The organism is Polynucleobacter sp. P1-05-14 (genome assembly GCF_018881675.1).
Lineage (GTDB): Bacteria > Pseudomonadota > Gammaproteobacteria > Burkholderiales > Burkholderiaceae > Polynucleobacter.
The window spans coordinates 1-230686 of sequence record NZ_JACVPV010000029.1 but is presented as its reverse complement, the minus strand read 5'-3'; the positions used below and the strand labels follow the sequence as shown (position 1 = coordinate 230686).

The 230686-nt window shown below is 46.1% G+C and carries 217 protein-coding genes, 4 tRNA genes, 1 other RNA gene and 1 pseudogene (1 of these 223 cut by a window edge); 163 read left to right on the top strand and 60 right to left on the bottom strand.

Annotated elements, in window-relative coordinates:
• Positions 1-2438, top strand: the 3' portion of a protein-coding gene (locus ICN37_RS09610) for a UvrD-helicase domain-containing protein (protein ID WP_370623838.1). It extends 1096 nt beyond the left edge of the window; the window shows 2438 of its 3534 coding nt (coding positions 1097-3534); its start codon lies beyond the left edge, outside the window; its stop codon occupies positions 2436-2438.
• Positions 2439-2442: 4 nt separating this feature from the next.
• Here ICN37_RS09610 and ICN37_RS09605 read toward each other — a convergent pair whose 3' ends face one another.
• Positions 2443-2790: a BrnA antitoxin family protein gene (locus ICN37_RS09605; protein ID WP_216157064.1), complete on the bottom strand. Its 348-nt coding sequence runs from the start codon at positions 2788-2790 to the stop codon at positions 2443-2445.
• Positions 2771-3043, bottom strand: coding sequence for a BrnT family toxin (locus tag ICN37_RS09600; RefSeq protein ID WP_370623845.1), 273 nt, complete (start codon positions 3041-3043; stop codon positions 2771-2773). The genes ICN37_RS09605 and ICN37_RS09600 overlap by 20 nt, the downstream gene beginning before the upstream one ends.
• 225 nt (positions 3044-3268) lie before the next feature.
• Here ICN37_RS09600 and ICN37_RS09595 point away from each other — a divergent pair, with 225 nt between their 5' ends.
• Together ICN37_RS09595 and ICN37_RS09590 are read left to right on the top strand one after the other, a co-directional pair.
• Positions 3269-4081: a tol-pal system YbgF family protein gene (locus ICN37_RS09595; RefSeq protein ID WP_255538511.1), complete on the top strand. Its 813-nt coding sequence runs from the start codon at positions 3269-3271 to the stop codon at positions 4079-4081.
• A 28-nt stretch (positions 4082-4109) separates the two neighbouring features.
• Complete coding sequence (locus tag ICN37_RS09590; RefSeq protein WP_216157061.1) at positions 4110-4613, top strand: DUF1993 family protein; 504 nt, start codon at positions 4110-4112, stop codon at positions 4611-4613.
• Between the two features lie 207 nt (positions 4614-4820).
• On the opposite strand, the gene ICN37_RS09585 is transcribed toward ICN37_RS09590, so the two are convergent.
• Positions 4821-5783: a tripartite tricarboxylate transporter substrate binding protein gene (locus tag ICN37_RS09585; RefSeq protein ID WP_216157058.1), complete on the bottom strand. Its 963-nt coding sequence runs from the start codon at positions 5781-5783 to the stop codon at positions 4821-4823.
• On the bottom strand, positions 5780-6847 hold the full coding sequence (locus tag ICN37_RS09580) for a tartrate dehydrogenase (RefSeq protein ID WP_216157055.1): 1068 nt from the start codon (positions 6845-6847) through the stop codon (positions 5780-5782). The genes ICN37_RS09585 and ICN37_RS09580 overlap by 4 nt, the downstream gene beginning before the upstream one ends.
• Positions 6848-7075: 228 nt before the next feature.
• Here ICN37_RS09580 and ICN37_RS09575 point away from each other — a divergent pair, with 228 nt between their 5' ends.
• The 3 genes from ICN37_RS09575 to ICN37_RS09565 all read left to right on the top strand — a co-directional run bounded on the left by ICN37_RS09575 (position 7076) and on the right by ICN37_RS09565 (position 9172).
• Positions 7076-7567, top strand: coding sequence for a LexA family transcriptional regulator (locus tag ICN37_RS09575; protein WP_216121920.1), 492 nt, complete (start codon positions 7076-7078; stop codon positions 7565-7567).
• A gap of 1 nt (position 7568) precedes the next feature.
• On the top strand, positions 7569-8885 hold the full coding sequence (locus tag ICN37_RS09570; RefSeq protein ID WP_255538510.1) for a Y-family DNA polymerase: 1317 nt from the start codon (positions 7569-7571) through the stop codon (positions 8883-8885).
• A gap of 143 nt (positions 8886-9028) precedes the next feature.
• A complete protein-coding gene (locus ICN37_RS09565; RefSeq protein ID WP_216157050.1) occupies positions 9029-9172 on the top strand; it encodes a hypothetical protein in 144 nt (47 codons plus the stop codon).
• A 94-nt stretch (positions 9173-9266) separates the two neighbouring features.
• Here ICN37_RS09565 and ICN37_RS09560 read toward each other — a convergent pair whose 3' ends face one another.
• The 4 genes from ICN37_RS09560 to ffs form a co-directional block, all read right to left on the bottom strand.
• Positions 9267-9554, bottom strand: a complete 288-nt coding sequence (locus ICN37_RS09560; RefSeq protein WP_216157047.1) for a helix-turn-helix domain-containing protein — start codon at positions 9552-9554, stop codon at positions 9267-9269.
• Positions 9551-9898 (bottom strand): type II toxin-antitoxin system RelE/ParE family toxin, encoded by a 348-nt coding sequence (locus ICN37_RS09555; protein WP_216157044.1) that lies wholly within the window; start codon positions 9896-9898, stop codon positions 9551-9553. Before ICN37_RS09555 ends, ICN37_RS09560 begins: the two co-directional genes overlap by 4 nt.
• Before the next feature lie 116 nt (positions 9899-10014).
• The gene (locus ICN37_RS09550) at positions 10015-10674 is read right to left on the bottom strand and encodes a putative quorum-sensing-regulated virulence factor (protein ID WP_216157040.1); all 660 of its coding nucleotides are present in this window, start codon (positions 10672-10674) and stop codon (positions 10015-10017) included.
• A gap of 293 nt (positions 10675-10967) precedes the next feature.
• Positions 10968-11066: signal recognition particle sRNA small type (ffs, locus tag ICN37_RS09545), an RNA gene on the bottom strand.
• Between the two features lie 32 nt (positions 11067-11098).
• Between ffs and dnaX the strand changes: the two genes are divergently transcribed.
• From dnaX to ICN37_RS09480, 13 genes and pseudogenes are all read left to right on the top strand, one after another.
• The gene (gene dnaX / locus ICN37_RS09540; RefSeq protein ID WP_216157036.1) at positions 11099-12760 is read left to right on the top strand and encodes a DNA polymerase III subunit gamma/tau; all 1662 of its coding nucleotides are present in this window, start codon (positions 11099-11101) and stop codon (positions 12758-12760) included.
• Between the two features lie 52 nt (positions 12761-12812).
• On the top strand, positions 12813-13136 hold the full coding sequence (locus ICN37_RS09535) for a YbaB/EbfC family nucleoid-associated protein (protein WP_215359808.1): 324 nt from the start codon (positions 12813-12815) through the stop codon (positions 13134-13136).
• 33 nt (positions 13137-13169) lie between these two features.
• A complete protein-coding gene (recR, locus tag ICN37_RS09530; RefSeq protein WP_072582157.1) occupies positions 13170-13784 on the top strand; it encodes a recombination mediator RecR in 615 nt (204 codons plus the stop codon).
• A gap of 243 nt (positions 13785-14027) precedes the next feature.
• Positions 14028-15443: a carbohydrate porin gene (locus tag ICN37_RS09525; RefSeq protein ID WP_072582158.1), complete on the top strand. Its 1416-nt coding sequence runs from the start codon at positions 14028-14030 to the stop codon at positions 15441-15443.
• Positions 15444-15628: 185 nt separating this feature from the next.
• Positions 15629-17146, top strand: a complete 1518-nt coding sequence (locus ICN37_RS09520) for a TolC family protein (protein WP_216157033.1) — start codon at positions 15629-15631, stop codon at positions 17144-17146.
• A 9-nt stretch (positions 17147-17155) separates the two neighbouring features.
• Complete coding sequence (locus ICN37_RS09515) at positions 17156-18415, top strand: efflux RND transporter periplasmic adaptor subunit (RefSeq protein ID WP_216157030.1); 1260 nt, start codon at positions 17156-17158, stop codon at positions 18413-18415.
• Entirely contained in the window at positions 18416-21493 is a 3078-nt protein-coding gene (locus ICN37_RS09510; protein WP_216157028.1) for an efflux RND transporter permease subunit, read from the top strand.
• 2 nt (positions 21494-21495) lie between these two features.
• On the top strand, positions 21496-22281 hold the full coding sequence (gene surE, locus ICN37_RS09505; RefSeq protein WP_216157025.1) for a 5'/3'-nucleotidase SurE: 786 nt from the start codon (positions 21496-21498) through the stop codon (positions 22279-22281).
• A 29-nt stretch (positions 22282-22310) separates the two neighbouring features.
• Positions 22311-22934: pseudogene (locus ICN37_RS09500) on the top strand (protein-L-isoaspartate(D-aspartate) O-methyltransferase); the annotation flags it as partial.
• Between the two features lie 37 nt (positions 22935-22971).
• The gene (locus tag ICN37_RS09495) at positions 22972-23733 is read left to right on the top strand and encodes a peptidoglycan DD-metalloendopeptidase family protein (RefSeq protein WP_216157023.1); all 762 of its coding nucleotides are present in this window, start codon (positions 22972-22974) and stop codon (positions 23731-23733) included.
• A gap of 24 nt (positions 23734-23757) precedes the next feature.
• Entirely contained in the window at positions 23758-24579 is an 822-nt protein-coding gene (locus tag ICN37_RS09490) for a 3'-5' exonuclease (protein WP_216157020.1), read from the top strand.
• Entirely contained in the window at positions 24572-25999 is a 1428-nt protein-coding gene (gene rlmD, locus ICN37_RS09485; RefSeq protein ID WP_216157017.1) for a 23S rRNA (uracil(1939)-C(5))-methyltransferase RlmD, read from the top strand. Before ICN37_RS09490 ends, rlmD begins: the two co-directional genes overlap by 8 nt.
• 55 nt (positions 26000-26054) lie before the next feature.
• Positions 26055-26609 (top strand): outer membrane protein, encoded by a 555-nt coding sequence (locus ICN37_RS09480; RefSeq protein ID WP_216157015.1) that lies wholly within the window; start codon positions 26055-26057, stop codon positions 26607-26609.
• A 356-nt stretch (positions 26610-26965) separates the two neighbouring features.
• On the opposite strand, the gene ICN37_RS09475 is transcribed toward ICN37_RS09480, so the two are convergent.
• Positions 26966-27667 carry a Bax inhibitor-1 family protein gene (locus ICN37_RS09475; protein ID WP_216157012.1) on the bottom strand — a complete coding sequence of 234 codons (702 nt, stop codon included), beginning with the start codon at positions 27665-27667 and terminating at the stop codon, positions 26966-26968.
• Between the two features lie 260 nt (positions 27668-27927).
• On the opposite strand from ICN37_RS09475, the gene ndk reads away from it, so the two are divergent.
• The 15 genes from ndk (at position 27928) to ICN37_RS09400 (ending at position 44969) form a co-directional block, all read left to right on the top strand.
• Positions 27928-28353, top strand: a complete 426-nt coding sequence (gene ndk, locus ICN37_RS09470; RefSeq protein ID WP_216157009.1) for a nucleoside-diphosphate kinase — start codon at positions 27928-27930, stop codon at positions 28351-28353.
• Between the two features lie 46 nt (positions 28354-28399).
• Positions 28400-29632 carry a 23S rRNA (adenine(2503)-C(2))-methyltransferase RlmN gene (rlmN, locus tag ICN37_RS09465; protein WP_215321836.1) on the top strand — a complete coding sequence of 411 codons (1233 nt, stop codon included), beginning with the start codon at positions 28400-28402 and terminating at the stop codon, positions 29630-29632.
• 28 nt (positions 29633-29660) lie between these two features.
• A complete protein-coding gene (gene ispG / locus ICN37_RS09460; protein ID WP_216157006.1) occupies positions 29661-30929 on the top strand; it encodes a flavodoxin-dependent (E)-4-hydroxy-3-methylbut-2-enyl-diphosphate synthase in 1269 nt (422 codons plus the stop codon).
• Positions 30930-30946: 17 nt separating this feature from the next.
• Positions 30947-32275 (top strand): histidine--tRNA ligase, encoded by a 1329-nt coding sequence (hisS, locus tag ICN37_RS09455; RefSeq protein WP_216157004.1) that lies wholly within the window; start codon positions 30947-30949, stop codon positions 32273-32275.
• A gap of 48 nt (positions 32276-32323) precedes the next feature.
• Complete coding sequence (locus tag ICN37_RS09450) at positions 32324-32983, top strand: tetratricopeptide repeat protein (RefSeq protein ID WP_215321839.1); 660 nt, start codon at positions 32324-32326, stop codon at positions 32981-32983.
• Positions 32983-34140 carry an outer membrane protein assembly factor BamB gene (gene bamB / locus ICN37_RS09445; protein WP_216157001.1) on the top strand — a complete coding sequence of 386 codons (1158 nt, stop codon included), beginning with the start codon at positions 32983-32985 and terminating at the stop codon, positions 34138-34140. Before ICN37_RS09450 ends, bamB begins: the two co-directional genes overlap by 1 nt.
• Positions 34137-35501 carry a ribosome biogenesis GTPase Der gene (der, locus tag ICN37_RS09440; RefSeq protein ID WP_072582172.1) on the top strand — a complete coding sequence of 455 codons (1365 nt, stop codon included), beginning with the start codon at positions 34137-34139 and terminating at the stop codon, positions 35499-35501. The genes bamB and der overlap by 4 nt, the downstream gene beginning before the upstream one ends.
• Positions 35502-35686: 185 nt before the next feature.
• Entirely contained in the window at positions 35687-35938 is a 252-nt protein-coding gene (hfq, locus tag ICN37_RS09435; RefSeq protein ID WP_072582173.1) for an RNA chaperone Hfq, read from the top strand.
• Positions 35898-37172: a GTPase HflX gene (gene hflX / locus ICN37_RS09430; RefSeq protein WP_370623837.1), complete on the top strand. Its 1275-nt coding sequence runs from the start codon at positions 35898-35900 to the stop codon at positions 37170-37172. Before hfq ends, hflX begins: the two co-directional genes overlap by 41 nt.
• Entirely contained in the window at positions 37162-38673 is a 1512-nt protein-coding gene (hflK, locus tag ICN37_RS09425; protein ID WP_216156998.1) for an FtsH protease activity modulator HflK, read from the top strand. Before hflX ends, hflK begins: the two co-directional genes overlap by 11 nt.
• Positions 38673-39542: a protease modulator HflC gene (hflC, locus tag ICN37_RS09420; protein ID WP_215321842.1), complete on the top strand. Its 870-nt coding sequence runs from the start codon at positions 38673-38675 to the stop codon at positions 39540-39542. The genes hflK and hflC overlap by 1 nt, the downstream gene beginning before the upstream one ends.
• Positions 39543-39562: 20 nt before the next feature.
• Positions 39563-40726 (top strand): ATP phosphoribosyltransferase regulatory subunit, encoded by a 1164-nt coding sequence (locus tag ICN37_RS09415; protein ID WP_216156996.1) that lies wholly within the window; start codon positions 39563-39565, stop codon positions 40724-40726.
• Positions 40727-40786: 60 nt separating this feature from the next.
• On the top strand, positions 40787-42127 hold the full coding sequence (locus tag ICN37_RS09410) for an adenylosuccinate synthase (RefSeq protein ID WP_216156993.1): 1341 nt from the start codon (positions 40787-40789) through the stop codon (positions 42125-42127).
• Positions 42128-42187: 60 nt separating this feature from the next.
• A complete protein-coding gene (locus ICN37_RS09405; protein ID WP_216156990.1) occupies positions 42188-44404 on the top strand; it encodes a malate synthase G in 2217 nt (738 codons plus the stop codon).
• 70 nt (positions 44405-44474) lie between these two features.
• Positions 44475-44969 carry a hypothetical protein gene (locus ICN37_RS09400; protein WP_216156988.1) on the top strand — a complete coding sequence of 165 codons (495 nt, stop codon included), beginning with the start codon at positions 44475-44477 and terminating at the stop codon, positions 44967-44969.
• On the opposite strand, the gene ICN37_RS09395 is transcribed toward ICN37_RS09400, so the two are convergent.
• Complete coding sequence (locus ICN37_RS09395) at positions 44956-45471, bottom strand: hypothetical protein (protein WP_216156985.1); 516 nt, start codon at positions 45469-45471, stop codon at positions 44956-44958. The two genes, ICN37_RS09400 and ICN37_RS09395, sit on opposite strands and share 14 nt — an antisense overlap.
• Before the next feature lie 91 nt (positions 45472-45562).
• Between ICN37_RS09395 and ICN37_RS09390 the strand changes: the two genes are divergently transcribed.
• The 4 genes from ICN37_RS09390 to ICN37_RS09375 are packed head-to-tail and all read left to right on the top strand — an operon-like array spanning position 45563 to position 48840.
• A complete protein-coding gene (locus ICN37_RS09390) occupies positions 45563-46795 on the top strand; it encodes an MFS transporter (protein WP_251368536.1) in 1233 nt (410 codons plus the stop codon).
• Positions 46796-46820: 25 nt separating this feature from the next.
• Positions 46821-47507, top strand: coding sequence for a dienelactone hydrolase family protein (locus ICN37_RS09385; RefSeq protein WP_216156982.1), 687 nt, complete (start codon positions 46821-46823; stop codon positions 47505-47507).
• A 5-nt stretch (positions 47508-47512) separates the two neighbouring features.
• Positions 47513-48322: a DUF4239 domain-containing protein gene (locus ICN37_RS09380; RefSeq protein WP_216156979.1), complete on the top strand. Its 810-nt coding sequence runs from the start codon at positions 47513-47515 to the stop codon at positions 48320-48322.
• A 17-nt stretch (positions 48323-48339) separates the two neighbouring features.
• On the top strand, positions 48340-48840 hold the full coding sequence (locus ICN37_RS09375; protein WP_216156977.1) for a hypothetical protein: 501 nt from the start codon (positions 48340-48342) through the stop codon (positions 48838-48840).
• Here the strand turns inward: ICN37_RS09375 and ICN37_RS09370 are convergent.
• Entirely contained in the window at positions 48826-50148 is a 1323-nt protein-coding gene (locus tag ICN37_RS09370) for an APC family permease (RefSeq protein WP_216156975.1), read from the bottom strand. The two genes, ICN37_RS09375 and ICN37_RS09370, sit on opposite strands and share 15 nt — an antisense overlap.
• A 153-nt stretch (positions 50149-50301) precedes the next feature.
• Here ICN37_RS09370 and ICN37_RS09365 point away from each other — a divergent pair, with 153 nt between their 5' ends.
• A complete protein-coding gene (locus ICN37_RS09365; protein ID WP_216156973.1) occupies positions 50302-52005 on the top strand; it encodes an amidohydrolase in 1704 nt (567 codons plus the stop codon).
• 119 nt (positions 52006-52124) lie between these two features.
• On the opposite strand, the gene ICN37_RS09360 is transcribed toward ICN37_RS09365, so the two are convergent.
• Positions 52125-52211: transfer RNA gene (locus ICN37_RS09360), tRNA-Leu, on the bottom strand.
• Positions 52212-52366: 155 nt separating this feature from the next.
• Between ICN37_RS09360 and rnr the strand changes: the two genes are divergently transcribed.
• Genes rnr through ICN37_RS09345 form a run of 3 tightly spaced genes read left to right on the top strand, consistent with a single transcriptional unit; the run spans position 52367 to position 55737 of the window.
• Positions 52367-54748, top strand: coding sequence for a ribonuclease R (gene rnr / locus ICN37_RS09355; protein ID WP_216156971.1), 2382 nt, complete (start codon positions 52367-52369; stop codon positions 54746-54748).
• 20 nt (positions 54749-54768) lie between these two features.
• The gene (gene rlmB / locus ICN37_RS09350; protein ID WP_215359863.1) at positions 54769-55536 is read left to right on the top strand and encodes a 23S rRNA (guanosine(2251)-2'-O)-methyltransferase RlmB; all 768 of its coding nucleotides are present in this window, start codon (positions 54769-54771) and stop codon (positions 55534-55536) included.
• Positions 55537-55551: 15 nt separating this feature from the next.
• A complete protein-coding gene (locus tag ICN37_RS09345) occupies positions 55552-55737 on the top strand; it encodes a DUF2892 domain-containing protein (RefSeq protein ID WP_216156969.1) in 186 nt (61 codons plus the stop codon).
• Here the strand turns inward: ICN37_RS09345 and tal are convergent, their stop codons facing one another.
• Positions 55738-56715: a transaldolase gene (gene tal, locus ICN37_RS09340; RefSeq protein ID WP_216156967.1), complete on the bottom strand. Its 978-nt coding sequence runs from the start codon at positions 56713-56715 to the stop codon at positions 55738-55740.
• A 93-nt stretch (positions 56716-56808) separates the two neighbouring features.
• Between tal and rpiA the strand changes: the two genes are divergently transcribed.
• Positions 56809-57519 (top strand): ribose-5-phosphate isomerase RpiA, encoded by a 711-nt coding sequence (gene rpiA / locus ICN37_RS09335; RefSeq protein WP_216156964.1) that lies wholly within the window; start codon positions 56809-56811, stop codon positions 57517-57519.
• Positions 57520-57777: 258 nt separating this feature from the next.
• Here the strand turns inward: rpiA and ICN37_RS09330 are convergent, their stop codons facing one another.
• On the bottom strand, positions 57778-58050 hold the full coding sequence (locus ICN37_RS09330; protein WP_046330271.1) for an oxidative damage protection protein: 273 nt from the start codon (positions 58048-58050) through the stop codon (positions 57778-57780).
• Positions 58051-58091: 41 nt separating this feature from the next.
• Positions 58092-59456: an amino-acid N-acetyltransferase gene (argA, locus tag ICN37_RS09325; protein WP_215321858.1), complete on the bottom strand. Its 1365-nt coding sequence runs from the start codon at positions 59454-59456 to the stop codon at positions 58092-58094.
• 53 nt (positions 59457-59509) lie between these two features.
• Here argA and hrpA point away from each other — a divergent pair, with 53 nt between their 5' ends.
• From hrpA to ICN37_RS09250, 15 genes are all read left to right on the top strand, one after another.
• Entirely contained in the window at positions 59510-63544 is a 4035-nt protein-coding gene (gene hrpA, locus ICN37_RS09320; protein WP_216860965.1) for an ATP-dependent RNA helicase HrpA, read from the top strand.
• A 69-nt stretch (positions 63545-63613) separates the two neighbouring features.
• Positions 63614-64651 carry a cytochrome D1 domain-containing protein gene (locus tag ICN37_RS09315; protein ID WP_255538509.1) on the top strand — a complete coding sequence of 346 codons (1038 nt, stop codon included), beginning with the start codon at positions 63614-63616 and terminating at the stop codon, positions 64649-64651.
• A gap of 8 nt (positions 64652-64659) precedes the next feature.
• Positions 64660-65448 (top strand): polysaccharide deacetylase family protein, encoded by a 789-nt coding sequence (locus tag ICN37_RS09310; protein WP_216156962.1) that lies wholly within the window; start codon positions 64660-64662, stop codon positions 65446-65448.
• Positions 65449-65451: 3 nt separating this feature from the next.
• The gene (locus ICN37_RS09305) at positions 65452-66423 is read left to right on the top strand and encodes a sterol desaturase family protein (protein WP_216156959.1); all 972 of its coding nucleotides are present in this window, start codon (positions 65452-65454) and stop codon (positions 66421-66423) included.
• 29 nt (positions 66424-66452) lie between these two features.
• Complete coding sequence (locus ICN37_RS09300; protein ID WP_216156956.1) at positions 66453-67322, top strand: EI24 domain-containing protein; 870 nt, start codon at positions 66453-66455, stop codon at positions 67320-67322.
• Entirely contained in the window at positions 67315-68175 is an 861-nt protein-coding gene (locus ICN37_RS09295) for a molybdopterin-binding protein (RefSeq protein ID WP_216156953.1), read from the top strand. Before ICN37_RS09300 ends, ICN37_RS09295 begins: the two co-directional genes overlap by 8 nt.
• A 199-nt stretch (positions 68176-68374) precedes the next feature.
• Positions 68375-69790: a type I glutamate--ammonia ligase gene (gene glnA / locus ICN37_RS09290; RefSeq protein WP_072582200.1), complete on the top strand. Its 1416-nt coding sequence runs from the start codon at positions 68375-68377 to the stop codon at positions 69788-69790.
• 26 nt (positions 69791-69816) lie between these two features.
• A complete protein-coding gene (gene glnL, locus ICN37_RS09285) occupies positions 69817-70938 on the top strand; it encodes a nitrogen regulation protein NR(II) (protein WP_370623844.1) in 1122 nt (373 codons plus the stop codon).
• Entirely contained in the window at positions 70935-72386 is a 1452-nt protein-coding gene (gene ntrC / locus ICN37_RS09280) for a nitrogen regulation protein NR(I) (RefSeq protein WP_072582202.1), read from the top strand. The genes glnL and ntrC overlap by 4 nt, the downstream gene beginning before the upstream one ends.
• Positions 72379-73227 carry an exodeoxyribonuclease III gene (gene xth / locus ICN37_RS09275; protein WP_216156950.1) on the top strand — a complete coding sequence of 283 codons (849 nt, stop codon included), beginning with the start codon at positions 72379-72381 and terminating at the stop codon, positions 73225-73227. The genes ntrC and xth overlap by 8 nt, the downstream gene beginning before the upstream one ends.
• Before the next feature lie 119 nt (positions 73228-73346).
• Positions 73347-75026: an efflux transporter outer membrane subunit gene (locus ICN37_RS09270; RefSeq protein WP_216156947.1), complete on the top strand. Its 1680-nt coding sequence runs from the start codon at positions 73347-73349 to the stop codon at positions 75024-75026.
• On the top strand, positions 75023-76276 hold the full coding sequence (locus tag ICN37_RS09265; RefSeq protein ID WP_216156944.1) for an efflux RND transporter periplasmic adaptor subunit: 1254 nt from the start codon (positions 75023-75025) through the stop codon (positions 76274-76276). The genes ICN37_RS09270 and ICN37_RS09265 overlap by 4 nt, the downstream gene beginning before the upstream one ends.
• A 2-nt stretch (positions 76277-76278) precedes the next feature.
• Positions 76279-79410 carry an efflux RND transporter permease subunit gene (locus ICN37_RS09260; protein WP_216156941.1) on the top strand — a complete coding sequence of 1044 codons (3132 nt, stop codon included), beginning with the start codon at positions 76279-76281 and terminating at the stop codon, positions 79408-79410.
• 93 nt (positions 79411-79503) lie between these two features.
• Positions 79504-80820, top strand: a complete 1317-nt coding sequence (locus ICN37_RS09255) for a lipase family protein (RefSeq protein ID WP_255538508.1) — start codon at positions 79504-79506, stop codon at positions 80818-80820.
• Between the two features lie 165 nt (positions 80821-80985).
• Positions 80986-81939 carry an alpha/beta fold hydrolase gene (locus tag ICN37_RS09250; RefSeq protein WP_216156934.1) on the top strand — a complete coding sequence of 318 codons (954 nt, stop codon included), beginning with the start codon at positions 80986-80988 and terminating at the stop codon, positions 81937-81939.
• 109 nt (positions 81940-82048) lie between these two features.
• Here ICN37_RS09250 and ICN37_RS09245 read toward each other — a convergent pair whose 3' ends face one another.
• From ICN37_RS09245 to ICN37_RS09225, 5 genes are read right to left on the bottom strand one after another with little or no spacing between them, the layout of a single operon-like run.
• Positions 82049-82840 (bottom strand): hypothetical protein, encoded by a 792-nt coding sequence (locus ICN37_RS09245; RefSeq protein ID WP_216156931.1) that lies wholly within the window; start codon positions 82838-82840, stop codon positions 82049-82051.
• Between the two features lie 49 nt (positions 82841-82889).
• On the bottom strand, positions 82890-85028 hold the full coding sequence (locus tag ICN37_RS09240) for a M3 family metallopeptidase (RefSeq protein WP_216122391.1): 2139 nt from the start codon (positions 85026-85028) through the stop codon (positions 82890-82892).
• A 52-nt stretch (positions 85029-85080) separates the two neighbouring features.
• Entirely contained in the window at positions 85081-85935 is an 855-nt protein-coding gene (folD, locus tag ICN37_RS09235; protein ID WP_072582209.1) for a bifunctional methylenetetrahydrofolate dehydrogenase/methenyltetrahydrofolate cyclohydrolase FolD, read from the bottom strand.
• 15 nt (positions 85936-85950) lie between these two features.
• Entirely contained in the window at positions 85951-86598 is a 648-nt protein-coding gene (locus tag ICN37_RS09230; RefSeq protein WP_216156928.1) for a response regulator transcription factor, read from the bottom strand.
• Positions 86599-86633: 35 nt separating this feature from the next.
• A complete protein-coding gene (locus ICN37_RS09225; protein WP_216156925.1) occupies positions 86634-89156 on the bottom strand; it encodes a PAS domain-containing sensor histidine kinase in 2523 nt (840 codons plus the stop codon).
• Positions 89157-89361: 205 nt separating this feature from the next.
• Between ICN37_RS09225 and aceE the strand changes: the two genes are divergently transcribed.
• From aceE to ICN37_RS09135, 18 genes are all read left to right on the top strand, one after another.
• Entirely contained in the window at positions 89362-92058 is a 2697-nt protein-coding gene (aceE, locus tag ICN37_RS09220; protein ID WP_216156922.1) for a pyruvate dehydrogenase (acetyl-transferring), homodimeric type, read from the top strand.
• A gap of 15 nt (positions 92059-92073) precedes the next feature.
• A complete protein-coding gene (gene aceF / locus ICN37_RS09215) occupies positions 92074-93678 on the top strand; it encodes a dihydrolipoyllysine-residue acetyltransferase (protein ID WP_216156919.1) in 1605 nt (534 codons plus the stop codon).
• 9 nt (positions 93679-93687) lie between these two features.
• A complete protein-coding gene (gene lpdA / locus ICN37_RS09210) occupies positions 93688-95466 on the top strand; it encodes a dihydrolipoyl dehydrogenase (protein WP_216156916.1) in 1779 nt (592 codons plus the stop codon).
• Positions 95467-95577: 111 nt separating this feature from the next.
• Positions 95578-96438, top strand: a complete 861-nt coding sequence (locus ICN37_RS09205; protein WP_216156913.1) for a helix-turn-helix transcriptional regulator — start codon at positions 95578-95580, stop codon at positions 96436-96438.
• A 126-nt stretch (positions 96439-96564) separates the two neighbouring features.
• The gene (locus ICN37_RS09200) at positions 96565-99549 is read left to right on the top strand and encodes a molybdopterin cofactor-binding domain-containing protein (RefSeq protein WP_216156910.1); all 2985 of its coding nucleotides are present in this window, start codon (positions 96565-96567) and stop codon (positions 99547-99549) included.
• Positions 99546-100385, top strand: a complete 840-nt coding sequence (locus ICN37_RS09195) for a xanthine dehydrogenase family protein subunit M (RefSeq protein WP_216156907.1) — start codon at positions 99546-99548, stop codon at positions 100383-100385. The genes ICN37_RS09200 and ICN37_RS09195 overlap by 4 nt, the downstream gene beginning before the upstream one ends.
• Positions 100382-100876, top strand: a complete 495-nt coding sequence (locus ICN37_RS09190) for a (2Fe-2S)-binding protein (RefSeq protein ID WP_216156904.1) — start codon at positions 100382-100384, stop codon at positions 100874-100876. Before ICN37_RS09195 ends, ICN37_RS09190 begins: the two co-directional genes overlap by 4 nt.
• Positions 100869-102404, top strand: a complete 1536-nt coding sequence (locus ICN37_RS09185; RefSeq protein WP_216156901.1) for an AMP-binding protein — start codon at positions 100869-100871, stop codon at positions 102402-102404. The genes ICN37_RS09190 and ICN37_RS09185 overlap by 8 nt, the downstream gene beginning before the upstream one ends.
• A 21-nt stretch (positions 102405-102425) precedes the next feature.
• Entirely contained in the window at positions 102426-103235 is an 810-nt protein-coding gene (locus tag ICN37_RS09180; RefSeq protein WP_216156899.1) for an enoyl-CoA hydratase/isomerase family protein, read from the top strand.
• A 23-nt stretch (positions 103236-103258) separates the two neighbouring features.
• Positions 103259-104440 (top strand): ABC transporter substrate-binding protein, encoded by a 1182-nt coding sequence (locus ICN37_RS09175; RefSeq protein ID WP_216156896.1) that lies wholly within the window; start codon positions 103259-103261, stop codon positions 104438-104440.
• Between the two features lie 83 nt (positions 104441-104523).
• The gene (locus ICN37_RS09170; RefSeq protein WP_216156893.1) at positions 104524-105408 is read left to right on the top strand and encodes a branched-chain amino acid ABC transporter permease; all 885 of its coding nucleotides are present in this window, start codon (positions 104524-104526) and stop codon (positions 105406-105408) included.
• On the top strand, positions 105401-106384 hold the full coding sequence (locus tag ICN37_RS09165; protein ID WP_216156890.1) for a branched-chain amino acid ABC transporter permease: 984 nt from the start codon (positions 105401-105403) through the stop codon (positions 106382-106384). Before ICN37_RS09170 ends, ICN37_RS09165 begins: the two co-directional genes overlap by 8 nt.
• Positions 106381-107139, top strand: coding sequence for an ABC transporter ATP-binding protein (locus tag ICN37_RS09160; RefSeq protein ID WP_255537431.1), 759 nt, complete (start codon positions 106381-106383; stop codon positions 107137-107139). Before ICN37_RS09165 ends, ICN37_RS09160 begins: the two co-directional genes overlap by 4 nt.
• Positions 107136-107846 carry an ABC transporter ATP-binding protein gene (locus tag ICN37_RS09155; protein ID WP_216860464.1) on the top strand — a complete coding sequence of 237 codons (711 nt, stop codon included), beginning with the start codon at positions 107136-107138 and terminating at the stop codon, positions 107844-107846. The genes ICN37_RS09160 and ICN37_RS09155 overlap by 4 nt, the downstream gene beginning before the upstream one ends.
• A gap of 19 nt (positions 107847-107865) precedes the next feature.
• A complete protein-coding gene (locus tag ICN37_RS09150; protein ID WP_255538507.1) occupies positions 107866-108852 on the top strand; it encodes a tripartite tricarboxylate transporter substrate binding protein in 987 nt (328 codons plus the stop codon).
• Positions 108853-108884: 32 nt separating this feature from the next.
• Entirely contained in the window at positions 108885-110309 is a 1425-nt protein-coding gene (locus ICN37_RS09145; protein WP_216156886.1) for a UbiD family decarboxylase, read from the top strand.
• 12 nt (positions 110310-110321) lie between these two features.
• Positions 110322-110900: a UbiX family flavin prenyltransferase gene (locus ICN37_RS09140; RefSeq protein WP_216157678.1), complete on the top strand. Its 579-nt coding sequence runs from the start codon at positions 110322-110324 to the stop codon at positions 110898-110900.
• Entirely contained in the window at positions 110897-111178 is a 282-nt protein-coding gene (locus ICN37_RS09135) for a DUF4936 family protein (RefSeq protein ID WP_216156883.1), read from the top strand. Before ICN37_RS09140 ends, ICN37_RS09135 begins: the two co-directional genes overlap by 4 nt.
• Before the next feature lie 82 nt (positions 111179-111260).
• On the opposite strand, the gene ICN37_RS09130 is transcribed toward ICN37_RS09135, so the two are convergent.
• Positions 111261-111824: a phasin family protein gene (locus ICN37_RS09130; protein WP_216156881.1), complete on the bottom strand. Its 564-nt coding sequence runs from the start codon at positions 111822-111824 to the stop codon at positions 111261-111263.
• Between the two features lie 199 nt (positions 111825-112023).
• On the opposite strand from ICN37_RS09130, the gene ICN37_RS09125 reads away from it, so the two are divergent.
• The gene (locus ICN37_RS09125) at positions 112024-112911 is read left to right on the top strand and encodes a DMT family transporter (protein ID WP_216156878.1); all 888 of its coding nucleotides are present in this window, start codon (positions 112024-112026) and stop codon (positions 112909-112911) included.
• A 109-nt stretch (positions 112912-113020) separates the two neighbouring features.
• A complete protein-coding gene (locus ICN37_RS09120; protein WP_216156875.1) occupies positions 113021-114025 on the top strand; it encodes a serine hydrolase in 1005 nt (334 codons plus the stop codon).
• Positions 114026-114032: 7 nt separating this feature from the next.
• Here the strand turns inward: ICN37_RS09120 and ICN37_RS09115 are convergent, their stop codons facing one another.
• From ICN37_RS09115 to ICN37_RS09055, 13 genes are all read right to left on the bottom strand, one after another.
• The gene (locus tag ICN37_RS09115) at positions 114033-114857 is read right to left on the bottom strand and encodes an IclR family transcriptional regulator (RefSeq protein ID WP_216156872.1); all 825 of its coding nucleotides are present in this window, start codon (positions 114855-114857) and stop codon (positions 114033-114035) included.
• 106 nt (positions 114858-114963) lie between these two features.
• Complete coding sequence (locus ICN37_RS09110; RefSeq protein WP_216156869.1) at positions 114964-115992, bottom strand: quinone-dependent dihydroorotate dehydrogenase; 1029 nt, start codon at positions 115990-115992, stop codon at positions 114964-114966.
• Between the two features lie 9 nt (positions 115993-116001).
• Positions 116002-116748, bottom strand: a complete 747-nt coding sequence (locus tag ICN37_RS09105; RefSeq protein ID WP_215321885.1) for an arginyltransferase — start codon at positions 116746-116748, stop codon at positions 116002-116004.
• Positions 116745-117482 (bottom strand): leucyl/phenylalanyl-tRNA--protein transferase, encoded by a 738-nt coding sequence (gene aat / locus ICN37_RS09100; RefSeq protein ID WP_215321886.1) that lies wholly within the window; start codon positions 117480-117482, stop codon positions 116745-116747. The genes ICN37_RS09105 and aat overlap by 4 nt, the downstream gene beginning before the upstream one ends.
• 9 nt (positions 117483-117491) lie before the next feature.
• Entirely contained in the window at positions 117492-118052 is a 561-nt protein-coding gene (locus ICN37_RS09095) for an NUDIX hydrolase (RefSeq protein ID WP_216156866.1), read from the bottom strand.
• A 9-nt stretch (positions 118053-118061) separates the two neighbouring features.
• Positions 118062-119888: a bifunctional chorismate-binding protein/class IV aminotransferase gene (locus tag ICN37_RS09090; RefSeq protein WP_216156863.1), complete on the bottom strand. Its 1827-nt coding sequence runs from the start codon at positions 119886-119888 to the stop codon at positions 118062-118064.
• A gap of 24 nt (positions 119889-119912) precedes the next feature.
• Positions 119913-120488, bottom strand: coding sequence for a peptidylprolyl isomerase (locus ICN37_RS09085; RefSeq protein ID WP_215321889.1), 576 nt, complete (start codon positions 120486-120488; stop codon positions 119913-119915).
• 77 nt (positions 120489-120565) lie between these two features.
• Positions 120566-121192 (bottom strand): 2-hydroxychromene-2-carboxylate isomerase, encoded by a 627-nt coding sequence (locus tag ICN37_RS09080; protein ID WP_216156860.1) that lies wholly within the window; start codon positions 121190-121192, stop codon positions 120566-120568.
• A gap of 6 nt (positions 121193-121198) precedes the next feature.
• The gene (locus ICN37_RS09075; RefSeq protein ID WP_216156857.1) at positions 121199-122512 is read right to left on the bottom strand and encodes a replication-associated recombination protein A; all 1314 of its coding nucleotides are present in this window, start codon (positions 122510-122512) and stop codon (positions 121199-121201) included.
• A gap of 3 nt (positions 122513-122515) precedes the next feature.
• Positions 122516-122995 (bottom strand): DUF3429 domain-containing protein, encoded by a 480-nt coding sequence (locus tag ICN37_RS09070; RefSeq protein ID WP_370623836.1) that lies wholly within the window; start codon positions 122993-122995, stop codon positions 122516-122518.
• A gap of 36 nt (positions 122996-123031) precedes the next feature.
• A complete protein-coding gene (locus ICN37_RS09065) occupies positions 123032-123886 on the bottom strand; it encodes a 3-hydroxybutyryl-CoA dehydrogenase (RefSeq protein ID WP_216156854.1) in 855 nt (284 codons plus the stop codon).
• 1 nt (position 123887) lies between these two features.
• Positions 123888-124619 carry a glutathione binding-like protein gene (locus ICN37_RS09060; RefSeq protein WP_215321893.1) on the bottom strand — a complete coding sequence of 244 codons (732 nt, stop codon included), beginning with the start codon at positions 124617-124619 and terminating at the stop codon, positions 123888-123890.
• A gap of 8 nt (positions 124620-124627) precedes the next feature.
• Positions 124628-125824, bottom strand: coding sequence for a pyridoxal phosphate-dependent aminotransferase (locus tag ICN37_RS09055; protein ID WP_216156851.1), 1197 nt, complete (start codon positions 125822-125824; stop codon positions 124628-124630).
• An 84-nt stretch (positions 125825-125908) separates the two neighbouring features.
• Here ICN37_RS09055 and yaaA point away from each other — a divergent pair, with 84 nt between their 5' ends.
• Both yaaA and ICN37_RS09045 read left to right on the top strand, forming a co-directional pair.
• Complete coding sequence (gene yaaA / locus ICN37_RS09050) at positions 125909-126685, top strand: peroxide stress protein YaaA (RefSeq protein WP_216156848.1); 777 nt, start codon at positions 125909-125911, stop codon at positions 126683-126685.
• Positions 126685-127896, top strand: a complete 1212-nt coding sequence (locus tag ICN37_RS09045) for a DUF2863 family protein (RefSeq protein WP_216156846.1) — start codon at positions 126685-126687, stop codon at positions 127894-127896. Before yaaA ends, ICN37_RS09045 begins: the two co-directional genes overlap by 1 nt.
• Before the next feature lie 119 nt (positions 127897-128015).
• Here the strand turns inward: ICN37_RS09045 and ICN37_RS09040 are convergent, their stop codons facing one another.
• Positions 128016-128390 (bottom strand): hypothetical protein, encoded by a 375-nt coding sequence (locus ICN37_RS09040; protein ID WP_216156843.1) that lies wholly within the window; start codon positions 128388-128390, stop codon positions 128016-128018.
• Positions 128391-128400: 10 nt separating this feature from the next.
• Positions 128401-129390 carry a malate dehydrogenase gene (locus tag ICN37_RS09035; RefSeq protein ID WP_072582234.1) on the bottom strand — a complete coding sequence of 330 codons (990 nt, stop codon included), beginning with the start codon at positions 129388-129390 and terminating at the stop codon, positions 128401-128403.
• A 158-nt stretch (positions 129391-129548) separates the two neighbouring features.
• On the opposite strand from ICN37_RS09035, the gene ICN37_RS09030 reads away from it, so the two are divergent.
• The 25 genes from ICN37_RS09030 (at position 129549) to ICN37_RS08910 (ending at position 152818) form a co-directional block, all read left to right on the top strand.
• On the top strand, positions 129549-130286 hold the full coding sequence (locus ICN37_RS09030; protein WP_216156840.1) for a GntR family transcriptional regulator: 738 nt from the start codon (positions 129549-129551) through the stop codon (positions 130284-130286).
• A gap of 144 nt (positions 130287-130430) precedes the next feature.
• Positions 130431-130850, top strand: a complete 420-nt coding sequence (gene sdhC, locus ICN37_RS09025) for a succinate dehydrogenase, cytochrome b556 subunit (protein ID WP_216156838.1) — start codon at positions 130431-130433, stop codon at positions 130848-130850.
• A 24-nt stretch (positions 130851-130874) separates the two neighbouring features.
• Positions 130875-131240 carry a succinate dehydrogenase, hydrophobic membrane anchor protein gene (sdhD, locus tag ICN37_RS09020; protein ID WP_072582237.1) on the top strand — a complete coding sequence of 122 codons (366 nt, stop codon included), beginning with the start codon at positions 130875-130877 and terminating at the stop codon, positions 131238-131240.
• Positions 131241-131244: 4 nt separating this feature from the next.
• Complete coding sequence (gene sdhA, locus ICN37_RS09015) at positions 131245-133023, top strand: succinate dehydrogenase flavoprotein subunit (RefSeq protein WP_072582238.1); 1779 nt, start codon at positions 131245-131247, stop codon at positions 133021-133023.
• Between the two features lie 16 nt (positions 133024-133039).
• Positions 133040-133744, top strand: a complete 705-nt coding sequence (locus tag ICN37_RS09010) for a succinate dehydrogenase iron-sulfur subunit (RefSeq protein ID WP_216156835.1) — start codon at positions 133040-133042, stop codon at positions 133742-133744.
• Positions 133741-134010 carry a succinate dehydrogenase assembly factor 2 gene (locus ICN37_RS09005; RefSeq protein WP_215321902.1) on the top strand — a complete coding sequence of 90 codons (270 nt, stop codon included), beginning with the start codon at positions 133741-133743 and terminating at the stop codon, positions 134008-134010. Before ICN37_RS09010 ends, ICN37_RS09005 begins: the two co-directional genes overlap by 4 nt.
• Positions 134011-134092: 82 nt before the next feature.
• Positions 134093-135406, top strand: a complete 1314-nt coding sequence (gene gltA / locus ICN37_RS09000; RefSeq protein WP_216156832.1) for a citrate synthase — start codon at positions 134093-134095, stop codon at positions 135404-135406.
• Positions 135407-135423: 17 nt separating this feature from the next.
• Positions 135424-136833, top strand: a complete 1410-nt coding sequence (gene leuC, locus ICN37_RS08995) for a 3-isopropylmalate dehydratase large subunit (protein WP_216156830.1) — start codon at positions 135424-135426, stop codon at positions 136831-136833.
• Between the two features lie 12 nt (positions 136834-136845).
• Entirely contained in the window at positions 136846-137049 is a 204-nt protein-coding gene (locus ICN37_RS08990) for a hypothetical protein (RefSeq protein ID WP_215321905.1), read from the top strand.
• Between the two features lie 23 nt (positions 137050-137072).
• Positions 137073-137720 (top strand): 3-isopropylmalate dehydratase small subunit, encoded by a 648-nt coding sequence (gene leuD, locus ICN37_RS08985; protein WP_215321906.1) that lies wholly within the window; start codon positions 137073-137075, stop codon positions 137718-137720.
• Positions 137721-137743: 23 nt separating this feature from the next.
• Positions 137744-138814, top strand: coding sequence for a 3-isopropylmalate dehydrogenase (gene leuB, locus ICN37_RS08980; RefSeq protein WP_215321907.1), 1071 nt, complete (start codon positions 137744-137746; stop codon positions 138812-138814).
• Between the two features lie 82 nt (positions 138815-138896).
• On the top strand, positions 138897-140054 hold the full coding sequence (gene asd, locus ICN37_RS08975; RefSeq protein WP_216156827.1) for an aspartate-semialdehyde dehydrogenase: 1158 nt from the start codon (positions 138897-138899) through the stop codon (positions 140052-140054).
• 10 nt (positions 140055-140064) lie between these two features.
• Positions 140065-141447 (top strand): FimV/HubP family polar landmark protein, encoded by a 1383-nt coding sequence (locus ICN37_RS08970; protein ID WP_216156824.1) that lies wholly within the window; start codon positions 140065-140067, stop codon positions 141445-141447.
• Positions 141448-141450: 3 nt separating this feature from the next.
• Complete coding sequence (gene truA, locus ICN37_RS08965; RefSeq protein WP_216156821.1) at positions 141451-142302, top strand: tRNA pseudouridine(38-40) synthase TruA; 852 nt, start codon at positions 141451-141453, stop codon at positions 142300-142302.
• A gap of 25 nt (positions 142303-142327) precedes the next feature.
• On the top strand, positions 142328-143005 hold the full coding sequence (locus tag ICN37_RS08960) for a phosphoribosylanthranilate isomerase (RefSeq protein ID WP_215321911.1): 678 nt from the start codon (positions 142328-142330) through the stop codon (positions 143003-143005).
• 30 nt (positions 143006-143035) lie between these two features.
• The gene (gene trpB / locus ICN37_RS08955) at positions 143036-144229 is read left to right on the top strand and encodes a tryptophan synthase subunit beta (protein WP_216156818.1); all 1194 of its coding nucleotides are present in this window, start codon (positions 143036-143038) and stop codon (positions 144227-144229) included.
• A 9-nt stretch (positions 144230-144238) separates the two neighbouring features.
• Positions 144239-145036: a tryptophan synthase subunit alpha gene (gene trpA / locus ICN37_RS08950; protein ID WP_215321913.1), complete on the top strand. Its 798-nt coding sequence runs from the start codon at positions 144239-144241 to the stop codon at positions 145034-145036.
• 6 nt (positions 145037-145042) lie between these two features.
• A complete protein-coding gene (gene accD, locus ICN37_RS08945; RefSeq protein ID WP_216156815.1) occupies positions 145043-145930 on the top strand; it encodes an acetyl-CoA carboxylase, carboxyltransferase subunit beta in 888 nt (295 codons plus the stop codon).
• A gap of 4 nt (positions 145931-145934) precedes the next feature.
• The gene (gene folC, locus ICN37_RS08940; protein WP_216156813.1) at positions 145935-147260 is read left to right on the top strand and encodes a bifunctional tetrahydrofolate synthase/dihydrofolate synthase; all 1326 of its coding nucleotides are present in this window, start codon (positions 145935-145937) and stop codon (positions 147258-147260) included.
• Between the two features lie 3 nt (positions 147261-147263).
• Positions 147264-148073, top strand: coding sequence for an SPOR domain-containing protein (locus ICN37_RS08935; protein WP_216156810.1), 810 nt, complete (start codon positions 147264-147266; stop codon positions 148071-148073).
• Positions 148073-148639, top strand: coding sequence for a CvpA family protein (locus ICN37_RS08930; RefSeq protein WP_215321919.1), 567 nt, complete (start codon positions 148073-148075; stop codon positions 148637-148639). Before ICN37_RS08935 ends, ICN37_RS08930 begins: the two co-directional genes overlap by 1 nt.
• A gap of 4 nt (positions 148640-148643) precedes the next feature.
• Positions 148644-150182, top strand: a complete 1539-nt coding sequence (gene purF / locus ICN37_RS08925) for an amidophosphoribosyltransferase (RefSeq protein ID WP_216156807.1) — start codon at positions 148644-148646, stop codon at positions 150180-150182.
• Between the two features lie 60 nt (positions 150183-150242).
• On the top strand, positions 150243-151451 hold the full coding sequence (locus tag ICN37_RS08920; RefSeq protein WP_216156803.1) for an O-succinylhomoserine sulfhydrylase: 1209 nt from the start codon (positions 150243-150245) through the stop codon (positions 151449-151451).
• A gap of 22 nt (positions 151452-151473) precedes the next feature.
• Positions 151474-152091, top strand: a complete 618-nt coding sequence (locus ICN37_RS08915) for a bifunctional 2-polyprenyl-6-hydroxyphenol methylase/3-demethylubiquinol 3-O-methyltransferase UbiG (RefSeq protein ID WP_216156800.1) — start codon at positions 151474-151476, stop codon at positions 152089-152091.
• Between the two features lie 10 nt (positions 152092-152101).
• Positions 152102-152818 carry a Crp/Fnr family transcriptional regulator gene (locus tag ICN37_RS08910; protein WP_216156797.1) on the top strand — a complete coding sequence of 239 codons (717 nt, stop codon included), beginning with the start codon at positions 152102-152104 and terminating at the stop codon, positions 152816-152818.
• 49 nt (positions 152819-152867) lie between these two features.
• On the opposite strand, the gene ICN37_RS11705 is transcribed toward ICN37_RS08910, so the two are convergent.
• The 3 genes from ICN37_RS11705 to modB are packed head-to-tail and all read right to left on the bottom strand — an operon-like array spanning position 152868 to position 154728.
• Positions 152868-152960 carry an IS3 family transposase gene (locus ICN37_RS11705; protein WP_216157674.1) on the bottom strand — a complete coding sequence of 31 codons (93 nt, stop codon included), beginning with the start codon at positions 152958-152960 and terminating at the stop codon, positions 152868-152870.
• A 2-nt stretch (positions 152961-152962) separates the two neighbouring features.
• Positions 152963-154075, bottom strand: a complete 1113-nt coding sequence (locus ICN37_RS08900) for an ABC transporter ATP-binding protein (RefSeq protein WP_216156794.1) — start codon at positions 154073-154075, stop codon at positions 152963-152965.
• Positions 154075-154728, bottom strand: coding sequence for a molybdate ABC transporter permease subunit (gene modB / locus ICN37_RS08895; protein WP_215321942.1), 654 nt, complete (start codon positions 154726-154728; stop codon positions 154075-154077). Before modB ends, ICN37_RS08900 begins: the two co-directional genes overlap by 1 nt.
• A 101-nt stretch (positions 154729-154829) precedes the next feature.
• On the opposite strand from modB, the gene ICN37_RS08890 reads away from it, so the two are divergent.
• From ICN37_RS08890 to mnmH, 17 genes are all read left to right on the top strand, one after another.
• Complete coding sequence (locus ICN37_RS08890) at positions 154830-155171, top strand: metalloregulator ArsR/SmtB family transcription factor (protein WP_216156792.1); 342 nt, start codon at positions 154830-154832, stop codon at positions 155169-155171.
• 35 nt (positions 155172-155206) lie between these two features.
• Positions 155207-156607, top strand: coding sequence for a sulfite dehydrogenase (gene soxC / locus ICN37_RS08885; RefSeq protein ID WP_215271982.1), 1401 nt, complete (start codon positions 155207-155209; stop codon positions 156605-156607).
• Positions 156591-157682 carry a c-type cytochrome gene (locus tag ICN37_RS08880; RefSeq protein WP_215321944.1) on the top strand — a complete coding sequence of 364 codons (1092 nt, stop codon included), beginning with the start codon at positions 156591-156593 and terminating at the stop codon, positions 157680-157682. The genes soxC and ICN37_RS08880 overlap by 17 nt, the downstream gene beginning before the upstream one ends.
• Before the next feature lie 83 nt (positions 157683-157765).
• The gene (gene soxY / locus ICN37_RS08875) at positions 157766-158218 is read left to right on the top strand and encodes a thiosulfate oxidation carrier protein SoxY (RefSeq protein WP_215271984.1); all 453 of its coding nucleotides are present in this window, start codon (positions 157766-157768) and stop codon (positions 158216-158218) included.
• Between the two features lie 56 nt (positions 158219-158274).
• Positions 158275-158583 carry a thiosulfate oxidation carrier complex protein SoxZ gene (gene soxZ, locus ICN37_RS08870; protein WP_215271985.1) on the top strand — a complete coding sequence of 103 codons (309 nt, stop codon included), beginning with the start codon at positions 158275-158277 and terminating at the stop codon, positions 158581-158583.
• A 34-nt stretch (positions 158584-158617) separates the two neighbouring features.
• Positions 158618-159457, top strand: a complete 840-nt coding sequence (gene soxA / locus ICN37_RS08865) for a sulfur oxidation c-type cytochrome SoxA (protein WP_215271986.1) — start codon at positions 158618-158620, stop codon at positions 159455-159457.
• An 18-nt stretch (positions 159458-159475) separates the two neighbouring features.
• A complete protein-coding gene (gene soxX, locus ICN37_RS08860; protein WP_215271987.1) occupies positions 159476-160081 on the top strand; it encodes a sulfur oxidation c-type cytochrome SoxX in 606 nt (201 codons plus the stop codon).
• A gap of 45 nt (positions 160082-160126) precedes the next feature.
• Complete coding sequence (gene soxB, locus ICN37_RS08855; protein WP_215271988.1) at positions 160127-161857, top strand: thiosulfohydrolase SoxB; 1731 nt, start codon at positions 160127-160129, stop codon at positions 161855-161857.
• A 29-nt stretch (positions 161858-161886) separates the two neighbouring features.
• Positions 161887-162324 carry a DsrE family protein gene (locus ICN37_RS08850; protein WP_215321950.1) on the top strand — a complete coding sequence of 146 codons (438 nt, stop codon included), beginning with the start codon at positions 161887-161889 and terminating at the stop codon, positions 162322-162324.
• 61 nt (positions 162325-162385) lie between these two features.
• Positions 162386-163288, top strand: a complete 903-nt coding sequence (locus ICN37_RS08845) for an MBL fold metallo-hydrolase (protein ID WP_255538506.1) — start codon at positions 162386-162388, stop codon at positions 163286-163288.
• A gap of 58 nt (positions 163289-163346) precedes the next feature.
• The gene (locus ICN37_RS08840) at positions 163347-163664 is read left to right on the top strand and encodes a hypothetical protein (protein ID WP_215321951.1); all 318 of its coding nucleotides are present in this window, start codon (positions 163347-163349) and stop codon (positions 163662-163664) included.
• Positions 163665-163684: 20 nt separating this feature from the next.
• The gene (locus tag ICN37_RS08835) at positions 163685-164806 is read left to right on the top strand and encodes a YeeE/YedE family protein (protein WP_216156786.1); all 1122 of its coding nucleotides are present in this window, start codon (positions 163685-163687) and stop codon (positions 164804-164806) included.
• Between the two features lie 24 nt (positions 164807-164830).
• Positions 164831-165268 (top strand): YeeE/YedE family protein, encoded by a 438-nt coding sequence (locus tag ICN37_RS08830; protein WP_215321953.1) that lies wholly within the window; start codon positions 164831-164833, stop codon positions 165266-165268.
• Position 165269: 1 nt separating this feature from the next.
• A complete protein-coding gene (locus ICN37_RS08825) occupies positions 165270-165710 on the top strand; it encodes a YeeE/YedE family protein (protein WP_216156783.1) in 441 nt (146 codons plus the stop codon).
• Between the two features lie 60 nt (positions 165711-165770).
• The gene (locus ICN37_RS08820; RefSeq protein ID WP_215321955.1) at positions 165771-166115 is read left to right on the top strand and encodes a TIGR01244 family sulfur transferase; all 345 of its coding nucleotides are present in this window, start codon (positions 165771-165773) and stop codon (positions 166113-166115) included.
• A 16-nt stretch (positions 166116-166131) separates the two neighbouring features.
• Positions 166132-166551, top strand: a complete 420-nt coding sequence (locus ICN37_RS08815) for a thioesterase family protein (protein WP_215321956.1) — start codon at positions 166132-166134, stop codon at positions 166549-166551.
• A 6-nt stretch (positions 166552-166557) separates the two neighbouring features.
• The gene (gene mnmH / locus ICN37_RS08810) at positions 166558-167631 is read left to right on the top strand and encodes a tRNA 2-selenouridine(34) synthase MnmH (protein WP_216156779.1); all 1074 of its coding nucleotides are present in this window, start codon (positions 166558-166560) and stop codon (positions 167629-167631) included.
• On the opposite strand, the gene ICN37_RS08805 is transcribed toward mnmH, so the two are convergent.
• Positions 167628-168812, bottom strand: a complete 1185-nt coding sequence (locus tag ICN37_RS08805) for an acyl-CoA dehydrogenase (protein WP_215363379.1) — start codon at positions 168810-168812, stop codon at positions 167628-167630. The genes mnmH and ICN37_RS08805 overlap by 4 nt on opposite strands.
• A 104-nt stretch (positions 168813-168916) precedes the next feature.
• Here ICN37_RS08805 and ICN37_RS08800 point away from each other — a divergent pair, with 104 nt between their 5' ends.
• A complete protein-coding gene (locus tag ICN37_RS08800) occupies positions 168917-169627 on the top strand; it encodes a queuosine precursor transporter (protein WP_216156776.1) in 711 nt (236 codons plus the stop codon).
• A gap of 114 nt (positions 169628-169741) precedes the next feature.
• A complete protein-coding gene (locus ICN37_RS08795; protein ID WP_216156773.1) occupies positions 169742-171349 on the top strand; it encodes an ABC-F family ATPase in 1608 nt (535 codons plus the stop codon).
• A 40-nt stretch (positions 171350-171389) separates the two neighbouring features.
• Here the strand turns inward: ICN37_RS08795 and ICN37_RS08790 are convergent, their stop codons facing one another.
• The 4 genes from ICN37_RS08790 to ICN37_RS08775 all read right to left on the bottom strand — a co-directional run bounded on the left by ICN37_RS08790 (position 171390) and on the right by ICN37_RS08775 (position 174965).
• Positions 171390-171653: a DUF1289 domain-containing protein gene (locus ICN37_RS08790; protein WP_216860962.1), complete on the bottom strand. Its 264-nt coding sequence runs from the start codon at positions 171651-171653 to the stop codon at positions 171390-171392.
• Positions 171650-172825, bottom strand: a complete 1176-nt coding sequence (locus tag ICN37_RS08785) for a GNAT family N-acetyltransferase (RefSeq protein ID WP_370623843.1) — start codon at positions 172823-172825, stop codon at positions 171650-171652. Before ICN37_RS08785 ends, ICN37_RS08790 begins: the two co-directional genes overlap by 4 nt.
• Positions 172825-173211: a lactoylglutathione lyase gene (gene gloA, locus ICN37_RS08780; RefSeq protein ID WP_215321969.1), complete on the bottom strand. Its 387-nt coding sequence runs from the start codon at positions 173209-173211 to the stop codon at positions 172825-172827. Before gloA ends, ICN37_RS08785 begins: the two co-directional genes overlap by 1 nt.
• Before the next feature lie 83 nt (positions 173212-173294).
• Entirely contained in the window at positions 173295-174965 is a 1671-nt protein-coding gene (locus tag ICN37_RS08775; RefSeq protein WP_216156767.1) for an electron transfer flavoprotein-ubiquinone oxidoreductase, read from the bottom strand.
• Between the two features lie 158 nt (positions 174966-175123).
• Here ICN37_RS08775 and ICN37_RS08770 point away from each other — a divergent pair, with 158 nt between their 5' ends.
• The 15 genes from ICN37_RS08770 to ICN37_RS08700 all read left to right on the top strand — a co-directional run bounded on the left by ICN37_RS08770 (position 175124) and on the right by ICN37_RS08700 (position 189101).
• The gene (locus ICN37_RS08770; RefSeq protein WP_215392522.1) at positions 175124-175825 is read left to right on the top strand and encodes a CoA transferase subunit A; all 702 of its coding nucleotides are present in this window, start codon (positions 175124-175126) and stop codon (positions 175823-175825) included.
• A gap of 15 nt (positions 175826-175840) precedes the next feature.
• Positions 175841-176491 carry a CoA transferase subunit B gene (locus ICN37_RS08765; protein WP_068321494.1) on the top strand — a complete coding sequence of 217 codons (651 nt, stop codon included), beginning with the start codon at positions 175841-175843 and terminating at the stop codon, positions 176489-176491.
• A gap of 36 nt (positions 176492-176527) precedes the next feature.
• On the top strand, positions 176528-178408 hold the full coding sequence (locus tag ICN37_RS11700; RefSeq protein ID WP_370623835.1) for an alpha/beta fold hydrolase: 1881 nt from the start codon (positions 176528-176530) through the stop codon (positions 178406-178408).
• Positions 178409-178435: 27 nt separating this feature from the next.
• Positions 178436-180469 (top strand): bifunctional (p)ppGpp synthetase/guanosine-3',5'-bis(diphosphate) 3'-pyrophosphohydrolase, encoded by a 2034-nt coding sequence (locus ICN37_RS08755; protein ID WP_216156764.1) that lies wholly within the window; start codon positions 178436-178438, stop codon positions 180467-180469.
• A gap of 18 nt (positions 180470-180487) precedes the next feature.
• Positions 180488-180564, top strand: a tRNA-Val gene (locus ICN37_RS08750).
• A 98-nt stretch (positions 180565-180662) separates the two neighbouring features.
• A complete protein-coding gene (gene thrS, locus ICN37_RS08745) occupies positions 180663-182585 on the top strand; it encodes a threonine--tRNA ligase (protein ID WP_216156761.1) in 1923 nt (640 codons plus the stop codon).
• A 55-nt stretch (positions 182586-182640) separates the two neighbouring features.
• Entirely contained in the window at positions 182641-183165 is a 525-nt protein-coding gene (infC, locus tag ICN37_RS08740; RefSeq protein WP_215322295.1) for a translation initiation factor IF-3, read from the top strand.
• A gap of 127 nt (positions 183166-183292) precedes the next feature.
• Positions 183293-183490 (top strand): 50S ribosomal protein L35, encoded by a 198-nt coding sequence (gene rpmI / locus ICN37_RS08735; protein ID WP_046330084.1) that lies wholly within the window; start codon positions 183293-183295, stop codon positions 183488-183490.
• 25 nt (positions 183491-183515) lie between these two features.
• Positions 183516-183881 carry a 50S ribosomal protein L20 gene (gene rplT / locus ICN37_RS08730; RefSeq protein WP_011902675.1) on the top strand — a complete coding sequence of 122 codons (366 nt, stop codon included), beginning with the start codon at positions 183516-183518 and terminating at the stop codon, positions 183879-183881.
• 25 nt (positions 183882-183906) lie between these two features.
• A complete protein-coding gene (gene pheS / locus ICN37_RS08725; protein WP_216156758.1) occupies positions 183907-184953 on the top strand; it encodes a phenylalanine--tRNA ligase subunit alpha in 1047 nt (348 codons plus the stop codon).
• 33 nt (positions 184954-184986) lie between these two features.
• Positions 184987-187443, top strand: coding sequence for a phenylalanine--tRNA ligase subunit beta (gene pheT, locus ICN37_RS08720; protein ID WP_216156755.1), 2457 nt, complete (start codon positions 184987-184989; stop codon positions 187441-187443).
• A gap of 52 nt (positions 187444-187495) precedes the next feature.
• Entirely contained in the window at positions 187496-187819 is a 324-nt protein-coding gene (locus ICN37_RS08715; RefSeq protein ID WP_068321512.1) for an integration host factor subunit alpha, read from the top strand.
• On the top strand, positions 187797-188147 hold the full coding sequence (locus ICN37_RS08710; protein ID WP_215349475.1) for a MerR family transcriptional regulator: 351 nt from the start codon (positions 187797-187799) through the stop codon (positions 188145-188147). Before ICN37_RS08715 ends, ICN37_RS08710 begins: the two co-directional genes overlap by 23 nt.
• A 25-nt stretch (positions 188148-188172) precedes the next feature.
• Positions 188173-188249: transfer RNA gene (locus ICN37_RS08705), tRNA-Pro, on the top strand.
• A 567-nt stretch (positions 188250-188816) separates the two neighbouring features.
• Positions 188817-189101 (top strand): H-NS family nucleoid-associated regulatory protein, encoded by a 285-nt coding sequence (locus ICN37_RS08700; RefSeq protein WP_216156754.1) that lies wholly within the window; start codon positions 188817-188819, stop codon positions 189099-189101.
• Between the two features lie 83 nt (positions 189102-189184).
• On the opposite strand, the gene ICN37_RS08695 is transcribed toward ICN37_RS08700, so the two are convergent.
• On the bottom strand, positions 189185-189883 hold the full coding sequence (locus ICN37_RS08695; RefSeq protein WP_216156751.1) for an excisionase family DNA-binding protein: 699 nt from the start codon (positions 189881-189883) through the stop codon (positions 189185-189187).
• A 299-nt stretch (positions 189884-190182) separates the two neighbouring features.
• On the opposite strand from ICN37_RS08695, the gene ICN37_RS08690 reads away from it, so the two are divergent.
• From ICN37_RS08690 to bamC, 9 genes are all read left to right on the top strand, one after another.
• Complete coding sequence (locus ICN37_RS08690) at positions 190183-193038, top strand: 2-oxoglutarate dehydrogenase E1 component (RefSeq protein ID WP_216156748.1); 2856 nt, start codon at positions 190183-190185, stop codon at positions 193036-193038.
• 48 nt (positions 193039-193086) lie between these two features.
• Entirely contained in the window at positions 193087-194295 is a 1209-nt protein-coding gene (gene odhB, locus ICN37_RS08685; protein WP_215321986.1) for a 2-oxoglutarate dehydrogenase complex dihydrolipoyllysine-residue succinyltransferase, read from the top strand.
• A 12-nt stretch (positions 194296-194307) separates the two neighbouring features.
• Complete coding sequence (gene lpdA, locus ICN37_RS08680; RefSeq protein WP_216156745.1) at positions 194308-195744, top strand: dihydrolipoyl dehydrogenase; 1437 nt, start codon at positions 194308-194310, stop codon at positions 195742-195744.
• Positions 195745-196848, top strand: a complete 1104-nt coding sequence (gene zapE, locus ICN37_RS08675; protein ID WP_215321988.1) for a cell division protein ZapE — start codon at positions 195745-195747, stop codon at positions 196846-196848.
• A 9-nt stretch (positions 196849-196857) separates the two neighbouring features.
• Entirely contained in the window at positions 196858-197709 is an 852-nt protein-coding gene (locus ICN37_RS08670) for a 3',5'-nucleoside bisphosphate phosphatase (protein ID WP_216156743.1), read from the top strand.
• Positions 197710-197762: 53 nt separating this feature from the next.
• On the top strand, positions 197763-198965 hold the full coding sequence (locus ICN37_RS08665; RefSeq protein WP_215321990.1) for a tryptophan--tRNA ligase: 1203 nt from the start codon (positions 197763-197765) through the stop codon (positions 198963-198965).
• A gap of 9 nt (positions 198966-198974) precedes the next feature.
• Positions 198975-199538: a bifunctional 2-polyprenyl-6-hydroxyphenol methylase/3-demethylubiquinol 3-O-methyltransferase UbiG gene (locus ICN37_RS08660; protein ID WP_255538505.1), complete on the top strand. Its 564-nt coding sequence runs from the start codon at positions 198975-198977 to the stop codon at positions 199536-199538.
• Positions 199539-199615: 77 nt separating this feature from the next.
• Positions 199616-200488 carry a 4-hydroxy-tetrahydrodipicolinate synthase gene (dapA, locus tag ICN37_RS08655; RefSeq protein WP_216157665.1) on the top strand — a complete coding sequence of 291 codons (873 nt, stop codon included), beginning with the start codon at positions 199616-199618 and terminating at the stop codon, positions 200486-200488.
• Entirely contained in the window at positions 200485-201633 is a 1149-nt protein-coding gene (gene bamC / locus ICN37_RS08650) for an outer membrane protein assembly factor BamC (RefSeq protein ID WP_215321992.1), read from the top strand. The genes dapA and bamC overlap by 4 nt, the downstream gene beginning before the upstream one ends.
• A gap of 61 nt (positions 201634-201694) precedes the next feature.
• On the opposite strand, the gene ICN37_RS08645 is transcribed toward bamC, so the two are convergent.
• Positions 201695-201883, bottom strand: coding sequence for a hypothetical protein (locus ICN37_RS08645; protein ID WP_216156736.1), 189 nt, complete (start codon positions 201881-201883; stop codon positions 201695-201697).
• A gap of 110 nt (positions 201884-201993) precedes the next feature.
• Entirely contained in the window at positions 201994-203226 is a 1233-nt protein-coding gene (locus tag ICN37_RS08640; RefSeq protein WP_216156733.1) for a cupin domain-containing protein, read from the bottom strand.
• Between the two features lie 54 nt (positions 203227-203280).
• On the opposite strand from ICN37_RS08640, the gene ICN37_RS08635 reads away from it, so the two are divergent.
• Positions 203281-203880, top strand: coding sequence for a peptidylprolyl isomerase (locus ICN37_RS08635; protein WP_216156730.1), 600 nt, complete (start codon positions 203281-203283; stop codon positions 203878-203880).
• A 96-nt stretch (positions 203881-203976) separates the two neighbouring features.
• Here the strand turns inward: ICN37_RS08635 and cysE are convergent, their stop codons facing one another.
• Positions 203977-204741 carry a serine O-acetyltransferase gene (cysE, locus tag ICN37_RS08630; RefSeq protein ID WP_215322000.1) on the bottom strand — a complete coding sequence of 255 codons (765 nt, stop codon included), beginning with the start codon at positions 204739-204741 and terminating at the stop codon, positions 203977-203979.
• Positions 204742-204764: 23 nt separating this feature from the next.
• Complete coding sequence (locus ICN37_RS08625) at positions 204765-205526, bottom strand: RNA methyltransferase (RefSeq protein WP_251368543.1); 762 nt, start codon at positions 205524-205526, stop codon at positions 204765-204767.
• Positions 205527-205656: 130 nt separating this feature from the next.
• On the opposite strand from ICN37_RS08625, the gene ICN37_RS08620 reads away from it, so the two are divergent.
• The gene (locus ICN37_RS08620) at positions 205657-206445 is read left to right on the top strand and encodes an inositol monophosphatase family protein (protein WP_215322002.1); all 789 of its coding nucleotides are present in this window, start codon (positions 205657-205659) and stop codon (positions 206443-206445) included.
• 32 nt (positions 206446-206477) lie between these two features.
• Here the strand turns inward: ICN37_RS08620 and ICN37_RS08615 are convergent, their stop codons facing one another.
• Genes ICN37_RS08615 through ICN37_RS08605 form a run of 3 tightly spaced genes read right to left on the bottom strand, consistent with a single transcriptional unit; the run spans position 206478 to position 208646 of the window.
• Positions 206478-207260: a UDP-2,3-diacylglucosamine diphosphatase gene (locus ICN37_RS08615; RefSeq protein ID WP_216156727.1), complete on the bottom strand. Its 783-nt coding sequence runs from the start codon at positions 207258-207260 to the stop codon at positions 206478-206480.
• Positions 207257-207760 (bottom strand): peptidylprolyl isomerase, encoded by a 504-nt coding sequence (locus ICN37_RS08610; protein ID WP_216156724.1) that lies wholly within the window; start codon positions 207758-207760, stop codon positions 207257-207259. Before ICN37_RS08610 ends, ICN37_RS08615 begins: the two co-directional genes overlap by 4 nt.
• The gene (locus ICN37_RS08605) at positions 207732-208646 is read right to left on the bottom strand and encodes a tetratricopeptide repeat protein (RefSeq protein WP_216156721.1); all 915 of its coding nucleotides are present in this window, start codon (positions 208644-208646) and stop codon (positions 207732-207734) included. The genes ICN37_RS08610 and ICN37_RS08605 overlap by 29 nt, the downstream gene beginning before the upstream one ends.
• Positions 208647-208706: 60 nt before the next feature.
• Between ICN37_RS08605 and cysS the strand changes: the two genes are divergently transcribed.
• The 6 genes from cysS to ICN37_RS08575 all read left to right on the top strand — a co-directional run bounded on the left by cysS (position 208707) and on the right by ICN37_RS08575 (position 214525).
• A complete protein-coding gene (gene cysS / locus ICN37_RS08600) occupies positions 208707-210128 on the top strand; it encodes a cysteine--tRNA ligase (protein ID WP_216156719.1) in 1422 nt (473 codons plus the stop codon).
• Positions 210128-210802: a DNA-3-methyladenine glycosylase gene (locus ICN37_RS08595; RefSeq protein ID WP_215322010.1), complete on the top strand. Its 675-nt coding sequence runs from the start codon at positions 210128-210130 to the stop codon at positions 210800-210802. Before cysS ends, ICN37_RS08595 begins: the two co-directional genes overlap by 1 nt.
• A gap of 9 nt (positions 210803-210811) precedes the next feature.
• Complete coding sequence (locus tag ICN37_RS08590; protein ID WP_216122724.1) at positions 210812-211783, top strand: acetyl-CoA carboxylase carboxyltransferase subunit alpha; 972 nt, start codon at positions 210812-210814, stop codon at positions 211781-211783.
• On the top strand, positions 211749-213047 hold the full coding sequence (gene tilS, locus ICN37_RS08585) for a tRNA lysidine(34) synthetase TilS (RefSeq protein WP_216156716.1): 1299 nt from the start codon (positions 211749-211751) through the stop codon (positions 213045-213047). The genes ICN37_RS08590 and tilS overlap by 35 nt, the downstream gene beginning before the upstream one ends.
• A 60-nt stretch (positions 213048-213107) precedes the next feature.
• Positions 213108-214358, top strand: a complete 1251-nt coding sequence (locus ICN37_RS08580; protein WP_216156713.1) for an aspartate kinase — start codon at positions 213108-213110, stop codon at positions 214356-214358.
• A gap of 72 nt (positions 214359-214430) precedes the next feature.
• Positions 214431-214525 (top strand) — tRNA-Ser (locus tag ICN37_RS08575).
• Positions 214526-214747: 222 nt separating this feature from the next.
• Here the strand turns inward: ICN37_RS08575 and ICN37_RS08570 are convergent.
• Both ICN37_RS08570 and ICN37_RS08565 read right to left on the bottom strand, forming a co-directional pair.
• Positions 214748-215341, bottom strand: coding sequence for a nitroreductase (locus ICN37_RS08570; RefSeq protein ID WP_216156710.1), 594 nt, complete (start codon positions 215339-215341; stop codon positions 214748-214750).
• The gene (locus ICN37_RS08565) at positions 215331-215798 is read right to left on the bottom strand and encodes a nuclear transport factor 2 family protein (protein WP_216156707.1); all 468 of its coding nucleotides are present in this window, start codon (positions 215796-215798) and stop codon (positions 215331-215333) included. The genes ICN37_RS08570 and ICN37_RS08565 overlap by 11 nt, the downstream gene beginning before the upstream one ends.
• Before the next feature lie 113 nt (positions 215799-215911).
• Here ICN37_RS08565 and ICN37_RS08560 point away from each other — a divergent pair, with 113 nt between their 5' ends.
• Both ICN37_RS08560 and ICN37_RS08555 read left to right on the top strand, forming a co-directional pair.
• The gene (locus ICN37_RS08560) at positions 215912-217051 is read left to right on the top strand and encodes an HPP family protein (RefSeq protein WP_216156704.1); all 1140 of its coding nucleotides are present in this window, start codon (positions 215912-215914) and stop codon (positions 217049-217051) included.
• Entirely contained in the window at positions 217048-217572 is a 525-nt protein-coding gene (locus ICN37_RS08555; protein WP_216156701.1) for an HPP family protein, read from the top strand. Before ICN37_RS08560 ends, ICN37_RS08555 begins: the two co-directional genes overlap by 4 nt.
• 6 nt (positions 217573-217578) lie before the next feature.
• Here ICN37_RS08555 and ICN37_RS08550 read toward each other — a convergent pair whose 3' ends face one another.
• Genes ICN37_RS08550 through ICN37_RS08525 form a run of 6 tightly spaced genes read right to left on the bottom strand, consistent with a single transcriptional unit; the run spans position 217579 to position 225926 of the window.
• Positions 217579-218088, bottom strand: coding sequence for an HPP family protein (locus ICN37_RS08550; RefSeq protein ID WP_216156698.1), 510 nt, complete (start codon positions 218086-218088; stop codon positions 217579-217581).
• 3 nt (positions 218089-218091) lie between these two features.
• Positions 218092-219000 (bottom strand): DNA-binding protein YbiB, encoded by a 909-nt coding sequence (gene ybiB / locus ICN37_RS08545; protein ID WP_011902844.1) that lies wholly within the window; start codon positions 218998-219000, stop codon positions 218092-218094.
• Positions 219001-219007: 7 nt separating this feature from the next.
• The gene (locus ICN37_RS08540) at positions 219008-221848 is read right to left on the bottom strand and encodes a nitrate reductase (protein WP_216156695.1); all 2841 of its coding nucleotides are present in this window, start codon (positions 221846-221848) and stop codon (positions 219008-219010) included.
• Positions 221841-222191, bottom strand: coding sequence for a nitrite reductase small subunit NirD (gene nirD / locus ICN37_RS08535; protein ID WP_011902842.1), 351 nt, complete (start codon positions 222189-222191; stop codon positions 221841-221843). The genes ICN37_RS08540 and nirD overlap by 8 nt, the downstream gene beginning before the upstream one ends.
• Positions 222184-224634 (bottom strand): nitrite reductase large subunit NirB, encoded by a 2451-nt coding sequence (nirB, locus tag ICN37_RS08530; protein WP_216156692.1) that lies wholly within the window; start codon positions 224632-224634, stop codon positions 222184-222186. The genes nirD and nirB overlap by 8 nt, the downstream gene beginning before the upstream one ends.
• Positions 224631-225926 (bottom strand): CmpA/NrtA family ABC transporter substrate-binding protein, encoded by a 1296-nt coding sequence (locus tag ICN37_RS08525; protein WP_216860958.1) that lies wholly within the window; start codon positions 225924-225926, stop codon positions 224631-224633. The genes nirB and ICN37_RS08525 overlap by 4 nt, the downstream gene beginning before the upstream one ends.
• 151 nt (positions 225927-226077) lie before the next feature.
• On the opposite strand from ICN37_RS08525, the gene cobA reads away from it, so the two are divergent.
• The 5 genes from cobA to cynS are packed head-to-tail and all read left to right on the top strand — an operon-like array spanning position 226078 to position 230478.
• Positions 226078-226881: a uroporphyrinogen-III C-methyltransferase gene (cobA, locus tag ICN37_RS08520; protein WP_255538504.1), complete on the top strand. Its 804-nt coding sequence runs from the start codon at positions 226078-226080 to the stop codon at positions 226879-226881.
• A gap of 20 nt (positions 226882-226901) precedes the next feature.
• Positions 226902-228275 carry a CmpA/NrtA family ABC transporter substrate-binding protein gene (locus tag ICN37_RS08515; protein WP_216156689.1) on the top strand — a complete coding sequence of 458 codons (1374 nt, stop codon included), beginning with the start codon at positions 226902-226904 and terminating at the stop codon, positions 228273-228275.
• A gap of 15 nt (positions 228276-228290) precedes the next feature.
• Positions 228291-229151 carry a nitrate ABC transporter permease gene (gene ntrB / locus ICN37_RS08510; protein WP_216156686.1) on the top strand — a complete coding sequence of 287 codons (861 nt, stop codon included), beginning with the start codon at positions 228291-228293 and terminating at the stop codon, positions 229149-229151.
• The gene (locus ICN37_RS08505; protein WP_216156683.1) at positions 229141-230004 is read left to right on the top strand and encodes an ABC transporter ATP-binding protein; all 864 of its coding nucleotides are present in this window, start codon (positions 229141-229143) and stop codon (positions 230002-230004) included. The genes ntrB and ICN37_RS08505 overlap by 11 nt, the downstream gene beginning before the upstream one ends.
• 30 nt (positions 230005-230034) lie before the next feature.
• Positions 230035-230478 carry a cyanase gene (gene cynS / locus ICN37_RS08500; protein WP_216156680.1) on the top strand — a complete coding sequence of 148 codons (444 nt, stop codon included), beginning with the start codon at positions 230035-230037 and terminating at the stop codon, positions 230476-230478.
• The last annotated feature ends 208 nt before the right edge of the window (positions 230479-230686 follow it).

Here is a 230686-nt window from a genome sequence, read left to right as displayed (position 1 = left end):
AATCCATGATGGCGCATGCCAGCGCTCAAAAAGAAAATATGCGTGTGCGTGATTTCGATGACCTAGAGCTTGGCGTCAGTTTGCTCATGGGCGATGCCGCTAATGCCGCCTACCTCCAGTCACGCTTAGATGCTAGATACAAGCAAATCTTGGTTGATGAGTTCCAAGATACTAATCCGTTGCAATGGCAAATTCTGCGAGCCTGGTTAGCGGGCTATAGCGAGGGTGATGAGAGGCCAAAAGTCTTTATTGTGGGGGATCCCAAACAGTCGATTTATCGCTTCCGTCGCGCTGATCCAAGATTATTTGTAAGTGCAGCCCAGTTTTTGCATCAATACCATGCTGCCGCTTATATTGAGCAGGACAAAACGCGCCGTAATGCAGGTGAAATCAATAAAGCGGTAAATGCAATCTTTCGGGGTGAGCAAGTTCCCCCTGATTACCCATACTCAGAACAGCAAACGCTTTGGGCTGCTCCTGATGAGGGCAAACCCACCGACGTTTATGCCCAACAAGGCGAGATTTATTTACTACTGCTGATTCCTTATGTGGAGCAGACTCAAGAGTTACGAGAAGGCAGCGCTTTTGATCGTGCCATTGCGGATTCAAGTGAAACTATTGGAGTGATTCAGCGCCAGCATGAGGGTGAGTTAGTGGCGCGCCTCATTCAAGAAGTAGTTGCAACCCGAAAAGTTGCTGACAAAGAGGGCGGCAAGGAAATTTGGCGAGACGCCAGAGCAAGCGATTTTTTGTTACTCGTCAAGCGGCGTAAATACCTGCCTCAATACGAAAGGGCTTTGCGTGATTTGAAGCTTGCTTATGAGAGTCCTCGTCTAGGTGGCTTGCTCAATACTCTTGAGGTAGATGACCTGATTGCCTTGCTTACTGTACTGGTGACTCCTCGTCACGACCTACCATTGGCGCAGGTTCTCAGAACCCCAATTTTTGGTTTTACAGAAAAACAAATGCAGCAATTGGCGGTGGCGATGACGTCTGGCCATTACCGCTCCTGGTGGGATGCATTACAAGACAGTGGGGATGCCAAGCTACAAGTAGCTGCGCGTTATTTAAAGCATTGGCATCTTTTAGGTGAGCGCTTGCCGGTTCATGACCTGCTTGATCGTATTTACCAAGAGGGTGATGTGCGCCTGAAATACGCTACAGTATGTCAGGACCTGGATCGACCCCAGGTCTTGGCAAATTTAGATGCATTCTTAGAGGTGGCGCTCAATCAAGACGGAGGTCAGTATCCAAGCTTGAGTCGCTTTATTCAGGAAATTAACATTAAGCGCCGCGGGGATGACGATGAAACTCCCGATGAAGGTGATGTAGATGCGGCAAGTGATGAGAACTTGGCTGATGTAGATGAAGAGAGTGAGATGTCAGAAGAGGATCGCCATAAGCGTGTGCGCTTGATGACTATTCATGGTGCCAAGGGCTTGGAATCACCCTTTGTCATTATTCTCGATGCAAATAATACCGATACCAATGTGGATTACAGTGGAGTATTGATAGACTGGTCTTCGCAAGAAGAGGGGCCATCGCATCTATCGCTGTTTACATCCAAAACATTGACAAGCCCACGTAGCGAAATCAATGAAGCAGAGAAGCAAATTGGTGAAAAAGAAAACTGGAACTTGCTCTATGTTGCAATGACCCGTGCGCAACAAGGTTTATGGATTAGTGGTGATGCTCAAAAACCAACTGCCAACAATCCTAGTGGCTTAGATAAAGCCTCTTGGTATGGGAAGGCGAGCAATGCAGGGTTGACTGTATATCAGGTCAATCATCAGGCTGCAGTCACAGAAGAGACTGAGGCTATAAAATCTAGTAAAGAAAACGCGATCGAGGATTTTGTCTTGGACTGGAATCCCGCGCAAGAAAGTCATATACAAATGCTGTCTGATATTGAAAGCGGCGTCACAGTTGAAGTATTTGCAGGCGAGGACGAGCGAGTAGAAGATCCCGACCCAGAAATTTTGGAAGAAGGTACGAACTTCCATAAATTGCTCGAGTTCCTCACCCCAGATTCCAGCAATGAAACAAGGCCACCCATGCCAAGCGAGCAAGAGCTGATGAATTGGCTGGGGGTAGATGAGGAGCATGCAAAAACGCTGATCGCTCGGACAAAAACAGTACTAGAGGCTCCCGAACTTAAGCGCTATCTTGCCTCAGGCGAATGGCTGCAAGCTTGGAATGAGCTCGATATCGCTAGTGAAGAGGGTAAGAGCTATCGCATGGATCGTTTGGTAGAGCTTGATGATCATTTGGCCATCATCGATTACAAACTCACTATCCCAGAGGTGGGTAGCGAGAAATATGAAAAGTACCGCAAGCAATTGCAGGGCTACCAAGCTGAACTCGCACGCATCAGAAAAGATAAGCCAAACAAGGCTTATTTGATTTCATCAAAAGGTGAGATGGTAGAAGTGAAGTAGGGTGTTAAGCAGCTACCTTGAATTTATTGGCGATCAAGGTTCCCTTGTTTAACTTCTTTTCAACCATCAAAATGGATTTAGATTCTCTTTTTACTTCGCCAAGCACTTGGTTGATAAATGTTTGCCAACCTTCACCTTTAGATTTATAAAAATCTAAAACATCCTTATCAATCCTTAGAGTAACTTGTTCTTTAATTCCGCTACCCACAGGTCTTCCCCTGCCGCAAACGACTCTGTGTTTAATCGCATTCCACTCTTCTTCCGTGATAGGCGGGTTATCGGGGTCAGATAAGGCGGCCTTAGTAATTGCGGCATCCTCTTCGGCACTCAGTCTAATTAGCTTCTTCTTCATAGATTTTCATCTCACGGTTATTTGCTTTTCTTAAACTAATAATTCTCATCGCTATTTTTGACTCTAAATAAATCACGCAATACAGGCGTTCATTCATTAACACCAAAGCAATCCGTCTTTCTTCACCGCAATTCTTTCTTTCATCGATCCAGCTAAAGGCTGTATCCCAATCAAGTATCTTTGCATCTGAGAGCGGAAGGCCATGTTTTACAAGGTTTGAGTCATTTTTTACCGAATCATAGGTGAATTTTATCGGAAATATTGTAGTTACGTTAAATCATAACATCAATGAATTAATATAACTACAAAAATTATGGGAATTTCAATCTAAAGAAGAGGGTAGCAAGGGGTGTGAAGGGGGTGGTCATACCCTTGAATTTCCCGTAAAAGCCCCCATATAGATCATGAATAGCAAAAATGTCTAAACTGGCGATAATGAAATTCCCAGCAAAACATTTCACGAGGAGTCATGATGAAAATGGGTAATTTACTCAAGTTGTTTGTTGGTCTATTCGCAAGCGCGCTATTACTAACGAGTCATCTTGCTTTTGCAGAAGCTACTTTGCCCGAGGTCTATCAAGCAATTGAATCTGGGCAATTGGCAAAAGCGGATGCCATGATGCAAGAGGTCTTGAAAAATCATCCTAATAGCGGCAAGGCACATTACATGGCTTCTGAGCTTTACCTCAAAGAAGGTAAGTTAGATGCTGCAAGAAGCGCTTTTGTACAAGCAGAAAATCTGGCACCAGGTTTACCATTTGCTCAACCTGATTCTGTACAAAGGCTCCAAGCGCAATTACGTGCAGGTACAGCACCAGGCAACGTTAATACTAATGCAGGTGCAAGCTCCATCTTAACTAGCCCAGTTTTTTGGATCTTGATTGCCATCTTGGTTGCGGGCGTAATCTTCTTTATGAGGAAGCGCCAGCAGCCAGTGGAGGTTTATAACGCGCTGACTGCAAATGGACCATATCCAGGGGTACCAGGAGCGCCTGGCACCTATCCGCCTAGTTACCCAGGCGCACCAGCATCTGGCATGGGCGGTGGTTTAATGGGCAGCTTAGCGACTGGTGCAGCACTCGGTGCTGGTATGGTTGCTGGTGAAGCTTTGGCAAGTCATTTAATGGGCGGTAATCAACGCCCAAATCCAAACCTCAATAACGACTTTAACCAAGTAGGCGGTCAAGCACCAGATGCTGCCAACTTTGGCGTCAATGATGCAAGCTCTTGGGATGATGGTGGTTCGAGCTCTTGGGATGATGGCGGTGGTGATTTTATGAGCGACGTGTAAGAATAACTAAGAAGGTGGAGAGAGCACTATGGCAATTTCAATGTATCAAGCATCAATTCCGCAACTCACAAAGATGCTCACCAATCTTTCGAATATCCTCAAAAAGGGTGAAGCATTTGCGAGTGCTAAGGGTCTCGATAGCAAAGCATTGGTGGAAGGCCGTCTTGCCCCAGATATGTTTCCACTATCCAAGCAAGTTCAAATTGCTTGTGATCAAGTGAAAAATGGCATGGCGCGTCTGGCCGGTGTTGAGCCACTGAAATTTGAAGATAACGAAACTACTTTTGACCAGCTACAAGACCGTATCGCTAAAACCATTACTTTTGCCAATAGTCTCAAGCCAGAGCAGGTTGATGGCACTGAAGCAAAAGAAATTAAGTTCTCAATTAAAGAGTGGAACTTTGAGTTTGTTGGCGAGCAATATCTGCTGACCTGGATCATCCCTAATTTTTATTTCCATATCACTACGGCTTATGACATCCTGCGCCATAACGGGGTAGAGGTTGGCAAGTCCGATTACCTGGGTGGCTAAATAGCCCTTACAATATAGTCATGGAATATTTTTCACAAATCGTTGCGACTGTAAGCCCTTGGCTCTTCCGAGCCAGTGTTTACCTATCCAATGCTTTTCTAGACGATCCGGCAATTCTCGCTTTTGCTTTTTGCTAGAGCGGAAAGCAAGCATCCAATAAAAAACCACCGAACATGCGGTGGTTTTTTATTTAAGAAAGTTAAAGCCTTACTTAATCATCCCTGCATTCTTGGCATCATCCATGGCTTGAGCCGTTTTCTCTTTCATGAATGCCGGCATCTTTGCCAATGGAATATCCACAATCACAAAGCCAGCATCTTCCAATTTCTTTTTAGTCTCGGGATCGGCATTGAGCTGTGCGAAGTAGTCAGACATCTTTTGCTGCAATACCAGCGGGGTTGCTTTGGGCACGGCAACGCCACGATAGGCGCCGTCTACCCAGTTCAATCCCAGTTCTTTAAAGGTTGGCACGTCTGGTAGAGCGGGATTACGTTTCTCGGTAGCGATTGCCAGTGTGCGCACCTTACCTTTTTGCTGAATAGCCAAAGGTAGATAACCCATCGCGCCATCAACGTGCATCCCAATCAAGGCGGTAATCAAATCACCCGTACCTTTAAAGGGAACGTAAGTAATTTTGACGCCAGCCAGTTTATTGAGGCGCTCGACTGCCATGTGGTTGGCTGAGAACTGTGCAGATCCAGCAAGCGTCATCTTGCCAGGATCTTTTTTGGCGGCCGCAATAAATTCTTGATAGGTCTTGTAGGGACTATCTGCAGACACCATCAAAGCATCAGGGGTGAAGTGGTAGTAGTAGATCGCATTAATATCTTCGGTCTTGTACTGAATCCCCTCCTGTAGCGGCTGCAAGATAGTGTGGGGGATATTCACGCCCACTACCGTTGTACCGTCAGCGGGATAGGTATTCATAGTGCTCCATACCAATGCGCCACCAGCACCAGCGCGGTTCATAACCACCATCGGCTGCTTGAATTTCTTAGCTGAGATGTCGGCTTGATAGCGCGCTACTAAATCAGACTCGCCAGCAGCAGGGAAGGGGATGATGTACTGAATGGTTCTATCGGGGAAAGGTTGAGCATGCGCGCCAGATAGCAAGCCAAGTGAGACTAGGCCAATACTCAGCAATCTACTTAGTAATTTAAATAGCTTCATTTAGAAATCTCCTCAATGACTGCATTAGTAACATCACTCATCATGGCCGTGCCGCCTAAATCACGAGTATGTAACTTTGGATTGGCTGTCACTTTTTCAATGGCTGCCATTAACTTTGCACCGAGCGCTTTTTCACCCAGGAAGTCGAGCATCATCACTGCTGACCAGAAGGTGCCAATTGGATTGGCAAGACCTTTGCCCATAATGTCAAAAGCAGAACCATGAATCGGCTCAAACATGGATGGATAGCGACGCTCTGGATCCAGATTGGCAGTTGGTGCAATACCTAGGCTACCGGCTAATGCAGCTGCCAAATCACTGAGTACGTCTGCATGTAAGTTAGTAGCAACGATGGTGTCTAAAGATTCTGGGCGATTGACCATGCGCGCAGTAGCGGCATCAACCAATTCTTTATCCCAGGTGACATCCGGAAAGTCTTTGGCAACGATATTGGCGATCTCGTCCCACATCACCATGCCATGGCGCTGAGCATTAGATTTAGTGATGACTGTGAGGTGCTTGCGAGGGCGTGACTGCGCGAGCTTAAAGGCGAAGCGCTGTACGCGCTCAACGCCAACGCGAGTCATGATGCTCATATCAGAGGCAACCTCAATGGGATGGCCTTGATGGGCTCTACCGCCTACACCAGAGTATTCGCCTTCAGAGTTCTCGCGCACGATGACCCAGTCGAGTTGACCTGGTTTGCAATTACGTAGTGGTGTTTCGATGCCAGGAAGAATGCGCGTAGGACGCACGTTTGCGTATTGATCAAAGCCTTGGCAGATTTTGAGACGCAAGCCCCATAAAGTAATGTGATCCGGAATCTTGGGGTCGCCAGCAGAGCCGAACAAGATGGCGTCTTTAGAACGCAAGGGCTCAAGACCATCCTCGGGCATCATGATGCCGTGCTTACGGTAATAATCACCACCCCAATCAAATTGCTCGAATGCAAAAGCGACTTCAGGATATTTTTTGCTTAAGGCATTTAATACCTTCTCGCACTCCGGGATGACTTCTTTGCCAATGCCGTCGCCTGGGACGGACGCAATCTTATACGTCTTCATATGTCTCCTACTGTTCTTTTTATATGAGCTACTGGATCACTTGCACAGTAACTTCTGGGATCATTATGCAATTCCTTAGGGGGTAATATGAGTAGGGTCAACTCGGGGTTTATGACTAGTGAGGTCGAGAAAAAGGAGGGGGCGGGAGGGGGCTCATAGCCCCAAAACAACAAAAATAAGGCCATTTTTGCGGTTTTTACATATACTGTATAAACATACAGTATATTAATGACTATGACGCAAGTAATGAACCCCGCAAAAGTAACCCTGAGTCAGGCGCCACAAGCCTTGGCAGGCCATTTTGCTGCCTATGAGCTCAAGCTCCTAAGCCATCGGATGTCAGCTGGATTCCCTAGTCCAGCGGCAGATTACGCCGAAGACGGCCTCGATCTGAATCATTACCTCGTCCAGAACAAGCCAGCCACCTTCATGTTTACCGTGAAGGGGGATTCCATGCTGGGCGCGGGGATTTGCGATGGCGATAAGGTCGTTGTTGATAAAGCCCTTAAGCCAAAACATAAAGACATCGTGGTTGCCGTAGTGGATAGCGAGTACACCATCAAGCGCCTTTATCAGTTGCGCGGCCGTATTGAGCTCCAGCCAGAAAACCAAAACTATCAACCCATTACCTTTAATGAAGGCAGCGAGCTGCAAATCTGGGGTGTAGTGGTTGGGGTAGTGCGTAAGTACAGCAATGCCAGTGGCAGAAATGGGAAGTGAGATGAACTCCAATTCACAAACTACACCAACTCCACTTTTTGCACTCGTGGACGTAAACAACTTCTACGTTTCTTGTGAGCGTGTATTTCAGCCCAAGTTGGAAGAAGTGCCGATGGTCGTGTTATCTAATAACGATGGCTGCGCTGTAGCGCGTAGTGCTGAAGTCAAAGCGCTTGGCGTGAAGATGGGAACACCTTGGTTTCAGATGAAGGACTTGGCCAAGCAGCATGGTATTCAGGCTTACTCGTCTAATTACACCTTGTATGGCGACATGAGTAGTCGTGTAGTTGAGGTGCTGAGAGCATTCACGCCAAACCTAGAGGTTTACAGCATCGACGAGAGCTTTTTACAAATCGAGACAGCCTTAAAACAATATCAAGACACGATTGAATTAGGTCAAAAGATCAAACAGGAAGTGAAAGATACCACCGGCTTGCCAGTCTGCGTGGGTATTGGTGCCAGCAAAACCTTAGCTAAGTTAGCCAATCACTTGGCTAAGAAACATAAGCAGTTCGTTGGCGTATGTGATGTCAACGGTATGGCAAAAGAAGAGCTCTACCAGTGGATGAGCGAGACTGAGGTGGGCGAGGTCTGGGGTGTTGGTAAACAAATCGCCAAGAAAATCAAAGCCCAAAACATTCAGAGCGTATTTGATCTTTTGCAAGCCTCACCACAAGCTATGCGTCAACAGTTTGGCGTAGTGATGGAGCGCCTCTGTTATGAACTGCGTGGCACATCTTGTTTGCAACTAGAAGAAGTAGCGCCAGCCAAACAACAAATTATTGCCTCACGCAGTTTTGGTAAGTTGGTGACTAGCCAGGTAGAGCTTGCGGAATCGGTTGCCACTCACGTAGCGCGTGCTGCTGAAAAGCTCAGAACCCAAAATAGCACTACGGGCGCGCTCACCGTATTTATCCAGACTAATCCGTTTAAGCAAAATGAGCCACAGTATCACCAAAGCGTCACGATTCCATTGGCGGATCCAACGGATAACACGCTGACCTTAACCAATGCAGCATTGGCAGGCCTCAAGCAAATCTATCAAGCGAACTTCCGTTACAAGAAGGCGGGCGTCATTCTCAATCTGATTAGCGACAAGCCAACAGCTCAGCAATCCTTGTTTGAGGATATCGAGACTAAAGGTAAGTCTGCTCATTTGATGAAAGCGGTAGATGAGATCAACACGCGTTTTGGCAATGCATTCATCAGATCTGCAGCCGCAGGAACCAATGGCACTAAAGAAGAGTGGCAGATGAGATCAAACAATCGGTCGCCGAACTACACCACGAGGTGGGATGAGTTGCCCATCGCACGATAAAAAACATGAAATATTTAAATAAAAAACCACAATTTTTTACAAGCTCATTTTGTGAGCTTTAAGTCAATTATTCTGAATTCGTAGCAGTAGATAAGCGGTAAAAAATAGATAGCAAAAGCCAAATAGCAAAAGAGGAGAAACAAATGAACACAATTAGCAACTTGATGAACAACTTTAATGGCATCTCATTGGCAGTGATCATGATCCTGTCTTATTGCGCAGTGTTGAAAAACACCAAGCGTCATGATGCTGAAACAAAACAGATCTTTAATCGTAGATATCAGTAAAAAATATCGGCGGTAGTAGTTAATGAAAAAAGCAGCAGGAAGCAAAAGTAGGGGGGAATAAGGAAATCACGGATTCCTTATTCCCTTGCTCTTTTTAGGCGGCCTTTAGTTCAAACTTAATTCTCTTTCCTAGGACAGTTGCTGCACTGGCTAAGGTAATTAAAGTAAGGCTAGTGTCGGTTTCATTAAGAAGACGATTTAAAGCAGCACGACTAGTGTGCATTTTTTTAGCCATAGAAGTCTTCGTAATTTGCTGTTTCTCCATCTCACTTTCAATTTGCCAGGCAATGACACGTTTTACTGCTACGGCAGTAGAGTGCTCAAGCAGTGATTCATCTTTTAAGAATTCATCAAAATTACTACCAATATGTTTCTTTTTCATAATCCTCTCCTTAACTGCTTTACTCTAGTTCTTGCTAAATCTAAATCAGGCTTTGGTGTCTTTTGTTGTTTCTTGATGAATCCATGAATCAGTATCGTGGCACTGCCATCCAGCACAAATAGAACTCTGGCAATGCCATTGGATAGCTTGCTGCGAGCCTCCCAAAGTTCGCCATCAATATGCCTTACTAGGGGCATGCCAAGGGGCCAGCCAAATTGAATAGTTTTTATATCTTCGCCCATTACTTTTTTATCCCTAGGGGTTAGTAGTCGGAGCCATTGCCTAACGGGTTCGTTATTTGATTCTGTCTTAAAAAAGTACACATCTAGGATTGGGGTTTTCATCCGTATAGCGTACCAATAATGGTACATATATTACATCAGAAATTACTGAAAAGCTTGTAGGGGGCTTTAATAAAAAAACAGTAAGGGTTGGATCAACCTAAGCAAGAAAGCTAAGACTACTTAGCTTCTAGAGCTTTGCGTAAAAACTCGGAGACATTATCTTGGCGAAGCATCCATTGCTTATAGTCAGTGGGAACTTGGCTAATGGGCTCGCCCTTATGTTTGCCAAAAGGCATGATCGTTGGAATCCTGGCCTTCTCAGACATTTCCCATAGGGCATCTAAAGAGACTGGGTGTAGCTTATCAATAATTTGCCCAACAATCTTGGAGCAAATCCATACGTCAGCTAATGCGCTATGCGCATTGCGTAATTGGTCCCTAGCTGTATCGCGTTCGAAGAAGTAGAGCAGAGCACTTTGAGTGTGACTATCAAGCTCAGGCCATAGACTGCGTGCAAGAGCAAGGGTGCAGATACGCTTTACTTCAGGCTTGCCAATCGCAACCCAGTCAAAATCAATGTTGTGCCCAATCAGGTATTTGGTGCCAGTAGGTAATCTAAAAGAACTACTCGCCGGGCAATTGACCAGCTCTTCGTCCATGATGTGATGAGTAGCAAGTGCACCCAAGCTAATAGGCTTGCCGGGGTTATAGCGCTGCACCCAAGGATTACCCACTTCAAATGGCTTCAGGGAGGTGACATCTAATGAAGCAGCTTCAATAATGACGGCATCGTTCTTATCAGTTGCTTCTACATCGAAAATAATGGCTTGGGACATAAGGGCTTTGTTGGTATTGAATGGATCTATTGTGCCCTGAGTATCAATCTGCTTACATCTTAATCATCCTAATTGCCTATGCATTGTGATCCTGGGGTTCTACGCTCAATCTTTATATATAGAGGAGGGCTTGCTTTGCGAGTTTCTATTGAGTGTTCCCATAAGCACCTGCAGTTATTCAGAATCTCGCTGGATGCACGAACTGTTCTGGTTTTGCTAATTATCTGGATAATTTGGGGGATTTTTAGGATTCTGAAGATCTTCTGAATAACTGTTTTTGATGGGGGGTAAGGGTGGATGAGCCAAACCCCCGGCACTGGCAGAAATTGGGTTTGGCTGCTTCGTTCCCGACCTGACCAGGTTATCCAACCCACCATGCGGGGAGGCCCATCCAATTCCATTTTAGCTTGTTAGAATGTAAGACATGACAGCATTGGCATTAGCCCGTTCGTGGCGCCCCAAAACCTTCTCTGAATTAGTCGGCCAAGACCATGTGGTTAAGGCCTTAACCCATGCTTTGGATCAGGGTCGTCTGCACCACGCATGGCTCTTTACGGGTACCCGTGGAGTAGGTAAGACCACGATTGCCCGAATTATGGCTAAAGCCCTCAATTGCACGGGGTCTGATGGTTCCGGCAAGATGACTTCAGAGCCTTGCGGAAAATGCCCAGCTTGCATGGAAATCGATGCTGGTCGCTTTGTTGACTATATAGAGATGGATGCTGCAAGTAATCGTGGCGTTGACGATATTGCTGCCCTCCTAGAAAAGGCAGCTTACGCACCCAGCAATGCGCGCTACAAGGTCTACATGATTGACGAGGTGCATATGCTCACCAATCATGCCTTCAATGCCATGCTTAAAACCTTGGAAGAGCCGCCAGAGCACGTCAAATTTATTCTAGCTACTACCGATCCACAAAAGATCCCAGTTACCATTCTGTCTCGTTGCTTGCAGTTCAACCTCAAGCAAATGCCAGTACCGCTCATTGTTGAACATTTAGAAAAAGTGCTCGCTGCTGAGAAGGTGGAGTGCGAAGTCAATGCCTTACGTGTTCTCGCCAAGGCGGCTCAAGGTTCAATGCGTGATGCTTTGTCGCTAACCGATCAGGCCATTGCCTATGCGGCTGGCAGAGTTAGCGAAGAATCCGTACGCGGCATGCTTGGCACATTAGATGATGCTTATCTCATCCGTATTTTAGATTGCTTGATTGCTAAAGATGGTGCAAGCCTTCTTGCAGTCGCAAACGAAATGGGTGAGCGCAGCATGTCTTTCTCATTGGCGTTGCAAGATCTCTCTAGTCTGTTGCAAAAAATTGCAGCAGCCCAAGTCGTTCCAGAATCCGTTTTAGAAGATTGGCCAGAAGCAGGCGAGATTTGTCGCTTGGCAGGCCAGCTCACAAAAGAAGAGGCGCAACTCTTCTATCAAATCACGATTACAAGTCGTCCAGATTTATCGCTGGCACCGGATGAGCAAACTGGCTTTGCCATGACCCTATTACGTATGTTGGCGTTCCGTCCCGGAGGCAATAGCGGCGGAGGAAGTAATTCTTCTCCAGCACCGTCATCTCCATCGGCTCCAACAGTCAATACTGCTCGTCCAATAGCGTCTGCACCAGCACCTGCTGCTAGAGCAGCTGCGCCTGCCGCTCCAGTGTCTACACCGTCAGCACCAGCTGCACAAATTTCCGTGGCCAGTTCTGCCGAGCGTCCTGATTGGCATGCCTTGATGCGTCAGTTACCCGTTAAAGGGATGGTGCAGCAGTTAGCATTTCAGACAGAGTTGCAAGATTGGAATGATTCAGCTTCTGGGGTGCGTGCAACTATCCTCACGCCGATGCCGCAGTTAGCTTCAGAAGCTTCTGTTGGTCGTTTGGCTGATGCGCTTACAACTCACTTTGGCAAGCCCGTCAAGATCGTAATTGAAAAGGGCGAAGTAGAAGGTAAGACAGTGGCCAAGGTGGATGCCCAGATTCATCAAGAGAAAAGAATGAATGCGGAGCAAATGATTGCTGCCGATCCATTTATTCAGCAATTAGAAAAAGAGTTTGGTGCCAAGGTAGTTGGCGGTTCTGTGAAACCTCTTTAATTCAATATCAATATTCATAAATCACAATTAATACCACTAAGGAAATAAAGCGATGATGAAAGGTGGACTTGCTGGCCTCATGAAACAGGCTCAGCAGATGCAAGAGAAGATGAAGACTGCGCAAGCCGAGTTGGCTGCGTTGGAAGTAACTGGTCAAGCTGCCGGTGGCTTGGTAAAAGTAACTGTCTCTGGCAAATACGAACTCAAACGTGTGCAGATTGATCCAGGCGCCATGGATGATCGTGAGATGTTGGAAGACCTCATCGTGACTGCTTACACAGAAGCATTCAAACAGGTGGAAGCGGCAAGTGCCCAGATGATGTCTGGCGCCACTGCTGGCATGCCAATGCCCCCTGGCTTTAAGTTACCGTTCTAATTCAATTTTGTTAAATACGAACCTGAATATTTAATGGCGCGCATAGAAGCACCTCAAGATGCACTCGGTCGATTGATCGAGGCATTACGCGTTCTGCCTGGGGTAGGCCCCAAGTCAGCGCAGCGCATGGCGTTCTATTTATTGCAGCATGACCGTAATGGTGCGGCAGTACTCGCTCAATCATTGGGTGAGGCAGTTGAAACAGTAGGGCACTGCGCGCGTTGTAATACTTTTTCAGAAACTCAGGTTTGCGGTACTTGTTCCGATGGTCGCCGTGATCCTTCTTTGCTTTGCATAGTAGAAACGCCTGCTGACCAAGTGATGGTGGAGCAGACGCTCAGTTTTAAAGGTAACTACTTTGTATTGATGGGTCGTCTCTCACCACTCGATGGCATGGGTCCAAATGAAATCGGCTTTGATCGATTACTCAATCGCATTGAGACCCCTGATACTGGTGTGTCGATTCGGGAAGTGGTGCTGGCTACGAATTTCACGAGTGAAGGTGAGGCTACTGCTCATTACATTGGCGAGGTACTTAAAGCTAAAGGCATCAAAGTTACGCGTATTGCACGAGGCATCCCAGTAGGAGGAGAGCTTGAGTATGTGGATGCTGGCACCTTAGCTCGCGCCTTAATGGATCGCCGTTAATTCTTCTGATTGCTCCTTGAGTTGTTTTCAGGGCACACCCAAGACTAATGCGAGCCCAATCTATCAGTGATTCTTCCCTGATCTGTCATCTCTAGGACATAAAGACTAGGTAAATTGCCTCTTTTTGGGGATAATTTGGGCTGCGCCGCCCTTGGGCTTCAATCCCAGGCCGTGAGTGCACTGATTTTTCCTTCAATCTGTTGCCATAACCACTAGGTTCAGCAACCTCATCAGAAATCGTGAATGACCCGCAAGCTTTTGCTCATTCTCTTGTTAAGTTTTGTCACTGCTTCTGTGTACGCACAGCGGGCAGGGTCAGGCGCCGACCAAATTGCGAGTTTTGCAGAAGCAATTCAGGGATTGCCAACAGAAGGTGAGATCCTAGGGTTGCCTGTAAACGTACACGGTCAAACTACCTATATTAATCAGCGCTACAACGCATTCAATTCCCCTTATCAGGGGCAAAACAGTTTGCTACCCGATAAGTCGATGAGTTATACCTGGTCGGGGACGCTATTTTTTGGTGCACGTGTCGCCTCTGATACTGATATTTATTTCAATCCTGAAGTAGTTTCTGGGGTGCCTTTTTCTGGATTGACAGGTTTAGGTGGTCCTACCAATGGCGAGGCAACTCGCGCACAAGGTGCACAAGCCCACTTTTATTCTGCTCGCGCATTCTTGCGTCAAACGATTAACCAAGAGGGCGGTAAGGTCGAGTTAGAAAATGATGCCAACCAGATTGGTCAAACAGTCAGCAGCAATCGATTTGTGATTACTGCAGGACAGTTTTCTACATTAGATATTTTTGATGACAGTAGGTACGCTAAAGATCCCCGCGTGCAATTTATGAACTGGGGCAATATGACTTACCTATCTTATGACTACGCAGCCGATGCGCGCGGCTATAGCTGGGGCTTGGCGGGTGAGTGGTATCGTGATAATTGGGTCTTTAGAGCCTCACGTATGCTAGCTCCAAAAGACCCAAACGGGCGCGATCTGAACTGGCAAATTTTTAATTCTTACGGTGATCAGATTGAGGTAGAGCGTCAGCATAGTATTGGCAGCTTACCGGGTAAGGTCAGTGTCCTAGGTTACCGTAATCGCATGGTTATGGCACGATTTACTGACGCTACTAATTATTTGTTGGTGAATAATGCTCAGGGCACTCAAGCTATTGTCAATGTTCGCAATAGCGCTCAAGTCAAAACCGGTATTGGTTTAAATGCTGAACAAGCCTTGACCAAGGACATGGGTATATACATGCGGGCATTCACATCCGATGGCCATACAGAAACTATGGCTTTTGCAGAGGCCGACAGCTCTTTATCTGTTGGTATGGGGATTAATGGTGAGCGCTGGGGTAGGGCCAAAGATACGATAGGCCTATCTGCGATGCTCAATGGCATTTCATCTAATCGAAGAGCCTATTTACAAGCAGGAGGAATTTCCAATTTCATTGGTGACACCCCTTATCCTTACGCAGGTCCAAGTCAGTCTATTAGTTATAAGCCTGAACAAATTAGTGAGGTGTACTACAACGCTTTGGTGATTCAAAATGTCCTCTTGGGTCTCAACTATCAGCACATCATGAACCCAGCCTACAATGCTGCTCGCGGTCCTGTAAATGTTGTGTCTTTTAGGATTCATGCCGAGTTCTAAGAATTTTTAGACTCGATCCATAATTATTATCTTTAGAATCAATAACATAGAGAATTTTAATAATTCGACTTTTATCCTTTATCCCCTATAATCCTTAAAACCTCCAGAATCGCGTTTAAATTTGGTCGAAATCTGCATCTGGAGCTATAAAAACAGCATTTTTATTGATTTAGAGGCTGCCGCATTTGTTAATCCTTACACGCAAAATTAGCGCATTCAATGCTGCTCACTGCATCACTTCCTTGGTAGTTGCGACTTTTGCTTGCTCTGTGTTTGCGCAGTCCGCTACCAATGACATCACGCCGGCAAGTGTCAGCGTGCAAACAGGTGATACATCTTTAACTGCGCCTCCCTCAATTAGTGCTCAGCTGAGTGCTAAGGATAAGTCCTCAAAGGCTACGGAACTATTTGCACCAGTTACCAAACAAAATACCCCAAAGATTTATGTCAACAACGCATCAACTGGCTCATCAGAAATGGATTTACGCCAACTTTGGAGTGAGCTCAAACTCAATAATCCCCAGCTTGGCGCATTGCGTGAATCGTATTTATCGGCGAAAGCAACTGTGCCTCAAATTGCAGCACCAGCTAATCCACAGGTTGGTCTAGTGTGGTCCGGTATGCCGGCTAACTCCCCATTTGCATTAGGTGGTGCTAATGCACCATCTCAGCAATACCCCGGTGGAATTAGTAGTAATAACTCAATTTCGATTGCTCAGCCATTTCAGTTTCCTGGTAAAAAGAGTTTAGCTGCTGATATTGCCGATACCAATGCAGAGGCATTGCTGGCTCAATCTGAAGCAGCCTATTTGCAGTTAGGTGCACAGTTATCTACGCTGTATTACAGCGCGCTTGCTGCGCAAAAGCAGTTGCAAGTGCTAAAAGAGTCGGTGATTCGTTTGGAGATGATTAAGAATGTTGCGAAGGCTCGCTATGCGAATAATGCTGCTGCTTATGTTGAGTATTTAAATGCTCAAGTTGCTCAAAGTTCTGCAGAAGCAGATCAATTTAATTTAGAGCGCCAGCTACAAGTAGCGTTAAATAACATTAATACTTTAGTGGGGCGCCACTCACGTGAAAAGCTTATTCTCAAAGGCGATGTCCGCCGTTCGATGAATGCAATGCCAACCTTGATAGAGTTAGAGGATTACGCCGAATCTAGTCACCCAAGTCTAAAAGGATCTGCCCTCCAATTGGAGGCCGCTCGCAAAGGGGTGACCTTGGCGAAGAAGGCCTACTTGCCAGATTTCCAGGTGATTGGTTCTTCCTATACCCCTCGCGGACCATTTTCAGCCAATAATGGTGCCTTGTTTTACCAGTTAGAGTTAGACCTCATTATTCCTTTGTACTTTTTTACCAAGGAGAAATACGGGGTGGAACAAGCGATCCGCAATCAAGCTTCTGCTGAGGCAAGCGATATTTCTAATCGTCAACAGATCGTGCTGGCTGTGAACTCAGCTTACGCTTCTTATGAGCAAGCCAGAACTGCGGCAAACTTTCTCAGGGATAGGCAGGTACCTCAGGCTGATGCAGCATACAAGGTCGGATTAACTCAGTATTCCAATAATGGCCAAGGGTTCAATGATTTGTTAACAGCACAAACGCAATTACGCGGCTTGGAAATTCAGCTGGCTCTTGCGGAGAGTAATTTATTGCAAGCGCAAGCTGTTTTATTGGCTACGGCCGGTAAAGAACCTTTTTAAGGAGTTGTTTTGAAGCATAAACTGATTGCCATTTACCAGCGAGCTCTTGCAGAAGCGCATAAGCTAAAAGATCAATTTGTAGCGCGCATTGATGCGAATACAAATAATATCCATCGCTCCTATTGGGCGCTACCACCGGAGACGCGCGCTCGACTGCGTTTAGTGATCATTTGTATTTCAATTTTGATGCTGGGCATTGTGATAGGGCTATTTGTTAATGTGAACCGTCCAGTCAAGCTTGAAAAAAATGATAAGTCATTAAAGGTAGAGTCGTCTGGTGCGATGGAGTTAAAGCTCCCAGGTCTCAATTTAAATCCAGATGTTTATGTATTTACCGAGGCCATTAAATCGGATGTTCCAGTTGAGTTAGCTATGCCTGGTCGCTTGACGTTTAATGCTGAAAAATCGAAAGTGCTCTCGGCTCGAGCTGCTGGACGGGTTGAGCGGATTGACGCCTTTGATGGTGCGCAAGTAAAAGTGGGCTCTCCTGTTTTGGAGATGTATAGCCCAGATTTTATTTCTGCTCAGCAAGAATATCTACTGTCCTCTAAGACTACGAAGATTCTAGAGAATAATAAAGCGATCGGTGATTTATTGTCGGATTCTCGTATTACACAAGAGGCTGCTGCCAACCGCATTCGTAATTTAGGTGCCGGTGATGGCGACATTCATTTCCTAGAAAAGACTGGTAAAACGCAAACCAACTTAGTGGTGCGATCACCAATTGATGGCGTGGTAGTGAAGCGTGCAGTAGAGCCTGGTGCTTTTGCCAACATTGGCGATGTTTTGGCCACCTTGGCGGATCCGAAGGCCTTATGGTTCTTGGGTAATGTATACGAGCAAGATATTGCCAAGATTCAAAAAGGTCAAACCATTATTTTGCGTACTGAAGCCTATCCAGACAAAGTATTCACTGCTAAAACTAATTTTATTGCGCCCACTATTGATCCGGATACCAGGGCCTTAGTGATTCGTTGTGATGTTGATAATTCCGATGGTTTATTGCGTCCGGATATGTTTGCTTCAGGCAAGCTACAGGTTGGCTCATCGCAGGCTGTCGTTTTGCCACAGACTGCTATTGTGCGGGTTCGCGAGATGCGTTATGTCATTATCAGAACGGCCCCGGATACTTTTAGACGTTTTGTGGTGAAAGGTTTCGATCTTGATGGCAAACAATTTGCGGTGACCGAAGGTGTTGAGCCTGGTATGCAAGTATTAACGGATGGCGCGGTCTTGTTAAATGATCGTTTTGCGAAGCAGGAGGAGTAATTGAGTTTCGCAACGAACTTTCTAAGGAGCGTTTTAGATAAACGTGTTCTCATCCTCTTCGCTTCTTTTGTTTTATTGTGTATGGGCGGATATAGTCTCAAGCAATTGCCTATTCAGCCTTACCCTGGTGTAGCGCCGCTCACCATCCAAGCGATCTCCCAATGGCCTGGAAGAAGTACAACCGAAGTAGAGCAGCAGGTGACTATTCCAGTAGAAAATGCACTCGCTGGCATTCCCGGAGTTAAGGCATTCCGCTCGGTATCTCTCTTTGGTCTTTCTGTTGTCACGCTCAAATTTAATGACAACGCAGATCCTTTTAAAGTACGCCAAATCTTTATTTCCAACTTGGGAAATGTGACTTTCCCCCCGGGCGTGAGTTCAAGTGTGAGTCCTGATTCGGATGCTACTGGCGAGATCTTGCGTTACCAAGTTAAGTCTGACTATGCGTCTCCAACCCGACTAAAGACTTTGCAGAACTATGAGATCTATAAAGAGCTCAAACAAACACCGGGAATCGCAGACGTTTCTTCCTTTGGGGGGAAGGTACGGCAGTACAACGTGATTGTTCGCCCAGAGAGCCTGCAATCTAAAAATATTACTGTGGCGCAGCTAATTGATGCCTTAACAAAGGCTAATGACAATACTGGCGGCGGTGTTTTGCCAAGTGGTGAACAGCAGTTTGTTGTACGCGGTGTCGGCTTGCTAAAGAATTTAGATGATATTAGGCGCGTAGTGATTGCTGTTAATAATGGCGTGCCCGTTCGTATTGGTGATGTAGCAACGGTAGAAATTGGCAATGCACCACGTTTGGGCTTGTTCCAGTTTGACGAAAATCCTGACTCAGTAGAAGGAATCGTCTATTTGCGTCGCGGCGAGAATGCCTCCGAAGTCTTGGCGCGAGTGCGTGAAAAAATTACCACAATCAATGCCCATGTATTGCCTCCTGGCATTGAAGTCAAGCCATTCTATGATCGTCAGGTGCTATTAGATATTACTGTCGGCACAGTAAAGCATACGATGTTCTTTGGCATCTCTATGGTCTTGATATTGCTGTATATCTTCTTAGGAAATTTTAGGGCCGCTGCAGTAGTTGCAGTTGTCATTCCGCTGGCACTGTGTTTCTCTTTCATCATGATGTACGTGTTTAACGTACCAGCTAATCTAATTTCTTTAGGGGCCATTGACTTTGGCGTGATTGTAGATGCCGCAGTGATCATCACTGAAAACGTTATGCGCCATCTAGAAGATGGCGGAAAACGCTTAAACCAAAGCATTATTTTGGCCACTGCCGAAGTACAAAGGGCCATGGTGTATTCCACCAGCATCATTATTGTTGCTTATTCCCCCTTATTTTTAATGGGTGGAGTTGAGGGAATTATTTTTAAGCCCATGGCCTTCACCATGGGCTTTGCGTTAATTGCCTCGATTATTTTGAGTCTGACATTCTTGCCGGCGGCGATTTCATATTCGTTTGGTGAAAACTTCCACCATGAGCCACCAAAATTTATCACTTGGATACTCAGTCGCTATAAGCCATTACTTAGACGTCTCATGGATCATCCTCGGCATGTAATTACGATATCTATTTTGGTGTTGGGGATTACTTTAATAAGCGCTACCCGTTTGGGTACGGCATTCTTGCCTACTCTTGAGGAAAACAATATTTGGTTGCGGGTTGTCTTGCCCAATACAGTAGATTTGGACTATTCCATTAGCATAGCCAATCAGCTGCGAGAAACCTTTACAAGGCAGCCTGAGATAGACCATGTTGCCGCCCAAATTGGGCGCCCTGATGATGGTACTGACTCTACCGGGGTATTTAATCAAGAGTATGGTTTGTATCTGAAATCCCCAGAAGCGATGCCTAAGGGCACCACAAAAGCCGACCTCTTGAAACGTTTACAGGGTGAGCTCAATCGTATTCCTGGAGTTTCCTTTAGCTTCTCTCAATATATTCAAGACAACGTGAATGAGGCTTTGTCGGGTGTCAAGGGTGAGAACTCGGTAAAGATTTTTGGTACCGATCTGAATATTCTGAATACTAAAGCTCATGAAGTTATTGATCAGCTTAAAAAAGTACGCGGTATTGAGGACGAAAGTATTTTGAGGGAGCTTGGTCAGCCAACCTTGAATATTCAAATCGATCGTGAGCGAGCGGCGCGATATGGTGTAAATGTCGGAGATGTTCAGACTGTAGTGGCGAATGCCATTGGTGGGGCACCAGTTAGTAATTTCTTGGAAGATGAAAAAACTTTTGGTATTGCGGTGCGTTTAAATGAGTCAAGCCGAAACGATTTACCCGATATTGCTAATTTACTGATTGATACCCCTTCAGGTGCCAGGGTACCTTTGGGTATGGTTGCCAATGTTGAATTAACTGATGGCCCATTCTTTATTTACCGCGAAGCTGGGAAACGCTATATTGCTGTGATTTTTAGTGTGCGTGATCGTGATCTTGGGAGTGCCGTAGAGGATGCTAAATATTTAGTGGAGAAGAATGTGGCATTACCTGCCAATTACTCTATTGCATGGGATGGCCAATTCAATCAAATGAAGGCTGCACAACAAAAGCTCATGGTCATCATTCCATTGACGCTCGTTGCCATTTTCTTATTGCTTGTAACTGCCTTGGGTAATTTCCGCGATGCAGTGATTGTTTTGATCAACGTTCCATTCGCTGCTATTGGTGGCATCATTGCTTTGCATCTTGGTGGCGAGACCTTGAGTATTTCTGCTTTGTTTGGATTCTTATCGCTCTTTGGTATTGCAATCCAAGATGGTGTGATTTTGATCTCTTATATTAATAAGACCGTAGCTGAAGAGCATGGCGCCATGAAAGATGCGATGGTAGATGGTGCTGCATTGCGTGTTCGCCCTGTGCTAATGACAGCAATGTTGGCTGGCTTAGGTCTTCTACCTGCAGCTTTGTCCCATTCGATCGGTTCCGAGGCGCAACGTCCGTTGGCTCTTGTGATTGTGGGCGGCATGGTAACCACTACGATTTTAACTTTACTAGTTTTGCCAGTGATCTACGCAGCAATGAGAGCGCGTGGCACACGTAAACAGGGGCTTGTTTAATCATGTCAAAACAACCGCATATCTTGGTTTCAAATGATGATGGCTATTTGGCTCCTGGCTTATTAGCCTTAGTAAATGCGGTACGTCCATTAGGGCGAATTACTGTGATTGCTCCAGAACAAAATCACAGCGGGGCTTCAAACTCCTTGACGCTCTCTAGACCACTCTCGATTCATCGAGTAGCTGGCGGTGAGCGTGACGGTTTTTTCTTTATCAACGGTACGCCAACAGATTGTGTGCACGTTGCCATGACTGGATTTTTGGATGAGAAACCTGACCTAGTGATCTCTGGCATCAATCAAGGCGAGAACATGGGTGAAGATACGCTTTACTCTGGCACAGTTGCTGCTGCAGTTGAGGGCGTGATGTTTGGTGTACCAGGCATCGCTTTCTCACAAATTGATCGTGGGTGGAATCGTATTGAAGATGCCGCTAAAGCAGCGCATGATTTAGTAGCCCAAATGCTGGTTTCTGCCTTGGCTCGTACTGAGGGTGCGGCAACACTACTGAACGTCAACATCCCTAATCGTCCTTATGCTGATTTATATCGCTGGCGTGTAACCCGTCTCGGTAATCGTCATCACTCACAACCAGTAGTCGTGCAAGACAGTCCACGTGGCGAGAAGATCTACTGGATTGGCGCCGCAGGCGATGTCAAAGAGGGCTCTGAAGGTACTGACTTTCATGCAATTGCTGAAGGATGTATCTCGATTACGCCAATGCAACTTGATTTAACGCACCATGCTCGTTTAGCGGCAATGCGCGCAAATGGCTGGGACCGCGGTTGAAGGCTCCGACCGAACGCTTTGCTGCTTATCGGCAGGCTCTAGCAGCGAAAGTACATGCTGGGGGAGTAAAGCACGGCAAAACATTAGAGGCAATTGCCACTGTCCCACGTCATGCTTTTATGGATGCTGGATTACATGCGCAAGCCTACGAAGATACTGCGCTACCAATTGGGCATGAGCAGACCATCTCTAAACCATCAGTAGTTGCACGCATGATTGAGTTACTTCACAAGCCTAAACATAAACTTGGCAAAGTATTGGAGATTGGTACCGGTTGCGGTTACCAAGCGGCGGTACTGAGTTTATTGGCAGACGAGGTTTATTCCATAGAGCGTATTCGTCCGCTACATGACATGGCAAGAGCTAAGTTGCGCCCATTTCGCATTAACAACCTTCGTTTAATATATGGCGACGGTATTTTAGGTTTGCCTCAGGCTGCTCCATTTGATGGGATTATTTTGGCTGCAGCTGGCTTGGGTATTCCGGATGCCTTGCTAGATCAGTTATCGATAGGTGGACGCTTGGTAGCCCCAGTCGTCAAGAATGACAAAGAGCAGCAGCTGGTAATGGTTGAAAGAATGAGTTCCCAGCGCTATCAAAGAACTGTACTGGACGGGGTCTTTTTTGTACCCTTACAATCAGGGGTAGTATGAGATTTATGATGAATTCACCAATTCAGAACCCAATTTAATGTCATCCACTTTATTGAAGCTTTTCCTCGCCGCGCTCATGTCCTCATCTTTGATGTTGATGGTTGGATGTTCTACACCTCGCACTAAGCCTGCTAGCGTGACTGATCGTAGCGGTGGCTCAACTGAGCCTGCGCCCCCTGGTTACTATCGCGTTAAAAAAGGTGACACCTTGGCGCGCATTGCTTTGGACCATGGTCAGGCACCGCGTGATGTGGTGCAGTGGAACAAGGCAGCCAATCCTAGCTTTAATCCCAACGTGATTGAGGTCGGTGACTTGATCATGGTTAAAGCACCAGCGGGAACTAAGCCCGCAAAAGTGGCTGAGAAAAAACCTGCAGCGGATAAAGCAGATTCAGTAGCCTCCACTCCTGAGTCAGCGAAAAACGAGGTAGTTGCTGAGCCAGGTATTCGTTTATCTTGGCCTGCAAAAGGCAAGGTTACTGGTGAGTTCAGTGAGACCAATAAAGGGATTGATATTGCCGGCAAGGTCGGCGAGCCAGTTCTTGCCGCCTCTGATGGCAAAGTAGTCTACGCAGGTAATAGTTTGCGTGGCTATGGCAACCTTGTGATTGTTAAGCACGATAATACCTATCTCACTGCTTATGCCCACAACAGTAAGCTCTTGGTAAAAGAGGGTGATGCTGTTCGTAAGGGTCAGAAGATTGCTGAGATGGGCGATACAGACACTACTGCAGCAAAGCTGCATTTCGAGTTACGCGTTAACGGCAAACCTGTTAATCCAACGCCGTACTTGCAGTAATGTTGTTCGTCTAAGGTAGGCGTCATGGCGACCGTTCTTGTCTTTGATATTGAAACCATTCCAGATGTCTCTGGATTACGTCGTCTGGAGAATTTTCCAGACTCCATGAGTGATGCCGAGGTTGCTAGCAAAGTGATGGCTGAGCGCGCAGAAAAGACCGGTAGTGAATTTCTACCCTTGTTTCTGCAAAAGATTGTTGCCATCTCTTGCGTGATTCGCAGAACTACTAAAGAGGGCTTGCCACAAATTAAAGTTGGCACTCTAGGCACTCCGCAGGATGATGAGAAGGTCCTAATACAAGCCTTCTTTGATCTCATCGAAAAATACACCCCTCAACTCGTTTCTTGGAATGGCAGCGGCTTTGATTTACCCGTGTTGCACTATCGCGCATTAGCGAATCATGTGCAAGCTCCCCGCTACTGGGAGATGGGTGAGAGCCAGGATTCTGATAGCCGAGAATTTAAGTGGAATAACTACATCAGTCGTTATCACATGCGTCATCTTGACATGATGGATCTGTTGGCTAAATTCAATGGTCGTGCGAATGCCCCTTTAGATGGGTTGGCAAAGCTATGTGGTTTCCCGGGCAAGATGGGTATGGACGGCAGCCAAGTATGGCCCGCGTATCAAGATGGCAAGATTAATGACATCCGCCGTTACTGCGAGACCGACGTGGTCAATACCTATCTCATGTACTGCCGCTTTCAATTGCTGCGTGGCGGCTTTTCTCAAGCTGAATATCAAGAGGAAATTGAATTCGTAAAGGCTTATTTAGAAAAAGAATCTAAAGAGCCTAACGGTGGTCAGTGGCAAGAATATCTCCAAGGTTTTTCTGCGAATGCGTAGAGGTGATAAGCCAGTCAATATTGAGGTGACTGAGCCAATTAAAGTCGAAGCACTGGATTTGGATGCCCAGGGGATTGCACGCCTAGCCCCCAATGAGGAGGAGGTCGCCCAAGGTCAAAGCGGTAAGGTGATCTTTATTAAGGGTGCGCTGCCAACCGAGTTAGTCACTTACACTATCACCAGTGATAAAGCGCGCTTTAGTAAGGCTAAAGTACGCGACATTCTGAAACCCGCCGTATTTAGGGTGGAGCCTAAGTGCAAAGCCTTTGGTGTGTGTGGTGGCTGCACCATGCAGCATCTAGATATACGAGCGCAAGTGGCTATCAAGCAGCGTGTACTTGAGGATGACTTGCAACATATTGCCAAGGTAAGGCCTGAAGAAATTCTGCGCCCGATGGGTGGCCCTACTTGGGAATATCGTCACCGCGCACGTTTAAGTGCTGTCAATCGCTCCATTAAAAAAGGTACCGTACTGATTGGTTTTCATGAGGGTAAGAGCGGCTATGTAGCTGACATGCTGGCTTGTGAAATTTTGCCCAAGCATGTATCGGATTTATTGCCAGAAATGCGTAAGCTAGTGATGGGTTTATCAATCGTTGACCGCATGCCGCAGATTGAGATTGCGGTTGGCGAGCCGGAAGATGCCTTATCGGATGATCCTAAGAAATCAAAACCAGTCACTGCTTTAGTGTTTCGGAATCTCAAGTCTTTAACTGCAGATGACGAGCAACTTCTGCGAGCTTTTGCGGATCAGCACCAGGTTTGGATATGGCTCCAGCCTAAGGGGATTGAGACTGTGGCGCCGTTTTATCCTGAGACCGGCAAGCTTTGTTATCGGCTGCCTGAGTTTGAGGTCGAGATGCCATTTAAGCCTGCAGATTTCACACAGGTAAATCATATGATGAATCGTGCCTTAGTCAGTAGGGCGATTCGATTGCTTGAAGTCAAAGAAACAGATCGAGTATTGGATTTGTTTTGCGGTATTGGCAACTTCACATTGCCGCTTGCTAGAAAAGCAAAACAGGTCCTAGGGATCGAGGGTTTAGAGAGTTTGACGACTCGAGCTAAAGCCAATGCAGAGCATAACGGACTCGTTGATAAGGCCAGCTTTATGCAAAGCGATTTATTCCAAGTTACAACAGAAACAATTGCATCGTGGGGCAAAGCAGAGCGTTGGTTAATGGATCCGCCGCGCGAGGGTGCGATGGAGATTTGTAAAGCGCTTGCAGAGTTGCATATTGCGCAAAGTGAATTATTGCCACAACGAATTGTTTACGTATCCTGTAATCCCAAAACTTTGGCGAGGGATGTAGAGATCTTGTGCCATCAGGCAGGCTACAAATTAAGTAGTGCGGGCATTATTAATATGTTCCCCCACACCTCCCACGTGGAGTCTATGGCTGTTTTTGATAAAGCCTAGCCTTTTGATATAGTAGCCAGTAATATATAAAAATAAGTATCAAGGGGGTAGTTGCATGAAAAAAATAGCAATTTTGCTATGGGCTCTTTCTGCGCCTATTGCTTATGGTCAATCGCAAAACTTTGAAGGTTTTGGTTTGTCTGTGGACTACGCATTAAATTCTATTACTGATGTTTCAACACCTGGCGGCTCACAAACTAGTCGAAGCGGAATTCCCAGTATTACTGCTGACGCATACAAGGCTATAAATAATCAATGGCTAGTTGGCGCCTATGGTAGTTATGATTTGGCTACAACGGATACTGCGGGCTCTGATCCTGATGCACAGCACCCCATCGAAGCAGGCGGAAAAGTAGCTTATGCGTTTACTGAAAATTTATTGGGCTATATCAAGCTTGGATGGTCTTGGTCGAAGTACTCATCACCCGGTTACTATCAATGGTTGAATGGACCTAGTTACGGAATTGGTGCCGAATACCTGCTCACCAAGCATCTCTTTACTAGAGTAGAGGTATCGCAACAAAACTATAAAACCATTCAATGGAACGATGGCTCAACCGACAAGGTTAATATCAATTCCTATGGCGTTTCTTTGGGTTGGCGCTTCTAAACTTTCATTCTCGAGTGTTCCTGATGCTTAATAATTGCACCAAAAGGGCGCTAAATTAGTGCATCAAGCCTATTGATGGTGCGGCATTCTCAAAACCACTGTCTTATAGAAGAGTAGATTGAGCTTGTGCAGTAATGTATTGCTGCCCAACTTTTTATCTTCGGGAGAGCGTCATGAAAGCCTCAGATAGTTTTGCAATCCTATTGATTTTGGTTGCGCTATCCTTTGCTGTGAGCATGTTTGTAGCGACTTAATTATTTAGCTAAACAAACAGACTAAATAGCAGCAGTAAAAAAGGCGCCCGCAGGCGCCTGATGAGAACAACACACTAAAGTTTTAGCGTGTCTTAATTTCCCTTAATCTCGATTACCACCAACAATACCCAAGAGGGCAAGTAAGTTAGTGAAGACGTTGTATACATCTAAATAAATAGCCAAAGTAGCCATGATGTAGTTTGTCTCGCCGCCATTGATAACGCGTTGCACGTCAACCAATATAAAGACAGAAAAGATGGCAATGGCTAGCACCATCACAGTCAACATTAACGCCGGTAATTGCAGCCAGATATTTGCCAATGAGGCAACGATCAAGAGAAGCACCCCAACCATCAAGAATTTGCCTAGGCCAGAGAAATCACTCTTACTCACTGTTGCAATGGTTGCCATGGTTGCGAAGATTGCAGCTGTACCGCCAAATGACAACATGATCAATGTCGCGCCGTTGCTGTAGCTATTGAGCGTGAAGCCAATCAAGCGGGACATCATGATGCCCATGAAGAAAGTGAAGCCCAGGAGCAAGAGAACACCAACGCCGGAATCTTTATTCTTCTCAATTACCCAGAAGAAGCCAAAGGCTACCGCCATGAAGACGATGAAGCCAATAAAGGGGCTGCCCGAGAACAGGCTTAGACCCATAGCAACTCCAAGCCAGGCGCCAATTACAGTTGGAATCATGGAGAGCGCCAAAAGGGCGTAAGTATTACGGAGAACGCGGTTGCGCACCTGGACATTGCTAATTGAGCCGGTTTGGCCAAAGCCGTAAGAGTTCAGATCACTCATATTGACTCCTTCTTTTTCGTAGTTGATACAAGAGCCCATGAAGGGCTGTTGAGGATAAGTATAGACAAAACACCCTAATTTCAAGCCCCCACAGAAAAGACCTACAAATTAAAGGCTTATGCCCTGTAAATTCAAGGGCTTAGCCCTACAGGCATAGGGGTAAATACGGTCAGGCAATGTATAATTCGGGGGTCGCTGGAGTGGGGTGACTTATTCACCCCGCCTAGCAAATACCTTTGAAATCACTATTGGAGTCTTGCATGGCAATTGAACGCACCCTTTCTATTATCAAACCTGATGCTGTTGCTAAAAACGTCATCGGCAAAATTTATGACCGTTTTGAATCTGCTGGTTTGAAGATCATTGCTTCCAGAATGGCGCATTTGTCACAAAATGAAGCTGAGCAGTTCTATGGCGTTCATAAAGACCGTCCTTTCTTCAAAGATTTGGTGAGCTTCATGATTTCTGGTCCTGTGATGATTCAAGTATTGCATGGCGAAGGTGCTATTGCTAAGAATCGTGACTTGATGGGCGCGACTGATCCGAAGAAGGCAGAAAAAGGCACAATCCGTGCTGACTTTGCTGACAGCATTGATGCAAATGCGGTTCACGGTTCTGATGCTCCTGAAACAGCTGCTGTGGAAGTTGCATTCTTCTTCCCTGGCATGAATGTTTTCAATCGTTAATCAACGATTGCTAACGAACAACCTATTTAATATATAAGTAGGCGCATTGACCTCCCCGCGCGTAAATCTCTTAGATTTTGACGCTGACCAAATGGCAGCGTATGTCGCGGGGTTGAATGAAAAGCCCTTTAGGGCAAAGCAACTCATGCAGTGGATACACCAACGCGGTGTAGCTGACATTAACGACATGAGTGATTTAGCAAAAAGCTTTAGAGCAACTTTGCTAGATAAAGCGGAAGTACTTTCCCTCCCTGTTATCAAAGATGAGCACGCCAATGACGGCACACGCAAGTGGCTATTGGATGTGGGCGCTGGCAATGCGGTCGAGTCTGTATTTATTCCTGAGGATGATCGAGGCACCTTGTGTATCTCTTCTCAGGCGGGCTGCGCAGTCAATTGCCGTTTTTGCTCAACTGGGCACCAAGGTTTTTCACGCAATCTCACTTCCGGTGAAATCATTGGTCAACTCTGGTTTGCTGAACATCTTTTACGCAATGACCCTGAGGCTATTCGTAGAATTGAGAAGTTTCCAACGCCAGGTTGGGAACACACTGGTCGTGTGATTTCTAATGTGGTAATGATGGGCATGGGCGAGCCCTTGCTCAACTATGACAATGTGGTTTCTGCATTGCGCTTGATGCTGGATGACAGGGCGTACGGTTTATCACGCCGTCGTGTGACAGTTTCTACATCGGGTGTAGTGCCGATGATTGATCGTCTCGCACAAGATTGCCCTGTAGCATTGGCAGTTTCATTACATGCGCCTAATGACGCATTACGCGATCAATTGGTGCCACTCAATCAAAAATATCCTCTACGTGAATTGCTTGATGCGTGCGAACGTTACTTACCATTTGCGCCAAGGGATTTCTTGACCTTTGAGTATTGCATGCTCGATGGCGTGAATGACTCTGACATCCAAGCAAAAGAATTAGTGCGCTTACTTAGAAACATTAAGTGCAAAATTAATCTCATCCCATTTAATCCTTTCCCGGAGTCTGGCCTCAAGCGCTCATCAGCCCAACGCGTCAATGCTTTTGCCGGTATCCTTTTAGATGCGGGCATGGTGGCTACTGTGCGTAAGACGCGCGGTGATGACATTGCTGCCGCCTGTGGTCAGCTGGCAGGGGATGTAGTCGACCGCACCCGTGTGCGTGAACGTGCTGTTCACAATACTGAGATCGAGCTCACAGAGGTTGGGTCGGATGAAGAGTTTGATGAGGATACCAATCTGGGGCCAAACGAGCATCCCATCGAGTGGCTCAAAAAGCTTAAGTAAAAAATGAGAACCCAACCCATAGATCCTAATGAGCTCTAATCAATCATTGCCACCACTGCCGCTGGGCCCATCCCTTAAGCGTGCAACGCGTCAAGCAACCGTTGCCTGGAAAACCAACATCATTACCGTTGGTGGGGATGCACCAGTACGTGTGCAGTCAATGACTAATACCGATACTGCGGATGCGGTGGGTACTGCAATTCAGGTAAAGGAATTAGCCCGCGCTGGTTCGGAGATGGTGCGTATCACTGTCAATACTCCAGAGGCTGCTGCTGCAGTTCCCTATATTCGTGAGCAGTTGGACAAGATGGATGTCTTGGTGCCATTGATTGGCGACTTCCATTACAACGGGCATACTTTATTAAATGATTTTCCGGAGTGCGCTAAAGCCCTCTCGAAGTACCGCATCAATCCAGGCAATGTGGGTAAGGGCGCCAAGCGCGATCCACAATTCGCGCAAATGATTGAAGCCGCTTGCAAATACGACAAGCCTATTCGAATTGGTGTGAACTGGGGCAGCTTGGATCAAGAGCTTCTGGCTTCGATCATGGATGGCAATGCAGCTCTGGCAAATCCAAAAACTGCTCAAGAAGTGATGATTGAGGCTTTGATTCAGTCGGCTTTGCAGTCAGCAGAAAAAGCAGTTGAGTTTGGTATGAATCCTGATCAGATTTTGCTTTCTTGCAAAGTTAGCAATGTTCAAGATTTAGTTGCTGTGTATCGTGATCTATCTCGACGCTCTGACTATCCGCTGCATTTGGGTTTAACTGAAGCAGGCATGGGTAGCAAAGGCATTGTTTCCTCTACTGCAGCAATGAGTATTTTGTTGCAAGAAGGTATTGGCGATACGATTCGCGTTTCATTAACGCCTGATCCAGGTGCTCCTCGTGAAAATGAAGTCATCGTTGCCCAAGAAATATTACAAACCATGGGCTTGCGTAATTTCACGCCAATGGTGATTGCATGTCCAGGTTGCGGCAGAACTACTAGCACTACCTTTCAAGAGTTAGCGGCGAATATCCAGTCTTATTTGCGCCAACAAATGCCTCTTTGGAAGAAAACCCATCCTGGCGTAGAAAATATGAATGTTGCTGTAATGGGGTGCATCGTCAATGGCCCAGGCGAAAGCAAACATGCCAATATTGGTATTTCTTTACCAGGAACTGGTGAAAGCCCTGCGGCGCCAGTGTTTGTCGATGGAGTTAAAGTCAAAACGCTACGTGGTGAGAAAATTGCCGAAGAGTTTCAGGTGATCGTAGATGACTATGTTAAACAAAACTACGCTGCCAAGCTTTAACAAGAAGAATAATAAAAATGACTGACGAGAACAAGCAAACTAAAGTCCAGAAAACTCAAAAGATAAATGGCGTGCGCGGTATGAATGATTTACTGCCAGCGGATGCGGCGCAGTGGGCTCATCTTGAGCATGTATTGCGTGATTTAACTCGTGCTTACGGCTATGAGTTTTTGCGAACACCTATTGTTGAGGCAACTGCCGTATTCCAGCGTGGCATCGGTGAGGTTACCGATATTGTTGAAAAAGAAATGTATTCGTTCGAGGATCGCTTGAATGGCGAGCAACTCACCTTACGCCCTGAGGGTACTGCCGCATTAGTGCGCTCTGTAATTGAAAATAATTTGTTATACGAAGGGCCTAAGCGTCTTTGGTACACCGGACCGATGTTCCGTCATGAGCGCCCACAGCGTGGTCGCTATCGCCAGTTCCACCAGTTTGGTGTTGAGGCCTTAGGCTTTGCCGGACCTGATATTGATGCTGAAATCATTCTCATGGGTCAGCGTTTATGGGACGAGTTGGGATTGAAGGGCGTTCGTTTAGAAATGAACTCCCTAGGTCAGGCCCCTGAGTGTGCTGAACACCGCGCCGCATTGGTTACTTACTTTGAGAAAAATCAATCGCAGCTAGACGAAGATTCACAGCGTCGTCTCATTACCAATCCCTTGCGTATCTTGGATTCTAAAAATCCAGAGATGCAGGCATTGATTGAGGGCGCACCAAAATTATTGGATTTCTTGGGCGAAGAGTCGCTGAAGCATTTCAATGCGGTACAGGCATTAATTAAAGCAAATAACATCCCCTGCAAAATTAATCCTCGTTTAGTTCGTGGCCTTGATTACTACAACCTCACTGTATTTGAGTGGGTGACTGATGAATTAGGTGCTCAAGGCACTATTGCTGGCGGTGGACGCTATGACCCATTAATTGAGCGTATGGGAGGCAAAGCCGCGCCGGCTTGTGGTTGGGCGATGGGTATGGAACGGGTTCTAGAATTAATGAAGGTTTCTGGATCATTGCCAGAAGCTCAGGCTCAATGCGATATTTTTGTATTGCATCAAGGTGGCGAGACGTTGACTGCCTCCATGATCATCGCTGAACGCTTGCGGAGCGCTGGAATCGATACCATCCTGTTCTGTCCTCCTGATGGTCAATCAGCCAGCTTTAAGTCCCAAATGAAGAAGGCTGATAGTAGTGGGGCTGCCTTTGCGGTCATTATTGGACCTGATGAATTAGCCAAGAATGAGGCGCAACTCAAGGACTTGCGCGGTACGGGCGAGCAGAAGTCTGTACCCCTGGATGATGTCTTAGGTGCTGCAATTGATGCCTTGGTAGGCGCCTCCGAATAGAATTAAGCTAATACATACTAATTACCTATTAAATAAGTTTGGATTGACATGCCTTTAGATCTAGAAGAACAAGAACAATTAGACCAATTCAAAGCGTTTTGGCAAAAGTACCGCAACCTCATTACCGGTGTGGTTACGGTTGCGTTGTTTGCTTACGCCGCATACAGTGGATATCAATGGTGGCGCAATAGTCAGGCGCTCGAAGCCTCGAAGCTTTATGAAACGATGGTGGGCGCTATTGCTAAAGGTGATAAAGATCAGACTCTGCGCGCAACAGATGATTTACAAAAAGATTATGGCCGCACACCTTACGCAGCAATGTCTAGTTTGATCGCCGCACGGATCGCATCAGACGCAGGTGATACCGCGAAGGCTTTGGATTATTTGCGTTGGGCGGCAAAGAATGCATCTAATGATGGTTATCTTGGATTGGCGAAATTACGCCTAGTAACTCTATTGATTGAGCAGGGCAGTGAAAAAGATTTTGCAGAGGCTGATCAAATATTGAATGAGAAACCGATTGCTGGTTTTGAATCTTTATGGCTTGAGCGTCGTGGCGATTGGTATTTGGCGCAAAAGAAAAATGAGCAAGCTAAAGTAAGCTATCAAGATGCCTGGAAAAAATTAGACCAAGCAAAAGAATTTCCTGAAGAGGCGCGTCGCCTTCTCAAGGTTAAATTAGATGCTGTTGGAGGAGTTGCTCAGTGATGACTAAAGAAATCAAGCGTTTACCGATGCGCTTAGGCGCCGCCTTGGTATTGGGTGCCGTGGTAATTGCTTTAGCCGCATGCTCTGGTAGCTCCAGAGTAAGGAAGCCCGCTGATTTAGTGACCGTTACCAATCAATTTGATTTGCAGCCTGTATGGTCAACTAGCATTGGTTCATCTGAATCCTTTAACTTTCATCCTATTGTTGCTGGCGATGCGGTGTATGCAGCCTCTCATGGTGGTAACTTGGCAAAGATTGATTTAGCAACCGGCAATAAGGTCTGGTCAGTATCCGTTCCTGAGAATTTGTCGGTTGGCCCTGGCTCTGATGGCCGTACTACTGTTGCCGTTACCACCAAGGGGGTGGTCTACGCCTATGACGATACTGGTAAGCCGATGTGGAATGTCAGCGTTGGTAGTGAAGTATTGAGTGAGCCAGTGGTAGCCGGTGGCGTTGTCGTAGTGCGCGCGCTAGACAATCGCTTCATTGGACTGGATGCGCTAACGGGCGCTAAAAAATGGACTTATCAGCGTCAACAGGCTGCATTGTCATTGCGTGTTGGCTACGGCATGCTGGCTATTGGCAATGAAGTCATCGTTACTGGTTTCACTGGTGGGCGCTTTGGGATGATTGCTATTGCTAATGGCGGCTTAGTTTGGGAGACACCCGTTTCTTTTCCTAAGGGCTTCTCAGAGATTGAGCGCTTGAATGATGTCACCGCTAAACCAAGTATGGAAGGCGATATCCTCTGCGCAGTCTCTTATCAAGGACGTATTGGTTGCGGGCAGGCTCGTACAGGCAACCTTTTATGGTTCAAAGACTATTCAAGTTATACCGGTACCTCACAAAGCACCGACATGGTTTTCTCGGCAAACGATAAGTCTTATGTCACCGCCTTTGCAACAAAAGACGGCACTCAAGTTTGGGAAAACACGCAGCTGACATTCCGTGATGTTGGTGAGTCGCTTGCGGTAGGCAGGGTGCTACTCATGGGTGATGCTCAAGGTTATATCCATGCATTTTCACAGGCGAATGGCGAGATGGTTGCGCGTATTCGTCACGACAGTAGTCCAATCTCGGCTGCCCCCATTGCGGTAGGTGGCCTCATCTTGGTTCAATCTCAAGGTGGAAAAATAGCGGCGTACAGTCCAAAATGAATCCAGTCATCACTATCGTCGGCCGTCCTAATGTGGGAAAGTCGACTCTCTTTAATCGCTTAACGCGTTCACGTGATGCATTGGTGGCTGACTTTTCTGGCCTAACCAGAGATCGACACTACGGCAAAGGTCGTATTGGTGAGCGCGCTTTTATTTGCGTAGACACCGGTGGTTTTGAGCCAGTAGCCAAGACCGGCATTGTGGCTGAGATGGCAAAGCAGACCAAGCAAGCCGTTGCTGAATCTGACATTGTGATTTTCTTGGTTGACGGTCGTCTTGGTATGGCTCCACAAGATCGTGTCATCGCTGATTTCTTACGTAAGACTGGTCGACCCGTTATCCTCGCAGTTAATAAAACAGAAGGCATGCAGGCTGGCGTTGTCACAGCCGACTTCCATGAGCTTGGTTTAGGTGAGCCGTTCCCAATTTCTTCAGCACATGGCGATGGCGTGCGTGGCTTGATCGATGACGCATTAGATTCCCTTGGCATTGCAGAGCCAGATGAGGATGAATTGGCTAACGATCCAAATCGTCCAATGAAGATCGCCGTAGTAGGGCGACCTAACGTTGGCAAGTCAACACTGATTAACAAATTAATCGGTGAAGAGCGCGTCATTGCATTTGATATGCCAGGTACCACCCGTGATGCGATCGAAGTTCCCTTTGAGCGCAATGGCAAGCCTTACATCTTGGTTGACACTGCAGGCTTGCGTCGCCGTGGAAAAGTTTTTGAAGCGATTGAAAAGTTTTCTGTTGTTAAAACATTGCAAGCGATTGCTGACTGTAATGTGGTGATCTTGATGTTAGATGCTCAGCAAGATATTTCGGAGCAAGATGCACACATCGCTGGATTTATTGTGGAAGCTGGCCGCGCTTTAGTGGTTGCAGTGAACAAGTGGGATGGTTTGGATGCTTATGTAAAAGAGCGCGCTCGATTAGAGATTGCGCAAAAGCTACGCTTCCTCGATTTTGCAAACGTCCACCCAATCTCCGCTAAAAAGGGTACAGGCCTTAAGGAGCTCTTTAAGGATGTGGATTCTGCATATGCAGCCGCAATGGCAAAACTACCAACCCCACGCTTAACCCGTATTTTGCAAGAGGCGATTGAGCATCAACAGCCTAAACGCGTTGGTATGGGTCGTCCTAAATTGCGTTATGCCCATCAAGGGGGCATGAACCCTCCAATTGTGGTCATTCATGGTACATCCTTGAGTGGGGTGACGGATAGCTACAAGCGATACTTAGAAGGTCGCTTTAGGGATGTCTTTAAATTACGCGGTACGCCTCTGCGTATTCAGATGAATACCGCTAAAAACCCCTACGTAGAAGCGGATAAGGGTAAAAAAGGCAAAAAGCGTTAATTTAAGCTGAGTTTTATCTTTCATTCGAAATGGGCTTGATTTTTTCCAAAATCAGCCCAATATAGAGGGCTGATTGAGTAGTTTGTAATAAATGATTTGTAGTGAAGGTTTCTAGTGAATTGGTATTTAATAAAAAAGCAAGACTCCCAAAAAAGTAATAAAGCAAAAAATAATTAAGGAGCAGTATGAGTAATAGCAACCCCAACAAAATTCAATTACTTCAGGACCCTTTTCTCAATGCTTTGCGCAAAGAGCATGTTCCTGTTTCGATCTATCTTGTAAACGGCATTAAGTTACAGGGCAATATTGAATCTTTTGATCAATATGTTGTCCTCTTGCGTAATACCGTGACACAGATGGTTTACAAACATGCAATCTCCACGATCGTTCCCGCTCGTGCGATTGATTTCCGTTTGGAAGAAGCTAGCCCTGTATAAAACTGGAGTAGATGCGGCACGCGCCGTTCTGGTTGGTGTAGATACAGGACGCGAGGATTTTGCAGATAGCATGGCTGAGCTCAGTCTTTTAGCTGACAGCGCCGGCTCTATACCTGCAGCCAGTGTTATCGCACGCAAGGGCAAAACTGACCCCGCCTTATTTATTGGTTCGGGCAAGGCTAACGAACTCAAGAGGGTGATGGAGGAGCAGGGGGCAGAACTTGCCATCTTTAATCACCCTCTATCCCCAACCCAGCAACGCAATTTAGAACGTCACATTGGCTTTCATGTAATGGATCGCACAGGCTTGATTTTGGATATCTTTAGCCAAAGAGCGCAAAGTCATATTGGTAAGACGCAAGTTGAGCTTGCACAGGTCCGCTATCGCATGTCACGCTTAGTGAGAGCCTGGAGTCATTTGGAGCGTCAACGCGGCGGTATTGGTGTGCGTGGCGGCCCTGGTGAAACGCAGATGGAGTTAGATCGCCGGATGCTAGCCACTAAAGCAAAGCGCTTGGAAAATGAGCTTGAAAAGCTGCAGCGTCAGCAAAGAACCCAAAGACGTTCCCGAAATCGTAGAGATGTGTTTTCGGTCTCCTTGGTTGGATATACCAATGCTGGTAAATCCACCTTATTTAATGCCCTAACCAAAGCCGGGACTTATGCTGCTGACCAGTTATTTGCCACTCTGGATACCACTTCTAGAAGGGTCCATCTAGAGGGGGTTGGTTCCATTGTGGTCTCTGACACGGTTGGATTTATCCGGGATTTGCCTCACCAGTTAGTAGAGGCTTTTAGAGCCACCTTGGATGAAACCATCCATGCCGACCTGATTTTGCATGTCATTGATGCCTGTAGCCCTGTAGCTAGAGAGCAAAAAGCGGAAGTTGAAGCGGTTTTGGAGGAAATCGGGGCAGATGACATCCCCCGTATCGAGGTCATGAATAAGATCGACCAGATGCCTCTAACCTTCACCCGTGGGGCTGTTTTAGAGCGGGATGGGGAGGGTATTCCGAGCCAGGTTTTCCTGTCGGCCAAGACGGGCTTGGGCCTTGATTTACTCCGTTCAGCCTTGGCCGAATACTCCCAAATGACTGATAGAATAAGGGTCGAGCGCAACCGTGCCAAGAAGCAATTGGCCCCGGATGAGTTTTTAGAGCCTTTACCCGAACGACCAGAAACTTCTGAATTTAATCCGATTGCCAAGCGAAGCTATTTTTCAAATGATGCGTAAATTTCTCGACCTGTTTTCGGTCAATGATCCAGGTTGGGGCAATAGCCACAATGCCGGTGGATCCAAAGATGCCAAAGATGGGCAGGGAAATGAACAAGCCCCCAAAGCAGATCCAGAAACTAATAAGCCGGTAGAGACTCAACCAACGAATCAGCCAACTAAGCCAGACGGCCCACCAGACTTGGACGAGCTTTGGCGCGATTTCAATGACAGAATTGCCGGTATCTTTGGTGGCAAGAAAACACCAGGCGCAACAGGCAGTCCTACTGGTAGGCCAACGAATAAACCAAAGAGCACCGATATTCCCCCACCTTCACAACGCGGAAATGGCGGTAACGGTGGTGGTAATGGCGGCATCAATGCGCCTAACTTTAATTTCAATAATCCATTTGGATCTAAAGCAAGCATTCTTGTTGCTGGAGCGCTTGTCTTCTTTGTGTGGATCTGCAGTGGCTTCTTCATTATTCAAGAAGGGCAGGCTGGCGTTATCTTAACTTTTGGTAAGTACGATTACACCGCTAAGCCGGGTATTAACTGGCGTATGCCTTGGCCAATTCAGTCTGAAGAGACTGTGAATTTATCAGGAGTTCGCTCTGTAGAAGTAGGGCGCCCCGTATTAATCAAGGCTACCAATCAAAAAGATTCTTCAATGCTCACCGAAGATGAAAACATCATCGATGTGCGCTTTGCTGTGCAATACCGCCTCAAGGATCCTACGGATTACTTATTTAATAACCGTGATCCTGATGCGGCGGTAGTGCAAGCTGCTGAAACGGCTGTGCGTGAAATCGTTGCTCGCAGCAAGATGGATACCGTACTGTACGAGGGTCGTGAAAAGATTGGTATCGATTTAGCCAACTCAATTCAGAAGATTTTGGACAGTTACAAAACGGGCATTTACGTGACTAGCGTAACCGTCCAAAACGTTCAGCCACCAGAACAAGTTCAAGCAGCGTTTGATGATGCAGTAAAAGCGGGTCAAGACCAGGAGCGCTTGAAGAGCGAAGGCCAGGCTTATGCCAATGACATTATTCCGCGCGCCAAAGGTACTGCAGCCCGCCTGATTCAGGAGGCTGAGGGATACAAGGCTCGTGTAGTTGCTACTGCAGAGGGCGATGCCACACGTTTTAAACAAATATTGGTTGAATACTCTAAGGCGCCTCAAGTTACTCGTGATCGCATGTATATCGATAGCATGCGCGAGATGTATAACAACGTGACCAAAATCTTGGTTGATACCACTAAGAGCAATAGTCTCTTATATCTCCCACTCGATAAGATCGTTGCACAGGTGAGTGCTGAAAGTGCTCAAGCGGCAAATACACAGGCAAATCAGTCTGGTACCAACACTCCAACTGGTAGCGTGACAGTTGGTGGTGCCACTGGAGTAAATACTCCAGCCCCAACTTCCAGTGCTGCTCCTGCAGCTCCAGTGTCAGCTGTGAATAACTCTACCGATAAACGTGATGGTCTCCGTAGTCGTGATCGGGAGTCCAGATAATGAATGCCAATCGTTTAATCGCTGCAGGTATTGGCTTTATTGCGCTGATTTATGTTCTGTCCTCTAGTATTTTTGTCGTTGATCAACGTCAGTTCGCTGTGGTGTTCTCATTTGGACAGATTGTTCGTGTGATTGAGAAGCCGGGCATACAAATAAAGTTCCCAGCGCCATTTGAAAACGTGCGCTTCTTCGATCGTCGCATCTTGACAATCGATAATCCAGAAGCAGAGCGTTTTATTACTGCTGAGAAGAAAAACTTATTGGTAGATTCTTATGTGAAGTGGCGCATTGTTGATCCACGAAAATTCTTTATCAGCTTCAAAGGCGATGAGCGCTTAGCTCAGGATCGCTTAACCCAATTGGTTCGTTCCGCCCTGAATGAAGAATTCACTAAACGCACTGTGCGTGAGTTAATTTCTGATCAGCGTGAAGAGGTGATGCAGGGTATTCGCAAGAAGGTTGCTGATGATGCCTCTGATATCGGCGTAGAGATTGTTGATGTGCGCTTAAAGCGTGTTGACCTCTTGGCAGAAATCAGTGATTCTGTATATCGCCGTATGGAAGCAGAGCGTAAGCGTGTGGCTAATGAGCTCCGCTCCACGGGTGCTGCAGAATCCGACAAGATTCGTGCGAATGCAGAGCGTCAACGTGACACTATCCTGGCGGAAGCTTATCGCGATGCCCAAAAGATTAAAGGGGCAGGGGACGCTAAAGCGACTGCACTCTATGCAGAGGCGTTTGGGCGCGACCCCCAGTTTGCTCAGTTCTATCAAAGCCTAGAAGCCTATAGAAGTTCTTTTAAGGACAAGAAGGACATTATGGTGGTTGAGCCGAATGGTGAGTTCTTTAAGTTCCTGCACAAAAAATAAGAAAGCGAATAGTCCACATCATGAATCGCTGGTTACTTCCTGAAGATATTGCAGACGTTTTGCCCGCTGAGGCTCGCAAAGTTGAGTCATTGCGTCGTGCTATTTTGGATTTGTATCAATCCTATGGTTATGAGTTGGTTGCCCCCCCTATTTTGGAGTTTTTAGATTCCCTATTAACCGGCACTGGCTCCGATCTTAATCTGCAAACTTTTAAATTGGTAGACCAGTTATCTGGGCGCACCTTAGGTTTGCGTGCAGACATGACTCCGCAAGTTGCTCGTATTGATGCACATCTCTTGAATCGTGCTGGCGTCACTCGTCTTTGCTATGCCGGATCCGTTGCGCACGCTCGCACACCAGTTGGTAGCTCAGCGCGTGAAGAGTTGCAGTTGGGCGCAGAGATCTATGGATGTGCCACTTGGGAAGCTGATCTAGAGGCTATCACCTTGCTTCTCAAAACGCTGTCTCTTGCAGGCCTAGAAAAGGTTTACCTCGATTTATCTCATGCGGGCATTTTGGCGGGTATCTTAGATGGCCAGAATTTAGATAAAGCAACGGTTGAAGCTTTGTATAGCCTTTTGCAAAGCAAGGATCGTCCTCGCTTAAGTCAGTGGGCGGCGTGTTTGCCTGCGAATGTTGCTAAAGCGCTGATGGCCTTGACTGAGTTAAATGGCCCTTGTGCTGAAGTGTTGGCAAAGGCTAAGAAAGACTTGCCTAAGCACGTAGCAATTGATCAGGCTTTGGCAGATCTGGAGCGTTTAGTTTCAGCTGCAGCGAAGTTATCTGTCAACTTAGAGCTCAGTATTGATTTGGCCGATCTTCGTGGCTATCAATATCACAGTGGTGTGATGTTCGCGGCTTATATAAATCAGTTGCCTCAGCCCATTGCCAGAGGTGGTCGCTACGATCATGTGGGTCAGGCCTTTGGCCGCCCTCGTCCAGCAACCGGATTTTCGTTAGATCTTTTGACTCTTGCAGGCTTATCACCCATGAAGGTGCGCAAGTTGGCTATCTTGGCTCCTTGGGTTGAGGATGCTGCATTAAGCAAGGCAATCACCGCCTTGAGAAGTCAGGGCGAGGTGGTGATACAGATTCCAGTAGGAACAGCAGCAGAAGCTGCCGAGTATGAATGTGATCGAGAACTGGTAAAGCAGGGCAGCTCTTGGGAAGTAAAAAAGAAGTAAAGCAATCAATTTGGCATTAAGCAGTTAACTTATTTTGTAATTATCTTTTTGGATTTCATTATGTCTTCAACGCAGCAAGCAAAAGGTCGTAACGTAGTTGTCATTGGCACCCAGTGGGGTGATGAAGGCAAGGGTAAGGTAGTGGATTGGTTGACTGACCATGCACAAGCAGTAGTTCGCTTTCAAGGTGGACACAACGCCGGCCATACATTAATCATAGGCGACAAGAAGACCATTCTTCGTTTGATTCCTTCTGGAATCATGCATAAAAACGTGATTTGCTATATCGGTAACGGCGTGGTGCTTTCACCAGAGGCGCTCTTTAAAGAGATCGGCGAGCTCGAGGCTGCTGGTTTAGATGTTCAGTCCCGTCTCAAAATTTCTGAAGCAACCACTCTAATTCTGCCTTATCACGTAGCTATTGATCATGCTCGCGAGAAAAAGCGCGGTGAGGCCAAGATTGGCACAACTGGTCGCGGCATCGGACCTGCGTATGAAGATAAAGTAGCTCGTCGTGCTTTGCGTGTGCAAGATTTGTTCTACCCAGAGAAATTTGCTGAGCAATTGCGAGAGAATTTGGAATACCATAATTTCATGCTCACAAATTACTACGGTGCTGAGCCAGTAAACTATGAGAAGACTTTAGCTGAAGCAATGTCTTATGCAGAGCGTCTTAAGCCAATGGTGGTGGATGTATCCAGTGCCTTGTATGCTGCCGAGCAATCTGGTCAAAACTTGTTATTTGAAGGTGCGCAGGGCACATTGCTCGATATCGATCACGGCACCTATCCCTATGTAACCTCCAGTAACTGTGTAGCAGGTAATGCTGCTGCAGGTTCAGGGGTTGGGCCAGACTCTTTGCAATACATTTTAGGTATTACGAAGGCTTACTGCACACGCGTTGGTGCCGGCCCATTCCCAAGTGAGCTATATGACCATGACAATCCTGCAAGACAAGATCCGATTGGCGTGCGTTTGGCTGAAGTAGGTAAAGAATTTGGTTCTGTCACTGGACGCCCACGTCGTACTGGCTGGCTAGATGCTGCTGCTTTGAAGCGCTCGATTCAGATCAATGGCCTATCTGGTCTTTGCATTACTAAGCTAGATGTCCTTGATGGCTTTGAAACTATTCGCTTATGCGTTGGTTATCACCTTGATGGCAAGAAGTTAGATGTATTGCCGCGTGGGGCGGAATCAGTTGCCCGTTGCGAGCCAATTTATGAGGATTTCCCGGGTTGGAAGGGTACAACTTTCGGCATTCGCGAGTGGGATAAGTTGCCCGCCGAAGCCCAAAAGTTCCTTCGTCGTATCGAGGAAGTAGCTGGTAAGCCGATTGCAATGGTATCTACAGGCCCAGAGCGTGATGAAACCATTCTTCTCCAACATCCTTTCCAGGATTGATGGAAAATATTTAATCAACCATATTTATTAACTTTCGCTTTAGAGACAAAGGTTCACAACATGACTGCGCGCACTACTTGCAATAGCCTCCAGGTGGCAACTCCCTTATATAGATTCATCGAAGACAAAGTACTTCCGGGTACTGGTATTAAGAGTGCCGATTTTTGGAAAGGTTTTGATGAGATCGTTAAAGATCTCACGCCAAAAAATGATGCCTTGCTCGCAAAGCGCGATCGCATTCAGTTGGATTTGGACAAATGGCACCAAGCCAATCCAGGCCCAATCAAGGATATGCCTGCGTACCGCAAGTTTTTGAAAGAGATCGACTACTTAGTTGATGTGCCGGGAAAAATTACTGCAACCACCAAGAATGTAGATGATGAGTTGGCTCTGCAAGCTGGCCCTCAATTAGTGGTTCCAGTGCTTAATGCACGCTATGCCTTAAATGCTGCTAATGCACGTTGGGGCTCTTTATATGATGCCCTCTATGGCACTGATGTTCTCTCAGAAGAAGATGGCGCAACCAAGACTGGCGCTTACAACCCAATTCGTGGTGCAAAAGTAGTTGCATACGCTCGCAATTTCTTGGATCAAGCTGCACCATTGGCTAAAGGTTCGCACCGTGATTCAGTTGCGTACTCTGTTGATGGCAATAAGCTGTCCGTTAAATTAAAAGACGGCACTACAACAGGTTTAGCGGATGAGAAGCAATTTGTTGGCTACCAAGGTGAGGCAGCAGCGCCAAGCTCTATCTTGTTGCGCAATAACGGTGTTCATATTGATATTGAAATCAATAAGACTAAAACGATTGGTGCTAGCGATCCTGCAGGCATCAATGATGTTGTCCTCGAGGCTGCACTCTCCACTATTTTGGATTTGGAAGACTCGATTGCTGCCGTTGACGGTGACGATAAGGTGCTTGCTTATGAAAACTGGTTAGGCATTTTAAAAGGTACTTTAGTTGAGGAGGTGAAGAAGGGCGATAAGACAATTACTCGCTCACTAAACCCAGATCGCAAGTACAAAGCCGGTATCGGCGCTGTTGATGCAAAAGATGGTGTGGTAACTTTGCATGGCCGTTCACTCTTGTTCCTTCGTAACGTTGGGCATTTAATGACGAACCCAGCCATCATTACTGGCGAAGGTAAAGAAATCTATGAAGGTATATTGGATGCGGTAGTGACTGTATTGATTGCTTTATACGACATCAATCGTCCAGCAAGCCAAACCATTGGTAATACTCGCAAGGGTTCTGTTTATATCGTGAAGCCAAAAATGCACAGCCCAGAAGAAGTCGCTTTCGCAGGCGAGCTCTTTGGGCGTGTTGAGAAATTACTCGGCTTACCAGCAGACACTGTGAAACTGGGCATCATGGACGAAGAGCGTCGCATGAGTGCAAATATCAAGGCGGCTATTGCTGCTGCCGGTGCGCGCGTAGCCTTTATTAATACTGGCTTCCTAGATCGTACTGGTGATGAAATGCACACAGCGATGTATGCAGGTCCAATGATGCGCAAAGGTGATATGAAAACCAGCAAGTGGTTATCCGCTTACGAGCGTCGTAACGTATTTGCAGGATTGGATTGTGGCTTGCGTGGCCGCGCTCAAATCGGTAAGGGTATGTGGGCAATGCCAGACATGATGAAGGCCATGGTTGAGCAGAAGATTGTTCATCCTAAAGCAGGCGCAAACACTGCTTGGGTGCCATCACCAACAGCAGCAACCTTGCATGCGCTGCATTATCATCAAGTAAACGTGGCTGAACTCCAAAAAGAAATGGAAAAGCTCGATACAGCCGCTGAAGCAGAAGCGCTAATCGATGATTTGTTGACTATTCCAGTGGTTGAAAAGGCCAACTGGTCTAAGGAAGAAATTCAGCAAGAGTTGGATAACAATTGCCAAGGTATCTTGGGTTATGTGGTGCGTTGGATTGATCAAGGCGTTGGTTGCTCCAAGGTGCCTGATATTCATAACGTAGGCTTGATGGAAGACCGTGCGACTTTGCGTATCTCCAGCCAGCATATCGCTAACTGGTTGCTCAATGGCATTGTGACTGCTGATCAAGTCAACGAGACCTTGCAACGTATGGCTAAAGTAGTTGATAGTCAAAATGCTGGCGATTCTTTGTATCAGCCAATGATGCCTAACTACCAAGATTCATATGCCTATAAAGCAGCGAGCGATCTGATTTTCAAAGGTCTTGAGCAGCCTAACGGCTACACAGAGCCTTTGCTGCATGCATGGCGTTTAGAGGTAAAGAAGGCGCACGCTAAGTAATCTAGCCGACGCTTTAAGTAAAAATGGATTTGCCCAAAAAGCAAATCCATTTTTTATTACACACCGTCAAATGTTTGCATTTTTAAACCCATTCGCCAAGTCATATCCCAGGTTTCCATTTCAGTTTGATGATGGCGGAAGGGGGGCGGCTGGCTTTAAAGGTGGCGCAGGAGATTGTGTTGTCAGATCTATTGCCATTGCCGCAAGCCTGCCTTATATGCAGGTCTATGAGGATTTAAGACTGGCAAATGAGAGTTACGCCCAACTGAAAAATGACCGCCTTGCTAAAAGGCTCAACGTCAAAGGTTCGTCACCCAGAAACGGTAATCACCGGAATGTCTTTCATGACTATATCCTAGCCCAAGGTTTTGAGTGGGTGCCCACTATGAAAGTAGGGGCGGGCTGTCAGGTTCACCTACGCCCCGACGAGCTACCCAAAGAAATGCTGATTGCTAGGGTTTCGAAGCATCTCACCGCGATCATTGATGGCGTGATTCACGATACACACGATCCCTCAAGAGGCGGAAATCGTTGTGTCTATGGGTACTACGTTAAGAGGCGGTAGGATCTTTCTGGCGATGTTTTATATTCCACGCTGCCTTAAAGGTGTTGGTCATTCCAATCATGGTTGAGGTGGTCCATGCGATTGAGAATAATCCTGAAAAGGAAATAAAGAAGGCAAGACTTTTCCAGCCATTGGGTAGGATGTCTGAGACGAAGCCTACTGTGGTGTAGCAGCTACCCACGAAGAGTAGCGTCTGTAAACCGTCGTCGATTAATCTGAGGTTGGTGATATAGACGGTCCAAATGATAATTTCTGTGAGGTGAATAAGGGCGATGATTAAAAAAGAGGCGTAGAAGTGATAAAAAACGCGGTCATACTGCTTCTTCTTGAGATTTTGATCGGTTAACCTCTCAAAGCGAATCATGACGTAATTAATCAGGCCGCCATGGAAAGCAACTACCATGATCAGGCCCAGTAACCCATAAAGTGCATCTCTCACTAGGGGCAGAAGTGGGATGCCAGCTAAGGATGTTTGAGCTACAACGTCTGGGGTAATTGGCATAAATTTAGATAGTTCTTGAAAGGTATGGGATAAGCAAACATCTGGATCAGGGTTGATAATGTCATATTGATTACCTCAAGTAAAGCATCCCTTGAATACCGTTTCTCATACTACTGAAGCCATGAAGCGAGAGCGCTTCTTTTTGTTTTCATTGGCTGGCATTCAGTTCACCCACATCCTGGATTTCATGATTATGATGCCTTTGGGGCCTCAGTTCATTACAGCGCTTTCCATTAATACGCATCAATTTGGTCTGCTGCTGTCTTCTTATACTTTTGCTGCTGCAATCGCTGGGGTATTCGCCACCTATTACATCGACCGTTTTGAGCGAAGGCAATTGCTCCTGCGTTTGTATGTTTGCTTCATTATTGCAACGATAGCTTGTGGGCTTGCTTCAAACTATCACATGCTATTTATCGCCCGTGCATGCGCAGGTGCCTTTGGAGGCATTCTAGGATCTTTGGTGCAGACGATTGTGGCTGATAGCATTCCTTTTGAGCGCAGAGGTAAGGCGCTGGGTACGGTCATGGCTGCTTTCTCAGTTTCAACCGTTGCAGGCGTGCCTTTGAGTTTGTTCTTAGCTAATCACATTAGCTTTTTAGGCTGGCGTGCCCCGTTTATGTTTATTGGACTCATCTCTATATTGATTCTATTTATTGGATATCGCTATATCCCTAAAATTTCTGGCCACTTGCATCACGTTCATGAAGGTAATCGCTTCCAGCAAATCTACGAAGTCTTTGTTGCTCATCGTCATCTACGCGCCTTTCTGTTTGTGGGTCTAATTATGTTGACTGGCTTTACTGTCATTCCTTATATTGCCCTCTATCTCACCGCTAACGTTGGGATCGAAAATTCCTACATTTCCCTGATCTATCTTTGTGGTGGTTTGGCGACTTTGATGAGCTCAAGATTTATTGGACACATGGCGGATAAATATGGCAAGGTCAAAGTATTTCGCATGCTAGCCATTATTAGTTTGATACCGATCTTAGTGACAACCAATTTAATGCCGGTCCCTTTATGGGTGGTGCTTGTTAATCAGACCGCCTTCTTTGTCTTGATTTCTGGCCGAATGATTCCGGCCATGGCTATTGTGAGCCAAATGGTAGAGCCCAAAATTCGGGGAACCTTTATGAGCTTAATTGGCTCAGTGCAGATGTTGGCTTCCGGCATAGCATCAGTAGTAGCAGGCCTAGTGGTCACAATTACAACCAATGGAAGGATGGAGCATTACAACCTAGTTGGTTATGGGGCTGCCATTTGCGGCTTGCTCACTTTTTGGGTTGTGGGATATATTCATTCTGATACGAAAAAAGCGTAAGAACTAAAGAGCATAAGGAGACCCCATGATTGAATTTAAAAGACCCGATGGACAGGCAGTAAAGGGTTACCTGGCCGAGCCAGTCGATAAAGCGGATGCCCCTGGAGTAGTTGTCATTCAGGAGTGGTGGGGTTTGGATGATGAGGTGAAGGCGGTGGCTGTTCGCCTTGCTAAAGAGGGCTATCGCGCACTAGTCCCAGATTTATATCGCGGTAAGTTAGCGATTGAAGCTAATGAAGCTGAGCATTTAATGGGCGACCTGAACTTTGGTGATGCGGCTGGTCAAGATATTCGAGGTGCTGTTCAGTATTTGAAAGCTACTGGCAGCACAAAGGTTGCGGTGACAGGATTTTGTATGGGCGGTGCGCTGACCATTTTGGCCGCATGTAATGTGCCTGAACTCGACGCTTCTATCGTTTGGTACGGCAATCCTCCTTTGGAGTATGTCAATGCAGAGGCCATTAGCAAGCCGATGTTAGGCCACTGGGCTATGCATGATAAGTTCTTTCCAATAGCCGGAGTCGATCATCTAGAACAGAAGCTAAAGCAAGCGGGCGTGAATTATGAATTTCACCGCTACGACACTAAGCATGCCTTTGCAAACCCTAAATCTGATGGACGTGGATTGGCTCCACTAAAGTACAACGCAGAAGCAGCGCAGCTGGCCTGGGAGCGTACGCTCAATTTCCTACAAAAAAATATTAATAACTAGGTCTTATGAATAAAAGTACTCGTGAAGATGCATTCTTCAATTGGCTATACAAGAAAAGTAATGTCCAGATTCTTTTAATATTAATTGTCTTCTTTGTTGCCTTGTTGGATCTGATGCCACGTGTACTGCAAACTATCCCGATCCTTGCGCCTACACAAGATAGCACTCGATTAGGTTTGGGCCTTTTTGGATCCATCATCACTCTGAGCGGCCTGTTAATTGGTTTTTTGCTCAATCAAGCGCAAAGCAATTTTCGCGAGGTCCAAACCTTGGTTTCTCAAGAGGCCGGACGAATTAATAACTTGGATCGTCTGCTGACCCGATTTGGCGACCCATCTATAGCGCCTATTCGTGTTGAACTATTTGAATATATGAACTCCATTGTTAATGATGAGTGGGCTCTATTGCAAAAGGGGCAAGGCAGTACTAAAACGCACATGCTGTGGCGTGGAATTTCTAGGCAACTCATGTCAATCGAACCCCAAACCAATCGTCAAACAGCAATGTATACAGACATCATTAAGAAATCTGAAGAGGTTGCTGAGAGTAGAGAAGCTCGTATTGAGCGCTCAAATATCCGCTTACCAGGTCTATTTTGGATAGTCATTTTGATCTGTATGTTTGCCTTGATTGGCATCAATACTCTATTCTTGCCCTCAGATTCATTTTTTTTGGGATTGAAGATCTTGCCTATCACTATGGGTGCTTTGATTTCTTTGTTAGTGATAACCGATCAGCCGTTTAAGGGTCAGAATTCCGTTAAGCCAGCTGCATTCTATAAAATTATTGAATCCATTAAAACTCGTAAAGAGTAATATCTTCCTGAATCAATATGCACTTATTTTCTGAAAATCTTGCAGTAGAAATTTCCTCCTATTACCGTAATTTGGCATTGGGTCATGGGGTTGTTCCAAAGGTATTTACTTTGGTACACGGCGAGGGAGATCAATACCTATTCTTTATTGATGATCTCCCTATGAAGAGTGATGATGAGCAGAATCAATTTCTTGCGTATATCGTACAAGCACATGAGGCGGTTTGTTATGCGCGTGGCACTTTGGTAATCGTTGAAAAAAATCAACAGTTTATTGAATTTGCAGTCATTGATCGGGATGATGTGGATGCGATTGTCTGCTCAGCTGAGCTCGCTAGAGATGTGGACGATAGGCCTATATCCTTAGGCGAGTTTGATAAGACATTGGTTAAGAAGGGCTCGATTATTTTTGGCGGCCTCTTTGATCCCGTACAACTATCAGAAGACAAGACTGAAGATTTTGAAAGTCTGTGGGCGGAGATGAAGTCTAAAATTTTGCACCGTTCAATGGGACTTTAATTTCTTTCGGAGGAATTTGCGAGATGTTGCCTCAATCGCAAAAGATCCAACCAGGGCAGCCACTAAAGCAATTGCACTATTTGACGCAGTCTCGATTACATTGATAAACAGGGTGGCAAACAAACTCAAGTTAATGATGATTGCCGCCCAGAGTGGCCAAAGCTTGGCGCCTGTTTGATTGCGTACGCGAATATGCCCATAAGTAATGGCAGCGTAGACCAATAAAAAGGCAAGGCTTGCCATTTTTCCAACAACGTCTAATGGAAATGCTAGTACCAAAGCAATTACTAGCAGCGCTGAAATAGTTAATGCGCGAAGCTCTGTTTTTAAGACTTCGTCACCCAAGGCCTCTGAGACCGAATTCTTTTGCGCCATATCGGCTGCAATATTCGAAGCTGCAAAGATGGTGGCGTTGAGTGCTGCTGCACATGCTAGGAGGGCGGAGGCTCCAATGACAACAAAACCAATCTTCCCAGCAACTATTTGGGCGGCATCGGCTAAGACACGTCCACTATCAATAATCATTTGGGCTGGAGTAAGGAGGAGGACCACTGCGGTGCTGACCAATATATACGCAATAGTTACCAAAATCAGGGCGAAGAACATTGCTAGCGGTAACTCTTTATGGGGTACTTGCATGGCATTGGATGAGTTGGTTACTACACCAAAGCCTTGGTAATTGATGTATAGAATTCCTGTAGCAATCGCAATACCATTGATCGACCAATTGGTCATCTTAAATGCACTAACATCCGCAACATGTATGCCATCTATAGAAAATAAGATCAGTGCAAGTGTTACAAATCCAATGGCAAGCATTTCAGCTCTGCCAACGATATCAGTGCCTAGTAAATTAATGCCGGCACAAAGAATCACTATCACGGCACCAATGAGTTTGGTTTCTGCGGGGGATAAATGTCGGCCTAGCAAAGTATTGGAGTATTCGGCAAAGCCTGCGGCGTAGAGTGCGGCGGCGATAAGGTAGGCAATGTATTGAAATACATTGAGTCCACCTGAAATCAGGCCGGGACCGAAACTCATGACTGTGAAGGTAGCTGCTCCTCCGCTACTGGGGAAGGTGGCTCCTAATTTAGCATATGAATAGACCGAAAAAGAAGCGGCAATCGCCCCCAACAAAAAGGCGAGGGGAATATGCGTTCCAGCATGAGCACTAGCGGTACCCAGCAGAGAGAACAGCCCGGCACCCATCATTCCACCAATACCGAGGGCAGTAGCAGAAAAAAGACTAATGCTCTTCCCTTTGAGGGTAGTACTTTTTAGAAGGGCAGGTTTGGATGGGTTTATCAAGGGGCGCAGGTTTCTGTTTATAGCCTCTATATTAAAGCTTACAGTAAATTTAAGCCAACTTACGGCAAGATCATTCGGGGTTACGAAGTCCGTGGCTAAGGGTCAACTTTGCGCTGTTAGAATCATCTTAAACCAACTTTTCTGAAGGTAAAAATGCGATATATCAATCGAATCGCTCTCGCAGCAATGTGCCTAGTTGCGCAATCAGTTATTGCGGGTGGAAATGCAGATACTATATTTTATGGTGGCCCTATTCTTACGGTAAACCCAAAAAATGAGCAGGCTCAAGCATTGGCAGTGCAGAACGGAAAAATTGTTGCTGTAGGAAAAAAAGATGTCGTTACAAAAGAATGGCAATCTAGCTCAACTAAGGTTGTGGATCTTCAGGGTCAAACCTTGATGCCAGGTTTTGTTGAGCCTCATGTTCATATCATTGGCACAGCCATGACTGAGGTATTGGGCTTAAATCTCTCCAATTTTAATTTGCCGTATGACTCATTGGGTACATTGAGCGCAAAGATGAAAGCTGCGTTGAGTAGCATTCCTCCGGGAGGGTGGCTTTTTGGTTTTGGTGTTGATCCATCGCGCACCGATCCGTTTATGACTGAGTTGAACGCGGATGTTTTGGATAAGGTATCCACTACAGTGCCGATTTTTATCATTAATCAATCAGGGCATATTGGTTACGTAAACCATAAAGCATTGGAATTGGCTGGCGTTACAGAAAGCACGCCCAATCCTGGCGGCGGCGGAGTATATGTCAAAGATGCAGCAGGAAAGTTGACTGGTGTGCTAATTGAGCCGCCAACTTATGCGCCGTTTATGGCAAAGATGCCTAAGCCACCTATCGCAGACTTGGTAAATGCTATCAAGAAAACTGTTAACAACATTGCATCTAGCGGTGTGACTACCTCTGCAGAGATTACTGTTGGTTTTGACTTGGGGCTAGATCAGGAAGTAAAACTGTACCAATCTTTATTCGCAAATGACGCCATGCCAATTCGGGTACGTGGTTATTTATATGGCCCAGCGATCCCCGCTGGATATACTGGCTTAAAGCCAAACGAGGGTAATGATCGTTTACGCTTTATTGGTGTCAAGTTTATTTCTGATGGATCTACTCAAGGCTTAACAGCGGCTTTAAACGATCCATATGTCTATCCAAAAAATACTGCTAACCGCGGTAATTTGGATTATCAGACTGAAGACCTTTATCAGCAAATGAAAATCTACTTTGATCAAGGCTGGCAATTGGCCGTGCATGCTAATGGCGACCGCGCAATTGATCAAACCTTATCTAACTATGAGAGATTATTAGCCGGCAACCCCAATCCAAAAGAGCGCCGTCTGCGTATCGAGCACTTTACGGTGAATACTCCAGATGAGGTAAGCAGGGCGGTAAAAATTGGCGCTATCCCAGGATTTACGATTGGGCATGTCGACTATTGGGGGGAGGCTTTCCATAATCATTTGATTGGGCCAGAGCGAGCTAATCGAATTGATCCATCGGCGAGCTTCCAAAAGCTTGGAGCACGCTATGCATATCACAGCGATTCTCCAGTTTCTAACGTAGGTCCTCTCAATTACATCTCTGAAGGTGCGGGTCGTTTATGGCAAAAGCCTGCTCGTCAGGTGCTTGGGCCTAATCAACGTGTCAGTGTGGATCAGGCTATTCGTGCAGTCACCATTAATCCGGCTTATGAAATGTTCTCCGATGACAAGATTGGCAGTCTGGAAGTGGGTAAGCAGGCTGATTTAGTTGTTCTGGAGAAGAATCCTCGCGCAACTGCTGTAGATGAAATCCGTAATATCAAAGTTAAAGAAACTTGGATTGATGGCAAGAAACAGGCTTGGTGATCAGAGTTTTAGCTAATTGAAGAATGAGCCGCCTTAGGGCGGTTTTTCTTTGGGCGCTTAGAGTACTTGCCTATTGTAAAAAGGGCTTTGGTCCCCATATAGGTCTTTGTAGGTGTATTTGGTGCCCAGGAAGGGACTCGAACCCCCACAACCTTACGATCGCCAGCACCTGAAGCTGGTGCGTCTACCAATTTCGCCACCTGGGCATGCCCTTATTATAGAGGGATGGGCGTTTTGAGGTCATTTCTATCCCCATTGGGCTTTTTCCCCTCAGACTTGGTGGTTTGATACAGTAGCCTTATTCATAACAAATATAGATATCAGTAGATATATACAGGGCATGTATTGCCGAAGGAATTAAATGCGTAAAGCAAAAGACTTGATGCCACGTGAGGCTGACCGCTTAGGAACAGTTCAAGGGCATCGAGATGGATTTGGATTTGTTATTCCCGATGATGGTGGTGAGGATATCTTTCTGTCAGAAAGAGAAATGTCACGCGTCATGCACGGCGACAGAGTCAATGTCAGGGTGCTAGGAACGGATCGACGTGGTCGCCCAGAAGGGCAGATTGTTGAAGTAGTTCTGCACGCTAATAAAGTAGTGATTGGTCGTCTCTTAAATGAAAACGGTGTTCTGATTGTTGCGCCAGAAGATAAGCGCATTGGTCATGACATTTTGATTCCGCCTAAGGGTCAAGGACAAGCGAAGCTAGGCCAGGTTGTCAGCGTAGAGATTATTGATTACCCAGATAGCTATCGTCAGGCAGTTGGGCGTGTAGTTGAAGTATTGGGTGAGATTGACGACCCCGGTATGGAAATCGAAATCGCTGTACGTAAGTATGGCGTCCCCCATGAATTTTCTGCCGCCGCTATGAAAGAGGCTGCGGCATTGCCAGATACAGTCCAGCAATCCGATCTAGAAGGTCGTGTTGATTTACGTGACGTGCCTTTAGTCACTATTGACGGTGCTGATGCGCGAGACTTTGATGACGCTGTCTATTGCGAACCCGTCATGTACGGCCAGACTAAGGCTTGGCGTTTGATCGTGGCGATTGCAGACGTATCCCATTACGTCAAACCGGGTCAGCCATTAGATGACGAGGGCTTATTGCGTGCTACTTCAGTCTACTTCCCAAGACGTGTAATCCCTATGCTTCCAGAGAAGATCTCGAATGGTCTTTGCTCGCTGAATCCGGGCGTAGACCGTTTGTGCATGGTGTGCGACTCCGTTGTGGATAACAACGGTATTGTTTTGGCTTATCAGTTTTATCCAGCAGTCATGCATTCAGCACAGCGCTTTACTTACGATACTGTTTGGGAGATTCTCTCCAATAGCAAAGGCCCTGAGGCAACACGCTTTGCTCAGTTCCGCCCATTACTCGGCAACCTTTACTCTCTTTACAAGATTCTATTGGCTGCTCGTGAGAAGCGGGGCGCTATTGAGTTTGAAACAACTGAAACACAAATCATTAGTAATGAGCTTGGCAAGATACTTCGCATTGAGCCGCGCCTTCGCAATGATGCCCACCGCTTAATTGAAGAGTGCATGTTGACTGCTAACGTATGTGCAGCCGACTTTATTGAAAAAAATAGGCACCTTAGTCTCTATCGTGTACATGGTGAGCCATCAGAAGAGAAGTTGGTTACTTTGCGCCAAGTTTTGAGAACTTCAGGTCTGTCATTAGGCGGTGGCGATAAACCTAGGCCACGTGACTACGCTAAATTAATGCGTGAAATTAAAGAGCGCCCCGATGCCAATATGTTGCAGTCAGTGGTATTGCGCTCCATGCAGCAGGCGATGTACCAGCCCGATAATGAAGGCCACTTTGGCTTGGCTTACCCAGCTTACTCTCATTTCACAAGCCCGATCCGCCGTTATCCCGATTTGCTAACGCATCGCGTGATCAAGTCGATTCTTCAGAAAAAACCATACGTGCCGGTATTGCCGCCGAAGGTTCCACTCAATCTCACTTTGCCACGTAAAGGTAAGGGTCGTGAGAATGCAGTCAATGCCAAGAAATCCCAAAGCGATGCAAAAGCCGGGGCAGCCAAAGGCACTAAGCCACCTAAAGGGGCTAATGCCGCATTACCAATTTGGGGTCAACTAGGTGTTCACTGCTCATCCAATGAGCGTCGTGCTGATGAAGCTTCACGTGACGTAGAAGCTTGGCTCAAGTGTTACTACATGCGTGACCATTTAGGTCAAGAATATGCTGGTACTGTCACCGGTGTTGCGAACTTTGGATTATTTATTCAACTAGAGAATCTCTTTGTTGAAGGCATGGTGCATGTCACTGAGCTTGGCGGAGATTACTTCCAATATGACGAAGCGCGCCAAGAATTGCGTGGAGAGCGTACTGGTATTCGTTATCGCTTAGGCGATCGTTTGCATGTATTGGTCAGTCGAGTTGACTTAGATGCGCGCAAGATTGAATTTAGTCTCGTCAAATCCGTTGGCGCAGAGCCAGGCGGCTCTTCTAACCGTCGCCAGTTGTTGTTGGCAACGGATACCGGTAGACCCAATAAAAAAGCAGCCCCTCAAAGAGGTCGTTCTGACAACAAGGTTCCACAAAAGCCAAGTGGCATCAATGTTAATGCAGCTAAATCTGCTGGAACTCTGGGTGCTAACCAGTCAAAGAGTAAAGCCACTCGCAAAAATGGCAAGGCAAAGCCTGGTAGAACCGTCGGCAAGCCTGCAGGCAGTAAGCCTCCAGTTCGCAGCACTAAAGCACGCCGTAAATAAAGATTGAATAGAAAAATAAGATGAAGCAAATATTAGTAGGATTTCATGCGGTACAGGCGCGCTTAAGGGTGGACCCAGATAGCTTGAAGTCTGTGTACTTTGACTCGGGTCGACGTGATAGACGCATGGGGGATTTTTTAAAGCAAGCCGAAGAGATTTTGGGTGAGCGTTTGCATGCAGCAGATGCAGAGCGCCTCCATAAGTTGACAGGGCATGATCGTCACCAAGGTGTTGTTGCTTTGGCTGAAAAAATGACTGTGGCACGCACTGTCACTGAAGTGGTTGAGGATGCTGAGAGTGCTCAGAAAAAACCATTGTTTTTGGTTTTAGATGGCATTACTGATCCCCATAACTTTGGTGCTTGCTTGCGTGTAGCAGATGGCTCTGGCGTAGATGCTGTAGTGGTTCCCAAGGATCGCTCCGCATCGGTTAATGCTACCGTTAGCAAGGTATCTAGTGGTGCATCAGAAGTGATGCCAGTCATTACGGTGACCAACCTCGTTCGCAGCATGAAAGAAATGCAAGAAGCGGGTGTTTGGTTAATTGGAACGGATGACGAGGCTACTAAATCGATCTATGACATCGATCTCACAGGCCCGATTGCGATTGTGATGGGGGCTGAAGGTGAGGGGATGCGTCGCCTTACAAAAGAAACCTGTGATGAGCTAGTGCGTATCCCTATGCAGGGTGTTGTGTCTAGTTTGAATGTATCTGTTGCAAGTGGCGTATGCTTATATGAGGCATTAAGACAGCGCCTAGCTAAAGTATCTGACAAAGCTGCCAAGTAAAACAAGGAGCTTCATATGAAATGCAATATCGGACATACTGATCGCGTTCTACGAATGACTGTTGGCGTCACGCTAATGGGCTTAGCTGGTTTTGGTATTACTGGCCCATGGGCTTGGATTGGCGTTATTCCTTTATTAACCGGAATATTCGGTAACTGCCCAGCTTACTCAATACTAGGCATCAATACCGCCAAGAAGTAATTACTTGGCTAGTAGTGATTCCAACTTCTCGGTATCCACGCAGAAGTTCCGAATCCCTTCAGCCAATTTCTCGGTAGCCATTGCATCATTGTTGAGCTGCAGGCGGAAACTGGATTCATCTAGTTTTAGCGGTGCAATGCCTTCCGCCTCTAACGCTGCTTTGGCATTAGCAGCATCGAGTTTTACCTCGACTGAGGTATGGCTGCTCTGGAGCTCAGCTAACAGCTCTGGGCTAATAGTCAAGAGGTCACAACCCGCTAGCTCTAGGATCTGGCTAGTATTACGAAAGCTGGCCCCCATGATTTCAGTAGGGATGCCAAAGTGTTTGTAATAGTGAAAGATCCTCTTAACGGAAGTGACGCCTGGATCATTTGCACCGCCATTGGCACTATCACTCCAGTTGCTGCCTAACTTCGCTTTATTCCAATCAGTGATACGACCCACAAATGGAGAAATGAGTTTGGCATTGGCGGCACCACATGCAGCCGCTTGCACGAGTGAGAAGAGCAGAGTCATATTGCAATGGATGCCTTGCGTCTCTAATTCTTTGGCGGCGGCAATGCCTTCCCATGTGCCCGCTAATTTAATCAGAATGCGTTTACGATCAATTCCACGAGATTCGTAAAGGGTAATTAAATGCTTGGCCTTAGCTACAGTGCTCTTGGTGTCGAATGAGAGTCTGGCATCTACTTCTGTAGAAACGCGTCCTGGAACAATCTTCAGAATCTCTAAACCAAACGCAACCAAGATGTAATCCACCAAATCGGTCGGGCTCATGCCTGGATGCGTTGCTTTGACCGACCGGACCAAATCTTGGTAATTACTTTGTTGAGCAGCCTTCAGAATCAGGGAGGGGTTGGTAGTCGCATCTTGCGGCTGAAAGGCCTGCATGCGCTCAAAATCGCCTGTATCAGCCACAACCGTGGTGAGTTTCTTGAGTTGCTCTAGTTGGCTTAGTGACGAAGGGGTGCTATTCATGGGCTTGCTCGCGGCTCTAGGGTGGTTTTCTGATAGATATCATATGATAGATGGATTAATTACTCAGTTCCAGTAAAGGCATTTGATAGCTATATGAACCAAGATCAACTAAAGCAAATGGTGGGCGAGGCAGCTAGAGACGAAGTTCTCAAATTACCCGCTGGGCAGGTTTTGGGTGTTGGTACAGGCTCGACTGCCAATTGCTTTATTGATGCACTTGCTCCACATAGGGATCATTTTGCGGGCACGGTATCGAGCTCTAACGCGACCACTGAGCGCTTGCTCAAACATGGTTTTAAGGTGCTGGACCCAAATGATGTGCAAGGTCTGCCAGCCTATGTTGATGGCGCAGATGAAATCGATCCCTTGGGTCATATGATTAAGGGTGGCGGCGGAGCGCTCACCAGAGAAAAAATTATTGCCTCCATGGCAAAGCAATTCATCTGCATTTGCGATTCATCTAAGCAGGTGCCGGTTCTGGGTAATTTTGCATTGCCAGTTGAAATCATTCCGCTTGCTAAAGGCGTGGTTAGCAGAGAGCTAGAGAAGTTTGGCGGCAAAGTGTCTTTGCGCTTGACCAAGAATACCCGTGCCGATCTGAACCAAACGCTAAGCGAGCCATTTGTAACGGACAACGGTGGCTGGATCTTGGATGTAGCGGGTCTCAAGATTGCCAACCCTATTCAGATGGAAGCGCAGATCAATCAAATTGCTGGCGTGATCACTGTTGGCTTATTTGCTAAAGAAAAAGCCAATATTCTATTGGTCAGCAACGCTGCTGGCGTTGAAAGAATTGCACTGTAGAAATTAAAAAACCCGACGGGGTATGCCCATCGGGTTTATTTGCCATGGTATGCATGGCGTAGGCTCTCGGAAGGTATTTAGTTCCTTGGCCTATAAGTACATAGATGTACTTATTTAGAGTGGCTTTCGCCAATGTAGCGGGGCACCAAAACTGCCTCACCACAGCTTCATCCTACGCCTATCTCTGGCAGTGTCAACAGCAATCCAAAATATATTTTTCAATAAAGTATTTGCTGCAATACGGCAATCAATTTTTAATTACTCTGCAGGGGGTACGTAACCTTGAGCCATATCAGCACCACCCTCAAAGAAGTACTTTTCCACCTGCTTTAAGAGGTATTGGCGTGCACGTGGGTCAGCCATATTGAGGCGGTTTTCATTAATCAGCATTGTTTGGTGCTTTAACCAAGCAGCCCAAGCCTCTTTGGATACTTGATTCCAAACCTTCTTACCTAGCTCGCCTGGAAGCGGGGCAAAATCCATTCCCTCAGCTTCTTTATTGAGTTTGATACATTGAACCATGCGTGCCATCTGTAATACCTTTCTAGTAATTCTGAAGTTGCTTAGTTTTCTTATAGATCTTTAGTTAAAACCATGGACTTACGGTCCCAGTTATAAATCTGTTTTCTTTCTTCTGGCAGATCATCGACCGTTGCCCGTTTAAAGCCACGCTTTAAGAACCAGTGCTCAGTTCTGGTGGTGAGAACAAATAATTTTTTTATACCTTCTTGCTTAGCGCGCATTTCAACACGCTTGAGTAGACGCTCGCCATCACCCGACCCTTGAACATCTGGATCAACAGCAAGACAGGCTAATTCACCAACGCCATTTGGAAATGGGAAGAGGGCGGCACAACCAAAGAGAACGCGGTCATGCTCTATCACTGAGAAGCGCTGAATATCACGTTCAATCACGTCTTGTCCACGAGCCGCCAAGATGCCTTCATCTTCCAAAGGCATCGTCAACTGCAAAATACCGCCAACATCATCTTGATTGGCTTCACGTAAGTTCTCGATATCAGATGAGGCTAGCATCATACCAATTCCATCATGGGTAAAGAGCTCTTCGAGGAGTGCGCCATCTTGATTGCAGGGCAAAAAGTGCACCCGGCTAACGCCTGCCCGTATTGCTCTGCCAGAGATATTGAGCAAACTCTTCATGCCCAGATCCATATCTTTGTTCTGCGCGATATATTCTTGCAATTGCGGCATGGACAGCTCAGTGATGAAGTCTCCCTCTGTATCTTTTAAGCCAGCATAGGGACTCAAGAAGATTAACTTATCCGCTTTAAGAGCTGCCGCAGTGGATGCTGCGACATCTTCGTATGCCAGATTAAATGCTTGGCCCGTTGGTGAAAAACCTAAAGGTGAAAGCAAAACAATTTTGTTGCTGTCCAAGGACTGTCTAATCGAGCTAGAGTCAACTTTGCGCACCAAACCGGTATGGATGTAATCAGTGCCTTCAACAACACCCACAGGCATTGCGGTAATGAAGTTGCCAGAGATCACAGAAATACGTGAGCCAGCCATTGGAGTGTTTGGCAAGCCACGGCTAAATGCTGCCTCAATATCAAGACGCAATTCACCGGCAGCTTCTTTAACACACTCTAGTGCGGCTGCATCAGTAATCCGATAGCTGTTCAGGGCGCTCTTGCCAAACTTGCTTTTAATATTCCGGAGCATGAGCTGCTCTTCAATCTGTGGGCGGATACCGTGAACCAGAACAATTCGCATACCCATGGCATGAAGCATGGCGATATCTTCAATCAGATTCTCAAGGCCGATTTCTTGGACAAGTTCACCTGCAAAGGCGATAACAAAGGTCTTCTCACGGAAGCTATGAATGTAGGGCGCAACATCGCGCAACCACCCCACGAAAGGGAAGTTGGAGGTCGTTTCTTCGGCCATTAAGGCCTGGTTCGGTGCATTTGTTGGCATAGTGAGAAAATTATAGGGTGCAAGAGCCTATAAACCAACAAAAACCCAAAGCAATGCCACAGCCTGTGCCTGCTTCCAACACCTCACGTAAGCTAGAAATTCGGTTTCCTGAGGAATTGCCGGTCTCTGGTCAGCGTCAGCTGATCAAGGATGCCCTGCAGAGCCACCAGGTGGTGATTGTGTGCGGTGAGACTGGTTCGGGCAAGACTACCCAGCTTCCGAAGATCTGTTTGGATCTGGGGCGAGGCACGATTAATGGCGGCAAGCTCATTGGCCACACGCAACCTCGCCGGATTGCAGCCACCGCTACGGCCAAGCGCATCGCCCAAGAGCTAGATTCGCCCATTGGTCAAGATGTAGGTTACCAAGTTCGCTTTGCTGATAAGACTAGTCATACTGCTTCTATCAAGTTGATGACCGACGGTATCTTGCTGGCAGAGACTCAGCGCGACCCTCAGTTGCGTGCTTATGACACGCTCATCATTGACGAAGCGCATGAACGTAGTCTGAACATTGATTTCTTATTGGGTTATCTGAGGCAGTTACTTCCTAAACGGCTGGACCTCAAACTCATCATCACATCGGCAACCATCGATGCGCAGCGTTTTGCCGAACACTTTTCTATTAATGGCAAGGTAGCGCCCGTTATCGAAGTTAGCGGTAGATTGTTTCCGGTAGAGCAACGTTACGCACCGCTGGAGCCGGATGCTAAGCCAGATGGCAAAAAAGAATCCAAAACTGCCAAGGAAATTCCGGATGCGGTGACAGAAGAGATCGCCAGTTTATGGCGAGAAGGAGCAGCGGGCGCAGGGGACGTATTGGTCTTCTTACCAGGCGAGCGTGAGATACGCGATTGCGCAGAATCCTTACGTAAAGATCATGTCTTACAGCAACGCTTTCATCCCGAGATTCTCAGTTTATTTGCTCGTCAGTCAGTCGCTGAGCAAGAGAGGGTCTTTAGCCCAGGCAATGGGCGACGGATTATTCTGACAACCAACGTTGCAGAGACCTCGTTGACAGTGCCGAACATTCGGTATGTGATCGATAGTGGATTGGCGAGAGTCAAGCGCTATTCCTATCGCAATAAGGTAGAGCAATTACAAATTGAACCCATCTCGCAAGCTGCTGCCAATCAAAGGGCTGGGCGTTGCGGTCGTGTATCGGATGGCATCTGTGTACGCTTATATAGCGAGCAAGATTATCTAGGTCGGCCTAAATTTACTGATCCAGAGATATTGCGTAGCTCGTTAGCTGCAGTGCTGTTGCGCATGAGCTCCTTACGCTTACCCAAGATCCAGCATTTCCCCTTTATTGATAAACCCTTGGGTAGAGCCATTGCTGATGGCGTGCAACTTTTGGATGAATTAGGCGCAATTGAATTCGATGAATCAGAGCCAGCAGATGGCAAGGATATTAATAACAGTTTCAAGCTCACGGCTATTGGCAAACAATTAGCAGACTTACCCCTTGATCCGCGCATTGGCAGAATGCTCTTAGCTGCTAAAGAGCAGAATGCCTTAAAAGAAGTCACCATTATTGCATCTGCTTTGGCAACACAAGACCCACGTGATCGCCCCATGGATCAGGCCGCAGCAGCAGATCAAGCCCACCTACAGTTTGCTGATGAACGCTCTGAGTTTCTGAGTTTCGTCAAACTCTGGAACTGGTATCAAGATGCTTTACAACACAAGCATAGCAACCGACAGCTAGAGAGTCTGTGTAAAAGCAAATTTCTGTCACCACGTCGCTTACGTGAATGGCGCGATGTTCATGGTCAACTGCATGCCATGCTAGGCGAGAAGGGCTGGAAAGAAAATGCTTTGGCTGCAACGTATGAGCAGGTACACCTTTCTTTATTAACAGGCCTGCTCGGATATGTAGCCAAAAAAGAAGAAGATGAGAAATCTCAAGATCGCAATAGCAAAACTGGTGGTTATGTAGGTGCGCGGGGTATTCGTCCATTTATATGGCCTGGTTCTACTATTGGCAAAAAGGCAGGCGCCTGGATTCTGGCTGGAGAGCTGCAAGAGACCAATCGCATGTATGCCAGGACGATCGCAAAGATCGAGCCCCAATGGGTGGAGCGTGTTGCGGCACATCGTCTAATCAAATCCCTTAGCGATCCTTTCTGGGATAACCGTCAGGGCGAGGTGATGGCGTTTGAGCGGGGCACTTTGTATGGATTGCCTATTTATCATGGTCGTAGGGTTCGGTATGAGCCGCACAACCCCGAGGAAACCAGGGAGTTATTTATTGGCCAAGCCCTGGTGCAGGAAGAAATGTTTGGGCGCATGGATACACCTGCGCTTCAACGGGAAACAGAAACTGATGCCAAGAAAAAATATCCTAATATATTTGGATTCTTTTGGCATAACCGTCGCTTGATTAAAGAAATCGAAGCCTTAGAACATCGCTCTCGTCGACCAGATGTATTGGTAGATGATGATTTGCTATTTGCTTTTTATGAATCTCGAATACCTAAAGAAGTGCGTAGTCGTGAAAGTCTTAAAGCATGGCTAACGAAAGATAGGAATACTGAAAAAGGTCTTGATGCTCAACTTCGCCTAGAGAAAGCGGACTTAATGCGCCATGAGGCGGCTGGTATTACCGTAGATCGCTATCCAAAGACGATGTTAGTCGGTGGTGCACAGCTGAGTCTTACCTATCATTTCGAGCCTGGCAGCCCAAAGGACGGTGTAACCCTTATTGTTCCTTTGACCCAGCTTAATCAAGTGGATGGCCGTCGTTGTGAATGGCTAGTGCCTGGCATGTGTGAGGAGAAGGTATTGCTGCTTCTTAAATCATTGCCACAAAAACTCAGGCGCCATTGCGTGCCATTGCCAGATTATGCAAAGTCTTTTCTTGAGCGTAAGTTAGAAGAAAAGCAATTTGGCGTCGGAGATTTTTTAGATAGTCTGATTGGCGATATTCGCAAAGAGCGCGGCTTAGAAATTAAGCGCACAGACTTTAGACCAGAGTCATTGCCACTGCATTCCTCGATGAATTTCCGTCTGATTGACGAACATGGACGCCAGCTCGAGGTAGAGCGCAACTTGGCTCGCTTGCGTTCAGATTATGGGCAGACCGCCCGCAATGCCTTTCAAGCGATTGCACAAGAGACTGCTCAGGTCGAGTTGGGGATGGAGCCACCCCGCGGTGAAAAATCTAAATCCAATGCAAACGGAGGTGCAAATACCGCCGATACCACTCGTAAGGTAGAGCAGGGTGGCTACCGCGCTTGGGAGTTTGGTGAGTTGCCAGAAACTTTAGAGATCCAAAAGGGGAATAAAACTCTGTTTGGCTACCCAGCCTTAGTAGATCGCGTTGACTTTTGTGATCTCGAAGTATTTGATGATTTGGAAGAGGCTCGCAAACAGCATGCTTTAGGACTACGTCGCTTATTTGCGCTGAGCAATAAAGACACGCTCAAAGCTCTGCAAAAACAATTACCCGGTATTCGTGAATTGGGTTTGCTATTTATCAATGTGGGATCGGTAGAGGGTTTGATTGATCAGATTCTGAACATTGCCCTTGAGCGTGCTTTTATGACCGAACAACTTCCGGTGAATGCAGAACAATTTGCAGAGCGATTACAAGCAGGAAAGCCAAGATTGGCGCTCATTGCCCAAGAGATTTCTCGTCACGCATTGAATGCATTGCAAGCTCATGCTGATTTGCAAAAAAAGGTGACTAGTGCAAAAGCAGCATCACTAAGTGCCTATACCGATATTCAGACGCAGATACAGGGGCTGATATTTCCGAAGTTCGTGGCTGAGATACCGTATTCCCAATTAGTCCATGTGCCACGCTACTTAAAAGCAATTGCGATGCGGATTGATAAATTACGATCCAACCCTAGTCGTGATGCCCAATGCCAAAAAGATTGGGAATCGGTTGCAAGGCCTTGGCAAAAACTGATGCAGGGTAACAAGGGGTCTGCCTCTTATGCGATGGCTGAGGATCAGGCTTTAGCGGATTTTCGTTGGCAGTTGGAAGAGTTGAGGGTGGCTTTATATGCTCAAGAGCTTAAAACCCCAACCCCGATGTCCTTAAAGCGTCTCGAAAAGGTTTTAGTAAGCTTGCGCTAGGTCAAATCCGAAGCATATCCACTGGATTTTGAGGTCTATTTAGTCCCCCCAATTGCTTACAATGGAGGGATGTACAAATTTATCAAGATTAGAGGTTTTCGCACAATCGCAGCCTCTGCATTATTGGCACTTCTGGTTGCTAATCAAACTGCCTTTGGGCAAACCACTAGCCCCGTAGCCTCAGCAACTCCTGCAAGTCAACCCAAGTTGGCGGTGATTCTGAATTCTGGTTCTGCATCTGTCAGTTTGATCGATATGAACACGCATGAGGTTGTTAAAACAATCCCGGTTGGTAAAGAGCCTCATCACCTCATGATGACCCCTGATCAAAAATCATTATTGATTGCCAATGCTGCAGGTAATGATGTTGTATTGATGAATCCAACCACGGGTGAGTTGACTGGCAAGATTCCGAACATTATTGATCCATACCAAATTGGTTACTCCCCAAATCACAAATGGTTTATAGCCAATGGCAATCGCTTAGATCGAGTGGATATTTATGCTGCCGACAGTGCGAATCTTAAATTAGCCAAGACCGTAAAGTTAGGTAAGACACCCAGTCACATTGCTTTTACATCGGATAGTAAAATTGCATTTATTACATTGCAAGACTCCAGTGAGCTTGCCGCAATTGATCTTGAAACACAAAATGTATTGTGGGTAATGCCCACGGGTAAAGTGCCTGCTGGTTTGTGGATGACGCCTGGCGATCAATATCTCTTAGTGGGTATTACAGGTGAGGATTATGTTCAAGTAATTGATTGGAAAAATCGCAAAGAAGTAAAGCGTATCCCTACAGGGAAGGGCGCCCATAACTTCCGTCCTTTAGGGGATAAAAAACATGTATTTGTAAGCAACCGGATTTCTTCTACGATCAGCTTGATCAATATGCAAACCTTGGAGAAGGTGGGCGATATCACTGGGCTGCCGGCTGGTCCAGACGATATGGAAATTACCCCAGATGGTAAAACAATGTGGGTCACTTTCCGCTTTTCCAAAAAAGTTGGGGTAATAGATATCCCAACAATGAAGTTGGTAGCAGTGATTCCGGTTGGTAAGTCACCACATGGTGTATTTTTCACTCCAAGGGCTGGATGGGAATAATTAATATCATGAAGTGCCTAAGTCCTAACGCATTCATCCGTATCGCAGCCGTGCTTATGCTCGGCTGTTTTTCATTGGTCGCCAATGCTCAAGTCGCAGAATGTAGCAAGAAGGTCTACCTCACCTTCGATACTGGCAACATGTCTGTAGCTGAAAAAGTAGCTGAGATTCTTAAGCGGCAAAACGTAAAGGCTACTTTTTTCTTGGCCAATGAAAAAACTTACCGCGGCGACTTTGCTTTAGATGATTCTTGGAAACCCTTTTGGCAGCAATTGGCAAAGGAAGGCAATCATTTTGGCAGTCATACATACGACCATGATTACTTTGTGAAGGATGGCCCTAAGGGGCAGGTTTTTGAGAAGCCGCAATTTGGTCCAAAGGCAGGAGAAATTATTCTATATAACGAGGCGGCAATGTGTAAACAGATTCGCCGGGTTGATCAGCGCTTTCAAGAAATGACAAACCAGCCATTACAGAAAATCTGGCGTGCTCCAGGCGGTAAAACTTCCCCAACATTAATACGAATAGGGGATATGTGTGGGTATCAACACATTGGCTGGGCTCCTGCTGGTTTCTTGGGGGATGAGTTAAATTCCGAGAAGCATCCCAATCACCTTCTGTTGGATAAAGCGAGTAGAGATCTAAAGGATGGCGATATCACCATGGCTCACTTGGGCATTTGGTCTAGAAAAGATCCATGGGCACCTGCAGTATTGGAGCAGTTAATTATTAACCTAAAGGGTCGTGGCTTCTGTTTTGGGCTGCTACCCAAAGATTCTACAAATCAGTCAAAATAAAGCATGGACCTCACTATCGTAACTTCCATGATTGCGAATGCTTATGCCAGCGTTCAGGAGTTTCTGTTTGCTAATGTAGTGGGTCCGACTCTGTACCAATTTGATTTAATGTCTTGGGCTGAGGATGTATTTGATGGAATCGATTGGTTCTTATTTGGCTGTGTTCAGCTCTTCTTAATCATTGTTTTATTAAGAACATGGGAGCGCCTAGCCCCAGCAGAAAAGCAAGAGCGTTTTTCAAAGTCGAGTAGGGCAGATGTCCTATACACCCTGTTTCATCGCCTGGGAATATTTCATGGCTTGATTTTTATATGCCTGTCTGGATTCTTTTTTGAGATGGATTCCATCCTGCATGATTTCCGTTTTGATCGCCTGAATGTAGAGTCCTGGTGGCCTGGCGTGACATCCATTCCCGTGGTTAGCTTCTTGATCTACCTCATCCTTCTGGACTTTGTAGATTACCTATACCATCGCGCATCACATGCGTTTAATTGGTGGTGGCAATTACATGCCTTGCACCATAGTCAAACAGTGATGACTGCCTGGTCCGATAATCGCAATAACATTCTCGACGACATCATGCGTGCAACCTTCATGGCTTTCTTTGCGCTATTGTTTGGTGTCTCCCCAGGGCAATTCATTATGTTGATTGCGCTGAGCCAATTTATTCAAAGTTGGCAGCACGCCAATATTAAGGTTCACTTAGGGCCTGCTAAATACTTATTGGTATCACCAATCTTTCACCGTATGCATCACGCCGTGGGCTATGGGCATGAGGCTATCGGTAAACCTGGCGTCTTGGGTGGTTGTAATTTTGGTATTTTGTTTCCGTGGTGGGATATGCTATTTGGAACGGCTGTCTTCACTAAAGAGGTCTATCCTACGGGAGTCAGAAATTTAACTGTTTCAGAAAATATCATCACTCAACAATGGCAAAGCTTGGTGCGAGCTATTAAAGAATTTAAGCCTAAGTAGACTGCAAGTCTGCAGGCAATAGGAGTTGTATGGTCGGATTACCACAAGTATTTAAATCATTTGGCATGGCTTTAGTTGGAACCATGCATCCGCGCATGTTATGGCTGAGCTTCAGACCATTTTTGATCGTCTCAGTTTTGTGGGGTTGTCTCATTTGGCTCACATGGACTCCAGCTCTAGAGACGTTAAGTATCTTTCTAACAACTTCCGTTTTTACTAGTTGGATACAAGAGGGTTTAGTTTGGGCGGGTTTTGAAAATGCTAGGGTGTGGATTGCGCCATTATTTTTTGTCATGCTAATTATCCCCTTGATTACGATTAGCTTGTTAGTCTTTATTGCGTTTTCAACCGTACCCTCGATTGTGAAGATTGCCTCGAGGCAATCACAATTTCAGGATCTAGAGTGCAAGAAGGGCGGCGGCTTCTTTGGCAGTTTGATTTACAGCCTATGGTCAGCCCTCATTTGTCTTGCATTGGTGATGCTCACCTTGCCTGTGTGGTGGGTTCCTCCGTTGGTGGCCGTCTTGCCTCCATTACTATGGGGCTGGTTAACGATGCGCCTGATGTCGTATGACGTTCTGGCAAAGCATGCCAGCTCGGAAGAGCGCGATCTTCTGCTTCAAAAGTATCGCTGGCCATTGCTCTGTATGGGTATCGCATCAGGGATGTTGGGCGCAGTGCCAACCTTCTTCTGGGCTACCTCCGCATTGGCTTTGGTCTTATTTCCAATAGTGAGTTTTATAGCTCTTTGGATTTATTCTCTGATTTTTGTGTTTGCTGCTTTATGGTTTAGCTATTTCTTATTAGATGCACTCAAGCAATTGAGAGAAGAAGAGTTGGATCAAGCGCTCACAGTGCAATCTCGCGTTGTTGATATGGAACTGCCTTACCATGGTTGATGCAATTAAAAAAGTTGAAATAGAAGTGCCGAGCAAAGGCCAACGTCGCTTTGGGTTAATCGTGATTGGTGATGAGATCTTATCTGGTCGTCGTCAAGATAAGCACATGAGTAAGCTTATCGAGCTGCTCAATGAGCGCGGCCTCAGTCTTGCATGGGCTAAATACGTTGCTGATGATCCCGAGCAAATTACTGCAACACTCAAAGACAGTTTTGCAAGTGGTGATGTTGTGTTTAGTACTGGCGGCATTGGCGCCACGCCAGATGATCACACCCGTCAATGCGCGGCACTTGCTCTGGGTACAAAAACTGAGTTACATCCAACTGCGCAAGAATTAATTGCTGGTCGCATTCAGTCGATGGCAGAAGGTGATCCATTCAAGTCAGATTTAAGCACTCCAGAAAATCAGCATCGCTTCAAGATGGGGGAGTTTCCGATTGGTAGTGAAATTATTCCAAACCCATACAACCAAATTCCAGGGTTTCGGATACAGGAGCATCACTTTGTACCCGGCTTTCCGGTAATGGCTGCGCCGATGATGGCTTGGTGTTTGGATACTTACTACAAGGATCTATTCCATCAAGAAAATTGGGCAGAGCAAAGCTTCATTGTTCCTAAGGGAGTTGAATCTACCTTAACCCCCTTAATGGAGCGCATAGAGGCTAATTTTCCGGGGGTGAAGGTCTTTAGTCTCCCTTCTGTCGGTGACGCCTCTAAGGGGGGTGTTTATGCCCAGCGTCATATTGAGCTGGGGATTAAGGGCAATGCCAACCTTCTAGAAAGCGCTTGGATTGCCTTGAGAACAGGCACCCAAGAGCTGGGTTACGAAATCCACGACATCGGCCAGTCTTAGTTGCACTAAAAAGGTGCAAATAGGGGTATTTAGGCTTGTATGAGGGGTATTTCAGCACTTAAACAGTGCAATAATGAGAGTTCCCATTTGTTTGCTTCAGTAAATTAGATACATCCAGTAGGCGTGTTTGGTGCCTGGAATGAATAAGGGTGTATGCCTTAAGTTTTGATTCCGAATTTAGTTAATAGAGGAGATTTGCATGACGAAGACCGTCGCTGATGTGATGAAGTTGGTTAAAGAGAAAGAATGTACTTTCGTTGATTTCCGCTTTGTGGATACAAAGGGTAAAGAACAACACACGACAGTGCCTATCTCTGCTTTTGACGAAGATAAATTTGAGAGCGGCCATGCATTTGACGGTTCCTCTATCGCTGGTTGGAAAGGTATTGAAGCTTCAGATATGTTGCTCAAGCCAGATCCAACGGCTGCATACATCGATCCATTCTATGAAGAGCCAACTTTGGTTCTCACATGTGACGTTATTGAGCCAGCTGATGGCAAAGGTTATGACCGTGACCCACGTTCTATCGCTAAGCGCGCTGAAGCGTATTTGAAGAGCACCGGCTTAGGTGATGCCGCTTACTTTGGTCCAGAGCCAGAGTTCTTTATTTTTGATGGCGTGCGTTGGGGTGCTGATATGCAGGGTTGCTTCGTGAAGATTGATTCCGAAGAAGCTCCATGGTCATCTGGTGCAGAAATCGAAGGTGGTAACACTGGTCACCGTCCAGGTAAAAAAGGCGGTTACTTCCCAGTTGCTCCTGTAGATACATTCCAAGATATGCGTTCTGAAATGTGCTTGATTCTTGAGTCATTGGGCATTCCAGTTGAAGTTCATCACCATGAAGTTGCTGGCCAAGGCCAAAACGAATTGGGCACTAAGTTCAGCACATTGACTCAACGCGCTGACTGGACTATCTGGCAGAAGTACGTTGTTCAGAACGTCGCGCATGCTTATGGCAAGACAGCAACTTTCATGCCTAAGCCAGTAGTTGGCGATAACGGTTCTGGTATGCACGTACACCAATCCGTTTGGAAGAACGGGGAGAACTTGTTTGCTGGTAACGGTTATGCAGGTTTGTCAGAGTTTGCATTGTTCTACATTGGCGGCATTATCAAGCACGCTAAAGCATTGAATGCAATTACCAACCCAGGTACAAACTCATACAAGCGTTTGGTTCCAGGCTTTGAGGCTCCAGTGAAATTGGCTTACTCAGCACGTAACCGTTCTGCTTCAATCCGTATTCCACACGTTCCAAATCCTAAGGGCCGTCGTATTGAGACTCGTTTCCCAGATCCATTGGCTAACCCATACCTCTGCTTCTCAGCATTGCTGATGGCTGGTTTGGATGGTGTACAGAACAAGATTCATCCAGGCGAAGCTGCGGACAAGAACTTGTATGACTTGCCACCAGAAGAAGATGCAAAGATCCCAACCGTTTGCGCAAGCTTGGAAGAGGCATTGGACGCATTGAAGAAAGATCACGAGTTCTTGACTCGCGGTGGAGTATTTACTGAATCTATGATTGATGCATATATCAATTTGAAGATGGAAGACGTCACACGTTTCCGTATGACTACTCATCCAATCGAATTTGATATGTACTACTCCCTGTAAGCGAAGGAGAGAACTTGAGCGCAGGTCTGTTGCGCAATTCGTTCAAGGGAGCAGCTACGGCTGCTCCTTTTTTTCCGACATTGCTTGATCAGATGCCCAATGCCATCGTGGTATTTGAGGCTGAGAACCAACAATTGGTGTACGTGAACCCGGCTGCCGAGTCAGCCTTGGACCTCTCGCGTAAATCACTTGAGGGTCAATCTGTGCACAACTTATTTGGTGACAACTTAGCATTAAGTGACATGATTTCTGAGGTGAAACAGGGTCATATATTAGCCCAACGCCAAGAAATGGTTTTGCATTCATTGCCGGGTAGCATTCATCAAGATTCCACTCCAGCGCATGTAGTGGTTGCAGCTTTAGAGGATCCCGCACTGATCATGATGGAGTGGTTTCCGATCGATCAACAGTTGCGTAGTGAGCGCGATGAACGCGTGACACAGCAAGTTGAAGCAAATAAACAATTAATGCGTAATTTGGCGCATGAGATTAAAAACCCATTGGGCGGTATTCGTGGGGCAGCGCAGCTATTAGAGTTTGAGCTACCAGACAAAGGCTTGCGCGAGTACACGCAAGTCATCATTAAAGAGTCAGATCGCCTGCAGACTTTGGTTGATCGTCTTTTAGCGCCGCATCGCAAAGCGCATGTGATGGAATCTTTTAATGTGCACGAAGCATTAGAGCGCGTGCGTAGTTTAGTCTTGGCAGAGTTTCCAAAGGGTTTACGAATTATTCGTAACTACGATACAAGTCTGCCCGATGTCTTAGGCGACCGAGAGCAATTGATTCAGGCAACCTTAAATATTGTGCATAACGCTGCACAAGCGCTTTCTGAAGAGATTAGCAGTGGCATTGCACAAATTGAGCTGAAGACCCGCGTGGCACGTTCGGTCACGATTGCAAAGCATCGCTACAAATTAGCGATGGATCTGCATGTGATTGACAACGGCCCTGGCATTCCAGAAGAAATTATTGAGCGCATCTTCTTCCCATTAGTTTCGGGAAGAGAGGGTGGCAGTGGGCTTGGTCTTACCCTAGCGCAAACCTTTGTTCAGCAACACCAGGGGTCTATTGCTTGCAATAGTCGTCCAGGACGCACCGATTTTCATATTCAAATTCCATATCGTAGGCAGGAGAAGGCATCATGAAACCAATTTGGATCGTTGACGATGATCAATCTATTCGTTGGGTCTTAGAAAAAGCTCTAGCGCGTGAAAATATTCCGCACAAGAGTTTCTCTAATCCAAATGACGTTCTGAATGCCCTAGAAAAAGAAGCTCCACAGGTGCTGATCTCCGATATTCGTATGCCGCGTGGCAACGGCTTGGATTTATTGCAGCACGTGAAGGCAAGTCATCCGAATTTACCAGTCATCATCATGACGGCGTATTCTGATTTGGACTCCGCTGTCTCTTCATTTCAAGGTGGTGCCTTTGAATATCTCACCAAACCTTTTGATGTCGAAAAGGCGATTGAATTAATTCATCGTGCGGTAGAGCAGGGCATCCGCAATGACTCTGGTGCGAAAGAGTTAACTGCGTGGAGACAAGACGCCACTGAGATTATTGGTCAAGCACCAGCAATGCAGGAAATTTTTCGTGCCATTGGGCGCTTAGCGCAATCTAACGCCACAGTCCTGATTACTGGAGAGTCCGGCACTGGTAAAGAGTTGGTTGCCCACGCCCTGCATAAGCACAGTCCATGCGCCAAAGGGCCATTTGTCTCATTAAGTACTTCGGCTGTGCCAAAGGATTTATTGGAGTCGGAGTTATTTGGTCATGAGCGCGGTGCTTTCCCAGGTGCGCAGACTTTGCGTCGAGGTCGTTTTGAGCAGGCTGACGGCGGTACTCTATTTTTAGGTGAGGTAGGTGACTTACCTTTTGATCTACAAACCCGTTTACTGCGCGTTCTGACTGACGGACATTTTTATCGCATCGGTGGACAAGACCCGATTAAGGCAAATGTTCGGATCATTGCTTCGACACATCAAAATCTAGATGCAAGAGTCACCGCTGGTTTCTTCCGTGAAGACTTGTTGCATCGGTTGAATGTGATTCGTTTGCGCATGCCTTCATTACATGAGCGTAGTGAAGACATTCCAATGTTAGCTAGACATTTCATGTTGAGCTGCGCGAAGTCTTTGGGCGTTGAACCTAAAAAATTGTCCGATGAAGTCTTAAAAGAAATGAGCGCAATGCCATTTCCGGGAAATGTACGTCAATTAGAGAACTTATGCCACTGGTTAACGGTGATGACGTCTGCAAACGTAATCGGCGTAAGCGATCTCCCGGCTGATATTGTTTCAGAAACGAGTGAACAACCCATCGTTATTCACGGCGAGTCTTCGCCAAGCAATCCCGTTGCTGCCAAGGTTGCTGTAGGTGACTGGGAGAATGGTTTAGGACGTCTAGCTGTCAAGATGTTGCAAGATGGCGATAAAGAAGTTTTTGATGCCTTGACCGCACGTTTTGAAAGGGCAGTATTGCAGGCAGCTTTAGAAGTTACTCGTGGCAGAAGAGTAGAGGCTGCCCAGCGTCTAGGTATTGGCCGAAATACGATTACCCGTAAGTTGCAAGAGCTCGGTATTGATGACTGATTCGGTTCGAATAGCCGCGTGGAATGTGAACTCCCTAAAAGTTCGCCTTCCACAAGTGCTTCGTTGGCTACAAGACCAAGAAAGCAAGAAACAACCGATTGATGCGCTTTGCTTGCAAGAGCTTAAGCTTATGGATGATAAGTACCCCCATCAAGAGTTGGAAGCTGCGGGTTACCTCAGTTTGGCTGCTGGTCAAAAGACTTATAACGGCGTTGCGATCATCTTGCGTAAAGCGGCACTCGCACCTATCGCTTCAGATATGGAAACAGCCTTTCTGAAGCCCACTAGAAACATACCCAACTACGAAGATGAGCAGCAGCGCATTCTCGCGGCGACAGTTTGCTTTGCTGGTACGAAACCGATGAGACTGGTATCAGCCTATTTTCCAAATGGGCAATCGCCCGATAGCGACAAGTTCCAATACAAACTAGGCTGGTTGAAGGCATTACAAACTTGGTTAACAGAAGAGCTCCAACAGAACGAACGCTTAGCACTCTTGGGTGACTTCAATATTGCTCCGGCAGATGATGATGTTCATGACCCTAAGGCATGGGAAGGGCAGAACCTGGTTTCACCACCAGAGCGTGATGCATTTCAAGATCTGATCAAGCTTGGGCTCCATGATTCATTCAGAATGTTTGAGCAGGCACCGAAAACCTTTAGTTGGTGGGATTACCGCATGATGGGTTTCAGAAGAAATGCCGGCATGCGCATTGATCACATTTTGTTGAGTGAGGCGCTCAAGGGAAGATGTAGTACTAGCACGGTGGATAAAGTGCCTAGAGCCTGGGAACAGCCGTCGGACCATGCTCCAGTGATCGCGCAGATCCAAAAGTCTTAATCCGTATAAGCCTAGGGCTTACACTAGCCCAGCATTCTGAATCTTGCTTTATCCTTATGATTAGTATCGATAATTTCCGCCCTTAGACAAGGCAATCAGTTTAAAAATTAAGCACTTGAATGCCGTTACCTAGAAACACGATTACTCATGCTCTCATTATTTCCGGCACTTTGATGCTTGCCGGTTGCATGATGGTTGGCCCAGATTTTGCAAGACCCCCTGTTAAGGCAGTGGATCAATATAAATCAACAGCACAAACTGAATTTACCGAATCTTTGGGTGAAAACTCAAACAAGATTCTGGACCCAGTAGAGTGGTGGAAAAGCTTTAATGACCCGACGCTCAATGCCTTGCTAAAGCAAGCTACTGCGCAAAACCTTACTTTGCAACAAACTGCGCTGCGGATATACCAACTGCAGGCCCAACTTGGCGTGAGCGATGCCGCATTATTGCCATCCGCCAATTTAAGTGCTTCGTTTTCCAATACCCGCAATAGTGCAATTCAAGAAGCGATTAATGATTCTAATAATTTGGTCTCTAAAAATGCTTTGGTGCAGGTGAGTTGGGAGTTAGATTTTTGGGGGAAGAATCGCCGTGGAATTCAGAGCTCATTAAGCTCCTATTTATCTGGGGTTGCAGCCTTCTACTCAGCAGACGTGTCTTTAACTGCGGATGTTGCGAATACTTACATCAATATCCGCAACTATGAAGAGCTAATCATGGTTGCTAAAACCAATCTAGCTTTGCAAAAAGAAAGTTTGCGTATTGCAGGTGCGCGCTTTAAATACGGGGCCACCTCGATGTTAGATCTGAGTCAGGCGCAAGCCCAGTATGAGCAGACGAAGGCCCAGATTCCGGCTTTGATAGCGAATTTAAAGAAAAACCAGCATGCCATGAGTATTTTGCTGGGTGAGCCTCCTGAGTACTATGAAAAGACTTACGGCAACACTAAGGGAAGTCTGAAGCCTCCATCTGAGCTTGGTGTTGGTATGCCAAGGGATTTATTACGTCGCCGCCCAGATGTTCTGCAGGCTGAATTTGATGCTGCCTCTAAGTCTGCCTTAATTGGCGTAAGCAAGGCGCAACTGTTCCCAACATTTACCTTGGGTGGCCTCTTTGGTTATGCCACCTCAAATTACGGAACCTTATCCTCCGCTAATTTATTTAGTTGGGGCAATAACTCTTCTGGGGTAAACGCTGGAATTTCCTTACCGCTGTTTTATAGAGGTGCAATTGTGGATCAAGTCCGCGTGCAGGATGCTATTTTCCAGCAGAGTCTGTTGGCCTATCAAAATCAAGTCTTGAATGCTCAAAAGGAAGTTGAAGATTCGCTCATTACTATCTCGACCACTAAAAGTTCAAAAGAAGATTTAACTCGCGGTGTCGTTGCGGCGCAAAGTGCCGCAGATTTAGCCCTTGAGCGTTATAAGGCGGGTCAGAATGATTACACCACGGTGATCACTGCACAGCAGAATCTATTAAATATCCAAAACTCCCTAGTCCAAACTTCATCAAACGAGCTCATCGGATATGTAGGCGCATTTAAAGCACTTGGCGGCGGCTGGACTGCGGACATGAGTCCTCCTAAGTTGCCAGATCAGATGGTTGCCGATATGACCGACCGAACAGATTGGGGTTCTGTCCTCACTAGGGCAGGTGATCCACTAACGGTGAAGGCTAGCAAGTTTTTGGTAGATGCTCCTGATCCATTAAAGCCCACACAAACTACAGTGCCGGCCACTTTAAATACACCTTCAAATACAACGACTCCGCCTACCCAGGGAAGTGCTGCGCCATGAAAGATCTATTAATAAAAGCCAAACTTTTGCTGATGCCCTTGTGGGGCAAGCTTGTGACTCTATGGGGCTCACTCTTGGGAAAATGGAATGCATTCCTAGTAAAGCTAAGCACGGTTGAGATTCCTATTCTCAAGAAGAAACTTTCACCACGAACAATTGGGGTTTCTTTATTGGTGCTCGTTGCTTTGATTGCGCTGATTTGTTTGAAGTCTTGTGGCAAAGAAATTAAGCAGACCCCAATTCCAGTGACAACCGCTCAACCACTGTCTCAGGAGATCCGCAGTTTTGCGACCTTTGATGGTCTGGTGGACCCATACCTCACGGTGAACTTGGATGCACGCGTTAAGGGCTACCTTACTAAGATTGGTTTTGCTGACGGAGCGATGGTGAAGAAGGGCGATCTTCTGTTTGTCATTGAGCAGGACCAATACATACAAGAGGTGAAATTAAAGCAGGCAATTTATACCGAAGCGAAGCTTGAGTATGGTCGTCAGAAATCTTTACTCAAAGAGAATGCAACCTCTCAAGCAGCCGTTGATAAGGCCTTATCGCAATACCAGCAATCGGAGGCTAATTTAACGCTCGCAAAGATTAATTTGGGCTATACCGAAATCAGGGCGCCTTTTGATGGACTGATGGGAAGACACTTATTGGATGTTGGTACCTATTTAGATTCCACTACAAAGGGTGTACAACTCTCTACTATTCAGCAGATCTCACCCATTTATGTGTACTTCTCTATTAATGAGAGGGATTACTTAAAGTTTCAAAAGGGTCAAGATGCAAACGCAGAACGCAAGTCTGAAGTAAATACCTTGCCTATCTATGCTGGTCTTCAAGGTGAAGTTGGATATCCTTTTGAGGGCGTCTTGGATTACGCCGCTAATTTGATTTCCACAGAGACTGGGTCCTTGCAATTGCGGGCAATCTTCAAAAATGAGAAGTACGAGTTAATCCCTGGTTTATATGCTCGAGTTATGGCTCAGTATGGCGCGCCAAGACAGGCTTTGCTGCTACCCAAGACTGCTGTAATGACAGATCAAGTGAGTGACTATGTTTTTGTTTTGGATAATGCCATGCGCGCACAACGTCAAGACATTAGCTTGGGTCAGCGCTTTGAGAAGTATGTCGAGATTAGCAAAGGCTTGACTCCCGACAGTAAGGTGGTCATTAATGGTTTTATTAATCTGAGCATGAATCAAATTGCTAACCCAACACAGGTCACACTTGAGGCAATGCCGGCTCGATAATCATGCTCTCTAAATTTTTTATCGAACGGCCGGTACTGGCCAATGTGATTGCTCTAGTCATGCTATTGATTGGAGCAGTGTCCATTAATAGTTTGCCGATCGCTCAGTACCCAAATATCGTTCCACCCACGATTCAGGTAACAGCACGATATCCAGGTGCAAGCGCCACGCTTGTACAGCAATTAGTAGCGAGTAATATTGAAACTCAAGTGAATGGTGTTGATGGCATGCTCTACATGGAGTCTGCATCCACCAATGACGGAAACTATACCCTCACCGTGACTTTTAAGGTGGGCACGAACCCTGATTTAGCTCAGGTCAATGTACAAAACCGAGTGGCTATTGCACTCCCCTCCTTGCCGCAGGCAGTTCAAAAGCAGGGCGTCACTACTAAGACGCAATCGACTGCCATTCTGCAGTTCGTTACCCTCACTTCATCTAATCCAGATCATGACGGCCTATTTTTAAGTAACTTGGCAAACCTCAAGTTGCAGCAACGTTTAGCGCGATTACCAGGTGTAGCGGCTGCCAATGTATTTGGTGTGGGTAATTACAGTATGCGAGTTTGGCTTGATCCTGCCCAACTCAAGATGCGCAATCTGACGCCAAACGATGTCATTGCCGTTATTAATAAGCAAAACGTCTTGCTAACAGCAGGTCAAATTGGCGCCCCGCCCACACCGATGGGTCAAGATTTTCAGTTAACGCTTAATGTTACCAGCGCCATGACAACCCCTGAGCAGTTCGGCAGAATTGTTGTCAAGGCTGGTAACAAGGCTGAAATCACGTACTTGCGTGATATCGCTAGAATAGAAATGGGTAGTCAGAACTACAGTCAATTCTTCAAGATTGATGACAAGCCTGCAGGTGGCATAGCCATTTACCAAATGCCGGGTGCCAATGCGATTGCTACTGCACAAGCAGTTCAGGATGAGATGAAGAGTATTGCCAAGACACTTCCAAAAGAAGTGACTTGGGCTATTCCATTTGATACCACGATGTTTGTTAAGGCCTCTATTCATGAGGTTTATAAAACGCTTTACGAGGCGGGCATCTTAGTTCTTCTCGTGATCATGATTTTCTTGCAGAACTGGCGTGCCACACTGGTACCTGCAACAACAGTGCCCGTGACAATTATTGGTGCGTTTGCTTGTATGGCCGCACTTGGTTTCTCTATCAACTTGCTGACCTTGTTCGCGATCGTTTTATGTATCGGTATTGTTGTAGATGATGCGATTGTGGTGGTTGAAGCAGTTTCTAAGAAGGTAGAAGAGGGCGAGGATCCTAAGCAGGGTGCAATTGATGCCATGACTGCTTTGATGGGTCCGATTATTGGTATTACCTTAGTCTTGATGGCCGTGTTTATTCCGGCTTCGTTTATTGCTGGTATTACCGGGCAAATGTATCGACAGTTTGCTTTGGTGATTGCAGCAACTGCTTTGATTAGCGGTATTAATGCGATTACTCTGAAGCCAACCCAGTCAGCTCAGTATCTCAAGCCGATTGACCCTAATAAGGTTAAAAATAAGCTCTATCAAAAATTTGATCTGTATTTCAACCGCCTAGCAACTTGGTATGGACACAAGATTGAAGGCTTGATGAAGAATCGAGCTAAAGCATCGACGGTGGGCATTGCGATTATTGCCGCCTCTCTCATCGGCTTGATGTTTGTACCTTCTGGTTTTATTCCCAATGAAGACCAAGGCTATTTAGTGGTATCAACTACCTTACCTGATGCAGCCTCTTTGCAGCGGACTGAAGAGGGTATGAAAAAAGCAGTTGATGTCATTAAGAAGGTTCCTGGTGTTGATACGGTTGTGGTGATCGGTGGCATTAATTTGCTGAACAACAGTAGTTCCCAATCCAATGCGGGTGGCTTATACGTCATTATGAAGAAGTGGGAAGAGCGAGGCAAGGGCCAGAGCCTCAAAGAAATTTATATGAATATGAACGAAGGGCTTAAGCAGGTTCAAGAGCTAAAATCCTTCGTGCTCTTACCGCCAGCCATTCCAGGTTTGGGTCTATCGGGTGGTTTTGAGATGAGATTGATGTTGACGGATGGTAGCAATAATTTTGCTAAGTTAGATGCCGCTGCTAAGACCTTTATTGCTGAGGCGCAAAAGCATCCAGAGATCATGGCGATCTTTACGCCATTTCAAAACAATGTGCCGCAGTTGCAACTGAGCTTCAATGTAGGCAGGGCCGAAACTTTTGGGGTTGATATTGGGGATGCTTACGATGTATTGCAATCCTATCTTGGGTCCTCTTACGTCAATCAATTCTTCAAATATGGCCAAACCTACCAAGTGTATGTTCAAGCTGATGGTAAATACCGCAATGCTGTAGAGCAGGTGAATCGACTCTATGTCAAGAATAAGAGTGGCAATATGGTTCCGCTTGGATCCTTCATTGATGTCAAAGACACTACTGGACCTGCGTTTGCTTCACAGTTCCAGCTTTATCCTTCTGCTGCCGTTCTAGGTGCTGCCAATGATGGCTATAGCTCTGGACAGGCGATGAAGGTGCTAGCGCAGGTAGCCGCCAAGACTTTGCCAGATGGGGTCGCGTACCAGTGGGCTGGCATGTCTTATCAAGAAGATTTGGTAGGAAACACCGTAATCTTAATCTTTGCGCTATCGATCTTGTTGGTGTACTTAGTGCTCGCAGCGCAATATGAAACTTGGATAGCGCCGCTAGCTGTTTTGACTGCAGTGCCACTTTCTTTATCGGGTACGGTATTGGCCTTATTGCTTACGGGCCTATCAAATAACATTTATGTGCAGATTGGCCTGGTGTTAATGATTGCGCTCTCATGTAAAAACTCTATTTTGATTGTTGAGGTGGCTATTGAGTGCAGACATAAGGGCATGAGTTTTGTTGATGCTGCTTTAGAGGCTTCAAGAGAACGTTTTAGGCCAATTGTGATGACATCGATTGCCTTTATTTTGGGTGTCATGCCCTTGCTTCTATCTACCGGTGCGGGTGCAGCAGCGCGTATCTCCTTAGGCATTACCGTATTTAGCGGCATGATTGCCTCTACCTGCCTTGCAGTGGCATTAGTGCCAGTCTTCTACGTTGAAATCGAAACCTTCTTTGAGCGCCGCGCGAACAAGAAAGCGACCAAGGGTCAGTAATATAAACGAAGCAAATAGGATGTATTGCTGCCCATTCGATCTTACTTAATGATATTTTTGGATCCTAACTTACCCATTTAAGCTATGAAAAAAATGACTCCTATTTCCACTTTGATTTTAATGCTCGGCACTGCTTTAAGTATTCTTTCTACTGCCGTATATGCTGATCCGCCTGTTCCTCCTTTTTATGATGAGGTTATCAAAATGAGTCCCGATGGTAAGCTCGGACAAATTCTGAAAAAGGAAAAAATTAAGACGTCTGTTAAGGGTGCTCAAGCTTGGAAGATTGCCTACGTCACATCTGATGTTGGCGGGCGTAAGCATCTTGCTACTGGCTTGGTAGTAGCCCCGATTGGCACTCCACCGAAAGAGGGTAGGCCTATCATGGCTTGGGGGCATGGGACTACTGGCGCCGCACAAAATTGCGGCCCTTCACAAGTTCTTAATCCAACAGCACCCCTCAATGAATACTTTTTAGTTGGCGGAAATTCTTGGACGGATTACGGCATCCCTAGTATTGAAGAATTTATCAAATACGGATATGTAGTAGTTGCAACGGATTACCAAGGCCTGGGTGGTGGAGGCGAGCATCAATATGCTTTAGCGGCAACCAATGCCATGGATATGATTGATTCCGCTAGAGCTGCTAGTGCCTTAAAGGAAGCTGGCGCCGGTAAGAAGACGATTATCTATGGTTGGTCGCAGGGTGGTGGCGCTGTAGTTGCTGCAGCAAGCATGCCAGAATACATCTCCAAAAAGGGAACAATTGCCGATGGCATTGAGCTCGTTGGCGTGGTTGCCTTGGCTCCAGATGATATTGCCATCATGATGCCCAATTCAACAGTAGATGAAGTGAACGCACAAAAATCATTAAGTGGAATCGTTAAGATGTTCACTGACAATGTTTTTGATTTTTCACATATGGCAATGAGTATGTGGGGTGTGAGGGCTGGTAATCCAAATCTAAAACTCACCGATATCTTTACAAATGACGGCGCTAAAGTGCTGGATGAGGTTATCCGAAACAAATGTATGCATGCTGTGGCAGATACACTGAATTTCAATTACAGCAGCCAATACAAAACATTATTAAAAGATCAATTCACCAATTCTCTTGACTGGACAAAAGCCATGGTCAAGGGCAGCGTGAATCCTGAAAAACCTATTGCACCGGTAGTGATCTATTGGGGTAATAAGGACACCACGAATCCCCCAATCATGGGTAAGCTCTATCAGGAGCAAATGTGTAAATTAGGGGGCAATGTTAATAGGGTTGAGTTGCCAGGCGACAACACTCACTTCACAACCCCCGGATCTTCCAAGCAGTTCTACCTACCCTGGATTAAAGATCGCTTGGCCGGCAAGCCTGCTATAAATAATTGCGCACAGGCAGCTCAGTTAGCAAGTTAAAAGATTCTTCGCGATATAAAAAACCACCTTCGGGTGGTTTTTCTTTGACTGTCAAATAATGCGCCAATGTGATCCTTAACCAAGGTCGAGTAATGAGACATTCTCGATTAGCGCTATATTGAAATGCTAGTATGACTCTTTAAAACCAATCCAACCTAGGACCTTATGACAGCTCTTAATAGCTCCCTAAGCGTTTTGACTACCGCTTTAATGCGAGGCATTTATTTAACGGTTGCCATACTTTTTATTTTTTTAAGCCTCAGCATTCCAGTGCAAGCCCAAGAAAAACCTGAAGTTAAGTATGCCCAAGTAGGAGATGTGAAGTTAGCCTACTACCTAAAAGGCAAAGGTGATCCCATGATCCTCATCATGGGCTATGCCGCCACCATGAGCGCTTGGGATCCAGCCCTGCTCGGTGAGTTGTCAAAGAATAACCAGCTGATCATTTTTGATAACCGCGGCGCTGGACTTTCTACCGACACTAAAGAAAACTACACAACCATTCCGCAAATGGCAGATGATGCCGCAGGCTTGGTGAAGGCCCTGGGTTTTAAAAAGGTAAACGTATTCTCGTGGTCAATGGGTGCACGAATTGGTCAGCAGCTTGTTATCAAACACCCAGAGCTAGTCAATAAAGTCATTCTGTGCGCCCCAAATCCCGGCGGAAAATATCAGATTGCTATTGATAAGAAGGTTGGGGAGGAGTTGAATAATCCGAGTCTTTCTCCTATGGAGAATTTCGAGTTGTTGTTCCCAATTACGCCTGAAGGTAAAGCGGCCGCTAAGGTTGTATACGGGAGATTTATGGCAGCAAAAGCTGCGGGAACCATCCCTGATGATTTCGTAATTTCTAAAGAAGCTAAGGAACGCCAGGTTCGTGCTCGTATCACTCTCTGGAATGCTGATAATCAGAATTACCAGGATTTAAAGAAGATTAAAGTTCCCGTTCTAGTGGCTGACGGTCGTGAGGACATCATCGACAATCCAAAAAACTCAGTTGTGATTGCCAATCAAATTCCTTTTGCCTGGTTGGCTTTTTATGAGGGTGGCCATGCATTCTTATTTCAAAGCTATAAGAAGCTTTCTGAAACTGTGAATGTATTTCTCCAAAAAGACTAGTTAGGTCTGCATTGCTGAAGTTAAAAGCCACTTATTGAGTGGCTTTTTATTTGTCCTTCAAATCTATTTGATGTTGCCGTCATGCAAATGGCACCTCAAGGTAAATTGCTTAATTCGTCTTCAGGTTATCAAGCATCTGCAATGTTTCTTGAAGTTTATGGGGTTCGACTCGATTCCAGCCACGGTATGGCGATACAGCGATAAATAAAAATATCACTGCAGTCACAATGCACAAAGAGGCTATAGATAAAGACACCTTCATTGCTTTAATGCTTCCCAGATGGACTATGCCCACTGATAACAGCAGCAAGAATGAGAAGACTGGTATGGATGGCCATTTTTTAAGGCTATCGTTATCGTATGCCAGTGATTGCCTAGCTTGCCGGTCATGGCGAATAGTACTAATGGCTGTCAGGAGCTGGCTTTCAATGCCGCTTCGTTGATTGGGCTGATAGGCGATGTCACTAATGATTTTATTTAAAGCTAAAAATTCAGGCGTTGAAATTCCACGTTTACTGGCATCTCTGTTTTCCATAGCGGGCCATTCTTTTTCGATGACTGCGGTCAGATAGTTTTTCATTCCTGAAATTATTTTTACCTGATCCTTCGCAGGAAGGACTGTCGCCGTACTTATTATGGTCTCGACTGCAGTGGATTCGGTGATGACATTTGAGATGGCTGATTGATGATGCTCAAATGAGTAGCCGGCTAGAGTGGAGATCGCCAGACCGAAAATAAAGGAGGTAATGGAAAGAAAAGAGGGCACTACTGCATCTGAATCATGGAGCCATTGCGATATGGGCGAATCATTCAATGCCCAGTAAATTGCATAAGCTACGCCAGCTGTTATGAGCGTTGTTGCAACAATTAAAATTAGTAATTCAGTAGTGAAGAGGCTCATTGAATGCGTATAAATTAGTTATTTAGAATTGAAATCGCAAATCTCATTGTTAAGCGAGTCCACCATGTCTTAGCAGGGCATCGATACTTGGCTCTCTGCCTCTAAAGGCTTTAAAAGATTCAGCCGCAGGGCGACTGCCACCAACCTCTAAAATCTCTTCACGATAACGAGCACCTGTTTTCTCGTCCAGGACACTACCTGTGAGTTTTGCTGCTTCCTCAAAAGCTGAGTAGACATCAGCAGATAATACTTCCGCCCACTTATAGCTGTAATAGCCGGCTGCATAACCACCAGCAAAGATATGACTAAAGGTATTGATCCAACGAGAGATGGCTGGTTGTGGAATAACGTTGAATTGATCAGCAATCGCTCTGGAAAGGTCTAATACTGCGTGACCTTGAGCATTCTTCGCATCAAAGCTCGCATGTAAGCGCCAGTCGGTGAGAGACATGACGATCTGACGCAGCGTCATATAACCGTTCTGAAAATTCTTGGCAGCGAGGATCTTGTTAAATAATTCACGTGGAAGAGGCTTACCAGTTTCAGCGTGCGCAGTCATCTTTTCTAGCACTTCCCACTCCCAGCAGAAGTTTTCCATGAACTGACTTGGTAACTCTACCGCATCCCATTCAACACCATTGATACCTGAAACCCCTAAAGCGCTCACTTGAGTAAGAAGGTGGTGCAAACCATGGCCACTCTCATGGAAGAGGGTGATGACATCATCATGAGTAATGGTAGGTTGACGCAACACACCATCGACCTTGACTGGTGGCGCAAAGTTGCAAACCAAATAAGCAACAGGCACTTGGATTTCGCCATTAGGTAAAACTCTACGACCACGGGCATCATCCATCCAAGCCCCGCCACGCTTGCCAGGGCGAGCATAGGGATCCAGGTAGAAGTGGGCCACGATATTACCCTTGGCATTTTTCACTGAAAAGGATTGCACATCGGCATGCCAAGTTGGCAAATCTGCCGCTTCAATCTTGACGCCAAACAGAGTCTGAATAACTTGGAAGAGACCATCTAACACCTTAGGGAGAGGAAAGTATTGCTTGAGCTCATTCTCCGAAAAGGAATAGCGTTCTTGCTTCAATCTTTCGGATGCAAAAGCAACATCCCATGGCTCCAATCCATCAGCAATAGATAGCTCGGTCTTGGCAAACTGAGAAAGCTCTTGCCAATCTTTTAATGCAAATGGTTTTGCTTTCTGGGCGAAGTTGGTCAGAAAGGAGTCAACTTCATCAACGCTGCTGGCCATCTTCGGTGCCAAACTCAGTGCGGCATAGTTGTTGAAGCCTAGCATGTGAGCTTCCTCATCGCGCAGTCTTAACTGATCGAGCATGTTCTGAGTATTGTCCCAATCCAGTTTACCTTTGGCATATTGGGGTGCCAGTTCAGAAGCGCGGGTGACATAAGCTTCATACATCAAGCGACGCAGCGCCCGATTCTCTGAGTACTGCATGACTGGGTAGTAAGAGGGGAAGTGCAGAGTAAAGGCCCAGCCCTGGAGACTCTTCTGCTGGGCAGTATCTGCAGCAGCTGCAATAGCGTCCTCAGGCAAACCTACCAAATCAGCTTTATCAGTGATTAGATGAACAAAACCATCGGTAGCATCTAATACATGGTCTGAAAATGCTTTACCTAAGGTTGCCTGCTCATCCTGAATTTGTGAAAAGCGGGGCTTATCTGCATCACTGAGTTCTGCGCCACCCAGACGAAAATCTCGCAAGGAGTTTTCAATGACTTTCTTTTGAGCTGCGCTGAGTTTTGAAAAGTCAGGCGCTTTGCTGAGTTCTTTAAACTTTTTGTAGAGCTCTAAATTTTGACCAAGGCTTGAGAAGAAAGCGGTGACCTTAGGTAGCATCTCGCCATAGGCAGCGCGCAACTCCGGGGTATCGGCAACGCCATTGAGATGGGATATCACGCCCCAAGACCTACCAAAAAATTCAGTAGCATCTTCTAGTGGTTCAGCGAGGGCATCCCAAGTAGATGGAGTGCTTGGATTGACTGCTACATCCACAGCATCTTGCGCTTGCTTGAGTAAATATTCAATCGCTGGTGCAATGTGCTCAGGCTTGACTTCGGCGTAGGCAGCAATGCCGCGCCCAAAAGTAGTCAGTGGATTATTTTGCAATTCTGCGGGGAGGGTGCTGCTCAGGAAGCTAGATGTGGATGTAGTCATCCCTCTAGCTTAATGGACTGGGAGCAATTTTGCCAAAAGTCCCAGTAATTCCTCAGAGCTTGGCGGCCTTTTCAGCAGCTTCCAAGGTATTCATGAGAAGCATGGTGATGGTCATCGGGCCAACACCACCTGGAACCGGGGTAATCCAACCGGCGATGTATTTAGCCGTATCAAAATCCACGTCGCCACAGAGTTTGCCATCAGGCAGGCGATTAATGCCCACATCAATGACAACTGCACCATTCTTCACCATGTCGCCGGTAATCATTTTGGGTTTACCGGTGGCAACCACCAAAATGTCAGCATCCTTGGTGTGATGTGCCAAGTCACGAGTCTTGCTATTGCAAATGGTGACCGTTGCTCCGGCTTGTAATAGCAGCATCGCCATTGGCTTACCCACGATATTGGAGGCACCAACAATCACAGCGCGAGCACCACGAATAGGGTAATCAATGCTTTCAAGAATCTTCATGCAGCCATAAGGGGTGCAAGGCTTGAATTCTGGTTGACCAACCATCAAGGCGCCAGCATTAGCCACATGAAAGCCATCCACATCTTTTTCTGGAGCAATCGCTTCTAGTACGCGCTCAGAGGCAATGTGCTCTGGTAGCGGGAGTTGCACCAAGATCCCGTGTATTGCAGGATCCGCATTGAGAGTGGCAATACGCGCGAGTAATTCTTCTTCGCCAAGTTCTACAGAATAGCGCTCTAAAACAGAATGAAAGCCAACGTCTTCACAGGCTTTTACTTTGTTGCGAACATATACCGCGCTGGCAGGGTTGTCGCCAACCACGATGACTGCTAAACCAGGTCTGGTGCCTTTGGCGGTGACGATTGCACCACGTGCAGCAATTTCCGTACGTAGTTTTTTAGAAAGGGCGTTTCCGTCTAATAATTGAGCTGGCATAGAAAACCCCGGTAATTAATTAGGCTGGGGATCAGACAAAGCCAGGCGGAGTAGGTCGGCAACTGTGTTGACGTTGAGCTTTTCCATGATGTTGGCGCGGTGTGCTTCAACAGTCTTAATAGAAATACCGAGGTCATCAGCAATTTGTTTATTCAAACGGCCTGCAACAATGCGCTCTAGAACCTGACGCTCACGACCAGTTAACTTACTGAGTAAGCTCTGGGTAATTTTGCGTTGGCTGGCTTGTGAATAATCGATGCGCGCTTTAGCAAGCATGCGATCCACTAAACCATAAAGATCATTTTCTTTAAAAGGCTTTTCAATGAAATCCACTGCACCACGCTTCATGGTGGAGACAGCCATCGATACATCGCCGTGACCAGTAATAAAAGCAACTGGCATGGGCAGGTTTTCGCTAGTTAAGCGCTCCTGCAATTCAAGGCCTGACATACCGGGCATGCGCACATCCAAAATGGCGCAAGAGATAGTGGACTTATCGGTACTTTGCAAGGACTGTAAGAAACGTTCTGCGCTTGCATGGCAACGAACAACATAACCATTGCTTTCTAAGAGCCAGGTAAGCGAATCTCTTACCGCTTCGTCATCATCCACCACATAGACAACTTCAGCTTGGTTTGGTTTTGCAGTAGCGCTTAAGTTCATATCAGTTCTCGTGAGGTGAATCTATAAATTCGAAGTTAAACAGCACCCTTGGTTCCAGGGGATTCCAACGGTAGAAGTATTGTAAAGGTGCAGCCAGCCAGCTTGGTTTGTTCTGAGTCTTGAACATTGGTAGCCCAAAGTCTGCCATGGTGAGATTCAATAATGGAGCGGCAAATATTGAGCCCCATACCCATTCCATCGGACTTTGTGCTGAAAAACGGCTCAAATATGCGTTCCAGGACGTTTTCCGAGATTCCGCCCCCAGCATCGGTAACCTGGATTCTGAGCATGGCCGGGAAGATGCTGGTGTCTAAATCTGCACTAATCCAAACTGGCGGGGCTGACCAACGGGAGGAAAGGGGGTAAGCCTCGCGGACGCTATCTAAGGCGTTTTTAAGAAGATTGACTACTACCTGCAGGATCAGGACTGGATCCAGGTTAACTACGGGCAGATTTTCGGCAATTTCCGAGCTAATGACTAAGCGATGGCGGTGGGCTTCAATTTCAACCAAGCCAACTGCATCATTAATAATTTCAGTGATGTTTGCCGCTTTACGTTGAGGCTCACTGCGTTTTACAAAACCTCGAATGCGCTGAATGATGGTGCCGGCTCGATGGGCTTGCTCAGAAGCTTTTTCTAGAGCTGGCAAAATTTCTTTGGTCAGGATAGGATCTTGGTGCCCATCTAAACGCTTAGCAACACCCATGCAGTAGTTTGATATAGCTGAAAGAGGTTGGTTTAGTTCATGAGCTAAAGAGGATGCCATTTCACCCATTGTGGTGAGACGGCTGGTGAACTGCATACGCTCTTGTTGTTGTAGTGCCAAATCATCTGCTTCTTTACGAGCGGTAATGTCAGTGGCAATCAATAGCTGCGCAAGATGTCCATCTACCCACGGGATATAACGACGTCTAACTTCAAACCATTGATTATTGTCATCGCCTAGCTGAACTTCTTCTGACTCTGACTCTTGATATAAAAATGGCGTTGGAATTCCAGGGGGAGAATCCTCAAGATCTTCTGCAATATCTCGCATCGTCGTGTTGCTGGTATCGCTGCCCGCTAATTGGAAGTGACCTTTAGAGTTGTCACCAAAGCGCTCCCGATAAAAACGATTGGCAAATAGCAGGGCGTTAGTCTCTAGCGAGACCACCGACACAGCGGCATCTAGACTTTCTAGAACGGTAGTGAAGCGATCTTGAGAGGCAGCTAATTCTTCGCGAATCTTTTTAGGTTCGGAAATATCAATTAATGAAGTAACCCAACCAGTCTGCTTGCCTTTTTCATTAATCAGCGGGGCAATAAAGGTGCGGGTCTGTATCAAGGAGCCGTCTTTCTTTAAGATCACTCCTTCGATGCCGACCCTCATGACAACGCTGATGTCGGACTTCATTGCCCGATTCATTTTCTCAACAAGCTCATCTCTTCTGCTATCTGGCCAGAATGGAAAGGGCGGAGTGAGACCTATTAACTCATCTGATGTCCAGCCTGTCATTTCGCAAAATGCTCGATTCACATATGTAATCCGCTTTTGCATATCATGCGCACGAATACCCACAGGGGTGGAGTCTTCCATTGCATTACGAAAGCTGGTTTCTTTGCGCAGGCTTGCTTCAGCCTCTTGGCGTACTTGCATTTGCTTTAGTACAGACCACAAACTCCAAACTACGAATGCGCTTAATCCAATCACGACGCCAATTAACATCCTGAAGGTGAGGTTGGTTGGCGGAGGATAGGTATCTATGCGTAAATTAATGTTGGGGCTTAAGACCCCAATATCTAAGCTTGTCTGATTGCTAAATGCTCTTTTAGGGGTATCTCTATCGGAAGAGATGCCTAAAACTCTTTCATTGTCAGTGAGCAAGGTAAAGCGGTAATGGGATTTGAGGTCGCTTGGTAGAGCATCCAATATTCCTTGAGTCGTATAGAGTGCCGCCAAGAATCCAACAACTTCTCCGCCAACGATATTGGGCACCACTTGCCAAAGAACGATTTTTCTATCCGTGGAGATCGGTGCATCACCCGGTAAATTTAAGGAAACAAACTGGCTAAAAGCTGCTCGACTAGTTACTCGGCTAAGCTCGATAGTTGATGCAAGACTAGAATTAATGAGCTGATCATTTTGAGTTTTGCTAATCCAATCCGATTTGTTACTTTCAGCAGGAGCTGCCCATAGCCGCTGATTTTGATTATTTAGCCAAATGATTTTGACGATCTCATGGTTATTTAAAACAAGATCTTCTGCTTGCTCGCGCGCAATTTGTCTGAGCTTCAATTGATCTTCGCTTGCAGCCATTTCTCGATTAATCGTTGTTAATGCATCAAGGTTGCTGGCGAAACGAGATTGAATACGCTGTTTGGCAAATGACAGCTCTCTAAATAGGGCAGCCTCTTGCTGATTCTTTTCTTGTAAATGCAGCGTTCCCAAAATAATGCCCATGACTGCTGTAAACAGAACAATGGCTAAAAGCGGGGTGTAAACAATCCTAAACCCACGTATTTTGCGGAGCCACCTAAGGGGGCTAAGGACTAGGCTGGAAAATGCTGTTTTTCTCATGAATACAGAGCATTTTGCCTTATTTGCCCTTCCAAAAAGCCAATTCTGACCGTTTTATAGCTTCTTATTTGCACCGCAATAAAATACCACATTATGAGAAATATTATCATTATGTGGAAAATTGCTTGTTTACACCCATATACCTTCCTAGAATATTGCCTATAAAGTTGATGACAAATTAAGCACTATTTAATGGAGACAAAAGATGGCAGCAGTTCCAGACCAAGTATTAGGTAAACAGAACACTCAGGATGCGGATCCTGGTGAGACACAGGAATGGTTACAAGCGCTCGATGGCGTGATTCGTAACGAAGGTCCTGAGAGAGCTGCCTATCTCATCGATCAACAAATTTCTCATGCTCGTGTAAACGGAGTGGTGCAGCCATTCCATGCTGAGACTCCTTATATCAATACTATTCCTGTTGAAAATCAAGCGCGTTTGCCTGGCGATCAAAATGTGGAGCATCGTATTCGTTCATACACTCGCTGGAATGCCATGGCGATGGTGCTTCGTGCCAACAAAGACACGAACGTTGGTGGACACATTTCATCGTTCCAGTCTGCAGCTACTTTGTATGACGTTGGCTTTAATCATTTCTGGCACGCACCGTCGCCTGAGAATGGTGGCGATTTGATATTTGTTCAAGGGCACTCTGCTCCCGGCGTCTATGCACGTGCTTATATGTTGGGCCGTCTCGAAGAAGGTCAGCTCAACAACTTCCGCCAAGAAGTTGGCGGTAAAGGCATCTCTAGTTATCCACATCCTTGGTTGATGCCAGACTTCTGGCAGTTCCCAACCGTATCGATGGGCTTGGGCCCGATCATGGCGATTTACCAAGCGCGCTTTATGAAGTACCTAACAGACCGCGGCTTCATTCAAGAGCAAGGCCGTAAAGTTTGGGCATTCTTGGGCGATGGCGAAACCGACGAACCAGAATCCTTGGGTGCGATTGGTATGGCCGGTCGTGAAAAACTCGATAACCTGATTTTCGTCATTAACTGTAACTTGCAGCGTCTAGACGGACCAGTGCGCGGCAACGGCAGCATCATTCAAGAGCTTGAGAGCGAGTTCCGCGGTGCCGGCTGGAATGTGATCAAAGTAGTGTGGGGCGGTCAGTGGGACGCTCTCTTTGCGCGCGACAAAAAAGGTATTTTGATGCAACGCTTAGGCGAGATCGTTGACGGCCAGTATCAGACTATGAAGTCTAAGAACGGCAGCTACGTTCGCGAGATCGTTTTCAATACTCCAGAATTAAAGGCTTTAGTAAGTGACTGGAGTGATGATGAAATTTGGCAACTGAATCGCGGTGGCCATGATCCCCATAAAGTTTATGCAGCATTCCATGCGGCAGTAAATCACAAGAATCAACCTACAGTGATCCTAGCCCACACCATTAAAGGTTATGGCATGGGCGGCTCAGGTGAGGCGATGAATATTGCCCACCAAGCGAAGAAGATGAACGATGACGATGTGCGTCGCTTCCGTGATCGCTTTGAGATTCCCGTTAAAGATGAAGAGTTGGACGAAATGCCTTTGGTCAAGTTTGCCGAAGGTAGCCCGGAATTAGAGTACATGAAGGCGCGTCGTCAAGAGTTGGGTGGTTACTTGCCGCAACGTCGCACTAAAGCGGAGAGCTTGCCAGTTCCTGCTTTAGAAGTATTTGCTCCATTGCTTGAGGCAACTACTGAAGGCCGTGAGATTTCTACAACTATGGCATTTGTGCGCATACTCAATACAGTAGTGCGCGATAAGGTGTTGGGTAAACGGGTGGTACCGATTGTTCCTGACGAGTCCCGCACCTTTGGTATGGAAGGCATGTTCCGCCAATTAGGAATCTGGAATCAATTAGGCCAACTTTACACACCAGAAGATCATGATCAATTGATGTTCTACAAAGAGGACAAGACAGGTCAAATTCTGCAAGAAGGTATTAATGAAGCCGGCGGTATGTGCGACTGGATCGCTGCTGCGACTTCTTATTCCACCCATGGTGTACCCATGTTGCCTTTCTATATCTTCTATTCCATGTTTGGTTTCCAGCGTATCGGTGACTTAGCTTGGGCCGCAGGAGATATGCGTAGCCGTGGTTTCTTGCTAGGTGGTACAGCTGGTAGAACTACCTTGAACGGCGAAGGCTTACAGCACGAAGATGGCCATAGTCATTTGTGGAGTGGTGCGGTTCCCAACTGCATCAGCTATGACCCAACCTTCTCATTTGAATTGGCTGTAGTGATTCAGGATGGCATGCGTCGAATGTTGGAAGTTCAGGAAGATGTTTACTACTACGTTACTTTGATGAATGAAAACTATTCACACCCAGCAATGCCTAAGGGTGCGGAGAAAGACATCATCAAGGGTATGTATAAGCTCAAGTCTGTTGGTGATGACAAGGCAAAATTGCGTGTACAACTCTTAGGTTCGGGAACGATCTTCCGTGAAGTGATTGAAGCTGCGGAGATTCTGCATAAAGACTGGGGTATTGCTTCAGATTTGTGGGGTTGCCCAAGCTTTACTGAACTAGGTCGTGATTGGACTGCAGTTCACCGTAGCAATCTATTGAATCCAAGTGCTGCACCAGCCTTATCTCATGTAGAAAAATGCCTGAAAGATACTACAGGCCCAATCGTTGCTGCTACCGACTATGTTCGTCTATTTGCTGAGCAGATTCGTCCAGCAATTCAGCATATGGGTCGCCGTTATGAAGTATTGGGTACTGATGGCTTTGGTCGTTCTGATACTCGTGAAAAACTCCGTGACTTCTTTGAAGTAGATCGTCGTTGGGTTGTTCTCACTGCCTTGCGATCTTTGGTTGACGCTGGTCAGCTTGATCGCTCTAAGTTGGCTGAGGCGATTAAGAAGTACAAGATCGATACTACTAAACCAAACCCAATGACGGTTTGATAAGAGACAAATACTATGAGTCAAATAATTGAAATCAAAGTCCCTGATATCGGCGACTATAAAGATGTACCAGTGATCGAAGTCTTGGTTAAAGCCGGTGACAAGATTGAGAAAGAACAATCCATCGTTGTGCTGGAGTCTGATAAAGCCACCATGGATGTTCCTTCTTCACATTCAGGCATCGTCAAAGAAGTCAAAGTCAAAGTGGGCGATAACCTTTCTGAGGGATCCCTTGTAATTACCTTAGAAGAGGGCGCGGCAGCAACAACTTCTGCACCAGCGACAGCAGCAGCAAGCGCTCCTGCGCCAGTAGCAGCTTCCAGCGGCGGATCCCCCATCGAAATCAAAGTCCCTGATATCGGCGACTATAAAGATGTACCAGTGATCGAAGTCTTGGTTAAAGCCGGTGACAAGATTGAGAAAGAACAATCCATCGTTGTGCTGGAGTCTGATAAAGCCACCATGGATGTTCCTTCTTCACATTCAGGCATCGTCAAAGAAGTCAAAGTCAAAGTGGGCGATAACCTTTCTGAAGGTTCAGTTGTAGTGATCTTGGAAGGTGGAGCATCTGGCGTATCAACTCCTGTGTCTACTCCTGCAGCTACACCTGCCGCGCCAGCAATTAAAGCGGTAGAGCCTCCGATTGCGCGCGCACCCGCACCACCTCCTATCAGCAATACTCCTCCGCCAATTGATGCTGCAGTAAGTCATGCAAGTCCATCTGTACGTAAGTTTGCACGTGAGCTTGGTGTCACTATTACGCAAGTTAAAGGATCTGGCCCTAAAGGTCGCATTACTCAGGAAGACGTCCAAGCCTTTGTGAAGGCAGCTATGAGTGGTGGTGCAGGTAGTCCTGCGGCTGCTTCTAGTGGTAGTAGCTTAGGTGGCTTGAATCTGATTCCTTGGCCGAAGGTTGATTTCACAAAGTTTGGTGAGATCGAGCGTCAACCACTCAATCGTATTAAGAAACTTACTGCAGCCAATTTGGGCCGTAACTGGGTGATGATCCCAGCCGTGACTTATCACGAAGATGCTGACATCACTGATTTAGAGGCATTCCGCGTTCTCACCAATAAAGAGAATGAGAAGAAGGGCGTCAAGATTACGATGCTGGCTTTCTTAATGAAGGCTGCAGTCGCTGCATTGAAAAAATATCCAGAGTTCAATAGCTCTTTGGATGGTGATGATCTGATTTTGAAGAAATACTTCAATATTGGATTTGCCGCAGATACTCCAACTGGACTGGTTGTACCGGTCATTAAAGATGCCGATAAGAAAGGCATCTTTGAGTTGGCGAAAGAAACTTCTGACTTGGCGGCACTCGCTCGTGATGGCAAGTTAAAGCCAGATCAAATGCAAGGCGCTAGCTTCACGATCTCATCACTAGGTGGTATCGGAGGAACGTATTTCTCCCCAATCGTGAATGCTCCTGAAGTGGCGATTATGGGCGTGAGCAAGGCAGCTATGAAGCCAGTGTGGGATGGTAAGCAGTTTGTGCCACGCCTCATTTGCCCATTGTCTCTCTCTGCAGATCACCGCGTGATTGATGGTGCTTTAGCTACCCGCTTCAATGTGTACATTGCACAGCTCTTGGCCGACTTCCGTCGCGCTAGTCTGTAAGGGGGATCTATGGCTAAGCAAATGATCCTTGTGCCGGATATTGGTGACTATGCAGATGTACCGGTCATTGAAGTGCTGGTTAAAGTAGGCGACGTGATTGAAAAAGAGCAGCCGCTATTAGTTCTTGAATCCGATAAAGCAACCATGGAAGTTCCGGCCGATGCTGCAGGTACTGTTACTAGTATTGCAGTCAAGCTTGGAGATAAAGTGAGTAAAGGTTCTGTGATTGCCGAGATAGAGGCTAGTGTTGCAGTGCCTGTGCCTCAACCAGCTCCAGCAGCAAAACCTGCAGCACCAGCCACACCTGCTGCTATTGCTCCTGCCCCAGTAGCAGGTCAGTACAGCGGTAAGGTTGATCATGAATGTGAAGTGTTGGTACTTGGTGCTGGCCCTGGTGGTTATAGCGCAGCGTTTCGTAGTGCAGACTTGGGTATGAATACTGTTTTAGTGGAGCGCTATCCTACTTTGGGCGGGGTTTGCTTAAACGTTGGGTGTATTCCATCTAAAGCATTGCTGCACACCACCTCAGTCATAGACGAAGTCAAGACCATGGCTAAGCACGGCATTACTTTTGGCGCACCGAAGATTGAGATTGATCAATTGCGCGGTTACAAAGAGTCCGTCATTGCCAAATTGACCGGTGGTCTTGCTGGTATGGCAAAGGCTCGTAAAGTAAAAGTGGTGCGTGGTCTAGGTAAATTTTTAGATGCAAACCATGTCGAGGTAGAGTTAACTGATGGTGCTGGTCAGGATCTCACTGGTCAAAAAGAAGTGGTGCGCTTTCAGAAGGCAATCATCGCTGCGGGTAGTCAGCCAGTGAAGTTACCTTTCCTGCCTGAAGATCCACGCATTGTAGATAGCACTGGTGCTTTATTACTCAAGAGTATTCCAAAGCGGATGCTCGTTATTGGCGGTGGCATTATTGGCCTAGAGATGGCTACGGTTTACAGCACACTAGGTTCACGCATTGATATCGCCGAGATGATGGATGGTTTGATGGCAGGTGCCGATCGTGATTTAGAAAAGGTCTGGGAGAAGTTCAATGCCGGACGTTTTGAAAAGATCATGCTTAAGACTCGTGCTTCTAAGGCAGAAGTTAAGTCTGACGGAATTCAAGTTTCTTTCGAAGGCGAGAACGCACCGGCTGAACCGCAAACCTATGACTTGGTATTGGTTGCAGTAGGACGCACTCCAAACGGCAAAAAGATTGATGCCGGTAAAGCGGGTGTGCAGGTGGATGAGCGCGGCTTTATTCCTGTAGATAAACAAATGCGGACCAACGTCTCTAATATTTTTGCAATTGGTGACTTAGTTGGTCAACCGATGTTGGCACATAAGGCGGTGCATGAAGGTCACGTTGCTGCGGAAGCTGCTGCTGGCGAAAAATCCTACTTTGATGCTAAGCAAATTCCATCGGTTGCCTACACTGACCCTGAAGTAGCGTGGGCTGGTTTGACAGAAGAGCAATGTAAAGCTCAAGGCATTGCTTATGAGAAGGGTTTGTTCCCATGGGCAGCTAGTGGACGTGCGATCGCTAATGGACGTGATGAAGGTTTCACAAAACTGATTTTTGATGCTACCACCCATCGCATTATTGGTGGCGGCATTGTGGGAACACACGCTGGCGATTTAATCGGTGAAGTGTGTTTAGCTATTGAGATGGGTGCTGATGCGGTGGATATCGGTAAAACGATTCATCCACATCCAACGCTAGGTGAATCAGTCGGGCTTGCGGCTGAAGCAGCTCACGGCCATTGCACTGATTTGCCGCCTGTAAAGAAAAAATAGATTTCAGATAGACCCCAGCAATTAAAAGCCCTGAGAAGTTAGGGCTTTTTCTTTTGCAGTGCAATATAAAAATGCATATCACTATGGTCTGTGTATGAGATGATTTAACGCATGTCAAAAGTAATACGACTTCTTCACGGCGATTTTGGTAGAGTGGCGCTTCTTGAGATGGATGCGCCCTTAGTCACCCATGCGCATCATCACTGCCACATCTTATGCAAGGTGGCGGGCCCAGATATTGCTTTTCAGGTTAGGGGACAGCTATGCCCCCTAACAGATGACAATGCAGTTCTCATCAATGCCTGGGAAGAACATTCCTACCTTCATTTACCAGTGAATGGTGAAAATCCCATTTTGCTTGCGTTGTACCTGGAACCAAAGTGGTTGGCATCGTTTAGCAAAAAATTCTTAGCAAGTAGCCATCCTCGTTTCTTTATTAATAACTTGTCTGGGTTAGGCAACCATCAAAAGCAGGTATTGGAAAAGATCTCAATGGAACTTTGGTGGGCCGATCAGATTACCCATGACTACCTTGAATCCATCTTGCTTGAGCTCGTGCTGAGTTTTATGGATGATGCCGACCTTCTAACCCAAGGTGATTTGCGTAATTCAGGCAATTCATTGGCATTTATGGATCCAAGAATACGAAAAGCAATCCATATCATGCGCACATCTCCTCAAGGGTTTAGTGATATTTCAATGGTTGCTCAAAGTGTCGATCTTTCGCGCTCTCACTTTTTTGAGCTCTTTAGGCGCTGCACTGGACTTTCACCCGTTGTATTTGCGAATGTACTCAGAATGGAGTTTGCATTTGATGCGCTCGCCGATAAAGGGGAGAGCCTGATTCATATTGGTGATGAGCTCGGTTTTTCTGCTCAAAGCCATTTCACCCGATTCTTTAAGCAGCATCAAGGGGTCACCCCGAGCCTCTATCGTCAGCAGGTAGAAAAGGCGCCCAAGCTAGACTCTTAGGGTTTTCCTGATACACATAATCGGACTCTAGGTTAAGTAATCGGACTTTAAGGTAAGCGTCCTCTTAGTCTGATCATTAAGCTTCTTTCAGCATTAATTATTCTTAATTTAGCTGAAAAGATTGCATTGAAAACAAGTTCAAACTATTTAGGCAAGGCATGTGAGCGTGTAGAAGATATTGCTCTTCTGATGGGTGGGGGTCGCTATCTGGATGATCTTCCGTTGCCAGTTGGAACCTTATATGCTGCTGTGGTTCGTTCACCAATTGCGCATGGAAAAATTATTTCTGTAGATATAGAACCAGCATTGCAGATAAAGGGGGTCAGGGCAATCCTGACAATCGATGATGTTCAGGCCTGGTCCAATCCATTGGTCGTTGCCGTTAAAACTCCAATGCGTCAGTGGGTGCTGGCCAATGAGTATGTGCGCTATGTGGGCGAGCCTATAGCAGTAGTCATCGCTGAATCAAGAGCTTTGGCAGAGGATGGGGTTGAGAAGGTTGAATTAAACATTCAGCCACTTCCTGCGGTTGTCGATGTAGATATTGCACTATCAGATACGTCGATTATTCTTCATAAAGACATTGGTAGTAACTGTGTTTTAGATCGATCACATCAATACGGCGACCCTGAGGGGGCATTTAAAAAAGCTGCCAGCGTCGTTGAAGTTGATATTCGTTATCCCCGTAACTCCTGCACACCTTTAGAGACTGGTGGAGTTGTTGCTCAATGGCGAGGTGCAGACTCCTCGTATGAAGTAACGTCAAATTTTATGGGGCCATTTTCACTGCATGTAGTGATGGCTGCTGCTTTGAAGGTCCCGGGAACAAAGTTGCGTCATCACGTTGCCCCTGATTCAGGTGGCAGCTTCGGAGTTAAGCAATCCGTCTTGCCATACATCATCATGTCTTGCTTGGCATCGCGTAAGGCAGGTGCCCCAGTGAAATTTATAGAAGATCGCTTAGAGCATCTTCAAGCAGCCACTTCTGCGACCTCCCGCCATACTCATTTACGTGCAGCTGTGGATGGGGATGGAAAAATATTGGCATTAGACTACGATCAAATTGAAGATTGTGGGGCTTATTTAAGGGCGCCTGAGCCGGCAACACTTTATAGGATGCATGGTTGTGTTACCGGCCCTTATCAAATCCAGAATTTAAAAATTCGCAATCGTGCCGTATTAATTAATAAAACTCCAACCGGATTGGTTAGAGGGTTTGGCGGTCCTCAGGTTTATTACGCACTTGAGCGTTTAATTCAAAAAATCGCAAAAACTTTAGGTAAAACGCATCAAGAAATCGCGGCATTAAATTATGTTCAAAAAGAGCAGTTCCCTTACCGAGCGGCTGCAGGTGCATTGCTAGACTCAGGTGACTATCAAAAGGCCTTAAAAACACTAGAGAGCTCACCAGAATTTAGAAAATTATTAGATCGTAGAGATCAGGCAAGGAAAGAAGGGCGCCACTACGGAATTGGTATTGCGTCGATTGTTGAGCCTTCAGTGTCCAATATGGGCTATATCACTACCGTCCTTACAAAAGAGCAAAGAGCAAAAGCAGGCCCTAAAAATGGCGCCATCACCTCTGCGACAGTCAGCATAGACCCCTCTGGAAATATTGCGGCAAATATTGCCTCAGCCCCTGCCGGACAAGGCCATCAAACGGTTATTAGTCAATTATTGGCGGATGTTTTTGGAGTCCTACCATCCCAAATCCAAGTCAATGTCGATTTTGATACCGCAAAGGATGCATGGTCTATTGCCGCTGGAAATTATTCGAGTCGTTTTGCTGGTGCAGTAGCAGGAACAGTATTTTTGGCCGCTGAAAAGTTAAAGGCTCGAATTGCGGATTACGCTGCCCACCTACTTAAGGTCAAGCCGAATCAATTAATTTTTTCAAACGGCAATATAGCCGTGATTGGTTCTGAGGACAATGGCATACCTTTCTCCAGAGTTTGTGGAAACTTTCACTGGTCACCTAGATTAATTCAAGAGGCTCTCGGAAGAGAAGCAATACTTGCGCTACAGGAAACACAGTTTTGGAGCGCAGATGTTTTAGAGGCTCCCGATGAGGCTGATCGAATTAATACTTCTGCGGCATACGGTTTTGCTCTTGATGCTTGCGGCATAGAAATAGATACCGAAACCTGTTCTGCAAAGATAGACCAGTACATTACCGTGCATGATGCGGGCAGGATATTAAACCCCGCCTTAGCGGATGGGCAGATATATGGCGCGTATGCCCAAGCAGTGGGCGCAGCCCTTTTTGAAGAGTTTGTTTATAGTAGTGATGGCAATTTTCTCTCAGGTACTTTTGCCGACTATCGTTTGCCGACTTCGAGTGATATTGGTATTCCAAAAATTTATCATCAAGAATCTCCAAGCCCATTTACGCCATTAGGTGCCAAAGGCATTGGCGAGGGTAATAGCATGAGTACCCCTGTTTGTATTGCAAATGCAATTGCAGATGCTTTAGATGTTGAAGAAATTGTTCTGCCTGCAACCCCCAGTCGAATTCATGCGCTTCTTGTGGGGAAAGGTTTGTTGAAGCTTGATAAACCTTCTAGTCAAGCTTCATCAATGGCTATAAATACCGACTATCCTTTGAAAGCTCAGGGCGCGGTTAGATTGCAAGTGCTACCTGAGGATATTTTTGCTGTATTGCTTGATCCAGAAAGATTAAAGAATGTCATACCAGGTTGTGAGTCTATTCATAAAAAAACAATTGCAAATGGTATTCAGTTTGACTGCATTGCAGTTGTGCGCATTGGTATTGCAAAGGCCCGATTTGCGGCTAAGGTTGAATTAACGAATGTACAAAGCCCTAATAGTTTCACCCTAGGCGGTGAGGGTCGGGGCCCCCTAGGTATGGCTCTCGGAATGGGACAAGTTGACCTTACAAAAGATGGCAGTGTGACTGTGCTGAAGTACGACTACCAAGCGCAAGTATCGGGAAAGCTTGCGGCAATTGGAAGTAGGTTATTGGAGGGCGCCATTCGATTGGTATTGGATCAGCTATTTAGAGCCCTTGCAAAAGAAGCTGGAGCAAAACAAGAAGGCATATTTAAAGCTCTGATTGGCAGACTATTTGCTTTATTAGGAGCAAGCAAATGAAATCTGCTCCTTTCGTGATGCACCAAGCCAGCTCTAAAGAAAATGTTTTGGAGTTGCTGGATAAGTATGGCGAAGATGCCCGCATTATTGCCGGAGGGCAAACCCTTATTCCTGTCTTGGCAATGCGGGTGGCTAGTCCTGATCACTTAATTGATATTAATAAGGTTGAAGAGCTTAAAACCTTCAGTGTATTGGGCCATGCGCTTCGGGTTGGGGCGGGTGTAAGGCAGTCTGAATTAGAGCATTGGAGTGATCTTGGTAAAACCCAGCCATTATTAAGCATGATGTTTCCGTGGATTGCTCACGCCCCTATTCGAAATCGTGGAACTGTATGTGGATCGATTGCGCATGCTGATCCTAGTGCCGAGTTGGTCCTTGGATTGTCAGTGCTAGAGGGTTCGGTCTCTCTCGTAAGTAAAAAGAAGAAGCGAGTAGTTCATGCCAAAGACTTTTTCCTGGGAGCCCTTCAAACCAGTCGTCAGCCAACGGAATTCATTGAGTTTGTCGAGTTTCCTATTCGTGGGCCAAATGCTGGTTTTGGGTTTGCTGAATATGGTTATCGCCACGGAGACTTTGCAGTAGTTGCCGTAGCAGTTATTAAGGAAGATGATCGCTGGACTATAGGATTTGGCGGCATTGATGATGTTGTGAGGGTTTATAAATGCGTTGCAAGTTCATTGGATGGGGCCTATCAATTTATTGATGATTTAGCGGCCAAGACTGAGGTGAGAGAAGATCCCACGGCCACCGCAGGATTACGTAGACATTTGATGCGCTCACTTGGAATGCGCGCGTGTCAACAAGCCATAGATTTTAAAAGTGAAGAAATGAAATGAAGAGCCATTTGATAAAGCTGAATTTAAATGGGGTGGAGCGTGAAGGTTCCTGTGAATCACGCACAACATTGCTAGATTTTATTCGCCATGATTTGGGAGCAACAGGTACTCATGCAGGTTGTGAGCATGGCGTATGTGGTGCATGTACGGTTGAGGTTGATGGGCAGATCGTACGTTCTTGTCTCATCTTTGCATGTCAGGCTGATAGCGCCATAGTAAAAACTGTAGAAGGCCTTGCAAAGTCAGGGGAGATGTCTGATTTGCAAAATGCGTTTAAGAAACATCATGCATTGCAGTGTGGATTTTGTACTTCTGGATTTTTACTATCGGCAGAGGATTTTCTCAAAAAGAATCCCCATCCAACTGAGCTAGAGGTGCGAGAAGGTTTATCGGGAAATTTATGTCGCTGCACTGGATACGTTGGAATTGTCGAGGCAGTTTTAGAGGTTGCCGCATCCAGAGCGCACAAAAATGGAGGAGAGCATGCTTGATTTAGGTCGAACTTTTTTGCAGGCTGTTGAGCGTGAGCCTAATAGACTAGCGATTGTAGATGGAGACAGGCGCCATACATATGCTGAGTGGGCACTTCATATTGGCGCTATTCAACAGTTTTTTTACAAGCAAGGCCTAAAACGTGGCGATCGTATTTTGACTGTTTTGCAAAATCGATACGAGGCGGCAACAATTCATTGGGCATGCCAGATGGCAGGCATAGCTATTGTTCCTTTAAATTGGCGTTCCAAGCCAGATGAAATTGATTATTGTGCGCAAAATGCTGATGTGAAATTAGCATTTGTTGAGGAGATATCTCTCAACAATTACCTTGAATCCGAAACAAGTAACTCTATCTCTGTAATTCTTTGCATGGAGAAAGCTGCACTAGATGGGTATTCCTATTTTGATCAGTTAATTCAGGATGGATTCGAGCCTGAGGCATTCGGTCATGTTGAGGATATATCTGTCATGCTTTTTACTTCTGGCACTACAGGAAAACCAAAAGGGGTCCCAAGAAAGCAGCGAGCAGAACGCGCGGCAGGAATTGCACACGTTGCACAAAATCAGTATGCAATGGGTGAGGTGACTTTAGGGGTAATGCCGCTCTATCACACCATGGGCGTAAGAACGCTGTTGTCTTTATGTATTGTGAATGGTACCTATGTTGCAGTACCACGTTGGGATGTGAATAAAGCGATAGAGGCAATCGAGAGTGAGGCTGTAACTCACCTTTATTTGGTGCCAACGCTATATCACGACATGATTCAGTCACAAAATTTCAATGCGGATCGAGTGAAGACTGTTAAGAAGCTTGGGTTTGCTGGGGCTCCTATGCATGACGCTTTATTGCTTAAGTTAAACGAAGCCTTCTCCCCTGAATTATTTGTAAATCACTATGGTTCAAGTGAGATTTACACATACACCATCAATCAGAATGCAGCATTAAAGCCAGGCTGCGCTGGAAAGGCGGGTATCAATGCGCGTATTAGAGTGGTGCAACTGGATCAAGGTTCCGTGCAAACATTACCAAGTCAAGTAGCAGCTTCTCATGAAGAGGGGCAGATCATTTGCGATCTTTCGGGTGATGAGGCATTTGAGGGTTATTGGAAGCGACCTGATGCTGATCAAAAGTCTATTCGTGACGGATGGTATTTCACAGGAGATACGGGCTACTTTGACGAGTCTGGTGACTTATTTGTTACTGGTAGGGTCGATGACATGATTATTTCTGGGGGAGAAAATATTTCTCCCGTTGAAATTGAATCTATTTTGTCTTTGCATCCTTCTGTGAGTGAAGTGGCCGTTGCAGGATTAAAAGATGATCGCCTTGGGCAAAAAGTAGTTGCCTTCATTAGAGCTTCGGGGAGTGTAGATTCTGATGTCTTAGATGAATATTGCCGAGGATCCGATTTGATTAACTTTAAACGCCCTCGAGAGTATGTATTTGTTAAAGAAATTCCCAAGTCGCCAGTAGGAAAAGTGCTGCGACGCATGTTAGTTGCCGGCGAATACGAAAGAGCTTAATTTTTTTACTAGGAAGACCATATGACTACTATTTTGAAACACCCTTTTAGCAATATCCTCGATAACCTTGATGGTTTCTATGTGGAAATTGATGAAGCCCATCAAAGGGCCGACATTGTTTTAAAGAGACCTCCATTCAATGTCATACAAATGCCTCAGCGTGATCAATTAAGAGCTGCATTTGAGTCTTTGGATGCTGACGATCGTGTCCGCATTATTGTATTAAGAGCGGAAGGTGAGCATTTTTCCAGCGGAGGAGATATTAAAGGCTTCTTGGAAGCAACGCCAGAGCACGTCTCCAAGCTTGCTTGGAATATTGCAGCACCTACGCGTTGTACTAAACCTGTCATTGCTGCAAATCACGGCTATTGCTTTGGGGTGGGTTTTGAAATTTCTCTAGCGTGCGATTTTCGTATTGCCGCTGAATCAACCTTGTATGCCCTGCCAGAGCAAAAGTTAGGTCAAATTCCTGGTTCAGGCGGATCAGCGCGATTGCAAAAAATGGTGGGCATCACCAGAACTAAGGATATTGTGATGCGCTCCCGACGCATTAAGGGTCAGCAAGCATACGAATGGGGCGTTGCAACTGAATGCGTTCCAGACTCAGAGCTTGCTAGTGCTGTATCTAAGTTAGTGGATGAGCTGCGCGCATTCTCACCAATGGCTCAAAGAACTGCCAAAAAGATGCTTAATGAAACGGAGGATTGTTTATTAACTACAGCAATAGAAGTTGAGGGTCACTGTTATAGCCGTTTGCGTAATTCTGAAGATTTTAAAGAAGGGGTTGAGGCATTCCATGGAAAGCGGCAACCCAATTTTGTCGGTCGTTAATTTTTTTAAAGGAGACGTACATCGTGAAAAAGAAATTTCAAACAAAGAAAATCGCTCTAGCTGTTGCTTTAAGTTTTGGTGCTTCGTTTGTTTTAGCACAATCAGGCCCAATTAAGATTGGTGTGGTAACGCCTTTATCTGGCACTTACACGCCAATTGGTGAGCAAGTAAAAATGGGTTTAGACCTAGCGGCAAAGGAAATTAATGCAGCAGGCGGTATTAATGGAAGAAAAATCGATTTAATTTATGAGGATGAAGAGGCAAACCCAGCGGTTGCTACCCAAAAGGCTGAGAAGTTATTCCAGGTAGAAAAGGTAGACTTTTTAACTGGAACGGTTAATTCAGGTTCAACCTTGGCTGTAGGCCAGCTGGCTGAGAGAAACAATAAGCTAATAGCGACAACGGTTTCATTCGCCGATTCAATTACAGCCGATAAATGCTCGCCGAACGTATTTCGCGTAAATGCTCGCGCTGGTATGCAGTCTGCTGCATTGGCAGCATGGGTAGATAAAGAAATTCCTAAGGCTAATATTTTCTTTATTGGCCCTGACTATGAGATGGGGCGTAGTACGGTCTCAGCTTTTAAGAGGGCATCTACAGAAAAAGGCGCTAAGGATGTTGGCGAGGTTTTTGCACCGCTCGACAACAAAGATTATTCACCATATTTTGGCCAAGTAAGAGCTGCCAAGCCTAATGTTATTTACACATCTGTGGCTGGTAACGATACAGTGCGCTTATTCACTCAAATGGATGAATATGGCGTCAATAAAGGCGTAACAATTGTTGGGGCCTCTGGTACCGTCACCTCTCAAAATATGGGCGCAATCGGAAAATCTGCAAATGGATTTGTTACGGGTGTAGGTTACTCCCCTAAATTAGATAACCCGGCTAATAAAAAGTTTGTAGCAGATTTCCAAAAGGCTTACAACAAGCTTCCAGATCTCTATGGCGCTGATTCCTATGGCCTCTTGTATTTTTATAAGGCCGCGGTTGAGAAAGCGAAGTCTACAGAAACAGACAAAGTTCGCAATGCCATGAATGATTTAAGCTGGCAAACCCCTCAGGGCACTAAGAAGATGCGCGCTGGCGATCACCAGGCTATGCAAGATATGTTTGCAGTTCGAGTAGAGAACGGCGAGTTCAATATTGTTGGAAGAGTACCTTCTGATCAGGCAATTGGCCCTGATACATGTACTCGTTTTTAATTAATTATTAAATTACTCCACATCCACCCTATGCGGGTGTGGAGTTTTTGGCTTGTGAATTTCACTAAGGGATTGGGTTTTCAATGCTAGAGAGCTTGCAATATATTTATGCGCCGCAGATAGTCAATGGGCTTTCAATTGGCGTTGCTGTGGTCCTCATGGCTTTGGGGTTGACTATTATTTTTGGTTTGCTAGACGTAATTAATATGTCGCATGGCGAATTCTACGCAGCTGGAGCGTTCATTAGTGTGAGTCTGATGGCAATGGGCGTTTCATTCTGGTTATGTCTATTGTTAGTTCCCTTGTTCTTGATTCCAATTGGTTTTGCAATGGAAAGGCTTTTGATTCAAAAAGTATTTCACTATAAAGACCGACATATTTTGACTCTGCTGCTGACTTTTGGTGTTGCGATGGTTTTGGAAGATGGATACAAGATTATTTGGGGTGCAAATCCAATTAAGCCTAGCGCCCCAATCTCAGGTGCCAGCGAGTTGTTAGGAGTGATGTTCCCAAATTACCGACTATTTCTGATGGGGTTTGGTGCCTTAATTATTTTCTCTGTATGGGCGTTGATTTATAAAACTCAGCTGGGAGCAATTGTGAGGGCTTCAGCATATGACAAAGATATGAGCTCTTCACTAGGCATACCGGTGAAGCGAGTTTATGCGCTGACTTTTGCATTCGGCGTTGCTTTGGCTGGCATAGCAGGAGTCTTGCTTGCTCCAATCTATTCCGTTTTCCCCACCATGGGACGAGATTTTATTTTGATGGCTTTTAGTGTTGTCATTGTTGGTGGTCTTGGAAGCATTAAGGGTGCAGTCATTGCCGGAATTTTATTGACACAATTACAGTCAATATCCTCTTTGTTCATTTCGCCGGTTTGGTCAGATCCTCTGGTATTTACAGTAATGGTTTTGGTGTTGATGTTTAAGCCAACGGGTTTGTATGGGGGCATGAAAAATGCATAATCCACAGGCCAAGGCTATCCGACTAATTGAGATACTGTTATTAGTCTCTGCGGTAGCCTTATTTGTCATTGGTAGTATTTTGGGCGATACCTTCTTTCTGAGGTTAGCCACCGAATCATTAATCTTTGGCGGATTAGCGATGTCCGTTGATTTATTGCTTGGAATAGTTGGGTTACTCTCTCTTGGGCAGGCTCTGTATTTTGGTTTTGGTGCTTATTTATCCGCCTTAGTTTTAAAAGAAATTTCCCCATCATTTTTCTTGGCAATAGGCGTTGTAACTTTGTCGTCTATCGCACTAGGGTGGGTGGCAAGTTTTGTGGCGCTTAGATCAAAGGGCGTCTACTTTGCGTTAATTACCTTCGGACTGGCACAAGTAGCTGCTAAGGTTGTTTACAACACGAGAAGTCTCGGAGCGTCTGACGGCATGATGGGCGTTCCTATTTTGCAAATCTGGACTCCATTTGGCATTGTGGATGCCGGCCAACCCGGCATATTTTTTGTTATCACCATGATTACTATCGGTGCACTATATGCAGTCCTAAAATATTTTTTGACGACCCCTATGGGTTCCATTTGGCATGCAATTCGATCCAATGAGGATCGTCTAGCTTATGTTGGGTATAAGTCTAAAGGTCCAAAACAAGTGGCATTTATTTTGGCTGCAGTAGTAGCGGCTGTGTCTGGCGCTCTCTATCCGATGCTAAGAGGTTTTGTTTCTCCAGAGCTGATGTTTTTTAGTGTTTCAGGGAATGTTGTTGTAACAGTTGTCTTAGGTGGTGTCGGCACTTTGATTGGACCCATACTAGGAAGCGTTCTGTTAACTTCCTTTAAATCCATTATTGGAACTTGGACAGTTCATCACCATATTGTTATTGGACTTATCTTTGTAGTTGTAGTTGTTTCTGCACCTAAAGGAATAGCGGGACTACTGGCTAAATATTTCGGAAAAGCTCACTCTGGTAAGGGTGGGGAATGATGAGCAATAGTGAGATCATTCTGAAGGCAAGGAGCCTCAGCAAGCGATTTGGAGGCCTCAAAGCGGTCGATGATGTTAGTTTTGAAGTAACTCGTTTAGGCGTTACTTCAATTATTGGTCCAAACGGAGCGGGTAAGAGTACGCTATTTAACTTGCTTAGTGGAACTTTTATGGCTGATTCGGGATTGGTTGAGCTTGACGGTCAAAATGTTACGCGCATGAGTCCCGAGGGACGTCTGTCATCTGGAATGGCTAGATCATTTCAAATTACTAATTTATTTTTCGATCTAACAGTAATTGAGAACTTAAGAATTGCAAGCCAGGCATTAGAGCCACATTCCAATTTGTTTTTTCCTTTGAGCAAAAGTACTGTCGCAATTGATAGGGCTAACGAATTATTGACGGAATTTGGATTGCTTGAGAGTCGTAATCAGCTTGCGGGAGCCCTATCGCATGGTCAGCAAAGACGCCTAGAGATTGCGGTGACATTGGCAACCCGGCCAAAACTTTTGTTATTAGATGAGCCAACCCAAGGGATGTCTCAGGGCGATACTCAGGATACCGCTGAGCTCATTAAGCGCCTTGGATCAAAAATAACAGTGCTACTGATTGAGCATGATGTAGACCTTGTAATGGATTTATCCAAAATAGTGATTGTCATGGCGCAGGGTAAAAAATTAGCGGAAGGTATTCCGAGCGAGGTTCGTGCTAATCCACTTGTTCAAACAGCATACTTTGGTGAGGAGTTGGCATGATATTGGAGATGCATGATGTACATGTCAATCTTGGCTTGTCTCATGTTTTACAGGGTGTGAATTTATCCATTCACCCTGGGGAGACTGTGGGCTTGTTTGGTAGAAACGGCGTTGGGAAAACGACCATTGTCAAAACTATTGCCGGCTGGCATAGACCTTCTCGGGGAGAAATACTATTCCGAGATCAATCCATTGGAGCTTTACCTCCAAATGAAATTACCCGCTTGGGCGTGGGCTTAGTTCCTGAAGATCGCAGAATATTTCCCGGTTTAAGCGTTGAAGGAAATCTGAAGCTTGGATTGATGCAAGTCCAAGCAGGCGAGCGTAAGGAAGCTGAACAAAGAATACAGATGGTCTTTGAAAGGTTTCCACGTTTGCGGGAAAGGCGAAATCAATCGGGTATCACCTTATCTGGTGGCGAGCAGCAAATGTTAGCAATGGCTCGCGTATTGGTGGGTAATCCAAAGTTACTGTTAATTGATGAGCCTACAGAGGGTCTTGCGCCAATGGTGGTGGCTGATATCTTTCGCTTGATGGAAGAGCTTAAAGCACAGGGGATATCAATTCTATTAATTGAACAGAATATTCATAAGGCTATTCATTTGTGTGATAGACATTATGTAGTTGAGCGAGGACAAGTTGTGCTTGAGGGTAACTCCCAAGATTTGGATCAGCGTAAAGAATTAATTAGGCGCGTTAGTGTTTAAAACAATATTGGAGATACTTATGAGATTAAAAACAGTGGCTTATTGTCTTGCATTAGTAGTTGGCATGTTTGGGTTTACTTCAAGCCAATTATTTGCGCAAGGCTCTGCCGCGTACCCAGAAAAACCGATCACCATCATCGTCCCTTACCCGCCTGGCGGTTTTAACGATACCCTTGGTAGGATTGTTGGGAAAAAATTGAGCGATGCTTGGGGCGTAAATGTAATCATAGAAAATAAGCCGGGTGCAGGTACTACTATTGGTACTAACTTTGTCGCCAGATCTGCGCCAGATGGTTACACAATATTAGTTGCTCAATTCCCATTTGCTGCCAATCCATTTATATACAAGTCGCTTCCGTATGACACCAGCAAGGCATTTTCACCGGTTGTGCTGGCAGGTAGAGCCCCTATGGTTTTAGTTGTGAATGAAAACTCCAAGATTAAATCGCTTGGTGACTTATTGGCTGCTGCCAAGAAAAGTCCTGGCAAGATCGACTATGGTTCCTCGGGGTCAGGATCTTCGGAGCATTTAGCAATGGCCCTATTTGAGAATATGGCCAATGTTAGTCTCAATCAAATTCCTTATAAGGGAAGCACTCCATTGTTAACGGATTTAGCTGGTGGTCAAGTAGAGGTTGCATTCGATGTATTTCCAATGGTTCGTCCATTTATTCAATCTGGAAAAATTAGGCCTATCGCTATTGCCACGGATATGCGGTCTCCGCTTTTACCTCAGGTTCCTACTGTTACTGAGGCTGGATTAAAGGGGTACGAGGTATCTTCATGGCATGGGTTTATGGTTCCCTCAGGTACTCCACCTGTAATTATTGATAAGTTAAATAAGCAGATTAATAGTATCTTGACTCAAGAAGATATTAAAAAGACGTTTAATGAGCAGGGGGTAGTGCCTGATGGTGGAACAGCCAACCAATTTGATGTGTTTATTCGAAAACAAATGGAAATCTGGAAAAAAGTTGTTGCCCAGGCAGGAATTATTCCAGAGTGATATTTATTCTCTATATCTTATAGGTTGCATTGATGAAAAAATTTACCCAACTTCGAACATGGCTATCCCACCTTGCCGATACCAATCGTTTGGTTGTTACCAAGAAGAATGTCTTGCTCAAGCACGAGCTAGCAGCCATTGCTAAAAAGCTAGATGGAAAAAGTAGCGTTTTTTTCCCGGGCCCAGATGGGCACTCAATGCCAGTAGTTTCCGGTTTTATGTCTTCGCGTTCATGGATTGCCGAGGCAATGGGTGTGAGTGAGGCTGATTTGCTAAATGCATATCGTTTGGCGGCCGATAATCCCTTGCCTTGTAATTTAGTTAAAGAGGGCCCTTGCCAGGAGGTTGTGCATCGTGATTTTGATGTGAGAACTTTATTGCCGGTTCCTACACACAGCGAGCATGATAGTGGGCCGTACATCACTGCCGGTTTGGTAATTGCAAAAAACCCCAAGACTGGCGTCCAAAATGTCTCAATCAACCGTATTCAGGTAAATTCAAAAGATCGCATGGCAGTGCTAATTTTGCCTAGACATCTGCATGCCTTTCAACAGGCTGCTGAAGAGTTGAATCAGCCATTGCCTGTTGCGGTGGTTATTGGCGTAGATCCATTGACACTTCTTGCCTCTCAGGCGATTGCGCCGATTGATTCAGATGAGCTAGAAATTGCCGGTGCCCTACATGGACAGCCTTTAGATGTAGTGAAATGCTTAAGCAATGATGTTCTGGTACCAGCAAATGCAGAAATTGTGATTGAGGGGCATATTCCGCCTAAGGTGCGTGAGCTGGAAGGCCCCTTCGGCGAGTATCCTAAATACTATAGCTCTCAAGAGAAGCGCCAGGTAATTGTGGTGGATACAGTGACTCATAGAAAAGATCCAATATTTCACACTATTGTTCCAGCAGAGCTAGAGCATCTATTACTTGGATCCATTCCTAGAGAGGCAACAATTTTGTCCCATCTGCGAAGAAGCTTCCCTGGCGTTTTAGATGTGCATTTATCGCTCGGTGGCGTCGGAAGATATCACCTTTATGTTCAGATTAAAAAGACGCATGAGGGCTTGCCTAAGAATGTAATATCAGGCGCTTTTAGTTCTCACTATGATGTGAAGCATGTTGTGGTGGTGGATGAGGATGTCGATGTCCATGACCCTGCTCAGGTTGAATGGGCTATAGCTACAAGATTTCAAGCTAAACGTGGCTTGATTGTTATCCATGATGCTCAAGGATCTGTTTTAGATCCCTCTACGACTGTTGGATTACCTATCGATGAAGATGGAGTGATCCCTGCTCAATTTCAAGGGATGAGTTCAAAGATGGGTCTAGATGCAACTAAGCCGCTCATTTATGAAGGGCACGTATTTACCAAGGTCAAGATTCCCGGGGAAGAGGCGATAAATTTAGATGCTGTGCTTGATCCTCAGTTTCCGATAACCGCATATCTGACATCAAATTAATTACTAGGACTTATTTTGAACAAACGCTTAATTGTTGCCATTACAGGTGCATCAGGAACGATTTATGGAATTCGTATTCTGGAGGCTCTGAAGAATCTTGGCATTGAATCTCATCTGGTAATGAGTGACTCAGCGAAGTTGACTATGGCAGCGGAAACAGATTACAAGCCAGCCCAAATTGAAGCTATGGCTGATGTTGTTCATTCTGCGAAAAATGTTGGCGCCTCCATCTCTTCGGGCTCCTTTAAGAGTCTTGGCATGGTTATTGCCCCATGCTCAATTAGAACGTTGTCAGAGATTGCTAGTGGGGTGACTAGTAGTCTGGTTTCTAGGGCTGCTGATGTAGCGTTAAAAGAGCGTCGTCGTTTGGTCCTGTTGGTCAGAGAGACCCCCCTACATGCGGGTCATTTACGCTCTATGTCTCAGGTTACCGAATGTGGTGCAATTGTGATGCCTCCAGTACCTGCCTTTTATGCCAAGCCAGAGTCTATTGGGGATATGGTAAATCACACTGTTGGAAGATGCCTAGATCTTTTCGACCTGGATAATACGCTGGTAACTCGCTGGAATGGAATGGATGGCAGTAAATGAACTTATATGTTTACTTTAAACTTGTTGTTTCAGAATATCCTCTGGTCTTAAGTAATCTTAGAAAAATGCATGCTCAGTTATCGCATGAGTTCCCGGGTTTAGTTTGTGAGTTACTCAAAAGACCATTGCCAGATCAAGATGGCAAGGAGACTTGGATGGAGGTGTACCATGGAGCAGCAGCTCAGGAGTCTGAGTTCAATGAGCGACTTTCAGAATTGGCTTTAAAGAATCAATTGCCTCAGCCTAGAAGAAATGAAGTCTTTATTCCGATCGAGTAGGGCGCTCTGAAAAGAAAAGGCCCCGACTGCTCGGGGCTTTTGCGTTCGAAAGAGTTTTCTTGATTGGGCCCTCGAGGGAGGCCTACCTAGATTGCTTCTTCTTCGGAGCTTTGCTAGCTGTATCGGCAGTCTTCAACACTGTTTCAGTGGCGGTGCTGAGGTTGGTTTGCGCAACTTCGACCGCATGCTTCACAGCCTTTTGGCTAGTTTCGAATACGTTATTTGCAGAAGCAATTGCTTGCTTCATTGCTTGCATAGCTGCATCTGATCCAGCCGGTGCATTTCTAGTCCACTCTTCTACTAAAGAGTTAATTTTCTTTTGGCCGGCTTGAAATTCTTTTTCAGCAGATTGGGTAAAGCTGTTTTGTGTTTCGTGAGCTAACTCATATAAATGACGGCTATAGGCCATAATTTTTTCTGCCATTGGTTGCACTGCTTCGGCTTGATGGGCTAGCAACTGCTGAATGTCTTTCACTTCCAATGCTTTCTTGGCGCTATTCATGCTATCGCTCAAACTTTGTTTCGCAATATGCATATTGAGCTCAACCAACTTTTCAATGCTTTGCAAAGCTTGATTGGTCAATCCACTCAAGGTCTCTAAGTTTGCTTTTTGTGCGGCTGCAATTTGTTCTGGAGTTAAGTTCATCTGCATCTCTTTCCGTTTAACTGTTTTGAATATTTTGATCTTCAGCTTTTACCTAATGTACTCTCTTTGCACCATTGTATGGCATAGATGTTGCGTTGCAGCATAAATGGCTTGCCATGGAGATGAAGGGTTCAAATGAGAAAAGAGCCTAAAATTAGAGTCTCAGTAAAAAAATCTCAATATTTTCAGTAAGTTACCCATGAAGCTTTCGCTTGATAACGCCATTGCACCGATCTTTGTCCTCATTTGGAGTACCGGCTTTGTGATTGCGCGTATGGCAATGCCATATGTAGAGCCAGCCACCTTCCTATTTTGGCGTTTTGCAGGGGTTCTAGCGGCTATGGCAGCGCTCAGCCTCGTCTGGAGAATCACCTGGCCCAGTCGGTCTCAAATCAAGCACATTGCTATTGCCGGGATCTTGCTGCAGTTTGGTTATTTGATGGGTGTTTGGGTTGCGGTTAGATTGGGTATGACCGCTGGATTAGTGGCTCTGATAGTTGGTCTGCAGCCTATTTTGACTGCTTGGTTCGCCGCATGGGTTTCCGAGAAAGTTACAACCAGGCAATGGATCGGTTTGGTGTTTGGATTTATGGGGGTTGCTTTAGTTGTCGCTGCAAAAGTGGGGTTATTGAGTATTCCGCTTATAAGTTATTTTCTGGCATTTGCTGCTTTGCTCTCAATTACTTTTGGGACGATATATCAGAAGAAATTCTGCCCCATATTTGACCTGCGTGCCGGATCTACAATTCAATTTGGCGTGTCCGCCATTCTTTCTTTCTTTTGTATGTATTTCTTTGAAACTGGAGTGATGGTTTGGAATGCGTCGGTCATTGGTGCGCTGCTATGGGCGATATTCCCCATATCAATCGGATCCATCAGTTTGCTATTTATGATGATTCGCAAGGGGGCAGCCACTAAGGTGACTAGCTTGCTCTATTTAACACCTCCGACAACCGCTGCAATGGCTTGGCTCTTATTTGATGAGCCGTTTACATTGCTGATGGCAGTAGGTTTGTGTTTGACGATGACTGGGGTTGTGCTGGTGAATGCTCGTCAGACCAATACAGTGGCAACGATTGCCGAGTAGGGCATTCATTTAGTGGGATAAATTACCTGGATTGGGGCGAATAAAACCGCTTTGCCTCAGGAAATTAATTATCATTCCGTATGTTGAAAGTTTTGGAAGGTATTTTGGGATGCGTTTGAATCGATTTTGGCCCCTAGTCATTGCATTGCTCTTTTCGCTGGGAGTGCTGGGTAACGCCCCTGTACAGGCTTCAACAAAAGACAAGCAGAAGCAAGCAAAGTCAACAAAAGTAGTGGCCAAGTCACCCAAAAGAGCCAAAACCGTCCGTGTCACTGTTACTAGATCATCTGCACCCGTAGTTGCAGGACCTCCATCATTGGCTACTGCATTAGGTTTACGTGGTCAGCGCGATGAGCTCAATCTTAAATCCGCTGTAGTGATGGTGGTCAATCAAGACACGAAGGAAGTCTATTACGAGAAGAATCCTTCCGTCAGTTTGCCCATTGCCTCTATCACCAAGCTCATGACTGCCATGGTGACACTCGATGCAAAATTGCCAATGGATGATGTCATTGTCATTAATGCTGAAGACGCGCATATTTATCGGCACTCTCGTTTGGCTGAAGGCACCTCACTTACCCGAGAAGATGCGCTGCATTTGGCTTTGATGTCCTCTGAGAACCGCGCTGCATATACCTTAGCCAGAAACTATCCTGGTGGCCTACCAGCATTTGTTTCTGCTATGAACCGCAAGGCAAAAGATCTCGGTATGGAGCACTCCCACTTTGAAGATCCTACCGGACTGACTAGTGAGAACGTTGCTTCGGCAGAAGATCTCACGCGGATGCTAAATGCTGCTTATCAGTACAAAACCATTCGTGAGTTCTCAACCTGGCCAGATTTAACTATGGTCATCGCCAATCGCCCGCAAAAGTTTTTGAACACAAACCGTTTGGTGCGTTCCGGGGACATGGATATCGGACTGCAGAAGACCGGCTTTATTAATGCTGCAGGTCGATGTTTAGTCATGCAGGCAAGAGTAAATAACACGCCACTGCTATTGGTCTTCTTGGATTCCGTAGGAACGCAATCGCGCTTTGCAGATGCAGTGCGGGTGCGCGATTGGTACGAGCGCATGCCATCTGGCGCGCAACCCATTCGTCGCTTGATGTAATGGATTATTAAGCTGCTGAGCCCGGCTCAGCAGACTTGGGTTTAAAACCCATACCTTTGGATATCTGCAAGGCTGTCTCTTGAAGGGCGCGGAGCCAATCTGCTTGAATGCGATCTGTTGGAGCGCTCAAAGAGAGACCGGCAACCAATTTACCGGTGTCATCCAGAATGGCCGCAGCTAAACAGCTCACACCCAACTCTAATTCTTCGTCATCGCGAGCGTTACCGACTTTACGAACGTGATTAAGTTCGGTTTCGAGTTTGCCTAATTCGGTAATGCTGTTACGAGTGTGTCCAGACAAACCTGTGCGAGTGACATAGGCACGTACTTGTCCAGGGTCGTCGCTCGCGAGGAAGAGTTTGCCAACCGAGGTGAGATGTAAAGGTGCGCGACCACCAATGGCGCGTACTACCTGCATGCCTGAGCGTTCGCTATATGCGCGATCAACATAGACGATTTCATCGCCTTGACGCACGGATAAGTTAACGGTTTCACCAGTGAGCTTGTGGAGAGTACGCATTGGTAGTTGCGCAGCTTCACGCACAGATAAGCGTGCTTTCACTAAATTACCCAGCTCTAAAAGTTTTAAGCCAAGGCGATAGGTGCCACCATCGCCACGCTCAACCAATCGGCAAGCAACGAGGTCATTCAAAATTCGGTGGGCAGTAGAAGGGTGCAGACCAGTTGTCTCTGCGAGATTCTTCAGGCTGCTGGATTCTTCTTGCTCAGCAAGGGCGTCTAGCAAATTCATCATGCGCTCCACTACTTGGATGGCTGTCTTGCCAACCTCGCCGGCAGATTTAGGAGTTTTAATGGTCTTGCTGGTGTTCATGACTTCATTGTAGCGATTTCAGACAAAATTGCATATTATGAAATGCTATTTTATAAAGCCAGCCCTGAAAAATACCCCTTTAAAGCACGAAAAAGAGGCTTTAAGGTTATCTTAAGGCGGTAGCACACTCTTTTACTAAGTCTGGGCCCCGATAAATCAAGCCGCTATAGAGTTGCACTAAGCTGGCGCCTGCCATGATCTTTTCACGGGCATCTGCGCCACTCATGATGCCGCCTACGCCGATGATAGGTAGTTGATTGCTCAATCTCGCCTTTAAAGCTTTGATGACAATATTAGAAGCATTACGCACGGGCGCACCAGATAAGCCGCCAGCCTCTTCACCAAACTCCATTCCCTTGACCGTATCGCGAGAGATGGTTGTATTGGTAGCAATGACAGCATCAATACCAAACTCAAGCAGGAGATCAGCGATGAGATTAATGTCACCATGATCTAGATCGGGTGCAATTTTCAAGAAGAGTGGTTTGCGTACGCCATAACGATCGCTTAAGCGCTTTCTGGCTTCATCAAGGCTTCCCAATAATTCGCGGAGCATTTCTTCGCCTTGTAAGGCGCGCAGATTTTTGGTGTTCGGTGAAGAAATGTTGACGGTGATATAGGTAGAGATTTCATAAACGGCCTCCATTGCCAGGATGTAATCTCGAGAAGCCTCTTCAATCAGGGTGCTGGCATTCTTGCCAATATTTAAACCAAGTACACCACCACTTTGCCAAAACTGAGAGCGACGTACTCGCGCTACACAGGCATCAACACCATCATTATTAAAGCCCATGCGATTAATAATGCCCTGAGCTTCGGGCAAACGAAACATGCGTGGCTTAGGATTGCCTGGCTGTGGCCGTGGCGTGACTGTGCCGATTTCTAAAAATCCAAATCCTAATGCAGCAAGTGCATCGATATGTTTGCCATCTTTATCTAAGCCTGCAGCTAATCCAACTGGATTGGGAAAATCAATGCCACAGAGTGTTTGTGGATCATTAATGGGCTTGCTAACCAAAAGCTCCAATAAACCCCAGCGCTGCGCACGGTCCATATTACTTAAGGTGAGGTTGTGCGCCTTTTCTGGGTCTATGCAAAACAGCCAAGGGCGGAGGAGGGAGTAACGATCGATCATGGGTAGATATTATGACTCAGGGAGCTCTTGCCAATGCTCGTCAATCAAGCCTTCCATGGGTTGATATTTCACCTTATACGACATCTTGTCGCTTTCCTTGATGTAGTAACCAAGGTAAAGGTAAGGCAAACCCAATATGCGAGCTTGTTCAATTTGCCACAGAATGCTGTAGCTACCATAACTAGCCGCAGAGCTTGTGGTGTCGTAAAAGGTATAAACAGAGGAGATTCCCTTTTCCAGAATATCGATCATGCTCACCATGCGTAATCGACCGGGGTGCGGGTCATGCGGACCATCCCGAAACTCCACAATGCGTGAGTTCACTCGGCTTTGTAATAAAAACTGCATGTATTGATCTTGATCATCGCTATCCATATCACCACCCGCGTGCCGCTCAGTTTGATAACGTTGATAGAGTTGGTAATGTTCCTCTTGGTAACCTAGATTGAGGACGGAGGCCTGAAGATTGGAGTGTTTTTTCTGGGCGCGGCGCTGGCTGCGAGAAGGTGTAAATTGTTTTACCAAAATACGCGTAGAAATACAGGCTTTGCATTCGTCGCAATAGGGTCGATAGGTATACAAACCACTACGTCGAAAGCCTGCGTTGAGTAAATCGTTATACACATCCGCATGAATCAGATGAGATGGCGTAGCCACTTGTGAACGAGCTGTTTTATTGGGAAGGTAGCTACAAGCATAGGGAGCAGTTGCATAGAACTGCAGGGTGGTTAGGGGAAGTTCTTTAAGCCGAGTCATAACCAGTGATGCAAAATTGCTTTGTCAAAAGTCCAGGATTTCTCAATCTTAGTTTGATTTAAGGATATTTGCAGTTGCTCTAAAAAGACCTGCCTGGGTATTGGGGTAGCACCTAAGGACAAAAGGTGAGCTGTTTCTTGCTGGCAATCGATCATCTGGACTTCATTCATCAGACACCATCCACTCAGGGCTGCTAAGGCGATTTTTGATGCATTGGTCTTACGGCTAAACATGGATTCACCAAATACCATTCCTCCAAATGCAACGCAATAGAGTCCGCCAGTAAGCTGGCCATCTTCGATTACGGCAATACTGTGGGCGTTGCCTGCTTCATGAAGCGCGGTGTAGGCATCAATGATTTCATGGGTAATCCAAGTGCCATCCTGATCTTTGCGAGTGCTCGTGGCGCAGGAGCGTATGACTGCGCCAAAATCGGCATCTACCAATATCTGTGATTGTGCACTTTGACAAAAGAGTCGAATATTCTTTTGCAAAGATTCACTGCATTTAAAGGCGCTGGGCTTTAACACCATCCTAGGATCAGGCGACCACCAGAGAATAGGTTGGTTATCCGAGTACCAGGGAAAAATACCTTGTTGGTAGGCGCGAGCTAGTTGACCGGGATATATGTGCTCACTGACCGCAATAAGCCCAGGAACACTGGGATCAGGATCTGCCTCAAGCAACGGACTTGGAAAAGGGTCGTTGGGCCCTAGCCAGGCAATCTGACCCATATTAACTCTTTAGATCCTCTCAGAAGGTAAGACGTCACGACTGCGCACATGAAATTCCTTACCAGCCTCTAAGTTGCCAGCAGCGCGGTCTGCAAAAAACCATTCAAGGGTTTGCTTGACAGTCGGAAAGGCCAATTCTTCCCATGGAATCTCATGCTCATGAAAAAGGGCTACTTCAAGACTTTCTTCGCCGGCAGAAAATTCTGAATTAGTCATCGTGGCCAAATAGAACAGGTGCACCTGTTCTGCGTGGGGCACATTCAGTAAAGAATAGAGTGGCCCAATTTCTACTGTAGCGCCAGCTTCTTCAAGAGTCTCGCGCGTAGCTCCGTGGCTTGTGCTTTCACCTAACTCCATAAAGCCCGCAGGTAATGTCCAAAAGCCATGACGAGGTTCAATAGCACGACGACATAAGAGAACTTGCTTGCCGTATACCGGAATACTTCCAACTACGTTGCGAGGATTTTGATAATGAATGCTGCCACACGCTTCACAGACATGACGCTCTCGAGAGTCATCCGCTGGAATCTTAATGGTTAATACAGATGCGCAGTTAGAGCAATACTTCATACTGACTTTCTAAAAATGGGCTTTGATAGCGCCGCGTAATGCATTGCTAAGCATAATCTCATCTGCCATTGAAACATCATTAATAGTCAGGTTGGCTTCGCGGGCATTCATGGATGGATCGGCAAGCAGGGCGGCGCGCATTACCCCGGGTAAAAGGCCAGCGGACACTGGCGGTGTAAGCCATTCAGATCTACCTTGAGGTTTAACAAAAATGCTAGTTCTCCCGCCCTCAGTGATAAAGCTTTGTTCATTGATAAATAAGGCATCAAATCCACCTAACTTCACGGCTTCTTGCCAAGCTTGGTCATAAAGGGATCGATTGGTAACTTTGTGACGCAGTAAGGGATCCTCAGAGAACATCGTCACATCACCTTGAAGAATATCTTTAGCCCAAAATATTTTGACTGGGTCATTGATTAAATCCATCGCATCAGTTGCAACCAATAACTCACCAGTAGTTGAGAGATCAAGCCTTAATCGGTATAGCAATTTTTTATCAAGCGATGCACAAGCGCCCGAAATCAAATTCCTGGCAGTCTCAAGTTGAAAAGGCATTCTTAAGGCTATTGCGGATAGAGTTAGGCGATTTAAATGGGCATGCAATCTCTGGGGCTCGCCATTCCGAACCGCAATGGTTTCAAATAAGTCTGTAGCGCTTGGAAGACCCATCAGAAAGGCAGATTTAATGCGGCACTCTTGCCATTCTTGGCCTGCATCTGAGTCATTGGTAATTCCAGCGCCAACGCCCAGGGTGAAGGTTGATGCATGAGAGTCGGGATCTTGACTGATTTCTACAGTACGGATGGGAACACTAAAGGCAAAATTACCATTGGGGTCAAGCCAGCCTAAAGCACCACAATAATAGCCGCGATCTTCGGGTTCTAATTCTTGAATAATTTCCATACTGCGTTTTTTTGGGGCCCCTGTAACGGAGCCACATGGAAATACTGCTTTAAAAATATCGAATAGAGCAATATCAGGTTTGATCTGACCCTGCACTGTGGAAGTCATTTGTAACACGTCACCATGTCGTGCCACTTCGAATAGATTGGGGACAATTACAGTGCCTGGAAGAGAGATGCGACTGAGATCATTGCGTAGCAAGTCAACAATCATGACATTCTCAGCTTGATTCTTTGGGTCATCCGATAAGGCGCTCGCAACAGCAGATAGGGCGCTTGCAGTACCTTTCATTGGCATAGCTTTTATCGTGTCGCCATCTCGCGCAATAAATAGTTCAGGCGATTGCGACAGTAAAAAGTTGCCATCATGTTCAATAAAAGCACCAAAGCGCCCGGGCTGGCGATCCCTTAAGCGGTTATATAAGGCGAGTGGAGCGCCATAAGTCTTGCCTGTGATTCGATAGGTGTGGTTAATCTGGTAGCTATCACCACTACGAATATATTCCTGTATTGCTGCAATATCGGCAGTAAATTTCTCCACGCTCAAGGATTGCTGAACATCCATTACTCCAGCGCTTGCTTGAGTTAGATCTAGCGAAGCCATCCGCTCAGCAATGAAGCTATCGACATCCTGCTTAGACAGTTTTTTGAATTCTCCGAAAGACCAGGCTTCAATGAGGGGGTGGTGATGATCTGAGTGATTGATTCGCTCAGGTAGATGATGAATTTGCCTACCTAACTCGTAAGCAAAGGCAGCAACAATAAATTCGCCCTTAGCAAGCGCGGCAGATATTTCAGTAAAACACTGCTGTGTAGTGGCTAAATCTACCGCATGATCTCCGCTTGGAAGAACGCGCCAGTAGTGCAATGCATTTTCATATTGGCGACTTGTGGGTAAGGTCGCGGTGCTTTGCGCATCATCGAGCAAAATCATCGCGGCTTACCTAGCAATTTCTACTTACTTCAGAATCGTGGCAGATTCGATGATGACAGTCTTAGTAGGAACGTCAGACATTCTGCCCATACGTGGGGCTGGAGCAACCATGGTTGGCACTTTGCGAATCGCATCTATGGTTTGAGTGCCAGAGATTACTTTGCCAAAAACGGTATAGCCATTGCCCATCGCATTAGGGTAGTCGAGCGCCGCATTGTCTTTCACATTAATAAAGAACTGCGAAGTTGCAGAATCAGGGTCTGAAGTGCGAGCCATCGCAATCGTGTAAACATTATTCTTCAAGCCATTTTGCGCTTCAGAAACTACTGGGGAATCAGTTGGCTTTTGAGCCAAGTCCGGCGTAAAGCCGCCACCTTGAATCATGAAGCCATCAATCACACGATGAAAGATGGTGCCGTTATAGAAACCGCTCTTGACGTAATTCAAAAAGTTAGCAGTGCTCTTGGGTGCTTTCACATCATCTAATTCAACGACGAAGTTACCCATCGTAGTTTTGAATTCAACCTTAGGACCCGCAAATGCTGCTTGACTGGTAAAACAAGAAATAGCAACAACAAGGGCGGCAAATAGCTTACGCATAAGAACTCCTTAAATAAGATAAAAATAGCTTGTTTTTGATTGTATTGCCCAAGACCGCTGGATGGTTAAATGATCTCCTAGCCTAGACCGTTAGGAACATTTCCGGCATAAGCATAGGAAGCCTCATCAAACATGCCAGGTCTTGCAAGGTAATCCAGTGTCCAGTCAATAGTGTCAACACCCCAAAAGCAATGTTGATTCACTATCAGGGCGGGGACTCCAAAGGCGCCATCGACTTTTGCTTGATTGGTATTGGCAATCAGTCTCGCCTTCACTTCTGGGTTTTCAGGTTTAAGTGTGTCAGCGGGAAGTCCTAAGTAGCTACAAAATTCTGGCCAAGATAGGTTGGGATCTTTACCTTCCACCCAAACATAATCAAAAGCACGCTCAACCATCACCCAATCGGCATTTTTTTCCACCAAAAGACGTTGGGCGACAACTGTCATAAAGGGGTGATGCTCTGGAAAGCGAAACGGAATGCCTAACTTCTCCGCCTGCCACACGCAAAATTGATAGGTGTGCGGGCGTTTAGCAGCAACCTCTCCTGGACCTTTGTTCTCAGCTGCCCGCAGGAGGCCGCCGAGCAAAATTGGAACAGGTTTGATAGCCAGTTTGGCTTCAAGGCGTTGCCTTTGTTTAACGTAAAGATAAGCAAACGGCGAAACAATATCGTAATAAAAAGTAGCCACAATCTTTGTACTCATATCACCCTATTTCTTCTTGTGCTCTTCATCAAGCTTATTTAAGAACGCTAGCTTATCTTTGATCTGGGACTCTAGGCCACGCTCCACTGGTTCGTACCAATGCGGCTCCTTCATGCCTTCCGGTAGATAAGTTTCACCAGCGGCATAGCCATGCGGCTCATCATGGGCATAGCGATATTCTTTTCCATGTCCAAACTCTTTCATCAATTTGGTAGGTGCATTGCGCAGATGATTCGGAACGGGTTTGGATTGATCGTTTGCTACATAAGCGCGAGCAGCATTAAAAGCGTTGTAGCTTGCATTGCTCTTTGAGGCTACAGCCAGATAAACCAAGGCTTGCCCAAGAGCCAACTCACCCTCAGGGGATCCTAGTCTTTCATAGGTCTGGGCCGCATCGTTAGCTAATTGCATTGCTCTCGGATCTGCCAGACCAATATCTTCCCAAGCCATCCTAATAATACGTCTGGCTAAGTAACGGGGATCGGCGCCGCCATCTAGCATGCGGCAAAACCAATATAAGGCCGCATCAGGGTTGGATCCGCGAACGGATTTGTGTAGAGCAGAGATTTGGTCGTAAAAGTGATCACCACCTTTATCAAAACGCCGCGCTTGAGCACTCAGTGCGTTCTCTATAAATTTCTGATCAACGATTTTTACTTCCGCATTTGGTGTGAGGACCGCATTGCGTACTTGTTCAGCTAAATTGAGAAGGCGTCGCGCATCACCATCAGCATTGGAGATGAGGGTATCGATTGCTGTTGATTCAAATTGCACATCGGGCATCGCGTGCTGATGAGCTCGATCAAAGAGTAATTTCAGCTCCTCGGGAGTGAGTGATTTCAAGACATAGACCTGAGCACGCGACAGGAGTGCGGAGTTCACCTCAAAGGATGGGTTCTCGGTAGTGGCGCCAATAAAGGTGAACAAACCTGACTCCACATGGGGTAGCAGGGCATCTTGCTGGCTTTTGTTAAAGCGATGAATCTCGTCAACAAATAAAATGGTTTGCTTGCCGTACTGAGCCATATTTTGTTGGGCTTGCTCAATGGCTTCACGGATTTCTTTAACGCCAGCTAAGACTGCTGAGATTGCAATGAATTCGCGATCAAATGCCTTAGCGGAGAGACGTGCCAGCGTAGTCTTACCAACGCCTGGAGGTCCCCACAAAATCATCGAGTGAGGTTTGCCGGAGGCAAATGCTAGATTGAGTGGTTTACCACTTGCTAATAAATGGCCTTGTCCAATGACTTCTTCAATCGTTTTTGGACGCAGTGCTTCTGCTAGAGGTGGAGGCGGTGCGCTATCAAAAAGACTGCTCATTGATCATGCTTGAATAAAGAGAATAACTAAGGATGCCCAGGTTAGACAGGCTGCTGCAACATAGGTCAAGCGATTGCGCATTGTCATAAATGCAGAGCGGGTAGCTTCATCGGCAAAATAATATTGATAGGTATTTTGATCAATATTGCGCTGAATGATCAGAGTAGAAGCCAAAATAAGTAGGCCTACTGGAATATAAATATGAAGCGCTAACCAAGCAACCAAAGCGGGGATAACGCCCCAGATCCATGCATTTCGGTCTTCCCAGCGGTCACCGGCAGGTGCTTTTCCCAGAAGATGTAAATTGGCACCCCAATGCAAAGCTCCCATAAACGAAGTAATCACAGCCCCATAACCCGCTAAAGACTCGGCGCTTAAATAATTCACGGGTGTTGGCGCTAATTGCACCATGAGAGCTAGCCCAATAAATGGAATAAGACCGGCATAGCCAAGTTTGCGAACTAAGGGTAGGATGGGGTTCACGATGGAGGTATCTAGGTTAAGGAGTTGTAAATGAAATTATTTATCGTGGGTGTATACACCGCGACCTGTTTTGCGACCGAGGTATCCAGCAGCAACCATTTCACGAAGCAGTGGGCAAGGGCGGTATTTAGAGTCGCTGAAGTTTTCAAAATAGACTTCCATCACTGCCAAGCAAGTATCAAGACCAATGAGGTCTGCTAAGGCTAGCGGTCCAATCGGTTGATTGCAACCCAACTTCATTCCTGCATCAATATCTTCTGGGCTAGCAAGACCTTCCGATAAAACAAAGAAGGCTTCATTGATCATTGGTAGCAAAATGCGATTCACTACAAAGCCAGGGGAGTTTTTAACAGTAATAGGCTCTTTGCCAACGCGCCGAGCCATGTCAATAATGGTGGCATGAGTAGCATCACTAGTTTGCAAGCCGCGAATCACTTCCACCAGGGCCATCAGGGGCGGGGGGTTGAAGAAGTGCATGCCAATAAAGCGCGCAGGGTTGGAGTCAAGGGCTGCAAGTTTAGTAATAGATAGCGAGGAGGTATTAGTGGCAATGATGGTGTCTTTGCTCACAATCTCATCTACCTGCTTAAGAATCTTTTCTTTAATTGCTTGGTTTTCGGTTGCAGCTTCAATAACTAAACCCAAACCTTTGAGGTCAGTATACGAAGTACTGCCTTTGATGCGCTTGAGTGCAGCTGCTTTTGCGTCAACGGTAAGCGTTTCTTTTTTAACGAGTCGATCCAAGCTCTTGCTAATTTGCTCAAGTCCACGTTGCACTGCTGCCTCATTAATATCAACCATCACGACATCAAGGCCTGCAACCGCACACACTTGTGCAATCCCATTGCCCATAGTGCCCGCACCAATGACGCCTACTGATTGAATGCTCATCTTATTTCCTCTTTTGATATTGGGTAGAACCAAATAACGTCTCTCTAGCCTTGTCGTCATGCAAGGGTTTCCGCAATGCAGTTAATACTTGGCAGCCACGCATCACTGCTGGTCGTGCCCCAATCTTTTCAAACCATTTTTTGAAATGCGGGTAATCATTGATTTCAATGCCTTGATTTTTCCAATTACGAGTCCATGGATAAATCGCAATATCAGCAATGGAATAAGTTTTGCCTGCAATATAGGGATTATCTTTCAGTTGACCATCCAATACTCCATAGATGCGCTTGGCTTCATTGGTGTAACGATTAATGGCATATTCAATTTTCTCAGGTGCGTAGAGCCTGAAGTGGTGGTTTTGCCCAAGCATGGGGCCAAGACCACCCATTTGGAACATCAGCCATTGCAGCACCTTGTACTTACCGCGGGTGCTTTGGGGTAAGTACTTGCCAGTCTTACCGGCTAAATAGAGAAGAATGGCGCCAGACTCAAATACGTTGATGGGTTTGCCGTCTGGACCATTAGGGTCAACGATTGCTGGAATCTTGTTGTTAGGGCTGATCTTGAGGAACTCAGGCGCAAATTGATCGCCGGCACCAATATCAATCGGATGGGCAATCCAGTCGCGACCTAGGCGGTAGCCGCATTCTTCGAGCATGATGTGCACCTTATGGCCATTTGGGGTTGGCCAGCTATAAACGTCAATTACGTTATTTGATTTTGGGGTTGCCATTTTTTCCTCTATAAATTTTGTAAGCGTTGTAACGCATTGGCGAGAGTTTGCTCTTGCTTTGCAAAACAAAAACGAATGACGCCAGACTCGGTCGGTTGATCATAAAAAGCAGAAACTGGAATAGCAGCTACCCCAACTTTACTAGTAAGCCATTTGCAAAAATCAGCCTCATTCAATTTGGCCTGGGGGATTCCTAGTGCCGAGTAATCAGCGCATTGAAAATAACTACCGGGGCTAGGAAGCAATGTAAATTTGGTTTTACTTAAGCCAGTCCTAAAAAAATCTCGCTTAGCTTGATAAAAGGCCGGAAGATTTAAATAATGGTTTTCATCTGTAAGATAAGCAGCCAAGCCATATTGCATGGGGGTATTGACGGCAAATACATTGAACTGATGTACCTTGCGGAATTCTTTTGTCAGCGCAGATGGCGCAGCTACATAACCCACTTTCCAACCAGTGACGTGATAGGTCTTGCCAAAGCTAGAAACTAGAAAGCTCCTAGCTGCTAACTCTGGATGAGAGGAGATGCTGTGGTGCTTGGCGCCGTCATAGACCATATGCTCATAGACTTCGTCACTCAGAATCAAGGCGGAAGTATCGCGAACTAAGGCTGCTAGGTGATCAAGATCTGATTTATCCCACACCATGCCAGTTGGATTATGCGGAGTGTTAATCAGAATGAGTCGCGTTTTAGGATTAATAGCATTTGCCAATACATCCCACGGAATTTGATACGAAGCCACTTGTCCTGATTCATCACGTACGACCTGCAATGAAATGGCAATCGTTTTGCCCCCAGCTAAATCTATTGCAGGTCGGTAGCAGTCAAAGGCGGGTTCAATGATGATGACTTCATCGCCAGGACCAACGCAAGAGAGTACGGCTGTAAATATGGCCTGTGTGCCACCTGCGGTAATTGTGATTTCAGTATCAGCGTCGTAGTGGTGACTATATAAACGGCTGATCTTATGGCTAATGCCATGACGAAGTTCTGCAACTCCAGCCATAGGGGGGTATTGATTGTGATCTGCCAACATGGCGGCATTCACATCAGCAATCAGTTTTCTGTCGCATGGAAAGTCCGGAAAGCCTTGCCCAAGATTAATCGCCTGATGCTCTGCGGCCAGGGAGGACATCACCGTAAAGATGGTGGTTCCAACTTTTGGTAGGCGACTTGGAAAAGAGGGTGTCTCTAGCGGGTTCATGAGGGCAGGGGTAATGATCGGCCTTTTACAGCGGATATATTCGGTAGTCGCTAGAATGGTAAAAATACATAAACAAATTGTGCCATGCTGATCGTTCTTTCACCTGCTAAATCCTTGGATTACAAGACCCCCGCCAAGGTCAAGTCACCCACTTTGCCCGAGTTTGTCTCGGAATCAGCCAAGCTTATTGCTGATCTCAAGAAACTAGCACCGCAAGACATTGCCAAATTGATGGGTTTATCCGATCAGTTGGCTATTTTGAACGTTGGTCGCTACCGGGATTGGTCTAAAAAATTCACAGAAGAAAATAGTAAGCCGGCGATTTATGCCTTTGATGGGGATGTCTATGATGGTTTTGACGTTAAAACGCTGAATGCCAAAGCGGTAGAGTTTGCCCAAGATCACATCCGAATTTTGTCCGGCCTTTATGGCGCGCTGAAGCCTCTGGATTTGATGCAGCCTTATCGCTTAGAAATGGGCACCTCATTCAAAAACGCCAGAGGTAAGGATCTTTATGCATTCTGGGGGAGTCGCGTAACCGATTCCATCAAAAAGGTTTTAGAAAAGCAAAAGAAGCCAGTACTACTGAACCTGGCTTCAGAGGAGTATTTCAAGGTACTCCAACCTAAAGAATTGGATTGCCAGGTCATTTCCCCGGTATTTCAGGACGCCAAGGATGGTAAGTACAAGATCATTTCTTTTTATGCCAAGCGAGCTCGAGGCTTGATGGCTCGCTATGTGGTTGAGAATCGCATTACTGATCCCGCTGATTTAAAGGGCTTTAATTTGGATGGCTACAAGTACTATGCCGCTGAATCAAAAGTAGATAAGCCTGTATTTAGAAGGGCAGAAAGAAAATAATGGCCGTGCATCGCACTAAAGCATCGCAACGGAATTCTCCAGAAGTGGAGAAGATGGTGGCTGACGCTATTTCTTTGGCCGCATCTGGCAGTCAGATCGAGGATCGCTTCTGGGAAGAGCGCTTGAACGTACGCTTAATGCGCTTGCTCAAAAGTCAAAATCAAAATGTGATTGATGCCGCCCTAGATCAAACCTTCCGTATCAATACAGTAGCCTTTGAAGTACTTGCCGACATTGCAGAAACCTTGGCTGAGTCATTGAGGGTTGAGCATGAAGGGCAGGAGTGGGATGTATTGTTACTAGCAATGCCTATCGTTGCGCATACTCGTTATCAGATTCCATCCGGGCCATTACCTGTCAATATTATTGAGTCAACTGCTCAGGCCCTACATAGCGCTATTGCCTCAACTGACACGCGCATTGCTATTGTTCCTTGGCTTTACAGCATTGATCAAATGCCGCATTCCCATTGTCAAACGCGCGTGCTGACAGAAGCATTGGCAACCGCGGCAATCTCCGGAAAAGATGTCAAGCTTGAGTTGCGTAACATGTCGGAAACGATTGCCGTATTAGCGGATCCACGCTTTATTATTGCCGCCTTAAGTGCGCCGAGCGGCTCTCCCATTTTCCGCTGGCAGGCAGAACCACCGGCTCGCCAAGAGCGTGGCGTGAGTTTGATTGGTTGGCAAACTGCTATGCAGGAGCCGATAGCATCTCTACTCCCTGGTTGTGAATTTGAGCTGCTCTTACCGGAGGCTTATTTCACAAACTGCCGTTTGGCTGATAAGCACGTGCGACCTTTGAGTATTCGTGCAGCAGTCAATTTCTTAGAGAGCACTCTCGGGATATTGCCTGCTGGCTTATCGTGTGTGGTCGGCGCCTTTGGAGAAGAGCAGGCGGATGAGTATCGAATATCGTTCAGTGTAAAAGGTTCATCCGAAGTAATGTATGGAGTGATCTGGCCTCTGTATGACAGAGAAAGCGTGGCAAGCGACGCCTTAAACGACCTGTCAGATGATGAGAGTCCCATTAAAAAGATTTGTGATGCCTTGCATGATGCAGGAGTGGAGGATGTATTCCGACATGCCATGCTGTTTGATCCAGAACTCTGCGATGACTGTGGTGCACCTTTATTTCCAGATCGCTCAGGTGAAGCAGTTCACGCCGAAATGCCAGACGATGCACCATCACAGCAACCTTTGTTTCACTAGATTAAACAAAGAGGCAAAACAAAGAAGCAAAAGAAAAATATATCAATAAAATAATAGAAACACTAAGCAATAAAAAAGCCGAGAAATCTCGGCTTTTTTATTTGATGCAGTGTGAGAAATTAATTCTGCACAAAAGGTTCTGCGCCAGCAAACAAGTGTGGCAACTTACCAGATCTCATATCTGCTGTTTGGCAGAAATCGGCAAGACGTACACCCGCTTTAATGTTAAATAGCATTGCTTTGTTCCCCAATACCACTAGGTCGAAACCAGAGTTGGTATTTTTGTAACGAAGGCTGCCCGGCAATGAAGTTTGGCGATCCAAATCATACGTTTTGGATTCCCAAGTTAAGCGGATCTTTTCAGTTGAGCCAGTAGTTTTGAATTGCTTGCTTTCTTGACAGGTCCAAGTAAATACTTCTTCATCAGCAAATGCATTTGCAGCGCCTAAAGCGCTAGCAAGCACAAGGCTAATGGCGAGAAGGTTTTTCTTCATCTAGTTTTCCTTATGAGAGCAAGTGCTTAACGCCAGCCTGCTCTTCGAGTAACTCATTCAAGGTGTGGGTCATGCGCTCACGGGAGAATGCATCGATCTCTAAACCTTCGATCATTTTGTATTCGCCGTTTTCGCAAACCACTGGGAAGCCATAAATCACTTCAGCAGGAATGTCGTATTCGCCTTTAGAAGGAATACCCATCGTTACCCACTTACCGTTAGTACCGAGAACCCAATCATGAATGTGATCAATCGCCGCATTGGCTGCAGAAGCTGCAGAAGACAGGCCACGCGCTTCAATGATGGCTGCGCCACGCTTACCAACCGTAGGAATAAATACATCTTTGTTCCAAGCTGCATCGTTGATAGAGTCTTTGACTGACTTGCCATCGATCGTTGCAAAGCGATAGTCTGGATACATTGTTGGGCTGTGGTTGCCCCATACAACTAATTTCTCAATATCAGCTACTGGCTTGTTCAACTTGCTAGCCAATTGTGAGAGGGCACGGTTGTGATCCAAGCGCAACATGGCTGTGAAATTCTTGGCAGGAATATCTGGAGCAGATTTCATGGCGATGTACGCATTGGTATTTGCTGGGTTACCAACAACCAACACTTTTACAGTCTTCTTAGCAACTGCATTTAATGCTTTGCCTTGAGCTGTGAAAATTTGTGCATTAGCGGAGAGCAAGTCTTTACGCTCCATGCCAGGGCCACGTGGGCGTGCGCCAACTAAAAGGGCAACGTCGATATCTTTAAAAGCGGTCATTGGGTCAGAGTGTGCTGACATACCTGCCAATAGCGGGAATGCGCAGTCTTCCAACTCCATCATGACGCCAGTTAAGGCTTTTTGAGCTTTTTCATCAGGAATCTCAAGCAATTGCAGGATGACGGGCTGATCTTTGCCTAGCAGGTCGCCATTGGCGATGCGGAATAGAAGGGAATATCCGATTTGACCGGCTGCACCGGTTACAGCGACACGCATTGGGGCTTTTGCCATTACTGAGAACTCCAGAAGTTGGTTAAGAGGGTTAATTAATGAAAACTTTTCTATTATCCATTCAAGTGTAGGGACTTTAGCTTTACACTGTCAATGATGTCTTATATAAGACTAGAATTACTTTGAATTTTATCCAATTGACACGGCCTGGAGTTAATTTGTCTGATGTAAATTTGCCTGTTGCCTCATTTAGCCCTCTGTACGAACAGATCAAGGCGATGATTTTGGCTAGTTTGCAAGCCTCGGAATGGCTGCCAGGAATGGCCATTCCCAGTGAGATGGAGCTTGCAGCCCGTTATGCCGTCAGTCAGGGTACCGTTCGCAAGGCTATTGACGAGCTTGCGGCCCAAAATCTATTAGTTCGACGGCAGGGTAAGGGCACCTTTGTCGCGACCCATCAAGAGGATGATTGGCAGTACCGTTTTTTACGTTTAGCCCCGGATTCTGGTGAGAAATTTCACCTGACCAACCAGTTTTTGACCTGTGAAAAGGTCGAGGCTACGACTTATGTGGCTAATTTGCTCAAATTAAAGGCAGGGGACCCCATTATTCATATTGATCGGGTTCAGAGCTTTGCAGGCAAACCTATTGTTTTTGAAGAGATTTTTCTGCCTGGAGCCCGTTTTAAGGGTCTGGACCTTGAAGTGCTTAATGCTTGGCATGGTCCCGTCTACGCATTTTATGAGGGGCATTACGCCACCCATATGGTGCGTGCAGAAGAAAAAATTAAGGCTGTAGCTGCTGATGAAATGCTGGCAAAACATCTGCATCTGGAAGAGGGAGCACCACTCCTTTCTGTAGAGCGGGTGGCTTTCACCTACGGGAATAAACCAGTAGAAATTCGTCACGCTAGATACGACACTTCAGAGCAGCATTACGAAAACAAATTGAACTAAGCGCGTTGATGAACATATCCGTTAAAACCCCTATTAAACCCCTATAAACCCGTAAAAATCCCCACCAGCCCTAAGGTTTCCAATAGAATATGTTGCGATACAACAAAACCACAATGAACCTCCACCTAAAGATAGAGATTACCCATGGTTGATTCACAGCAAAATGTAAAAAAAGATAGACCGGTTTACCGAAATATTGGTCTTGCCCAGTTGATTAAATACCGCCTTCCTTGGGCCGGTAAAGTGTCAATTCTTCATCGCATTAGCGGGGCAGCGATGTTCCTCTTGTTGCCATTTATTTTGTATCTCTTCGACCAGAGCCTCGCTTCTGAGTTGAGTTATCAAAAATTCCAAGCTTTCACCGGCAACATTTTGGTCAAGATTATTTGCCTTGGCTTGATTTGGTCTTTCTTGCACCACTTCTGTGCTGGTATTCGCTATCTCTTACTTGACTTAGAAATCGGCGCTGAGAAGTCTGAAGCAAATCGTTCGGCCATTTTTGTTTTGTTCCTCGGCTTGGCTTTGACTGCTGTAGTGGGTCTCAAATTATTCGGCGTGTACTAAGCGCACATCATTTAAGGAAATTTCATGCCTATTTATCAAATTGGACCAAAGCGCTTAGTTGTAGGCGCGCACTACGGCCTTAAAGAATGGATCATCCAGCGCGTTACTGCGATAGTGATGGTGGTATTTACGATTGTTTTGTTAGTGGACTATTGCATTACTGGCAGCGCTACTTATGAAGGTTGGTCTGCTTTATTTAGCAACCAATTCATGAAGTTATTGACGCTCTTAGCATTTATCAGCTTGTTCTACCACGCTTGGATTGGTATCCGCGATATCTGGATGGATTACATCAAGCCCGTCAGCATTCGTTTAACACTTCAAGTGTTAACTGTTCTGTATCTCGTAGCCTGTGCGGCCTATGCCGTGCAAATTTTGTGGAAAGTGTAATTCGATGACTGCAATTAAAAAATCATTGCCACGCCGCCGTTTTGATGCGGTGATTATTGGGGCAGGTGGTTCTGGTATGCGCGCATCATTGCAGTTGGCTGAAGCCGGCTTGAATGTTGCAGTACTTACTAAGGTATTCCCAACACGTTCACATACTGTTGCTGCACAAGGTGGTATCGGTGCTTCATTAGGCAATATGAGTGAAGATAATTGGCACTATCACTTCTACGACACCATCAAAGGATCTGACTGGTTGGGTGACCAAGACGTGATCGAGTTCATGTGTCGCGAAGCTCCTAAAGTGGTTTACGAGTTAGAGCACTTTGGTATGCCGTTTGACCGTAATCCAGATGGCACGATTTATCAGCGTCCATTCGGTGGCCACACAGCAAACTATGGCGAGAAGCCTGTGCAACGTGCTTGTGCTGCTGCTGACCGCACTGGGCATGCCATGCTGCATACCTTGTATCAACGTAACGTGCGCGCTAAAACAAACTTCTTTGTAGAGTGGTTGGCGCTCGATTTAATTCGTGATGATGCAGGTGATGTTGTTGGCGTTACTGCACTCGAAATGGAAACAGGCCAGGTCTATATTTTGGAAGCCAAGATTGTGATGTTGGCAACCGGTGGTGCAGGACGTATTTGGGATGCATCGACAAACGCGTTTATTAATACCGGCGACGGTATGGGCCTTGCCGCTCGCGCAGGTATTCCATTGGAAGATATGGAATTCTGGCAATTCCACCCAACTGGCGTAGCTGGTGCAGGTGTGTTGTTGACAGAAGGTTGCCGCGGTGAAGGCGGTATTTTGCGTAATAAAGATGGCGAGCGTTTCATGGAACGTTATGCGCCAACCTATAAAGATTTAGCTCCACGCGATTTCGTATCCCGCTGTATGGACCAAGAAATCAAAGAAGGGCGCGGTTGCGGTCCTAACGGTGACTATGTTGTGCTCGATCTGACGCACATTGGTGCTGAGACCATCATGAAGCGTTTGCCTTCTGTATATGAGATTGGTATTAACTTTGCGAACGTGGATGTCACTAAAGAACCAATTCCAGTAGTACCTACGATTCATTATCAGATGGGCGGCATTCCTACTAACATCAATGGTCAAGTGGTTGTGCCGGCTAACGGCATTCACAATGAAATCGTCAATGGTTTGTATGCAATTGGTGAGTGTTCATGTGTATCCGTTCACGGTGCGAACCGCTTAGGCACTAACTCATTGCTTGACCTCTTGGTATTCGGTCGTGCAGCCGGCAACCACATTGTTGGCCTAGATCTGAAAAATCGCGAGTTCAAGCCGTTGCCTGCGAATGCTGGTGAGCAAACATTGGAGCGTATTGCGAAGTTGGATAACTCCACTTCAGGCGAGTACGCGCAAGACGTTGCAAACGATATTCGTAAGTGCATGCAGAAATATGCTGGCGTGTTCCGTAATCAAGAGTTGATGGATGAAGGTGTTCGTCAAATGGCTAAATTGACAGAGCGCGCTAAGCACTTATGGGTTAAAGACAAATCCGAGATTTTCAATACAGCACGTATTGAGGCTTTGGAAGTGGCCAACTTAGTTGAGACTGCAAATGCAACTATGATTTCTGCTGCAGCTCGTAAAGAGAGTCGTGGTGCGCATTCGCATGATGACCATCAAGAGCGCGATGATGAGAATTGGATGAAGCACACCCTTTGGTACAGCGAGGGAAATAAGCTTTCTTACAAGCCAGTTGTCTTGAAGCCTCTCACTGTTGAGTCCTTCCCTCCTAAAGAACGTACTTTCTAAGCAAAAGAGATAGAAGATGAGTGATATCCGTATATTCGAAATTTACCGCTACGATCCAGATGTTGATGCTGCTCCACGCATGCAACGTTATGAGTTGGAACTCACTGGTGAGCGTATGTTGTTAGATGCTTTGATTTCTTTGAAGAAGCAAGATGAGTCTATTTCTTATCGTCGCTCATGCCGTGAAGGGGTGTGCGGTTCAGATGCTATGAACATCAACGGTAAAAATGGTTTGGCTTGTTTGACCAATATGTTGACTTTACCTAAGGTCATCACGTTGCGCCCATTGCCTGGCTTGCCAGTAGTGCGCGACTTGATCGTCGACATGACTTTGTTCTTCAAACAGTATTTGTCAATCAAGCCTTACTTGGTAAATGACAATCCACCTCCTGAAAAAGAGCGTCTCCAGAGCCCAGAAGAGCGTGAAGAGTTGAACGGTTTATATGAGTGCATCTTGTGTGCGTCATGCTCAACTTCATGCCCATCTTTCTGGTGGAATCCAGACAAGTTCGTTGGCCCAGCTGGTTTACTGCAGGCTTATCGCTTTATAGCTGATAGCCGTGATGAAGATGCCAATCAGCGCTTGGATAATTTGGAAGACCCATACCGCCTGTTCCGTTGCCACACCATCATGAATTGCGTAGACGTATGTCCTAAGCACTTGAACCCAACGAAGGCAATTGGCAAGATCAAGGAGTTGATGGTTCGTAGGGCAGTATGACCCTCGGCAATGCAGAGTTATATCGTTTAAAGAGTGATGCTCGTAGGGGCTTGCTAGAGAACGATTTAATTCTGCAGCGTTTCTTTGAGCGTTACGGTACTCAATTAAGCGTAGAAGATGGAAAGGTATTAAGCCAGTTATTAGCTTTAGATGACAACGACTTAATGGATTTATTGATAGGTCGCAAAGATTCTGTAGCCAGCCTGGAGAAAGAGATGCAAACAGACTCTTTTAGGATGGTTTTACAAAGGCTGAGAGAGAAGTAATTCAGTATTTTGGTGCAGTAGTTGTATAGGCGCATGAGCGAATAGTGTATTAATCATATTTTTGAATGACTAAGGATTAGAAATGATTGAATCGGACATCAAAGCAAAACTCTCGTTTTCGGATGGAACACCAGATATTGATCTGCCAATTTATAAGGGGACAGTGGGTCCTGATGTAATCGACATTCGTAAGCTCTATGGTCAGACTGGTAAGTTCACTTACGACTCAGGTTTCTTATCTACTGCGTCATGTAATAGCAAAATTACCTACATCGATGGCGATAAGGGTGAGTTGCTCTATCGCGGCTACCCAATTGAAGATTTAGCTAATAACTGCGACTTCTTGGAAGTTTGCTACCTTTTGATAAATGGCGACTTACCAAATGCCGCTGAGAAAAAAGACTTTGAAGAAATGGTCATGCACCACACGATGGTTCATGAGCAAATGCAATTCTTCTTGCGCGGTTTCCGTCGCGATGCGCATCCAATGTCAGTATTGACCGGCTTGGTTGGTGCAATGGCTGCCTTCTACCATGATGCGATTGACTACAGCCAACCTAAAGCCCGCGAAGTAGCGCAAATTCGTTTGATTGCGAAGATGCCAACTTTGGTTGCGATGGCTTATAAATATTCTGTAGGTCAACCATTTATCTATCCTGATAACTCTTTGTCATACACCGCTAACTTTATGCGCATGATGTTTGCAACACCATGTGAAGAGTACAAAGTAAATCCAGTATTGGTTCGTGCTTTGGATCGCATCTTTACATTGCATGCAGATCATGAGCAAAATGCTTCCACTTCAACTGTGCGTCTGTGTGGTTCATCAGGCACCAATCCTTTTGCAGCGATCTCTGCTGGCATTGCTTGCCTCTGGGGCCCAGCTCACGGTGGTGCAAATGAAGCCTGCTTGCAGATGTTGAATGAGATTCAAGCGAATGGCGGCGTAGATAAGATTCATGAATTTATCGCTCAAGTAAAAGATAAGAACTCAAGCGTTCGCTTGATGGGCTTTGGACACCGCGTTTATAAAAACTTTGACCCGCGTGCAAAGTTGATGCGTGAAACCTGCTACGAAGTATTGAATGAACTGGGTCTCCAAGATGATCCATTGTTCAAGTTGGCCATGACTCTTGAGAAGATTGCTTTGGAGGATGACTATTTTGTAAGCCGTAAGCTCTATCCAAACGTAGACTTCTACTCAGGTATCGTGCAACGTGCTTTAGGTATCCCAACAGAAATGTTCACCTGTATTTTTGCACTGGCAAGAACAGTAGGTTGGATTGCTCAGTGGGAAGAAATGATCACTGATCCTGAGTACAAAATTGGACGTCCACGTCAGTTGTACGTGGGTGAAACAGCGCGCAAGGTTCCGAACATCTCGGTTCGTAAATAAGGTATTTAAGGTCTCTCATGTCTCGTACGCTTTATGACAAATTGTGGGACGACCACGTTGTTTACTCTGAAGAAGATGGCACAGCCACGATTTATATCGATCGTCAGTTGCTTCATGAGGTAACCAGTCCCCAGGCATTTGAGGGTTTGAATTTGGCTGGCCGTCCAGTTTGGCGTATCTCCGCTAATTTGGCAGTTTCTGATCACAACGTACCAACGACGGATCGCTCCGAAGGAATTACTGATCCGATATCTAAGTTGCAAGTAGATACTTTGGATCAAAACTGCGATGCCTTTGGGATTACCCAATACAAGATGAATGACACCCGACAAGGGATTGTTCACGTCATCGGGCCAGAGCAGGGTGCAACCTTACCTGGCATGACCGTGGTTTGTGGTGATTCTCACACTAGTACGCATGGTGCTTTTGGTGCTCTGGCGTTCGGTATTGGCACTTCGGAAGTCGAGCATGTATTGGCAACCCAAACGTTGCTCATGAAGAAGAGCAAAAACATGCTGGTGCGTGTTGATGGTCGTCTGCAGCCAGGCTCCACTGCTAAGGATATCGTTCTTGCAGTGATTGGCAAGATTGGTACTGCAGGTGGTACGGGTTACACCATAGAGTTTGCTGGCGAAGCCATTCGCAACCTTTCAATGGAAGGTCGTATGACTATCTGCAATATGGCGATTGAAGCTGGCGCGCGCGCTGGTTTAGTTGCTGTAGATGAAACTACGATTGAATATATTCAGGGTCGTCCATATGCGCCTAAGGGCCCAGCGATGTTGCAGGCATTGCAATATTGGAGAACCTTGCATTCAGATCCTGATGCAAAGTTTGATGCCGTAGTTGAATTGCGTGCAGAAGAAATCGCTCCACAGGTTACCTGGGGAACTTCACCAGAAATGGTGCTGGCGATTAGTGAACGTGTTCCTGACCCAGAAAAAGAGCGTGATCCAAATAAGCGTTCAGCAATGGAGCGTGCTTTGGAGTATATGAACCTTGTACCAAATACACCATTGAGCAGCATCTCTATAGATAAAGTATTTATCGGCTCATGCACTAATAGCCGCATTGAAGATATGCGTGCTGCTGCTAAGGTGGTCGATCGTCTAGGTAAGAAAGTAGCTGCTAATGTGAAGTTGGCACTAGTTGTACCTGGTTCTGGTTTGGTAAAAGCACAAGCAGAGCGTGAGGGTTTGGATCGTATATTCAAGGCTGCTGGCTTTGAATGGCGTGAGCCAGGTTGTTCTATGTGCTTAGCCATGAATGCTGATCGCTTGGAGCCTGGAGAGCGTTGCGCCTCAACATCGAATCGTAACTTCGAGGGTCGTCAAGGTAATGGTGGTCGCACGCATTTGGTTAGCCCTGCGATGGCTGCTGCTGCGGCGATCGAAGGTCACTTTGTTGACGTACGTAAGATTTCATAAGGAAACTGATCAATGAAATTTTCTTCACCCTCTTTAATTTCTAGACTAGCAATTATTGGCGTCGCTGGAATTATTATTTCTGCCTGTAGCAGCACCATGGAAGGTGTTGGTAAAGACTTGCAGAACATGGGAACTTCCATGGGCGGATCTGGCAATGCGCAAAATAATCAATCTCAAACCAAGGGTAAGGATGTTGTTGTTACCCCTGTGAAGTAAACATTTAGAGTAAAAGTCGAATCATGGAAAAATTTACGGTATACAAAGGTTTAGTTGCTCCGCTTAATCGCGAGAACGTGGATACCGATGCCATTATTCCGAAGCAGTTTCTTAAATCAATCAAGAAGACTGGGTTCGGTCAAAATCTGTTTGATGAATGGCGCTATCTCGATCATGGTGAGCCTGGTCAAGATTGCAGCACACGTCCCATCAACCCTGATTTTGTTCTCAATCAACCACGCTACAAAGGCGCTGGCATTCTGTTGGCTCGTAAGAACTTTGGCTGCGGCAGTTCCCGTGAGCATGCTCCCTGGGCCTTGGATCAATTTGGCTTTAGAGTGGTGATTGCGCCTAGTTTTGCAGATATTTTCTACAACAACTGCTTCAAAAACGGTGTTTTGCCAATTGTTTTGACTGAAATGCAGGTTGACCATCTTTTTAACGAAACACAAGCGTTTAACGGTTATCAATTAACAGTCGATCTAGCAGCACAGCAGGTTATTGCCCCTGATGGCACTGCTTATAGCTTTGAAGTGGCCCCATTTAGAAAGTATTGCCTTCTTAACGGCTTAGACGATATTGGCCTAACCCTGCAACATGCAGATAAAATCAAGGCTTATGAAGCCGAGCGCATTCTAAAAATGCCTTGGCTTGCGACACAATTGCCGTAATTTCGTTGATTTAAAGGCCTTTCATGAAAATTGCAGTTCTACCGGGCGATGGTATCGGCCCGGAAATCGTTGCTCAAGCTGTTCGAGTGCTCCAAGCGCTTGGCCCAAAGTTTGATTTAGAAGAAGCTCCCGTAGGCGGAGCAGCTTATGACATCGCTGGACATCCTTTGCCACCAGCCACCCTAGAGCTCGCTAAAAAAGCGGATGCTATTTTGTTTGGTGCGGTAGGTGATTGGAAATACGACACACTTGCACGTGAACTGCGTCCGGAGCAAGCCATCTTGGGTTTACGCAAACACCTCGAGTTGTTTGCTAATTTCAGACCAGCCATTTGTTACCCAGAGCTCACTGCTGCATCCAGCCTTAAGCCAGAAATCATTGGCGGCTTGGATATCTTGATTGTGCGTGAGCTTAATGGAGATATTTATTTTGGTCAGCCACGCGGTATTCGCACTTCAGAGTTGCCTTTGTTCAAGGGCGCTCGTGAAGGTTTTGACACTATGCATTACAGCGAGCCTGAAGTGGAGCGCATTGGACATGTTGCTTTTGAGGCAGCACGCAAGCGCGGTAAAAAAGTGTGCAGCGTAGACAAGGCAAACGTCTTGGAGACTTCACAGCTTTGGCGTGAAGTCATGATTCGGGTTTCTAAAGACTATCCGGATGTTGAGTTATCCCATATGTATGTGGATAACGCTGCAATGCAGTTGGTTAAAGCACCTAAAGCATTCGATGTGGTGGTAACCGGCAATCTGTTTGGTGACATCTTGTCTGATGAGGCTGCTATGTTGACTGGCTCCATTGGTATGCTGCCATCTGCATCCCTGGATAAGAACAACAAGGGCTTATACGAGCCAAGTCATGGTTCTGCACCCGATATTGCTGGTAAGGGCATCGCCAATCCATTGGCAACTATTTTGTCGGCTGCAATGATGTTGCGTTATTCATTAAGCATGCCTGCAGAAGCGGATCGTATTGAAAGTGCGGTACAGAAAGTATTGGCACAAGGATTGCGTACTGCCGATATTTACACCGAGGGCACGAAAAAAGTATCAACGGTTGAAATGGGCGATGCTGTAGTTGCAGCGCTTGCGTAAGATATTAAACAGAAGCAAAACAAGAAGCAAAACAAGAAGCAAAACAAGAAGCAAAACAAACACATTCACTAGATAGTTCATCATGGCAAATTCAAAAACACCTTTAGTTGGTTTAGTTGGCTGGCGCGGTATGGTCGGCAGCGTTCTCATGGAGAGGATGTTGGCTGAAAAAGATTTCGACCTAATCGAGCCTGTATTTTTTAGTACCAGCCAAGCGGGTGGTGAGGTACCTTTGCTCAATGGTCAAAAAGTGACTAAGACCGAAAGCGCCTTGCAAGATGCGAATGACATCAAAACATTGTCACGTTGCGACATCATCTTGACTTGCCAGGGTGGTGACTACACCAATGACATCTTCCCCAAGCTTCGTGCAGCAGGGTGGAATGGTCACTGGATTGATGCAGCTAGTGCGTTACGCATGAAGGATGACGCAGTATTGGTTTTGGATCCCGTTAATCGCCCGGTGATTGATAAGGCTTTAGCCGCTGGGGGGAAGAATTGGATCGGTGCTAATTGCACTGTGAGTTTGATGATGATGGCTATGGGTGGTTTGGTTAAGGCTGACATGGTTGAGTGGATCAGCGCGATGACTTATCAAGCAGCTTCTGGTGCTGGTGCTCAAAACATGCGTGAGCTATTACTGCAAATGGGTGCTTTGCGTGACAGTGTAGCTACTGAGTTGGCGGATCCATCTTCTTGGATTCTCGATATTGACCGCAAGGTTACTGAGACATTACGTTCCGCTGATTTCCCGAATAAGAATTTCCGCAATACTGCTTTAGCGGGTAGCCTGATTCCATGGATCGACGTACCTGTTGAGAATGGACAAACTAAAGAAGAGTGGAAGGGTGGCGCTGAGTTCAACAAGATCTTAGGTCGTCCTGCATTCCGTACACCTGGCAGCATTCCAATTGATGGTTTGTGTGTGCGTGTTGGCGCAATGCGTTGCCATTCACAAGGTTTGACCGTTAAGCTGAAAAAAGATATTCCACTCAAAGAAATCGAAGCGATTTTGGCTGCAGATAATCAGTGGGTCAAAGTAGTGCCGAATGATCGCGAAACTACTGAGCGTGATTTATCACCTGCAGCAGTAAGCGGTACATTGACTGTACCTATTGGCCGTTTGCATAAGATGGCAATGGGCCCAGATTATTTGGGCGCCTTTACTGTTGGTGACCAACTCTTGTGGGGTGCTGCTGAGCCATTGCGCCGCATGTTACGCATCTTGCTTGAGAAGTAATTAAGCCTTTATGTTTCGTATTGGTCAACTAGGCTTAAAGCTACTTTGTGTTGTTCTGCTTAGTTGGTCATCTATTGCTGGTGCGATTAGCTTGGGCGCTCCTCAACTTCAGTCCCGTCCCGGTGAGCCACTGCGTGTAGAGATCCCAGTTCGAGTTGGTGCAGATGAGCAAGCTGCTTTATCTACCCTGAACGTGACAATGCCTAATAAGGCATCTTATGAGCGCTTAGGCATTTCACAAAAGATTCTTGACCTCAATCCGCAGGCAATGGTGTATCGCAATCGTCAAGAGCAACTGATGGTTTTGGTAGAGACGGTCAATTCTGTGCCGATGACTGATGATCCATTCTTAGATGTATTGGTTAATCTCAATTGGTCTAGCGGCAGCCTTACTAAGACGTTCACATTGTTACTCGGTGATGTGCAGAAGATCACCGTAAAGCCTGGTCAGTCCTTATCTGAAATAGCTGCCATCATGGCGCCTCAATTGGATGGTGCTAACTTAGATCAAACCATGATGGCCTTGTATAAGGCCAACCCTGATGCGTTTGCTAGCGGTAGTATCAATCGCTTGGCCGCCGGAGCTGAGTTGTCCAAACCCAGTCAGGCGCTGCTGCGCTCCATTAGTCCGACAGAGGCCAATCAGTTTGTAGCAGATGCTAACGAACAGTGGCGCACTGAACATGACGAAAAAGACGCGGGCGCTGCTAATGGAAAATCAGGTAATGCTAAAACAGGGGAAGTTGTTCCTAAGGATCGACTGAAGATTGGTTCAAGCGCTGATGGCAACGATCAAGAGCGTCGCTACACTGAAGAGTTGGTCGCTCAAGAGAAGATGTTGGAGCAGACTAAAGCTCGGGTTGCAGAGTTAGAAAAGAATATCGCTGACTTACATAGACTTCTAGATAAATCTAAGGAGAAGAAAGCAGTCGACAGCAATTTTGGCTTAGGTGGATTTGGCCCGGCTATCCTGGCTATTGGTTTGATTGGCTTGACAGGTTTATTGCTCTGGGGATTAGCCCGCAATGCGCGTCGCTCAGAGGCACCAAGCTTTCATGCTGATACACATCATGTTGCTAAAAATGATAAACCTGCAGCCAGCTCTCATTTTGAAATGCCGGCTCGTGCAAAGGCATTGTTTGATGGCATAGATCTTGATCTTTCAAAGCCTGCAAAAGAGGTTCCCGTAACAACTGCTGCCCCAGCGTCAAATCCACTTGCAGATACTTTGCGCGTCAAATTAAATCTAGCGCGTGCTTACATCACGATTGAAGATTTCTCTGCAGCTAAAAAGTCTTTGGATGAAGTGCTTCGTATCAGTAATTCTGTCGACCCAGCCATCACCATTGAAGCGCAGGGCTTGTTGGCAGAAATCTCGCATCGCAATACCTAGACTATGCGCATAGCCCTTGGCCTTCAGTATGACGGCAGCCCCTACTCAGGCTGGCAAACCCAAGTTAATCACAACACAGTACAAGATGAATTAGAAAAGGCCATTACAGCCTTTGTTGGTGAGCAGGCTTGTGCAGAACATCCCATTCATACGATTACCGCAGGAAGAACCGACACCGGTGTTCACGCCTTGGGGCAGGTTGTTCACTTCGATACCAATGTTGATCGTGAAGACTTTTCATGGGTAAGGGGAGTGAACTCATTCTTACCGTCATCGATTGTGGTCAACTGGGCAAAACCAGTTTCTGATGAGTTCAGTGCGCGCTTCTCTGCGTATGAGCGTGAATATATTTATGCCTTGCAAGCGGGACCTTGTCGTTCGCCGATGTCGCACTCACGCGCAGGTTACTTACTGGTGCCACCAAATCAATGGCTTGATGTAGAGGCTATGAAAAATTCAGCTGAGTGCTTGATTGGCGAACACGACTTTAGTTCTTTTCGTTCATCCGAGTGCCAGAGCAAAACACCGGTAAAAAAGATTTACTCCATTGAGATTATTTCTGAGCAACCATGGCTATATTTTCGAATTCAGGGAAATGCTTTTTTGCATCACATGATCCGCAATGTAGTCGGCTGTTTTTTGCAAATTGGTCAGGGTAGACAAAAGCCGGAGTGGATGGCCGAAGTCTTGGCTGCTAAGAATAGGCAAATCGCCGCTCCTACTTTTATGGCCGATGGCCTGTATTTTGCCAAAATCACTTATCCGGACGAATATGCCATCCCCCAGCCTTGGTTGGAAAACTCTTGGCTGCCAGATCAGGTCATTGGGAAACAAAAGAGAGCGCAAGGGAAATAAAGGCCCTTGGCCTTATCATTCATTTATGAGCTTGCTGACATATTCTCCGGACCGAACTAGGGTCAAAATCTGTGGCTTAAAAACGGCTGCTGACATCGATTCCGCTGTTTCTGCAGGGGTGGATGCCGTTGGCTTCGTCTTTTATCCACCCAGCGTACGCGCTGTGAGCCCCAATATTGCGGCCCAACTCATTTCCAGGCTCCCAGCAGGGGTGGATGCCGTTGGATTGGTTGTAAATGCTACAGATGAGCAATTTGCCGCAATTCGGGCTGCCGCCTCAATCACCTTATGGCAGTTTCATGGGGATGAGACCCCAGAGCGCTGTGCCCAGCTTGCTGCAGGCGAGCCTTGGATGAAGGCTGCTCGTGTAGGAACTGGCTTCGCTTTTGACGATTTTTCCCTACAATATGGGGATGCAAACGCTTTTCTGCTGGATGCCTTGGTTGAAGGATACGGTGGCGGGGGCGTTCCTTTTGATTGGCAGGGGATTCCACAGACATGGGTAAGCGAAAACGCGCCTCGGGTCGTTTTGAGTGGTGGATTGAACACGCACAACGTGGGCGAGGCCATTGCACGCCTGCATCCTTGCGCGGTTGACGTCAGTAGTGGCGTAGAAAGCAGCAGGGGTGTTAAAGATCCTGCGCTCATGGCCCAATTTGTTCAAGCAGTGCGCGCAGCGGATGCCAAAGCATCATCCCAATAATTTGCTGTAGATAAATCAAAAGAGGTAGCTATGTACGACAAGCCAGATGCACGAGGACACTTCGGTCCTTACGGCGGCGTGTTTGTTTCTGAGACATTGATGTTTGCCTTAGATGAGCTTAAAGAAGCTTATGCAAAGTATCAGTACGATCCAGAATTCATTGAAGAGTTTCATTACGAGTTAAAGCACTTTGTTGGTAGACCTTCACCTGTGTATCACGCTAAGCGTTGGAGCGAAATGCTGGGTGGCGCACAAATCTATCTGAAACGTGAAGATTTAAATCACACTGGCGCACACAAGATTAATAACGTGATTGGTCAAGCGATGTTGGCCAAGCGCATGGGTAAGCCTCGCATTATTGCTGAGACAGGAGCAGGGCAGCACGGTGTTGCTACAGCAACGATCTGCGCTCGCTTTGGTTTAGACTGCACGGTCTATCAAGGCTCTGTGGACGTAGCCCGTCAGGCGCAAAACGTATTTCGCATGAAACTCCTTGGTGCTAAGGTAGTTCCGGTGGAATCTGGTACCAAGACTTTGAAGGATGCGCTCAATGAAGCGATGCGGGATTGGGTTACCAACGTAGATAATACTTTCTACATCATCGGCACTGTCGCAGGACCACATCCTTATCCAATGATGGTGAGAGATTTTCAGAGTGTGATTGGTGAAGAGTGCAAAGTACAGATGCCAGAGATGACTGGTCGTCAACCTGACTATGTTTTAGCTTGTGTTGGTGGCGGCTCTAATGCGATGGGCATTTTTTATCCTTACATTGATTTCCCGGAAGTGAAACTCGTTGGTGTTGAGGCAGCAGGACATGGTCTGGGAAGTGGTTTGCATTCAGCAGCCTTGTGCGTTGGTACGCCTGGCGTGTTACACGGCAACCGTACTTATTTATTGCAAGACAAAAATGGTCAGATCTCTGAAACACATTCTGTTTCTGCTGGCATGGACTATCCCGGTGTTGGTCCTGAGCATGCATGGTTAAAAGATTCTGGTCGCGCAGATTATGTGGCCATTACAGATGAAGAGGCGCTCCAAGCATTCCATGATTGCTGCCAGATTGAAGGCATCATTCCTGCGCTTGAGTCTTCACACGCCATTGCTTATGCCTGCAAGCTTGCTAAGACCTTGTCAAAAGACAAGACTATCTTGGTCAACCTTTCTGGCCGCGGTGACAAGGATATGCATACCGTTGCGCAAGCAACAGGTTCAGAAGGTTAAGAAAGAGTTATGTCAAAAATTACTGCGCTCTTCAAGGAGCTAAAAGCAACAGGTAAGAAAGGATTGATTCCTTTTATTACTGCTGGTGATCCAGATCCTAAGCAAACCGTTGAACTCATGCATGCATTAGTTCGTGGCGGTTCAAGTGTGATTGAATTAGGTGTGCCATTTTCAGATCCAATGGCTGATGGTCCTGTCATTCAGAGATCATCGGAACGCGCACTGACTCAAGGTGTCACTTTGCATAGCTGCTTAGAGATGGTAAAAGAATTCCGCAAACAGGATGCTAATACACCAGTTGTTTTGATGGGTTATGCAAACCCAGTTGAGCAAATGGGAGCAGAGCGTTTTGCAACCGAAGCGAAGGCTGCTGGTGTCGACGGTGTTCTCGTAGTGGATTACCCACCAGAAGAGTGTGTGGACTTTGCCGCTCGTATGCGTGTTGCCGGCATTGACCCGATTTTCTTATTGGCGCCTACATCATCACATGAGCGCATAAAAGAGGCGGCCAAAATAGCCTCTGGTTATATCTATTACGTTTCTATGAGAGGGGTTACTGGTGCAGCTAACCTCAATACGCAGGATGTGGCCAGTATCATCCCGAAAATTCGTGAAGAGACAGATATTCCGATTGCTGTAGGGTTTGGTATTAGTGATGCAGCTAGTGCCAAGGCGGTATCGGTAAGTGCGGATGCGGTTGTGATTGGCAGCCGAATTATTCGTCTTTTAGAGGATGCGCCCCCTGGGCAGGCGGTACAATCACTGGAAACCTTCATTCGTGAGATACGCGACGCATTGGATAGCTAAAAACTAATGAGCTGGATAGATAAATTACTCCCACCCCAAATTCAACATACTGATCCTGCAAATCGCAAGTCAGTACCTGAGGGATTGTGGGTCAAGTGCCCTAGTTGTGAAACTGTTCTGTATAGCACTGACATTGAAGCCAATTTATCGGTATGCCCAAAATGTAGTCATCACATGCGTATCGGAGCACGTCTGCGCTTAGACAGCTTGCTAGATGAAAAAGGCCGCTACGAAATCGGCGCTGATATCTATCCAACTGACCCGCTGAAATTTAAAGACTCTAAAAAATATCCAGATCGCATTAAAGAAGCGAATGATGCTTCTGGTGAATCTGAGGCCCTCATTGTGATGGGTGGCAAGATTGAAACTATTCCTGTAGTAGCTGCTTGTTTCGAATTCCAATATATGGGGGGCTCAATGGGCTCTGTAGTAGGCGAGCGTTTTGCCCGCGGAGTGCAAGAGGCAATTAATAAGAAGTGCGCTTTCATTTGTGTCACTGCTACTGGCGGTGCGCGAATGCAAGAAAGCTTGTTATCGCTTTTCCAAATGGCGAAAACTAATTCGATGTTGACCTTGTTGGCTAAAAAAGGCTTGCCTTATATTAGCGTGCTCACTGACCCAACGATGGGTGGTATTTCTGCCAGCTTTGCCTTCATGGGTGATGTAGTGATGGCTGAGCCAAAAGCGTTAATTGGTTTTGCTGGCCCACGCGTGATTGAACAAACTGTTCGCGAAAAATTACCAGAAGGATTTCAGAGATCTGAGTTCCTAATGCAAAAGGGCGGCATTGACATGATTGTTGATCGTCGTCAGATGCGCGGTGAAATCGCGCGTTTACTTGCTTTGTTACAAAAGCTTCCTGAGCCTGCTATCGCGGGTAGCGCAGTCGTTTAAGCGCTTGAGCTCAGCACACCAAGCCCCCATATTATTTCCTAGCCTAGAGGCTTGGCTTAGCCACCTCGAAACTGCTCACCCCGTTGGCATAGACATGGGGCTTGAGCGCATCAATCGCGTGAAGGCTGCATTAGATCTCCATTTTGATTGCCCAGTAATTACGGTTGCCGGTACAAATGGCAAAGGCTCGACCTGTGCGTTTCTCGAGAGCATTCTGTTGGCTTCTGGTTATAGAGTCGGTTGCCATACCTCCCCACATTTACTCAAATTCAATGAGCGTGCGCGTATTAATGGTGAAGATGTCAAAGACAATCTCTTGCTTGAACATTTTGCTGCCGTTGAAAATGCTCGCGTGAGCCTGGTCGATGCTCCGACCTTAACGTATTTTGAGTTCACCACTTTAGCCATCATGCATCTGTTTGCTAAGTCCAATTTGGATGCAGTTGTCTTGGAAGTGGGTATGGGTGGTCGCTTAGATGCTGTCAACATCGTTGATGCTGATTGCGCAATTGTGACTAGTATCGATATCGATCATGCGGATTTTTTGGGGGGCACACGCGAAGCCATTGGCCTGGAAAAGGCGGGTATTTTCCGTCCAGGACATATCGCGGTGTGTGGTGATCCTGTGCCGCCACAATCGCTGATTGATCATGCTGAAAAGTTGGGCTGCGACCTCTGGTTACAGGGACGTGATTACAACTTCCAGGGTGATAAGCAGCAATGGGGTTGGGCAGGGCGTAAAAAGCGCTTTAGTGGCCTTGGCTACCCAGCGCTGCGGGGTGCTAATCAGATTCTGAATGCCTCTGCTGTTATTGCCGCCTTAATGGCATTGCACCAACGCCTACCAGTGAGCGCCCAGGATATTCGCAATGGTTTTGCTTTGGTTGAGCTACCAGGCCGATTCCAGGTTCTTCCGGGTCAGCCTACCGTGGTATTGGATGTTGCTCATAATCCCCATGCTGCTGCCACCTTGGCTCAGGGGCTCGATAAGATGGGTTACCACCCCTACACCTATGCCATTTTTGGAGCTATGGCTGACAAGGATATTGAGGGGGTGATTAAACCCCTCCTAAATATCGTGGATTTCTGGTTTTGCACTGATTTACCGACCCCCAGAGCTGCGAGCGCTAAGCTTCTGGCCGAGAAGCTTGAATCTATGGGAGTAAAGCAAAAAAATGGGTCAGATGGGGGTATTGAATGCTTCTCAGAACCCGCTTTAGCGTATCAAAAAGCGCTATCTTTGGCGGGTGAGGGTGATAGAATTGTGACCTTCGGATCCTTCTATACCGTTGCAGGCGTAATGACTTACCGAAACAACCAGGCCCACTGATCCATGATTCGTTTACCAAGCTTTTTTAAGCGAAAAACCCAGTCCGATGACCTTGAAATAGGTTCAAGGGGTAGTCGCACCGCCAAACGAGTAGCCCCACGTAGTTTTCAGCGCGCAGCAGAAGCTGAAGAACTTGCCCTCACAGAAGATCCAGAGCAGCAAAGAGCGCGTCATCGTCTGATTGGTGCTGCCGTCCTCGTATTAATTGCTGTTATTGGCTTGCCTCGTATTTTGGATAGCAAACCAAAAGCATCATCTAACGATATCGCAGTAAATATTGTTACCAGCTTACCTATTCCCGGTACAGAGCCTAAGGCCGAAGAAAAACCTAAGGCCGAAGCTCCTGTTGAGCCTGCTAAAGAAGCTCCCAAGGTCGCCGCCGCACCTGCGCCAGAAGCAAAAGTAGAAGCTAAGCCCGAAGCCAAGGTGGAAACTAAACCAGCAGTGCCTGCAGTAAATAAATCGGGCACATTAGGCTTGGCTGCGGGTGAAGAGGTTGTTGCTGCGGCAAGTCCTAAAGCCGACACAAAACCTAGAACAGCTGACGTACCTAAGTCAAGCACTTCAGGTTCAGGTAAGTACATTATTCAGATTGGTGCTTTTGCATCCGAGGCTAATGTAAAGGCCTTGTCCGCAAGACTCAAAAATCAAAACATTCCGAGTTATACCTTGAGTAAGGCGGGTGTCGATGGTGGCAAGATTTTCCTTGTACGAGCAGGACCCTTTGCTGATAAAGACGTCGCAGAAGCAGCGGAAAAGAAAATTAAGGCGATGGGTCTTACACCAAGACTCGTCGAGTCTGGTAAACAGTAATGGAATACTTGTCCACCCTCAAGCTAACATCGGTGGATTACTTCACCCTAGTTGTGCTCTTGGTTTCTGCCTTAGTTGGCATCTCTCGCGGTTTATTTAAAGAGGTCCTTGCTTTAGCTTCTTGGTTCGCCGCAGCTTGGGTTGCTTATCACTACAGTAACTACCTCTCAACCGAGTGGCTCTCGACATTTCATCTGGATGAATTACTGAGTCTTGGCTTGAGTTTCATCATATTGTTTGTATTAACCCTCATCATCTGTGGTTTGTTTGGTGGGGTAGTGCAGAAGATTATTTTGTCAGTGGGTCTTAGTCTCACAGACCGCTTCTTGGGTTTAATATTTGGCGTGATCCGTGGTGGCTTGGTCATAGTAGTGTTGGCTACTCTAGCGGCACTCACACCCATCCCGCAAAGTATGGCTTGGAAGAACGCCATTACCAGACCAGCAATTGATATGGCAACCGGTTTAATTAAAGGTTGGCTACCTGCCGACTGGGCTAAGCAATTGGGTGATGCAATGCCTAAAGTTAGCCCTACCATTACTCCTAAATTAACAATAGGAATCTAGAGATATGTGCGGCGTCGTCGGAACTGTTTCCCACTCACCAGTAAATCAACTTCTCTATGATGCGCTGCTGCTTTTGCAGCATCGCGGACAGGATGCGGCAGGTATTGCAACGATGAACGGTAATTCATTCACGATGCATAAAGCCAATGGCTTGGTACGAGATGTGTTTAGAACTCGCAATATGCGTAGCTTGGTTGGGAACGCTGGTATTGGCCAAGTGCGCTACCCAACTGCAGGCTCTGCAAGTAGTGAAGAAGAGGCGCAACCTTTCTATGTGAGTGCACCTTACGGCATTATCTTGGCGCATAACGGTAATCTAACAAATGCTCCAAGCTTACGTGTTGAGATGGCTTATCGCGATCGTCGTCACATCAACACCAGTTCTGATACTGAAGTATTGCTTAACGTATTGGCTGACGAACTTCAAAAAGAAACCAATAGTGCAGCCCTGGATGAGGGCGCGATGTTTAACGCTGTGACTGGTGTAACCAATCGCGTTAAAGGGTCTTATGCAGTAGTTTCTTTAATAGCGGGTTATGGCTTATTAGCCTTCCGTGATCAGTATGGCATTCGTCCGCTGTGTATTGGCCGTATCGATACTCCTCAGGGCCCTGAGTGGATGATTGCATCTGAGTCTGTAGCGCTTGAAGGTCTAGGCTTTACGTTTGTGCGCGACGTTCATCCAGGTGAAGCAATTTATATTGACTTGGACGGCAATTTCTATTCACGTCAATGTGTGCCGAATGCAATGTTAACGCCTTGCATTTTTGAGTATGTCTATATGGCCCGTCCAGACTCAACGATTGACGGTGTGACCGTCTACAACGTGCGTATGCGTATGGGCGATTACTTGGCTGAGAAGATCCGCAAAGAGACTAATGTCGATGAAATTGATGTAGTGATGCCGATTCCGGATTCCAGTCGTCCAGCAGCTATGCAAGTAGCAAAGAAATTGGGCGTGGATTACCGTGAAGGCTTCTTTAAGAACCGTTATATCGGTCGTACATTTATCATGCCAGGCCAAGCCGTTCGTAAGAAATCTGTTCGTCAAAAACTCAATGCTATGCGCATTGAGTTCAAAGATAAGACGGTCTTGATTGTGGATGACTCTATCGTTCGTGGCACTACCTCATTTGAGATTGTGCAGATGGCTCGTGAATCCGGTGCCAAGAAAGTGATCTTTGCATCTGCTGCGCCGCCAGTGCGCTTCCCCAACGTCTACGGTATTGATATGCCAACCCGTAGCGAATTGGTTGCCTATGGTCGTACCGATGAAGAGATTAATAAGATGATTGGTGCCGATCAGTTGATCTATCAAAGTATTGAAGATATGAAGCAGGCGGTAAGAGATGTTAATCCGGATATTAAGAACTTTGAGGCCTCTTGCTTTGATGGCTTCTACGTAACTGGCGATATCACCGAGTCCTATCTAGATGCTTTGGAGGCCGCTAGAAATACCTCTGACGCGAAGGCAGACCGCCAAAAGGATTCGAGCGATTTCGCCCGTTCACAACTCCACCTGCATTTGGCCACCGAAGACTAAAAAGCGACAGGATTTTGCCTCGCTCGAGGCAAAATCATGATTCGGTGTCAAAATAGCAGCATGAAGAGCAAAACTATACGTAAAAAACCCGATTTTTCTAAGCTTGCGCTCGAGACCTTAGCTGTTCGCGCTGGTACTCGTCGCACCGCTGAATACCAAGAACATTCAGAGGCGATGTTTCTAACATCAAGCTTTTGTTTTGATAGTGCAGAGTTAGCAGCCGATGGTTTTGCGCATGCTGACCAAGGCTTTATCTATTCTCGCTTTACCAATCCAACCGTGAGCATGTTTCAAGATCGCTTGGCTGCTTTAGAGGGTGGTGAGGCTTGTATTGCTACCGCTTCCGGAATGTCTGCCATTCTTACAATGGCAATGGCGCATTTACAAGCAGGTGATCACGTGGTTTGCTCGCGCTCGGTATTTGGTGCAACGATTCAGTTGTTCACTAATATCTTGGGCCGCTTTGGCATTACAACCACTTATGCTGATTTGGCTGATACCAAGTCATGGCAGGCCGCCGTTCAGCCAAATACTAAGCTGTTCTACCTTGAGACACCTTCCAATCCGTTGACTGAGATTGCTGATATCAGAGCGATTTCAAAGATTGCTAAAAAAGCAGGCGCCTTATTTGCGGTGGATAACTGCTTCTGTACACCTGCTTTGCAAAAACCATTAGCACTTGGTGCTGATGTCGTGATTCATTCGGCAACAAAGTACTTGGATGGACAGGGTCGAGTGGTCGGCGGAGCAATTGTGGGTAGCAAAGATTTCATCATGGGTAAAGTATTCCCCTATGTGCGTACCGCAGGCCCAACGCTATCTGCATTCAATGCTTGGGTATTCCTCAAGGGCTTGGAGACTTTAGAACTTCGCATGAGGCAACAGAGTCAGAATGCACTCGCCTTGGCTCAATGGCTTGAGAAGCAATCTGGAGTGGAGCGCGTTTACCATCCTGGCCTGAAATCGCATCCTCAACATGCGTTGGCAATGCGCCAGCAAAAAGAGGGTGGGGCGATTGTGTCTTTCACCTTGAAGGGTGGCAAGAAGGCTGCGTTCAAGCTCATCAATCAAACAAAGCTTTGCTCGATTACTGCAAACTTAGGCGACACTCGCACAACTATTACACATCCTGCTACAACAACACATTGCCGTGTCACGCCTGAGGCTCGTAAAGCCGCCGGTATTTCTGATGGCTTGGTGCGTATTGCTGTTGGCCTTGAAAACATCAACGACTTAAAGAACGACCTCGTTGGCGGACTCAAAAAATAATCAAGTACATCAGGATAGGTCTATGAGTTTCGCGGATGCCACCCAGTTCTGGAACGAACGCTTCGACAAGAAAGAGTTTATTTTTGGTAAAGAGCCTAATGAGTATCTCGTTGAGAAAACAAAGCAATACCTAAAGCCCAAAGATAAGGTTTTATGTATTGCTGACGGCGAAGGTCGCAACGGCGTCTGGCTTGCCAAGCAAGGCATGCAAGTTTTTGGCTTTGATGCGTCTGATGTCGCGCTTGCTAAAGCAAAGCAGTTTGCTAAAGATAATCAAGTGCAAGTTGAGTATTCCTTCTCTGATACCGATAGCTATGCGTGGCAAGAAAATACTTATGACGCAGTGATTGGTATCTTCATTCAGTTTGCTGATCCAGTAATGCGCGCTAGAATTTTTGAGCAAGCCTATAAGGCGACAAAGCCTGGTGGCCTCTTCATCCTTCAGGGCTATACCCCTAAACAACTGGATTACAAAACCGGCGGCCCATCATTAATAGAGCATCTCTATACAGAAGAAATGATTCGAGATCTCGCTAAAGACTTTGAAATACTCGAGCTTGTAAGTTACGAGAAAGAACTTTCTGAAGGTCCAAGGCACACTGGCATGTCTGCAATATTAGGATTGGTTGCTAAGAAGTGATTGCTTTCCTATGAAGACTATTGAAATTAAAAGTGCATGGCAGGGTAATAGTGATTGCAATGCATGCTCTATTCGCAGCTCTGCATTGTTTGCCGAATTGAATGAGGAAGACTTTTCTAAAATTCATTCACCAATTGATGATTTACGTTTCGAAGCAAATGCAGGGATTTACACGCAGGGAAATTCTGCTGAGCATTTATTTACCTTGCGTGAGGGTTATATAAAGCTATTGCATATCAATTCCGATGGCTCAACTAGAATAGTCCGATTAGTAATGCCGGGTGATTTGTTTGGTATGGAGGCTTTGTTGGGTAAGAGTTATACCCATTCTGCTGCAGCTTTATCCAATATCCACCTGTGCCGCATACCAAAAGCCATTATTTCCAGCTTGGGTGAAGAGTCTCCACGCTTACATCGCCAAATTGTAAAAAAATGGGGTGAAGCCCTGACTCAGTCGGAGTCATGGTTTTCTGAAATCAATACCGGAAGAATTGAGGCGCGTTTAGCGAGATTTTTCTTGCGAATTGCCAAGATCTCAGGTGATATGGCAGTTGCGCCACTCTTTAAAAGAGAGGATATGGGCCTAATGATGGACGTGAAGTTTGAAACTATTAGTAGAGCCCTTGCTTCTATGGCGGAACAGGGCTTAATTTCCAATATCGGAAAGTTAAGCATTCAAATTCCGAGTATAAAAAATCTTGAAAGTTTTTCTCAAGCCGGCGTTTGAAAATAAAAGAACTTCTTTGTTGGCTTACTAGGGGGGGCGATTGAGTTCGTTATTGCGTTGGGCTCAATCCCTTTAGTTTTTGTTTGATTCGAGCATGGTTGTACTGGTGGATGTATTTCTTAAATTCTGTTTTCCTTAAAATCTCTAGTTGCCATCAACAAAACGTCTGGGATCATTGATTGGTCGTAACGGCATGATGTGAATTTGATTGCCATTTAATTCAATATACATTTGGCTGCCAACTTCCATATTCAATCTTTTCACTTCAGATGCTGATGCAACCCATTCAATTTTATGTATGCTATTTTGAATTTGTAGTTGGATCACCGCAATTTGGCCTAAGACACTAATCTCTGCAGCAATCGCTGGAGTGCTGGTCAAGGTTGGTGCGTTATGGATACTCAAACCATCTTGCGGAATCACCCATGCTACTTGGGCATTGGCGGGGATTTTGCCTTTATCGGCCACGGAAAAGGTTTTATCGCAGCCATCCCAAGTGAGATTGCCCGCATTAAATATCCCATGAAATAAATTGCTAATGCCAACCAACTCGGCTACACGCGAGTTTCTAGGTCTTTGAAATAGCACTTGGGGCGCTGCCGTTTGTAAGCTGATACCGTTATCAATCACGGTAATACGGTCGGCAAGCAGATCGGCCTCACGCAAATCATGTGTAACCAACACAATCGGAATGTTTAAATCCTTGCGTAAATCAGCAAGAGTTTTATATAGACCTTTTCGCGTTGGCGCATCAACAGCGGAAAATGGTTCGTCTAACAATAAGATCTTTGGCTGTCGTGCCAATGCGCGAGCAAGTGCTACGCGTTGCTGTTGTCCGCCCGAGAGTTGGTGTGGAAAACGATGGGCAAGTTCAGCAATGCCCATGCGACCTAGCCAGTCCTGAGCAAGGGCTTTACGTTCAGCCACCTTATGTGCAGAATTCTGTAAAGGGATGAGAACATTCTCAAGCGCGGATAGATGCGGGAAGAGAGCGTATTGCTGAAATAAAAATCCACAAGAACGTTGCGCGGGAGACAGGTTCTGTATTACTCCTGCAAGTTCATTGGCCTCAAACCAGGTCTCACCATCACATTCAATTTTTCCAATCTTAGCTTGGCTGAGGCCGGCAATCGTTCTCAGAGTGCTGGTTTTGCCGCTACCAGATGGCCCCACAAGAGCATGCAATTGACCGGCTGCACATTCCAGCGTAATTTGCAGAGGGTTAGGGAGTGCTTGGCTTATTTTGAGTTTAAGCATCAGCCCCTCCGTTGGCGCTGTTGGGAGACGCTTTTGCCAAAAACACCATATGAAAGGGCAATTGCAATCAGAGATATACCTAGCAGCAATAAGGCCAGTGCGCCGGCGCCTGAGGTATCAAAACTTTGCACTTTGTCGTAGATCGCAATCGATACTGTTTTGGTTTCTCCGGGGATTGCGCCCCCAACCATGAGGATGACCCCAAATTCACCTAGGGTATGAGCAAAGGTCAGCACTGCGGCACTGGTAATGCCTCTCCATGCCAGTGGAAGCTCAATCAAGCGAAAAATTTGCCAATTGGATAGGCCGCTGACTTGGGCGGCCTCAATAATTTCCGGGTTGATAGCTTCAAATGCGCGCTGAATCGGCTGTATTGCAAAAGGCAGGTTGACTATGAGGGAGGCAATGAGGATTCCGGCAAAGGAAAACACCAGTGGAATGCCTAAAAAAGTCTTTCCGCCCAAGCCAACCAAAAGGTAATAGCCCAAAACAGTGGGAGGTAAAACGAGTGGCAGGGCTAGGGCAGCTTCCACCCAGGGTTTGCTTCTATTAAGGCCTAAGAGGCTATGGGCAACCCAAACTCCAAATGGAAGGATGAGGACCAGGGTCCAAAGCGCCAGCTTAAGCGAGAGAAGGATTGCATCCGTATCCATGGCTTGATTGTATTGCTAAGCAATGTAGGGTATCTCACTATACCGATTTACCTGCTTAAAGGGTCAAATATATGCGTATACATGCATATATTAAAAGGCTAGTGAAATTGAGGGTAAAGGTTCAAAAGGCGACAAAAAACTTATCTCCAAAACAGATGGAGAAGGTATTTGCGCATGTGGCTGCTTATTTCAATGTTCTATCTGAGCCCGCACGTTTACGCATCATGTATGCAGTCTGTAGCGGTGAAAAATCCGTCTCTGAGGTTGTAGAGATGTGTGGCACAAGCCAGGCCAATGTTTCGAGACATTTATTGGCGCTTCATAAAGCTGGAATTCTAATGCGCCGCAAAGAGGGTGTAACGGTTTATTACTCGATTGCGGATAACGCAACCGTAGAGATGTGTCAGACAGTCTGCGCAAAGATTGCTGAAAGCATTCATTAAGTTTTGCAGTAAATCACTTTTCAAGTAGAGGTCAAATGACTAAGAAGCAGATTGAATTAAGTGCCGAGGATATCTCGGCGGTTGAGAAGCCGGCTAATAGAGCTCGCTTGGTGAAAGCGCCCGAGCACTTTATCTCTCAGAAGTTAATTGCCGATATCAATTCAAATGGACTAGATGAGACCCGTCGCGGCTTCTTGCGTAAGGGCTTTTTATCAGCCATTGGTGGTGCAGCTGCTGGCCTGGCTGCCCCAATGGCTTTTGCTGCTGGAGAAGGCGATCCCGCAATTCTTGAAAAGCAAGAGTGGCAAACCACTTTAGGTAAAAACGTTGCCACCATGCCATATGGCGTGCCATCAATTTACGAATCTAACCTCATTCGTCGTGAATCACCTGGATTAACGCGTGTATCTGCAGCATCTGTTGCATTTACTCCGCTGCAAGGATTATTCGGCACTATTACCCCGAATGGTTTGCACTTTGAGCGTCATCACCAAGGTTGGTACAACATCAACCCTGAAACCCATCGCCTCATGGTGAACGGTTTGGTGAAGAACGCTCGCGTCTTTACGATGAATGATTTAATGAGATTGCCTTCAGTTTCTCGCACCCACTTCATTGAGTGCGGTGCTAATACTGGATTGGAGTGGGGTAACGTTGCGGTGCCAACCGTGCAATATACCCACGGCATGCTATCTTGCTGCGAATTCACAGGTGTACCTCTTAAGGTATTGCTTGAAGAATGCGGCGCAGATTTGAAAAAAGGCAAGTTCATGCTTGCCGAAGGTGGTGATGGTTCAGGCATGACGCGTACGATCAATCTTGAAAGCTGCTTAGAAGACGCAATCGTTGCCTGGAGTATGAATGGCGAAATGTTACGCCCGGAAAATGGCTTCCCATTGCGCCTAGTAGTTCCTGGCGTGCAGGGTGTCAGCTGGGTGAAGTGGTTGCGTCGCCTAGAGGTTGGCGATATGCCTTGGAATGCGAAAGATGAAGCCGTTCACTATATTGAGCTCATGCCAGATGGCATGCATCGTCAATACGCATCCATTCAAGAATGCAAATCGGTAATTACTACACCTTCTGGTGGCCAGCAATTGCTGGATAAAGGTTTTTATAACGTGAGCGGTATGGCTTGGTCTGGTCGCGGCAAGATTAAGCGTGTTGATGTTTCTTTCGATGGCGGTAATAACTGGCGTACTGCTCGTTTAGAGACGCCAATTCAAACCAAGTCTATAACTCGCTTCAATATTGATTGGGTATGGGATGGATCACCGGCAATATTGCAATCTAGAGCAGTGGATGACACTGGTTACATCCAGCCATCGATAAAGGTCTTGCGTGATGCACGAGGTAATCGATCTATTTATCACAATAATGCTATTCAGTCATGGAAGTTAGATTCAAACGGTGAGGTAAGCAATGTACAAGTCGGTTAATTTTATTGCTCGTTTGAGTCTGCTAAGTATTGCAGTATTAGCTGCCCAGATTTCGTTTGCACAAAGTACACAGGGCTCCGCTAAGTTTCCGGGTATTGGAAGAAATGCAACTCCTGCAGAAGTCATGGCTTGGGATATTGATGTGCGCCCAGACTTTAAAGGCTTACCAAAGGGATCTGGCTCTGTTGAGCAAGGTCAAGTAATTTGGGAATCTAAGTGCGCTAGCTGTCACGGTGTTTTTGGTGAGTCAAATGAGATCTTTACTCCGATTGCTGGTGGAACAACTGCTGATGACGTGAAGACTGGCAGGGTCGCCTCTTTGTTAGATCGTAAGCAGCCTCAGCGAACTACTTTGATGAAGGTGCCAACTGTATCAACATTGTGGGACTATATTTATCGTGCCATGCCTTGGAATGCGCCGAGATCACTTACCCCGGACAATACTTATGCGCTGGTGGCATATATTCTCAGCTTGGGTGAAATAGTCCCGGATGATTTTGTATTGAGTGATGCCAACATTGCCGAAGTCCAGAAAAAAATGCCTAATCGTAACGGCATGACTCGTAATCATGGTTTTTGGAGTGTTAACGGCAAGCCGGATGTTAATGGCTCTTCTTGCATGAACAATTGCGTGAAGTTTGTGCAAATTGGATCCACTCTTCCAGACTTCGCCAGAAATGCTCATGGCAATATTGCTGAGCAAAATCGCTTGTATGGCCCATATCGTGGTTCAGACTCCACCAAACCGCCTCTTGCTAAGTTGCCTGGAACGACGGGTGAGGGATTGGCCCATGCGTCCGATACTCATGCTTCCTCCAACAAGGGTCCAGCTGCGCTATTTAAGAATGAGAACTGTTCAGCATGTCACGCACCGAACGCCAAATTGGTTGGCCCATCCATTGCTGATATTGCAGTCAAATACCAGGGGCAGAGCGGTGCTTTGGATAAATTGATGGCTAAAGTTAAAAATGGTGGCTCAGGCGTATGGGGTTCAATTCCAATGCCGCCACAGTCGCAGTTATCGGATGAGGATCGCAAGGCTTTGGTTACCTGGGTGCTTTCTGGTGGTAAATAAATAAGATGTATCAGTACTAACCAGCATGCTTTATTGGTTAGCAGGTAATATATTCACGGTAAATGATTATTAAAGGAGTTTTTATGAATCAGCAGCGACGCAGTTTATTGAAATATTCAGCGGTTTTCGGTTTAATGGCTTCTGCGGGTCTCATTAGTGTGGCCCAAGCTCAAGAATGGAATAAAGCCGCATTTGAAGGCAAGAGTCTTGATGATGTATTTAAGATTCTAGGTGCAGGCAGTCCAGATAAGTCTAGCGCTGTTACTTTGAACGCCCCAGATATTGCAGAAAATGGTGCGGTAGTTCCGGTTGGAATTGTCACTACCCTTAAAGCAGAGCAAATGGCAATCTTGGTTGAGAAAAACCCAAGCGCCTTGGCTGCGCAGTTCTATATTCCTACAGGCACAGAGCCTTTTGTTACTACTCGTATCAAGATGGGTCAAACCTCTAATGTGTATGCCTTGGTAAAGGCTGATGGCAAATGGAGTATGGCTGTTAAAGAAGTGAAAGTAACCTTGGGTGGTTGCGGCGGTTAAGCACTCTCAATCCAATTAAATACCATTAATAAATTACTAGATTAAAAGAGGAACATATGTCTGATCCAATGCGCGTAAGAGCAGCCGAAAACGGCGGAATTGTGGATGTAAAAATTTTGATGAAGCACGATATGGAATCTGGTCAGCGTAAAGATGCTGCTGGCAAAGTGATTCCTGCATGGCACATCACTACTATCAATGTCAAAGCAAATGGTAAAGATGTTTTGAATGGTCAGTTTGGCCCTGCGGTCTCTAAGGACCCATTCTTGAACTTCAAATACAAGGGCGCCAAAGGCGACAAGATTGTTGTGAGCTGGATCGATAATAAAGGCGACAAACGTACTGATGAAGCCACTGCTTCTTAATATCAATACGAAAATATAACTAAAAAGGTTACCTATGAAGACACGCATCTATTGCGGACTCTTGGCGGCGGGTTTTTTTGTCCTCCTACAGGGCTGTACCAGTCCTGGAAAAAATGAAGATAAACCTGTCGTTGGCGGTAGCGCAGCAACTCAAGAGATTGAAAAATATCGTGCGATGCTTGCTGATGGTAACCCTTCTGATTTATATGAGGCAGCTGGTGAGGATATTTGGAAAAAGCCGATGGGCCCCAAAAATGTCTCACTTGAAAAGTGTGATTTGGGTATGGGGCCTGGTGTTGTTAAGGGTGCCTATACTCAATTACCAAAATACTTTAAAGACACAAACAAAGTTCAAGACCTTGAGTCACGCTTAATTACTTGTATGAGCAAAATGCAAGGTTATGACGCTAACGAAATCATTAAGGCTGGTTTTGGCAAAGGTAAGCGTAAAGATATTGAGGCTGTAGTTGCTTACGTTGTTGCTGAATCAAAAGGTATGCCAATTAATGTTGTTGTTAAGCACCCTAAAGAAAAGCAAGCCTTTGAGATGGGTAAACAATCCTTCTTCTATCAAGGCGGCCCAATGGATTTCTCATGCGCCTCATGTCATGGCTCTGACGGTAAGCGTATTCGCTTGCAGGATCTGCCTAATATCACGACACAAAAAGGTGCAGCAGCAGGTTGGGGTTCATGGCCGGCTTACAGGGTTTCAAGCGGAACTTTTTGGACGATGCAGCAGCGTTTAAATGACTGCTATCGTCAGCAGCGTTTCCCTGAGCCAATATATACCTCTGAAGATACCATTGCGGTTTCAATGTATATGGCTGTGACAGCCAAAGGTGGCGCTATGACTGCACCAGGACTGAAGCGTTAATCGCTGGAGATAAATAATATGAAAAATAAATTATCCTTACTGGCGTTAGCGCTATTTATATCCGCCGGTTTTGCTCATGCTGCAACGCCTTTTGAAAATATGATGTCCTCTAGTTTTGAGGCAAAAGGTCAGGCTGGTCTCGATCGTTTGGTGCAGGATCCTGCGCAGAAGTTTTGTTCTAACCCAGCCAACTTGGATGGCGGTGGCGATCTAAAGGTGAGGGAGAAGATTCAGAGCGAAAATATGGCTTCCATTAAGCAGCCATCTGATGGCAAGTACATTGGTAACTGGAAGAATGGGGAAAAGATTGCTCAAAGTGGTCGGGGAGCTACTTGGTCAGATAAAGCAGGTTCAGAAATTGGTGGCGGCTGCTATAACTGCCATCAAATTGATCCCAAGGAAATCTCCTATGGAAATATTGGGCCCTCTTTAACGGGTTATGGAAAAATGCGCGGCTACTCTAAAGAGGTTGTGGTCTATACATGGAATCGTATTAATAACTCCAAGGCCTATAACGTATGCAGTAATATGCCGCGTTTCGCTCATGCCAAACTTTTAAATGAGCAGCAGATTCAGGATGTCATGGCCTTGCTGCTTGATCCGGCCTCACCAGTTAATCAATAAAGTATAAAAACAGGCCGACAGGCCTGTTTTCACAAAGGGAATGTTATGTCTTTAAGTCGTCGCGATTTTCTGCAGGCCTTAGCTATTGCATCTGCAGGTGGAATGAGTTTGCAATCAAACTTTGTTAACGCACAAAGCACTGCGCAAAAATTTTATGACTTACCTAAATTTGGTAATGTTCACTTTTTGCACTTTACAGATTGCCATGCTCAACTATTGCCAATTTATTTCCGTGAGCCTAATGTAAACCTTGGTATCGGTGCGCAGGAAGGTAAGACCCCGCACTTGGTTGGCGAATATTTCTTGAAGGCAAATGGCATTGCACCAGGCACTCGTGATGCTCATGCCTTTACCTATTTAGACTATGTGGCTGCTGCTCAAAACTACGGCAAGATGGGTGGATTTGCTCATATGGCCACTTTAATTAAGCAAATGAAAGCCAATCGTCCTGGTGCTTTATTGCTAGATGGTGGGGATACTTGGCAGGGCTCAGGTACTGCACTTTGGACTAATGGTCAGGATATGGTTGATGCCGCTCTTGCTTTAGGTGTTGATGTGATGACTCCGCATTGGGAAATGACTCTTGGCGAAAAGCGCGTCATGGAAATCGTGAATGGCGACTTCAAGGGCAAAGTTTCATTTGTAGCGCAAAACATTAAAACAGCGGATTTCGGCGACTCAGTATTTAATCCCTATGTCATGAAAGTGCAGAACGGTATTCAGGTTGCCATTATTGGACAAGCATTCCCGTATACGCCCATTGCAAATCCCCGCTACTTCACTCCTGATTGGACCTTTGGTATTCAGGAAGAGAATATGCAAAAGACTATTGATGAGGTTAGATCAAAAGGCGCAAAGGTAGTGGTGCTTCTATCTCACAATGGCATGGATGTAGATTTGAAAATGGCCTCCCGCGTACGCGGACTAGATGCTATTTTGGGTGGGCACACCCATGATGGTGTGCCTATTCCGGTGAAGGTAAAGAATGCTGGTGGAGTAACTCTAGTTACCAATGCTGGGTCTAATAGTAAGTTCTTAGGAGTGCTGGATTTTGATGTGAAAGGTGGCAAGCCAGTAGATTTCCGCTATAAGCTATTCCCAATTTTCTCTAATATGATTCCAGCGGATCCAGCGATGAATAAGTTGATCGCTAAAGTCAGGGCTCCGTATGAAGCTAAGCTCAACGAGAAGTTAGCAACTACAGAGGGCCTCTTGTATCGCCGGGGTAACTTTAACGGTAGCTTTGATCAACTCATCTTGGATGGATTGATGGCACAGAAGAATGCAGAGATTGCCTTCTCTCCAGGCTTCCGTTGGGGTACCAGTCTATTGCCAGGTCAAGCGATCACGCGTGAGAATCTTTTAGATCAAACCGCGATCACCTACCCATACACTACTGTTACCAATATGAGTGGTGAAACAATTAAAACTATTCTTGAGGACGTCGCTGATAACTTGTTTAATCCTGATCCGTATTATCAGCAAGGTGGTGACATGGTCCGCGTCGGTGGAATGCAATACACCATTGATCCAGCACAAACCGCTGGTAAACGTATTTCTGATATGCGCTTAAATGGTAAGGCTATTGATGCAAACAAAACCTACAAAGTAGCTGGTTGGGCGCCAGTCAGTGAAGAGGCGAAAAATGCAGGAGGCGAAGCAATTTGGGATGTCATGGAGCGCCACTTGCGCGATGTCAAAGTTGTTAAAGCGGTTAAGCTCAATGAGCCAATCATTAAAGGTGTGTCAAATAATCCTGGCATGGCCCCAATTTAATTAGCCATATAACTACACGAGATCTAAGCATGAAAAAACTACTTTCTATTATTACTGCTTTAGCCCTGACATTGGGATTTTGCTCTGTCGTTTCAGCTCAATCATCTGGCCCTACCAAAGTGGTTTATCACATTGATGATGCAGAAACTCAAGGTCTAAAAGGCCTGCGCAATATTCGTAATCATTTGGATACAGCCCCAAATACCATCATCATCGTAGTGACTCATGCCAATGGAGTGGATATGTTGATGGAAGGCGCCAAGGATAAGAAAAATAATGTGGAGTATGCGCCATTAGTTGGAGCCCTTAAATCTCGTGGTGTGAAGTTTGAAGTGTGTGAGATCACTTTAAAGAATCGGAATTTGAAAAAAGATCAATTCACGCTGGATGCAGATTTCACACCATCAGGCGTGGTGCGAGTTGCCGACTTGCAATACAAAGATGGTTTTGCCTACATCAAGCCTTAAGTAATTTAGTATGAATTGTATTAAGAGTCTTGCGGGGATCCTTTTGGGGTTCCTTATCTTTTTGAGTTTTGCTTTTGGCCAAAGTAATCCTGCTGATCATATTCAGCTCAAACCTACCCAAGTCGCACCTCATACTTACTTTGTACAAGGTTTTCCAGAGATGGGGAGTAGTGCTAACCAAAACTTCATCTCCAATACTGGGTTTGTTATAACTCCAGATGGTGTGGTGGTGGTAGATGCTTTGGGATCGCCTATTCTTGCGCAAAAATTAATTGCGGAAATTAAAAAGATTACTCCGCAGAAAGTTGTCGCCATCATTGTGAGCCACTATCACGCAGATCATGTCTACGGTTTGCAAGAATTTAAAAAAATCGGTGCGAAGATTTATGCCCAAGGTGAGGGGCGAAATTATCTTTCTTCAGAAACAGCGAAGCAACGCTTAATTGCTTCAAGAACTGATTTTGCGCCCTGGGTAAATGCAAATACCAAACTCATTTCTGCTGATGTATGGATCGATCAAAAATTGAAATTGACGATTGGCGGCATTGATTTCTTTATCAGCAGAGTGGGGCCTGCTCATGCTCCTGAAGATTTGATGGTGTACGTTCCATCCGAAAAAGTGCTTTTCGCGGGTGATCTGGTGTTTAGGGGCCGCATTCCATTTGTTGGAAATGCAGATAGCAAGGGGTGGCTGGCGGCCTTGGATAAGATCGAAAAATTAAATCCCAATATCGTCATACCTGGTCATGGGGGTTATTCAGTTCATCCTGCCGAAGATATTGCCTTTACTAGGGGCTATTTGAAGTATTTGCGTGAGTCGATGTCTAAAGCAGCAATAAACCTGGATCCTTTTGAGGACGCCTATAAGCAAGCTGATTGGTCGGAATACGAAGGGATGCCGCTCTTTAGAGCTGCAAACCGCATGAATGCCTACAACGTCTACCTGTCTATCCAGGCGGAGTAGGGCAAATTCAGCCATTGGGCCTTAAAATAAAGGATTAATGCTAAATCCTTGATTTGTAATGAAAATGATTTTCCTTCGATCCTTTGTGCTAGCCGCATCCAGTGCGCTCATGAGTGCGCCTGTGCTGGCTACTCCGGATTTAGTAAATGGCAAAACTATTGATCAGCAAAAGTGCTACGCCTGCCACGCCAAGAAAACGGGCTTTGGAAATGGCGACATGATTTACACCCGCTCGGATGGCAAGGTGAAATCTCTGGCCGATTTAAAGAAGATGGTTTCACTCTGCAACGCAGAGCTTCGCCTTGACTTATTTCCCGAAGATGAAGCTGACGTTGCTACTTTTCTTAATCAACAATTTTATAAATTTAAACCTTAATTTTTCAAGACACGGTCACCATGGATGTTGTAGATATTAATTCTTTAAGTAAGTTAGTCCTTTGGGCAACTTTTGCCATTACCTTTTTCTTAGGTGCGGTCATGCAAAAGACTGGATTTTGTAGCATGGGCGCAGTGTCTGATGTTTTCATCATGTCCAGTTGGGATCGTTTAAAGCAGTGGTTCTTGGCTATTGGTGTTGCCATCATTGGTTTTACCCTGATGTCTTATTTCGGGTTGATTGACCCCCTGAAGAGTATGTATACCGGTAATAAATTCTTATGGCTCTCCACTATTGTGGGCAGCGTTATGTTTGGCTTCGGGATGGTGTTGGCCTCAGGCTGTGGCAGCAAAACATTAATTCGTATTGGTGGTGGTAATTTAAAGTCGATGATTGTCTTTATGGTGCTGGGTTTAACCGCCTATATGACATTGCGTGGGTTCTTGGGTGTAATTCGCATTAATACCCTAGATACTTTTTTCATAGCCTTTAATACCCCGCAAGACTTACCCAGTTTGTTAAGTGGGCCTCTCGGTATTGCACGCCCAACTCTTCATTTGGTCTTGGGCTTAATCATTGGTTCTGCTTTTATTGCATATGCTTTGGCAAGAAAGGCATTTTGGACTGCTGAAAATATCTTTGCGGGTATAGCTGTCGGATTGGCGATCTGTGCAGTATGGTTTGTATCTGGCAATCTTGGTTTTGTTGCTGAAGACCCAAATACTTTGGAAGAAGTGTTTTTAGTAACGAACTCTGGCCGTATGGAGAGCTTATCTTTTGTAGCCCCATATGCATATTCACTTGACTGGCTCATGATGTATAGCGATACGTCTAAAGTTTTAACCGTTGGCATCATGGCTGTTTTAGGAATGATTCTGGGTTCTGCGGCAGTCTCTATTGCAACGAAATCATTCCGTTGGGAATCTTTTCGCAATTCTGAGGACACAGCAAATCATTTAGTTGGCGCTGCATTAATGGGCTTTGGTGGCGTAACTGCTTTGGGTTGCACTGTAGGGCAGGGTTTGAGTGGCATTTCTACGCTTGCCCTTGGTTCAATACTGGCTTTACCAGGATTTATTTTTGGGGCTTATTTAGGCCTACGTTACTTGCAGGTACGTCTTGCCCCAAACCCTTGCAGCTAAGTTTATAAATTGATAGATTAAATAATGCAAATTGACTGGTTCTCCTTTACACCCATTCCTTCTTTATTGGGGGGAATGATTCTTGGGGTTGCTGCAGCTCTTTACGTATTGCTTCATGGGCGTATTCTAGGAATCAGTGGCATTGTTTCTGGCTTATTGCATCCCAAATTAACTGACACCGCATGGCGTCTGAGTTTGGTTTTGGGCTTGGTATCAGCTCCATTTATGGCGGCACTTTTTTTTGGAATATTCCCCGTTGTAGAGATTGAGTCTGATTGGATTGCGATTGTGATTGCAGGCATTTTGGTTGGCTTTGGGGCCCACTACGGTTCAGGCTGCACCAGCGGCCATGGGATATGCGGACTCTCGCGTTTATCTCCGCGCTCCCTCGTTGCCACTTGCGCCTTTATGTTTGCCGGCTTCGTGACCGTTTTTATTCTTCGTCATTTGATCGGAGTCTAAGATGAAAAAACATTTTGGCCTTTTCAGTCAGTATGCAATTGGTGTACTTTTTGGTTGGGGTTTAATCATCTCAGGCATGAGTAATCCCCAGAAGGTATTGGGCTTTTTGGATCTAACGGGTCTTTGGGATCCATCCTTAATGTTTGTAATGTTGGGTGCAGTAATGGTCGGGCTTGGCGGGTTTTATGTGGTCAGCAAGAGGACTGAAGCGTTTTTTGGTGGCGCCTTGCATATCCCAACCCGTAGAGATATCACGAGGCCCCTCGTTATTGGCAGCCTCATTTTTGGTGCGGGCTGGGGAATTGCTGGATTTTGCCCTGGCCCAGCCTTGGTTGCCTTGGGTGCTGGGCACCTGAAGGCCCTGGTATTTGTTGTTGCCATGCTTGTGGGTATGGAAATAAGCGAGCGTTTCTTCTCGGCTCATAAAAAGGCTTCCAGCTAAGTTCGATAAGCCTGATTTAAAATCAACCCTATTACGTCATTATTCAATGTAGAGGGTTTCATGAGTCTTCCTATTTCTTGCCATAGCGATCAGTTCGGTACCATCGGTCAGATCGACGCCAGTCATTTAGCTGAAATTGCAGCACAAGGTTACAAGAGCGTGATTAATAACCGTCCTGACGGTGAGGGCGGCCCAGATCAGCCAACCAATGCCAGCATTCAAGCTGAAGCAGAAAAGTTAGGTTTAAATTACGCCTACCTACCAGTTGTACCTAGTGCAATCAATGTTGATCAAGTAAGAGAGATGGCCCGTTTATTGAGGACCATGCCCGGACCGGTATTGGCATTTTGTCGCTCTGGTGCGCGCTCTACGAATCTGTATCAACTTGCATTGCAAGTGAAATAGGAAGTTACTGGCCGTCATGCGTATCGCCATCCCCGAAGAAAGAAAACTGGTTCATGAAATGATCATGCCCATTCGTTGGGGTGATATGGATGCGTATGGACATGTCAACAATACCGTGTACTTTCGGTATATGGAGCAGGCTCGCTGCGAATGGATTACATCTTTGGGCTATGACGTAGCTCCTGGTCGTGAGTCTATGTTGATGATTAATGGCTTTTGTAATTTCTTTCAACAACTCACTTACCCAGGCGAATTAATTCTAAAGACTTCCATTGGCGCTATTGGTAGAACAAGCCTGGATCTTTACACCAGTATGGCTTTAACTACCGATCCCGAAGTAGAGGCTGCTATTGGTGGTGCAACCATGGTTTGGGTAGATCTCACCACGAATAAGTCAGCGCCTTGGCCTGAGCATGTTTTACAACAGTTGCGCTAGTTAATTGTGCAACCGATTAATCCTCATATCTTAAGGTCTGATCAATTTTTATCTGAGCTAGATCAGTTTGATCTTGTGATTGATGTCAGGTCGCCAGCTGAATTCGCCCTTGATCATATTCCGGGTGCGGTAAATTACCCCGTTCTGAATAATGAAGAGCGCGTCACAATTGGTACGCTATATAAACAAGAGTCTCCTTTTGCAGCTAAAAAATTGGGTGCAGCTTTAGTCTCTAAGAATATTGCTGCACACTTAGAAAATCATTTTCTGGAGCTCCCACGTGAGTGGCGCCCATTAATTTATTGCTGGCGCGGTGGCGAACGTAGTGGGGCGTTTACCCATATTCTCAACCGCATTGGTTGGAAAGCCAAGCAGCTCGAGGGCGGGTATCAGGGCTTCAGAAGAACCGTGATTGATGGTCTTGCCCACGCCGCAACACAATTTACATTCCAGGTGATCTGTGGAATGACGGGTAGCGGCAAAACAAAAGTGTTGCAAGAGATCGGTGCTCTAGGTGCTCAGATTCTGGATCTAGAAGGCTTAGCCGTACACCGTGGATCCGTATTAGGTAATGAGCCTAATATCGAGCAGCCATCCCAAAAAGGCTTTGAGACTGCACTTTGGAATGCGTTACGTTTGCTCGATCCAGCTAAGCCTGTATTTGTGGAGTCTGAAAGCAAGAAGGTTGGCGGCTTGCATGTACCCGATGCTTTGATGGAAAAAATTCGTAATGGCAGCTGTATTGAGCTTCGATCTAGTACGCAGACGCGCGTCTCTTGGTTGATTCGTGAATACCATCACTTTTTAACCGATACCGATAATTTCAAACAGAAACTGGCTTTGCTTACTGCGCATTATGGGAAAGTACAAATCACCAAATGGAACGAAGCCATTGATGCGGGTAATTTTCCGGAGTTAGTGGAAGAGCTATTGGTAAAGCACTACGACCCTTCATATCAATCTTCAATCGTGCGCAATTTTCCTCAATACAAGATTGAAAATTTTGTGCAACTGGAAAATGATAGTGACGAGGCCTTTGCCAAAGCAGCAAAGGCCATCATCAGTAAGTCGGGCTCTTAGCTAAAAGCTTGAATACCGGTTTGCGCACGACCTAGAATCAAGGCGTGAATATCGTGAGTACCTTCATAGGTATTGACTACCTCAAGGTTCAGCATGTGACGTACAACGCCATACTCATCAGAGATGCCGTTACCACCATGCATATCGCGCGCCATACGCGCGATGTCTAATGACTTACCGCAAGAGTTGCGTTTCATGATGGAGGTGATTTCTGGAGCTGCAATACCTTCATCTTTCATGCGACCTAAACGGAGGCAGCCCTGGAGTCCCAGGGTGATTTCGGTTTGCATATCCGCTAATTTTTTCTGAATCAGCTGATTAGCAGCTAATGGTTTGCCAAACTGTTTGCGGTCCATGGTGTACTGGCGAGCAGCATACCAACACCATTCAGCGGCGCCTAGTGCACCCCAAGCAATGCCGTAACGAGCAGAGTTTAAGCAGGTGAAGGGACCTTTCAGGCCCTCAACTTCAGGGAATTCGTTTTCAGCTGGTACGAATACTTCATCCATAACGATTTCACCAGTGATAGAGGCACGTAGACCCATCTTGCCGCTAATTTTTGGAGCACTTAAACCCTTCATGCCCTTTTCTAGAATGTAACCACGAATGATGCCCTCATCATTTTTAGCCCACACTACAAATACATCAGCAATCGGAGAGTTGGAAATCCACATCTTCGAACCCGTTAATGAAAAACCGCCGGGCACTTTCTTAGCGCGCGTAATCATGCCGCCTGCATCAGAACCATAGTTTGGCTCCGTTAAACCAAAGCAACCAATCCATTCGCCGCTGGCTAATTTAGGGAGGTACTTTTGTTTTTGCGCTTCGCTACCAAATTCATTAATAGGAACCATGACTAAAGAAGACTGAACGCTCATCATGGAGCGATAGCCAGAATCTACGCGTTCAATCTCGCGCGCAATTAATCCGTAAGAGACATAGTTCAAGTTGGCTCCACCGTACTGCTCAGGAATCGTGATGCCTAAGAGACCAAGCTCACCCATTTCGCGGAAGATAGCTGGGTCGGTTGTTTCATTACGATAAGCATCGTGAATACGGGGCATCAGGCGTCCTTGAGCGTATTCAGCAGCCGCATCACGAATCATGCGCTCCTCTTCGGTTAGTTGAGTATCCAGAAGAAGGGGGTCCGCCCAGTTAAAGCTGGCCTTACTTTTGCTCATTGCTTTGTCATCCTATATTTCATTTTGTCTTGATTTTTAGCTGCTCCCTGCGAATTTTCAGGAATACAGATATTCTTGTTTCTATTATCCATTTTTCTGGGCTTATGGACTCTCCAAAACCTCGCCATCGCTATTACGACCTGATTTTGGCTGCCTTTGTGGTGGTCTTGCTGTGCTCAAACTTTATTGGTGCCGGTAAAGCAGCCGTGGTTGATTTGCCTTACTTTGGGGCGGTGCCTTTTGGTGCTGGCATTTTGTTCTTCCCCATTTCCTATTTCTTCGGCGATATTTTGACGGAGGTCTATGGCTACGCCTACGATCGTAGAGCGGTTTGGACTGGATTTGCAGCGCTTGCATTTGCGGCAATCATGGCTCAGATAGTGATTGCCCTTCCAGCGGCGCCTGGAGCCTATATGAGCAATTACCAACAGGGATTAGAGGCCGTCTTTGGAAACTCTTGGCGTATCGCCTTAGCTTCCATGTTCTCGTTTTGGTGCGGCAGTCTGACAAATAGCTATGTTCTGGCGAAGATGAAAATCATGACCCAAGGGCGTTTTCTCTGGATGCGTACTATTGGCTCGACAGCTGTAGGGGAGTTGGTTGACTCTTCTCTCTTCTATATGTTGGCGTTCTATGGCATCTGGCCTACCCATGAAGTCATTCAGGTAGCGTTGGCCCAGTACGTGCTAAAGACTGCCTGGGAGGTTCTAGCAACTCCTATGACCTATTGGGTTGTGAACTTCCTTAAGCGTAAGGAACATGAGGATTTTTACGATATTCATACGAATTTCACCCCATTTAGGGTCAAAGTCTAAGCAAGACCACAGGCTTCCCGCCTACAAAGACCTCTAAGCCGTTAAAATAACGGTCTTTGCCCCCAAATTCGGGGGTAACTATCCAATTGAATTTCAGAAAGCTAGAAAACATCCGTGCTGTCAGCATCTAATATCACTATGCAGTTTGGGGCAAAGCCTCTATTTGAAAACATTTCCGTGAAGTTTGGCGGCGGCAATCGCTATGGTCTGATTGGCGCAAACGGTTGCGGTAAATCTACCTTCATGAAAATTTTAGGTGGCGAGCTTGAGCCAACTAGCGGCAATGTGAGCTTGGATCCTGGCATTCGTTTAGGTAAGTTGCGTCAAGATCAATTTGCCTATGAAGATGTGCGCGTACTCGATGTTGTGATGATGGGTCACGAAGAGATGTGGAAGGCCGCTGCTGAACGTGATGCGATCTACGCTAACCCAGATGCGACTGATGAAGATTACATGAAGGCTGCTGAGCTTGAGGGTAAGTATGCTGAATACGGTGGCTATACCGCGGAAGCAAAAGCCGGTGAGTTGTTGCTAGGTATTGGCATTCCTATTGACCAACACAATGGTCCGATGAGCAGCGTTGCTCCAGGTTGGAAGCTGCGTGTATTGCTAGCGCAAGCATTGTTCTCCGATCCAGATGTATTGCTGCTCGATGAGCCAACGAATAACTTGGATATTCACTCCATTCATTGGCTTGAAGACATCCTCAATCAAATTAAGAGCACCATCGTCATCATCTCCCATGACCGTCACTTCCTCAATGAAGTCTGTACGCATATGGCCGATATGGACTATGGCACTTTAAAAGTCTACCCAGGTAATTACGACTCTTACATGCTGGCTTCTGTACAGGCAAGAACACAGCACCTCAGTAATAACGTAAAAGCTAAAGAGAAAATTGCTGAATTAGCAGCTTTCGTGGCACGTTTCTCTGCAAATGCTTCGAAGGCTCGTCAAGCGACTTCACGTCAGAGACAGTTGGAGAAGATCGAAATTGTTGAGGTTAAGCCTTCTTCACGTCAAAATCCATTTATTCGTTTTGACACTGAGAAGAAGCTGCATAACATGGCGGTTGAGTGCAATGCACTAACTAAAGCTTATGACCGCGTTATCTTCAAGAATTTCAAATTAGGTGTTCGTGCCGGTGAAAAGATTGCAATCATCGGTCAAAACGGCGCCGGTAAGACAACACTTCTCAAAACGATCTTGAGTAAGCGCTTTGAAGGTATTGCTGCTGATAGCGGTGATGTGAAGTGGGCTGAGAACGCTAACGTTGGTGTGATGCCTCAAGACAATACCGAGATGTTCGCAAAAGACGAATTGCTCATGGACTGGATGAATTGGTGGCGCAATACTGGTGACGATGACCAAGTGATTCGTGGCACATTAGGTCGTTTATTGTTCTCTGGTGATGATATTGGCAAGTCTGTCAAAGTTCTATCTGGTGGTGAAAAGGGTCGTATGATTTGGGGCAAGCTCATGCTCCAAAAATATAACGTCCTGGCAATGGATGAGCCAACCAACCACATGGATATGGAATCCATTGAGAGTTTACAAATTGCTCTTGAGAAATACGATGGCACTTTAATTTTCGTATCCCATGACCGCGAGTTTGTTTCCGCATTGGCTAATCGCATCTTAGAAGTAAAGATGGATGGTACGGTGGTGGATTACTCTGGAACTTATGAGGAATATTTGCGTAGCCAGGAATTAGCCGGCTGATAAAGCTAAAACAATAAGTTATTTATAAAAAATAAGCCCGTTAACTGGGCTTATTTTCTTTGGCTTGTCGTTGAAAGCGCGTCGCGGTACCTTCTGCTCGAATACGTTTCCACACTGATTCTTTTTCTTCTTGAGAAAAGAATACCCAATTACTTACTTCACCTAAGGTGCGACCACAACCTTGGCAGATTTCATCGTACAGTGTCGTGCAAACACCAATGCAAGGCGAGTCAGAGTCTGCATCCCCAGTGGATAGGGAATGGGAGCCATCTTGCACAATAGATTTGGTGTCTTCAGGATTCATGGCTGTACTTTAGACGATTTCAAAGGACTGTGCTCGGCCAGCTCATCCACATAAGCTCCGATCCCTTGGTGTTCACGATCTAGGAAGTGTTGCACAGCTTTGGCAAACTGAGGATCCGCAATGAAATGGGCGGATTGAATGGTAGTTGGCAAGAAGCCGCGCGCCATCTTGTGTTCGCCTTGTGCGCCACCTTCAAAGGTATGAATCTCATTGGAGATGCAATATTCAATCGCCTGGTAGTAAGCAGTTTCAAAGTGCAAGCAGGGCACATGCTCAATAGCACCCCAATACCTACCATAAGCCTTAGAGCTTATGGGGTCAACAATCAGTAAGGACGCAGCGATTGGATAGCCGTTACTTTCTGCAATGATAAGGTGTAAGTTTTCAGGCATGCGCTGCGCACATAACTTCAAGAATGCCTCATTAAGATAGGGGCTAGATCCATGCTCCAAGTAAGTGTTTGCGTAACAGCGATAAAAGAATTCCCAATCAGCATCGGTTGAAGATATTCCTGGAACATGTCTAAAAGTAATCTGCTCTCGTGCTATCTGTTCTCGTTCGCGTCGAATATTCTTGCGGCGCTTCATGGTGAGGGCCGCTAAAAATTGTTCGAAATTCTCAAAGCCTTGGTTATGCCAATGAAATTGCACCGAGTCTCGCAACATGAAGCCGTGGTCTTTTAGACCCTTTGCTTCTATTGCATCGGGAAATAAAACATGTGCTGAAGATAGATTATTTTGTAGAACTAAAGTCTTCAATCCTGCAATTAATTGTCGCCGTACTAAATCAGCATCTACATTGCTGGCGCTCAAAATCCTTGAGCCTTGAACTGGTGTAAACGGAATGGCGCAAAGCGCTTTCGGAAAATACTGCATACCTTGTTGCTCATAGGCCTGCGCCCAAGACCAGTCAAAAACAAATTCTCCGTAGGAGTGTTGCTTCAAATATAGGGGCATTGCACCAATCAGTTTTTGATCATCCCTTAAAACGAGGTGAGCCACTTGCCACCCAGTATTGCCTCCAACACAGCCAGTTTCCTCTAGCGCGCTGAGAAACTCATGGCAAAGAAAGGGCCCTGCATCAGCAGGAAGTAGAGCATTCCACTCCCCAGGGGGGATATCACTGAGGCTATCTACTATTTCTAATCGAAATGAATCGGGCTCTGCCACGATTAACGCTGAATGAGCTCTATTTTGTAACCATCGGGATCGGTAACAAATGCAATGATGGTCTCACCTCCAGCTACTGGACCAGCCTCACGAGTGACATTACCCCCGGCCGCCTTGATAGCGGTACAAGCAGCATAGGCATCCTGAACCTCAATTGCAATGTGTCCATAGGCTGTGCCTAGGTCATAGGATTGAACACCATGGTTGTAGGTAAGCTCAATCTCCGATTGACCATCGCCATTCCCCTTGCCATAACCAACAAAGGCAAGCGAGTACTTTTGCTCAGGACGCTCAGTTGTGCGCAGTAAATTCATACCCAAAACTTTGGTGTAGAAATCAATAGAGCGATTCAAGTCGCCGACGCGAAGCATAGTGTGTAGGATCATCATGGGGTAAATATAACGCTATTTATTTATTCGTGTTGAGGTGAAAAACCTCGGTATGGAGCCGGGGTTTCTTGTACTACATTGCTTTACATGGATGCGTAGTTCGGTCCGCCGCCACCTTCAGGCGTAACCCAGACGATATTTTGAGTGGGATCTTTAATGTCGCAAGTTTTGCAATGCACGCAGTTTTGCGAATTTATTTGCAAGCGCGTCTTACCATCGGTTTCTACAAACTCATATACGCCAGCAGGGCAGTAGCGTTGCTCAGGGCCCGCATAGGTTTTGAGATTGATATCTACTGGTACAGAATCATTTTTTAGGGTTAAGTGAATCGGTTGATTCTCAGCGTGATTGGTATTAGAGATAAACACAGAAGATAGGCGATCAAAAGTAATCTTGCCATCTGGCTTAGGGTAGTCAATCGGCTTGTGTTGCGCTGCAGGCTCCAAACATTCATGGTCTGCATGTTTTAAATGCACGGTCCATGGCATGTTGCCACCCAAAAGCTTTTGCTCTAATCCCACCATCAGCGTGCCAACATAAAGTCCTTTTGACATCCATGGCTTGAAGTTGCGCGCTTGATTGAGTTCGGTATGCAGCCAACAATTTTGGAATGCAGTTGGGTACGCAGACAAAACATCCTCAGAGCGGTTCTCATTGATAGCAGCAACTGCTGCTTCAGCAGCAAGCATGCCAGTCTTAATTGCTGCATGACTTCCCTTGATGCGAGATGCATTGAGGAAGCCAGCATCACAACCAATGAGAGCACCACCAGGAAATACAGTCTTAGGAAGGCTATTTAAACCACCAGCAGTCAGTGCGCGTGCGCCATAAGAAATGCGTTTACCGCCTTCAAAAGTTTCACGAATCTTTGGATGTAATTTATAGCGTTGGAATTCTTCAAATGGCGAGAGGTAGGGGTTCTTATAAGACAGGCCAACTACCAGGCCAACAGCAACCTTGTTATCGGCTAAGTGATAGAGAAATGAGCCACCATAGGTATCGCTCTCTAAAGGCCAGCCTGCGGTGTGCACTACTAGTCCAGGCTTGCTCTTAGAAGACTCAACCTCCCATAGCTCTTTAATGCCGATGCCATAGCTTTGTGGATCAGCATCTTTATCTAGCGCAAACTTAGCAATCAGTTGCTTACCAAGATGACCGCGCGCGCCTTCAGCAAAGAGAGTGTACTTGCCACGTAATTCCATACCAAGTTGGAATTGATCCGTTGGATTGCCTTCTTTGTCTAAACCCATTGATCCGGTGATGACGCCATGGACTGAGCCTTGCTTGTTGTAGAGAATTTCTGCTGCTGGAAAGCCGGGGAAAATTTCAACACCAAGATTCTCGGCTTGCTGTCCTAACCAACGTGTCACGTTAGCTAGGCTCACAATATAGTTACCTTCGTTCTTAAAGCAATGCGGCAACATCCAGTTGGGAACCTGATAGGAGTTGTCGCTTGTTAGAAATAAAAACTGATCTTGAGTGACTTCGGTTTCTAGTGGAGCACCCAGCTCTTTCCAGTCTGGAAATAATTCGGTGAGTGCTTTTGGGTCCATTACGGCACCCGAAAGAATGTGAGCGCCGATTTCGGAACCTTTTTCTAATACGCAGACGCTAATCTCTTTGCCGGAAGCGTTTGCTAATTGCTTGGCTTTAATAGCGGCCGACAAGCCAGCAGGTCCGCCTCCAACGATGACAAGGTCATAGTCCATGGAGTCTCTAGGTCCAAATTGCGCTACCAGCTCTGCAGCATTCATTCAATTTCTCCGAAATTTCTCAAAAATAGGGCATTTAAGCCCTAATAGTTTAGTTCTAACTGCCAAAAACCGATTTAGTGCCATGACCGCCTAGTTTAGGGAGTCTGAAGCGTTATGATTGCTTTTTTACCCATTTTGGCAATATTAGGACAAAAGTTATGAATAAAACTTACCCATCGGCAGTGGATGCCTTGCGGGATATCTTAAAAGACGGACAGAAATTAGCTGTTGGTGGCTTTGGTCTTTGCGGTATTCCTGAAGCTTTGATTCAGGCAGTCAAAGATCTGGGCGCTCAGAACCTGACTGCGATTGCGAATAACGCAGGTGTTGATGGTTTTGGTTTAGGTTTATTGCTCAACTCGCGTCAAGTAAAAAAGATGGTTGCCTCATACGTGGGTGAGAACAAAGAATTTGAACGTCAGTACTTAGCAGGTGAGCTGGAGTTGGAATTTACGCCTCAAGGTACCTTGGCTGAAAAATTACGCGCTGGTGGTTGCGGCATTCCTGCTTTCTATACCAAAACAGGTGTTGGTACATTGGTTGCCGATGGTAAAGAAGAGAAAACATTTGATGGTGAAAAATACATCATGGAGCGTTCAATCGTTTCTGACATCTCTCTTGTAAAAGCATGGAAAGCAGATAAGTCAGGAAACTTGGTTTATCGCTATACCGCACGCAACTTCAACCCAGTGGTTGCAATGGCTGGCAAGATCACTGTTGCTGAAGTAGAGGAGATTGTCGAGAACGGTCAATTGCATCCCGATCAAATCCATACGCCCGGCATCTATGTACACCGTTTGGTACTCCACAAGACTCCAGAGAAGCGTATTGAACAGCGCACTCTGACTGCAAAAGCTTAATTTAGGAAGATTGATATGCCTTGGACAAGAGATGAGATGGCGGCGCGTGCTGCTAAAGAATTAAAAGACGGTTACTACGTGAACTTGGGTATTGGTATGCCTACATTGGTAGCCAACCATGTACCTAAAGATATGGAAGTGTGGCTCCAGTCTGAAAATGGATTATTAGGTATTGGCCCATTTCCAACTGAAGAAACGATTGATGCTGACTTAATCAATGCAGGTAAGCAAACGATTACGACTTTGCCTGGATCATCAATTTTTTCTTCTGCAGATTCATTTGGCATGATTCGTGGCGGCAAAATCAACATTGCAATTTTGGGTGCAATGCAAGTGAGCGAACATGGTGACTTGGCCAACTGGATGATTCCAGGAAAAATGGTTAAGGGCATGGGCGGTGCAATGGACTTGGTAGCAGGTGTGAAACACGTTGTTGTTCTGATGGAGCACGTTGCCAAGAAAAAAGACGGCACAGAAGAGCTCAAAATTTTGCCGAAGTGCACATTGCCTTTGACTGGAGTAGGCGTTATTAGCCAGATCATTACCGACCTCTGTGTTCTTGATATCACCCCTAAAGGTTTGAAGCTAACTGAATTGGCTCCAGGCGTGACCAAAGAAGAGGTTATTGCTAAGACAGGAGCCCCTGTCGACACAACGGGTTTCTGAGCAATTTATTCAGATGAATGAAATAATGGGATCACTATGTCGGGATCCCATTTTTCTCATTCAAAAGCCACTGCGCCAAAGATGAGCGCTGGTATTGATCCTTCGCTCCACGCCCATAAAAAGGGTGATGCAAAACACACCCATAGCAAGCAAGTCTCAAATCAAAATCTGTTGTTGATCGCTTTAATTCTCACTCTAGGGTTTTCAGGAGTTGAGGGCGCTGCTGCGTATTTCGCTAATTCTTTAGCGTTGATATCTGACGCTGGTCATATGGTGACCGATGCTGCAGCTTTAGGTCTGGCGTTGTTGGCGCAAATCATTTCACGTCGCCCACCATCTCCGAAGCATTCTTTTGGCTTTGGACGTGCGGAAGCGCTTGCTGCATTTGTTAATAGCATTGCAATGTTGGCCTTGGTTATCTGGATTGTGGTTGAGGCAATCAGTCGTTTTTATGATCCCCACAAAGTGGATGGTCTGACCGTAACAGTAGTTGCTGCCATTGGTCTGGGGATGAACATCGTTGTTGCATGGGTGCTTTCTCGCGATAAGAAGAGTGTGAATACCCGTGCCGCTTTAGTGCATGTCATGGGTGATCTATTGGGATCAATCGCTGCATTGATTGCCGGCATTGTGATTCAGTTAACTGGTTGGATGCCAATCGATGCGATTCTCTCTATTCTGGTCTCGCTCCTAATTCTGAAATCCACCATCTCGATTCTGCATGAGTCTTATCACTTCCTGATGGAAGGTGTACCTCTTCATATCGACTACTTGCAGGTGGGTACCGATTTAAGAAATATTCCTGGCGTACTCGCAGTCCATGATTTGCATGTCTGGGAAATGACTCCTAGTTTTCCTGCATTGATTGGGCATATTGAAATTGCCAATATGCAAGAGTGGCCACAGATCATGTCCCGTATTAATGCCATGCTTCTGGATAAGCATGGCATCGATCATGTGACTTTGCAGCCTGAGGAAGTTGGTGATGATCACGATCATGAGCATGACCATGACCATGCAAGCCATGAGGTGCATAACGCAGCACAGGCAGCAAATGTGTTTCATGATGGAGAAACTTTTTATGTGGAGTGCTCTAGCGGTGATGAAAAGCACCGTATGGCTTATCACGCTTGGGGCAATCCAAGTAATAAGGTGCTGATGTGCGTTCATGGTCTTACAAGAAGGGGTAGTGACTTTAAGACGCTTGCGCAAGCAATGTGCAAAGACTATTACGTTGTGTGCCCAGATGTCGTTGGTAGAGGCGACTCTGATCGCTTGGCTAATCCAATGATGTATGCCGTACCTCAGTACGTTGCAGATATTGCTACGCTCGTTAAAAAGCTTGGCGTTACTCAGGTTGACTGGTTTGGTACATCTATGGGCGGCCTCATTGGTATGGTGTATGCCGCTATGCCGAACTCCCCTATACGTCGCATGTTGATTAATGATGTGGGTCCGAAGATTGAGGCCGAGGCAATCAAGCGTTTGGGTTCTTATGTTGGTCAGCCATTTGCCTTTGCAAGTCGCACTGATGCACTGAATCGCTTAAACGAAATCTGCGCTAGTTTTGGCGAGCACACTCCGCAGGAATGGGAAATCTATAACGGCCCGATGTTGGTTCAAAAAGATGGCAAATGGATCATGCATTACGACCCAGATATTTCCGTACCATTCGCATCAGTAAATCCAATCATGGCCAAGGCTGGTGAAATGGCAATGTGGCATGCCTTTAAACAAATTCATATTCCGATGTTGATTGTGCGTGGCGGTGTATCTGACTTGTTATCTGCGGCAACGGTTGCAGAGATGTGCAAAGTTAATCCTTATGCGCGCAGCATTGAGATTCCGAATGTAGGTCATGCACCTGCATTTGTGAAGCCAGAGCAAATTGCTTTAGCAAAAGAGTTCTTCAGTTAATTATTTCTTAATCACCCCTAGTTGCCAATGGCAAACGCCTCTCCTCAACCAGAAAAAGTAGCGCCATTTCAAGACGCTTGGTATGGTGAGCCAGCAGAATTACACGCAGCCGGCGTATTGCAGGTTCTGCAATCCCTCAATCTAGATGAGGCCACCTTAACTGCGGCAAGTAATATCGCCCGCACACACGGTAAAGAGGCTCTTGTAAAGCTCATTGGAGAGGAGTCTGCAAAGCTATTGATGGGTTACAGGGGTTTACGTCAAGCGCAAGCAAAGTTAGTGCGTGACGATGGTGGTCTAAGCGTTACCGGTCAAGAAGAGATGTTGCGCAAAATGCTGTTGGCATTTGGTGATGATCTACGTGTAGTACTTATTTATCTTGCCTCCCGCTTGCAGACATTGCGCTGGATCACACAAGAAAAGATAGCAATGCCCGCAGCATGGGCCCAGGAGATTCTGAATATTGATGCCTCATTGGCCAACCGTCTGGGTATCTGGCAGATGAAGTGGGAGATGGAGGACTTAGCATTTCGTACGCTATCTCCCGAAACGTATCGTGAGATCGCTAAGATGCTCGATGCAAAGCGGATAGAGCGCCAATTTTTCATCGATCAAATCGTATTGCAGTTACAAGAAGAATTAAAAGCTGCACAAATCGAGGGTGAAGTGCTTGGAAGACCAAAGCATATCTATAGCATCTGGAAAAAGATGGAGGGCAAATCCTTAGACTTTGCCAATCTGTATGACGTCAGGGCGTTCCGGGTTTTGGTGGAGGACGTGAAGTCTTGCTATGCCGTTCTGGGTATCGTACATAACGTATGGCAACCAGTGCCACGCGAGTTCGATGATTACATTGCAAGACCAAAACCAAACGGTTATCAATCATTGCATACGGTAGTCATGAATGATGATGGCACTGCATTTGAAATTCAGGTGCGCACACAAGAAATGCATCAGCAGGCTGAGTATGGCCTGGCAGCCCACTGGCGCTACAAAGAGGGCGCCTATGTGGATATGGCCACGCCGCCCAATCCAGTCAAAACCAATAAACCCAGCGTTAATCATCAGCAGGGCACTCATAGTGCTGAGGTGGCCTATGAGAGGCAGATCGCTTGGGCTCGGCAGCTCATTTCCTGGAAAGAAGATGCTTGGGAACAATTGAAGCATCATGAGATTGATGATCATATCTATGTTCTCACTCCTTTAGGGAAAGTGATTTCCTTGGAGAAGGGTTCGACACCAATTGATTTTGCATATGCCGTTCATACCAATCTAGGTCATCGCTGTAGGGGTGCGCGTGTTGATGGCGCCATGGTCCCGCTCGAGACTGCACTAAAGAATGGTCAAACGATTGAGATTATTGCTGTTAAACACGGCGGCCCATCAAGAGACTGGATTAGCCCTGACAAAAACTATGTGCGCTCGCAAAGAGCACGTCAACGAGTGCGTGCTTGGTTTAATGCACTTGATGATGAAGAGGCTGGTCAATCTGCTAAGGCTGTTGATCTCAAGAATGAAACAACTGCAGAGATAAAGGCAACGTCAGCTGCACCTGAAATTATCTTGCGTAGTAGCAGCCATAAAGCAGGGCGTGGTGGCGACGTATTAGTGGTTGGCGTGGACTCATTACTTACGCAGCTGGCGCGTTGCTGCAGACCAGTTCCTCCAGACGCCATTGCAGGCTTCGTAACTCAAGGCAGGGGCGTATCGATTCATCGTCGTTCTTGCAAAACGTTTAGAGGTCTTCTGGAAAGGGCGCCTGAGCGTGTGATTCAGACTGCTTGGACTGCTTCCGCGGCCGATCCAGTGGTCAATCAAGACCAAAAACGGGTCTTTCCAGCAGATTTGGTTGTCACTGGTTTGGATCGTCCTGAGCTTATGCGAGAGCTCTTTGAGATTCTCACAAGACAAGGCGTGCATGTTATCGACCTACGTAAATCGGCCAAAAAGGGTCTAGCCCAGATCCTTTTAACGATTGAAGTAAAGGATTCTGAGGTCTTGCGCCTGGTTCAAAACAGTCTGGAAGAGGTCAAAGGGGTCACCCAAGTACGCCGCCGGTGATAAACTCTATGGCTGTATAGGCTCGTAGCTCAGCTGGTTAGAGCACCACCTTGACATGGTGGGGGTCGTTGGTTCGAGTCCAATCGAGCCTACCAACGAATAGGACCCAAAGCGCGGTTGCCCAAAAGCTGCCGCGCTTTATTTTTAGGTCATCGAAGTAAAACGGAAGTTCAGTAAATAAGATGGAGTCGTTATGTTTGTAGTTACTCTACCCGATGGATCAAAACGTGAGTTTGAGGCCCCAGTTCGCGTCGCAGATGTTGCGCAAAGCATTGGCAGTGGTCTTGCAAAGGCTGCTTTAGGTGGCATCGTCGACGGCAAGATGGTCGACACGAGTTTTGTCATCGACAAAGATAGTCAGCTGGCCATCATTACTGATAAGAGTCCAGAAGCCTTAGAGATTGTGCGTCACTCCACAGCACACTTATTAGCTTACGCTGTCAAAGAGTTATTCCCAGAAGCGCAAGTGACTATTGGTCCCGTGATCGAGAATGGCTTTTACTATGACTTCTCTTATCACCGTCCATTTACACCGGATGACTTAGTTGCTTTAGAAAAGAAAATGACTGAGCTCGCTAAAAAGGATGAGCCAGTACTTCGTACCGTCATGCCACGCGATGAAGCTGTTGAGTTTTTCAAAAAGCAAGGCGAGAACTACAAAGCAGAATTGATTGCGAGCATTCCACAAGGTGAGGATGTATCCCTATATGCCGAAGGTAAGTTCACGGACTTATGCCGTGGCCCTCATGTACCTTCTACTGGAAAGCTCAAAGTCTTTAAGTTGATGAAGCTTGCCGGTGCTTATTGGCGCGGCGATAGCAAGAATGAGATGTTGCAGCGTATTTACGGTACTGCCTGGTTGCGCAAGGAAGATCAAGACGCTTACTTGCATATGCTTGAAGAGTCTGAGAAGCGTGATCATCGCCGCCTGGGTAAACAACTTGATTTATTTCATTTTCAAGAAGAAGCGCCAGGATTAATTTTCTGGCATCCAAAGGGCTGGTCAATTTGGCAAGAGGTTGAGCAATACATGCGTCGCGTGTATCAACAAGAAGGCTACCAAGAAGTAAAAGCACCGCAGATTTTGGATCGTGGTCTTTGGGAAAAATCAGGCCACTGGGAAAACTACAAAGAAAATATGTTCACGACTGAGTCGGAGAATCGTGCTTATGCATTAAAGCCGATGAACTGTCCTGGTCACGTACAAATTTATAACTCTGGATTGCATAGCTATCGTGAGTTGCCATTGCGCTTTGGTGAGTTTGGTCAATGTCACCGCAATGAACCATCAGGTGCATTGCATGGTTTGATGCGCGTACGTGGTTTCACGCAAGACGATGGCCATATTTTCTGTACTGAAGATCAAATTCAATCCGAGGTGGCTGCATTTGATAAAGCGGTGCGCGCGGTATATCAAGATTTTGGTTTTACCGAGGTAGCTGTCAAGCTCGCTTTGCGTCCAGCTAAGCGTGTTGGTGATGACGCTATTTGGGATAAGGCAGAAGAGGCTCTCCGTGGTGCCCTCAAGGCCTCAGGCCAGGAATGGGAAGAATTGCGAGGCGAGGGTGCTTTTTATGGTCCTAAGATTGAATATCACCTTAAGGACTCGATTGGCCGGACTTGGCAGTGCGGCACGATTCAGGTTGATTTCTCGATGCCAGCCCGTTTGGGTGCTGAATATGTGGCTGAAGACAATAGTCGCAAGACCCCAGTCATGTTACATAGGGCAATTGTGGGCTCTTTAGAGCGTTTTATTGGCATTTTGATCGAAAACCACGCTGGAAACATGCCTGTTTGGCTAGCTCCAACCCAGGCTGTAGTCCTCAATATCTCCGGGAATTCTGCTGCATATGCACAACAAGTTCAGCAATTGCTGAAAAAACAAGGGTTTAGAGTGGAATCAGATTTGCGGAACGAGAAAATTACGTATAAAATACGCGAGCACGCATTACAGAAGATCCCGTTTTTGCTAGTTGTAGGGGATAAAGAATCTGAAAGTAATACGGTGGCCGTTCGTGCCCGTGGCGGAGTAGATTTAGGTGTAATGCCTCTTGATGCCTTCGTTGCCCGACTCCAGCAGGATATATCCCAGAAAGTCGGACCTGAGCCTAGCTAGGGCTCAGGTGGATATTTGTACGGTTTGTTATTGAATATTTAAAGGAATTAAGAAGATCGCTACTGAAAAATTGCAGCGCATTAACCGGGAAATTACTGCCCCTGAAGTGCGTTTGATTGGAATTGATGGAGAGCCCATCGGTGTAGTTAAGTTGAGTGAAGCCCTGGCTTTGGCGGAAGAGAAAGAGACCGATTTGGTTGAAATTGCTCCGACGGCTGTGCCACCTGTAGTCCGCATCATGGACTTCGGCAAATTCAAATACCAAGAAGCCAAGCGGATGCATGAAGCTAAGCTGAAACAAAAAGTAATTCAGGTAAAGGAAGTGAAGTTTCGCCCTGGTACTGATGATGGTGACTACGGTGTGAAGCTACGCAATCTAATCCGCTTTTTGGAAGATGGCGATAAGACAAAGATTACGCTGCGGTTTCGGGGTCGTGAAATGGCCCATCAAGAAATCGGAGTTAGGGTGTTGGAACGTTTGAAGTTGGATCTCGTGGAATACGGCCAAGTCGAACAGTTTCCAAAGATGGAAGGCCGCCAGATGGTGATGGTATTGGCCCCTATCCGTAAGGCTAAGTAACTAGGTTCTACCTAGTTCTTATGAAGTGAGGCGCTGAAAGGTGCTGGTAGTTTGAAGTGCTTCTGGGTACAGGAAGAGTAACCGTCGGTTACCACCTATGTTGCACAAGTAATTGAAGGGGTGCTTTATGCCCAAGATGAAGAGCAAAAGTAGCGCTAAAAAGCGCTTCACGGTTCGCGCAGGCGGAACGATTAAACGAGGACAGGCTTTCAAACGCCACATTCTCACCAAGAAGACCACAAAGAATAAGCGTCACTTACGTGGTACCACCGAAGTTGCGAAAGCTGACGTTAAGTCAATTCGCTCCATGCTTCCATACGCTTAACCTCAGACTAGATTAGGAGAAATAAATGCCAAGAGTCAAACGTGGGGTTACAGCAAGAGCCCGTCATAAGAAAATCACCGATGCCGCTACGGGTTACCGTGGCCGTCGCAAGAACGTATTCCGTATTGCTAAGCAAGCGGTTATGCGTGCTGGTCAATATGCATATCGTGACCGTCGCAATAAGAAACGTGTATTCCGCGCATTGTGGATTGCTCGTATCAACGCGGCAGTTCGTCAGCATGACATGACCTATAGCGTATTCATGAATGGCATGAAGAAAGCTGCGATCGAACTCGACCGCAAAGTGCTTTCTGATATGGCCATTGCTGACAAAGCGGCTTTTGCTGCTTTGGTTACTCGGATCAAATCCGTAGTAAACGCTGCAGCTTAATCTTAGTTTTCTAAACTAAGCTGCAATGGTTTCTCTCGACCACATTGTCGAGGATGCTAAACGTGATTTCCTCGGGGCTGCCGATGCAGCAGCTCTAGAGGACGCGAAAGCCAAGTATCTCGGTAAGTCAGGTGTTCTCACTGAGCGTTTAAAAGCGCTTGGTGGAATGTCGCCTGAGGAGCGCAAGAGTGCTGGCGCCCAAATTAATCAAATCAAAACTCAAGTAGAAGCTGCACTACAAGAGCGTCGCCAAGCTTTGGCCGATGCCGTGTTGATGCAACGTCTTGCCGCGGAGTCTATTGACGTTTCCTTGCCTGGCCGTGGCCAAGCAGTAGGTAGCTTGCATCCTGTAATGCGCACCTGGGAGCGCGTTGAAGAGATTTTCCGTTCGATTGGTTTTGATGTTGCAGATGGCCCTGAGATTGAAACCGATTGGTTTAATTTCACTGCCTTAAATAGTCCTGAGAATCATCCTGCGCGCTCAATGCAGGATACGTTTTATATCGATGGCAAAGATTCTAATGAGAAGCCTTTGTTATTGCGCACGCATACCAGCCCAATTCAGGTTCGTTATGCGAGCGAGCACGTCAAGAAATATGCCAACGCAGATGTAATGCCTCCAATCAAAGTGATTGCGCCTGGCAGAACCTATCGCGTTGATAGCGATGCAACGCATTCACCGATGTTCCATCAGGTAGAGGGCTTGTGGATTGCCGAGAGCGTTTCATTTGCAGATCTTAAAGGTGTCTATACAGACTTCTTAAGAACCTTCTTTGAAACAAACGAGTTGCAAGTGCGTTTCCGCCCATCCTATTTCCCATTCACTGAGCCATCTGCTGAGATTGATATGGCCTTCGGTAGTGGCAAACTTGCCGGCCGTTGGTTGGAAATCTCCGGAGCAGGACAAGTGCATCCAAACGTATTGCGCAATATGGGAATTGACCCAGAGCGCTACACCGGTTTTGCCTTTGGTTCTGGTTTAGAGCGCTTGACCATGTTGCGCTACGGTGTAGATGATCTTCGCCTGTTCTTTGAAAACGATCTGCGTTTCTTGGCACAGTTCCCTGCATAACAACATCATTACTAATTACTCTTAGATCGCGCTATGCAATTTTCTGAATCTTGGCTCCGTCAGTATGTGAGCCCATCACTTGATAGTGATGCTTTGGGCCATGCAATGACAATGGCTGGTTTAGAGGTTGAAGAACAACATTCAGTAGCGCCCGCATTTACCAAGATTGTGATTGCGCAGATTTTGTCTGCTGAGCAACATCCTGATGCAGACCGTTTGCGTGTTTGCAAAGTAGACGCTGGCACAGGCCAAGAATTGCAAATTGTTTGTGGTGCGCCTAATGCGCGTGCTGGTATCAAGATCCCTTGCGCCATGGTTGGTGCCGAATTGCCTCCAGCAGAAGCGGGTGGCAAGCCTTTTATGATTAAGGTTGGCAAGCTGCGTGGCGTAGAAAGCCAAGGCATGTTGTGCTCTGGTCGTGAGCTTGGTTTAGGTGATGATCATGAGGGCATCTTAGAGTTACCTGCAGATGCACCAGTTGGAAAAGATATCCGCGAATACCTTGACCTCGATGATCAAATCTTTGTTATTAAGTTAACGCCTAACAAAGCCGATTGCCTCTCATTGATGGGTATGGCAAGAGAGGTTTCTGCCATTACTGGCGCTGCACTCTGCGCGCCGAAGTGGACTCCGCCAGCAGTTTCCATCGACGATAAGCGCAAAGTTACCGTAGAGAATAAAGAACTTTGTGGACGCTTTGCAGGTCGCGTCATTCGTGGAGTGAATCCACAAGCCAAAACACCCGATTGGATCGTACAGCACTTAAGTCGTGCAGGTCAAAGAAGTATCTCTGCTTTGGTGGACCTCTCTAATTATGTGATGTTAGAGATGGGTCAGCCTACCCATGTATTTGATATTGACAAGTTAAATGGCGATATCACCGTTCGTTGGGCTAAGGCGGGCGAAACTCTTGAGCTTTTAAATGGTCAGAGAGTAACTTTGCAGGGTCCAGACTCTGCAGGTAAGCTGCAAGACGCAGGCGTAGTAGCCGATCAAAATGGTCCAGTAGCACTGGCGGGCATTATGGGTGGAAACCACTGCGCCGTATCGGACGACACTAAAAATATCTATGTTGAAGCAGCTTATTGGCTGCCTTCAGCCATTCAAGGACGTGCCCGTCGTTTTAATTTCAGTACTGATGCAGCGCATCGCTTTGAGCGTGGCGTAGATCCGCAAAATACGGTTAATTGCTTAGAGTATCTCAGCGCCTTAATTATTGAGATTTGCGGTGGTCAAGCTGGTCCGGTAGATGATCAGGTATTAAATGTTCCAGAGCGTAAACCAGTCACAATGCGTTTGGCTAGAGCGGAAAAAGTTATCGGTATTCCACTTACAAGTGATGTGGTTGCTGATGTATTTAAGCGTCTTGGTTTTGAGTTTAAGCAAGAGGGCGATGCATTTATCGTTACCCCTCCAAGCTATCGCTTTGATATTGAAATCGAAGAAGATTTGATTGAAGAAGTCGCGCGCATATACGGCTTCGAAAATATCCCAGATCAACCACCAGTAGCCTCATTAAAGATGAGTGCTAAAGCAGAAGCGAAGCGCGGTATTCATTTATTACGTCAGCGTTTAGCTCTTCAAGGCTATCAAGAGGCCGTGAACTTTGGTTTCACAGATCTTGAAAGCGAACAGCGCCTCGCTGGTGCACAAGAGCAAGACCTCATTAAGGTGCTCAATCCAATTGCCAATCAGTACGGCGTTATGCGCAGCACATTGTGGGGCGGTTTGTTAGGCAACCTCAAAGCCAATTTGAACCGTGGTGCAGGGCGTGTGCGCTTGTTTGAGACTGGTCGCGTATTTAAGCGTGACGCTAATGTGCAAGAAGAGGCTGGCAAAGTAGCTGGTTTTCATCAACCACAAAAAATGGGTGGTTTAGCGTATGGCTCATTTGTACCTGAGCAATGGGCTAATGCAACACGTGCAGTTGATTTCTTTGATGTTAAGGGTGATCTTGAGCGCGTCTTGGATCCTCTCCATTTTGTAACGGAAGCTGCACAGCATCCGGCATTGCATCCAGGTCGTTCAGCTCAAGTGTTGTTGAAGGCCGGAAAAAATAATATTGCCATTGGTTGGATCGGTGAACTACATCCCGGCCTACAACAAGCTTATGAATTGCCACAAGCAACAGTGTTGTTTGAATTGGATTTAGAGCCGATTCGTGAATTAGGTTTACCAGTGCCTGAGGAATTGAGTAAATTCCCGGCAGTGCAACGTGATTTGGCAATAGTAGTAAAGCAAAGCGTTTCTGCGCAATCCTTATTAGATGCAATGGCTGCTAGCAAACAAAACTTTGTACGTAATATTGAGCTCTTTGACGAGTTCAAGCCCAAAGCAGGTTCGAGCAGCATGGCGGACGATGAGAAAAGTTTAGCTTTCCGCGTCACCCTGTTAAACCCTAATGAAACATTGCAAGATCCCCAAATTGATGCAGTAATGGCTGCTTTATTGGGTGCGGTTGAGAAAAAGTGCGCAGCCCGTTTGCGCTAGGTTTAATATTAGGCCTAAATCAAATAATTAATTAGTTACCAAAGAGACAAGAATGACTGAATTGATTTCTAACGACACTGTTACCAAGAATGAGCTATCTGAAGCTCTTTTTGATCAAGTAGGATTGAATAAGCGTGAAGCGAAAGACATGATTGACGCTTTCTTTGATCGTATTGGCCAATCCCTTGAAACAGGTGTTGAAGTCAAGATTTCCGGTTTTGGTAATTTTCAGTTGCGTAATAAATCGGCTCGTCCTGGCCGAAATCCAAAGACAGGTCAAATGATTCCGATTGCTGCCAGACGCGTTGTTACTTTTCACGCTAGTCAAAAGCTTAAAGATGTAGTGGAGTCACATGCTCGAGAAAACCGAGTTTGATGCTAGCTCAGTACTGCTGAGCTCTCAACTTCCCCCGATACCCGCTAAGCGTTACTTCACCATTGGTGAGGTAGCTGATCTTTGTGGTGTTCGTTCGCATGTTCTACGCTATTGGGAGCAAGAGTTCTCCCAGCTTAGTCCGCAAAAACGTCGTGGAAACCGTCGCTACTATCAGCATCATGAAGTCGTCCTCATTAGAAAAATCCGCTCACTTCTCTATGAAGAGGGTTTTACGATTAGCGGCGCACGCAATCGTCTAGAAGAAGCGCGTGGCGACCTGCGCCTTCGCGAAGAATTGCAAGCTGTTCTGCAGATTCTCTCTAAATAGTTACTGCTACAATTTTGTCTTTCGTCGGGGCGTAGCGCAGCCTGGTAGCGTACATGCATGGGGTGCATGTGGTCGGAGGTTCAAATCCTCTCGCCCCGACCATATTCTATATGCCTCTGAAGTCAATCTAAAATCCTTATTTTGTGGGATATTTTCGCTTGGTGACACTTTTGCATTAAATGAAAGATCTAGTTTTAGCCAAGAATTAGTTCAGGGTTCGATTTATGGTTTGTGAAATAGTCTAAAAGCATCAATGGTGCCTTTAAATGTCCAATTGCTATGGGTTTCTATTAGACAGCCATAAAGGCGTCTAGTGCCCTCTAGGGGGGGGCGGGGGATGGACCAAATGATTTAAGACCCCAGGGGTATCGAGACGTAGTGCAAACAGTTCGATTGGCATTTTTTTGAACGTGTGTATGTTCTGCATACATGTATCTTAACTGCTAAATCTAGCGGTACATTTATGCTTAGAAAATCAAGTGCACCATAATTAAGCATAGTATTTATAAAGATTATGTCATTATTAACATTTATTGACTTAACACTAATGAATAAGGGTTAATAAATCGAATAATATATTGGCTAATTGTTTATTTATGTATAATCAATTTCTAATGCAGCATTTAAATGCCGCATAAAACAACTTATTATTCGGAGAGTGAAAACAATATGACTTCTTATAAAGAGCTTTTAGCCCAACGCGAACAGTTGGATAAACAGATTAAAGATGCAATTGCCCACGAAAAGGCAGATGGTATCGCCAAAGCAAAGGCGATAATTGAGCAATACGGTTTAACTGCATCAGACTTATTTAGCCGTAAAGCGGGCGGAAAGAGTTCTGGCGGTAAGGTAGCGCCCAAATACCGCAATCCCTCCACAGGTGATACTTGGACTGGCCGAGGCAAAGCGCCAAAGTGGATTGAGGGCAGGGATCGTAGCAGCTATTTGATCTAAGCTATTGTTTTAATTCAGTTTTAGTTAAAAAGGCCGCTTATAGCAGCCTTTTGCTTTATACCTTTCCTTTCTCTGACGGGGCTTTAGATGCACTTTCTCGCCAGGGCTTCTAGAAAGAGAGGTTCCAAGAGCTCATGTCTTGAACCTTGGTTCCATCCATCCCGTGCCTCTGGGTTAGTCGCTGGATAGCCAATAATGAGCGGATTAAGGTCAATTAAGCCGTTTTCAAGCTCCTTTTTGATGCTTTCGCTCAAGGGATGTTTGCCGCCAGAATTTTCATCTGCCAGTGCAACAACACCAGGGTGGAGTTTTATAAAACCTTCATCTACTAGAATAGGTATACGCTGTGTGTCCCTGTTTTTACTAAGATAATGAATTAAATGAACTTGCTCTACTGGAGGTATAAGGGCATCCAGGAAAATAAGGTCTGGGGCTATAGAAACAGCTTTCATTAAACCTTCTAGGCTATCTACCGCCATTTCCATCTCCACCTTAAGTTGCCAATCAGCAATAGCTTCTATTAACTCATGGCCATTTTCAGAGCGCCTAAATATCCCCATGGCCACACAGTTTTGAGTGGTCTTTTGCCGCATTGCCCGTTTTCTGCGTTGTAACTGCTGCTCCAGTGAGCTGGCCAATATCCGACGGTGTCCTCCCCGTGTCTTCCAGGCAATGAGTTCACCCAATTCCACCATTTTCTGAACAGTGCCCAAGGAAACCTGTAAAACCTTGGCGCTTTGGCGGGTGCTGAGATATTCCGTTTCTGGGGTAATTGATTTCATATTTCCCTTAATTTCATTTAATTGTTTGAAGATTTAGAGAATAAAAATCAAAATCATTTGAATCTGTCGGCAATCCTTTAAATCAAGGTAGGAAAATTCTTATTAATTGCCCTAAATAGGGAGATACCCCAAAAACTCCTTAAATCAGGGAAAGCCCTTTATGTATCAATGGTCATTCGTGTTAAATTACTGTCGTAGTATCGGTATTTGCACAGATCAATTCGTGAAGCGGTATAGCCGCAGAGCGGATGGTTTTAACCACAGTTTTTAATCGGGAAACCCGATGAAAGGTGAGCATCATGATGCAGGATCAAAGAGATAACTCCTATCTCTTCGGCGGAAACGCCCCTTACGTAGAGGAACTCTACGAATCCTACTTGCACGATCCAGCTTCCGTAGCTGATCATTGGCGAGATTATTTCGATAATGTGAAACAGGTGCCAGCGGTTGACGGTTCATCTCGAACTGACATTGCCCATGGACCGATTGTTGCTTCATTTGCTGAGCGCGCTAAGCAAGGTCCAATTAGAACGATTTCTGATTCGGCTGACTCAGAGATGGGCCGCAAACGCGTTGCTGTTCAGCAGTTAATTGCCGCGTATCGTAACGTTGGCAATCGCTGGGCAAACTTAGATCCATTAAAGCGGACAGAGCGCCAGGACATTCCTGAGTTAGATCCCGCTTTCTATGGCTTTACTGATGGCGATATGGATATCGTCTTCAATACAAGTAATACATTCTTCGGTAAGAACGAAATGTCTTTGCGCGACTTGCTCCAGGCATTGCGCGAGACCTACTGCGGCACGATTGGTGTCGAATTCATGTTTATTGCCGACCAGAAGATTAAGAAGTGGTGGCAAGAAAAATTAGAGTCCATTCGCTCAACTCCGCAATTTAATGTGGACGAGAAGCGTCAAATCTTGGACCGCGTTACTGCTGCTGAAGGCCTAGAGCGCTACCTCCAGGCTAAGTATGTTGGTCAAAAGCGCTTCTCCCTTGAGGGTGGCGAGAGTTTTATTGCCTGTATGGATGAGTTGATTCGTGACTCAGGCAATAAAGGTATTCAAGAGATCGTGATTGGTATGGCCCACCGTGGTCGTCTCAACGTATTGGTTAATACTTTGGGCAAGATGCCTAAAGACTTGTTTGCTGAGTTTGAGCACAAGGGTCCAGAGACATTGCCTGCTGGTGACGTTAAATACCATCAAGGTTTTTCAAGCGATATTTCTACTCCCGGAGGTCCAGTCCACTTGTCATTGGCATTTAACCCATCCCATTTAGAAATCGTGAACCCGGTAGTTGAGGGTTCTGCGCGTGCTCGTATGGAGCGTCGTGGCGATATGTTGGGTGAGCAAGTGATGCCAGTATTGGTTCACGGTGATGCTGCGATTGCAGGCCAGGGCGTAATGCAAGAAACATTAGCGATGTCAGAAGTTCGTGGCTATTCCACTGGCGGCACAATGCACATCGTTATTAATAACCAAATCGGTTTCACAACATCCGATCCGCGCGACTTGCGTTCAAGCTTGTATTGCACCGACATCATGAAGATTGTGGATGCACCGGTTTTGCACGTAAACGGTGATGATCCTGAAGCAGTAGTGTTGGCGACTAAGTTGGCTGTTGAGTTCCGCATGAAGTTCCATAAGGACGTTGCGGTTGACATCATCTGCTTCCGTAAATTGGGCCACAACGAGCAAGACACTCCTGCAATGACTCAGCCTTTGATGTACAAAATCATTGCTGCGCACCCTGGCACACGTAAGCTCTACGCTGACAAATTAGAAACTCAAGGCGTATTGCCTGCTGGTACTGGCGACCTCATGGTTAAAGAGTACCGCGCTGCAATGGATGAAGGCAAACAAACTTCTGATCCAGTGTTGAGCAACTTCAAAGGCAAGTTTGCAGTGGATTGGTCTCCGTTCTTGAATAAGAAGTGGACCGATGAAGCTGATACAGCGATTCCATTAACAGAGTGGAAGCGTTTGGCTGAGAAGATTTCTTCTATTCCTGAAGGTTTTAAGGCCCATCCATTGGTTGCTAAGGTATATAACGACCGCGCTGCCATGGGTCGTGGTGAGGTGAACGTGGATTGGGGTATGGGTGAGCATATGGCTTTCGCATCCCTGGTTGCTAGTGGTTACCCAGTGCGTTTATCTGGTGAAGATAGTGGACGCGGCACCTTTACCCACCGTCATGCTGTATTGCATGAGCAAAACCGTGAGAAGTGGGATACCGGTACTTATGTCGCTCTTCAGCACGTCACCAAAGATCAAGCGCCATTTGTAGTGATTGACTCAATTCTTTCTGAAGAGGCTGTTTTGGGTTTTGAATACGGCTATGCCGCTGCAGAACCAAACACCTTAACAATTTGGGAAGCGCAATTCGGTGACTTCGCTAACGGCGCTCAAGTGGTTATTGACCAGTTCATCGCTTCTGGTGAAGTGAAGTGGGGTCGTGCAAACGGCTTAGTCATGATGTTGCCACACGGTTATGAAGGCCAAGGCCCAGAGCATTCCTCTGCACGTCTTGAGCGTTTCATGCAGTTGTGTGCTGATACCAATATGCAAGTGATTCAGCCGACTACCGCAGGGCAAATCTTCCACGTGTTGCGTCGTCAGATGATTCGTCAGTTCCGCAAGCCGCTGATCTTGATGACTCCTAAATCATTGTTGCGTAACAAAGAGGCTGCATCACCTTTATCTGAATTTACTAAAGGCGGTTTCCAAACCATCATTGGTGAGCGTGATGACTCTATCGATGCAAAGCAAGTTACCCGCTTAGTCATGTGTTCTGGCAAGGTCTATTACGACTTGGTTAAGCAGCGCGCTGAGAAGAAGATTGCTGATGTAGCGATCATTCGCTTAGAGCAGTTGTATCCATTCCCGCACAAAGCCTTGACTGCTGAGATGAAGAAATATCCGAAATTGGAAGACGTGGTGTGGTGTCAAGACGAGCCGCAAAACCAAGGTGCTTGGTTCTTTGTCCAGCACAACATCTTGGAAAACATGTCTGATGGTATGAAGTTGGGTTATGCGGGCCGTCCTGCATCAGCATCACCAGCTTGTGGTTATGCCCATCTCCACCAAGAACAGCAGAAGTCTTTACTGAATGCGGCATTTGCCAAACTCAAAGGTTACGTGATCACGAAATAATCGTCTTCATAACTCAACATACACACATACATACAAACAGGATTAATCATGGCTATTTTCGAAGTTAAAGTTCCACAACTCTCCGAGTCAGTTGCTGAAGCAACTTTGTTGCAATGGAAAAAGAAGGTTGGCGACGCTGTAGGTCAAGACGAGATCTTGATCGAAATCGAAACAGACAAAGTTGTTCTCGAAGTTCCAGCGCCTTCCGCTGGTGTTTTGACAGAAATCGTTGTTGCTGACGGTGGTACCGTTGTTGCCGAGCAATTGATTGCAAAGATCGACAGCACTGCAGTTGCCGCTGCTGCTCCTGCAGCCGCCGCACCTGCTCCAGCTGCTGCTCCTGCAGCAGCACCAGCAAAAGCAGCCGCTCCCGCTGCTAAAGCTGGCGCAGCTGCCGCTCCTTCAGCTGCAAAAATTCTTGCTGAGAAAAATATTGATGCTGGTCAAGTTGCCGGTTCTGGTCGTGATGGTCGTATCACCAAAGGTGATGCATTGAATGCTTCTGCAGGCGGCGCTAAATCTGCTGCATTACCAAGCGCACCGGTTCCAATGGGCGATCGCCCAGAAGAGCGTGTACCAATGAGCCGTTTGCGTGCTCGTATTGCTGAGCGTTTGCTTGAGTCCCAAGCTAACAACGCCATCTTGACTACATTCAATGAAGTCAACATGGCTCCAGTAATTGCTATGCGCAATAAGTACAAAGATCAGTTTGAAAAAGTTCATGGTGTGAAGTTGGGCTTCATGTCTTTCTTCGTTAAAGCAGCTACACATGCTTTGAAGAAATTCCCACTCTTGAATGCATCTGTTGATGGCAATGACATCGTTTACCACGGTTACTTTGATATTGGTATCGCAGTAAGCTCACCACGTGGCTTAGTAGTTCCGATTTTGCGTGACGTTGACCAAATGAATTTGGCTGACATTGAGAAGAAAATTGCCGAGTTCGGTGCCAAGGCTCGCGATGGAAAATTGTCGATTGAAGAGTTGACTGGCGGCACATTCTCCATCTCTAACGGCGGCGTATTCGGATCAATGTTGTCTACTCCGATCATTAACCCGCCACAATCTGCTATTTTGGGTATTCATGCAACTAAAGATCGTGCTGTTGTTGAAAACGGTCAAGTAGTTGTTCGTCCAATCAACTATCTTGCTTTGTCATATGATCACCGCATCATTGACGGCCGTGAGGCTGTGCTTGGTTTGGTTGCTATGAAGGATGCGTTAGAAGATCCTTCACGTCTTCTCCTTGATTTGTAAGAGGGGAAGATAATGAGCCAAGTATTTGACGTAGTGGTTATTGGTGGTGGCCCTGGTGGCTACATCGCCGCAATTCGTGCAGCACAACTCGGGTTTAAGGTTGCCTGTGCTGAATCTAGTTCCTACGATGATCCTAAAGGTGAAACACGTTTGGGTGGTACCTGCTTAAATGTTGGTTGTATTCCCTCTAAGGCGCTGTTGGCGTCTTCGGAAGAGTTTGAAAAGATCAGCCATCATGCTGCAGATCATGGCATTAAAGTGGGTGCAGTAAGTATCGACTCTAAAAAGATGATCGCCCGTAAAGACGATATCGTTACCAAAATGACGGGTGGTATTCAGTACCTGTTCCGTAAAAACAAAATCACATTGTTAAAAGGCCATGCTTCGTTCGAAGGTAAGGGCGCCGATGGATATCAAGTGAAGATTGACGGCAAAGATAAAGAAACGGTTACCGCAAAGAATGTCATTATTGCTACCGGCTCTAAAGCGCGTCACCTCCCTGGTGTCGCTGTAGATAACGTCTTGATCTGCGATAACGAAGGTGCACTCAAGTTTGACTCCGCCCCTAAGAAATTAGGTGTAATTGGTGCTGGTGTAATCGGCCTGGAGTTGGGCTCTGTATGGCGCCGTCTTGGTGCTGAAGTGACCGTGCTTGAAGCGATGCCTTCATTCTTGGGTGCTTGTGATATCGGTATTGCTAAAGAAGCTCAGAAGCTCTTTGCTAAGCAAGGCTTAGATATTCATACTGGCGTGAAGATTGGCGATGTTAAGGCTGACAAGAAAGGTGTAGTGGTTAATTACACCGATAGCGCTGGTAAGGCTGCTAAGTTGGAATGTGAGCGCTTAATTGTTTCAGTTGGTCGTGTACCTAACACGGACAAATTGGGTTTAGATAAGATTGGCCTTAAAGTGGATGAGCGTGGCTTCATTCCAATTGATGATCACACTTGTGCTACTGAAGCGCCTGGCGTTTACGCGGTTGGTGATGTAGTACGCGGCCCTATGTTGGCACACAAAGCAGAAGATGAAGGTGTCTTGGTTGCTGAAGTGATTGCTGGCCAAAAACCCCATATCGATTACAACTGCATTCCTTGGGTGATCTATACCGATCCTGAAATTGCTTGGGTTGGTAAAACTGAACAAGCACTCAAAGAGGCAGGCATTGCTTATAAAGTAGGTCAGTTCCCTTTTGCTGCTAATGGCCGTGCATTAGGCATGGGCCGCGCTGATGGTTTCATTAAGGTCTTAGCTGATGCCAAGACTGATGAAATTCTTGGCGTACATATTATTGGCGCCAATGCTTCAGACTTGATTGCTGAAGCAGCGGTTGCAATGGAATTTAAAGCAGCAGCAGAAGATATTGCTCGTATCTGTCATGCACATCCAAGTTTGTCTGAAGTGATGCGCGAAGCAGCGTTGGCGACAGATTCACGTGCATTAAATATGTAATTGAAAACCATTGAGTTTTACCAACAAGAGTTAAAGACGCGCGGGTATCAGAGTGATCCCGCGCAGCTTCGCGCTGTAGAGCGTCTTCAGGAATGTGAAGATCAATGGATTGCTTATAAAGAAATCCGTAGCAATACCTTAAAGAAAAAGATATTTAAACCAACGCTCCCTCGTGGCATTTACTTATGGGGCGGGGTAGGTCGTGGCAAATCTTTCTTAATGGATTGCTTTTATGCAGCCTCACCATTAGAAAAGAAAATCCGCATTCATTTCCATGAGTTCATGCGTGAAGTCCATCGCGAACTCCATGAGTTATCGGGTTTATCAGATCCGCTGGACGAGCTGGCTAAGCGTATTTCAAATCGCTATCGTCTTATTTGCTTTGATGAGTTTCACATCAACGACATCGCTGATGCGATGATTCTCTATCGCTTACTAAGCGCACTCTTTGTCGATCGCGTGCAGTTTGTGATGACATCAAACTATCGTCCAGATCAGCTTTATCCGAATGGTTTACATCGAGATCGATTGATTCCTGCTATTAAGCTGTTGGAAGAAAAGCTAGATGTCTTGAATGTAGATGCAGGTAATGATTACCGTCGGGTTCAAATGGCGCAGGTCGAGGCTTATCTCACTCCGGTCAATGCAGAAACACAAGCAACGCTCGGTCAAATGTTTCAAACCTTAATTGGCAATCAAAAAGAGGCGCGTAATCCAGTCCTCAATATTGAGTCCCGTGAGTTACGACCGCTTCACATGGCGGACGGTGTAGTTTGGTTCGACTTTAAAACTTTGTGCTGTGGCCCACGCTCACAAAACGATTATCTAGAGATTGCTAACCAGTTTCATACTGTGATTTTGTCTGGGGTGCCCTATATGCCCCCAAGAATGACAAATGAAGCCCGCCGCTTTATTTGGCTAATCGACGTCTTGTATGACCACAAGATTAAGTTAATCATGTCTGCTGAGGTCCCGGCCCCAGATTTATACACTGAGGGCCAAATTACGGCTGAATTCTCTCGAACCGTGTCCCGTTTGATTGAGATGCAGTCTCGTGACTACCTAGATGCACCGCGCCGGGTAATTGATACCAGCTTGACCTAAAATAGGCTTATGAGCTGCTTTTCACCAATAAACGCCGACTTGCATTGCCATTCAGTGATTTCTGATGGCACATTGACGCCTGAACAGTTAGCAGAGCGTGCAAAAGCCAATGGAGTGCATTTGTGGGCACTAACCGATCATGATGAATTGGGCGGTCAGAAACGTGCGCGAGAGGCTGCTAGTGCACTAAAGATCGACTACCTTGCTGGCGTAGAAATTTCCGTTACTTGGATGGGTGAGACGATTCATATTGTTGGCCTTGGAATTGATGCTGAGCATGCTCGCATCATCGAAGGACTTCGCCGCACACGTGATGGCCGAGGTAATCGCGCCAAACTCATGGCCGAACAATTACTCAAAGCAGGTATACCTGGGGCTTATGAAGGCGCACTGCATTTCGCAGGTAATCATGACTTGATTTCAAGAACACACTTTGCGCGTTTCTTAGTAGAGCAGGGTGTATGCCGCAATACCGAACATGTATTTAAAAATTATTTAATTGAAGGTAAGCCGGGATATATACCTCATCAGTGGGCTACTCTAGATCACGCTGTTAGCTGGATTAAATCAGCAGGTGGTGTAGCGGTGATTGCCCATCCTGGACGCTACAGTAGACTCAATGCCATGCAAATGGACGAGCTCTATAAACACTTTAAGGATATTGGTGGCCTAGCGATAGAGGTAATTACTGGTAGCCATAGTCCGGACCAGTACAAAACCTTTGCAAAAATTGCACAGCAATATGGCTTTTTAGCCTCGCGTGGCTCCGATTTTCATGATCCAAGCGAGAGTCATATTGATTTAGGAAATTTGCCACACTTACCAGACCATCTGACTCCAGTATGGTCTGCCTTTCATTAAACGATAGATTCATTAAATCCATCATTACTTAACCACTTAGAAAAAGAATACAGATGTTTGCTGAACGCGTTCTCTCTGGCATGCGACCAACCGGTAGCCTGCACTTGGGTCACTACCATGGTGTTTTAAAGAACTGGGTGCGCTTGCAGTCTGAGTATCCATGCTTTTTCTTTGTAGCAGATTGGCATGCGTTAACCACTCACTACGAAACTCCAGACGTGATTGAGCAGTCTGTATGGGAAATGGTGATTGATTGGTTGGCAACAGGCGTGGATCCAAATCAGGCGACCTTGTTTATTCAAAGCAAAGTGCCTGAGCATGCCGAGCTTTTTCTATTGCTTTCTATGGGAACCCCATTGGGCTGGCTTGAGCGGGTGCCCACCTACAAAGATCAAATCGAGAAACTCAAGGAAAAAGATCTCCAAACTTATGGTTTCTTAGGTTATCCATTGCTACAGGCGGCCGATATATTGATGTATCGCGCCCAGTTGGTGCCGGTAGGTGAAGATCAGGTGCCACACGTAGAGATGACTCGTGAAGTGGCGCGCCGCTTTAATTACTTATACGGACGCGAGCCCGGCTTTGAAGAAAAAGCCTTAGAGGCAGTTAAAAAATTAGGCAGCAAACGCGCCAAGATGTATGCGGAATTACGAGTGGCATTTCAAGAGCGTGGTGATGATGAGGCGTTGGAGCAAGCTAAAGCATTGCTGCAAGAAGCGCAGAGTTTATCGATGGCTGATCGCGAAAGACTCTTTGGCTTTTTAGAAGGTGCCCGCAAAATTATTCTGCCTGAGCCACAAGCGCTTCTCACAACGGCATCACGTATGCCTGGTATCGATGGTCAGAAGATGTCTAAGTCTTACGGCAATACCATCAGCATTCGCGAAAATCCCGAAGATGTGACTAAAAAGATTCGTACGATGCCAACGGATCCAGCGCGTGTCCGAAGAACCGACGCCGGAGATCCAGCACGTTGCCCTGTATGGCAACTGCATACTGTTTACTCCAATGAGGAAACAAAACAATGGGTTGATAAGGGTTGTAAATCTGCTGGTATTGGATGTCTCGAGTGCAAGCAGCCGGTAATTGATTCAATTTTGGCTGAGCAGCAACCGATGTTTGAACGTGCACAGAAGTATTTGGATGATCCTAGTTTGCTGCGTTCCATCATTGCCGATGGTTGCGATAAAGCACGCAAGGTTGCTCAAGAAACCATGCGTGAGGTTCGCGAAGCAATGGGCCTTGCTTACGATTGAGCCTTGATCTTGCCTAGCCCGCACGATGCCATTTTGAATGCCTCTCCTTGGGTAAGGAGGTTTGGGCCCCTCATAGCAAAAGGCGGGGTGGTGCTGGATTTAGCTTGCGGATCAGGTCGGCATTCTGAATTCCTAGCCAACATGGGTCATGATGTCCTAGCGGTTGATCAAGATGTCACAGCGGTAGGTTCTGTTGGGAACCCTTTAATCACTCCAAAGAATCTCAATCTTGAACAGGCTGATTGGCCTCTGATTGGTTCGGAGTTCATTGCGATCGTAGTGACAAACTACCTCTATCGACCGCACTTAGACCAATTACCCAAAATGCTGCAAAAGGGTGGTGTTTTGATCTACGAAACCTTTGCCCTGGGAAATGGGGAATTTGGTAAGCCATCCAACCCTAATTTCCTGCTAAATCCAGGGGAATTACTCGCTTTTGCCTCTTGTCATGGTCTTAAGGTAGTGGCTTATGAGGATATTTATGTAGATCAACCCAAACCAGCTATGGTTCAGCGCCTGTGCGCGGTAAAAGGTGAGCTAAAACAGCGCATTCCGTTACAATTTCAGGGTTAAGACAGCTAAAAATCGGTGCATATTCGGTGACAAATACAGCTCATTCCAAAGGTAGCAAAAAGCCCATCGCTGGCAGCATGCCGGCTATCGTGACTCCCATGTTCGAAGATGGCAGCTTGGATTACGCTAGCTTGCGTTCATTGTTGGATTGGCATGTGTCTGAAGGTACTGACGGCATTGTGATTGTTGGCACTAGCGGTGAGTCTCCAACAGTTTCTGTTGAAGAGCATTGCGAGCTCATTCGCGTGACAGTCGAGCAAATTGCCGGACGTATTCCAGTGATTGCTGGTACCGGCGGTAACTCTACGATTGAAGCGATTGAGTTAACCAAATTTGCTAAGCAGGTTGGCGCGGATGCCAGCTTGCAGGTAGTACCGTATTACAACAAGCCAACCCAAGATGGTATGTTTGCGCACTTTAAAAAGATTGCAGAGTCGGTGGATTTGCCAGTGATTTTGTATAACGTTCCCGGTAGAACGGTTGCTGATTTGGCTGGTGATACTGTGGTTCGTTTAGCGGGTGTGCCAGGCATCATCGGTATTAAAGAGGCAACAGGCAGCTTAGAACGTGGCACCTTATTGATCAATGATCTCAAGCGTGCCGGCCATCAAGACTTCTCCGTATTTTCTGGCGATGATCTCACGGCCGCCATGCTCATGTTGATGGGCGGTAAAGGTAATATTTCTGTCACGGCTAATATTGCTCCACGCTTGATGCATGAGCTCTGCGTAGCCGCTATGTCAGATGATGTGAAAAGAACCCGTGAAATTCAATATCAATTGATTGCAGTTCATAAGGCCATGTTCACAGAGGCCAACCCAATCCCCGTGAAGTGGGCATTGCATGAGATGGGCAAGATTACTGCTGGCATTCGTTTGCCATTAACACCTTTAAGCATTTCTTTGCGTGAGCCTTTGAAGGCAGCGTTAAAACAGGCCAACCTATTATGATGAATTTGCTCTCACTATACCGTCGATATTTTTCGATTCTGGCTTTAATCGTTATCGCTTCTGCCGCGTTGACTGCCTGTAAATCAGTTACTAGTAACGATACCGTTGACTATAAGAGTGCAGGCGCTGTGCGCGGCCCTAATTTGTCATACCCTCCTGACTTGATCACGGCACAGGCTGATCGACGCTACATCGTTCAGGATGGCGCAGCGACGATGTCCGAATACAATGCCGCAGTGAAGAAATCAACGCAGTTGCGCAGCAACGTCATGACAGGTATTCCTGGTATGCGAATTGCGCGTGATGGTGAGCGTCGTTGGTTGGTTGTTGAAAAACCAGCCCCTGAGCTCTACCCACAAGTAAAAGATTTTTGGCAAGAAAATGGTTTCTTGTTAGTGGTAGATTCTCCATCAACCGGCATTATGGAAACCGACTGGGCAGAAAATCGGGCGAAGATTGCGCAAGATTGGATTCGCTCAACGATTGGTGGTGCAATCGACTCTATTTATGACACTGGTGAACGCGATAAATACAAAACTCGTCTTGAGGTATCCAAGCCAGGCGAGACAGAAATCTACATTACTCAACGCGGTGCGATTGAGAAATGTACAACCGACACAACAGGCGCTTGTTTATCTACCATTTGGACCGCTCGTCCAAATGATCCTGAGTTAGAGGCCGCATTCCTGGCTCGTTTGATGGAGCGCTTAGGCATGACGCAAGAGCAGGCTAAAGCAATGGTAGCAGTGCCTCTTGGCCCTAAAACGCCTAAAGCGAAGTTTGTTCAGGAGGGCACTAACCAAGCCTATATCGAGCTCAGTGCTGGCTTTGATCGCTCTTGGCGTGATGTTGGATTGGCTCTGGATCGCTCTAACTTCACGGTTGAGGATCGGAATCGCTCAAGTGGTGTTTACTATGTTCGTTACGTGAATCCTAAAGACTTGGGCGATACCAAGGGCTTCTTCTCCAACCTCTTTAGCAGTAAAGATGAGTCTGGTATGAAGGCCAAAAAATATCAGGTGCTAGTGAAGAGTACTGGTGAGAATTCTGCGAATGTCTATGTACAGGGCGCGGATGGCAAACCAGAAAATACGCCCGCTGGTTATCAGTTGCTGACTTTGTTAACGGAGCAACTAACAAAGTAGTAGATTTTTAAAGGAAATAAAAAAGCCGCTTTTCAGCGGCTTTTTTTCTTCATGAAGAAGATTACTTCTTAGCATCAGCAGCAGGAGCAGCTGGAGCAGCAGCAGGAGCAGCTGGAGCAGCAGCAGGAGCTTCAGCAGCAGGAGCAGCTGGAGCAGCAGCAGGAGCTTCAGCAGGTTTTGCTTCTTCTTTTTTACCACAAGCGGCCAAGGCGATTGCAAACATTGCAGCGATAACGAGTGACTTCTTCATTTGTAAATTCCTTTAAAAAAATTAATAACAATTACCGGTAATTGTTCTCTGGATATACCGAGGGATTGCCCCTAAGTAGTTTCCAGCAATAATTATATCCATCTCCGCCTTCAGTGCTCAAAAACCAACCAGCCGGCTAAATAAGCCTCATAAAGGCTAGATTGATCAAGCTGTTTTAGCCTGCCTGCCCTCAGCTCTTTATGGGCAGAGAGGGTTTGCCAGGCCGCAAGAATATCTGGAGCTTGTCCCTGGGTCATGGATTCTCCATTGCAATATACCTGTTCCCCAAGGCTCAGAATACGGGTTTGCGGGTGAGGTAGAAGTTTGCTGGATCGAAGCTTTCTAAGAAATTCTTGGGGCTTCAGGGGCTTATCGGGGGTATCAAACAGAGCCTGTTGTTTAGGTTCCGAAAGGTAGGCGGTAATACCGGGCAGAAACCCATCAATTTGGTCTAGTTTCAGCTCTTTGAGTTTTGAGCCTAGTTGTTTGATGAGCTCTTCCGGCAATTGCTCTGCACTATGAGTTGCGCCCTGTTTAGGGTCTGCAAACTTGCTCTCTAGCGCGGGAATATCCTCCAAAGATTCTGCTAGGCGCCACAAACCTTCTTGCAGTAATTCTTTAAAGCTGGGGGAGCGAAATCCAACAGACCATGTTTGGCAACCCGCATCTAGTGCAATGCCATCATGAGCAACATGCGGTGGTAAATACAGCATATCGCCAGGCTCCAAAGTCCACTCTTGTTCGGGCTTAAAGTTGCGCAGAATTTTTAGCGGTAGATTAGGGTTGAGACTCAGATCTTTTTGTTCTGAAATTTTCCACCGCCTTCTGCCAGACATTTGAATTAGGAAGACGTCGTAAGAATCAAAGTGGGGCCCAACGCCGCCTCCAATGCCAGCAATGCTAATCATTAAGTCATCTAAGCGAGCATCGGGAATAAAGCGGAACCAAGACAGAATTTTTGTAGCTGCTGGATGATGTGCCTCCATTCCTTGAAGCAATAAAGTCCAGTCGGGTTTGTCGATCGATGGAATGGCCTTTTTAGAAAACGGTCCGCTATCAAAGCTCCATGGATTAGATTTAACCAAGCGCGCCTCTACCTCATCTTGCAGGGCAAATTTGAGTAACTCTTTGGTGGGAATTGGGCTATCCAGGGGCTCACCATTCCTAGCTGAAAGGGCAAATGCCGGAATCGCCCCGCGGATGAGAAGGGGCTTTTTATGCCAATGCCGCGCCATGAACTGGTCTGGGCTAATACCCCCAAATAAGGCCCAGGGCTCCTCTAAAGGGAGCTTTGATGGAGCCTGAGGCGGCTCATAGGGTTTGCTCAAGTAAAATGCGGTCATAAAGTAAAAAGCTGTTTAGAAACTGATTAAAAACGAATGTTCGACAAATTCCGCATGAAGATTGAAAAAAATACCATCGTATCCCTTCGCTATAAGTTAACCGATGCGCAAAACAATGTCATCGAGGAGCCCGATTCTCCGATGGTATACCTGCACGGAGGTTATGAAGGTACTTTTCCTAAAATTGAGAATCTGCTTGATGGCCAAGATATTGGTTATGAGGCAACGATTCAGCTTGAGCCTAATGAAGCTTTTGGTGAATATGATCCTGAGTTGTTAAAAACCGAGCCACGTACCCGTTTCCCTGAGCCGTTAGAAGTGGGGATGCAGTTTGAAGGCGTTCCTGATGCAGATGAGGACGCGACTGTAGATGATTCTGAAGATGGTGAACCTTTAATCTATACCGTTACGGATGTTGCAGACAGTCAAGTGGTATTAGATGGCAATCATCCGTTAGCAGGCATGGCATTACGTTTTTGGGTTCAAGTGGAAGATGTTCGCGCAGCTACTGATGATGAAATTGAAAATCGTCATCCAGAGGGCGGCGAAAGTTTTTCATTTGGGATGCCTAATGATGAGGGCGATGATGAAGATGAAGAATTTCCAGGCGGCGCATTAGGTGGTGATAGCACGGGCCCACGTACGCTACATTAATTAAAACCAAGTTTGAATAAAGAAAGGAATAGCATGCTATTCCTTTTTCTTTGCATCATTTCTTCTGCATGACCCCCAATGGGTAACCGCAAATCACTACTCCCTTAGCCACTGTTTAATAGCATCAAGGTCGCGTTTGGTATCGCTAGAGCCTTCAGCATCAGGGCCAGTAGGCGTGTTACTTAACTTGGCTAAAGCCTGCTCTAGCGCTGCAATCTTGGCTTCCTGTTCGATCGTGGCATCGATCAAACCTTTGAGCGCCATTGATACAGGATCATCTACATTCGGCGTCACTCCATAAGCAGAAAAATATTCCTTTGTTTTGCTATCAGGACTTTGCGGTAAATCTGGATGCAGGATGCGCGCAGGAATACCAACCGCAGTCGCACCTGCAGGAATTTCTTTTAGAACCACGGCATTGGATCCAACGCGTGCGCCATCACCCACAGTAAATCCGCCGAGAACTTTTGCGCCCGCACTGACCACAACACCTTTACCAAGGGTGGGGTGGCGCTTAACGCCTTTATAAAGCGAAGTACCGCCCAAGGTAACGCCTTGATAAATCGTGCAGTCATCACCAATTTCTGTGGTCTCACCAATCACAATACCGAGTCCATGATCCAAAAATACTCGGCGACCAATCTTTGCACCAGGATGAATTTCTATCCCAGTGAAAAAACGCGCAAACATGGACAACACACGGGCAAGCCATTTCAGACCAAGATTCCACAGAAAATGGGAGATGCGATGCAGCCAAACTGCGTGCAAGCCTTGATAGCAAGTGATGACCTCGAGACGATTCCGGGCTGCTGGGTCTCTGGCAATGATGGAGTCGACTTGGTCGAATAGGGGATATGACATAGCTTGATTTTAACGGGATGCGCTTATTTTCTCAGGAGCATCTGTTTTGCAATGCCGCGCAGCAGATCAATCTCTTCTTTATGAAGGCGGCTACGGGCAAATAGCGCTTGAATACGGGGCATCAGTTTCTTGGGGTTGGTTGGGTCTAAATAGCCAATGGCCTCCAGACCTTGGCGCCAATGTTCCACCATGGCTGCAATAGCTGCAGGATCTGCAAAATCAGCCATTTCTTCCCGGCCCGCTAAGGCATTACGCACGCCTGTATGCTGGCTGAGTGTTTCCCTGAGGGTGTAGGCGCAGACCATGATTGCCTGGGCCAAGTTAAGAGACGGGTAGTCTGGATTGGCATCTAACCAGACTCTATGGGTGCATAAGGCCAAATGATCGTTATCCAAGCCAGTTCTTTCGGGACCAAAGAGCAGGGCAACCTTTCCTTCTGCTGATGTCGCATCGGCTATTAAGGTCCGAGCGGCCTCCCAGTCTAAGGCTGGCGGGCCAAACTCTCGATCACGGCTGGTTAGGCCTAAAACTAGTGAGCAACCCTCTACGACGGAGGTTAATGAACTGCTTTCTGAGGAGCGCTCAAGGATATCTACCGCACCGCTGGCTAAAGCAATGGCATCCGCATTGACTGATACGTCTTTGATCTTGGGATTAATAAGGCGCAGGTCGCTAAAGCCCATAGTTTTAAGGGCGCGAGCAGCAGAACCCACGTTTCCTGGGTGACTGGTTTCGACTAAAACCCAGCGTAGTAGTTCAGATTTGTCGATATTCATCAATGCCATTGGGGGTGTTTATAGGGGGTAATGGATGCTAATCGTTTAGAATCAGACTGTTAGCTTCGTATTGTCATGCAATTTTCTTTTTGCAGGCATTACAAGGAGCTTGTTCTTATTTAATTTGTCCATCAATACTATGCATCCCATGTTAAATGTGGCCGTCAAGGCCGCCCGTCGCGCTGGAACGGTCATTAATCGTGCTTCTTTGAATTTAGAGCGATTGCAAGTTGACCGTAAGCAACACAACGATTTCGTCACCGAGGTGGACAAAGCCGCAGAAGCGGCCATCATTGAAACGCTGAGCGAGGCCTATCCAACCCATGGATTTTTGGCTGAAGAAACAGGCGAACACAATGCGGATGCAGAAAACGTTTGGATCATCGATCCGCTAGATGGCACAACCAATTTCATTCACGGCTTTCCGCAGTATGCGGTTTCGATTGCGCTGGCAGTGAATGGCGTGATTCAACAAGCCGTTGTTTACGACCCAACTCGTGATGAGTTATTTACCGCTACCCGTGGTGCGGGCGCGTATTTGGATCGTCGGCGTTTGCGTGTAGCCACGCAAGATCGCTTGGCAAATTCTTTGCTCGGTACCGGATTTCCGTATCGTGAAGACCAGGACTTAGAAAAGTATTTAAAGATTTTTGCTGAAATGTCACGTCAATGCGCGGGCTTACGTCGCCCAGGCGCTGCATCATTGGATTTGGCTTATGTAGCAGCTGGTCGTTACGATGGATTTTTTGAGAGCGATCTCAAACCATGGGACATGGCCGCCGGTGCTTTGCTAATCACTGAAGCGGGCGGGCTGATTGGTAACTATCGTGGTGAAGAAGGCTTTCTGAAAAGCGGTGAAGTGATGGCTGCCAATCCACGTATCTTTGCACAAATGGTGCAGTCACTCTCTAAATACTCAGCGTCTTAATTCAATCTCTCAACCCGAGAAGTCAGTAGCGCTTAGTGCTTAATAAGGTCGAGATAGCGCGCTCCAGCACTATCGATCAATAGGGCGCTTGCCCTAGGGTGAAAACTCTCAGGGTGATCGAGATCCCAGTCGGATAAAACCCAACGCTGCCAAGTCTGGGTGTTTAAAGATTCTTCATGATGGGCCGGCAAGTGAGTATGCCCATGAATTAATCTGTCTCCAGATTGATCTTTCATTACATCTGCACAAGCTTCTCGCGTCACATCCATTTTGAGTTGACTTGCGGCAGAGCGTAGCTGCGTTTGATATTGACCATGACTATTGCTGCGTAGATGCTGGGCAACATCTCTGCGCCAATTGAGGGGTAGAGTTAAAAAGAGTTTTTGCACCCATGGTTTTCTGACCCAACTACGAAATAGCTGGTAGCCAAAGTCTGCAGTACATAAAGCATCACCATGAGCTAAGACCCATTTGTGTGAAGCTAATTCAACTAAGCTAGGATCTGGCAAGAGCGTCATGCCAGTCTTTTTAATAAAACTTTTGCCGATTAAAAAATCTCGATTGCCATGGATGTAATATGTTTTTACTTTGGCAGAAAGGTTGGCGATGGCACGCTGAACTTCTTGTTGAAAAGGTGAGGATGCGGATGCATCATCACCTACCCAATACTCAAATAAGTCACCCAGAATAAATACAGCCTCAACTTTAGGAGCTTCTTTTTCACAGAAGTCGAAAAAGCGTTGCGCCGTCAAGGGCATTGACGGCGTCAGGTGTAGGTCTGATATGAGCAGTGCGCTCGCGTATTGCGGGATCATTCCTCGAGAACAGTGGCCTTCTCAATCACAACATCTTCAGCTGGAACGTCTTGATGAAAGCCGGAGCTACCAGTCTTGACTTTGCGAATGGTGTCAACGACATCCATGCCGCCAGTAACCTTGCCGAATACTGCATAACCCCAGCCTTGGGCATTCGGAGCGGTGTGATTTAGAAAATCATTGTCATTCACATTGATGAAGAATTGAGCAGTTGCAGAATGAGGGTCGCTGGTTCGCGCCATAGCTACAGTGTAGCGATCATTCTTGAGGCCATTATTGGCTTCGTTTTCAATTTCTGCGCCTGTTGGCTTTTGCTTCATGCCGGCAGTCATGCCGCCGCCTTGAACCATAAAGTTATCAATCACACGATGAAAAATCGTGCCATCGTAATGACCGCTTTTTACGTATTGCAAGAAGTTAGCAACACTTTTGGGTGCCTTAGCTGCATCAAGAGTAAGGGTGATATCACCCTTATTGGTTTTTAATAGTACTTTCGCCATTATTAGTTCTACTTTCTGGAAGGTTGGTTGATGGAGCATTGCTTGGCAGAGTATCTGCGGAATTGAGGGCGCGATTAACAGGGCGCTTTGCGGGGGGCTTGAGTACGTCCAAGAGCGCTTTAGCGCGGTTGGAGTACTGACGCTGATTCAGCAATGCATTTTTTGTAGCGTCTTCATATGCTTGAGCACCAAGGCGAATATAGATCTCACCCAGATTGGCTGAGGCAATGGCATAGCTAGGGCGCAGCTTTAATGCAAGCTCTAAATAATCTCGCGCTTCAATCCATTGGCCTTGGTTGGCAGCTATCGCTGCAAGATTATTGTAGGGTTCTGGCAATTCAGGGAACTGCTGAGTAATTTCAATCAAGGTTTTTTTAGCTTGATCGAATTGGCGCATCTCAATTTGTAAGCGCGCTTTTACAAAACGCAATTGCACATTACGTGGCGTCTTCTTAAGGTCCACATTGATTTGGGTAACCGCATCTTGATATTTGCGCGCCTTGATAAGCTTTTCTACATCGGATGGCACCGCATTTTTGGTGATGGGGTCCGGCTCAATAATCAAGAAGGACATAAATGGGACGCCAACGGTCTCTGATAGCTCTGGATTTAATGGGTCATAGCCCACATCCGCCGATAACCTGGGAGGATCAGTTGGGCTGTAGCCACCTAAATAGGGTTGTGGGGCCAATTGTCCCGACTTCATTTCCCGGGTATTTAATGCCTGAATTTCATCATCCGCACGTTGCTGAGCGGGCGTGCTGCACCCTGTCATTAGCACCAATGACACCAAAGTGGCAAAAGTTAGGGCTAAGACCTTATTCGGGGTAATTTGTGGCGCTGGGGCGTTGTGGGGCATAGAGGAAGGGGTGTGAAACGGGCTCATTCGATATACTCAGCGCTCAGTCTAACAAATTGGCGCTACTTGCCCCACCTTTATAGCCCTATGCTGCAAATCTATAACACCCTTAGCCGTTCTAAACAGGTCTTTAAGCCCATAGTGCCGGGCAAGGTCAAGATGTACGTCTGCGGCATGACGGTTTATGACTTTTGCCATATTGGCCATGCCAGGGTCATGATCGTCTTTGATATGGTGGTTCGTTGGCTTAGGGCTAGCGGCTATGAAGTGCTTTATGTGCGCAATATCACTGATATTGATGACAAGATCATCAACCGTGCCATTGAGAATGGCGAACCCATTTCTGCATTAACCAATCGTTTTATCGATGCGATGCATGCCGACTCGAATGAGTTGGGTTTAATTCATCCCGATCAAGAGCCGCGTGCTACCGATTACATTGCCCAAATGCAGGGCATGATTGGCAAACTCATTGAAAACGACTTGGCCTATCAAGCCAATGATGGCGATGTCAATTTTGCGGTGCGTTTGCTGCCACGCTATGGTCAGCTATCCGGTAAGACACTTGATGAATTAAATGCTGGTGAGAGGGTAGCGGTTGGTGATGGCAAGCGTGATCCGTTAGATTTTGTTTTATGGAAAAGTGCTAAAGCTGAAGAGCCTGCTGATACTCGCTGGAAGTCACCATGGGGTGAAGGCCGTCCAGGCTGGCATATTGAGTGCTCAGCCATGTCTTGTGACTTACTGGGTGAGCACTTTGATATTCATGGTGGAGGTGCGGATTTGCAATTCCCGCACCACGAAAATGAAATTGCTCAAAGCGAAGGCGCTTTGTATGGCAAAGATCGCAAAGAAGATGATGCTCCCTTTGTTAATTACTGGATGCATAACGGCCACATTCGAGTGAACGAAGAGAAAATGTCCAAGTCATTGGGCAACTTCTTTTTAATACGAGATGTCTTAAAAAGCTTTGATCCAGAAGTATTGCGCTTCTTCATGCTGAAGGCGCATTACCGTAGTCCGATTAATTACAGCGATGCACAACTAGAAGAGGCACGCTCAGGACTTGGTCGTCTATACACTGCCTTGGCTCAAGCCCCAAAAGCACAATCAATCAATCTAGATCCACACAATCCATGGGCCAAGCGCTTTGCGGATGCCATGAATGATGATTTCAATACACCAGAGGCGATTGCGGTCTTGTTTGATCTGGCCAGCGAAGTTAACCGTGCGCAAGGCCAAGAAAAGCAATTACTCGCCAATACAATGAAGGCCCTTGGCGCCTCTCTAAATTTCTTGCAGCGCGATCCAACTGCATTTTTGCAGGCGGGTTCCAAAGATCAGGATGGCTTAGGTCCTGCGCAAATTGAAGAACATATCGCTGCACGTGTGGCCGCTAAACAAGCAAAAGATTTTGCCCAAGCAGACTTAATTCGTAAGACATTACTAGAGCAAGGAATTGTTCTGGAAGATAAACCCGGCGGCTTAACAGAATGGCGTAGGGCTTAATGACTGTAGCAAAAGAAATAAAAGTGGAAAAAGCAGAATCAATTCTTGAGGAAATTGCTCCAGACTATTGGGAGCAGGCTTGCAAAGAATTGATGAAGCACGATCGTATTCTGAAAAAATTGATTCCTAAAATTGGATCCGGATTTTTAGTGACACGCGGCGATTCTTTTAATACTTTGGCAAGATCGATTGTTGGACAGCAAATTTCAGTTGCAGCAGCTCAAACCGTATGGAATAGGGTGCTTGCTGCGAGCAAGAGAAAGGTCACACCCAAAAATATCCTAGCGCTATCCGTTGAAGAGTTGCGCGCCGCCGGATTATCTGGGCGCAAGGTGGAGTACATCCGCGATTTAGCAGATCACTTCGATTCCGGTCGCCTGCATGCCAATCAGTGGAAAGATATGGATGATGAGAGCGTGATCAAAGAATTAAGCTCTATTCGGGGAATTGGCCGCTGGACTGCTGAAATGTTCCTCATTTTTAATATGGTTCGCCCTAATATCCTCCCTTTGGACGATATTGGTTTAATTAAGGCTATTTCCCTCAATTACTTCAGTGGTGAGCCTGTTAGCCGCCATGAGGCGAGGGAGGTGGCTGCCAATTGGGCCCCGTGGCGTACGGTAGCTACCTGGTATATGTGGAGAAGTATCGACCCCGCCCCAGTTGAATATTAAAATCAGACTATGAAAACGACTTTCCTGGATTTTGAGCAGCAAATCGCCGAATTAGAGTCAAAGATTGAAGAGCTGCGTTTTGTACAAGACGAGTCATCGGTAGACATCTCCGATGAGATTAAAACGCTTGCCGAAAAGAGTCAGCAGTTAACAAAAGATGTTTATGCCAATTTGACTCCTTGGCAGGTCTCTCAAGTAGCGCGTCATCCACAGCGTCCTTACACCTTAGATTATGTTGGTGCTTTATTTACCGACTTCCATGAACTGCATGGTGATCGCACTTTTGCAGATGATCAATCAATCATTGCTGGATTGGCCCGTTTTGAAAATCAGCCTTGTATGGTGATCGGTCATCAGAAGGGCCGCGACACCAAAGAACGTGCCCTCAGAAACTTCGGCATGAGCCGACCAGAGGGTTACCGCAAAGCAATGCGCCTCATGCGCCTTGCGGAAAAGTTTGGCATTCCAGTATTTACTTTTGTAGATACCCCAGGCGCATTCCCTGGCATTGATGCGGAAGAGCGCAATCAGTCTGAAGCGATTGGCCGCAATTTGTTTGTGCAAGCAGAGCTTGAAGTTCCCATCATCGCCACCATTATTGGTGAAGGTGGTTCCGGTGGTGCGTTAGCTATTGCTATGGGCGATGTGGTCTTAATGTTGCAGAACTCCACTTACTCAGTAATCTCTCCTGAAGGCTGTGCATCTATCCTCTGGAAGACTGCTGATAAGGCTCCCGAGGCAGCTGAGCAGCTGGGCCTCACGGCTCAGCGCTTAAAGGCTTTGGGTCTAATCGATAAGATCGTTGCTGAGCCTATTGGTGGCGCACATCGTGATTACGACAATATGATGAGCAATATGCGCAAAGCACTTGCTGAATCTTTGAAAACTTTTGACGGCATGAAAGTGGATGCATTGCTTGAACGTCGTCATGAGCGTTTGATGAGCTATGGCAAGTTCAAGGAAATCACAGCAAAGTCCTAAGCTGGGAAAACGAATTGCGGTTGCCTTAAGTGGCGGCCTCGATTCGGTTGTGTTGCTCGACACGGTTTGCAAAGCGCAAGCTAAAAGCCAAAATCAAATCTACGCCTTTCATATTCATCATGGCTTACAAAAACCGGCAGATGACTGGTTAATCTTTTGCGAGAAGCTGACCAAAAAATACAAGATCCATTTTGATTTTCGACTCTTGCATCTAAGTAGTTCTAACGAGCAAGGTAATATCGAGGCCAGGGCAAGAGAAGGGCGTTACGAAGCGCTCGCCGATCTTTGCGAAGAATATGGCATCGAAGATTTACTCTTGGCCCATCATCAAAACGATCAAGTAGAAACCGTTCTCCTGCAGCTCCTGCGGGGCTCGGGCGTAGCTGGCTTATCCGGTATGCCAACAAGGAGGAGGCTTTCCAGCAATCAACACCTCACCCTCTGGCGCCCACTCTTAAATCAAAGCAGACAAGAGCTTGAAGCTTATGCCAAAGAACATAAGCTCAAATGGATTGAAGATCCAAGCAATCAAAATACAAAATATCGTCGTAATGCTATTCGCAAGAAAATTATTCCTGCTCTTGAAGGTATTCAGCCTGAAGCATTAACGAATATGGCACGCAGTGCTGAGTTACTTGGTGAAGCTCAAGTCCTACTGAATCGCTTAGCGCAGCAAGACGGCAAAAATATTCTCAATCAAGATCAATTGCAAGTAGCGCCACTTCTAGCTTTGGCTAAAGATGATTTGCCTGCAGCAAACAATGTCTTGCGTTACTGGTTGCAAACTCAGCAGTTGGCAATGCCATCGCAAGAGCGCCTCCAATCTTGGTGGCGCGATCTGACGAAAGTTAAAGCTGATGCCAAGCTTGAGTGGCTACATGACGAAAGAAAGATCTGCCTCTGGCGTGGAGCCCTTCAAGTTGCGGGCGCAGAAGCAGGTCAATGGGTGCTTAAATCACTGCCGGCCAATTCCAAGCAATTAGGTCTTCCTGCGGATTGGGTAAAAACTGCCCAGGGGAATAACCAAATCACGCTGAGAGAGCGCCTAGGCTCTGAGAAGATTCAGATTAAGCCCAAGACACCCCGTAAAACCCTTAAAAACCTCTATCAGGAGGCTGATATCCCTCCATGGGAGCGTCAAGCACCCTTGCTTTACATCAATGATGAATTGATCGCTGTGGCGGGTATTGGGCTGAGTTACCCGCACCTGACATCCGCCGGTAGGCGAGTACTCCCAGAATGGGTGCAAAACCCTGTAAAATAAGCCCTTTTTAGACCCTCAAGGATTCATTTCCTTGTTACTGATAGTTAAATAGACGGCTTTATGGCTCTTATCGTTCATAAATATGGTGGCACCTCAATGGGCTCAACAGAGCGCATTGCCAATGTTGCCAAACGCGTTGCTAAATGGATGCGTGCAGGCCACCAAGTGGTGGTTGTGCCTTCAGCCATGTCAGGCGAAACCAATCGCTTGTTAGGTCTCGCAAAAGAAATCAACCCTGATGCAAATCCACGCGAGTTAGATCAAATCGCTTCTACAGGTGAGCAAGTTAGTTCTGGCTTGTTAGCGCTGGCGCTCATGCGTGAAGGTATTGATGCAGTGAGCTACGCTGGTTGGCAAGTAACAGTCCATACCGATTCTGCATTTACCAAGGCGCGCATTAAGAGTATTGAAAGCGACAAGATTCTCAAAGATCTTAATGCTGGTCGTGCGGTTGTTGTTACTGGTTTCCAGGGCGTTGATCCTAATGGCAACATCACCACATTAGGTCGTGGCGGTTCTGATACATCAGCAGTGGCGATGGCGGCAGCCTTAAAAGCGGATGAGTGTTTGATCTATACAGACGTTGATGGTGTTTACACAACCGACCCACGCGTCTGCGAAGATGCACGTCGCTTAGATAAGATTACCTTTGAAGAGATGCTAGAAATGGCGAGCTTAGGTTCAAAGGTATTGCAGATTCGTTCAGTTGAGTTTGCGGGTAAGTACAAAGTTAAAACCCGGGTTCTGTCTTCCCTGACAGACCCATTGATGCCTTTAGACATCGAGATGAAGTCGGGCACCTTGATTACATTTGAAGAGGACAGCACTATGGAAGCCGCAGTTATTTCCGGCATCGCCTTTGCGCGTGATGAAGCGAAGATTACCGTTCTTGGAGTTCCTGATCGTCCAGGCATTGCGTATCAAATTCTTGGTCCGATTGCGGATGCCAATATTGATGTGGATATGATTATTCAGAATCAATCAGTTGAAGGTAAAACAGACTTTACTTTCACAGTGCCGCGTGCTGATTATCAAAAAGCATTGGACTTGCTCAAGAACACCGTGCAAGCTCACATCGAAGCAAAAAAAATCTCTGGCGATCCAAAGGTCTCTAAAGTTTCAGTTGTTGGTGTTGGTATGCGTTCCCACGTTGGTATCGCCAGCAAGATGTTTCGCACTTTGTCGGAAGAGGGCATCAACATCTTGATGATCTCCACCAGCGAAATCAAGATCTCAGTGGTGATTGATGAGAAATACATGGAGTTGGCTGTGCGTGCCTTGCACAAAGCATTTGAGCTGGACCAGAAGTAAGTAAAAAGCACAATAAACCCCTCAGAAGCGGTTATCCGTTAAACTGTAGGGCGTTGTAATAGTAAGAAGTACGGAGACGTGGCCGAGCTGGTCGAAGGCACTCCCCTGCTAAGGGAGCATCGGGGCTAAAACTCTGATCGGAGGTTCGAATCCTCTCGTCTCCGCCAGTACTTTTGGCATTTTTTCTGTTTTTCACTATATGCATCAATGACTTAGCCTCATAACCGGGGCTTTTTCTTTATTACTCCCGCTTACCAGTACGCTTACCACTCAAGCAATATTTGATTCCGGATGTGTGGCTAATGCAATTTAAGCTAACGATTACTCAGCACACCTTGATGGCATGGTTAATTAATTGTTGAGAAGCTAAAAAAGTTCAATAGATTCAGCTAGAAAACTGAACTGTAAGAATTTGCATCAGGCCTATGCTTATTGGGCTTATGAACCGAGATAGTGCCGATAGTGATGAAGCACAGAGGCTCCTCTTTATCTTTAAATAAAAATAATTCCCTCATCTTTTGGCTGTAAAGAGCCTTACCGCTTGATAGTCCTGAGCCAAATCCTAAAGCATTAGCCATTAGCAAAATATTTTGAATTGCACACCCTGCGGAGATGAGTTTTTCTTGCTCGGGAATATTGTCAAGTTCATTGTTCAGCTTAGCGGTTGCCAATAAAAGCAAGGGGCCTCGAAAAGCTTTCTGCTTTGCTTCATCAATTTGAGTTAGCGTTGCGCTTGGGTCTCTTGCTATGAGTGCGTCTGCAAATAAGTCACCTAATAAATTACGACTTTCGGGACTGACTTCATAAAAGTGCCAAGGCGTTACCTTTCCATGGTCGGGAGCGGCTCCAGCCGCATTCAAAATTTCTAATTTCTGGGGTAGGTTAGGGCCTGGTGCAATCAGTTTTTTAGGAGAAACATGCTGGCGACTATGGATCAGCGCATGAGCAAAGCCTCCGAGTGAATCTAAATTATCAGAAGCCAAAATCACTTAGTCCTGGATGGTCATCAGGCCTTCTTCCTAGGGGCCAAAAAAACTTTCGGTCAGATTCTTTAATGGGTAAATCATTGATGCTAGCGAAACGTCTCATCATGAAACCATTTTCATTGAACTCCCAATTCTCATTACCAAAGCTTCGCGACCAGTTACCAAAGTCATCATGACATTCGTAGGCAAAACGAACCGCAATGCGATTAGCTGTAAAAGCCCATAGTTCTTTAATTAAGCGGTAGTCAAGCTCCTTGGCCCATTTACGCTGGAGAAACTCTTTTACTTGCTCTCTGCCTTTTGGAAATTCCGCTCGGTTTCTCCAAATGGTATCTTCCGTATATACCAAGGAGACTTTCTCAGGATCGCGGGTATTCCAAGCATCTTCTGCCATTCGAATTTTTTGAATTGCTGTTTCTTTAGTAAAAGGGGGTAGGGGTAGTTTTTGTTCCATAGCACTTTGTGGTTAATGTTTCGGAATAATAAGAATAAACAGGGATTTGCATACAATAGCCCAACTAGTACCACTTTTGGTGCATTTAAAATAAGCCTTTATTGAGATCGCTTTTGAGACATTTTTTTAAAAAGTTAATTACCATTGTTCTTCCAGAAACTACCTCAGTTTCTTGGTTGGAGCGGTTTAGATCGGTTTTAGGAGTTGTGCTGGGCTTGCTCGCAATGATGGGACTTGGTTTATTGCTTGCAGGTTACGGAAACGCATCACCATGGGTTGTCGCCTCGATGGGTGCCAGTGCATTTTTATTATTTGTCTTACCCTCAAGTCCAATGGCGCAACCATGGGCAGTTATAGGGGGTAGTTGTGTTTCTGCTTTGGTAGGTGTTGCGTGTACGCAATTTGTCCATGAATTACCATTATTAATTCCCTTATCTGTTGGACTCGCAATCTTGGCAATGTTTGCCTTGCGTTGCTTACACGCACCTGCTGCAGCTTTGGCCCTTTTGATTCCTTTGGGCGGAATGGTAGACTTTCATTTTGTGCTTTTCCCGGTCTTGGGTAATGCTGTTTTATTGGTTTTGTGCGCAGTTATTTATAACTCCCTAACGGGCAGGCCATATCCGCAACGCCCTAAGGCCGTCTTGGATTCATCTCCACTGCAAAAACGAAATCGTAAGATCGAGGACCAAGAAATTAACGCTGTCTTGGAGAGCTATAACCAAGTACTAGATATCAGTAAGGATGATTTAGCCAATCTGATTTCTCAAGTTGAGCATGGGGCATATCAAAAGAAGTTGCAAGGTATGCTGTGTAAAAATATTATGACCACTGAAGTCTTATATGTTGGCATGGATTCACCTTTGGATCAGGCATGGAATCTTTTACGCAATCGTCATGTTAAAGCGTTACCGGTGATAGATGGCGCACGTAGGGTGCTTGGGATCATTACTTTAGAGGACTTTATTAAAAGTGCGGCGGTTGATTTTCATCAAAGCTTTGGGCAACGCATCAGGGGGTTTATGCGAGCCGCTGTTCCTGGCTTAAATAGCTTACCAAATGCAGTTGGACAGGTAATGAGTAAGCCGGTAAGGGTAATTAGTGAAGATCGAAATATGCTTGACTTGGCTGAGATATTTTGTGGTGATGGTCATCACCATATCCCCGTAATTAATGATAATAAGCAGTTGGTAGGAATGATTACTCAGTCTGACTTTGTAAAAGCTATTGACCAATCCATTGATATCAGATGAAAAATATTTTCAGAAAACTGATTAATTTCTTTCATCAAATTGCACCACCTCAGGACCAATACTCTTGGTTTGATAGGTTGCGAGTATCGATTGGTGTTGGCCTAACTATTTTTGCGATAGCCCTATTGAATCTTCTATGGGGTGATATGACTCAAGATGAGAACATGGTGACGGCAGTTTTTGGAGTCAGCGCTTTATGCATTTTCCTATTTCCCAATAGTAAATTCTTTTCGCCCTTAACTTTAATAGAGGCAAATCTATTAGCTTCCTGCGTAGCCTTCATTTGTGTTTATCTGATGCCATCGATTTCTGTGGGCATTCCATTCGCCGTCATTGGCACGATAGTTGGAATGTATTTACTGGGGTGTATGCATCCGCCAGCGGTTTTCTTAAGTATTTTTATAGTAATGGCTGGAACTAATAGCTATAACTTTGCCTGGCATCCTGTTTTGGCCGACTCTCTTGTGTTGACCTTGGCGAGTTTTTTAAACAAGGCTTTAATAAAGCGTTCGTTAGGCTAAGCTGTGCTACCCCCAAACACTCCAATCCTTGGATTGCGGTGAGGGTTCATTCCACTTCACTGGGTAATGCAGGGCTTTACCGGAAGTGAGGCGACTCCAGATGGCTGCTACAACCGCAAGAATCGTCACGCTTACCAAAACAACTGCTGTAAGATGGCCAAAGCTAGCATGCGCCTGGATCATGATGAGTGGATTAGCACCAGCCGGCGGATGAACGGTTTGCGTAAGCAGTAAGACTACCAAAGTAATTACCTCCGCAAGCAAGTAAACCCATAAAGCATCATCAAAGAGCTGGTAGCAGACAATACCAATGAGTGCGCTAATGAGGTGCCCGCCAAATAAAGCTCTTGGCTGTGCTGCAGGAGCACCAGTCAAGCCAAACAGAAATATTGTTGAACCGCCTAGCGAAGCAAGTAGTAATGGCGTTGTTGGTGGTTTAGTGGCAAGCAGGGCCAAGCCAAGCGCAACAATTGCTCCCAATGAAACCCATGCCAAACGTTTAACTGTTCTGAGCATCGCTTAGTGTAATCCAGCCATCGTAGATATTTGAATGGCTTGTCTGAGAATTGAGCTCGGACATTTGACTTGCCCAGATAGAATTTGCTCGGTAACGGATGCGGTTGAAATGGCATCAATGTCTAAAAACGGACTGAGATCTTCAAAGCGCTCTTCGGGGGTTGTAATTTCATTCGCATTTGCATGCAAAAAATGCATTTCAGGTAATCGTTGCAGGGAGGCAGTTGGTTCACCCTCGCTCCCTCTAATCAAAATTGCATTGGCTGAGCGAAGTTGAAAAAATTCTCGTAGTTTTTCTGGATATTCTGGATGGGTGTAGTTGGAAACTTGCCAAGGCTTCTGAAGGGTTGGGTTAATGAGTTTTGCCAGCACATGACTAGTATTCCGCAGACCTATTCGCTCCCTGATATCTAATAACTTTTGAAGCGCTGGGGAAATAACATTAAGAGAGCAAAAGATCGGTTGATTCAATGCCAGGAGTGCACCAAATTCATCTTTCGTTTTGAGAATTGGCCAGCCAAGGGACTTAAAGATTTCATGGCTCGTTATCCTGGTTTGATCTTTTTCGACCCCCTGAACAAGCACTGTAAAACCATAGCTAACAAGCATGCCGGAAAGAAGTGGTGTGAGATTTGCTTGTTTTCTAGCCCCGTTATAGCTTGGTAAGACTATGGTTGGACGTGTGCCAAGATTTAGTAAATTTAGATGTGGTTGCAGAGCATCCATAAAGCCCATGAGCTCAGATACGGACTCACCCTTGATGCGCATAGCAATACAAAATGCACCGAGCTCAAGATCGCTGACATTGCCATCTAGAATTTGAGTGAATACTTCTTTAGCCTGATTGCGATCAAGATCGCCGGCACCTTTGCTGCCTCGGCCAATAACTTTTAAGAATGATGTGATGCTCATTGCAGGATTATGCCGCTACTTCCACTTTCTTGAGAAAGCTGACAATAATTTGCTTGACTTCGGGCTTGCAGGATCCACAATTAGTTCCACATTGCGTTTCTGATTGAAGTGAGCTCATAGCATCATCGGGGGAGGTTCCTGCAGGCATCTTGCTTAAGCATTGCTTCATTGTGTCTGCAGATACATTAAAGCAATTACAAATGGCCTTACCTTTGGGTTTAATTTCTACAGGGGGTTTGCTGACAGGCATCAACAAAGACCGACCAAGCGCTTTTGCATCTAAACCGCTTTCTAGGTACTCTCTTAACCAGGCAGTACTTGCTAGGCTGCCAATAGGGCCGGTAAGCATGGCAGATAGAACCTTCTCTTGAGCGCGAACAAGTCGAACTACGCCCCTGCGCTTATCAATATAGCGCATTACAGGTTCTCCAGATGCTTCATCTAGCTTGAATTTCTGCATCACTTGCTTTAAAGCTTGCGCGGCAAGAGATTCTGATTCTTCTAGCGGGTCATCGTGGTGAGCGGCCTTGAATGAAACTCCAATGAGGCCACCATCCTGCTCTCTACCAAATAGAACACATTGGGCAGAATCGAAATGAGGCAGGATGCTGCGCAAACTGTTTTGAACAGAAAATACTTCTTCTTTAGGAAATAAGCCGAAAGCTACTAAATGCCAGGGAAGATTAGCGGGCAAAATCTTTACGGCTGAATGTTTCAGTTCGGGCTGACCGGATGAAGGGTCGATCATGTTACAAGTAAGGCCGTTGACTCCGCGGCCCGGTGTTTTACCAGCAGCGCCTGAAATAAATTCAGAACCCCAGTGCATAGCAATAAAGGCTTGCGAGGAGGCGATATCGTCTGAGACTTTGATTGGGAAGATCTCACTACCTCTGCGACTAGTGACATGAACTAAATCACCATTTTCTAGATTCATCCTGCCGGCATCTTTAGGTGATAGTTCTACACAAGGCTCAGGTGAGTGCCCATAAAGCGTTCCAATGGTTCCGGTTCTACTCATACCGTGCCATTGATCTCTGAGGCGCCCAGTATTTAAGGCAAATGGATATCGTGCATCCACTGATTCTGCAGTTGCCTTATAAGGCGCAGCGATAAAGTGTGCTTTCTTATCTTTAGTTGGGAATATTCCATCTTCATAGAGACGTTTCTTTCCCGAATCTGAACCTACTGGCATTGGCCACTGTTGAGGCCCACGCTCCTCAAGGATTTTGTAGCTTAAACCAGTAATATCGAGATCGCGACCGGCTGTACTCTCACGATGCTCATTCCAAATATCCTCAGGTCCGGCGTAAGGAAATAGAGTGGATGTTCCTTCTTTTCTATTGCCTGGTAATAGCGCTTCAAGAGCTAATCCAATTTCAAGAGCGATCTGCCAATCATGTTTAGCAGACGCATAGGGATCAATTGCGGGATTTACTTTGGAAATTCTTCGCTCTGAATTAGTAACTGTTCCCACTTTTTCTGCCCAGGTAGTGGCGGGCAATAATACGTCTGCATATAAGGTAGTGGCCGTGTGCGCATAAGCTTCCTGCACCACAACAAATTCTGCCTTGCTTAATCCCTCGTGAACTGCATTGAGATCAGGCATTGATTGTGCAGGGTTTGTACAGACAATCCATATGGCTTTTAGTTTTTCAGTACGCAATGCCTCAAACATGGGAATGGCACTAAGACCTGGCTTTTCGGGAACTGAATCCACCCCCCACAGGTTTGCAACTTCTGCACGATGTTCTGGGTTAGCAAGATCACGGTGTGCGGATAGTAGATTGGCTAAACCTCCAACTTCCCGGCCACCCATGGCATTGGGTTGTCCAGTCAAAGAGAATGGACCAGCACCAGCTTTCCCTATTTGACCGGTGGCCAAGTGTAGATTTACTAAAGCAGCATTCTTGGCTGTACCTGATGCTGATTGATTTAATCCCTGGCAGTACATCGATAGAGTTGCGGGAGAAGTTGCAAACCATTGCGCTGCTTGGAACAAGTCTTTTTCGTTAATGCCACAGATCTGACTTACTGCCTTAGGCGTGAAATCTCTAACCAAATCACGCAGCGCATCAAAATCTGCCGTATATGAGTTGATATAAGACTCATTAATCCATTTCTCCCAGAGCATGATGTAAAGCATCCCGTGATAGAGGGCAACATCAGTACCAGGTTGTATCTGTAGGTAGAGATCAGCCTCTTTGGCGGTATCGGTTTTTCTGGGATCAACAACAATAACTTTGAGATCCGGATTATTTTTACGGGCATCCTCAAGACGTCTATATAAAATCGGATGAGCAAAAGCGGTATTTGATCCCGTAATAAAAATAGTGGATGCAGAATCAATATCTTCATAGCAACAGGGTGGGGCATCCATTCCCAAAGTTTGCTTGTAGCCAGCTACCGCACTAGACATACATAGGCGTGAGTTGGTATCAATATTGTTAGAGCCAATTAGGCCCTTCATTAACTTATTAAAGATGTAATAGTCTTCGGTCAGTAATTGACCAGACACATAAATGCCAACAGATTCTGAACCATGCTCTTGAATGATGTCGGCAAATTTTTGGGCAACAGTTTGAATTGCCTCGGGCCAAGAAATATCTACCGGATCTTCGCCTCTTGCCTTGCGGATTGCTGGTGAACCCAGCCGAGCCTGCATCTGAAGGCTTGGGTTTGCAGTGAGATGAAGGGTGGAGCCTTTACTGCAGAGTCTGCCAAAGTTTGCAGGATGATCGGGGTCGCCGCGAACCCCGGTTACCTCGATCTTTCCGTTACTTTCTGCGGTTTCAATAATGACGCCACAGCCAACACCGCAATAGCAACAGGTGCTCTTAACTTCAGCCATGAGTAGCTTGCAATTCCTCGCGGCTTAGCCAAACCACACCAGACTCTACTTTGACTGCAAAGGATTTAGCACAGCCTTCATCTGGGGCAACTGCACAGCCAGTGGAGAGATCTATATTCCAGGAATGCAGTGGACAGGTTACGGATTTTCCATGGACAATGCCCTGAGACAGGGGGCCACCCTTATGCGGGCACTTATCCAATACGGCAAATACTTCGTCTTCTGAATTTCTGAAAATAGCTATTTGACCAGCTGGCGCTTCAATAACCCGAGATCCCAGAACAGGAATCTCATCAACTGTTGTGATTTTTTGCCACTGATCAAGTTGGGCGGTATTAGACATTTCCAACCTCGACAATAGGGATGGTTTTAAATTGACGAACATCTACACCAGCACGTTCAAAGTCTTTCCAGGGATCTGGAGCATCTTTTAGATCAAACAGCAGTCTTTCGTAGAGAGCTTTACGACTTTCAGCATCGTCGACCACTTTTTGCTTAATGTATTCCATGCCAACTCTTGCCAAGTAATGGACAGTTCGATCCAAATACCAAGCTTCTTCGCGGTACAGCTGTAAGAAGGCACCAGAATATTCACGAACTTCCTCATCAGTTTTAACTTTACAGAGAAATTCCGCTACTTCAGTTTTAATGCCGCCGTTACCACCAATATAGAGTTCCCAGCCAGATTCAACACCAATGATTCCAACATCTTTGATGCCAGCTTCTGCGCAGTTTCGTGGGCAGCCAGATACTGCAAGCTTCACTTTGTGAGGTGCGTACATACCAAAGAGCATTCTCTCTAGATCTACGCCCATTTTCATGGAGGACTGGGTACCAAAACGACAGTGCTCATCACCAACACAAGTTTTCACTGTGCGAATTGATTTGCCATAGGCATGACCTGACGGCATATCCAACTCTTTCCAAACCGCTGGGAGATCATCCTTCTTGATGCCAAGTAAGTCAATTCGTTGGCCGCCAGTGACCTTCACTGTGGGCACTTGGTATTTCTCAGCAACGTCAGCAATTCTTCGTAGTTCAGAAGGAGTGGTTAGACCACCAAACATCCGCGGAATAACTGAGTAGGTGCCATCTTTCTGGATATTGGCATGAGCACGTTCATTAATGAAGCGGGATTGTGGATCATCTTTTGCTTCATGTGGCCATGTGGAGATCAAATAATAATTTAAGGCAGGGCGACAAGTCGCGCAACCGTTAGGTGTTCTCCAATTCAGCTCGGTGCGAACTTGCTCTTGAGAAATTAAGTGACCGGAGCGTATAGCTTGACGAATTTCATCATGAGAAAGATCGGAGCATCCACAAATTGATTTCTTTCTAGGGGTTGCTGAATAGTCTGTGCCAAGAACATTCATCAGCACTTGCTCAACTAGGCCTGTACATGAGCCACAGGAGCTGCTTGCTTTAGTACATTTCTTTACTTCATCAAGCGTGAATAAACCCTGTTCCCGAATAGCCTTGACAATGGTGCCTTTGGTAACCCCGTTACATCCGCAAATTTCATCTGCATCAGTCATTCCGGCCGCTTTATTGTGACCTTGATGGCCAACATCACCAATATTGGATTCACCAAACATCAATGTGTCACGAATTTCTGCAATGCTTTGTTCGTCACGCATGAGCTTGAAATACCAAGTGCTATCTGCTGTATCGCCAAACATGCAGGCGCCAATTAAACGATCATCTTTTAAAACTAATTTTTTATACACGCCACCAATAGGATCGGCTAGAGTAATTTCTTCAGTACCTTCGCCTCCCATAAAGTTTCCAGCGGAGAAGAGATCGACGCCCGTTACTTTCAGTTTTGTTGACGTTACGGAGCCCTCATATCGACCGATACCGTGTTCGGCAAGGTGATTTGCACAAACCTTAGCCTGCTCAAATAAAGGCGCAACTAAACCATAGGCAGTTCCACGATGGCTTGCACACTCACCAACTGCATAAACTCTTGGATCAAACGTTTGCAGAGTATCGTTAACAACGATACCTCTTTGGCAATGTAAACCTGCAGATTCGGCTAAAGCTGTATTGGGCTTAATACCCGCCGCCATAACAACTAAGTCAGCCGGTATTTCTAGCCCACCTTTAAAGCGGATATGGCCGACACGATCGCCGGCGGCATTAGGGGTAATTGCCTCGGTAGAAGTTTTCAGTAAAAACTTAAGACCTTTTTCTTCCAAGGATTTTTGTAGTAAATCAGCTGCTGTTTTATCTAGCTGTCTTTCCATCAACCATTCGGCAAGATGGACCACGGTCACACTCATACCTCTGAGAGCTAGACCGTTTGCAGCTTCGAGACCAAGCAGGCCACCACCAATGACTACGGCATTTTTGTAACGCGTCGCCACATCAATCATCTCGTTGGTATCTTTAATATCACGATACGAAATCACGCCAGGTAAGTCATTTCCTGGAACAGGCAAGATGAATGGTAAAGAGCCGGTAGCCAGTAATAAGCGATCGTAGCTTTCAATGGTGCCATCATCGGCAATAACAGTACGCTCTTTGCGATCAATCTTAGTTATGGTTTTGCTAAGATGAAGATGGATGCCATTGCTCTTGTACCAATCGAGGTCATTTAGAACAATTTGCTCAAGAGTCTGTTCGCCGGCCAATACTGGGGACAGCAAAATACGGTTGTAGTTGGGATGGGGCTCAGCACCAAAGATGGTGATGTCATAAAGCTCTGGGTCGAGCTTTAATAGTTCCTCGATGGTCCGAACGCCGGCCATCCCATTGCCAATCATGACGAGTTTTTGTTTTTTCATGCTTTGATCTTGAAGCTATCTGCATAAGCAGCAGGGTTGGAGCCATTCCACACAACACCATCAAATAATTTGCTGGAGCGCATATCGCTTTTTGGTAGTGGTGTCTTTGAAGCAGTAGCAGCCTCTTTGTAAAGCGCAATGTTGTTTACTTTTTTTGCTACAGCCAAGTAATCTGGGTGCTCTTTGAGTAAACCCCAGCGCTTGTGCTGAGTCATAAACCACATGCCATCAGATAGGTAGGGGTAATTAGCCATACCATCGTTATAGAATTTCATAGCATGGGGATCATCCCAAGTTTTGCCGATACCGTTGTTATAGCGTCCCATCATACGGTCCTGAATGACATTGATGTCGGTATTGATGAATGAGGGCGCTGAAACCACTTCAGCCGTCGTATGTTTATTGCTTGTTGATGCATCAATATATTTGCTAGCCTCGAGCATTGCTGATACAACGGCTCGGCATGTATTTGGATATCGCTTTGCAAAATCTCCGGTTGATCCAAGAACTTTCTCGGGGTGATCTTGCCAGATAGCTTGAGTGGTAATAGCCGTGAAGCCAACATCATCGATAATTGCACGAGCGTTCCAAGGTTCTCCTACACAAAATCCATCCATATTACCGCTGCGCATATTCGCAACCATTTGTGGAGGCGGAACGGTTGTGATTTTCGCATCCTTAAATGGATTAATTCCATAATTTGCTAGCCAGTAATAAAGCCACATCGCGTGCGTACCTGTCGGGAAGGTTTGGGCAAAAGTGTAATCACGCTTCTCTTTATCCATCAGGATTTTTAGGCTAGCACCATCAGTAACACCTTTTTTGTAAAGCGCCTTAGAAAGACTTATTGCTTGTCCATTATTATTAATACTCATTAATACAGACATATCTTTTTGTTGACCGCCAATACCCATCTGCAATCCGTATACCAATCCATACAGAATGTGCGACATGTCATTTTCACCATTCACTAGCTTGTCACGGATTGCGGCCCATGATGCTTCTTTGGTGGGGATGATCTTGACACCGTATTTCTTATCTAGACCAAGATGGTTGGCCATGACAACAGAAGAGCAGTCTGTAAGGGCAATGAAACTGACCTTTACATCCGTTTTCTCAGGGGCATCGGAGCCTGCTGCCCATGCACCCGCTTTAACCATTGGATCTATTAAGGACAGAATGCTTGCAGAGCCAATACTTTGGATAAGTTTGCGACGCGTAGGATTCGCATCAGCAACAGTGGGGGTAGTAGCTTCTGGTAATAAACCGCTAATGCTTATTTTCACTTTCATGCTGAGCTCCTTTAGTCGATAACTAACGATAAAGAAGTAGTAAGTCCCGAGATTAGAGTGGTGGCTCAGTATTGGTGCACCAAATCAAAGCATGAGCATTTTTGGTTCACGTAGAGAATTTAGGGCTATTGCCGACTGTTACAAATGATGTATGGAACAAATTGCACCAAGAACAGTCAAAGCACCCAAATTAAATGGGGCGTTGCCTGGCGTCTACCTCATTGGTGCTGGGCCTGGAGCCTCTGATCTCATCACTGTTCGGGGTTCAAGAATTTTGGCTCAGGCAGACATTGTTTTTTATGACGCACTCATTGATATTTCTATGTTGGAGTGGTGTCCTGGCACTAGGATGGTGCAGGTAGGGAAAAGATGCGGATCGCATTCAAGCTCTCAGCACTTCATTAACAAGCAATTGGTGGATGCTGCAGGCAAGTACTCAGTAGTTGTGCGCCTAAAAGGCGGGGATCCGATGATCTTTGGTCGTGCGCAGGAAGAAATTGACGCTCTTGAGAAAGCAAACGTGCGCTATGAGATTGTTCCAGGTATCACTACTGCCTTAGCGGCCTCGGCAGAATTAAAGCAGCCTCCAACTACGAGAGAGTTAAGTAGAACCCTGACGCTGACTACTCTTCCAGGCCGTTGTGCGCACGAAGATCATAAAACCGCTATTTACTATATGGCGCGTGATCAGCTATCTGAGGTTGCGACAACATTGATTGCTCAGGGCTACACGGTAGATACCCCTGTTTGCTTGATGGAATCGGTCAGCCTGCCAACGCAACGCAGTTTTGCTTGCACATTAGATGAATTGCGCTTTGGTGATGTTCATCATCATTTTTTAGATAAGCAACCTGTTGTGGTGATGGTTGGAGAGGTTTATAGAAAAAAACTGCATACGCTTATCCCATTAATCGAGTCACAAAATCATTTCAACGTATTTCAAGCGGCATCTTAATTACTTACTAGGAGCTATAAATGAATTCATATCGTCCATTTGATCCAGATAGACCTCTGTTTAGCAACCGCTGTAGCTGTGGACAGCATGCATCTGAGTTAGATCATGCAAACTCGCTTTCAGCAATGATGCATGCCGAGCAGCAAAGCGCAGATTTTGTTGAGGCCAGCTTAGTTAAGGCTCTTTTTCCTCAAGAAGATCGTAGACGCGCGTTTTTAAAGGCTGTTGGAGTAGGCGGAGCAATGAGCGCTCTCTCAGGCTTCTTGCCAGTAGGGTCCTTGCAGGCAATGGCACAAGAAAAAGCGCCATTAGAAAAACCAGACCTAAAAATTGGCTTTATCGCAATTACTTGTGCGACTCCACTCATCATGGCTGACCCACTAGGTATTTATAAAAAACAAGGCCTGAACGTTACGCTTAATAAGACCGCAGGTTGGGCTTTAATTCGTGACAAGATGCTCAATAAAGAGCATGATGCCTCACACTTTTTATCACCAATGCCGATCTCAATGTCAATGGGCTTGGGTTCTGATCCTTCTCAGATGCGTGTGGCCACAATTCAGAACGTGAATGGTCAGGCTATTACGTTGGCTAACAAGCATAAAGATAATCGTGATCCGAAAAACTGGAAAGGCATGAAGTTTGCTGTTCCATTCGAATACTCAATGCATAACTTCTTGCTGCGTTATTACGTTGCTCAAGCTGGCTTAGATCCAGATAAAGATATTCAGATTCGCGTTACACCTCCACCAGAGATGGTGGCTAACTTACGTGCTGGCAATATTGATGGTTTTTTAGGGCCTGATCCATTTAACCAGCGCGCAGTATATGACGAGGTCGGATTTATTCACATTCTGACTAAGCAGATTTGGGATGGTCACCCTTGCTGTGCTTTTGGAACCTCAGAAGAATTTATCCGTAAGAATCCAAATACCTTTGCAGCCCTCTATCGTGCAGTCTTAAATGCTTCGACGATGGCACGTGATCCTGCGAATAGACCTTTAATTGCTAAAGTAATTTCTACGCCAAATTACCTTAACCAGCCCGAGACAGTTGTAATGCAGGTTCTCACTGGTAAGTTTGCAGATGGTCTAGGCAATGTGCAAAACGTACCAGATCGCATCGACTTCAACCCAATTCCTTGGTACTCCATGGCAACCTGGATGTTGACCCAAATGCAGCGCTGGGGCTATGTCAAAGGCGATGTGAATTACAAGGACATCTCTGAAAAAGTATTCTTGCTGACCGACGCTAAAAAGTATATGGGCGAGACTGGTATTGCAGTTCCAACATTAGCGAAGGTGGGATACAAAAAGGACAAGATTATGGGCAAAGAGTTTGATCCTGGTCAGCCAGCAGCATATCTAAAATCTTTTCAAATTAGTAAAGCATGATCTTAAGGTGAATGAATGAAAACAGTACCAATTAAGGTTAAGGGCGCAATTTTATCGATTGTGATCTTAATCATTTGCCTATTTATCTGGCATATGGCGACAACACAAAAAGTTACGCCACCGCCTGGCGTATCAACTGGTTCTAGCGAGTACGGCAGTCTCATGGGTCAGGGTGGTAGTGAGTCTGTTCAAAAAACTGGATTTCCAACCTTAACCCAAATGGGGGAGACAATTTATAAGCAGTTATCACACCCTTTTTATGATAATGGTCCGAACGACAAGGGAATTGGTATTCAACTTGCTTATTCTTTGGGGCGTGTTGCCTTAGGATTTTTGTTGGCGATGATAGTCGCCATTCCGTTTGGATTTTGGATTGGCATGTCACCTTTAGCTTATGAGGCATTTAATCCATTTATTCAAATCCTCAAGCCGATTTCCCCATTAGCTTGGATGCCTATTGCGCTATACACCATCAAAGACTCTGCGATTTCTGGAATTTTTGTGATCTTTATTTGTTCGGTATGGCCAATGCTCCTAAACACAGCATTTGGAGTTGCTAATGTACGTAAAGAATTATTAAACGTTGCCAAGACATTGGAAGTCTCTCCTTTACGTAAGGCATTCTTAGTCATTCTTCCTGCTGCTGCACCAACCATTTTGACTGGTATGCGCATCTCTATGGGCATTGCCTGGTTAGTGATCGTTGCTGCTGAGATGCTTGTTGGTGGCACTGGAATTGGTTACTTCTTATGGAATGAGTGGAATAACCTATCGCTATCCAGCGTTATTTTTGCAATTCTTTTAATTGGTATTGTTGGAATGTTGCTAGATACAGCATTTGGCAAGTTACAAAAGGCGGTTTCATATGCAGATTGAAAATACATTCCTCAAAGTTTCAAACCTCAGCAAGTCATATAAAGCTGACGCACCTCCAGTATTTGAGGGCATCGATTTTGAAATCGAAAAAGGAGAGTTTGTTTGTATCATCGGTCACTCCGGATGTGGCAAAACCACTATTTTGAATGTGCTTGCTGGTCTTGAAGAGGCTACTGGCGGCGATGCCATCATGCTTGGTAAGCGCATTCAGGGCCCCGGTTTAGAGCGTGGCGTTGTATTCCAAGGGCATGCTTTAATGCCGTGGATGACAGTACTGCAGAATGTGGCTTTTGCAGTGAAGTCAAAGTATCCCGATTGGTCAAAAGAGCAGATTACTGAGCATTCCAAAAAGTATCTGGCGATGGTCGGCTTGGTAAATGCTGAAAATAAAAAACCATCTGAATTATCTGGTGGTATGAAGCAAAGGGTTGGTATTGCAAGAGCCTTTGCAATTGAGCCAAAAATGCTACTACTTGATGAACCATTCGGAGCCTTAGATGCGTTAACTCGCGGGGTTATTCAGGATGAGCTTCTCAAAATTTGCAAAGAAACAAATCAAACTGTATTTATGATTACCCATGATGTTGATGAGGCAATCTTACTTTCGGACAAAATTATGCTGATGAGTAACGGCCCTAATGCTCGTATTGCAGAGATCGTTGTCAATACCTTACCCAAGGGTAGAAAGCGTGCAAATTTACATCATGATGCAATGTATTACCCAGTGCGGAACCACTTAGTAGATTTCTTGGTCAATAGATCAAAAGATCTGCAGGCGAAGGGGGCAAATGGTGAATTAGATGGCTACAAGCCTGTGATAGTACTTCCGGGTGTTGATGCAGCAGTTGCTTAACAAACTTAAATCTAAAACTAGGAGAAAAAGATGGATCGTTCAGTAGTGACACAAAAAATTATCGAAGCCAAAGTTCGCAATGGCATGAAGTGGAGTGATATCGCAAAAGCAATAGGCGAATCAAAGGAGTGGGTTACTGCAGGCTGTTTAGGTCAGATGACCTTTACTAAGCCGCAAGCTGAAGCTGCTGGTAAGTTATTTGATTTGACTGATGAAGAGATGGCTTGGTTGCAAATCGTCCCTTACAAAGGATCTTTGCCGACTGCTGTACCAACAGATCCATTGATTTATCGTTGGTATGAGATTGTGAATGTTTATGGCACCACCATTAAAGAGTTAATCCATGAAGAGTTTGGTGATGGCATTATGAGTGCAATCGATTTCTCAATGGATATCCAGCGTGAGCCTGATCCAAAGGGCGATCGTGTTCAAGTAGTGCTGTCAGGTAAGTACCTTTCCTACAAGACTTACTAAAAATAGAAGCGCTCCTGAGAACCACCTTCGGGTGGTTTTTTTATTGGAGTATTCTTAGCGGCAACTTGTTTAAAATAGAGAGGTGGATTCAACTACGAAGTGCAACTTTGAACAACTAGTTAAGGAGGCTAAGGATGTTTTAGTATCCAAAGCTTCTAGACCTGCAAGTCAAAGTAGCCATGACCTATCAACACCTTAGCCAAACTGA

Coding starts and splice junctions, on each gene's coding strand:
- rnr (WP_216156971.1), top strand. CDS start 52,367: ATGCGTAAAGCAAAAGACTTGATGCCACGTGAGGCTGACCGCTTAGGA.
- ICN37_RS09560 (WP_216157047.1), bottom strand. CDS start 9,554: ATGAAAAAGAAACATATTGGTAGTAATTTTGATGAATTCTTAAAAGAT.
- ICN37_RS08615 (WP_216156727.1), bottom strand. CDS start 207,260: ATGATCCCGCAATACGCGAGCGCACTGCTCATATCAGACCTACACCTG.
- hisS (WP_216157004.1), top strand. CDS start 30,947: ATGACTGACGAGAACAAGCAAACTAAAGTCCAGAAAACTCAAAAGATA.
- ICN37_RS09225 (WP_216156925.1), bottom strand. CDS start 89,156: ATGAGAAAAACAGCATTTTCCAGCCTAGTCCTTAGCCCCCTTAGGTGG.
- ICN37_RS09160 (WP_255537431.1), top strand. CDS start 106,381: ATGATGAGCAATAGTGAGATCATTCTGAAGGCAAGGAGCCTCAGCAAG.
- ICN37_RS08625 (WP_251368543.1), bottom strand. CDS start 205,526: ATGGCATTGATGAATATCGACAAATCTGAACTACTACGCTGGGTTTTA.
- ICN37_RS08970 (WP_216156824.1), top strand. CDS start 140,065: ATGTTTCGTATTGGTCAACTAGGCTTAAAGCTACTTTGTGTTGTTCTG.
- ICN37_RS08990 (WP_215321905.1), top strand. CDS start 136,846: ATGAAATTTTCTTCACCCTCTTTAATTTCTAGACTAGCAATTATTGGC.
- cobA (WP_255538504.1), top strand. CDS start 226,078: ATGGAACAAATTGCACCAAGAACAGTCAAAGCACCCAAATTAAATGGG.
- hflC (WP_215321842.1), top strand. CDS start 38,673: ATGAATGCCAATCGTTTAATCGCTGCAGGTATTGGCTTTATTGCGCTG.
- tal (WP_216156967.1), bottom strand. CDS start 56,715: ATGAATAGCACCCCTTCGTCACTAAGCCAACTAGAGCAACTCAAGAAA.
- sdhC (WP_216156838.1), top strand. CDS start 130,431: ATGGTTGATTCACAGCAAAATGTAAAAAAAGATAGACCGGTTTACCGA.
- ICN37_RS08715 (WP_068321512.1), top strand. CDS start 187,496: ATGACTGAATTGATTTCTAACGACACTGTTACCAAGAATGAGCTATCT.
- ICN37_RS08555 (WP_216156701.1), top strand. CDS start 217,048: ATGAAAAATATTTTCAGAAAACTGATTAATTTCTTTCATCAAATTGCA.
- ICN37_RS09405 (WP_216156990.1), top strand. CDS start 42,188: ATGACTGCGCGCACTACTTGCAATAGCCTCCAGGTGGCAACTCCCTTA.
- ICN37_RS09190 (WP_216156904.1), top strand. CDS start 100,382: ATGAAGAGCCATTTGATAAAGCTGAATTTAAATGGGGTGGAGCGTGAA.
- rlmB (WP_215359863.1), top strand. CDS start 54,769: ATGAAGCAAATATTAGTAGGATTTCATGCGGTACAGGCGCGCTTAAGG.
- dapA (WP_216157665.1), top strand. CDS start 199,616: ATGCCGGCTATCGTGACTCCCATGTTCGAAGATGGCAGCTTGGATTAC.
- ICN37_RS09095 (WP_216156866.1), bottom strand. CDS start 118,052: ATGAAGTATTGCTCTAACTGCGCATCTGTATTAACCATTAAGATTCCA.
- ICN37_RS09365 (WP_216156973.1), top strand. CDS start 50,302: ATGCGATATATCAATCGAATCGCTCTCGCAGCAATGTGCCTAGTTGCG.
- ICN37_RS08515 (WP_216156689.1), top strand. CDS start 226,902: ATGAATTCATATCGTCCATTTGATCCAGATAGACCTCTGTTTAGCAAC.
- ntrB (WP_216156686.1), top strand. CDS start 228,291: ATGAAAACAGTACCAATTAAGGTTAAGGGCGCAATTTTATCGATTGTG.
- asd (WP_216156827.1), top strand. CDS start 138,897: ATGGCAAATTCAAAAACACCTTTAGTTGGTTTAGTTGGCTGGCGCGGT.
- ICN37_RS09120 (WP_216156875.1), top strand. CDS start 113,021: ATGCGTTTGAATCGATTTTGGCCCCTAGTCATTGCATTGCTCTTTTCG.
- ICN37_RS09240 (WP_216122391.1), bottom strand. CDS start 85,028: ATGACTACATCCACATCTAGCTTCCTGAGCAGCACCCTCCCCGCAGAA.
- aceF (WP_216156919.1), top strand. CDS start 92,074: ATGAGTCAAATAATTGAAATCAAAGTCCCTGATATCGGCGACTATAAA.
- ICN37_RS09055 (WP_216156851.1), bottom strand. CDS start 125,824: ATGAACCCGCTAGAGACACCCTCTTTTCCAAGTCGCCTACCAAAAGTT.
- thrS (WP_216156761.1), top strand. CDS start 180,663: ATGTTTGTAGTTACTCTACCCGATGGATCAAAACGTGAGTTTGAGGCC.
- ICN37_RS09060 (WP_215321893.1), bottom strand. CDS start 124,619: ATGGCAACCCCAAAATCAAATAACGTAATTGACGTTTATAGCTGGCCA.
- ICN37_RS09310 (WP_216156962.1), top strand. CDS start 64,660: ATGAAGTGCCTAAGTCCTAACGCATTCATCCGTATCGCAGCCGTGCTT.
- ICN37_RS09150 (WP_255538507.1), top strand. CDS start 107,866: ATGAGATTAAAAACAGTGGCTTATTGTCTTGCATTAGTAGTTGGCATG.
- ICN37_RS08620 (WP_215322002.1), top strand. CDS start 205,657: ATGCATCCCATGTTAAATGTGGCCGTCAAGGCCGCCCGTCGCGCTGGA.
- ICN37_RS08610 (WP_216156724.1), bottom strand. CDS start 207,760: ATGGCGAAAGTACTATTAAAAACCAATAAGGGTGATATCACCCTTACT.
- folD (WP_072582209.1), bottom strand. CDS start 85,935: ATGCCAGCTCAATTATTAGACGGAAACGCCCTTTCTAAAAAACTACGT.
- ICN37_RS09580 (WP_216157055.1), bottom strand. CDS start 6,847: ATGAAGACGTATAAGATTGCGTCCGTCCCAGGCGACGGCATTGGCAAA.
- ICN37_RS09005 (WP_215321902.1), top strand. CDS start 133,741: ATGACCCTCGGCAATGCAGAGTTATATCGTTTAAAGAGTGATGCTCGT.
- aceE (WP_216156922.1), top strand. CDS start 89,362: ATGGCAGCAGTTCCAGACCAAGTATTAGGTAAACAGAACACTCAGGAT.
- ICN37_RS08850 (WP_215321950.1), top strand. CDS start 161,887: ATGAAAAAACTACTTTCTATTATTACTGCTTTAGCCCTGACATTGGGA.
- ICN37_RS09075 (WP_216156857.1), bottom strand. CDS start 122,512: ATGAGCAGTCTTTTTGATAGCGCACCGCCTCCACCTCTAGCAGAAGCA.
- ICN37_RS09525 (WP_072582158.1), top strand. CDS start 14,028: ATGACCCGCAAGCTTTTGCTCATTCTCTTGTTAAGTTTTGTCACTGCT.
- ICN37_RS08935 (WP_216156810.1), top strand. CDS start 147,264: ATGATTCGTTTACCAAGCTTTTTTAAGCGAAAAACCCAGTCCGATGAC.
- ICN37_RS09260 (WP_216156941.1), top strand. CDS start 76,279: ATGCTCTCTAAATTTTTTATCGAACGGCCGGTACTGGCCAATGTGATT.
- leuD (WP_215321906.1), top strand. CDS start 137,073: ATGGAAAAATTTACGGTATACAAAGGTTTAGTTGCTCCGCTTAATCGC.
- ICN37_RS08505 (WP_216156683.1), top strand. CDS start 229,141: ATGCAGATTGAAAATACATTCCTCAAAGTTTCAAACCTCAGCAAGTCA.
- ICN37_RS08690 (WP_216156748.1), top strand. CDS start 190,183: ATGATGCAGGATCAAAGAGATAACTCCTATCTCTTCGGCGGAAACGCC.
- dnaX (WP_216157036.1), top strand. CDS start 11,099: ATGACAGCATTGGCATTAGCCCGTTCGTGGCGCCCCAAAACCTTCTCT.
- ICN37_RS08605 (WP_216156721.1), bottom strand. CDS start 208,646: ATGAGCCCGTTTCACACCCCTTCCTCTATGCCCCACAACGCCCCAGCG.
- ICN37_RS09045 (WP_216156846.1), top strand. CDS start 126,685: ATGGCCGTGCATCGCACTAAAGCATCGCAACGGAATTCTCCAGAAGTG.
- ICN37_RS09480 (WP_216157015.1), top strand. CDS start 26,055: ATGAAAAAAATAGCAATTTTGCTATGGGCTCTTTCTGCGCCTATTGCT.
- aat (WP_215321886.1), bottom strand. CDS start 117,482: ATGGGTCAGATTGCCTGGCTAGGGCCCAACGACCCTTTTCCAAGTCCG.
- ICN37_RS09195 (WP_216156907.1), top strand. CDS start 99,546: ATGAAATCTGCTCCTTTCGTGATGCACCAAGCCAGCTCTAAAGAAAAT.
- bamC (WP_215321992.1), top strand. CDS start 200,485: ATGATGAATTTGCTCTCACTATACCGTCGATATTTTTCGATTCTGGCT.
- ICN37_RS09305 (WP_216156959.1), top strand. CDS start 65,452: ATGGACCTCACTATCGTAACTTCCATGATTGCGAATGCTTATGCCAGC.
- ICN37_RS08800 (WP_216156776.1), top strand. CDS start 168,917: ATGGACTCTCCAAAACCTCGCCATCGCTATTACGACCTGATTTTGGCT.
- der (WP_072582172.1), top strand. CDS start 34,137: ATGAATCCAGTCATCACTATCGTCGGCCGTCCTAATGTGGGAAAGTCG.
- hflK (WP_216156998.1), top strand. CDS start 37,162: ATGATGCGTAAATTTCTCGACCTGTTTTCGGTCAATGATCCAGGTTGG.
- ICN37_RS08565 (WP_216156707.1), bottom strand. CDS start 215,798: ATGGAACAAAAACTACCCCTACCCCCTTTTACTAAAGAAACAGCAATT.
- ICN37_RS08540 (WP_216156695.1), bottom strand. CDS start 221,848: ATGGCTGAAGTTAAGAGCACCTGTTGCTATTGCGGTGTTGGCTGTGGC.
- rpiA (WP_216156964.1), top strand. CDS start 56,809: ATGAACCAAGATCAACTAAAGCAAATGGTGGGCGAGGCAGCTAGAGAC.
- lpdA (WP_216156916.1), top strand. CDS start 93,688: ATGGCTAAGCAAATGATCCTTGTGCCGGATATTGGTGACTATGCAGAT.
- rpmI (WP_046330084.1), top strand. CDS start 183,293: ATGCCCAAGATGAAGAGCAAAAGTAGCGCTAAAAAGCGCTTCACGGTT.
- ICN37_RS09550 (WP_216157040.1), bottom strand. CDS start 10,674: ATGTCCCAAGCCATTATTTTCGATGTAGAAGCAACTGATAAGAACGAT.
- ICN37_RS09085 (WP_215321889.1), bottom strand. CDS start 120,488: ATGCGTAAGCTATTTGCCGCCCTTGTTGTTGCTATTTCTTGTTTTACC.
- ICN37_RS09490 (WP_216157020.1), top strand. CDS start 23,758: ATGGCGACCGTTCTTGTCTTTGATATTGAAACCATTCCAGATGTCTCT.
- ICN37_RS08695 (WP_216156751.1), bottom strand. CDS start 189,883: ATGAAATCAATTACCCCAGAAACGGAATATCTCAGCACCCGCCAAAGC.
- ICN37_RS08645 (WP_216156736.1), bottom strand. CDS start 201,883: ATGAAGAAGTCACTCGTTATCGCTGCAATGTTTGCAATCGCCTTGGCC.
- soxY (WP_215271984.1), top strand. CDS start 157,766: ATGAATCAGCAGCGACGCAGTTTATTGAAATATTCAGCGGTTTTCGGT.
- ICN37_RS08590 (WP_216122724.1), top strand. CDS start 210,812: ATGAAAACGACTTTCCTGGATTTTGAGCAGCAAATCGCCGAATTAGAG.
- ICN37_RS09590 (WP_216157061.1), top strand. CDS start 4,110: ATGGCAATTTCAATGTATCAAGCATCAATTCCGCAACTCACAAAGATG.
- ICN37_RS09245 (WP_216156931.1), bottom strand. CDS start 82,840: ATGAGCCTCTTCACTACTGAATTACTAATTTTAATTGTTGCAACAACG.
- ICN37_RS09495 (WP_216157023.1), top strand. CDS start 22,972: ATGTCATCCACTTTATTGAAGCTTTTCCTCGCCGCGCTCATGTCCTCA.
- cysS (WP_216156719.1), top strand. CDS start 208,707: ATGCTGCAAATCTATAACACCCTTAGCCGTTCTAAACAGGTCTTTAAG.
- ICN37_RS09400 (WP_216156988.1), top strand. CDS start 44,475: ATGTTTGCATTTTTAAACCCATTCGCCAAGTCATATCCCAGGTTTCCA.
- ICN37_RS09115 (WP_216156872.1), bottom strand. CDS start 114,857: ATGAACACCAGCAAGACCATTAAAACTCCTAAATCTGCCGGCGAGGTT.
- ICN37_RS08830 (WP_215321953.1), top strand. CDS start 164,831: ATGCAAATTGACTGGTTCTCCTTTACACCCATTCCTTCTTTATTGGGG.
- ICN37_RS09205 (WP_216156913.1), top strand. CDS start 95,578: ATGTCAAAAGTAATACGACTTCTTCACGGCGATTTTGGTAGAGTGGCG.
- ICN37_RS09265 (WP_216156944.1), top strand. CDS start 75,023: ATGAAAGATCTATTAATAAAAGCCAAACTTTTGCTGATGCCCTTGTGG.
- ICN37_RS09125 (WP_216156878.1), top strand. CDS start 112,024: ATGAAGCTTTCGCTTGATAACGCCATTGCACCGATCTTTGTCCTCATT.
- ICN37_RS09145 (WP_216156886.1), top strand. CDS start 108,885: ATGAAAAAATTTACCCAACTTCGAACATGGCTATCCCACCTTGCCGAT.
- ICN37_RS09295 (WP_216156953.1), top strand. CDS start 67,315: ATGGTTGATGCAATTAAAAAAGTTGAAATAGAAGTGCCGAGCAAAGGC.
- ICN37_RS09300 (WP_216156956.1), top strand. CDS start 66,453: ATGGTCGGATTACCACAAGTATTTAAATCATTTGGCATGGCTTTAGTT.
- ICN37_RS09415 (WP_216156996.1), top strand. CDS start 39,563: ATGAATCGCTGGTTACTTCCTGAAGATATTGCAGACGTTTTGCCCGCT.
- ICN37_RS09315 (WP_255538509.1), top strand. CDS start 63,614: ATGTACAAATTTATCAAGATTAGAGGTTTTCGCACAATCGCAGCCTCT.
- ICN37_RS09595 (WP_255538511.1), top strand. CDS start 3,269: ATGGGTAATTTACTCAAGTTGTTTGTTGGTCTATTCGCAAGCGCGCTA.
- ICN37_RS09575 (WP_216121920.1), top strand. CDS start 7,076: ATGACTATGACGCAAGTAATGAACCCCGCAAAAGTAACCCTGAGTCAG.
- ICN37_RS08770 (WP_215392522.1), top strand. CDS start 175,124: ATGAATAAAACTTACCCATCGGCAGTGGATGCCTTGCGGGATATCTTA.
- bamB (WP_216157001.1), top strand. CDS start 32,983: ATGACTAAAGAAATCAAGCGTTTACCGATGCGCTTAGGCGCCGCCTTG.
- ICN37_RS09010 (WP_216156835.1), top strand. CDS start 133,040: ATGAGTGATATCCGTATATTCGAAATTTACCGCTACGATCCAGATGTT.
- modB (WP_215321942.1), bottom strand. CDS start 154,728: ATGGATACGGATGCAATCCTTCTCTCGCTTAAGCTGGCGCTTTGGACC.
- ICN37_RS08920 (WP_216156803.1), top strand. CDS start 150,243: ATGAAGAGCAAAACTATACGTAAAAAACCCGATTTTTCTAAGCTTGCG.
- ICN37_RS09130 (WP_216156881.1), bottom strand. CDS start 111,824: ATGAACTTAACTCCAGAACAAATTGCAGCCGCACAAAAAGCAAACTTA.
- ICN37_RS09065 (WP_216156854.1), bottom strand. CDS start 123,886: ATGAGCATTCAATCAGTAGGCGTCATTGGTGCGGGCACTATGGGCAAT.
- ICN37_RS09255 (WP_255538508.1), top strand. CDS start 79,504: ATGACTCCTATTTCCACTTTGATTTTAATGCTCGGCACTGCTTTAAGT.
- odhB (WP_215321986.1), top strand. CDS start 193,087: ATGGCTATTTTCGAAGTTAAAGTTCCACAACTCTCCGAGTCAGTTGCT.
- ICN37_RS09410 (WP_216156993.1), top strand. CDS start 40,787: ATGTCTTCAACGCAGCAAGCAAAAGGTCGTAACGTAGTTGTCATTGGC.
- ICN37_RS09535 (WP_215359808.1), top strand. CDS start 12,813: ATGATGAAAGGTGGACTTGCTGGCCTCATGAAACAGGCTCAGCAGATG.
- pheS (WP_216156758.1), top strand. CDS start 183,907: ATGGTTTCTCTCGACCACATTGTCGAGGATGCTAAACGTGATTTCCTC.
- ICN37_RS09035 (WP_072582234.1), bottom strand. CDS start 129,390: ATGGCAAAAGCCCCAATGCGTGTCGCTGTAACCGGTGCAGCCGGTCAA.
- ICN37_RS08790 (WP_216860962.1), bottom strand. CDS start 171,653: ATGAATCCTGAAGACACCAAATCTATTGTGCAAGATGGCTCCCATTCC.
- ICN37_RS09565 (WP_216157050.1), top strand. CDS start 9,029: ATGAACACAATTAGCAACTTGATGAACAACTTTAATGGCATCTCATTG.
- yaaA (WP_216156848.1), top strand. CDS start 125,909: ATGCTGATCGTTCTTTCACCTGCTAAATCCTTGGATTACAAGACCCCC.
- ICN37_RS08640 (WP_216156733.1), bottom strand. CDS start 203,226: ATGACCGCATTTTACTTGAGCAAACCCTATGAGCCGCCTCAGGCTCCA.
- sdhD (WP_072582237.1), top strand. CDS start 130,875: ATGCCTATTTATCAAATTGGACCAAAGCGCTTAGTTGTAGGCGCGCAC.
- ICN37_RS08580 (WP_216156713.1), top strand. CDS start 213,108: ATGGCTCTTATCGTTCATAAATATGGTGGCACCTCAATGGGCTCAACA.
- ICN37_RS09185 (WP_216156901.1), top strand. CDS start 100,869: ATGCTTGATTTAGGTCGAACTTTTTTGCAGGCTGTTGAGCGTGAGCCT.
- ICN37_RS09475 (WP_216157012.1), bottom strand. CDS start 27,667: ATGAGTGATCTGAACTCTTACGGCTTTGGCCAAACCGGCTCAATTAGC.
- ndk (WP_216157009.1), top strand. CDS start 27,928: ATGGCAATTGAACGCACCCTTTCTATTATCAAACCTGATGCTGTTGCT.
- ICN37_RS08880 (WP_215321944.1), top strand. CDS start 156,591: ATGTACAAGTCGGTTAATTTTATTGCTCGTTTGAGTCTGCTAAGTATT.
- ICN37_RS09105 (WP_215321885.1), bottom strand. CDS start 116,748: ATGACTCGGCTTAAAGAACTTCCCCTAACCACCCTGCAGTTCTATGCA.
- accD (WP_216156815.1), top strand. CDS start 145,043: ATGAGCTGGATAGATAAATTACTCCCACCCCAAATTCAACATACTGAT.
- ICN37_RS08900 (WP_216156794.1), bottom strand. CDS start 154,075: ATGCTTAAACTCAAAATAAGCCAAGCACTCCCTAACCCTCTGCAAATT.
- ICN37_RS09605 (WP_216157064.1), bottom strand. CDS start 2,790: ATGAAGAAGAAGCTAATTAGACTGAGTGCCGAAGAGGATGCCGCAATT.
- ICN37_RS08835 (WP_216156786.1), top strand. CDS start 163,685: ATGGATGTTGTAGATATTAATTCTTTAAGTAAGTTAGTCCTTTGGGCA.
- leuC (WP_216156830.1), top strand. CDS start 135,424: ATGTCTCGTACGCTTTATGACAAATTGTGGGACGACCACGTTGTTTAC.
- ICN37_RS08815 (WP_215321956.1), top strand. CDS start 166,132: ATGCGTATCGCCATCCCCGAAGAAAGAAAACTGGTTCATGAAATGATC.
- ICN37_RS08820 (WP_215321955.1), top strand. CDS start 165,771: ATGAGTCTTCCTATTTCTTGCCATAGCGATCAGTTCGGTACCATCGGT.
- ICN37_RS08910 (WP_216156797.1), top strand. CDS start 152,102: ATGAAGACTATTGAAATTAAAAGTGCATGGCAGGGTAATAGTGATTGC.
- ICN37_RS08710 (WP_215349475.1), top strand. CDS start 187,797: ATGCTCGAGAAAACCGAGTTTGATGCTAGCTCAGTACTGCTGAGCTCT.
- ICN37_RS08825 (WP_216156783.1), top strand. CDS start 165,270: ATGAAAAAACATTTTGGCCTTTTCAGTCAGTATGCAATTGGTGTACTT.
- rlmD (WP_216157017.1), top strand. CDS start 24,572: ATGCGTAGAGGTGATAAGCCAGTCAATATTGAGGTGACTGAGCCAATT.
- ICN37_RS09345 (WP_216156969.1), top strand. CDS start 55,552: ATGAAATGCAATATCGGACATACTGATCGCGTTCTACGAATGACTGTT.
- ntrC (WP_072582202.1), top strand. CDS start 70,935: ATGAAACCAATTTGGATCGTTGACGATGATCAATCTATTCGTTGGGTC.
- ICN37_RS08840 (WP_215321951.1), top strand. CDS start 163,347: ATGAAAATGATTTTCCTTCGATCCTTTGTGCTAGCCGCATCCAGTGCG.
- soxZ (WP_215271985.1), top strand. CDS start 158,275: ATGTCTGATCCAATGCGCGTAAGAGCAGCCGAAAACGGCGGAATTGTG.
- ICN37_RS08550 (WP_216156698.1), bottom strand. CDS start 218,088: ATGCTCAGAACAGTTAAACGTTTGGCATGGGTTTCATTGGGAGCAATT.
- sdhA (WP_072582238.1), top strand. CDS start 131,245: ATGACTGCAATTAAAAAATCATTGCCACGCCGCCGTTTTGATGCGGTG.
- ICN37_RS09135 (WP_216156883.1), top strand. CDS start 110,897: ATGAACTTATATGTTTACTTTAAACTTGTTGTTTCAGAATATCCTCTG.
- hfq (WP_072582173.1), top strand. CDS start 35,687: ATGAGTAATAGCAACCCCAACAAAATTCAATTACTTCAGGACCCTTTT.
- ICN37_RS09180 (WP_216156899.1), top strand. CDS start 102,426: ATGACTACTATTTTGAAACACCCTTTTAGCAATATCCTCGATAACCTT.
- ICN37_RS11700 (WP_370623835.1), top strand. CDS start 176,528: ATGTCGGGATCCCATTTTTCTCATTCAAAAGCCACTGCGCCAAAGATG.
- ICN37_RS09250 (WP_216156934.1), top strand. CDS start 80,986: ATGACAGCTCTTAATAGCTCCCTAAGCGTTTTGACTACCGCTTTAATG.
- cynS (WP_216156680.1), top strand. CDS start 230,035: ATGGATCGTTCAGTAGTGACACAAAAAATTATCGAAGCCAAAGTTCGC.
- purF (WP_216156807.1), top strand. CDS start 148,644: ATGTGCGGCGTCGTCGGAACTGTTTCCCACTCACCAGTAAATCAACTT.
- ICN37_RS08805 (WP_215363379.1), bottom strand. CDS start 168,812: ATGAGCAAAAGTAAGGCCAGCTTTAACTGGGCGGACCCCCTTCTTCTG.
- ICN37_RS09170 (WP_216156893.1), top strand. CDS start 104,524: ATGCTAGAGAGCTTGCAATATATTTATGCGCCGCAGATAGTCAATGGG.
- ICN37_RS09080 (WP_216156860.1), bottom strand. CDS start 121,192: ATGAGTACAAAGATTGTGGCTACTTTTTATTACGATATTGTTTCGCCG.
- lpdA (WP_216156745.1), top strand. CDS start 194,308: ATGAGCCAAGTATTTGACGTAGTGGTTATTGGTGGTGGCCCTGGTGGC.
- ICN37_RS09380 (WP_216156979.1), top strand. CDS start 47,513: ATGAATAAAAGTACTCGTGAAGATGCATTCTTCAATTGGCTATACAAG.
- trpA (WP_215321913.1), top strand. CDS start 144,239: ATGTCAAAAATTACTGCGCTCTTCAAGGAGCTAAAAGCAACAGGTAAG.
- ICN37_RS09555 (WP_216157044.1), bottom strand. CDS start 9,898: ATGAAAACCCCAATCCTAGATGTGTACTTTTTTAAGACAGAATCAAAT.
- soxB (WP_215271988.1), top strand. CDS start 160,127: ATGTCTTTAAGTCGTCGCGATTTTCTGCAGGCCTTAGCTATTGCATCT.
- cysE (WP_215322000.1), bottom strand. CDS start 204,741: ATGTCATATCCCCTATTCGACCAAGTCGACTCCATCATTGCCAGAGAC.
- nirB (WP_216156692.1), bottom strand. CDS start 224,634: ATGAAAAAACAAAAACTCGTCATGATTGGCAATGGGATGGCCGGCGTT.
- ICN37_RS09110 (WP_216156869.1), bottom strand. CDS start 115,992: ATGATCGATCGTTACTCCCTCCTCCGCCCTTGGCTGTTTTGCATAGAC.
- ICN37_RS08930 (WP_215321919.1), top strand. CDS start 148,073: ATGGAATACTTGTCCACCCTCAAGCTAACATCGGTGGATTACTTCACC.
- pheT (WP_216156755.1), top strand. CDS start 184,987: ATGCAATTTTCTGAATCTTGGCTCCGTCAGTATGTGAGCCCATCACTT.
- ICN37_RS09040 (WP_216156843.1), bottom strand. CDS start 128,390: ATGAAGAAAAACCTTCTCGCCATTAGCCTTGTGCTTGCTAGCGCTTTA.
- ispG (WP_216157006.1), top strand. CDS start 29,661: ATGAGCTCTAATCAATCATTGCCACCACTGCCGCTGGGCCCATCCCTT.
- soxX (WP_215271987.1), top strand. CDS start 159,476: ATGAAAAATAAATTATCCTTACTGGCGTTAGCGCTATTTATATCCGCC.
- ICN37_RS09230 (WP_216156928.1), bottom strand. CDS start 86,598: ATGAACTTAAGCGCTACTGCAAAACCAAACCAAGCTGAAGTTGTCTAT.
- ICN37_RS08700 (WP_216156754.1), top strand. CDS start 188,817: ATGACTTCTTATAAAGAGCTTTTAGCCCAACGCGAACAGTTGGATAAA.
- ICN37_RS08595 (WP_215322010.1), top strand. CDS start 210,128: ATGACTGTAGCAAAAGAAATAAAAGTGGAAAAAGCAGAATCAATTCTT.
- ICN37_RS09450 (WP_215321839.1), top strand. CDS start 32,324: ATGCCTTTAGATCTAGAAGAACAAGAACAATTAGACCAATTCAAAGCG.
- ICN37_RS09270 (WP_216156947.1), top strand. CDS start 73,347: ATGCCGTTACCTAGAAACACGATTACTCATGCTCTCATTATTTCCGGC.
- rplT (WP_011902675.1), top strand. CDS start 183,516: ATGCCAAGAGTCAAACGTGGGGTTACAGCAAGAGCCCGTCATAAGAAA.
- glnA (WP_072582200.1), top strand. CDS start 68,375: ATGACGAAGACCGTCGCTGATGTGATGAAGTTGGTTAAAGAGAAAGAA.
- nirD (WP_011902842.1), bottom strand. CDS start 222,191: ATGTCTAATACCGCCCAACTTGATCAGTGGCAAAAAATCACAACAGTT.
- tilS (WP_216156716.1), top strand. CDS start 211,749: ATGGCAAGTTCAAGGAAATCACAGCAAAGTCCTAAGCTGGGAAAACGA.
- xth (WP_216156950.1), top strand. CDS start 72,379: ATGACTGATTCGGTTCGAATAGCCGCGTGGAATGTGAACTCCCTAAAA.
- ICN37_RS09090 (WP_216156863.1), bottom strand. CDS start 119,888: ATGATTTTGCTCGATGATGCGCAAAGCACCGCGACCTTACCCACAAGT.
- ICN37_RS09330 (WP_046330271.1), bottom strand. CDS start 58,050: ATGGCACGCATGGTTCAATGTATCAAACTCAATAAAGAAGCTGAGGGA.
- ICN37_RS08915 (WP_216156800.1), top strand. CDS start 151,474: ATGAGTTTCGCGGATGCCACCCAGTTCTGGAACGAACGCTTCGACAAG.
- ICN37_RS08665 (WP_215321990.1), top strand. CDS start 197,763: ATGTTTGCTGAACGCGTTCTCTCTGGCATGCGACCAACCGGTAGCCTG.
- leuB (WP_215321907.1), top strand. CDS start 137,744: ATGAAAATTGCAGTTCTACCGGGCGATGGTATCGGCCCGGAAATCGTT.
- gltA (WP_216156832.1), top strand. CDS start 134,093: ATGATTGAATCGGACATCAAAGCAAAACTCTCGTTTTCGGATGGAACA.
- truA (WP_216156821.1), top strand. CDS start 141,451: ATGCGCATAGCCCTTGGCCTTCAGTATGACGGCAGCCCCTACTCAGGC.
- ICN37_RS09165 (WP_216156890.1), top strand. CDS start 105,401: ATGCATAATCCACAGGCCAAGGCTATCCGACTAATTGAGATACTGTTA.
- hrpA (WP_216860965.1), top strand. CDS start 59,510: ATGCCACAGCCTGTGCCTGCTTCCAACACCTCACGTAAGCTAGAAATT.
- ICN37_RS09375 (WP_216156977.1), top strand. CDS start 48,340: ATGCACTTATTTTCTGAAAATCTTGCAGTAGAAATTTCCTCCTATTAC.
- soxA (WP_215271986.1), top strand. CDS start 158,618: ATGAAGACACGCATCTATTGCGGACTCTTGGCGGCGGGTTTTTTTGTC.
- ICN37_RS08525 (WP_216860958.1), bottom strand. CDS start 225,926: ATGAAAGTGAAAATAAGCATTAGCGGTTTATTACCAGAAGCTACTACC.
- ICN37_RS08775 (WP_216156767.1), bottom strand. CDS start 174,965: ATGAATGCTGCAGAGCTGGTAGCGCAATTTGGACCTAGAGACTCCATG.
- ICN37_RS09585 (WP_216157058.1), bottom strand. CDS start 5,783: ATGAAGCTATTTAAATTACTAAGTAGATTGCTGAGTATTGGCCTAGTC.
- ICN37_RS09570 (WP_255538510.1), top strand. CDS start 7,569: ATGAACTCCAATTCACAAACTACACCAACTCCACTTTTTGCACTCGTG.
- gloA (WP_215321969.1), bottom strand. CDS start 173,211: ATGATGATCCTACACACTATGCTTCGCGTCGGCGACTTGAATCGCTCT.
- surE (WP_216157025.1), top strand. CDS start 21,496: ATGTCAAAACAACCGCATATCTTGGTTTCAAATGATGATGGCTATTTG.
- argA (WP_215321858.1), bottom strand. CDS start 59,456: ATGCCAACAAATGCACCGAACCAGGCCTTAATGGCCGAAGAAACGACC.
- ICN37_RS09395 (WP_216156985.1), bottom strand. CDS start 45,471: ATGCCAATTACCCCAGACGTTGTAGCTCAAACATCCTTAGCTGGCATC.
- ybiB (WP_011902844.1), bottom strand. CDS start 219,000: ATGAGCATCACATCATTCTTAAAAGTTATTGGCCGAGGCAGCAAAGGT.
- ICN37_RS09385 (WP_216156982.1), top strand. CDS start 46,821: ATGATTGAATTTAAAAGACCCGATGGACAGGCAGTAAAGGGTTACCTG.
- ICN37_RS08635 (WP_216156730.1), top strand. CDS start 203,281: ATGAAGATTGAAAAAAATACCATCGTATCCCTTCGCTATAAGTTAACC.
- recR (WP_072582157.1), top strand. CDS start 13,170: ATGGCGCGCATAGAAGCACCTCAAGATGCACTCGGTCGATTGATCGAG.
- ICN37_RS08765 (WP_068321494.1), top strand. CDS start 175,841: ATGCCTTGGACAAGAGATGAGATGGCGGCGCGTGCTGCTAAAGAATTA.
- trpB (WP_216156818.1), top strand. CDS start 143,036: ATGTACGACAAGCCAGATGCACGAGGACACTTCGGTCCTTACGGCGGC.
- ICN37_RS08755 (WP_216156764.1), top strand. CDS start 178,436: ATGGCAAACGCCTCTCCTCAACCAGAAAAAGTAGCGCCATTTCAAGAC.
- ICN37_RS09155 (WP_216860464.1), top strand. CDS start 107,136: ATGATATTGGAGATGCATGATGTACATGTCAATCTTGGCTTGTCTCAT.
- ICN37_RS08960 (WP_215321911.1), top strand. CDS start 142,328: ATGAGCTTGCTGACATATTCTCCGGACCGAACTAGGGTCAAAATCTGT.
- soxC (WP_215271982.1), top strand. CDS start 155,207: ATGACTAAGAAGCAGATTGAATTAAGTGCCGAGGATATCTCGGCGGTT.
- ICN37_RS08670 (WP_216156743.1), top strand. CDS start 196,858: ATGAGCTGCTTTTCACCAATAAACGCCGACTTGCATTGCCATTCAGTG.